197 protein-coding genes, 2 tRNA genes, 1 rRNA gene, 4 pseudogenes and 2 riboswitches (1 of these 206 running past the window's edge) are annotated in these 229,286 nt (G+C 61.2%); of the genes and pseudogenes, 105 read left to right on the top strand and 99 right to left on the bottom strand.

From position 1 onward, the window contains the following. Window positions 1-11, bottom strand: a riboswitch (S-adenosyl-L-homocysteine riboswitch); it reaches 94 nt to the left of the window's first position. A gap of 182 nt (window positions 12-193) precedes the next feature. After that, the gene (locus C6382_RS09670) at window positions 194-595 is read left to right on the top strand and encodes an acyl-CoA thioesterase (protein ID WP_038615346.1); all 402 of its coding nucleotides are present in this window, start codon (window positions 194-196) and stop codon (window positions 593-595) included. Between the two features lie 38 nt (window positions 596-633). Here the strand turns inward: C6382_RS09670 and C6382_RS09665 are convergent, their stop codons facing one another. After that, window positions 634-1,869, bottom strand: coding sequence for a sodium:proton antiporter (locus C6382_RS09665; protein ID WP_107024275.1), 1,236 nt, complete (start codon window positions 1,867-1,869; stop codon window positions 634-636). 223 nt (window positions 1,870-2,092) lie between these two features. On the opposite strand from C6382_RS09665, the gene C6382_RS09660 reads away from it, so the two are divergent. After that, window positions 2,093-2,926, top strand: coding sequence for a DMT family transporter (locus C6382_RS09660; RefSeq protein ID WP_107024274.1), 834 nt, complete (start codon window positions 2,093-2,095; stop codon window positions 2,924-2,926). Window positions 2,927-2,951: 25 nt separating this feature from the next. Further along, a complete protein-coding gene (locus tag C6382_RS09655) occupies window positions 2,952-3,338 on the top strand; it encodes an MAPEG family protein (protein WP_107024273.1) in 387 nt (128 codons plus the stop codon). A 6-nt stretch (window positions 3,339-3,344) separates the two neighbouring features. Here the strand turns inward: C6382_RS09655 and C6382_RS09650 are convergent, their stop codons facing one another. After that, the gene (locus C6382_RS09650) at window positions 3,345-4,496 is read right to left on the bottom strand and encodes a murein transglycosylase A (RefSeq protein ID WP_107024272.1); all 1,152 of its coding nucleotides are present in this window, start codon (window positions 4,494-4,496) and stop codon (window positions 3,345-3,347) included. Window positions 4,497-4,625: 129 nt separating this feature from the next. Between C6382_RS09650 and C6382_RS09645 the strand changes: the two genes are divergently transcribed. Then, entirely contained in the window at window positions 4,626-5,075 is a 450-nt protein-coding gene (locus tag C6382_RS09645; protein ID WP_107024271.1) for a cytochrome c, read from the top strand. 62 nt (window positions 5,076-5,137) lie between these two features. Here the strand turns inward: C6382_RS09645 and C6382_RS09640 are convergent, their stop codons facing one another. The 4 genes from C6382_RS09640 to C6382_RS09625 all read right to left on the bottom strand — a co-directional run bounded on the left by C6382_RS09640 (window position 5,138) and on the right by C6382_RS09625 (window position 9,683). Next, entirely contained in the window at window positions 5,138-5,524 is a 387-nt protein-coding gene (locus tag C6382_RS09640) for a DUF1090 domain-containing protein (RefSeq protein ID WP_107024270.1), read from the bottom strand. 107 nt (window positions 5,525-5,631) lie between these two features. Further along, window positions 5,632-7,317: an NAD-dependent DNA ligase LigB gene (ligB, locus tag C6382_RS09635; protein ID WP_107024269.1), complete on the bottom strand. Its 1,686-nt coding sequence runs from the start codon at window positions 7,315-7,317 to the stop codon at window positions 5,632-5,634. Window positions 7,318-7,477: 160 nt separating this feature from the next. Beyond that, window positions 7,478-8,668: a methionine adenosyltransferase gene (metK, locus tag C6382_RS09630; RefSeq protein ID WP_107024268.1), complete on the bottom strand. Its 1,191-nt coding sequence runs from the start codon at window positions 8,666-8,668 to the stop codon at window positions 7,478-7,480. 19 nt (window positions 8,669-8,687) lie between these two features. After that, entirely contained in the window at window positions 8,688-9,683 is a 996-nt protein-coding gene (locus C6382_RS09625; RefSeq protein WP_107024267.1) for a metalloregulator ArsR/SmtB family transcription factor, read from the bottom strand. 259 nt (window positions 9,684-9,942) lie between these two features. Here C6382_RS09625 and tkt point away from each other — a divergent pair, with 259 nt between their 5' ends. The 9 genes from tkt to C6382_RS09580 all read left to right on the top strand — a co-directional run bounded on the left by tkt (window position 9,943) and on the right by C6382_RS09580 (window position 19,286). Beyond that, entirely contained in the window at window positions 9,943-11,940 is a 1,998-nt protein-coding gene (gene tkt / locus C6382_RS09620) for a transketolase (protein WP_107024266.1), read from the top strand. Window positions 11,941-12,051: 111 nt separating this feature from the next. Next, a complete protein-coding gene (gene epd, locus C6382_RS09615; RefSeq protein WP_107024265.1) occupies window positions 12,052-13,119 on the top strand; it encodes an erythrose-4-phosphate dehydrogenase in 1,068 nt (355 codons plus the stop codon). 12 nt (window positions 13,120-13,131) lie between these two features. Beyond that, a complete protein-coding gene (locus C6382_RS09610; RefSeq protein WP_107024264.1) occupies window positions 13,132-14,295 on the top strand; it encodes a phosphoglycerate kinase in 1,164 nt (387 codons plus the stop codon). Beyond that, on the top strand, window positions 14,295-14,546 hold the full coding sequence (locus tag C6382_RS09605; protein WP_107024263.1) for a hypothetical protein: 252 nt from the start codon (window positions 14,295-14,297) through the stop codon (window positions 14,544-14,546). The genes C6382_RS09610 and C6382_RS09605 overlap by 1 nt, the downstream gene beginning before the upstream one ends. 51 nt (window positions 14,547-14,597) lie before the next feature. Continuing rightward, window positions 14,598-14,927: an MliC family protein gene (locus tag C6382_RS09600; RefSeq protein WP_107024262.1), complete on the top strand. Its 330-nt coding sequence runs from the start codon at window positions 14,598-14,600 to the stop codon at window positions 14,925-14,927. A 102-nt stretch (window positions 14,928-15,029) separates the two neighbouring features. Then, window positions 15,030-16,094 carry a class II fructose-bisphosphate aldolase gene (gene fba, locus C6382_RS09595; protein ID WP_107024261.1) on the top strand — a complete coding sequence of 355 codons (1,065 nt, stop codon included), beginning with the start codon at window positions 15,030-15,032 and terminating at the stop codon, window positions 16,092-16,094. Window positions 16,095-16,312: 218 nt separating this feature from the next. Further along, a complete protein-coding gene (locus tag C6382_RS09590) occupies window positions 16,313-18,433 on the top strand; it encodes a bifunctional diguanylate cyclase/phosphodiesterase (RefSeq protein WP_107024260.1) in 2,121 nt (706 codons plus the stop codon). A 38-nt stretch (window positions 18,434-18,471) separates the two neighbouring features. Next, window positions 18,472-18,972: a YgjP-like metallopeptidase domain-containing protein gene (locus C6382_RS09585; protein WP_107024259.1), complete on the top strand. Its 501-nt coding sequence runs from the start codon at window positions 18,472-18,474 to the stop codon at window positions 18,970-18,972. Window positions 18,973-18,989: 17 nt separating this feature from the next. Further along, window positions 18,990-19,286: a helix-turn-helix domain-containing protein gene (locus C6382_RS09580; protein ID WP_107024258.1), complete on the top strand. Its 297-nt coding sequence runs from the start codon at window positions 18,990-18,992 to the stop codon at window positions 19,284-19,286. A gap of 60 nt (window positions 19,287-19,346) precedes the next feature. Here C6382_RS09580 and C6382_RS09575 read toward each other — a convergent pair whose 3' ends face one another. Next, the gene (locus tag C6382_RS09575; RefSeq protein ID WP_107024257.1) at window positions 19,347-19,799 is read right to left on the bottom strand and encodes a GNAT family N-acetyltransferase; all 453 of its coding nucleotides are present in this window, start codon (window positions 19,797-19,799) and stop codon (window positions 19,347-19,349) included. 239 nt (window positions 19,800-20,038) lie between these two features. On the opposite strand from C6382_RS09575, the gene C6382_RS09570 reads away from it, so the two are divergent. Beyond that, window positions 20,039-20,776 (top strand): ABC transporter substrate-binding protein, encoded by a 738-nt coding sequence (locus C6382_RS09570; protein ID WP_107024256.1) that lies wholly within the window; start codon window positions 20,039-20,041, stop codon window positions 20,774-20,776. Here the strand turns inward: C6382_RS09570 and yccS are convergent, their stop codons facing one another. The 8 genes from yccS to putA all read right to left on the bottom strand — a co-directional run bounded on the left by yccS (window position 20,777) and on the right by putA (window position 36,090). Continuing rightward, window positions 20,777-22,957, bottom strand: coding sequence for a YccS family putative transporter (gene yccS / locus C6382_RS09565; protein ID WP_107024255.1), 2,181 nt, complete (start codon window positions 22,955-22,957; stop codon window positions 20,777-20,779). Window positions 22,958-23,075: 118 nt separating this feature from the next. Beyond that, window positions 23,076-24,257, bottom strand: a complete 1,182-nt coding sequence (locus tag C6382_RS09560; RefSeq protein ID WP_107024254.1) for an NAD(P)/FAD-dependent oxidoreductase — start codon at window positions 24,255-24,257, stop codon at window positions 23,076-23,078. 108 nt (window positions 24,258-24,365) lie between these two features. Then, window positions 24,366-25,703: an ATP-dependent RNA helicase DbpA gene (dbpA, locus tag C6382_RS09555; RefSeq protein ID WP_256589063.1), complete on the bottom strand. Its 1,338-nt coding sequence runs from the start codon at window positions 25,701-25,703 to the stop codon at window positions 24,366-24,368. A 105-nt stretch (window positions 25,704-25,808) separates the two neighbouring features. Further along, a complete protein-coding gene (mdtD, locus tag C6382_RS09550) occupies window positions 25,809-27,236 on the bottom strand; it encodes a multidrug transporter subunit MdtD (protein ID WP_107024253.1) in 1,428 nt (475 codons plus the stop codon). 93 nt (window positions 27,237-27,329) lie between these two features. Then, a complete protein-coding gene (locus C6382_RS09545; RefSeq protein WP_107024252.1) occupies window positions 27,330-28,661 on the bottom strand; it encodes a TldD/PmbA family protein in 1,332 nt (443 codons plus the stop codon). Then, window positions 28,661-30,103, bottom strand: a complete 1,443-nt coding sequence (locus tag C6382_RS09540) for a TldD/PmbA family protein (protein ID WP_107024251.1) — start codon at window positions 30,101-30,103, stop codon at window positions 28,661-28,663. The genes C6382_RS09545 and C6382_RS09540 overlap by 1 nt, the downstream gene beginning before the upstream one ends. 32 nt (window positions 30,104-30,135) lie before the next feature. Continuing rightward, window positions 30,136-31,938: an acyl-CoA dehydrogenase gene (locus tag C6382_RS09535; protein WP_107024250.1), complete on the bottom strand. Its 1,803-nt coding sequence runs from the start codon at window positions 31,936-31,938 to the stop codon at window positions 30,136-30,138. Between the two features lie 198 nt (window positions 31,939-32,136). Next, window positions 32,137-36,090: a trifunctional transcriptional regulator/proline dehydrogenase/L-glutamate gamma-semialdehyde dehydrogenase gene (gene putA, locus C6382_RS09530; protein WP_107024249.1), complete on the bottom strand. Its 3,954-nt coding sequence runs from the start codon at window positions 36,088-36,090 to the stop codon at window positions 32,137-32,139. Between the two features lie 353 nt (window positions 36,091-36,443). Between putA and putP the strand changes: the two genes are divergently transcribed. The 8 genes from putP (at window position 36,444) to C6382_RS09490 (ending at window position 46,083) form a co-directional block, all read left to right on the top strand. Next, window positions 36,444-37,928, top strand: a complete 1,485-nt coding sequence (putP, locus tag C6382_RS09525; RefSeq protein WP_107024248.1) for a sodium/proline symporter PutP — start codon at window positions 36,444-36,446, stop codon at window positions 37,926-37,928. Between the two features lie 196 nt (window positions 37,929-38,124). Further along, a complete protein-coding gene (locus tag C6382_RS09520) occupies window positions 38,125-38,961 on the top strand; it encodes a 23S rRNA (adenine(2030)-N(6))-methyltransferase RlmJ (protein ID WP_107024247.1) in 837 nt (278 codons plus the stop codon). Window positions 38,962-39,073: 112 nt separating this feature from the next. After that, entirely contained in the window at window positions 39,074-40,831 is a 1,758-nt protein-coding gene (locus C6382_RS09515; RefSeq protein ID WP_107024246.1) for a carbamoyltransferase, read from the top strand. Then, window positions 40,815-41,945, top strand: coding sequence for a glycosyltransferase (locus C6382_RS09510; RefSeq protein ID WP_107024245.1), 1,131 nt, complete (start codon window positions 40,815-40,817; stop codon window positions 41,943-41,945). The genes C6382_RS09515 and C6382_RS09510 overlap by 17 nt, the downstream gene beginning before the upstream one ends. Then, entirely contained in the window at window positions 41,945-42,841 is an 897-nt protein-coding gene (locus C6382_RS09505) for an antimicrobial resistance protein Mig-14 (protein WP_107024244.1), read from the top strand. Before C6382_RS09510 ends, C6382_RS09505 begins: the two co-directional genes overlap by 1 nt. Further along, the gene (locus tag C6382_RS09500; protein WP_107024243.1) at window positions 42,838-44,238 is read left to right on the top strand and encodes a PIG-L deacetylase family protein; all 1,401 of its coding nucleotides are present in this window, start codon (window positions 42,838-42,840) and stop codon (window positions 44,236-44,238) included. The genes C6382_RS09505 and C6382_RS09500 overlap by 4 nt, the downstream gene beginning before the upstream one ends. Before the next feature lie 48 nt (window positions 44,239-44,286). Next, window positions 44,287-45,243 (top strand): glycosyltransferase, encoded by a 957-nt coding sequence (locus C6382_RS09495; RefSeq protein ID WP_038615277.1) that lies wholly within the window; start codon window positions 44,287-44,289, stop codon window positions 45,241-45,243. A 66-nt stretch (window positions 45,244-45,309) separates the two neighbouring features. Then, window positions 45,310-46,083 carry a glycosyltransferase family 2 protein gene (locus C6382_RS09490; RefSeq protein ID WP_107024242.1) on the top strand — a complete coding sequence of 258 codons (774 nt, stop codon included), beginning with the start codon at window positions 45,310-45,312 and terminating at the stop codon, window positions 46,081-46,083. Window positions 46,084-46,227: 144 nt separating this feature from the next. On the opposite strand, the gene C6382_RS09485 is transcribed toward C6382_RS09490, so the two are convergent. Next, window positions 46,228-46,830, bottom strand: coding sequence for a toluene tolerance protein (locus tag C6382_RS09485; protein WP_107024241.1), 603 nt, complete (start codon window positions 46,828-46,830; stop codon window positions 46,228-46,230). Window positions 46,831-47,051: 221 nt separating this feature from the next. Here C6382_RS09485 and msbA point away from each other — a divergent pair, with 221 nt between their 5' ends. Then, entirely contained in the window at window positions 47,052-48,866 is a 1,815-nt protein-coding gene (gene msbA / locus C6382_RS09480) for a lipid A export permease/ATP-binding protein MsbA (protein ID WP_107024240.1), read from the top strand. Between the two features lie 131 nt (window positions 48,867-48,997). Beyond that, entirely contained in the window at window positions 48,998-50,419 is a 1,422-nt protein-coding gene (gene hldE / locus C6382_RS09475; protein WP_107024239.1) for a bifunctional D-glycero-beta-D-manno-heptose-7-phosphate kinase/D-glycero-beta-D-manno-heptose 1-phosphate adenylyltransferase HldE, read from the top strand. 65 nt (window positions 50,420-50,484) lie between these two features. Here the strand turns inward: hldE and C6382_RS09470 are convergent, their stop codons facing one another. Genes C6382_RS09470 through C6382_RS09455 form a run of 4 tightly spaced genes read right to left on the bottom strand, consistent with a single transcriptional unit; the run spans window position 50,485 to window position 53,862 of the window. Then, on the bottom strand, window positions 50,485-51,447 hold the full coding sequence (locus tag C6382_RS09470) for a metal ABC transporter ATPase (protein WP_107024238.1): 963 nt from the start codon (window positions 51,445-51,447) through the stop codon (window positions 50,485-50,487). 47 nt (window positions 51,448-51,494) lie between these two features. Beyond that, on the bottom strand, window positions 51,495-52,304 hold the full coding sequence (locus C6382_RS09465) for an aldo/keto reductase (protein ID WP_107024237.1): 810 nt from the start codon (window positions 52,302-52,304) through the stop codon (window positions 51,495-51,497). Beyond that, window positions 52,301-53,476: an FAD-binding oxidoreductase gene (locus tag C6382_RS09460; RefSeq protein WP_107024236.1), complete on the bottom strand. Its 1,176-nt coding sequence runs from the start codon at window positions 53,474-53,476 to the stop codon at window positions 52,301-52,303. Before C6382_RS09460 ends, C6382_RS09465 begins: the two co-directional genes overlap by 4 nt. Before the next feature lie 53 nt (window positions 53,477-53,529). Further along, window positions 53,530-53,862 carry a multidrug efflux SMR transporter gene (locus C6382_RS09455; RefSeq protein WP_107024235.1) on the bottom strand — a complete coding sequence of 111 codons (333 nt, stop codon included), beginning with the start codon at window positions 53,860-53,862 and terminating at the stop codon, window positions 53,530-53,532. Window positions 53,863-53,949: 87 nt separating this feature from the next. Between C6382_RS09455 and C6382_RS09450 the strand changes: the two genes are divergently transcribed. Together C6382_RS09450 and waaA are read left to right on the top strand one after the other, a co-directional pair. Continuing rightward, complete coding sequence (locus tag C6382_RS09450) at window positions 53,950-54,840, top strand: LysR family transcriptional regulator (RefSeq protein ID WP_107024234.1); 891 nt, start codon at window positions 53,950-53,952, stop codon at window positions 54,838-54,840. 14 nt (window positions 54,841-54,854) lie between these two features. Further along, entirely contained in the window at window positions 54,855-56,123 is a 1,269-nt protein-coding gene (gene waaA, locus C6382_RS09445) for a lipid IV(A) 3-deoxy-D-manno-octulosonic acid transferase (RefSeq protein WP_107024233.1), read from the top strand. Between the two features lie 75 nt (window positions 56,124-56,198). On the opposite strand, the gene C6382_RS09440 is transcribed toward waaA, so the two are convergent. Beyond that, on the bottom strand, window positions 56,199-57,629 hold the full coding sequence (locus C6382_RS09440; protein WP_107024232.1) for a TolC family outer membrane protein: 1,431 nt from the start codon (window positions 57,627-57,629) through the stop codon (window positions 56,199-56,201). Between the two features lie 142 nt (window positions 57,630-57,771). Continuing rightward, window positions 57,772-57,876: riboswitch (TPP riboswitch) on the top strand. A gap of 158 nt (window positions 57,877-58,034) precedes the next feature. On the opposite strand from C6382_RS09440, the gene thiC reads away from it, so the two are divergent. After that, a complete protein-coding gene (gene thiC, locus C6382_RS09435; RefSeq protein WP_107024231.1) occupies window positions 58,035-59,924 on the top strand; it encodes a phosphomethylpyrimidine synthase ThiC in 1,890 nt (629 codons plus the stop codon). A 148-nt stretch (window positions 59,925-60,072) separates the two neighbouring features. Next, window positions 60,073-61,365: a putative hydroxymethylpyrimidine transporter CytX gene (gene cytX, locus C6382_RS09430; protein WP_107024230.1), complete on the top strand. Its 1,293-nt coding sequence runs from the start codon at window positions 60,073-60,075 to the stop codon at window positions 61,363-61,365. On the opposite strand, the gene C6382_RS09425 is transcribed toward cytX, so the two are convergent. Then, a complete protein-coding gene (locus C6382_RS09425; protein ID WP_107024229.1) occupies window positions 61,334-62,080 on the bottom strand; it encodes an RsiV family protein in 747 nt (248 codons plus the stop codon). The two genes, cytX and C6382_RS09425, sit on opposite strands and share 32 nt — an antisense overlap. Before the next feature lie 184 nt (window positions 62,081-62,264). Between C6382_RS09425 and C6382_RS09420 the strand changes: the two genes are divergently transcribed. The 9 genes from C6382_RS09420 (at window position 62,265) to C6382_RS09380 (ending at window position 71,529) form a co-directional block, all read left to right on the top strand. After that, on the top strand, window positions 62,265-62,882 hold the full coding sequence (locus C6382_RS09420) for an NUDIX domain-containing protein (RefSeq protein ID WP_107024228.1): 618 nt from the start codon (window positions 62,265-62,267) through the stop codon (window positions 62,880-62,882). Further along, a complete protein-coding gene (locus C6382_RS09415; protein WP_038615250.1) occupies window positions 62,873-63,325 on the top strand; it encodes a DUF1249 domain-containing protein in 453 nt (150 codons plus the stop codon). The genes C6382_RS09420 and C6382_RS09415 overlap by 10 nt, the downstream gene beginning before the upstream one ends. A gap of 84 nt (window positions 63,326-63,409) precedes the next feature. Then, the gene (cpdA, locus tag C6382_RS09410) at window positions 63,410-64,225 is read left to right on the top strand and encodes a 3',5'-cyclic-AMP phosphodiesterase (RefSeq protein ID WP_107024227.1); all 816 of its coding nucleotides are present in this window, start codon (window positions 63,410-63,412) and stop codon (window positions 64,223-64,225) included. Between the two features lie 103 nt (window positions 64,226-64,328). Beyond that, on the top strand, window positions 64,329-64,937 hold the full coding sequence (locus tag C6382_RS09405; RefSeq protein WP_107024301.1) for a YqiA/YcfP family alpha/beta fold hydrolase: 609 nt from the start codon (window positions 64,329-64,331) through the stop codon (window positions 64,935-64,937). 36 nt (window positions 64,938-64,973) lie between these two features. Further along, entirely contained in the window at window positions 64,974-66,878 is a 1,905-nt protein-coding gene (gene parE / locus C6382_RS09400) for a DNA topoisomerase IV subunit B (RefSeq protein ID WP_107024226.1), read from the top strand. Next, window positions 66,875-67,861: an esterase-like activity of phytase family protein gene (locus tag C6382_RS09395; RefSeq protein WP_107024225.1), complete on the top strand. Its 987-nt coding sequence runs from the start codon at window positions 66,875-66,877 to the stop codon at window positions 67,859-67,861. The genes parE and C6382_RS09395 overlap by 4 nt, the downstream gene beginning before the upstream one ends. Then, the gene (locus C6382_RS09390; protein WP_107024224.1) at window positions 67,858-68,376 is read left to right on the top strand and encodes a TIGR02281 family clan AA aspartic protease; all 519 of its coding nucleotides are present in this window, start codon (window positions 67,858-67,860) and stop codon (window positions 68,374-68,376) included. The genes C6382_RS09395 and C6382_RS09390 overlap by 4 nt, the downstream gene beginning before the upstream one ends. Window positions 68,377-68,386: 10 nt before the next feature. Next, window positions 68,387-70,645: a DNA topoisomerase IV subunit A gene (parC, locus tag C6382_RS09385; protein WP_107024223.1), complete on the top strand. Its 2,259-nt coding sequence runs from the start codon at window positions 68,387-68,389 to the stop codon at window positions 70,643-70,645. Between the two features lie 176 nt (window positions 70,646-70,821). Further along, the gene (locus C6382_RS09380; protein ID WP_107024222.1) at window positions 70,822-71,529 is read left to right on the top strand and encodes a membrane integrity-associated transporter subunit PqiC; all 708 of its coding nucleotides are present in this window, start codon (window positions 70,822-70,824) and stop codon (window positions 71,527-71,529) included. Between the two features lie 48 nt (window positions 71,530-71,577). Here the strand turns inward: C6382_RS09380 and serB are convergent, their stop codons facing one another. Further along, window positions 71,578-72,792 carry a phosphoserine phosphatase SerB gene (gene serB / locus C6382_RS09375; RefSeq protein WP_107024221.1) on the bottom strand — a complete coding sequence of 405 codons (1,215 nt, stop codon included), beginning with the start codon at window positions 72,790-72,792 and terminating at the stop codon, window positions 71,578-71,580. Window positions 72,793-72,926: 134 nt separating this feature from the next. On the opposite strand from serB, the gene C6382_RS09370 reads away from it, so the two are divergent. Beyond that, the gene (locus C6382_RS09370; protein ID WP_107024220.1) at window positions 72,927-74,417 is read left to right on the top strand and encodes a HAMP domain-containing protein; all 1,491 of its coding nucleotides are present in this window, start codon (window positions 72,927-72,929) and stop codon (window positions 74,415-74,417) included. A 187-nt stretch (window positions 74,418-74,604) separates the two neighbouring features. Here the strand turns inward: C6382_RS09370 and asd are convergent, their stop codons facing one another. The 3 genes from asd to C6382_RS09355 are packed head-to-tail and all read right to left on the bottom strand — an operon-like array spanning window position 74,605 to window position 77,869. Continuing rightward, a complete protein-coding gene (gene asd, locus C6382_RS09365; RefSeq protein ID WP_107024219.1) occupies window positions 74,605-75,468 on the bottom strand; it encodes an archaetidylserine decarboxylase in 864 nt (287 codons plus the stop codon). A gap of 9 nt (window positions 75,469-75,477) precedes the next feature. Then, entirely contained in the window at window positions 75,478-76,287 is an 810-nt protein-coding gene (locus tag C6382_RS09360; RefSeq protein ID WP_107024218.1) for a rhodanese-like domain-containing protein, read from the bottom strand. 46 nt (window positions 76,288-76,333) lie between these two features. Beyond that, entirely contained in the window at window positions 76,334-77,869 is a 1,536-nt protein-coding gene (locus C6382_RS09355; RefSeq protein ID WP_107024217.1) for an HDOD domain-containing protein, read from the bottom strand. A 130-nt stretch (window positions 77,870-77,999) separates the two neighbouring features. On the opposite strand from C6382_RS09355, the gene motA reads away from it, so the two are divergent. Further along, window positions 78,000-78,851 (top strand): flagellar motor stator protein MotA, encoded by an 852-nt coding sequence (gene motA / locus C6382_RS09350; RefSeq protein WP_107024216.1) that lies wholly within the window; start codon window positions 78,000-78,002, stop codon window positions 78,849-78,851. 3 nt (window positions 78,852-78,854) lie between these two features. Further along, window positions 78,855-79,862 carry a flagellar motor protein MotB gene (gene motB, locus C6382_RS09345; protein ID WP_107024215.1) on the top strand — a complete coding sequence of 336 codons (1,008 nt, stop codon included), beginning with the start codon at window positions 78,855-78,857 and terminating at the stop codon, window positions 79,860-79,862. Window positions 79,863-79,928: 66 nt separating this feature from the next. Here the strand turns inward: motB and C6382_RS09340 are convergent, their stop codons facing one another. After that, window positions 79,929-80,411: a TIR domain-containing protein gene (locus C6382_RS09340; protein WP_107024214.1), complete on the bottom strand. Its 483-nt coding sequence runs from the start codon at window positions 80,409-80,411 to the stop codon at window positions 79,929-79,931. A gap of 260 nt (window positions 80,412-80,671) precedes the next feature. After that, a complete protein-coding gene (rsgA, locus tag C6382_RS09335; protein ID WP_107024300.1) occupies window positions 80,672-81,703 on the bottom strand; it encodes a small ribosomal subunit biogenesis GTPase RsgA in 1,032 nt (343 codons plus the stop codon). A 91-nt stretch (window positions 81,704-81,794) separates the two neighbouring features. Here rsgA and orn point away from each other — a divergent pair, with 91 nt between their 5' ends. Together orn and C6382_RS09325 are read left to right on the top strand one after the other, a co-directional pair. Beyond that, a complete protein-coding gene (gene orn, locus C6382_RS09330) occupies window positions 81,795-82,337 on the top strand; it encodes an oligoribonuclease (RefSeq protein ID WP_107024213.1) in 543 nt (180 codons plus the stop codon). 100 nt (window positions 82,338-82,437) lie between these two features. Then, window positions 82,438-83,049 carry a trimeric intracellular cation channel family protein gene (locus tag C6382_RS09325; RefSeq protein ID WP_028945669.1) on the top strand — a complete coding sequence of 204 codons (612 nt, stop codon included), beginning with the start codon at window positions 82,438-82,440 and terminating at the stop codon, window positions 83,047-83,049. A 32-nt stretch (window positions 83,050-83,081) separates the two neighbouring features. Here the strand turns inward: C6382_RS09325 and queG are convergent, their stop codons facing one another. Next, window positions 83,082-84,167, bottom strand: coding sequence for a tRNA epoxyqueuosine(34) reductase QueG (gene queG / locus C6382_RS09320; RefSeq protein ID WP_107024212.1), 1,086 nt, complete (start codon window positions 84,165-84,167; stop codon window positions 83,082-83,084). Between the two features lie 63 nt (window positions 84,168-84,230). Here queG and C6382_RS09315 point away from each other — a divergent pair, with 63 nt between their 5' ends. From C6382_RS09315 to C6382_RS09260, 12 genes are all read left to right on the top strand, one after another. Then, complete coding sequence (locus C6382_RS09315) at window positions 84,231-85,091, top strand: NAD(P)H-hydrate dehydratase (RefSeq protein ID WP_107024211.1); 861 nt, start codon at window positions 84,231-84,233, stop codon at window positions 85,089-85,091. Next, window positions 85,079-85,549, top strand: coding sequence for a tRNA (adenosine(37)-N6)-threonylcarbamoyltransferase complex ATPase subunit type 1 TsaE (gene tsaE, locus C6382_RS09310; protein WP_107024210.1), 471 nt, complete (start codon window positions 85,079-85,081; stop codon window positions 85,547-85,549). The genes C6382_RS09315 and tsaE overlap by 13 nt, the downstream gene beginning before the upstream one ends. 3 nt (window positions 85,550-85,552) lie before the next feature. Then, a complete protein-coding gene (locus C6382_RS09305) occupies window positions 85,553-86,977 on the top strand; it encodes an N-acetylmuramoyl-L-alanine amidase (RefSeq protein WP_218276250.1) in 1,425 nt (474 codons plus the stop codon). Next, window positions 86,974-88,875 carry a DNA mismatch repair endonuclease MutL gene (mutL, locus tag C6382_RS09300; RefSeq protein ID WP_107024208.1) on the top strand — a complete coding sequence of 634 codons (1,902 nt, stop codon included), beginning with the start codon at window positions 86,974-86,976 and terminating at the stop codon, window positions 88,873-88,875. Before C6382_RS09305 ends, mutL begins: the two co-directional genes overlap by 4 nt. A 1-nt stretch (window position 88,876) precedes the next feature. Beyond that, complete coding sequence (miaA, locus tag C6382_RS09295) at window positions 88,877-89,848, top strand: tRNA (adenosine(37)-N6)-dimethylallyltransferase MiaA (protein WP_107024207.1); 972 nt, start codon at window positions 88,877-88,879, stop codon at window positions 89,846-89,848. Between the two features lie 96 nt (window positions 89,849-89,944). Then, the gene (hfq, locus tag C6382_RS09290) at window positions 89,945-90,205 is read left to right on the top strand and encodes an RNA chaperone Hfq (protein ID WP_028945676.1); all 261 of its coding nucleotides are present in this window, start codon (window positions 89,945-89,947) and stop codon (window positions 90,203-90,205) included. Window positions 90,206-90,217: 12 nt separating this feature from the next. After that, entirely contained in the window at window positions 90,218-91,519 is a 1,302-nt protein-coding gene (gene hflX / locus C6382_RS09285; RefSeq protein WP_107024206.1) for a ribosome rescue GTPase HflX, read from the top strand. Between the two features lie 96 nt (window positions 91,520-91,615). Continuing rightward, on the top strand, window positions 91,616-92,776 hold the full coding sequence (gene hflK, locus C6382_RS09280) for an FtsH protease activity modulator HflK (protein ID WP_107024205.1): 1,161 nt from the start codon (window positions 91,616-91,618) through the stop codon (window positions 92,774-92,776). Further along, entirely contained in the window at window positions 92,776-93,645 is an 870-nt protein-coding gene (hflC, locus tag C6382_RS09275; RefSeq protein WP_107024204.1) for a protease modulator HflC, read from the top strand. Before hflK ends, hflC begins: the two co-directional genes overlap by 1 nt. A 275-nt stretch (window positions 93,646-93,920) precedes the next feature. Continuing rightward, window positions 93,921-95,108 (top strand): ATP phosphoribosyltransferase regulatory subunit, encoded by a 1,188-nt coding sequence (locus C6382_RS09270; protein ID WP_107024203.1) that lies wholly within the window; start codon window positions 93,921-93,923, stop codon window positions 95,106-95,108. A gap of 54 nt (window positions 95,109-95,162) precedes the next feature. Next, the gene (locus tag C6382_RS09265) at window positions 95,163-96,455 is read left to right on the top strand and encodes an adenylosuccinate synthase (RefSeq protein ID WP_107024202.1); all 1,293 of its coding nucleotides are present in this window, start codon (window positions 95,163-95,165) and stop codon (window positions 96,453-96,455) included. A 138-nt stretch (window positions 96,456-96,593) separates the two neighbouring features. Beyond that, window positions 96,594-98,528 (top strand): methyl-accepting chemotaxis protein, encoded by a 1,935-nt coding sequence (locus C6382_RS09260; RefSeq protein ID WP_107024201.1) that lies wholly within the window; start codon window positions 96,594-96,596, stop codon window positions 98,526-98,528. 80 nt (window positions 98,529-98,608) lie between these two features. Here C6382_RS09260 and C6382_RS09255 read toward each other — a convergent pair whose 3' ends face one another. From C6382_RS09255 to C6382_RS09240, 4 genes are all read right to left on the bottom strand, one after another. Continuing rightward, window positions 98,609-100,177, bottom strand: a complete 1,569-nt coding sequence (locus tag C6382_RS09255) for an iron ABC transporter permease (protein WP_107024200.1) — start codon at window positions 100,175-100,177, stop codon at window positions 98,609-98,611. Continuing rightward, entirely contained in the window at window positions 100,177-101,190 is a 1,014-nt protein-coding gene (locus tag C6382_RS09250; protein WP_107024199.1) for an extracellular solute-binding protein, read from the bottom strand. The genes C6382_RS09255 and C6382_RS09250 overlap by 1 nt, the downstream gene beginning before the upstream one ends. A gap of 176 nt (window positions 101,191-101,366) precedes the next feature. Continuing rightward, window positions 101,367-101,453 (bottom strand) — tRNA-Leu (locus tag C6382_RS09245). 87 nt (window positions 101,454-101,540) lie between these two features. Continuing rightward, window positions 101,541-101,627, bottom strand: a tRNA-Leu gene (locus C6382_RS09240). A gap of 267 nt (window positions 101,628-101,894) precedes the next feature. Here C6382_RS09240 and rnr point away from each other — a divergent pair. From rnr to C6382_RS09190, 10 genes are all read left to right on the top strand, one after another. Then, window positions 101,895-104,486 (top strand): ribonuclease R, encoded by a 2,592-nt coding sequence (gene rnr, locus C6382_RS09235; RefSeq protein WP_107024198.1) that lies wholly within the window; start codon window positions 101,895-101,897, stop codon window positions 104,484-104,486. Then, a complete protein-coding gene (gene rlmB, locus C6382_RS09230; RefSeq protein ID WP_107024197.1) occupies window positions 104,483-105,235 on the top strand; it encodes a 23S rRNA (guanosine(2251)-2'-O)-methyltransferase RlmB in 753 nt (250 codons plus the stop codon). Before rnr ends, rlmB begins: the two co-directional genes overlap by 4 nt. Before the next feature lie 212 nt (window positions 105,236-105,447). Next, complete coding sequence (gene rpsF / locus C6382_RS09225; RefSeq protein ID WP_010221605.1) at window positions 105,448-105,873, top strand: 30S ribosomal protein S6; 426 nt, start codon at window positions 105,448-105,450, stop codon at window positions 105,871-105,873. 28 nt (window positions 105,874-105,901) lie between these two features. Then, window positions 105,902-106,132, top strand: coding sequence for a 30S ribosomal protein S18 (rpsR, locus tag C6382_RS09220; RefSeq protein WP_009403887.1), 231 nt, complete (start codon window positions 105,902-105,904; stop codon window positions 106,130-106,132). Window positions 106,133-106,168: 36 nt separating this feature from the next. Then, the gene (locus C6382_RS09215; protein ID WP_107024196.1) at window positions 106,169-107,068 is read left to right on the top strand and encodes a hypothetical protein; all 900 of its coding nucleotides are present in this window, start codon (window positions 106,169-106,171) and stop codon (window positions 107,066-107,068) included. A 21-nt stretch (window positions 107,069-107,089) separates the two neighbouring features. Then, window positions 107,090-107,536 (top strand): 50S ribosomal protein L9, encoded by a 447-nt coding sequence (gene rplI, locus C6382_RS09210; RefSeq protein ID WP_010221607.1) that lies wholly within the window; start codon window positions 107,090-107,092, stop codon window positions 107,534-107,536. Window positions 107,537-107,646: 110 nt separating this feature from the next. Next, entirely contained in the window at window positions 107,647-109,044 is a 1,398-nt protein-coding gene (gene dnaB, locus C6382_RS09205) for a replicative DNA helicase (protein WP_038615183.1), read from the top strand. Window positions 109,045-109,144: 100 nt separating this feature from the next. Beyond that, window positions 109,145-111,448, top strand: coding sequence for a YgiQ family radical SAM protein (locus C6382_RS09200; RefSeq protein WP_107024195.1), 2,304 nt, complete (start codon window positions 109,145-109,147; stop codon window positions 111,446-111,448). Between the two features lie 299 nt (window positions 111,449-111,747). Further along, window positions 111,748-114,234 carry a circularly permuted type 2 ATP-grasp protein gene (locus tag C6382_RS09195; RefSeq protein WP_107024194.1) on the top strand — a complete coding sequence of 829 codons (2,487 nt, stop codon included), beginning with the start codon at window positions 111,748-111,750 and terminating at the stop codon, window positions 114,232-114,234. Beyond that, a complete protein-coding gene (locus C6382_RS09190; protein ID WP_107024193.1) occupies window positions 114,234-115,136 on the top strand; it encodes a transglutaminase family protein in 903 nt (300 codons plus the stop codon). Before C6382_RS09195 ends, C6382_RS09190 begins: the two co-directional genes overlap by 1 nt. Here C6382_RS09190 and C6382_RS09185 read toward each other — a convergent pair. Further along, complete coding sequence (locus C6382_RS09185; protein WP_107024192.1) at window positions 115,133-115,720, bottom strand: TIGR00730 family Rossman fold protein; 588 nt, start codon at window positions 115,718-115,720, stop codon at window positions 115,133-115,135. The two genes, C6382_RS09190 and C6382_RS09185, sit on opposite strands and share 4 nt — an antisense overlap. Before the next feature lie 374 nt (window positions 115,721-116,094). On the opposite strand from C6382_RS09185, the gene azu reads away from it, so the two are divergent. Then, complete coding sequence (gene azu, locus C6382_RS09180; protein WP_107024191.1) at window positions 116,095-116,541, top strand: azurin; 447 nt, start codon at window positions 116,095-116,097, stop codon at window positions 116,539-116,541. A gap of 76 nt (window positions 116,542-116,617) precedes the next feature. Here the strand turns inward: azu and nadE are convergent, their stop codons facing one another. Both nadE and C6382_RS09170 read right to left on the bottom strand, forming a co-directional pair. Then, a complete protein-coding gene (gene nadE / locus C6382_RS09175) occupies window positions 116,618-117,445 on the bottom strand; it encodes an ammonia-dependent NAD(+) synthetase (protein WP_107024190.1) in 828 nt (275 codons plus the stop codon). Window positions 117,446-117,448: 3 nt separating this feature from the next. Continuing rightward, window positions 117,449-117,808: pseudogene (locus tag C6382_RS09170) on the bottom strand (nicotinate phosphoribosyltransferase); the annotation flags it as partial. A gap of 441 nt (window positions 117,809-118,249) precedes the next feature. Between C6382_RS09170 and C6382_RS09165 the strand changes: the two are divergent. The 6 genes from C6382_RS09165 (at window position 118,250) to C6382_RS09140 (ending at window position 124,772) form a co-directional block, all read left to right on the top strand. Beyond that, window positions 118,250-119,386 carry an ABC transporter substrate-binding protein gene (locus C6382_RS09165; RefSeq protein WP_107024189.1) on the top strand — a complete coding sequence of 379 codons (1,137 nt, stop codon included), beginning with the start codon at window positions 118,250-118,252 and terminating at the stop codon, window positions 119,384-119,386. Window positions 119,387-119,545: 159 nt separating this feature from the next. Then, on the top strand, window positions 119,546-120,460 hold the full coding sequence (locus tag C6382_RS09160) for a branched-chain amino acid ABC transporter permease LivH (RefSeq protein WP_107024188.1): 915 nt from the start codon (window positions 119,546-119,548) through the stop codon (window positions 120,458-120,460). Between the two features lie 2 nt (window positions 120,461-120,462). Further along, window positions 120,463-121,746: a high-affinity branched-chain amino acid ABC transporter permease LivM gene (livM, locus tag C6382_RS09155; protein ID WP_107024187.1), complete on the top strand. Its 1,284-nt coding sequence runs from the start codon at window positions 120,463-120,465 to the stop codon at window positions 121,744-121,746. After that, a complete protein-coding gene (locus C6382_RS09150) occupies window positions 121,743-122,618 on the top strand; it encodes an ABC transporter ATP-binding protein (RefSeq protein ID WP_107024186.1) in 876 nt (291 codons plus the stop codon). The genes livM and C6382_RS09150 overlap by 4 nt, the downstream gene beginning before the upstream one ends. Continuing rightward, the gene (locus C6382_RS09145) at window positions 122,615-123,331 is read left to right on the top strand and encodes an ABC transporter ATP-binding protein (protein WP_107024185.1); all 717 of its coding nucleotides are present in this window, start codon (window positions 122,615-122,617) and stop codon (window positions 123,329-123,331) included. The genes C6382_RS09150 and C6382_RS09145 overlap by 4 nt, the downstream gene beginning before the upstream one ends. 673 nt (window positions 123,332-124,004) lie before the next feature. Further along, on the top strand, window positions 124,005-124,772 hold the full coding sequence (locus C6382_RS09140) for an SDR family oxidoreductase (RefSeq protein ID WP_107024184.1): 768 nt from the start codon (window positions 124,005-124,007) through the stop codon (window positions 124,770-124,772). A 38-nt stretch (window positions 124,773-124,810) separates the two neighbouring features. Here C6382_RS09140 and C6382_RS09135 read toward each other — a convergent pair whose 3' ends face one another. From C6382_RS09135 to C6382_RS09125, 3 genes are all read right to left on the bottom strand, one after another. Further along, complete coding sequence (locus C6382_RS09135) at window positions 124,811-125,920, bottom strand: AGE family epimerase/isomerase (RefSeq protein ID WP_107024183.1); 1,110 nt, start codon at window positions 125,918-125,920, stop codon at window positions 124,811-124,813. A gap of 57 nt (window positions 125,921-125,977) precedes the next feature. Further along, window positions 125,978-126,607 carry a TetR family transcriptional regulator gene (locus C6382_RS09130; RefSeq protein WP_038615156.1) on the bottom strand — a complete coding sequence of 210 codons (630 nt, stop codon included), beginning with the start codon at window positions 126,605-126,607 and terminating at the stop codon, window positions 125,978-125,980. Between the two features lie 134 nt (window positions 126,608-126,741). Continuing rightward, a complete protein-coding gene (locus C6382_RS09125) occupies window positions 126,742-127,149 on the bottom strand; it encodes a hypothetical protein (RefSeq protein WP_107024182.1) in 408 nt (135 codons plus the stop codon). Between the two features lie 328 nt (window positions 127,150-127,477). Between C6382_RS09125 and C6382_RS09120 the strand changes: the two genes are divergently transcribed. Together C6382_RS09120 and C6382_RS09115 are read left to right on the top strand one after the other, a co-directional pair. Continuing rightward, window positions 127,478-129,511, top strand: coding sequence for an AsmA family protein (locus C6382_RS09120; RefSeq protein WP_107024181.1), 2,034 nt, complete (start codon window positions 127,478-127,480; stop codon window positions 129,509-129,511). 83 nt (window positions 129,512-129,594) lie between these two features. Next, window positions 129,595-130,485 (top strand): triacylglycerol lipase, encoded by an 891-nt coding sequence (locus C6382_RS09115; protein WP_107024180.1) that lies wholly within the window; start codon window positions 129,595-129,597, stop codon window positions 130,483-130,485. Here the strand turns inward: C6382_RS09115 and C6382_RS09110 are convergent. Beyond that, entirely contained in the window at window positions 130,466-131,362 is an 897-nt protein-coding gene (locus tag C6382_RS09110) for a DMT family transporter (protein WP_107024179.1), read from the bottom strand. The genes C6382_RS09115 and C6382_RS09110 overlap by 20 nt on opposite strands. A 97-nt stretch (window positions 131,363-131,459) precedes the next feature. Here C6382_RS09110 and C6382_RS09105 point away from each other — a divergent pair, with 97 nt between their 5' ends. Together C6382_RS09105 and C6382_RS09100 are read left to right on the top strand one after the other, a co-directional pair. Further along, the gene (locus C6382_RS09105; RefSeq protein WP_107024178.1) at window positions 131,460-132,260 is read left to right on the top strand and encodes a helix-turn-helix transcriptional regulator; all 801 of its coding nucleotides are present in this window, start codon (window positions 131,460-131,462) and stop codon (window positions 132,258-132,260) included. A gap of 45 nt (window positions 132,261-132,305) precedes the next feature. Continuing rightward, window positions 132,306-133,313: an AI-2E family transporter gene (locus C6382_RS09100; protein WP_107024177.1), complete on the top strand. Its 1,008-nt coding sequence runs from the start codon at window positions 132,306-132,308 to the stop codon at window positions 133,311-133,313. Window positions 133,314-133,412: 99 nt separating this feature from the next. Here the strand turns inward: C6382_RS09100 and C6382_RS09095 are convergent, their stop codons facing one another. Beyond that, complete coding sequence (locus C6382_RS09095; protein ID WP_107024176.1) at window positions 133,413-134,678, bottom strand: Hsp70 family protein; 1,266 nt, start codon at window positions 134,676-134,678, stop codon at window positions 133,413-133,415. Between the two features lie 160 nt (window positions 134,679-134,838). Here C6382_RS09095 and cbpA point away from each other — a divergent pair, with 160 nt between their 5' ends. Both cbpA and C6382_RS09085 read left to right on the top strand, forming a co-directional pair. Beyond that, window positions 134,839-135,792 (top strand): curved DNA-binding protein, encoded by a 954-nt coding sequence (cbpA, locus tag C6382_RS09090; RefSeq protein WP_107024175.1) that lies wholly within the window; start codon window positions 134,839-134,841, stop codon window positions 135,790-135,792. A 2-nt stretch (window positions 135,793-135,794) separates the two neighbouring features. Next, window positions 135,795-136,100, top strand: a complete 306-nt coding sequence (locus C6382_RS09085; RefSeq protein ID WP_107024174.1) for a chaperone modulator CbpM — start codon at window positions 135,795-135,797, stop codon at window positions 136,098-136,100. Between the two features lie 76 nt (window positions 136,101-136,176). Here C6382_RS09085 and C6382_RS09080 read toward each other — a convergent pair whose 3' ends face one another. The 17 genes from C6382_RS09080 to C6382_RS09000 form a co-directional block, all read right to left on the bottom strand. Then, the gene (locus tag C6382_RS09080; RefSeq protein WP_107024173.1) at window positions 136,177-136,698 is read right to left on the bottom strand and encodes a GNAT family N-acetyltransferase; all 522 of its coding nucleotides are present in this window, start codon (window positions 136,696-136,698) and stop codon (window positions 136,177-136,179) included. 6 nt (window positions 136,699-136,704) lie between these two features. After that, window positions 136,705-137,238, bottom strand: a complete 534-nt coding sequence (locus C6382_RS09075) for a GNAT family N-acetyltransferase (RefSeq protein ID WP_107024172.1) — start codon at window positions 137,236-137,238, stop codon at window positions 136,705-136,707. A 36-nt stretch (window positions 137,239-137,274) separates the two neighbouring features. Then, window positions 137,275-137,973, bottom strand: coding sequence for an urea ABC transporter ATP-binding subunit UrtE (gene urtE, locus C6382_RS09070; RefSeq protein WP_107024171.1), 699 nt, complete (start codon window positions 137,971-137,973; stop codon window positions 137,275-137,277). A gap of 33 nt (window positions 137,974-138,006) precedes the next feature. Continuing rightward, window positions 138,007-138,828: an urea ABC transporter ATP-binding protein UrtD gene (gene urtD / locus C6382_RS09065; RefSeq protein ID WP_371919592.1), complete on the bottom strand. Its 822-nt coding sequence runs from the start codon at window positions 138,826-138,828 to the stop codon at window positions 138,007-138,009. A gap of 35 nt (window positions 138,829-138,863) precedes the next feature. After that, window positions 138,864-139,943: an urea ABC transporter permease subunit UrtC gene (gene urtC, locus C6382_RS09060; protein ID WP_107024169.1), complete on the bottom strand. Its 1,080-nt coding sequence runs from the start codon at window positions 139,941-139,943 to the stop codon at window positions 138,864-138,866. Continuing rightward, window positions 139,943-141,439: an urea ABC transporter permease subunit UrtB gene (urtB, locus tag C6382_RS09055; RefSeq protein ID WP_107024168.1), complete on the bottom strand. Its 1,497-nt coding sequence runs from the start codon at window positions 141,437-141,439 to the stop codon at window positions 139,943-139,945. The genes urtC and urtB overlap by 1 nt, the downstream gene beginning before the upstream one ends. Before the next feature lie 93 nt (window positions 141,440-141,532). After that, window positions 141,533-142,798, bottom strand: a complete 1,266-nt coding sequence (gene urtA / locus C6382_RS09050; protein ID WP_107024167.1) for an urea ABC transporter substrate-binding protein — start codon at window positions 142,796-142,798, stop codon at window positions 141,533-141,535. A gap of 270 nt (window positions 142,799-143,068) precedes the next feature. Then, the gene (locus C6382_RS09045) at window positions 143,069-144,079 is read right to left on the bottom strand and encodes an iron ABC transporter permease (protein ID WP_107024166.1); all 1,011 of its coding nucleotides are present in this window, start codon (window positions 144,077-144,079) and stop codon (window positions 143,069-143,071) included. Next, on the bottom strand, window positions 144,076-145,023 hold the full coding sequence (locus tag C6382_RS09040) for an ABC transporter substrate-binding protein (protein ID WP_107024165.1): 948 nt from the start codon (window positions 145,021-145,023) through the stop codon (window positions 144,076-144,078). The genes C6382_RS09045 and C6382_RS09040 overlap by 4 nt, the downstream gene beginning before the upstream one ends. Further along, on the bottom strand, window positions 145,020-145,808 hold the full coding sequence (locus tag C6382_RS09035; protein ID WP_107024164.1) for an ABC transporter ATP-binding protein: 789 nt from the start codon (window positions 145,806-145,808) through the stop codon (window positions 145,020-145,022). Before C6382_RS09035 ends, C6382_RS09040 begins: the two co-directional genes overlap by 4 nt. Window positions 145,809-145,866: 58 nt before the next feature. After that, window positions 145,867-147,234 (bottom strand): PepSY domain-containing protein, encoded by a 1,368-nt coding sequence (locus tag C6382_RS09030; RefSeq protein ID WP_107024163.1) that lies wholly within the window; start codon window positions 147,232-147,234, stop codon window positions 145,867-145,869. Window positions 147,235-147,292: 58 nt separating this feature from the next. Beyond that, window positions 147,293-149,359, bottom strand: coding sequence for a TonB-dependent copper receptor (locus tag C6382_RS09025; RefSeq protein ID WP_107024162.1), 2,067 nt, complete (start codon window positions 149,357-149,359; stop codon window positions 147,293-147,295). Between the two features lie 80 nt (window positions 149,360-149,439). Further along, the gene (locus tag C6382_RS09020; protein WP_107024161.1) at window positions 149,440-149,874 is read right to left on the bottom strand and encodes a DUF2946 domain-containing protein; all 435 of its coding nucleotides are present in this window, start codon (window positions 149,872-149,874) and stop codon (window positions 149,440-149,442) included. Between the two features lie 19 nt (window positions 149,875-149,893). Beyond that, the gene (locus C6382_RS09015) at window positions 149,894-150,364 is read right to left on the bottom strand and encodes a copper chaperone PCu(A)C (RefSeq protein WP_107024160.1); all 471 of its coding nucleotides are present in this window, start codon (window positions 150,362-150,364) and stop codon (window positions 149,894-149,896) included. 47 nt (window positions 150,365-150,411) lie between these two features. Then, window positions 150,412-150,798: a DUF2946 domain-containing protein gene (locus C6382_RS09010; RefSeq protein ID WP_107024159.1), complete on the bottom strand. Its 387-nt coding sequence runs from the start codon at window positions 150,796-150,798 to the stop codon at window positions 150,412-150,414. A gap of 118 nt (window positions 150,799-150,916) precedes the next feature. Beyond that, window positions 150,917-151,774, bottom strand: coding sequence for an SPFH domain-containing protein (locus C6382_RS09005; RefSeq protein ID WP_107024158.1), 858 nt, complete (start codon window positions 151,772-151,774; stop codon window positions 150,917-150,919). A 23-nt stretch (window positions 151,775-151,797) separates the two neighbouring features. Then, window positions 151,798-152,235 carry an NfeD family protein gene (locus tag C6382_RS09000; protein WP_107024157.1) on the bottom strand — a complete coding sequence of 146 codons (438 nt, stop codon included), beginning with the start codon at window positions 152,233-152,235 and terminating at the stop codon, window positions 151,798-151,800. Between the two features lie 384 nt (window positions 152,236-152,619). Between C6382_RS09000 and C6382_RS08995 the strand changes: the two genes are divergently transcribed. Then, entirely contained in the window at window positions 152,620-152,898 is a 279-nt protein-coding gene (locus C6382_RS08995) for a hypothetical protein (protein ID WP_107024156.1), read from the top strand. Beyond that, on the top strand, window positions 152,895-153,182 hold the full coding sequence (locus tag C6382_RS08990) for a DUF3077 domain-containing protein (RefSeq protein ID WP_107024155.1): 288 nt from the start codon (window positions 152,895-152,897) through the stop codon (window positions 153,180-153,182). Before C6382_RS08995 ends, C6382_RS08990 begins: the two co-directional genes overlap by 4 nt. A gap of 95 nt (window positions 153,183-153,277) precedes the next feature. Here the strand turns inward: C6382_RS08990 and C6382_RS08985 are convergent, their stop codons facing one another. The 5 genes from C6382_RS08985 to cbiE all read right to left on the bottom strand — a co-directional run bounded on the left by C6382_RS08985 (window position 153,278) and on the right by cbiE (window position 158,297). Beyond that, complete coding sequence (locus C6382_RS08985; protein ID WP_107024154.1) at window positions 153,278-153,685, bottom strand: hypothetical protein; 408 nt, start codon at window positions 153,683-153,685, stop codon at window positions 153,278-153,280. Continuing rightward, the gene (locus C6382_RS08980) at window positions 153,682-155,106 is read right to left on the bottom strand and encodes a PAAR domain-containing protein (protein ID WP_107024153.1); all 1,425 of its coding nucleotides are present in this window, start codon (window positions 155,104-155,106) and stop codon (window positions 153,682-153,684) included. The genes C6382_RS08985 and C6382_RS08980 overlap by 4 nt, the downstream gene beginning before the upstream one ends. A gap of 176 nt (window positions 155,107-155,282) precedes the next feature. Further along, the gene (locus C6382_RS08975; protein WP_107024152.1) at window positions 155,283-155,999 is read right to left on the bottom strand and encodes a cobalt-precorrin-6A reductase; all 717 of its coding nucleotides are present in this window, start codon (window positions 155,997-155,999) and stop codon (window positions 155,283-155,285) included. Next, window positions 155,996-157,093 carry a cobalt-precorrin-5B (C(1))-methyltransferase gene (locus C6382_RS08970; RefSeq protein ID WP_107024151.1) on the bottom strand — a complete coding sequence of 366 codons (1,098 nt, stop codon included), beginning with the start codon at window positions 157,091-157,093 and terminating at the stop codon, window positions 155,996-155,998. Before C6382_RS08970 ends, C6382_RS08975 begins: the two co-directional genes overlap by 4 nt. After that, window positions 157,086-158,297: a precorrin-6y C5,15-methyltransferase (decarboxylating) subunit CbiE gene (cbiE, locus tag C6382_RS08965; RefSeq protein WP_107024150.1), complete on the bottom strand. Its 1,212-nt coding sequence runs from the start codon at window positions 158,295-158,297 to the stop codon at window positions 157,086-157,088. Before cbiE ends, C6382_RS08970 begins: the two co-directional genes overlap by 8 nt. Before the next feature lie 117 nt (window positions 158,298-158,414). Between cbiE and cobG the strand changes: the two genes are divergently transcribed. From cobG to C6382_RS08930, 7 genes are all read left to right on the top strand, one after another. Beyond that, window positions 158,415-159,752: a precorrin-3B synthase gene (gene cobG / locus C6382_RS08960; protein ID WP_305888085.1), complete on the top strand. Its 1,338-nt coding sequence runs from the start codon at window positions 158,415-158,417 to the stop codon at window positions 159,750-159,752. Beyond that, window positions 159,745-160,371 carry a precorrin-8X methylmutase gene (locus C6382_RS08955; RefSeq protein WP_107024148.1) on the top strand — a complete coding sequence of 209 codons (627 nt, stop codon included), beginning with the start codon at window positions 159,745-159,747 and terminating at the stop codon, window positions 160,369-160,371. Before cobG ends, C6382_RS08955 begins: the two co-directional genes overlap by 8 nt. Further along, complete coding sequence (locus C6382_RS08950; protein ID WP_178082761.1) at window positions 160,368-161,102, top strand: precorrin-2 C(20)-methyltransferase; 735 nt, start codon at window positions 160,368-160,370, stop codon at window positions 161,100-161,102. Before C6382_RS08955 ends, C6382_RS08950 begins: the two co-directional genes overlap by 4 nt. Then, window positions 161,102-162,802 carry a precorrin-3B C(17)-methyltransferase gene (gene cobJ, locus C6382_RS08945; protein WP_107024147.1) on the top strand — a complete coding sequence of 567 codons (1,701 nt, stop codon included), beginning with the start codon at window positions 161,102-161,104 and terminating at the stop codon, window positions 162,800-162,802. The genes C6382_RS08950 and cobJ overlap by 1 nt, the downstream gene beginning before the upstream one ends. A 108-nt stretch (window positions 162,803-162,910) precedes the next feature. After that, window positions 162,911-163,615, top strand: coding sequence for a hypothetical protein (locus C6382_RS08940; RefSeq protein ID WP_107024146.1), 705 nt, complete (start codon window positions 162,911-162,913; stop codon window positions 163,613-163,615). A gap of 57 nt (window positions 163,616-163,672) precedes the next feature. Beyond that, a complete protein-coding gene (locus C6382_RS08935; protein ID WP_146146903.1) occupies window positions 163,673-164,371 on the top strand; it encodes a hypothetical protein in 699 nt (232 codons plus the stop codon). Then, on the top strand, window positions 164,368-165,039 hold the full coding sequence (locus tag C6382_RS08930; RefSeq protein ID WP_107024144.1) for a hypothetical protein: 672 nt from the start codon (window positions 164,368-164,370) through the stop codon (window positions 165,037-165,039). The genes C6382_RS08935 and C6382_RS08930 overlap by 4 nt, the downstream gene beginning before the upstream one ends. Here the strand turns inward: C6382_RS08930 and C6382_RS08925 are convergent. The 8 genes from C6382_RS08925 to prmA all read right to left on the bottom strand — a co-directional run bounded on the left by C6382_RS08925 (window position 165,017) and on the right by prmA (window position 175,504). Next, complete coding sequence (locus tag C6382_RS08925) at window positions 165,017-165,613, bottom strand: MarC family protein (protein WP_107024143.1); 597 nt, start codon at window positions 165,611-165,613, stop codon at window positions 165,017-165,019. The two genes, C6382_RS08930 and C6382_RS08925, sit on opposite strands and share 23 nt — an antisense overlap. A 57-nt stretch (window positions 165,614-165,670) precedes the next feature. Continuing rightward, on the bottom strand, window positions 165,671-168,442 hold the full coding sequence (locus C6382_RS08920; protein ID WP_107024142.1) for a hybrid sensor histidine kinase/response regulator: 2,772 nt from the start codon (window positions 168,440-168,442) through the stop codon (window positions 165,671-165,673). Window positions 168,443-168,577: 135 nt separating this feature from the next. Further along, window positions 168,578-169,873: a phosphoribosylamine--glycine ligase gene (gene purD, locus C6382_RS08915; protein WP_107024141.1), complete on the bottom strand. Its 1,296-nt coding sequence runs from the start codon at window positions 169,871-169,873 to the stop codon at window positions 168,578-168,580. Window positions 169,874-170,077: 204 nt separating this feature from the next. Then, complete coding sequence (gene purH / locus C6382_RS08910) at window positions 170,078-171,685, bottom strand: bifunctional phosphoribosylaminoimidazolecarboxamide formyltransferase/IMP cyclohydrolase (RefSeq protein ID WP_107024140.1); 1,608 nt, start codon at window positions 171,683-171,685, stop codon at window positions 170,078-170,080. An 82-nt stretch (window positions 171,686-171,767) separates the two neighbouring features. Beyond that, on the bottom strand, window positions 171,768-172,088 hold the full coding sequence (fis, locus tag C6382_RS08905) for a DNA-binding transcriptional regulator Fis (RefSeq protein ID WP_003186237.1): 321 nt from the start codon (window positions 172,086-172,088) through the stop codon (window positions 171,768-171,770). Then, window positions 172,085-173,098, bottom strand: a complete 1,014-nt coding sequence (dusB, locus tag C6382_RS08900) for a tRNA dihydrouridine synthase DusB (protein WP_107024139.1) — start codon at window positions 173,096-173,098, stop codon at window positions 172,085-172,087. The genes fis and dusB overlap by 4 nt, the downstream gene beginning before the upstream one ends. Window positions 173,099-173,310: 212 nt before the next feature. Beyond that, window positions 173,311-174,585, bottom strand: a complete 1,275-nt coding sequence (locus C6382_RS08890; RefSeq protein WP_107024137.1) for a DUF3426 domain-containing protein — start codon at window positions 174,583-174,585, stop codon at window positions 173,311-173,313. A gap of 40 nt (window positions 174,586-174,625) precedes the next feature. After that, a complete protein-coding gene (gene prmA / locus C6382_RS08885) occupies window positions 174,626-175,504 on the bottom strand; it encodes a 50S ribosomal protein L11 methyltransferase (RefSeq protein WP_107024136.1) in 879 nt (292 codons plus the stop codon). A 181-nt stretch (window positions 175,505-175,685) separates the two neighbouring features. On the opposite strand from prmA, the gene C6382_RS08880 reads away from it, so the two are divergent. Continuing rightward, a complete protein-coding gene (locus C6382_RS08880; RefSeq protein WP_107024135.1) occupies window positions 175,686-179,603 on the top strand; it encodes a dermonecrotic toxin domain-containing protein in 3,918 nt (1,305 codons plus the stop codon). Between the two features lie 84 nt (window positions 179,604-179,687). Here C6382_RS08880 and accC read toward each other — a convergent pair whose 3' ends face one another. The 6 genes from accC to C6382_RS08850 form a co-directional block, all read right to left on the bottom strand. After that, entirely contained in the window at window positions 179,688-181,043 is a 1,356-nt protein-coding gene (gene accC, locus C6382_RS08875; protein ID WP_107024134.1) for an acetyl-CoA carboxylase biotin carboxylase subunit, read from the bottom strand. 17 nt (window positions 181,044-181,060) lie between these two features. Next, window positions 181,061-181,516: an acetyl-CoA carboxylase biotin carboxyl carrier protein gene (gene accB, locus C6382_RS08870; RefSeq protein WP_038615068.1), complete on the bottom strand. Its 456-nt coding sequence runs from the start codon at window positions 181,514-181,516 to the stop codon at window positions 181,061-181,063. 98 nt (window positions 181,517-181,614) lie between these two features. After that, on the bottom strand, window positions 181,615-182,067 hold the full coding sequence (gene aroQ, locus C6382_RS08865; RefSeq protein WP_038615065.1) for a type II 3-dehydroquinate dehydratase: 453 nt from the start codon (window positions 182,065-182,067) through the stop codon (window positions 181,615-181,617). Window positions 182,068-182,240: 173 nt separating this feature from the next. Beyond that, window positions 182,241-184,031: a protein-disulfide reductase DsbD gene (locus C6382_RS08860; RefSeq protein WP_107024298.1), complete on the bottom strand. Its 1,791-nt coding sequence runs from the start codon at window positions 184,029-184,031 to the stop codon at window positions 182,241-182,243. Window positions 184,032-184,140: 109 nt separating this feature from the next. After that, on the bottom strand, window positions 184,141-184,920 hold the full coding sequence (locus C6382_RS24650; RefSeq protein ID WP_371919591.1) for a methyl-accepting chemotaxis protein: 780 nt from the start codon (window positions 184,918-184,920) through the stop codon (window positions 184,141-184,143). A gap of 1,293 nt (window positions 184,921-186,213) precedes the next feature. After that, on the bottom strand, window positions 186,214-187,827 hold the full coding sequence (locus C6382_RS08850) for a PleD family two-component system response regulator (protein ID WP_107024132.1): 1,614 nt from the start codon (window positions 187,825-187,827) through the stop codon (window positions 186,214-186,216). Window positions 187,828-188,106: 279 nt separating this feature from the next. Between C6382_RS08850 and C6382_RS08845 the strand changes: the two genes are divergently transcribed. From C6382_RS08845 to speA, 4 genes are all read left to right on the top strand, one after another. Further along, a complete protein-coding gene (locus tag C6382_RS08845; protein ID WP_107024131.1) occupies window positions 188,107-189,180 on the top strand; it encodes a DUF2333 family protein in 1,074 nt (357 codons plus the stop codon). A gap of 3 nt (window positions 189,181-189,183) precedes the next feature. Continuing rightward, window positions 189,184-189,720 carry an NUDIX hydrolase gene (locus C6382_RS08840; protein WP_107024130.1) on the top strand — a complete coding sequence of 179 codons (537 nt, stop codon included), beginning with the start codon at window positions 189,184-189,186 and terminating at the stop codon, window positions 189,718-189,720. Between the two features lie 195 nt (window positions 189,721-189,915). Further along, on the top strand, window positions 189,916-190,287 hold the full coding sequence (locus C6382_RS08835) for a translation initiation factor Sui1 (RefSeq protein ID WP_010221702.1): 372 nt from the start codon (window positions 189,916-189,918) through the stop codon (window positions 190,285-190,287). A gap of 153 nt (window positions 190,288-190,440) precedes the next feature. Next, window positions 190,441-192,354, top strand: coding sequence for an arginine decarboxylase (gene speA / locus C6382_RS08830; protein WP_107024129.1), 1,914 nt, complete (start codon window positions 190,441-190,443; stop codon window positions 192,352-192,354). Window positions 192,355-192,429: 75 nt separating this feature from the next. On the opposite strand, the gene C6382_RS08825 is transcribed toward speA, so the two are convergent. After that, window positions 192,430-193,773, bottom strand: coding sequence for an MATE family efflux transporter (locus tag C6382_RS08825; protein WP_107024128.1), 1,344 nt, complete (start codon window positions 193,771-193,773; stop codon window positions 192,430-192,432). Between the two features lie 101 nt (window positions 193,774-193,874). Here C6382_RS08825 and C6382_RS08820 point away from each other — a divergent pair, with 101 nt between their 5' ends. Continuing rightward, on the top strand, window positions 193,875-198,779 hold the full coding sequence (locus C6382_RS08820; protein WP_107024127.1) for an alpha-2-macroglobulin: 4,905 nt from the start codon (window positions 193,875-193,877) through the stop codon (window positions 198,777-198,779). Window positions 198,780-198,827: 48 nt separating this feature from the next. Here the strand turns inward: C6382_RS08820 and C6382_RS08815 are convergent, their stop codons facing one another. Then, a complete protein-coding gene (locus C6382_RS08815) occupies window positions 198,828-199,121 on the bottom strand; it encodes a hypothetical protein (protein ID WP_107024126.1) in 294 nt (97 codons plus the stop codon). Between the two features lie 104 nt (window positions 199,122-199,225). Here C6382_RS08815 and pbpC point away from each other — a divergent pair, with 104 nt between their 5' ends. Continuing rightward, the gene (pbpC, locus tag C6382_RS08810; RefSeq protein ID WP_107024125.1) at window positions 199,226-201,559 is read left to right on the top strand and encodes a peptidoglycan glycosyltransferase PbpC; all 2,334 of its coding nucleotides are present in this window, start codon (window positions 199,226-199,228) and stop codon (window positions 201,557-201,559) included. 118 nt (window positions 201,560-201,677) lie between these two features. Beyond that, window positions 201,678-203,342, top strand: a complete 1,665-nt coding sequence (locus C6382_RS08805; RefSeq protein ID WP_107024124.1) for a ShlB/FhaC/HecB family hemolysin secretion/activation protein — start codon at window positions 201,678-201,680, stop codon at window positions 203,340-203,342. A gap of 29 nt (window positions 203,343-203,371) precedes the next feature. On the opposite strand, the gene C6382_RS08800 is transcribed toward C6382_RS08805, so the two are convergent. From C6382_RS08800 to C6382_RS08790, 3 genes are all read right to left on the bottom strand, one after another. Continuing rightward, a complete protein-coding gene (locus C6382_RS08800; RefSeq protein ID WP_107024123.1) occupies window positions 203,372-203,779 on the bottom strand; it encodes a response regulator in 408 nt (135 codons plus the stop codon). Window positions 203,780-203,847: 68 nt separating this feature from the next. Then, complete coding sequence (locus C6382_RS08795) at window positions 203,848-204,630, bottom strand: response regulator transcription factor (protein WP_107024122.1); 783 nt, start codon at window positions 204,628-204,630, stop codon at window positions 203,848-203,850. Window positions 204,631-204,763: 133 nt separating this feature from the next. Then, window positions 204,764-205,234: a prepilin peptidase gene (locus C6382_RS08790; protein ID WP_107024121.1), complete on the bottom strand. Its 471-nt coding sequence runs from the start codon at window positions 205,232-205,234 to the stop codon at window positions 204,764-204,766. 74 nt (window positions 205,235-205,308) lie between these two features. Between C6382_RS08790 and C6382_RS08785 the strand changes: the two genes are divergently transcribed. Further along, entirely contained in the window at window positions 205,309-205,437 is a 129-nt protein-coding gene (locus C6382_RS08785; RefSeq protein ID WP_371919589.1) for a hypothetical protein, read from the top strand. Beyond that, window positions 205,434-206,651, top strand: a complete 1,218-nt coding sequence (locus C6382_RS08780) for a hypothetical protein (RefSeq protein ID WP_107024120.1) — start codon at window positions 205,434-205,436, stop codon at window positions 206,649-206,651. Before C6382_RS08785 ends, C6382_RS08780 begins: the two co-directional genes overlap by 4 nt. An 81-nt stretch (window positions 206,652-206,732) precedes the next feature. On the opposite strand, the gene C6382_RS08775 is transcribed toward C6382_RS08780, so the two are convergent. The 6 genes from C6382_RS08775 to C6382_RS08750 form a co-directional block, all read right to left on the bottom strand. Next, window positions 206,733-207,293, bottom strand: coding sequence for a DUF4136 domain-containing protein (locus C6382_RS08775; RefSeq protein WP_107024119.1), 561 nt, complete (start codon window positions 207,291-207,293; stop codon window positions 206,733-206,735). A gap of 19 nt (window positions 207,294-207,312) precedes the next feature. Continuing rightward, window positions 207,313-207,963: a DUF4136 domain-containing protein gene (locus C6382_RS08770; RefSeq protein WP_107024118.1), complete on the bottom strand. Its 651-nt coding sequence runs from the start codon at window positions 207,961-207,963 to the stop codon at window positions 207,313-207,315. A 19-nt stretch (window positions 207,964-207,982) separates the two neighbouring features. After that, the gene (locus tag C6382_RS08765) at window positions 207,983-208,732 is read right to left on the bottom strand and encodes a methyltransferase domain-containing protein (RefSeq protein WP_107024117.1); all 750 of its coding nucleotides are present in this window, start codon (window positions 208,730-208,732) and stop codon (window positions 207,983-207,985) included. Then, complete coding sequence (locus C6382_RS08760) at window positions 208,729-209,034, bottom strand: nucleotide pyrophosphohydrolase (RefSeq protein WP_107024116.1); 306 nt, start codon at window positions 209,032-209,034, stop codon at window positions 208,729-208,731. The genes C6382_RS08765 and C6382_RS08760 overlap by 4 nt, the downstream gene beginning before the upstream one ends. A 61-nt stretch (window positions 209,035-209,095) precedes the next feature. Next, a complete protein-coding gene (locus C6382_RS08755; protein WP_107024115.1) occupies window positions 209,096-209,950 on the bottom strand; it encodes a MaoC/PaaZ C-terminal domain-containing protein in 855 nt (284 codons plus the stop codon). 2 nt (window positions 209,951-209,952) lie between these two features. Continuing rightward, on the bottom strand, window positions 209,953-211,305 hold the full coding sequence (locus tag C6382_RS08750) for a 3-oxoacyl-ACP reductase (protein ID WP_107024114.1): 1,353 nt from the start codon (window positions 211,303-211,305) through the stop codon (window positions 209,953-209,955). 129 nt (window positions 211,306-211,434) lie between these two features. On the opposite strand from C6382_RS08750, the pseudogene C6382_RS08745 reads away from it, so the two are divergent. Together C6382_RS08745 and C6382_RS08740 are read left to right on the top strand one after the other, a co-directional pair. Beyond that, window positions 211,435-211,581: pseudogene (locus C6382_RS08745) on the top strand (acetyl-CoA C-acyltransferase); the annotation flags it as partial. A 277-nt stretch (window positions 211,582-211,858) separates the two neighbouring features. Next, on the top strand, window positions 211,859-212,752 hold the full coding sequence (locus C6382_RS08740; protein ID WP_107024113.1) for a PA4780 family RIO1-like protein kinase: 894 nt from the start codon (window positions 211,859-211,861) through the stop codon (window positions 212,750-212,752). Window positions 212,753-212,756: 4 nt separating this feature from the next. On the opposite strand, the gene cueR is transcribed toward C6382_RS08740, so the two are convergent. Genes cueR through C6382_RS08725 form a run of 3 tightly spaced genes read right to left on the bottom strand, consistent with a single transcriptional unit; the run spans window position 212,757 to window position 216,000 of the window. Beyond that, window positions 212,757-213,161 (bottom strand): Cu(I)-responsive transcriptional regulator, encoded by a 405-nt coding sequence (gene cueR, locus C6382_RS08735; protein WP_107024112.1) that lies wholly within the window; start codon window positions 213,159-213,161, stop codon window positions 212,757-212,759. After that, window positions 213,158-215,560 carry a heavy metal translocating P-type ATPase gene (locus C6382_RS08730; RefSeq protein WP_107024111.1) on the bottom strand — a complete coding sequence of 801 codons (2,403 nt, stop codon included), beginning with the start codon at window positions 215,558-215,560 and terminating at the stop codon, window positions 213,158-213,160. The genes cueR and C6382_RS08730 overlap by 4 nt, the downstream gene beginning before the upstream one ends. Window positions 215,561-215,613: 53 nt before the next feature. Further along, on the bottom strand, window positions 215,614-216,000 hold the full coding sequence (locus C6382_RS08725; RefSeq protein ID WP_107024110.1) for a hypothetical protein: 387 nt from the start codon (window positions 215,998-216,000) through the stop codon (window positions 215,614-215,616). Between the two features lie 147 nt (window positions 216,001-216,147). Here C6382_RS08725 and C6382_RS08720 point away from each other — a divergent pair, with 147 nt between their 5' ends. Together C6382_RS08720 and C6382_RS08715 are read left to right on the top strand one after the other, a co-directional pair. Then, window positions 216,148-216,345 (top strand): heavy-metal-associated domain-containing protein, encoded by a 198-nt coding sequence (locus C6382_RS08720; RefSeq protein ID WP_107024109.1) that lies wholly within the window; start codon window positions 216,148-216,150, stop codon window positions 216,343-216,345. 116 nt (window positions 216,346-216,461) lie between these two features. Then, window positions 216,462-217,643 carry a multidrug effflux MFS transporter gene (locus C6382_RS08715; protein WP_107024108.1) on the top strand — a complete coding sequence of 394 codons (1,182 nt, stop codon included), beginning with the start codon at window positions 216,462-216,464 and terminating at the stop codon, window positions 217,641-217,643. On the opposite strand, the gene C6382_RS24140 is transcribed toward C6382_RS08715, so the two are convergent. Both C6382_RS24140 and C6382_RS08710 read right to left on the bottom strand, forming a co-directional pair. Further along, window positions 217,627-217,791 carry a hypothetical protein gene (locus C6382_RS24140; protein ID WP_178082760.1) on the bottom strand — a complete coding sequence of 55 codons (165 nt, stop codon included), beginning with the start codon at window positions 217,789-217,791 and terminating at the stop codon, window positions 217,627-217,629. The genes C6382_RS08715 and C6382_RS24140 overlap by 17 nt on opposite strands. A 126-nt stretch (window positions 217,792-217,917) precedes the next feature. Next, a pseudogene (locus C6382_RS08710) lies at window positions 217,918-218,349 on the bottom strand (zinc-binding dehydrogenase); the annotation flags it as partial. A gap of 499 nt (window positions 218,350-218,848) precedes the next feature. Between C6382_RS08710 and C6382_RS08705 the strand changes: the two are divergent. Beyond that, window positions 218,849-219,565, top strand: a complete 717-nt coding sequence (locus C6382_RS08705) for a helix-turn-helix transcriptional regulator (protein WP_107024107.1) — start codon at window positions 218,849-218,851, stop codon at window positions 219,563-219,565. A 60-nt stretch (window positions 219,566-219,625) separates the two neighbouring features. Here the strand turns inward: C6382_RS08705 and C6382_RS08700 are convergent, their stop codons facing one another. After that, on the bottom strand, window positions 219,626-220,579 hold the full coding sequence (locus C6382_RS08700) for an adenosine deaminase (protein ID WP_107024106.1): 954 nt from the start codon (window positions 220,577-220,579) through the stop codon (window positions 219,626-219,628). Between the two features lie 110 nt (window positions 220,580-220,689). Here C6382_RS08700 and C6382_RS08695 point away from each other — a divergent pair. Next, window positions 220,690-220,851, top strand: a pseudogene (locus tag C6382_RS08695) (calcium:proton antiporter); the annotation flags it as partial. 4 nt (window positions 220,852-220,855) lie between these two features. Here C6382_RS08695 and C6382_RS08690 read toward each other — a convergent pair. The 5 genes from C6382_RS08690 to C6382_RS08670 all read right to left on the bottom strand — a co-directional run bounded on the left by C6382_RS08690 (window position 220,856) and on the right by C6382_RS08670 (window position 225,583). Next, on the bottom strand, window positions 220,856-222,211 hold the full coding sequence (locus C6382_RS08690; RefSeq protein WP_107024105.1) for an 8-oxoguanine deaminase: 1,356 nt from the start codon (window positions 222,209-222,211) through the stop codon (window positions 220,856-220,858). Between the two features lie 115 nt (window positions 222,212-222,326). Beyond that, window positions 222,327-223,007: an SDR family oxidoreductase gene (locus tag C6382_RS08685; RefSeq protein WP_107024104.1), complete on the bottom strand. Its 681-nt coding sequence runs from the start codon at window positions 223,005-223,007 to the stop codon at window positions 222,327-222,329. Window positions 223,008-223,343: 336 nt separating this feature from the next. Further along, window positions 223,344-223,928, bottom strand: a complete 585-nt coding sequence (locus tag C6382_RS08680) for a YigZ family protein (RefSeq protein ID WP_107024103.1) — start codon at window positions 223,926-223,928, stop codon at window positions 223,344-223,346. Between the two features lie 10 nt (window positions 223,929-223,938). Further along, window positions 223,939-224,601: a TetR/AcrR family transcriptional regulator gene (locus tag C6382_RS08675; RefSeq protein WP_107024102.1), complete on the bottom strand. Its 663-nt coding sequence runs from the start codon at window positions 224,599-224,601 to the stop codon at window positions 223,939-223,941. A 64-nt stretch (window positions 224,602-224,665) separates the two neighbouring features. Then, window positions 224,666-225,583, bottom strand: a complete 918-nt coding sequence (locus C6382_RS08670; RefSeq protein WP_107024101.1) for a LysR family transcriptional regulator — start codon at window positions 225,581-225,583, stop codon at window positions 224,666-224,668. A gap of 118 nt (window positions 225,584-225,701) precedes the next feature. On the opposite strand from C6382_RS08670, the gene C6382_RS08665 reads away from it, so the two are divergent. From C6382_RS08665 to C6382_RS08650, 3 genes are all read left to right on the top strand, one after another. Next, complete coding sequence (locus C6382_RS08665; protein ID WP_107024100.1) at window positions 225,702-227,048, top strand: aspartate aminotransferase family protein; 1,347 nt, start codon at window positions 225,702-225,704, stop codon at window positions 227,046-227,048. A gap of 72 nt (window positions 227,049-227,120) precedes the next feature. Continuing rightward, window positions 227,121-228,614 (top strand): CoA-acylating methylmalonate-semialdehyde dehydrogenase, encoded by a 1,494-nt coding sequence (locus C6382_RS08660; protein WP_107024099.1) that lies wholly within the window; start codon window positions 227,121-227,123, stop codon window positions 228,612-228,614. 577 nt (window positions 228,615-229,191) lie between these two features. Then, window positions 229,192-229,286: ribosomal RNA gene (locus C6382_RS08650) — 16S ribosomal RNA — on the top strand; the annotation flags it as partial.

Here is a 229,286-nt window from a genome sequence, read left to right as displayed (position 1 = left end):
CCCTCGGACAGGTGGCGGGAACGGTATCAAGTGAAGATGACCGTTTTAAAGCGATGGCGATTATAGCCGCGCCTGCGCATCTGCCCAAGGCTTTCTGTCGATTAATCGAGACCATAGTCGATGTTAAATGGAGCAGGGCGACAGGCTCTGCCATGATTACCGTCATCGATTGGCAAGACGGTCAGGAGTAAATATGAATTTTCACACCCGCAAATGGGTCAAGCCCGAAGACCTCAACCCCAATGGCACGCTGTTCGGCGGCAGCCTGCTGCGCTGGATCGATGAAGAGGCGGCGATCTATGCGATCGTCCAGTTGGGCAACCAGCGTGTGGTGACCAAGTACATCTCGGAGATCAACTTTGTCAGCGCTTCGCGCCAGGGCGACATCATCGAGCTGGGCATCACCGCCACGGAGTTCGGCCGCACCTCCATCACCCTCAAGTGCGAAGTGCGCAACAAGATTACCCGCAAGAGCATCCTGACCGTTGATCGCATGGTCTTCGTCAACCTTGGTGAGGACGGCTTGCCGGCAGCCCACGGGCGGACTGAAATCAAGTACGTTCAGGACCAGTTCCCGGACAGCGCGGTGGAGTAGTAAACACATCGAGGGGCAAGTCGGATCGCGATAAGGCCTCAAGGCTGCTCGGTAACTCCGCGCACCACCCGCCCGATCGTCAACCCCTGCAACAGAATCGATGACAGCACCACGATGTAGGTGATGCTCAGCAACAGGTCACGTTCGCTGCCTGCCGGCAGCGACAGGGCCAGGGCTACTGACACACCACCGCGCAAGCCACCCCAGGTCAGCACCCGCACGGTGCCGCGCGGCACTGTGCGCCAGCGACGCAGCATGACGATGGCCGGCGCCACAGTCAGCAGACGCGACAGCAGGATCGCCATTGCCAGCACCGCGGCCGCAGTCAGGTGCATCCACGAGAACGGCAGCAGCAACAGCTCCAGGCCGATCAGGGCGAACAGCAACGCATTGAGCATGTCATCGATCAGCTCCCAGAAGCCGTCCAGGTAACGGCGGGTCATCTCGTTCATCGCCAGGTTGCGTCCCAGGTTGCCGATGATCAGACCCGCCACCACCATCGCGATCGGTGCCGAAACATGCAGCTCGTAGGCCATGGCCGAGCCGCCGATGACCAGCGCCAGGGTGAGCATGACCTCGACCTGGTATTGCTCGATGCTTTTGATCATGCGGTAAGTCACGTAGCCGATCAGGCCGCCAAACAGCGCCCCACCGATAGCTTCGCGGGCGAACAGGATGGCGGTGTCGGCGACGCTTGGGGATTCACCCAATTGAGCAATGCCCAGTAACACGGTGAAGACCACCACGGCGGTACCGTCATTGAACAGCGACTCACCGACAATCGTGGTTTTCAGTGGTTTCGAGGCGTTGGCGGTACGCAGGGCGCCGAGTACGGCAATGGGGTCGGTTGGCGAAATCAAGGCGCCGAACAGCAAGCAGTAGAGCAGGCTGACGTGCCAGCCGAACAGGGCAAAGATCCAGTGGGCCAGGTAGCCGATGAGCACAGTAGCGATCAGTACGCCGACGGTGGCCAGCAGGCCGATCGGCCAGCGGTAACTGCGCAGGTCGGCGAGGTTGACGTGCAAGGCGCCAGCGAACAGTAGGAACGACAGCATCCAGTGCATCAGCAAGTCGTTGAAGTCGATCTGGCTCATCAAGCCTTGCACGCGATCTTCCAATCCAGGATAGCCAATGACACTCAGGCCTTGCAGCAGCAGCGAGAAGAACAAGGCCGTGACCATCACGCCGATGGTTGGCGGCAGGCCGATAAAGCGGTAGTTCAGATAGGTGAGAAGTGTGGTCAGACAGATAAACGCAGCAACAAGCTCAAGCATTCGGGGTCCTGTAGTGGCTTTGGATTTGGCACCCGATCCCATCGGGCAGGTCTTGGATGGTCTTTCGAAGGCTTGAGGGCACAGTTTTTTGGCTGCAGGCGTTGACTGCGCTGTACGGATTTCGTTTCCACAGCGCTCGATTGTGCGCGACGTGGCGCCGAGGGAAATGCTTAGATAGCGGCTGGCCATTGATGACCCGACCTGCACTGCCAAGGACCTTCGCGTGTTAGCCACCTCTCTGGTGCTGGTTGCCGCATTGCTGCACGCAACCTGGAACACCCTGATCAAATTCAGCGGCGAGCGTCTGCTGGTCATCGCCAGCATGGACGCGGTGGCGTTGCTGTTTGCCCTGGTGATGGTTGCCTTCGTGCAGCTCCCGCCCGTTGAGGTCTGGCCGTGGTTGCTGGCGTCTGCTTTGTTCGAGCAGTTTTACCGAGTCCTGTTGATCAAGGCCTACCGGGTGGGTGATCTGGGGCTGGTCTATCCGCTGATGCGCGGTCTCTCACCCTTGGTCGTGTTGGCACTGACGTTGACCTTCGCTGGTGAAACATTAACCAGCCAGCAAATCATCGGCATTCTGTTGATCCCCTGTGGCATGGCCTGCTTGCTCTGGCAGGGCGGTGGCGGCGATCGTCTGCCGTGGTCGATGCTGCCAGTGGTGGCCTTGATCGGGCTATGTATCGGTTGCTACACCTGGTTCGACGGCCAGGCGATCCGGCTCTGGTCGCAGCCTTTGGACTATCTTGTCTGGTTGACGCTGCTCAGTGCCTGGCCGTTTCCGTTGCTGGCCGGTGTCGCCCGGCGCGCGCCCTTCATGCTGTTCTGGCGCGTGCAGTGGCGGCTCGGCTTGACGGTCGGTTCCTGCGTGTTGCTCAGCTATGCCCTGGTGCTCTGGGCCATGCAGCTGGGGTCGGTGGCTGAAGCTGCGGCGTTGCGTGAGGTCAGCGTGATACTGGTGGTGCTGTTCGGTATGCGCTACCTAAAAGAACCTTTTGGCGGCCCCAGACTCTTAGCTTGTGCCCTGGTGCTGATCGGCATGTTGATCATGAAACTTTGATGCTCCAAACGACAAGGACTTAGCCATGACCGTTGCTTTCTGGTGTGTATTGATTGCGTTGATTCTGCCGATCCTGTGTACCAGCATCGCCAAGTTCAGCAGCGGACGTTTCAATCTGCGCCAGAACCACGATCCGCGGGCATTTCTCGACAAGCTCGAGGGTTTGCCGCGTCGTGCCCATGCTGCGCAGCTGAACAGCTTCGAAGCCTTTCCGGCGTTTGCCGCAGCGGTGATCATCGCCGACATCGTCGGCAATGCCGAGCAAGTGACCCAGGACGTGCTGGCGGTGCTGTACATCACCAGCCGTCTGCTCTACATCATTTGCTACCTGGCCGACTGGGCCGCCCTGCGTTCGCTGGTCTGGTTCGTCGGCCTTGGCCTGGTGGTGTCATTTTTTTTCGTTTCGATCTAAGACCGATCAAGGCACTTTGGGTACCTCCGGCAACGCCGCGCCCTTGGGCCAGAGCAGCCAGATCTGTCCCTGCTGCTTCATGTTGCCGGCGAGCTCGCCCGCTTCGGCACCAGTACCCCAGAACAGGTCGGCTCGCACTTCGCCAGTGATCGCGCCACCAGTGTCCTGGGCGGCAACCGGGCGTACCACAGGGGCACCGTCGGGACGGGTAGTCGATAGCCATAGCAGGCTGCCCAGTGGGATCACCTTGCGGTCAATGGCAACGCTGTAGCCCGCAGTCAGTGGCACATTGAGCGAGCCGCGCGGGCCTTCATTGCTGTCCGGCCGGGTGCTGAAGAACACATAGCTGGGGTTGCTCGCCAATAGTTCAGGCACCCGCGTCGGGTTGGCCTGGGCCCAGGCATGAATGCTGCCCATGGTGACCTCTTCTTTTTTCAGCTGACCCTGTTCGACCAGCCATCGCCCCACAGGACGATAGGGGTGGCCGTTCTGGTCGGCGTAACCAACGCGCAACTGGCGACCGTTGTCAAGCTGGATCCGCCCGGAGCCCTGGATCTGCAGGAACTGCAGGTCCATAGGGTCGGTCAGCCAGGCTAGCACAGGGGCGGGTACACCTTGTTGGTTGATCACTTGCGCAGTGTCGTAGGGCTTAAGGGTGCGCCCTTCCAGGCGACCGCGTAGACGTTTGCCCTTGAGTTCCGGGTAAACGCTGTCCAGGGCCACCACGATCATGTCATCGGGCACACCATAGACGGGGACGTGCGCGCTGTCGGTCTGGGTCAGGCTGCCGGGGTAGACCGGCTCGTAGTAACCAGTGATCAGGCCGTTGGCGCTGTTTTCGCCCGAGCGCATGCTGTAGACGTCCAGCTGACCTTGGAGAAAGCTGCGTACCTGTGCGCTGTCGCTCGGCACATTGGCCGCCGCCGCGCAGGTATTGGCCCAGATGGCGTCGCGCTTGAGGCGCTCACAGGCGCTGCGCCAGGCTTCGAAGCCGGCCAGCAGATCGCTGTCGCTGACCTGGGGCAGGTCTTTCCAGGTGCTGCTGACATAGGTGGCGAGCGCGTGAGGCTTGGGCTTTTCCGGGCCGCCACCGTTGCAACCGGCGAGCAGCGCCAGTACCGAGAGCGACCATCCCAGATGGCGCAGGGAAAATTTCATGAACAGGGTTTCCTTGGCGGTTTGACTGGGGTTCAGCTGCCCAGGCAAACCGTAGTTTTATTAAGGGTATTGGTCTTTGGCGATGAGGCGAGGATACTGGCCGCCTTTTTTCCGTGAGCCGAAGTTACCATGATGCTCAAGCGACTTTCTGTTGTAGTGCTGGCCTGCCTGACTCTGACCGCCTGCGGTGGTGTCGATCCCAACTCGCCACTGGGCCAGCGCAAGACGATTTTCAAACAGATGCTCAAGACCAGTGAAGACCTGGGCGGCATGCTGCGTGGGCGGCTGGCCTTTGACGGGCAGAAGTTCGCCGACGGCGCGGTCAAGCTCGACAGCTTGTCCCGTGAGCCGTGGAAGCATTTTCCGCAGGTTCGCGAAGACGATGAAACCAGCGCTCGTGCAGAGGTCTGGGAGAAACAGGCACGTTTCCAGGACCTGGCTCGCCAACTGGAAATGGCTACCGGTGAGTTGGTTGCTGTTACTCGCACCCAGCCGCTGAAGGCAGCGGATCTGGCTACGCCGACTGACAAGGTTGAAGCCGCTTGTAAGGCTTGTCATACCGAATTTCGTAACCATTGATGACGCAATCGCAGGGCAAGCCCGTTCCTGCAGTGGGCTGGCCCCGCGATTAATGCGGCGACTTATTTATCGAGTGCATCCAGCGCTTCTTGCAGTTCTTTCTTGGATTCAGCCAGTTTGTCTTTGCGCTTGTTGATCTTCTCCGCGTCGCCCTTCTTCATGGCCTTGTCCAGGTCTTTGGTGCGCTGTGTCACTTCGTGACGGGCGTCGAGTACTTTCTGTTCGCGCTCTTTTTTCAGGCCGGCGTCCGTGCAGTGCTCGTTGACTTCACTCAGGGCTTTCTCAAGGCCGGCCTTTTCGAAAGGATTGATGGACTTATCAATCTGTTGCTGGATGTCGGCTTTCTTGGCAGCACAGCCAGTCAGGTCGTTTGCCTCTGGCGCCGCCTGCAAAGAGCTGGCAGCCAGACCAAATGCAGTCATCAGTACGAGCGAAGAAAAGAGTTTCATGGGCGCCTCCATTCGGGACATGGCAGAAAAGTTGGGGGGAATCCTGCCCTGATTTCCCGATTTAAGGAACCCTCGGTGGGCCCTTCAGCTGCACTGCAGGAAAAATCCTACATTTGCAGGTGGAATCCTTCGATGCCTTGAGCTCGTAGTTGCTCAGCCAGCGCTTGCACCTGCGGATGGGCGAAGAAGGCCAGTAATTGTTCGGCGCGTGTGGTTCCGACACCCGTCACGCGGGACCACTGATCGGCAGTCCTGGTGGCCAGTGAGGGCCAATCAACGCCCAGTTCAGCATTGCGCGGTGCCGGTGGTCCCAAGGCCTGAAGCCACTGGCGGAAGGGGCGGGTGCGAGCACTGTCGAAGCCTTGCACTAGCCGCGCGGCACTGGCTGCATTGAAACCGGGTAGCTGGCGCAGTTGTTCGTCGGTCACTGTCAGCCAGTCGGCCAGGGTGTTGACCAGGCCTGCCTGTACCAGGTTGCGCCAGGTCGCAACGCCCACCCGCGGTATATCCAGCCCGTGCTTGCCGCTTAGCCAGGCGAGTCGGGCGATAAACTGTTCTTCGCAGCCGGGACTGGCCTGCCAGCAGCTCAAGGCATGAAATTGCCCGATTGCCGGAGGCTCCACCAGCTGGCGATCAACGCCGCGATGCACCACCTGCTCCAGGCGCGGGATAGTCAGCCCGGCCAGGCTGATCGCCACTTGGTCACCCGGGCGGATGTCCAGCGATTGCCAGCGTGGCAGCGAGCCCAGACTGACCTGGGTGATGCGTCGGTCATCGAGCATAACCGGCATCAACTGCAACACGGGCGTGACCTTGCCAGTGCGTCCGATCCGGAAGTGCACCTCGCGGACTTCGGCCAGTGCCTGGGCGAAAGGGTGTTTCCAGGCGGCGATCCAGTAAGGTGCGTTGGCCCGCCAGCGTTCGGCCGGTGGGCGGTTGTCTTGACGCAGGATTACGCCGTCGGTGGCGAATGGCAGAGGTGAGCGGTACCAGTGCTGACGCCAGTGGGCGGCGTCGGCCTGGCTGGCGATGGCGACGCTATAGCGCTGGCTGTCGGTGAAGCCCAGCGCTGCCAGTCTGGCCAGACGTTCGGCCTGGGTGTTCGGGCCTTCGGGCCAGTCCCAGACAAACAGGCCGATGCCGGCCCCCTGCTCGGCGCTCAATTGCTTGCGCGCCATCAGCCCGGCCACAGTGCCGCGAGCGTTCAGCCCTCCAGCAGCCGACTGCACATGGCCGTCGAGGCGCCAGTACAGTTCGCCTTGCAAGGTGAGATCGAGTGGCGTGGGCAGTTGCCGGGTTATGCCGTCGAGAAAAGGAATGTGCCGGCTCCAGTCATGTCCCTGGACGCCATCTCCACGGCTGAGCAGTTGCAGCAGCTGGCCCTGGCGAAACACCAGGGTGACAGCGACACCATCCACCTTGGGCTGGATCCAGATGTTCTGTTTGCCACGTATCCACTGAGCGACTGCCTGATCGCCGGCCAGCTTGTCGACGCCAGTGTGCGCAACAGGATGGGTGATCGGGCCGCGGGCGCTGACGAGCGGGTTGTCGACGGGCTGTTGGTCGAAGCAGCCCTGGAGGTGTTTCAGGCGCTGGCGGCTCTGGTCGTAGATATCGTCAGCCACCAGTGAGATGCCCAGGCGATGGTAATGCTCATCCCATTTGGCCAAGGTTTCACGCAACCGTTCGGCCTCGTTGCGAGCACGGTCGATAGGCCAGGCGGGGCATTCCTCGGCCTGGCTTGTGGATAAGTTCAGGGCAAACAGAAGATAAACGAGCAGTTTGAGCAACATGGCCAGCATCCTTGCTTGGCAATATGGAACTCTCAGCCTAGGCAATAGGTGCTTAGAGCATCGTTGTCGGTTGTCAGCTGATATGTCACAAAAAAGCCCCAGCCGATTACTCGGCTGAGGCTTCTCTTGTCGCTTGCAGCTTAACGCTTGCAGCTCACCCTTACAGACCGGCAGCAGCGCGCAAGGCGTCGATGCGGTCAGTGCGTTCCCAGGTGAAGGTGGTGAAGGTGTCGTCGCCGACCGTCTTCTGCTGCGGGATACGGCCGAAGTGACCGTAGGCGGCAGTTTCCTGGTACATCGGGTGCAGCAGGTCGAGCATGGTGGTGATCGCGTACGGACGCAGGTCGAAGCACTCACGTACCAGCTGGACGATCTTGTCGTCGGAGATCTTGCCGGTGCCGAAGGTGTTCAGCGAGATGGAGGTCGGCTGAGCTACACCGATGGCATAGGAAACCTGGATCTCGCAACGCTCGGCCAGGCCTGCGGCGACGATGTTCTTGGCCACGTAGCGACCGGCGTAAGCGGCGGAACGGTCAACCTTGGACGGGTCTTTGCCGGAGAATGCGCCACCGCCGTGACGGGCCATGCCGCCATAGCTGTCGACGATGATCTTGCGGCCGGTCAGGCCGCAGTCGCCGACTGGGCCACCGATGATGAACTGGCCGGTCGGGTTGATGTGGAACTGGGTGTCTTTGTGCAGCAGTTCGGCAGGCAGGGTGTGCTTGACGATCAGCTCCATGACGGCTTCCTGCAGGTCTTTCTGCGAGACTTCAGGGTTGTGTTGAGTTGACAGGACCACAGCGTCGATACCGACGACTTTGCCGCCTTCGTAACGGCAGGTAACCTGCGACTTGGCATCCGGGCGCAGCCACGGCAGCAGGCCGGACTTGCGTGCTTCGGCCTGACGTTCGACCAGGCGATGCGAGAAGCAGATCGGCGCCGGCATCAGCACGTCGGTTTCGTTGCTGGCATAACCGAACATCAGGCCCTGGTCGCCAGCGCCCTGGTCCTCCGGCTTGCTGCGGTCAACGCCCTGGGCGATGTCTACCGATTGCTTGCCGATAATGTTCATGACCGCGCAGGTGGCGCCGTCGAAGCCGACGTCGGAGCTGTTGTAGCCAATGTCGACGATGACTTTACGGACGATCTCTTCCAGGTCGACCCAGGCTGAGGTGGTGACTTCACCCGCGATGATCGCCACGCCAGTTTTCACCAGGGTTTCGCAGGCCACGCGTGCGTATTTGTCCTGGGTGATGATGGCGTCCAGCACGGCGTCCGAAATCTGGTCGGCGATTTTGTCCGGATGCCCTTCAGACACGGACTCGGAGGTGAAAAGGGAGTATTCGCTCATCTCGACGGGTTCCTAAAATTTACCGATGTTGAGTGTCGCCAGCCGGTCGCTGAAAGTGGCGAACCTGAATCTGGAAACCATTACGTAAGCCCACATAGAGGCTGTCCCCGGGGGCCAGTCCGGCAGCGCTGGCCCAACGGGCCAGGTCATCCTGTTCAAAGCCCAGCCAGATATCGCCACAGGCCTCTCTGGCCCAGCTCTGGTCGTGGCTGCACAACTCTGTTACCAGCAGGCTGCCGCCTGCTTTCACACGGTTGGCCAGCTGCCGCAGGGCGTCGGCCGGGGCGCTGAAATGATGCAGGACCATGTTCAGCACTACGCAGTCGGCTTCCACATCCGTTGCACTGAGTGCATCGGCCAACTGCAGATTCACATTAGCCAGGTCTTCGCGCTGACAGACCTGGCGCGCCAGCTCGAGCATGGTCGGGCTGTTGTCCAGTGCGGTGACCCGAACGAAACGCCGGGCCAGTTCGGGAAGAAACTCGCCATCGCCAGGGCCCACTTCAAGGGCGCTGGCGTCAGCGCCGAAGCTGAGTTTGTCGAGCAGGGCCAGAAGGCTTTCGCGGTACTGGGGCAGCCCGGCGATCAGGTCCTGCTGGGCACGGAACTTCTCTTCGACACGCAGGAAGAAGTCCTGGCTGGTAGCGGCCCGGCGTTGCTGGACCTGGCCGATACGCTCCTGCACTTCATCCGCCAGGCTAAGGCCGTCGACCTCTTCGAGCAGCGCTGCATGCAGCCTGCCGCCCAGGCGCAGGCCATCGGGGAGGGCGCGACGATAGAAAATCGCATTGCCTTCGCGCCGGGTTGCTACCAACCCGGCCTGGGCCAGCACCTTGAGGTGGTGGCTCATGCCCGACTGGCCGATAGCGAAGATCTGCGCCAGTTCCAGCACGCCGAACGAGTCGTTGGCCAGAGCCCGTAAAACGTTCAGGCGCAGCGGGTCGCCGCTGGCTTTGCACAGGGCGGCCAGCTCGTCGCTTTGCTCGGGGCGGATTGACGGCGCAGGTAGATTCATGGGACGGCAGTCTAGACAGGGCACCCCTAGGCTGCAAGAGCAATATCAAAAAGTTTTGATATTGCGCGATAAGCGGGGCAATTCGTCGCAGGTCGTACGACGGTTCCTGCTGTTTGCCCGGGTTAACGCCTGATTCTTCTCACAAACACAGGAAAATCATGCTGCATCGACCATCCGTCATTGCCCCCGGGCACATGCCTGGGCGAAAATGGCCGCCTTTTTTCGTTTCATAATTAATTCAAGCCCCAGGAGATAAGCGATGCCCAGCCGTCGTGAGCGTGCCAACGCCATTCGTGCCCTCAGCATGGATGCCGTGCAAAAGGCCAACAGCGGCCATCCAGGTGCCCCTATGGGCATGGCGGATATCGCCGAGGTTCTTTGGCGCGACTATCTGAAGCACAGCCCGAGCAACCCGAACTTTGCTGACCGTGACCGCTTCGTGCTGTCCAACGGTCACGGCTCGATGCTGATCTATTCGCTGCTGCATCTGACCGGCTATGACGTCACCATCGATGACCTCAAGGCCTTCCGTCAGCTGCACAGCCGCACCCCGGGCCACCCGGAGTTCGGTTATACCCCAGGCGTCGAGACCACTACCGGCCCGCTTGGCCAGGGCCTGGCCAACGCCGTTGGTTTCGCCATTGCCGAAAAGGTCATGGGTGCCCAGTTCAACCGCCCAGGCCATAACATCGTCGACCACCACACCTATGTGTTCCTGGGTGACGGTTGCATGATGGAAGGCATTTCCCACGAAGTCGCTTCCCTGGCCGGTACTCTGGGCCTGGGCAAGCTGATCGCCTTCTATGATGACAATGGCATCTCCATCGACGGCGAAGTCGAAGGCTGGTTCACCGATGACACGCCGAAGCGTTTCGAAGCCTACGGTTGGCAGGTGATCCGCAATGTCGACGGTCATGATCCTGAAGAGATCAAGACCGCCATCGACACCGCGCGCAAGAGCGAGCAACCGACCCTGATCTGCTGCAAGACCATTATTGGTTTCGGTTCGCCGAACAAGCAGGGCAAGGAAGATTGCCACGGTGCTCCGTTGGGCAACGACGAAATCGCCCTGGCCCGCAAGGAACTGAACTGGAACCACGGTCCGTTCGAAATCCCGGCTAACATCTACGCCGAGTGGGACGCCAAAGAAGCCGGCAAGGCCGTTGAGGCCGAGTGGGACAAGCGTTTCGCCGCCTACGCCGCCGCCTTCCCTGAGCTGGCCAGCGAGCTGAAGCGCCGTCTGAGCGGCGAGCTGCCAGCAGACTTCTCCGAGAAGGCCACTGCCTACATCGCTGAAGTCGCGGCCAAAGGCGAAACCATCGCCAGCCGTAAAGCCAGCCAGAACACCCTGAATGCCTTCGGCCCGCTGCTGCCAGAATTCCTCGGCGGCTCGGCGGACCTGGCCGGTTCCAACCTGACCCTGTGGAAAGGTTGCAAGGGCGTCAGCGCTGAAGATGCCAGCGGCAACTACATGTACTACGGCGTGCGCGAGTTCGGCATGACCGCGATCATGAACGGCGTTGCCTTGCACGGCGGCCTGGTGCCTTACGGCGCAACCTTCCTGATGTTCATGGAATACGCCCGCAACGCTGTGCGCATGTCGGCGCTGATGAAGCAGCGTGTGATCCACGTCTACACCCACGACTCCATCGGTCTGGGCGAAGACGGCCCGACGCACCAGCCGATCGAACAACTGACCAGCCTGCGCAGCACGCCGAACCTCGATACCTGGCGCCCAGCCGACGCGGTCGAGTCGGCGGTGTCCTGGAAGCATGCGCTGGAGCGTAAGGACGGCCCATCGGCGCTGATCTTCTCGCGTCAAAATCTGCAGCACCAAACCCGTGATGCTGGCCAGATCGCCGACATCAGCCGTGGTGGCTATGTGTTGAAAGACTGCGCAGGCGAGCCTGAGCTGATTCTGATCGCCACCGGTTCCGAAGTGGGCCTGGCTGTTCAGGCCTTCGACAAGCTGACCGAGCAAGGCCGCAAGGCCCGCGTCGTTTCGATGCCGTGCACCAGCGTGTTCGATGCTCAAGATGCTGCCTACAAGCAGTCGGTGCTGCCAGTACAGGTCGGTGCGCGTATCGCGATCGAAGCGGCGCATGCCGACTTCTGGTACAAGTACGTCGGCCTCGAAGGTCGTGTGATCGGCATGACCACCTACGGCGAGTCGGCCCCGGCGGCTGCTTTGTTCGAAGAGTTCGGCTTCACCTTGGAGAACATCCTGGGTACTGCTGAAGAACTGCTGGAAGACTGATCCTGGCTGTGCTGGATTGATCGCGGGGCAAGCCCGCTCCCACAGGTATCTGATGTGGGAGCGGGCTTGCCCCGCGATTTGCAGATAACGCTTCTGTTCCGTGAGCATCCCATGCCCCAACCGCGTCCTTACAAAGTTGCACTCAACGGCTACGGCCGTATCGGTCGTTGCGTCTTGCGCGCACTCTTTGAACGGGGAGCGAAGGCGGGCTTCGAGATCGTCGCACTGAACGACCTGGCCGATCAGGCCAGTATCGAATACCTGACACGCTTCGACTCCACCCACGGGCGTTTCCCCGGTGAGGTGAAGGTCGATGGCGACTGTCTGCATATCAATGGCGACTGCGTAAAAGTCTTGCGCAGCGCCACCCCGGAAGGTATCGACTGGGCGGCACTTGACGTCGACCTGGTACTGGAGTGTTCCGGTGCCTACAACACCCGAGCCGACGCCCAGCGTTTCCTCGACGCCGGTGCACCGCGGGTGCTGTTCTCGCAGCCGATGGCCAGTGAAGTTGACGTCGATGCGACGATTGTCTACGGCATCAACCAAGGTTGCCTGGATGGCAGCGAGCGCCTGGTCTCCAACGCCTCCTGCACCACCAACTGCGGTGTGCCGCTGCTGCGCGTGCTGGACCAGGCCTTTGGCCTTGAGTACGTGTCGATCACCACGATCCACTCTGCCATGAACGATCAGCCGGTTATCGATGCCTATCACCATGAAGACCTGCGCCGTACCCGCTCGGCGTTCCAGTCGGTGATTCCGGTGTCCACCGGGCTGGCCCGCGGTATCGAGCGCCTGCTCCCGGAACTTGCCGGGCGAATTCAGGCCAAAGCCGTACGCGTGCCGACCGTCAACGTGTCGTGCCTGGACATCACCTTGCAGACCTCCTGCGACACCAGCGCGGCCGAGGTCAATCAGGTGTTGCGTGAGGCGGCCCTGAGCGGACCGCTCAAGGGCTTGCTGGCCTACACTGAACTGCCGCACGCCAGTTGTGATTTCAACCATGACCCCCATTCGGCGATTGTCGATGCCAGTCAGACCCGCGTTTCCGGCCCCCGGCTGGTCAACCTGTTGGCCTGGTTCGACAACGAATGGGGGTTTGCCAACCGTATGCTCGACGTTGCCGATCATTTTCTGCACGTCGTCAATCAAACTCGCTCCACTTGTAAACAGCCCTGAAGGACTGCACTCATGACCGTGTTGAAGATGACCGACCTCGATCTGCAAGGTAAGCGCGTACTGATCCGCGAAGACCTCAACGTGCCTGTGAAGGACGGTGTGGTTACCAGTGATGCGCGTATCCTCGCTTCGCTGCCGACCATCAAGCTGGCGCTGGAAAAAGGCGCGGCCGTGATGGTCTGCTCGCACCTGGGGCGCCCGACCGAAGGCGAGTTCTCGGCCGAGAACAGCCTCAAGCCGGTTGCCGACTACCTGAGCAAGGCCCTGGGCCGCGAAGTACCGCTGGTTGCGGACTACCTGGGCGGTGTTGACGTCAAGGCTGGCGATATCGTGCTGTTCGAGAACGTACGCTTCAACAAAGGCGAGAAGAAGAACGCTGACGAGCTGGCGCAGAAGTATGCAGCTCTGTGCGACGTGTTCGTGATGGACGCGTTCGGCACCGCGCACCGTGCCGAAGGCTCGACTCACGGCGTCGCCAAGTTCGCCAAGGTCGCTGCCGCAGGCCCACTGCTGGCTGCCGAACTGGACGCCCTGGGCAAGGCCCTGAAAGCCCCGGCCAAGCCGATGGCAGCCATCGTTGCCGGCTCCAAGGTGTCGACCAAGCTCGACGTGCTGAACAGTCTGAGCCAGATCTGCGACCTGTTGATCGTCGGCGGTGGCATCGCCAACACCTTCCTGGCGGCTGCCGGTCACCCGGTCGGCAAATCGCTGTATGAACCAGACCTGATCGACACCGCCAAGGCCATCGCCGCCAAGGTCAACGTGCCGCTGCCAGTCGACGTTGTGGTTGCCAAGGAATTTGCCGAAAGCGCCGCAGCTACCGTCAAGCTGGTGGCTGACGTTGCCGAAGACGACATGATCCTCGACATCGGCCCACAAACCGCGGCCAATTTCGCCGAGCTGCTGAAGTCGTCGCAGACCATCCTTTGGAACGGCCCGGTTGGTGTGTTCGAGTTTGATCAGTTCGGTAACGGCACCAAAGTGCTGGCCCAGGCCATCGCCGATAGCGCTGCCTTCTCGATCGCCGGTGGCGGCGACACTCTGGCTGCCATCGACAAATATGGCGTGGCCGAGCAAATCTCCTACATTTCTACCGGTGGCGGTGCATTTCTGGAGTTCGTCGAGGGTAAGGTTCTGCCCGCGGTGGAAGTCCTGGAACAACGGGCCAAGGCCTGATCCTCTCAGCGCCTGGCAAAGGGAGCGACCTGATGGTCAAGCGATTGCCTGTGTTTATCCTGGTCGGGATGCTGGGCGCCTGCTCCAGCACTCCGGAGCCTGGGGCTGATAATCCTGGCGCACCGAAAGGTGGTTGCTATCAGTCCGAATGGCAGGCTGAAACCGTCCCGGTGATCAACAAGCGGTTGGGCCCGGATGGCCTGGAAAAATACGACGACGAACACCAGCGCCGGGCTCAGGGTTGCCCTTGATCGGTTGATGGCAACCTACCGGCCAGTTTGTGGTCTGCTAGAGGATATTGGATGAAAGGTGTCGTGGCCCTGATGGCCCTGGCGGTACTGAGCGGATGCGCAAGCTTCTCGTCTTCTTCACCGGCGCCGTCGGACAACTGGACCCGTTGGGTCTGTGACAGCCAGTCCGAAGTGCTTTGGCGTTTTGCCGACAGCAATCGGCAAAGCGTCGATGTACGTCTGGGTGGCGGTGACCAGGTGTATCGGCTCGAGGCCGAACCAGGCGCCTCGGGTACCTTGTACAGCGATGGTGTGTTGGCGTTTCACAGCAAGGGTGACGAAGGCCTGGTGTACTGGGTCGCCACCAACGATTTGATAGGGCGGGGCTGCAAGGCGCCGTGACTGGCCGGGCCGCGTGATGGCGGCCCACACTACTTGAATAGCAACCGCCACTGCGGCAGGCTTGCACGATTAAAACGACGCTTGTCGGGAGAGAGATACACAATGGCACTCATTAGCATGCGCCAGATGCTGGACCACGCCGCCGAGTTCGGCTATGGCGTTCCAGCTTTCAACGTCAACAACCTCGAGCAGATGCGCGCCATCATGGAAGCTGCCGACAAGACCGACTCCCCGGTGATTGTCCAGGCCTCGGCCGGTGCCCGCAAATACGCTGGCGCCCCGTTCCTGCGCCACCTGATCCTGGCTGCGATCGAAGAATTCCCGCACATTCCGGTGTGCATGCACCAGGATCACGGCACCAGCCCTGACGTGTGCCAGCGCTCGATCCAGCTGGGTTTCAGCTCGGTGATGATGGACGGCTCGCTGGGTGAAGACGGCAAGACCCCGACCGACTACGAATACAACGTTCGTGTCACCCAGCAGACCGTGGCCATGGCTCACGCCTGCGGCGTTTCTGTTGAAGGTGAGCTGGGTTGCCTGGGTTCGCTGGAAACCGGCATGGCCGGCGAAGAAGACGGCATCGGCGCCGAAGGCGTGCTGGATCACAGCCAGATGCTGACCGACCCGGAAGAAGCCGCTGACTTCGTCAAGAAGACCCAGGTCGATGCCCTGGCGATCGCCATCGGCACCAGCCACGGCGCCTACAAGTTCACCAAGCCACCTACCGGTGATGTCCTGGCGATCGACCGTATCAAGGAAATCCACAAGCGCATCCCTAACACCCACTTGGTGATGCACGGCTCTTCGTCGGTTCCGCAAGAGTGGCTGGCGATCATCAACCAGTACGGCGGCGACATTAAAGAAACCTACGGCGTACCGGTTGAAGAAATCGTCGAAGGCATCAAGTACGGCGTGCGCAAGGTCAACATCGACACCGACCTGCGTCTGGCCTCTACCGGTGCCATGCGCCGCCTGATGGCGCAGAACCCGAGCGAGTTCGACCCGCGCAAGTTCTTCGGCGCCACCGTAACGGCCATGCGTGATGTGTGCATCGCCCGTTATGAAGCCTTCGGTACTGCCGGCCATGCTTCCAAGATCAAGCCGATCTCCCTGGAAGGCATGTTCCAGCGTTACCTCAAGGGTGAGCTGGCCGCCAAGGTCAACTAAGACCTGGGCTAGAAAAAACCCGCAGCGATGCGGGTTTTTTTATGCCCCCTCGCGGCAAATACAGGGTGGTATTGGCCTGAGTAGAGAGACCGTTAGTCGGCTTGCGGAACTTTCCACGAGTGATGGCAATCTGATGACTTCAGATTTATGGCGGCCAGGTCTAAAGTTAGTTTCGGATCTCAACCGAAATTCGGTGTCGCTTTCACAAGAGAAGCAGCATGGATTGCGCGCAACCTCACACAAACGATGGCGGCTCGGTACTACTGGTCGTCGATGATTACCCTGAAAATCTGATCAGCATGCGTGCGTTGCTGGCCCGTCAGGACTGGCAAGTACTCACCGCAAGCTCCGGAACGGAAGCCCTGAGCGCGTTGCTTGAGCATGAAGTCGACCTGGTTCTGCTGGATGTGCAGATGCCGGGCATGGATGGCTTCGAAGTCGCCCGCCTGATGCGTGGCAGCCAGCGTACACGGCTTACCCCGATCATTTTCCTGACCGCCAATGAGCAGTCCCAGGCTGCCGTGCTCAAGGGGTATGCCAGTGGCGCGGTGGACTACCTGTTCAAACCCTTCGACCCACAGATCCTCAAGCCCAAGGTCCAGGCCTTGTTGGAGCAACAACGCAACCGGCGTTCGCTGCAGCGCCTGAGCCATGACCTGGAGGCTGAACGGGCGTTCAATGCGTCGGTGCTGGAAAATGCCGCCGAGGGCATCCTGGTGGTGGCCGAAGACGGCTTGATCCGTTTTGCCAACCCGGCCATCTCCAGTTTGCTGGATGCATCGTTCGAACATTTGCAGGGCCGGGGGGTGCTGGATTTCGTGCAGTCACCCGGGTCGGGTGCGTGGTGTGAGTCGGCGTTTTACCAGGCCTACCTGGCGCGGGACACCCTGCGGATACACGATGCTGTCTTGCGTACGGCGGGGGGGCATCCGATACCGGTAGCGCTGTCGTGTGCGCCGTTACCCAGCGAGCAGCGGGCATTGGTGATTACGGTGCTGGATATGTCGGTGGTGCGTAATCTGCATCAGCAACTCGAGTATCAGGCCATCACCGATCCGTTGACCGGCCTGCTCAATCGACGTGGTTTCTATCAGGCGGCCGAAAGTGCCCTGTTGCGCAACGAGCGCGCGGACCGGTCCCAGGCCTTGTTATTCCTGGACCTGGATGGGTTCAAACGCATTAATGACTCACTAGGGCACGAAGCCGGTGACCGGGTGCTCAATTGGGTCGCCGAGCAGCTCAAGGATTGCCTGGGCACCTGCGCAATTCTTGCGCGCATGGGCGGTGACGAATTCACCGCGCTGCTCGACTCGCTGGATTGCCCCGAACAAGCTGCGCGGTTTGCCGGAAAACTGCTTGAACGCATGTCTATCTATCAGGAGATCGATGGACTGGAAGTAACGCTTGGGGTCAGCATCGGTATCGCCACGTATCCCGAGTGTGGGTCCAGTCTGGACGGGCTGCTGCGGGCCGCAGATGCTGCGATGTATGCAGCCAAGCAGTCGGGACGCCAGCAGTATCGGTATTACGACCAGGATTTGAACGGTCGCGCACGATCGCGGCTGATGCTTGAAGACAGTGTGCGTAGCGCAATCGAGCACAAGGAGTTCAGCCTGGTCTATCAGCCCCAGGTAGCCCTGGTCGATGGTCGGTTGCGGGGCTTCGAGGCGTTGTTGCGTTGGCGTCATCCCAGTGTAGGGGACGTACCGCCGGGCTTGTTCATTCCTCTGCTGGAGGAGGCCCGGCTGATTACTCGTCTGGCCAGCTGGATATACCAGAACGGGGCGGCACAACGCCGGACCTGGTACGAACGCTATGATGCCGAGTTGGTGCTGAGCATCAGCCTGAGCCCGGTGCAGTTCAGCATGCCCAACCTGGTGGAAGAGCTGGCGCGGGTGATCTTCAGTCAGGCGCTTCAGCCTGCCCAACTGGAAGTGGAAATTGCCGAAACCACATTGCGCTACAACCTCGACGATGCTGTGAAACAGCTGCACCGCTTGCATACACTGGGTGTGCGTATCGCCCTGGATGATTTTGGCGCCGGTGATTGTTCGCTGCGTATGCTCCGTGATTTGCCTATCGATACCCTCAAGCTCGACCGGCATCTGGTGGCGCGGTTACCGGGCTCGACAGCTGATGCTGCGATGGCCCGCTGTGTGCTCGATCTGTGCCGGGCGTATGGCATCAGTGTCATCGCTGAAGGCGTCGAAACGCCTGAACAGGCGCACTGGCTGCGGGCCAATGGCTGTGAGTACGCGCAAGGGTTTTTGCTGGCGCATCCGATGACCGCAGCGCATGCCAGTGAGTTTCCACGCTTTTTTGACTGGCATCAGGTGTAGTTGGGTACACTGCGTTTTTACCTGTCTGCTTTGCGACCATGACTGCGCTCAAGTACCTGCAAGCCTATCCGTCCCCCCTGCAAGATCAGGTTCGTCAGTTGATTGCCAGCAATCGTCTGGGCGATTACCTGCAGCAGCGTTACCCACAACGTCATGATGTGCAGAGTGACAAGGCGCTGTACAGCTATGTCCAAGGGCTCAAGCAGGAGTATCTGCGCAATGCGCCGAACCTGGACAAAGTCTTGTTCGATAACCGCCTGGATCTGACCCACCGCGCATTAGGCCTGCACACGGCGGTATCGCGGGTGCAGGGTGGCAAGCTGAAGGCGAAGAAAGAAATCCGCATTGCCTCGTTGTTCAGGGATACAGCGCCGCAGTTTTTGAAAATGATCGTCGTGCATGAGCTGGCCCATTTGAAAGAAAGCGAGCACAACAAGGCCTTCTATCAGCTCTGCGAACACATGCAGCCGGGCTACCATCAACTGGAGTTCGACCTGCGTGTTTACCTGACTTACCGCGAGCTGCCTGGCAGCGCATGAGTTTCAAGGATGTGGCAATGGACGTGAGCAAGACCAAGACCAGTTTCTACCGCCGGCTGTATGTTGCCTGGCTGATCGACAGCCAGACCGCCGCCAGTGTGCCGGCGCTAATGGAGGCGACCGGTATGCCCCGGCGCACGGCTCAGGACACCATCGCTGCCTTGGCTGACCTGGATATTGTCTGCGAGTTCGAGCAGCAGGCTGGAGCGCGTAATCATGCCGGGCATTACCGGATTCGCGATTGGGGGGCGATCGACAAGCAGTGGATCATCCAGCATTTGCGGGGCATTCGTGAGGTGCTTGGGTATCCTTGAGGGCCTCATCGCGGGGCAAGCCCGCTCCTACAGTGGGAGCGGGCTTGCCCCGCGATGCTTTTAGCCGCGCCGCATACCGATATGCGGAATATCGTCTTCCAGATATTCCTCACCCACCACGACAAAGTCATAGCGCTTGTAGTAGTCCTGCAGGTGCGCCTGTGCCGACAAGTAAACCGGCACACCAGGCCAGTATTCTTCGGCTCGTTCAAGCGCCTTTTCCATCAGTTCATGCCCCAGCCCCTGACCCCGTACCGACGGTGCGGTAACTACCCGGCCAATCACCACATCCCCCCCCTGGGACTCCGGATCGAGCAGACGCAAGTAGGCTTTGAGCTGATCATCCTGCCAGGCCATCAGGTGGCAGGTATCGCCCTCCAGGTCGCGGCCATCGACCTCTTGATAGGCACACTTCTGCTCGACCACGAAGACTTCGGTGCGCAGCCGCAGAATGGCATAGAGTTGTTCCTTGCCAAGGTCGCTGTGATGTTTACAGATCCAGTCAATGGACATAGGTGGCTCTCGAACGGTTGATTAGCTTGATCATCGCAGATGCTATAGGCGAGGACGAGAGCGAAATTGCCACAAGTCAACACAGGGTGTGACGGCATTCAAGGAGAAGGCTATTTGATATCATTGACTCTGCCTGAGGCTTCATCTTTGTGTAATCTGCGCAAACGTGCTGACAGCGGTACCTCTCAAGCAGTTGATATCAACGACGCGTAATGGCGCGTTTACTGAAGGATTTGAGCATGGCTGCACCGCTTCGGGCCTTGGCTTTGCTTGGAATGCTGTTGCTGGTCAACACCGCACAGGCTGAAAAGCTGCGCCTGGTTGCCGACAGTTGGCCGCCCTTTACTGACGCCAGTATGCCAGGTGGTGGTCTGGCCACAGTGATTGTCACCACCGCCTTGCACCGTGCCGGTTACGCCAGCGAGTTTGCGCAGGTGCCTTGGGCGCGGGCGCTGCTGGGGCTGGAGGAGGGGCGCTACGACGTGTTGATCAACGCCTGGTTCAATGAGAGTCGTACCCGGATCGGGGCGTTTTCCAGCGGTTACCTGACCAATCGCATCCGCTTGCTCAAGCGCAAGGGCGATTCGCTCAGGTTCAAGTCCCTGAACGATCTGTACCCTTATCCTGTGGCGGTTGTCAGGGACTATGCCTATTCGCCCGCGTTTGACGCCGATGCACAGCTGCAAAAAATTCCGGTACGCAATTTTTCGGTAGCCGTGCGCATGCTTGCCGCCGGCAGGGTGGGGCTAACCCTTGAGGACGAATACGTCGCCCGCCACTTCCTGCAGCGTGAATCGCGTTCGGTACGTGACAGCGTCGAGTTCATCGACAAGCCGCTCAGCGAAAACACCCTGCATATCCTGGTGAGCCTGAAGGCTCCCCAGCACCAGCAGATCATTGCCGGCTTCAACCGTGCCATTGACGAGATGAAGGCCGATGGCAGCTACCAGCGGTTGCTCAAACACTACGGTTTCTGATCAGGCCGGTGCATCTTTGATCAGGTGTGCAGCCAGGGTACGCAGCGGGCCCAGTTGACGACAGATCAACGCCAGTTGGGTCTGCACCAGGCGCTGGTTTTCTTCCAGCTCTTCGGGCATTTGCTCAAGCTCGATGGCCAACGCTTCTTCAGCATCGCTGTGGATAGCCACCGGCAACTTGCTGGCCAGGCCTTCGGCAATCTCATCCAGGCTGTTGGCCAGGCTGGCCCCGGCGCCATCGATCAACTGCTCGTGAACATCGGCAGGCAGCGTGGTTTCGCGATGTGCACCTAAACCTGACAGGTAACTGAGCAAGGTGTGCGAGAGCACCAGAAAGCGAAAGCCGACATCCGCCTCCTTACGAAAGTGCCCAGGCTCCATGAGCATGTTGGCCAGGGTGGTCGACAGCGCCGCGTCGGCATTGTGGGCGTTGCGCCGGGCCAGGCGGTAGGCGAGGTCATCGCGCTTGCCTTGGGCGTACTGTTGCATGATCTGGCGCAGATAGGTGCTGTTGCAGCTCAGGGTGTTGGCCAGCACTTTGTTCAGGCGCCGGCCCTGCCAGTCCGGGAGGAACAGGAAAACCGCAAGAATCGCGATCAGGCTACCGATCAGGGTATCGAACAGGCGTGGCAGGAACAGCCCGTAGCCGTCGCCGACCTGGTTGAAGCAGAACAGCACCATCAGGGTGATCGCCGCAGTGGCCAGGGTGTAGCGGGTGGTGCGGTTGACGAAGAACACCACGCCGGCCGCGACGGCGAACAGCGACTGGATGATCGGGCTCGGGAACAGGTCGAACAGCGCCCAGCCTACCGTCAGGCCGATGCCGGTGCCGATGACCCGCTGCACCAGCTTGCGCCGCGTCGCACCGTAGTTGGGCTGGCAGACGAATAGGGTGGTGAGGATGATCCAGTAGCCTTGGGTCGGGTGGATCAGGTGGACCATGCCGTAGCCGATCGACAGTGCCAGCGGCAGGCGCAGTGCATGGCGGAACAACAGTGACGTCGGGGTCAGTTGCTGACGCAGGCGGTTCCAGACATCAGCCAGGTTGTGCGGCGAGCGGTCGAGCAGGCTGCTGTCGCTGGCATCGGCGAGATTGTCGGGGTTGCTGGCATCGCTGAGCAGGCGATCGAGGGTTGCCAGGTTGGCGGCCAGCGCCCGCAGCGAGCGCAGCAGCCCGCGCCAGGCCGGGTTGCTCTGCATGCGCAGGTGTTCCAGGGAGGCATTGAGGTCCTCCAGAGCCTGGGCAAAACCGCTGTCGTAGATGAACGGCTGGCGCAGCTGGATCGATTCGGACAATTGCTGGCAGGCCACACCTTGCTGGCGTAGCAGGCGCTGGCAGCGGAACAGCACATCGCTGTGAAAGAAGGCTTCGGTCAGGGCGTTGTAGGGGTAGTGCGAAGAGCTGGCACGCTCATGGATGTCCTGAGCGAGAAAATACAGTTTCAGGTAACGGCTGACCTTCGAGCCGGGCCGACCATTGCCGACCCGGTGCAGGATGATTTCCTTGGCGGCATTGAGCGCGGCCACCACGCGACCATTCTGCTGAGCCAGTTCCAGGCGCCGGGCTTCCACATCCAGCTGACGGATCGGTTCGAACAGAGTGGCTTTGAGCTTCAGATAGCGTCCCAATTCACGGAACAGCCGCGCCAGGCTTTGCTGCACCGGTTGGTTGGAGAACATCGCCTGCCAGAGCACCGAAAGCAGCCCGTACCAGGCGGCACCGGCCACCAACAGCAGCGGTTCGTGCCAGAAGTCGCTGACTTCACCGCCGCGCTGGTCCACGCCGATCATGGTGTAGACCGAGAGGATCAGCGTGGCCGAGGCGATGGCGCCGTAGCGTTCGCCCAAGGCGCCCAGCATGGTCAGGCCAAAACTGGCCAGGGCCAGGGCACAGACAAAAACCAGCGGGTAGGGGAACAGCAACTCCACCGACAGTGCGGCAACGGTAAAACACACCAGGGTGACCGCGAGGGCGTTCAAGCGCCCTTGCCAGCTGTCGTCGGTCTCGGCCAGGGCGCTGGCGATAATGCCCAGGAACAGTGGGATCAGCAGGCTCATCTCATCCAGATACCAGCACAGCAGCATGCTGCCGGTCAGTGCGATGAGGACGCGGATGGCATAGCTGAATTTGTCCAGAGCCCAGAGACGGCGCAACGATTGGCTGAACGAGGAGGATGACATGTCGGGTAGGCAGGCCTTGGGCGATGATCGAAATTGAGCTAATCAGACAGCAACCGTGTTACGGCTGCCACCTGACCAGCAAAATTTGTTCCTTGATGCGCTGATTCTACCGCGAAGGTTAGACGAACTGCGCGGCCGCGTACGCCGATGCCCAGGCCCACTGGAAGTTGAAGCCACCCAGGTGGCCGCTGACGTCGAGCACTTCGCCGATGAAGTACAGCCCCGGGCTTTTCAGCGACTCCATGGTCTTGGAGGAGACTTCGCGGGTATCGACGCCGCCCAGGGTCACCTCGGCGGTGCGATAGCCTTCGGTGCCGGCTGGCACCACCTGCCAGGAGCCGAGTTTGTCGCTGACCTGCGCCAGCTCCGCCGGGGTGTACTGCTTCATCGGTTTGGAGACGAACCAGTGCTCGCTGAGCAGGGTGGCCATCTTCTTGGTGAAGACCTCGCCGAGCAGGGTTTTAAGTTCGCTATTGGGGCGTTCGGCCTGTTGCTGTTGCAGCCAGGTCAAGGCGTCGTGGTCTGGCAGCAGGTTGATCTCGACCGTGTCGCCAGCCTCCCAGAACGAAGAAATCTGCAGAATCGCCGGCCCGCTCAGGCCGCGATGGGTGAACAATAGATTTTCACGGAAATGGGTGCCGTTGCAACTGGCGATACAGTCCACGGAACTACCTGACAGCTCGGTGCAGATACCCTTGAGCACCGGCTCGGTGATGGTGAACGGCACCAGCGCTGCGCGCGTCGGCAACAGGCTGTGACCGAACTGGCGGGCCACCTGATAGCCAAAGCCGGTTGCGCCCAGGGTCGGGATCGACAGGCCGCCCGTGGCGATCACCAGCGACTGGCACTGGAATTGTCCGGCGCTGGTTTCCAGCAGATAACCGCCGTCGATTTTCTCGATCTGATCGATGCGGGTGTCCATGCGCAGTTCGGCGCCAGCGTTATCGCATTCGCTCAGGAGCATGTCGAGGATGTCGCTGGATTTGTTATCGCAGAACAGCTGGCCGAGTTTTTTCTCGTGATAGGGCACAGCGTGTTTGCTGACCATCTCGATGAAATCCCACTGGGTATAGCGGGCCAGGGCCGACTTGCAGAAGTGCGGGTTCTGCGAGAGGAAGTTGGACGGCTCGGTGTACATGTTGGTGAAGTTGCAGCGTCCACCTCCGGACATCAGGATCTTCTTGCCCGGTTTGTTGGCGTGGTCGAGCAGCAGTACCCGGCGACCGCGCCCGGCGGCGGTCAGGGCACACATCAGGCCGGCGGCGCCTGCGCCAATGATGATCACTTCGGTGGAACGCACTGCAAAATCCCCTGCAACGGTGGTGAGACTATCGCGGGGCAAGCCCGCTCCCACCGGCTGTGGGAGCGGGCTTGCCCCGCGATTAGGCCAGTAAATTCAACAAACAGCTCAGACGATGCGCACCCGCAGCGACCGGCCCTTGATCTTGCCGTTGTTCAGGCGCTGCAGCGCCTGTTTGGCCACCGCGCGCTCCACGGCAACAAAGGCCTGGAAGTCGAAAATGGCGATCTTGCCCACCTGGGCGCCCGGCAACCCGGCGTCGCCGGTCAAGGCACCGAGAATATCGCCCGGACGCAGTTTGTCCTTGCGCCCGGCAGCGATGCACAAGGTACTCATGGTCGGCAGCAGCGGAGCGCCGTTCTGGGCCTGGAGGCTGTCCAGTTGCTCCCAGCGTAGCGAAGACTTCTGCATCTGCTCGATGGCCTGAGCGCGGTGCCCTTCGGCCGGGGCTACCAGGCTGACGGCCAGACCTTTCTCGCCGGCACGGCCGGTACGGCCAACGCGGTGCACATGGATCTCGGCATCGCGGGCCAGTTCGACGTTGATGACCATGTCCAGTGCATCGATGTCCAGGCCACGGGCGGCAACGTCGGTCGCCACCAGCACCGACAGGCTGCGGTTGGCGAACAGGGTCAGGACCTGATCACGGTCGCGCTGCTCCAGGTCGCCATGCAGCGCCTGAACGGCGACGCCCTTGGCCTGCAGGTGTTCAACCAGCTCCTGGCACTGCTGTTTGGTGAAGCAGAACGCTACGCAAGATTGCGGGCGGAAGTGTCCGAGCACTTTGCTCACCGCTTCCATGCGCTGCTCGGGGGCGATTTCGTAGAAGCGCTGTTCGATCTGGCTGTCGGCGTGCAGGGCTTCGACCTTGACGGTTTGCGGGTCGCGCATGAATGCCGAGGCCAGTTGCTTGATGCCGGCCGGATAGGTGGCGGAAAACAGCAGGGTCTGACGGCGCTTGGGGGTTTGTCCGATGATGTCGGCGATGGCGTCGTAGAAGCCCATGTCGAGCATGCGGTCGGCTTCGTCGAGAATCAGCGTGTTGAGGCCGTCGAGCACCAGGGTGCCTTTGCTCAGGTGCTGCTGAACGCGGCCAGGGGTGCCGACGATGATATGCGCGCCATGTTCCAGCGAAGCAATCTGCGGGCCCAGGGACACGCCGCCACACAGGGTCAGGATCTTGATGTTGTCTTCGGCGCGGGCCAGGCGGCGGAGCTCTTTGGCCACCTGATCAGCCAGCTCGCGGGTCGGGCACAGGACCAGGGCCTGGCAACCGAAATAACGCGGGTTGATCGGGTTGAGCAGGCCGATGCCGAACGCGGCAGTCTTGCCACTGCCGGTCTTGGCCTGGGCGATCAGGTCCATACCCTTGAGGATTACCGGCAGGCTCTGGGCCTGGATCGGGGTCATCTGGGCGTAGCCGAGGGCTTCCAGGTTGGCCAGCATGGCGGCGGACAGCGGCAAGGTGGCGAAGGCGGTGGCAATGGTGGTCACGAGGCGGGCCTGCAAAACAAAATGTCGCGCAGTGTACCAGCCTCGTGGCCTTTAGCCCTAAGGCTCGATCTCTGGTTCCGGACGAGGAGCACGCCTTCCGTCCGTCCTCGACAGCTGCATGAAGATCGCGGCGGCGAGCATGGCCATCAAACCGATGGTCAGGAAGGTCAGTTGAAACGCGCCCAGAGTGCTCTCGATGCCTTCGGCACTGGTCGACGCCGTGAAGCCACCGAGCAGTGCACCGGCACACGCTACACCGAGGCTCAGGGACAGCTGCGCCACCACCGACAGCAGGCTGTTGCCGCTGCTGGCGCTGGCGTCGTCGAGGTCGATCAGGGTCACCGTGTTCATCGCCGTGAACTGCATGGAGTTCACGGCACCGAGCAGTCCCAGCTGGAACAGCAGCAGGGCATAGGGCGTTTGCTCGTCCACCAGCCCCAGGCTGGCCAGCAACAGGCCGAGCAACAGGGTGTTGCCGGTGAGGATGGTGCGGTAGCCGAAGCGCTCGATCAGCGGGCGGGCGATGGATTTGGCCAGCATTGCCGCCGCCGCCAGGGGAATCATGCTCATACCGGCCTGTGCCGGCGAGTAGCCCAGCGCCACTTGCAGCAGCAACGGCACCAGAAACGGCAAGGCGCCGCTACCCAGACGGGCGAACAGGTTGCCGAGGATGCCGACGGAAAAGGTCCGGGTGCGGAACAACCTGGGTGAAAACAGCGGATTGTCGACGCTGCCTGCACGCAGCCAGTAAGCCGCCAGGCAGGCCATGCCGGCGAACAGCAGCAACATCACCCGCAGGTGCGGCAGGTGCAGCTCGCCCAGGCCCTCCATGGCAATGGTGATCAGCACCATGGCGGCGCCGAACAGCACAAAGCCGACGCCGTCGAAACGCGTACGCTCGCTGCCACGCAGGTCGGGAATGAAGCGCCAGACGGCATAGCAGCCAACCGCGCCGACCGGCAGGTTGAGCAGGAAGATCCAGTGCCAGCTGAGGATTTCCACCAGCCAGCCGCCCATGGTCGGGCCCAGCAGCGGGCCAAGCAGGCCGGGAATGGTGATGAAGCTCATGATCCGCACCAGCTCCGAGCGTGGGTAGGCACGCAGCACTACCAGGCGTCCGACCGGCAACATCAAGGCGCCGCCCAGCCCCTGAACCACCCGCGCCGCCACCAGCATGCTCAGACTGTCGGCCAGGGCGCAGAGCAGCGAACCGAGGCTGAACAGCAAGATCGCACCGAAGAAGATCCGCTTGGTGCCAAAGCGGTCGGCGATCCAGCCCGAGGCGGGGATCAACAGGGCTACGGTGAGCATGTAGGCGATGATCACCGACTGCATGCGCAACGGGTCTTCGGCCAAGTCGCGGGCCATGGCCGGCAGGGCGGTGTTGAGGATGGTGCCGTCCAGCGACTGCATGAAGAAGGCGATAGCCACGACCCAGGGGATCCAGCGGGCGGTGACAGGGTCCAGCGGGGCGCGCATGGGCATGTTGTTTGTCTAGTCCTTCAGGGCGCTATCGCGGGGCAAGCCCACTCCCACAGGGTATTGCTGTGGGAGCGGGCTTGCCCCGCGATAGGCTAATCACAATGTCAACGTCAGGCGCTTGATCAAAGCTCCAGGCAAATGGCTCGAACTGGTCTGGCGCTGTCCGTAGGTACTGGTCGACAGAATCAGCTCGCGCTCTGCGGTCAGCGCCTCCAGCTGCGAACCCAGCAAACTGTAGGCGCTGTCATCGAAGCGCATGGTGTTGACGGGCGCCTGGATCTGTCCGTCCTCGACCCAGAAGGTGGCGAAGCGGGTCAGACCGGTCATGCGCGCGGCTGGCAGGTCGGAGAAGTTCAGGTACCAGAGGTTGCTGATGTACAGGCCTGTGCCCAGGCGAGTCAGGATTTCGCCTTGTTCGAGGTCGCCGGCGGCCATGCTCAGCGCGCAAGGTGACTCATGGCTATCGGCACCGTTGGCGGTCAGTTCGAACTCGGCGGCGCTGCGCGCGCAGATCAGTCGGTCGAGCGCTTGGCCTTGCTCGATCAGGCGCAAGTCGCTGCGCGGTGTGCCTTCATCGGAAAACGCCGGGCTCAGCGAACCACTGACCTGCTCGGCAATGCTGACAAGCGGATTCAAGCGCGCATCACCGACGTAGAGGCGTTGCAGCGGGCTGTTCTTGGTCGCCAGGGACTGGGCGGAGAAACCGCCCCAGCAGAGCATGCCCATGATCTCATCGATTGCCGCCGGGGCCAGGTAAGCGCGGTACTCGCCGGGTGCCAGGGTCTTGAGCGGGCGGCCGAGGTACTCCAGCTGTTCGCGTGCCTGGCGCAGACGTAGGGCAAAGGCGTCGTTGTCCCAACGCTGCCCGGCATAGTTGGCTTTGACTGCCTGGCCATTGCGGTGGAACAGGCTCCAGTCAAAGTTGAAACTGTTGGCCTGGTGCCAGCCGAACGCGCCGAACGAACTGGCAAAACCCCGGAAGATCGGGCCTGCGGCGTAGATGCCGACCAGATCCAGTTCCCCAGCGCCCTGCTCGATCCGCATCAGCACCTGGTCAAACTCGGGCAGCGGCTGGTCCTGCACGCTATGGCTTTGCCAGGCGCTGTCGTTGAGCTGCAGGTAAGGGTCGGCTTCGAGCAGTGGCAAGGTCTGACGCAGTTGTTCGATGGCTTCGGCCAGGCGCTGCTGATCGACGTCGGCATCATTGCCGAGGGTGAACTGCAGTTCAGCCTGGCGCCCGTCCTTGACCAGCTTGAGGGCGCAACTGGCCTGCTGGACCTCGCCGGCCTGGCGCACTTTGGCATGGTTGAAGCGAATGAACTGCGAGTGCTCGGCGCTGTAGCTCAGGGTGAAGTGTTCGGGGGCGCGGATCTGTTCTTGCAGGCTGGCGACCAGGTTCTGGAAGCTTTGCAGTGGGGTGGCAGCCATCAGGCGTCTCCTCCGAATACGTCGATCTGGCTGAATACGCAGGCAGGCGAGGCATGCCCGACCCGCACCACTTGGTTAGGCTCGCCCTTGCCGCAGTTCGGCGTGCCGAGAACCTGCAAGGTGCTGGCGTCGCCAACCGCGCTGAGGTTGCCCCAGAACTGTGCGGAAATCCCTCGGTAGTTGGGGTTCTTGACCACGTCCTTGAGTTCGCCGTTTTCGATCAACTGGCCCCATTCGCAGCCGAACTGGAACTTGTTGCGTGCATCATCGATGGACCAGGAGCGGTTGGTGCGCATCAGGATGCCGTGTTCGATATTGCCGATCAGTTGCTTGAGGCTCTGGTCACCTGGCTCGATATTGAGGTTGGCCATGCGATCGATAGGCGCCCGGTTCCAGCCACACGCGCGGCTGTTGGCGACGCCGTCCAGGCCCGAACGGAATTGCGACAGGGCCCCGCCCAGCGGCCGTAGCAGCAAGCCATCGCGGATCAGGAACTGCTTGCTGGCGGCGCTGCCGTCGTCGTCATGGCTGTAGCTGGCCAGTTCTTCGCCGATGGTCGGGTCGAAGGTCACATTGAGCAGTTTCGAGCCGTATTGCAGGGTGCCGAAGTCACTGGCTTTGACGAAGCTGGTACCGGCGTAGTTGCGCTCGTCTCCGAGGATGCGGTCCATTTCCAGCGGGTGACCGATGGACTCATGGATCTGCAGCATCATCTGATCCGGCATCAGCAACAGGTCGCGCGCGCCGCTCGGGGTGTTGGGGGCCAGCAGCAGCTGCAGGGCCTGATCGGCGATCTTGGCGCCGGCACCGACCAGGCCGCAGCGCTCGATGACGTCCAGGCCGCCCTGCTGGCCGAAATTTTCCCGACCCAGGGTGCGGCTCTGGCTGTCCTGACCATCGAAGGCGGTGACCGCGAAGCCTGGATAGATAAAACGCTGGGCCTGGCGCAGTTCAGCACCGGCGGTGTTCAGGTAAATCTGTTCAACGTTGCTGATGCCAAGGCTGGCCTGCCAGTTCACCAGGCGATTGTCGGCGGGCACGCTGTTCGACTCACGGGCGAGCAAGTCATAGCAGTCAGCCAGAGATGGCAAGGGCTGATCGAGGTTTGGCGAGCGATAGTCGCTGCGCTCTGTGGCTACCGGCTGTTCGCTGAGGTCAAGCAGTGCACGTGCACCGATCTGTGCGGCGAGTCGCTCGGCCTGCTCGAGGGCGCGCTGCAGGCCGGACTGGGACAGGTCGGCAGTGGCGGCGTAGGCTTCCACACCCTTGAGCCGGACCGTCAGCATGGCGCCTTCATCGCGGAAGAAAAACGGCGGCTCGGCAACGTTCTTGCGCACTGACAGTTGCTGCTGGGACTGCTGCACATAGCGCAGGGAAAAAAACTCGACACCGCTGCGCAGGGCGGCAAAACGCTGGCGCAGCAATGCAGTCATCTCGAACATGCAAGAACCTCCGTGGGTACGGTGGTTCCCCCTCAGAACCACTCGTCGCGCATGCTCGGGCAGGTATCGTCACGGGCCTCGAGCAATGCCAGCTCATTATGGCAGCCCGGCACTTCCCAGGTCAGGAAATAACGCGCGGCCTGCAATTTGCCCTGGTAGAAGTCATGGTCTGCCGGGTTGCCGTGGGCCAGCCCTTGTTCGGCATGGATCGCCTGTTGCAGCCAGCGCCAGCCGATCACACAGTGACCGAAGGCTTTGAGGTACAGCGCCGAGTTGGCCAGGGCAAGGTTGACCTGACCCTGGGCCAGGTCGCCGAGCAGCCCTAATGTCACGTTCTGCAGGCGGACCTGCAATTGTTCAAGCGGCGTGCGCAGGTGATCCAGGCGGGCGAATTCGCCCGCCCGTTCGCAGGTCCCGGCAATCAGGCGCGCCAGCTGCTTGAGCCCGGCGCCGCCGTTCTGCGCCAGTTTGCGGCCCAGCAGGTCGAGCGACTGGATGCCGTGGGTGCCTTCGTGGATCGGGTTCAAGCGGTTGTCGCGATAGTACTGTTCGACCGGATATTCGCGAGTGTAGCCGTGACCACCGAGAATCTGGATCGCCAGCTCGTTGGCCTTGAGGCAGAACGCCGACGGCCAGGATTTGACGATCGGGGTCAGCAGATCGAGCAGCTCGTGAGCCTGTTGACGCTGCGCCTCGGTTTCGCCGCTCTGGGTTTCATCGAACAGCCGCGCTGCGTACAAGCCCAGGTCGAAGGCACCTTCGACGTAAGCTTTCTGGGTCAGCAGCATGCGCTTTACATCGCTATGGCTGATGATCGGTACGGCAGCGGTGGCCGGGTCCTTGTTGTCCGGCAGGCGCCCTTGCGGACGCTGGCGCGCGTAATCAAGCGAGTACAGGTAGCCGGCATAGCCGAGCATCACCGCGCCCATGCCGACACCGATGCGTGCCTCGTTCATCATCTGGAACATGCAGGCCAGGCCCTGATGCGGCTTGCCCAGCAGATAACCGACACACTGTCCGTTGTCGCCGAAATTCAGCGCTGTCGAGGTGGTGCCGCGCCAGCCCATCTTGTGGAACAGCCCGGCCAACAGCACATCGTTGCGTGGCCCCAGGCTGCCATCGGCGTTGACCAGGAACTTGGGCACGATGAACAGCGAAATGCCCTTCACCCCCGGCGGGGCATCCGGCAGCTTGGCCAGCACCATGTGCACGATGTTTTCCGACAACGGGTGGTCGCCGCCAGAGATGAAGATTTTGTTTCCTCGTAGCCGGTAACTGCCATCGTTGGCTGGCTCTGCACGGGTGCGGATATCAGCCAGGGATGAGCCTGCGTGAGGTTCGGTCAGGGCCATGGTGCCGAAAAAGCGGCCTTCGATCATCGGCTGCAGGAACAGACGTTTTTGTTCGTCGCTGCCAAAGCTCTCGATCAGGTTGGCGGCGCCCATGGTCAGGAACGGATAAGCCGTGGTCCCGGTGTTGGCCGCCTGGAAGTGAGCAAAACAGGCTTGCGAAAGCAGCGTCGGCAGCTGCATGCCACCAGCTTCGAAGTCTCGGGTGGCGTTGAGAAATCCGGCCTCAAGAAAGGCGTCAACCGCGGGTTTGACCTCCGGGATCAACACGGCTTCGCCGTTTTCGAAGCGTGGCTCATGCTCGTCGCCCTTGCGGTTGTGTGGTGCGAAATACTTCTCGGCAATGGTCCGCGCGGTGTTCAGGGCGGCGTCAAAGGTCTCGCGAGTGTGCTCGGCGAAGCGTGGGCGCTGGGTGAGGGCCTCGGCGTCGAGCACTTCGTAGAGTTCGAAGGCCAGGTTGCGGGCGCTGAGCAGGGTCTCGGACATAGCGGCATTCCTGTCTGGGGATGCGCCGAGTCTAGGCAGGGGTACAGGCACTGCACAGTGAAATAGATGTGGGTGATAGGAGGGTAGAACCAGCTTCGGAAGAAACCACAGCCTGAAAGCATCGCGGGGCAAGCCCGCTCCCACCGGCTTATCACAAACCGGTGGGAGCGGGCTTGCCCCGCGATTGAGTGATGCCTATCAGCCGATAGTCATCAAGCTCGCATTACCACCCGCAGCAGCGGTGTTAACACTCAACGCCCGCTCGATCACCAGGCGCTCCAGGGCAATCGAAGTTTCACCCGACGACAGGCCATGAACGCCGACGATGGCACCGGCACGCTTGGCCACTTGCTCGCAGACTGCGCGCAACTGGTCGGAATGGCCATGGTGCAGGACGGCATCGAACACCACCTCATCCTTGGTCCAGTCACCCACCAGTTTGATGCGTGCCTGTACGTCTTTCGGCAGACGGTTGCGCAGGGTCTTGGCCAGCTCGTCTTCCGGCCACACCGCCGAGCTGCCCACGGCCAGTACCGCAGCCAGTTGGGTCAGCAGGTCGGCCTCGACTTCGGCCAGGCACAGTACGTGCTCGCGTGGCAGGATGGTGTAGCTGTTGCGCTCACCGGTCGGGCCTGCCAGCAGGCGGCTGATACCGCTTTGCGATTGCTTGGCGAACTGCTCGCAGAGGCTGCCCAGTTCGTTCAGCTGGTTGCTTGCAGCCCAGGCTTTGAGCGCTTGCAGCGGCTTGCTCAACTCGTCGCGCAGGCGGGTATCCGGGGCGTTGCCGCCGTCGGTACGCTGGAACGATTGCTCGATCGCATCGGCTGGGCGGGTCGACAGCAGGCGGTACAGGTACAGCGGACCACCGGCTTTCGGGCCAGTGCCGGACAGGCCTTCACCACCAAACGGCTGGACACCGACCACAGCACCAACGATGTTGCGGTTAACGTAGACGTTACCGGCGTTGACGTTGTCGATGACCTTGGCAATGGTTTCGTCGATCCGGGTGTGAACACCGAGAGTCAGGCCGTAACCGGAAGCGTTGATCTGCTCGATCAGCTGATCGAGGTTCTTGCGGTTGTAGCGCACTACGTGCAGCACCGGACCGAAGATCTCGCGTTGCAGCTCGTCAAAGCTTTCCAGCTCGATCAGGGTTGGCATGACGAAGGTGCCGCGCTTGATCTCTTCGCTATTGGCGATAGCGACCTGGTACACCGAGCGGCCTTTGTCGCGCATGCCCTGGATGTGCTTCTCGATGCCGGCCTTGGCTTCGGCGTCGATCACCGGGCCAATGTCCACAGCCAGGCGCTCAGGGTTACCCAGGCGGCTTTCGGCCATGGCACCTTTAAGCATCTCGATCACGCGGTCGGCCGAGTCTTCCTGCAGGCACAGCACGCGCAGTGCCGAGCAGCGCTGACCGGCGCTGTCAAAGGCCGAGGAGACGACGTCGATGACCACTTGTTCGGTGAGCGCCGAAGAGTCGACGATCATTGCGTTCTGGCCACCGGTTTCGGCGATCAGCGGGATCGGACGGCCCTGAGCATCCAGGCGGCCGGCGATGTTGCGTTGCAGCAGGCGGGCGACTTCGGTAGAGCCGGTGAACATCACGCCTTTGACCCGATCGTCACCAACCAGACGGGCACCGACGGTTTCGCCGCGACCTGGCAGCAGCTGCACCACGCCTTCAGGGATACCGGCTTCGAGCAGCAGGCGCACGGCCTGGGCGGCGACCAGTGGAGTTTGTTCGGCAGGCTTGGCCAGTACCGGGTTGCCGGCTGCCAACGCTGCAGCGACCTGGCCGCTGAAGATCGCCAGCGGGAAGTTCCACGGGCTGATGCAGACCACCGGGCCCAGTGGCCGGTGGGCATCGTTGCTGAAATCGTTACGGGCCTGCACGGCGTAGTAGCGCAGGAAGTCGACGGCTTCACGGACTTCGGCGATGGCGTTGGCGAAGGTCTTGCCGGCTTCACGGGCAAGCAGGCCCATCAGCGGCTGGATCTCGGCTTCCATCAGGTCAGCGGCGCGCTCGAGGATTGCAGCTCGCTCGGCGGGCGGCGTGGCCTGCCAGATCGGTGCGGCGTTGAGGGCGCACTGGATGGCGTTGTCGACGTCGGCAACGGTGGCTTCCTGCACATGGCCGACCACGTCACGGTGATCGGACGGGTTCAGGACCGCTGCGGCGACTTCATTGCTGGAGGCGCAGCCGAGCATCGGTGCGGCTTTCCAGTCGTTGTGTGCGGTGGCCAGCAGGGCGCAAGACAGCGACGCCAGGCGATGTTCGTTGGCCATGTCGATACCGGCGGAGTTGGCCCGCTCAGCGCCGTACAGGTCACGCGGCAATGGAATGCGCGGGTGCGGAAGGCCGAAGTTGCCTTCCTGGGTGGCCATCTGCTCGATGGTGGCGACCGGGTCGGCAACCAGCTCCTGGATCGAGATCGACTGGTCGGCAATACGGTTGACGAACGAGGTGTTGGCGCCGTTTTCCAGCAGGCGGCGAACCAGGTAGGCCAGCAGGGTTTCGTGAGTACCGACCGGTGCATACACGCGGCACGGACGGTTCAGCTTGCCATCGGCAACCTTGCCGACAACCTGTTCGTACAGCGGCTCACCCATGCCGTGCAGGCACTGGAACTCGTACTGGCCCGGGTAGTAGTTCTGACCGGCGATATGGTAAATGGCCGACAAGGTGTGGGCGTTGTGCGTGGCGAACTGCGGGTAGATGACTTCCGGTACCGACAGCAGTTTGCGCGCGCAGGCGATGTAGGAAACGTCGGTGTACACCTTGCGGGTGTAGACCGGGTAGCCTTCCAGGCCTTCGACCTGGGCGCGCTTGATCTCGCTGTCCCAGTAGGCGCCCTTCACCAGACGGATCATCAGGCGATGGCGGCTGCGGCGGGCCAGGTCGATGACGTAATCGATCACGTACGGGCAACGCTTCTGGTATGCCTGGATCACGAAGCCGATACCGTTCCAGCCGGTCAGCTGCGGTTCGAAGCACAGGCGCTCGAGCAGATCCAGCGACAGCTCCAGGCGGTCGGCTTCCTCGGCGTCGATGTTCAGGCCGATGTCGTACTGCTTGGCCAACAGGGTCAGCGACAGCAGGCGCGGGTACAGCTCTTCCATCACGCGCTCGTACTGGGCGCGGCTGTAGCGCGGGTGCAAGGCCGAGAGCTTGATCGAGATGCCCGGACCTTCATAGATGCCACGGCCGTGTGAGGCCTTACCGATCGAGTGGATCGCCTGCTCGTAGGACGCCAGGTATTTCTGTGCATCGTGCTCGGTCAGTGCGGCTTCGCCGAGCATGTCGTAGGAGTAGCGGAAGCCTTTGGCTTCGAACTTGCTGGCGTTGGCCAGGGCTTCGGCGATGGTTTCACCGGTGACGAACTGCTCACCCATCAGACGCATGGCCATGTCGACGCCCTTGCGGATCATCGGCTCGCCGCTCTTGCCGATGATGCGGCTGAGCGAGGAGGTCAGGCCGGATTCGTTGTGGGTCGAGACCAGTTTGCCGGTCAGCAGCAAGCCCCAGGTCGCGGCGTTGACGAACAGCGACGGGCTGTTGCCCAGGTGCGGTTGCCAGTTGCCAGTGCTGATCTTGTCGCGGATCAGGGCGTCGCGGGTGCCTTTGTCCGGAATCCGCAGCAGGGCTTCGGCCAGGCACATCAGGGCCACGCCTTCCTGGGACGACAGGGAGAACTCCTGCAGCAGACCCTGAACGATGCCGGCACGGCCGCCTGCGCTCTTCTGGTTACGCAGTTTTTCGGCGATGCCGGCGGCCAGCTTGTTGGTGGCCTCGGCCATAGCGGCAGGCAGGCGTGCCTGCTCGAGCAGCATTGGCACCACTTCTGGCTCGGGGCGGCGGTAGGCGGCGGTGATCGCCGAGCGCAGTACCGATTGCGGGAGGATGCTTTCGGCAAATTCAAGGAAGCACTGGTGGGCGTGATCGCCCGGGACTTCACCGGCTTCATCGCCATTGATGATCGACTGACCGTTGAGTTCGGTCAGGGTGGCGCCACCCTCGAGCTTTTCCAGGTAATTGAAGATTGCCTGTTTGATCAACCAGTGCGGCGTGCGGTCGATGGACTGCGCAGCGGCTTTGAGTCGCTCACGGGTAGGGTCGTCAAGTTTGACCCCAAGGGTGGTCGTCGCCATTTCTTATCCTCATTATTGCCACAGGCTGTGGCGTAAGCTAGCGTCAAGATTAGCTGTGCGCGATTTCGGGTGCAACCTAGTGCAACCCAAAATCTGTAGGAAAAAGGTGCAGCTCGTCCGGTGGGTAAAACCCCACAGGAAAAATGGCTGTTTATGGTGCGTTTTCTTCTTTAAACCGATGTTCTTGCTCCGAAAGGGAGCAAAAAGCCGCTGATGTGCAAGAAATCCGACGAGGTGCAACTGTATTGTAAAAACAGGTTGCACCTTCTTTGCGTTGTTGCATAGGATTCGCGGCCTGGGTGCAACCTCCTCTGAGGCTGTCGCTACATAAAAACAAACGCCAGGGCGCAACAATGAGTGTAAGCAATCCAACCTTGATCACGTTCGTGATCTACATCGCGGCAATGGTGCTGATCGGCTTCATGGCCTATCGCTCCACCAACAACCTTTCTGACTACATTCTCGGTGGCCGCAGCCTCGGTAGCGTCGTGACCGCACTGTCGGCCGGTGCCTCGGACATGAGTGGCTGGCTGCTGATGGGCCTGCCGGGCGCCATCTATATGTCGGGTCTGTCGGAAAGCTGGATCGCCATCGGCCTGATCATCGGTGCCTACTTGAACTGGCTGTTCGTTGCCGGTCGTCTGCGCGTGCAGACTGAGCACAACGGCGATGCCTTGACCCTGCCGGACTACTTCTCCAGCCGCTTTGAAGACAAGAGCGGGCTGTTGCGGATCATTTCCGCTGTGGTCATTCTGGTGTTCTTCACCATCTATTGCGCCTCCGGCATCGTTGCTGGTGCTCGTCTGTTCGAAAGCACCTTCGGCATGTCCTACGAAACCGCCCTGTGGGCTGGTGCGGCGGCGACTATCGCCTACACCTTCGTGGGTGGCTTCCTGGCTGTGAGCTGGACCGATACCGTCCAAGCCACGCTGATGATCTTCGCCCTGATCCTGACTCCGGTGATCGTGCTGATCGCCACCGGTGGCGTTGACACCACCTTCGCTGCTATCGAGCTCAAGGATGCGGCGAACTTCGACATGCTCAAAGGCACCACCTTCATCGGCATCATCTCGCTGATGGGCTGGGGCTTGGGCTACTTCGGCCAGCCGCATATCCTGGCGCGTTTCATGGCTGCCGATTCGGTCAAGTCGATCGCCAAGGCTCGCCGTATCTCCATGACCTGGATGATCCTCTGCCTGGTCGGTACCTGTGCCGTTGGCTTCTTCGGTATCGCCTACTTCTCGGCGCATCCTGACCTTGCCGGTCCTGTGACCGAGAACCACGAGCGTGTGTTCATTGAGCTGGCCAAGATCCTCTTCAACCCATGGATTGCCGGTGTCCTGCTGTCGGCCATCCTGGCTGCAGTAATGAGTACCCTGAGCTGCCAGCTGCTGGTGTGCTCCAGTGCTCTGACTGAAGACTTCTACAAGACCTTCCTGCGCAAGGGTGCTTCGCAGGTGGAGCTGGTCTGGGTCGGTCGCGCCATGGTGCTGCTGGTTGCCGTGGTTGCCATCCTGATTGCTTCCAATCCCGAGAACCGTGTTCTGGGTCTGGTCAGCTACGCCTGGGCTGGTTTCGGTGCTGCCTTCGGTCCGGTTGTACTGATCTCGGTACTGTGGAAAGGCATGACCCGTAACGGCGCGCTGGCCGGCATTCTGGTCGGTGCTATCACCGTGGTGGTGTGGAAGCACTTCTCCATCTGGGGCTTGTACGAAATTATCCCGGGCTTCCTCTTCGGTGCCCTGGCTATCTACTTCGTCAGTAAGGCTGGCAGCCCGTCGACCGCGATGGTTTCGCGTTTCGAAGCTGCAGATGAGGCGTTCAAAGCCGGTCATTAATCGACTGCCGAGCTTCGCCTGACAACGGCCCGGTCTTCTTTGAAGGTTGGGCCGTTGCCGTTTTTGGGTGCAACTCGGCCTGTGGGAGCGGGCTTGCCCCGCGATGCGGTGTGACTGACATCCAGCAATCGCGGGGCAAGCCCGCTCCCACAGTTCGGCGCGACAAGGTAAACTGCGCAGTCTTGCAGGAGTTGCCATGAACTATCGTCACGCCTTTCACGCCGGCAACCACGCCGACGTTTTCAAACACCTCGTATTGACCCGCCTTATTGCGCTGATGTCGCGCAAGGAGCAGCCGTTCGCCTATATCGATACCCATGCCGGCCTTGGTCTGTACGACTTGCAGGGTGACCAGGCGACGCGTACCGGCGAGTGGATCGAAGGTGTCGGACGGCTATGGGGACGTGATGACCTGCCCGAAGTGACTGCCGACTACCTGCGCATCTTGCGCAAGATGAACCCGGACGGTGAGCTGCGCTACTACCCAGGCTCGCCTGAGCTTGCCCGGCGCCTGGCGCGGCAGCAGGATCGCGTGTTGCTCAACGAGAAGCACCCCGAAGACGGGCGCATGCTCAAAGACAACATGAAGAAGGATCCACGCGTTGCCGTGCATCTGGGTGAAGGCTGGCACGTGCCGCGGGCACTGCTACCGGTGCAGGAAAAACGCGCAGTGATGCTGATCGATCCGCCGTTCGAGCAGGTCGACGAGCTCAAGCGCTGCACCGTGGCCTTGAAAGAGGCTATCAGTCGCATGCGCCAAACCGTTGCGGCGATCTGGTACCCGATCAAGGATCAGCGCCAACTGGTGCGTTTCTATCAGGACTTGACCAGCACGGGTGCGCCGAAGCTGCTGCGGGTCGAGCTGTATGTGCATCCCCAGGACAGTCCGCAGGGCCTTAATGGCTCCGGCCTGGCTATTGCCAATCCGCCATGGGGGCTGGAGGAAGAACTGCGCGAACTGCTGCCCTGGTTGTCCCAGGTGCTGGCGCAGACCCAGGGCAGCTGGCGCATGGATTGGCTGATCGCCGAGTAAGCCTCTTGCCGCTCCTACAAGCACCCACGGATTACGTTATAATCCCGCTCTTTCGTTGCCGCTCGCCCCACGGGGCCAGGGCGCATATTTACAGATTGAAGAGGCTAGACCCTTGGCATTGACGATTCTTGGCCTGTCCGGCGCCCTTAGCCATGATCCTTCCGCGGCCCTGTACATCGACGGCAAGCTGATTGCCGCCGCTGAAGAAGAGCGCTTCGTGCGCGATAAACATGCAAAGAACCGCATGCCCTACGAATCGGCGAAGTTCTGCCTGGAACAGGCAGGGATCAAGCCGTCCGACGTTGATGTGGTGGCCATTCCGTTCGCCCCGATCAGCCTGTTTGGCGAGGCCCGCTGGCACTACGCCAAGCGTTACTGGTACGCCCCGGATCGCGCCCTTGACGCGATCCTGATGGGCAACCGTCGCTACAAGCGCTACCGCAAGAAGATCGTCTGGTGCCTGGAACAGCTGGGCTTCGACCCGAAAAAGGTCAAGATCGAGCCGGTCGAGCATCACCTGGCCCACGCCTCCAGTGCCTACCACTGCTCCGGTTTCAAGGAAAAGACCGCGATCCTCGGCATCGACGGTAAGGGCGAGTACGCCACCACCTTCTTTGGCTACGGCGAAAACGGCAACATCCACAAGATCAAGGAATTCTTCGATCCGGACTCCCTGGGTGGCTTGTACGGTGCGATCACCGAGTTCCTTGGCTTCGAAATGCTCGATGGTGAGTTCAAGGTCATGGGCATGGCGCCTTATGGCGATGCCAGCAAGTACGACTTCTCGCGCCTGGCCTCGTTCGAGAACGGTGAGCTGGTGATCAACACCGACTACGCCAACGTTATCGGCCTGCGCCGGTACAAAGAGAAGGGCAAGGGTTTCTACTTCTCGCCAAAACTGATCGAGTGGCTGGGCCCCAAGCGCGAAGGCGACATTGCCGACGAGCCGTACATCCACTACGCCGCGAGCATGCAGGCGCTGTTCGAAAAGCTCGCCCTGCAGATGATCGACCATTATCTGGGCGACATCCTCAAGGAAACCGGCAAGCTGGCCTTCGCCGGTGGCTGCGCGCTGAACGTCAAGCTCAACCAGAAGATCATTGCTCGTCCTGACCTCAAGGAGCTGTTCGTCCAGCCGGCCTCCGGCGACGCCGGTACCGCGGTCGGTGCCGCAGCATACGTCTCTCACGCCCGTGGTGTGCCGGTCGAGAAGATGGAGCATGTCTATCTCGGCCCTGCGTACTCCAACGAGGACGTGATTGCCGCCTGTGCCCGTCACCCGAGCCAGCCGAAATGGCGCAAGCTCGAAAACATGCCAGAGCAGATCGCCAAGATCATGGTCGATGGCAACCCGGTGGCCTGGTTCCAGGGGCGCATGGAGTTCGGTCCGCGCGCGCTCGGTGGTCGCTCGATCATTGGTTGCCCGAGCGTTGCCGGCGTCGCCGATCGCATCAACCACCAGATCAAGTTCCGCGAACGCTGGAGGCCTTTCTGCCCGTCGATGCTCGATACCGTCGCCCCGCAGATGATCAAGATCGATCACCCGGCGCCGTTCATGACCTTCACCTTCGAAGTGGCGGAAGAGTGGAAGACCCGCGTGCCGGAAGTCGTCCATGAAGACGGCACCTCGCGGGCCCAAGTGCTCAAGCGCGAGTACAACCCGCGCTATTACGACATGATGAAGGCGCTGGAAGACCTGACCGGTAACGGCGTGTCGCTCAACACCTCGCTCAACCGTCGTGGCGAGCCAATGATCTGCTCGCCGACCGACGCCCTGAACATGTTCTTCGGCTCGGACCTGCAGTACCTGATCATGGAAGACATCCTGGTAGTCAAGGACGGCGCGAACAGTTATGACGTCCAAGGCTGAAAAACGCGTCCTGCAGTTCTGCCACGGTTATGACGGTCCGTTCCTGGACTGTGCGCGGCAGTACGCCAGCCTGTTCAGCGGCAGCGGCTACAAGGTCACCACGGTGTTCCTTACCGGCGCTGCCGACCCTCAGGTAGCCGCCGGCTGCGCCTCTGATGAAGTGATCTTCCTGGAATTCAGCTCCAAGTCCATCCGTGGCCTGAAGCTGGGGGCGATCCGCGCGTTGCGGCGGATCGTCGCCGCGCGCAATTTCAGCTTCTGTATTGCGCACCGTTTCAAGCCGATCTATATCGCCTTGCTCGGTAGCCGCCTGCCGGTGATTGGTGTGCACCATGCCTTTGGTGACTATCTGCGTGGCAGTCGTCAGCTGTTTGCCAACCTGTTTCGTCAGCGCTTGAGTTTGCTCGGCGTTTCCGACGCGGTGCGAGATGACATGCGCAAATGCTTGCCCAAGTGGCCGGCTGAGCGTATCCAGACCCTCTACAATCGCATCGATATCGAGGCGCTGCAGGCGGCGTTGGTGCCTGCAGCCGATGCTCGGCAAGCTCTGGGGCTGGATCCGCAGGCCTGGATTGTCGGTAATGTCGGTCGCCTGCATCCGGACAAGGATCAGGCCACCTTGTTGCGTGGCTTTGCCCGCGCGCTGCCGAGCCTGCCGGCTGGTGCTCGCCTGGCTATTTTGGGTGAGGGGCGGTTGGCGCAGGCGCTGAAAACACTGGCCGCCGAGTTGGGTATTACCGGGCAGGTGGACTTTCTCGGCCAGGTGCCCAATGCGCGCCGCTACTTCAAGGCGTTTGATGCGTTTGCCCTGAGCTCTGATCACGAGCCGTTCGGCATGGTCCTGCTTGAAGCCATGGTCGCCGGGGTGCCGGTGCTCGCCACCGCCTGCGGCGGTGCCTTGGAAGTAGTTGAGGGTGTCGGCATCCTGTTCCCATTGGCCGATGCCGAGCGTCTGGCTCAAGGCTTGCAGCATCTGGCCGTGCTGGATGAAGGGCAACGCCAGGAGTGTGCCGGGCGCATGCTTGCGCGCCTGCGTGAGCGTTTTTCCGATAGCGCTGTGCGCGATACCTTCTGGCAGTTGCCAGCTGTGCGCGTGCTGACGGCGGAGGCTTGATGCTCAATCATATTCAAGGCTGGCGCGAGCGCGGCTGGCACGTGATCGATGCGCCTGCCTACGCCCAGGCCTGGCAGCGTTTTGGCGGTAGCGTCGCCACCCACCCGCTGGTGGTCGAGCAACTGGCGCAGCTGGCGCAGATTCCGGTGCGCTACCTGGGCTGGGAGCACAAGGGGGAGCTCAAGGCCGCGATTCCGACCTGGGGCCGTTATCTGGCGTTGTCCAAGGACGTGCTCAAGCGTCAGGGCAAGAAGGGTTTGTATGACCTGGGCAATGCCGAGCTGATCCTGCCTGCGGCTGCCGATGCCCAGGCGCCGCTGCGTCACGCCGGGCGTTATCTGTCGGAGCTCAATCAGGGACGTTTCGCCAACCTCAAGCTGCAGACTGAATCACTGGCGATGGCACGTACGCCTGAAGACCTGTCGAAGAAATTTCGCTATAACCAGCGTCGTGAGCTGCGCCTGCTGGAAGAGGCGGGTGGCCAGGTACGTCCGGTTTCTGCTTTTACCAGCAATGAACTGGCAGCGATCTACTGCGATCTGTTTCAGCGCCGCTGGGAATTCCCGGCCACTGGCGCCGAGCGTATGGCTGAGGTTATAGAGCGTCTGCGTGAGTTGCTGATCGGTTCGGTGCTGTTTCTTGATGATGCGCCCATCGCCATCCAGCTGGTCTACCGGGTCGAAGCGCCAGAGTGGATCAGCGTCGAGTACATCAACGGTGGCGTTGACCCGCAAACCAAGGCCTTCAGTCCTGGAAGCGTATTGAGTTTCCTCAATACCCAGGCCGCCTGGGAGGATGCCCGGGCGCGCAACAAGCCGCTACGTTTCTCCTTTGGTCGTGCTGATCGCGAGTACAAGGATCGTTGGTGTAACTCCGTGCCGGTGTTTCAGGTGTGAGCCGCAAGCAGCAGTTGCTCAAACAGCACCGGCGCAACAAGCGGCTGGGGTTGCTGGCTGGCTTGGTGGTGTTGCTGAGTCTGGGTGTTTTCGTCCAGTGGTGGTTGCCGCTATTGCTGCTGCCACTGCTGTGGGTCGCCCATGAAGCCTGGTTTGCCGATCACCTGTTTTATTCGCCTGCCGAAGACTACCAGTATCAGTTCCCACAGGATTGCCTGGCGCATCCGGTCAAGCTGGTCGACGGTGTTGTGCGGCTTCAGTCGCCTTTGCAGCTTGCAGGTGATGAAACCCTGGTCCTGGCGCTGCGCCTGAAAAGCGGCTGGTTGGGTCGCTTCCTGGACCCTGCAGTGGTGTTGAACGGTGAAGATTGCCAGGCCTTCGAGCGCGGTGTCGCGGGCTTGCGTTACCTGAACCTGACCGGGCTTGGCGAGTCACTCGCTGCCGGGCGGCTGCGCTTGTGTGGGCGCTATTGCCGTCTATCTGGCGAGGGGCAGTTGTGGGTTGTCGCGGGCAGCGATCTGCGTCGCAAGCGCGTCATGGTTATCGCGCCACATGCCGATGATGCCGAGTTGGCTGCTTTCGGCCTCTACAGTCAGGCGCAAGAAGCTTGGGTCGTGACCCTGACCGCTGGCGAGATCGAGGCTGAGCACTACCAGCGCATGGGCATGGCCAGGGTTGAGTCCGCCCGCTTGAAGGGCCGGCTGCGCGCTTGGGACAGTATTGCCGTACCGCGCTGGGCAGGTGTTCCCGAGTCGAACTGTGTGCAGTTAGGTTATTTCTGCCTGCAGCTGCCAGCCATGCAGGCGGCACCGGAACAAGCAATCGCCTCGCGTGAGGCGGAGCTTGACGATACCCGCCTGTTCAGGCAGTTCAACGCGATAACCTTGCCGGGTGACCAGGATGGTGCGCCAACCTGGAACAACCTGTTGGCCGACTTGCGCGAGTTGTTGCTCAAGGCCCGCCCGCAGGTGCTGGTGATGCCGCATCCGACCCTTGATCCGCATCCCGACCATATCTGTGCCCAGGCTGCTGTGCTCGAAGCTCTGCAGGGGGTGGAGTGGCAGCCTGAAACCGTGCTGGGGTATGCCAACCACCTGCATGACAATGATCGCTGGCCCATGGGCGATAGCGGTGCCGGGGTTGCTTTGCCGCCGCAGTTGGAAGGCGGGCAGGTTTGGGCTCCCTACAGTCTGCCCCTGGATCTGGCGACTCAGCGCGACAAGGCCATGGCGCTGGGCATGATGCATGACCTGCAGCCGCCGGCACCGTTCAAGCGTCGCATTCGCCGTTTGCTCCAGCGCTGGCTGGCGGGGCGACGCGCTTCGCCTTATGGCGAGAACGAATTTTTCCGCAAGGCCGTGCGCCGACATGAATTGTTCTGGCGTCGTGATCTCTGATCCTGGCCCGTGACTGTTAGCGGCCGAATAAAGACCGCAAGGAAGACAATGAAAGTTCTATTTCTGGTGCAGAAGGAACAACGGGCAATCCTGGATCGTCTCTATGACGGTGTCGCCGCCCATTGCGAATGCGATCTGCGCTGGCTCAGCAGCGCAGATCAGCGCAACCTGCGTAGTTATTTCCGTCGTGAAGTCGACGTCGAAAAGTATGATCGGATTGTGTTTTTTCTGCGTTTCAAGCAAGAGATTCGTCAGGTCGGTTTCATTCGTACGGTGCCCAACCTGGTCATCCTTGAGCACGACGCCTATCAGAACTACATCCCGTGCAAGTACACCGGCAAGTTCAGTGCCCACTACCGTCAGTTGCCTTGGGCGCGGGTGATCAGCTCAGGCTATATGGTCAGTGAGCGCTTGCGCCAGGAGGGCTTCGACGCCGAGTTCGTGCCCAAAGGCTACGACCAGCAGTTGCTGGCCGACCAGGGGCGCGAACGGGATATCGAACTGGCCTTTGTCGGCAGTACCAACAGTGTCGCCTACAGCGGGCGCAAGGCGTTACTCGATGAGCTCGCTCAGGTCGAGAATCTGCTGGTCACCCGGACCAAGTCCGGTGAAGAGTACTGTGACACGCTCAACCGCATTCGTTTCTTCGTCAGTGCCGATGTCGGTATGGGCGAATACATGATCAAGAATTTCGAGGCAATGGCCTGTGGCTGTGTGCTGCTGGCTTTTGATCAAGGGGAGGCGGAGAATCGCGCCCTGGGTCTTGAAGACATGCACAACGTGGTTTTGTATAACAGCATTGCCCAGTTGCAGGAAAAGCTCAAAGTGTTACGCGCCGACCCGGCATTGGTCGAGCGCATTGGCAGTAACGGTCGTGACCTTGCTGTTTCGCAGTTCAGCTTCGCTCAAGTGGGCCGAAGCATCGTTGAAAAAATGCAGCCACCTCTGCGTTCCCGTCCAGCCCTGACCGGTTGGCAGCGCTTGCGTTTGAGACTGGGCATATGAGCCGGTTGCCCCTTATGTGGGGTGTGGTCTCGAACAACCGAATACAGAAGATGGGGAGGGAATCCAGTGCGATTCAGTGATGACAGTGATGTAACCCTGGTGGTTACCAGTTGCGGGCGTTTCGACTTGCTCAAGCTTACACTCGAGAGTTTCGATCGTTTCAATACTGCACCGATTCGCGAAGTGTTCATCACCGAGGACTCGGGCGATGACGCTGTCCATCAGGCAATTCCGGAACACTGGAAGCCGCACTGCAAGGTGTTCGTCAATCGGCCTAAACTGGGGCAGTTGCCGTCTATCGACCTTGCCTACAGTCACGTAAAAACCCCCTACATCTTTCATTGCGAGGATGACTGGGAGTTCTACCGCCCAGGTTTCGTCGAGGACTCGAAGAGCATTCTCGAGGTCAGCCCGCATTTGCTTCAGGTCTGGTTGCGCAGCTATGCCCATGACTTGAAAGTGCACAGCCCTTACATCCATCTGGGCGAGCGTCAGGTCATTGCCGGTGTGCCGTGTTACCCGTTGCTTTCGGACAAGCCTGAGTGGCAGAGTTTTTCGTTGAACCCAGGCTTGCGCCGGCTGAGCGACTATCAGCTTTGCGCGCCATTTTCTGCCTATTCTGGTGAGAAGGCGCTGTCAAAACGCTACACCGAGTTGAATCTCACCGCGGTCAGTCTCGAGAATGACGCGATACTGCACACGGGGTTCGGTGCGCATGTAAGTCTGCCCGGTGAGCGTCGGCGTAAAGCACGGCGCCGCAAGCGTGATCGCGTCAAATTGATGGTGGTATTGGTGGTTGGCGTGATTCTGGGTATAGGCGTGGGTTTTTTTGCACATTGACCTGTGCTGTTTGCCCGTGATCCGGAGCGAAACAAGGGGGCGATCCCCCTTGAACATCATCAACATCATGTGAGCGGGCGGCGCACCCTGCGCCTCGGTGCCCCACCAACTACCCGGTAACTTGCCCGACAAGCCCTCAGGTGTTCAGCTCAGCAGTGCACGTTCCAGTTCGGCGAGAGGGAATTGACTCTCGAGGCGCTCGCGGGCGATGTAACGGGCGAAATGCTGCACGTTGCGCCGGACCATGCGGTTGGACAGCGGTGCACGCATGAAACGCATATCGGCAACATCAATCAGGCCCATTTCCTGCTCTGGTGTCACGACAATGTTGCCAAGGTGCAGGGAGCGAAAGTAAATGCCCGACTTGTGCAGCTTGCGCACCAACGCCACGAGCTCCGGTAAACGTTCTTGCCAGCTGAAACCCGCCTTGCGAGACAGTTGGCTGAGGGTTTCTCCCGGCAGTGGCTGGTATAGCACGGCTGTCATTCCCGGGGCATCCAGCTTGTAGTATTTCAAAACCTTCAGCGTGGGAATTCCCTTTTTCTCCAACTGCGTTGCGTTGTCGATGAAACGCTGGGAGTAAGGCCGCAGCAAGGCAGATGAAATCAAGCGCTTGCGCCTGAAGAGTTTAAGAATGTTGCCGTCACTAAGCAGGTACACTTTGGCGCCGAAACTATCAGCCTCCAGCACCTGGGCGCCAAGGATGAGTTGGTTGAGGTCGACCTGGTGTAGCCGGGATGATTGCATGAATAGTGGCCTTGCCTACGGGCGAGCAAAAGGACCGGTAATAATGCCGAAAATTTTGCAGATGTACCATGCCGGTGTTGTAAGACGATGCGAATGCACAGGACGTATGCAGGGTATGAACCTGGAATTGGTGAAGCTTTACTCTGTAGATGGCCCGAGTGCATGCCGCTTGGCTGGGCTGTGATAAAATTTCCGGTTAAATCTGAACAGCGAGCTCTACGATGGCCGAAACACCGCTAAAGGCGGAGCAGCAGAGCAGCTCCAGCCTGAAAATCTACTTCCGGCTACTGAGCTATGTGAAACCGTATATCGGCATTTTCATGCTGAGTATCCTCGGTTTCATCATCTTTGCCTCAACCCAGCCCATGCTGGCCGGGATTCTCAAGTACTTCGTCGATGGTCTGAGCAATCCCCAGGCAGTGTTGTTCCCCAACGTCCCGTACCTGCAAGACCTGCAGCTACTGCAAGCCGTGCCGTTGCTGATCGTGCTGATCGCCGCCTGGCAGGGGCTTGGCTCGTTCCTGGGTAACTACTTCCTGGCCAAGGTCTCGCTGGGGCTGGTCCATGACCTGCGGGTGGAGTTGTTCAACAAGTTGCTGGTGCTGCCCAACCGTTACTTCGACAACCACAACTCCGGCCACCTGATTTCGCGTATCACCTTCAACGTGACCATGGTTACCGGCGCCGCCACCGATGCTATCAAGGTGGTGATCCGTGAAGGTCTGACGGTGGTGTTCCTGTTCGCCTACTTGTTGTGGATGAACTGGAAGCTGACCCTGGTAATGCTGGCAATCCTGCCAGTCATTGCCATGATGGTCGGTACCGCCAGCAAGAAATTCCGCAAACAGAGCAAGAAGATCCAGGTGGCGATGGGCGATGTCACTCATGTCGCTTCTGAGACCATTCAAGGCTACCGTGTAGTGCGCAGCTTCGGTGGTGAAAACTACGAGCAGCAACGCTTCGCCAATGCCAGCCAAAGCAACACCGACAAGCAGCTGCGCATGACCAAGACCGGGGCTGTGTACACCCCGATGCTGCAGTTGGTGATCTATTCCGCCATGGCTGCGCTGATGTTCCTGGTGCTGTTCCTGCGTGGGGACGCCACCGCGGGTGACCTGGTTGCCTACATCACTGCTGCAGGCCTGCTGCCCAAGCCGATTCGGCAGCTGTCGGAAGTCAGTTCGACGATCCAGAAAGGCCTGGCCGGTGCTGAAAGCATTTTCGAACAGCTGGATGAAAAGCCGGAAGTCGATACCGGTACTGTGGAGCTGGAGCGGGTAGAGGGGCGCCTTGAAGTGCGCAACCTGAGCTTTACCTACCCCGGCACTGATCGTCAGGTGTTGTCTGATATTTCCTTCACCGCTGAACCGGGGCAGATGATCGCACTGGTGGGGCGTTCAGGGAGTGGCAAGTCGACCCTGGCCTCGCTGATTCCGCGGTTCTATCACCATGACCAGGGGCAGATCCTCCTTGATGGCGTGGAGATCGAGGACTATCGTTTGCGCAATCTGCGCCGCCATGTATCCCAGGTGACCCAGCATGTCACCCTGTTCAACGATACCGTGGCCAATAACATTGCCTACGGCGATCTGGCTGGCGCGCCGCGTGCTGATATCGAAGCGGCTGCCGCCGATGCCTATGCCAAGGAGTTTGTCGATCAACTGCCCAAGGGCTTTGACACTCAGGTCGGTGAGAACGGTGTGCTGCTCTCCGGTGGTCAGCGTCAGCGTCTGGCAATAGCCCGGGCCCTGCTCAAGAACGCGCCACTGCTGATCCTCGATGAGGCCACCTCGGCCCTGGATACCGAGTCCGAGCGGCATATCCAGGCAGCGCTCGATCATGTGATGAAGGGCCGTACCACGCTGGTTATCGCTCACCGTCTGTCGACCATTGAAAAGGCCGACATGATCCTGGTCATGGATCAGGGCAAGCTGGTCGAGCGCGGCACGCATGCCGAGCTGCTGGCTGCCAACGGCTACTATGCCAGGCTGCATGCCATGGGCCTGGACGAACCGGCCAAGGCCGATATCACCTGAGCCTCACGCCGGGGCCTGTCCTGGGCTCCGGCCGTCTTCCTGCATCAGCTTGTTGGTAAGGTGGCAATCAAGCCTTCGTCTAGCCTGTGCTAATATCCTGCCCCTGTTAATTTTGTATATATGGGTTGCCCATGAAGTTGTCCATGCCGCGTTTCGATCAAGCCCCGGTACTGGTGGTGGGCGATGTCATGCTCGACCGCTACTGGCATGGTGGTACCTCACGGATTTCGCCTGAAGCACCGGTACCGGTGGTCAAGGTCGAACAGATCGAGGACCGTCCTGGTGGTGCGGCCAACGTGGCCTTGAACATCGCCGCCTTGGGCGCTCCGGCTTCACTGATCGGGGTTACCGGCCAGGACGAAGCCGCCGAGAGCCTGACCAACAGCCTGAAGGCCGCAGGCGTGCGCTCGATTTTCCAGCGTATTGCGCACCAGCCGACCATCGTCAAGCTGCGGGTCATGAGCCGTCACCAGCAACTGCTGCGTATCGATTTCGAACAACCCTTCGCCACCGATCCACTGTCGCTGGGGGCTGAAGTCGACACCCTGCTCGACGGGGTCAAGGTATTGGTGCTGTCGGACTACGGCAAAGGCGCCCTGAAGAACCATCAGAGTCTGATCCAGGCTGCACGGGCCAAAGGGATTCCGGTGCTGGCCGACCCGAAGGGCAAGGACTTTTCGGTCTACCGCGGTGCCAGCCTGATCACCCCGAACCTCAGTGAGTTCGAGACCATCGTCGGGCGCTGCGCTGATGAAGCGGAGCTGGTGGCCAAGGGTGCTCAGCTGATGAGCGAACTGGAGCTGGGGGCCTTGTTGGTGACGCGTGGTGAGCATGGCATGACCCTGTTGCGTCCCGATCATCCGGCCCTGCACTTGCCGGCCCGTGCTCGCGAAGTCTTCGACGTCACCGGTGCTGGTGATACGGTGATTTCGACCCTGGCCGCGGCCATTGCTGCAGGCGAAGAACTGCCCCATGCCGTGGGCCTGGCCAACCTGGCCGCCAGCATCGTTGTTGGCAAGCTCGGTACTGCGGCTATCAGTGCGCCGGAATTGCGCCGCGCGATTCAGCGCGAAGAAGGTTCTGAGCGTGGGGTGCTGAGCCTCGACCAGTTGCTGCTGGCCATCGATGATGCCCGTGCGCACAACGAGAAGATTGTCTTCACCAATGGTTGCTTCGATATCCTTCATGCAGGTCACGTGACATACCTGGAGCAAGCGCGGGCCCAAGGTGATCGTCTGATCGTTGCGGTAAACGACGATGCTTCTGTGAGCCGGCTGAAAGGGCCGGGCCGTCCGATCAACAGCGTTGATCGACGCATGGCAGTGCTCGCTGGCCTGGGTGCAGTGGATTGGGTCATCAGCTTTCCTGAAGGCACGCCGGAAAACCTGCTCAGCCAGGTCAAGCCGGATGTGCTGGTCAAGGGCGGGGACTACGGTATCGACCAGGTGGTCGGCGCCGATATCGTCAAGGCGTATGGCGGTACGGTGAAGGTGTTGGGGCTGGTTGAGAACAGCTCGACCACCGCCATTGTCGAGAAGATTCGCAAAAACTGATAACAGCATCGCGGGGCAAGCCCGCTCCCACAGCGCCTGTGGGAGCGGGCTTGCCCCGCGATGGGTTACTTACCCAGCCCTCCCCGCGCCATTTGCAACAATTCCCGGGCTTTGCCGGTAAGCCGTCGTAAGCCACTGTCCGGTTTCGGCACCGCCAGCCCCTGCTGACTAACCCAATCCTTCCAGCGAATCCGCTCATCCCTGACCAGCCAGCCCTCTTGGCGTGCAAAACTTTCGGCCAGATAGAGACCGCGAGTGCTCGCTGGCACCAGGCGGTCTTTCTTCAACGTGTACAGCTCGGCGCGAGGGCGGCCATCCTCCAGAGGCATCAGGTACAGGTCGGGGCGGGTGCGGTTGAGGCGGGTCACCAGTTGGTTTCCTTCAAGCCGTTCATCGACATGAAACAGGCTCAACGATTTGGCTTCGCGCGGGACCTGCAGGCGCAGGTCATAGATCAGTTGCAGCGACGCTGTCGGTAGGTGCACATAGGCTCGCGGTCGTTCCAGCAGCTGCAGGTTGGCGCAGCGCACAGGCCGCGCTGCGCCGGATTGCGGTGTCAGGACGAACGGCAGCGCTTCACGGTAATGCAGGGCATCGGCATAGGGCGCCGGTAGCCAGGTGTCGCTGAAACGCCCCCCAAGCCAGCCTTCCGGCGTTTCCAATAGACACTCTTCAGCAACTTCCTGAATGGCGGTATGCAGGGGCAGGTTCAGTTCCTGGGCCGGTACATAGCCGGAGATCAGTTTCAGTACCACATCCCCACGGTCCTGGCGGCGCTGGCGGACCAGCACCCAGTAATCGCGGTTCTGCCAGTGCAGCGTCAGGCGCACCGAGACGCCCAGATTGGCTAGCTCTACGGCGAAGCGTTGGCTGTCGGCCAGGTGAATCTGCTTGCGCCGTTGCTGGGTCTGGGCAAAGTTCAGCGGCATGCCGATGCTCTGATAGCACAATCCTTCGGGGCTGGCTTCGACGTGCAGGGGCAGGGTCTTGAAGTTGCTCGGGTTCTTGCGTATCAGCGTTCGCGGCATGTCGACTCCTTCTTGCGTTGGGGGCGGCCGCGACGGCGGCGTGGGCGTCAGCGATTCAATACGGCGGCAACAGTAGCCACGTTGTGGGCCAGGTGTACAGGGTTGATGGTGCCGACAATGGCGCTGCTCACACCTGGGCGGCCAAACAACAGTTCGAAGCTGGCACGCACCGGGTCCACTCCCGGGCTCAGGCAGACATGTCCGCTGGCCAGGGCCTTTTTCACCAGGATGGCTTTGCCATGCTCGGCGGCATAGTCGAGCACCGGGCGCTCTGCCTGTTCGTTCAGATTGTAGGTGATCATGGCACAATCGCCGCGTACCAATGCTTTCAAGCCCCCCGCCACGGTCTTGCCGGACAAGCCGAAGCCGCCGATCTTGCCTTCCTGTTTCAGCGCTTCGAGGGTCTGATAGACCTCCTCATGCTCAAGGATGTGCAGGTCATTGCCATCGGAGTGCACCAGCACCAGGTCGATGTGTTCGGTTTCCAGGCGCTTGAGGCTGCGTTCGATGGAAAAGCGCGTGTGCGCGGCGCTGAAGTCGAAGTGCGATTGGCCGTTGTCGAACTCTTCACCGACCTTGCTGACGATCACCCAGTGATCGCGTTGGCCACGCAGCAGCGGTCCAAGGCGCTCTTCACTGCGGCCATAGGCCGGAGCGGTGTCGATCAGGTTGATGCCCAGGTCACGGGCCTGGGCCAGCAGCAGGCGGGCCTGGTCGTCGTCGGGGATGGTGAAGCCGTTGGGGTATTTGACGCCTTGGTCGCGCCCCAGTTTGACCGTACCCAGGCCCAGCGGCGAGACGCGCAGACCTGTGCTGCCCAAGGGGCGGTGCAGATCGTGGAGAGTCGCCAGGCTCATGGCAGCAGTTGCTCCCAGACCGGCAGGGCCATCGGCGGCCGTGGCAGTTCGGGCAGGGCTGTGTGAGCTTGCGGCTTGATCCCGTCACGCTCAAGGCTGGCCAGGACCCGATCACTGAAGTCCGGGGCCAGGGCCAGTTTGGTCGGCCAGCCGACCAGCAGGCGCTGCTGCTCGGCGAGGAAGGCGTTGTCCGGGCGCACCAGGCCGGACTGGGCAGGCTCGGCGCGATCGATGCGCACGGTAGCCCAGCGCACCTGACTGAGGTCGATCCATGGCAGCAGGTTGCTGACTTCCTTTTTCGCCGCGGCAATCTGGGCTTCAGGCTCGCGGGCAACGCCGTCGGCCTCGGCCAGGTCGCCACCCAGGTACCAGACCCATTGACCATCGGCGGCCGGGTGGCTGGTGACGGTGATGCGTGGCTTGGGGCCGCCGCCCAGGCAGTGGGCATACAGGGGTTTGAGGCTGGCGCCCTTGGCCATGACCATGTGCAGTGGGCGGCGCTGCATCGCAGGCTGACTCAGGCCGATGGCTTCAAGCAGGGCGGCATTGCCGGCCCCGGCGCTGAGTACGATGCGCTGGGCGCGGATCTCGCGGCCATCGACACGCAGCCCGGCCAGTTCACCCTCTGCTTGCAGGGGTTCGATCTGCTCGCCAGCCAGCAGGCTGTCACCGGCCAGTTCGGCGAGCTTGTTCAGCAGGCTTGGCACGTCAATGACCAGTTCTGCCAGGCGATAGACCTTACCTTTGAATGCGCGATCCTGCAGGGCAGGTGGCAGTTGATCGCCCTTGACCTGATCGACACGGCCACGCACCGCCTTGCTGGCGAAGAAACTGGTCAGATTGCCGGCGATTGTGCCGGGGGACCACAGGTAATGGGCGTCGGACAACAGGCGCACGCCGGAAAGGTCCAGTTCGCCTTTACCGGCCAGAGCCTCGCTCCAGCGCCGAGGCATGTCGGCAATGGCTTCGGAGGCACCGGTCAGCGTGCCATGCAGGGCATACTTGGCGCCGCCATGAATGATCCCCTGCGATTTGAGGGTCTGCTCGCCACCGAGGCTGGCGCGTTCCACCACGACCGTCGAGTAACCCAGGCGGCGCAGACGGGCATTGAGCCAGAGGCCTGCGACCCCTGCGCCGACGATCAGTACGTCGGTGGAAATTACGGATGGCATGCATGCACCTCACAAGCTTGGACAGAAGCCCAGTATACAGCCTGTGAGCCGGATCAATGCCCGGCGGTTTTCGAGAACACCTGGATCACCACCACGCCGCCGACAATCATGGCCATGCCGAGCATGGCCGGGATGTCCAGTTTTTGCCCGTAAATCACCAGCGCGGCGATACTGATCAGGACAATGCCCAGCCCCGACCAGATGGCATAGGCAATACCGACCGGAATGCTGCGCACCACCAGAGTCAGCATCCAGAACGCCACGGCGTAGCCGCAGATCATCAACAGCAAGGGCAGCGGCGTGCTCAGGCCCTTGACAGCCTTCATCGAGGCAGTGGCGATGACTTCGGCGCAGATGGCGATAGCCAGGTAGGTGTAGGCATTCATGTCGGTGTTCCTCTGTTCTGGCCGGGTATTTTAGAGCAAGCCTGGATGGGGTAAAGTCATTACCTATCTTTTACGGAGATAGGTTGCATGGCAGAACAGTGGAATCTGGAGCAACTTCGCCTGTTTGTTGGTGTCGCCGAGCAACGCTCGTTTTCGGCGGTGGCACGGGCCCAGCGCAAGGCGCAGTCGGCAGTGAGCAATGCCATTGCCCTGCTTGAGGCGGACCTGGGTGTGATCCTGTTCGAACGTAGCAGTGGCCGCCAGCCGCGCTTGACCGAGGCCGGAGCGGCTCTGCTGGAAGAGGCGCGCGAGTTGTTGCGTCAGTGTGAGCGCCTGGATGGTCGAGCGCTGGCGCTGATGCGTGGCCAGGAGGCGCAGTTGCGGGTCGCCCAGGACGAAGCCATGCCTTATCAGCCAGTCATCGACAGTCTCGACGAGCTGGCCCAGCAGTTCCCCATGCTGGAAGTGCAACTGGCCAGTGGTGCCCAAGGTGACGTGGCGCGCAAGCTGGTCGAGCGCCGTGCCGACCTGGGCTTGCTGTTTCGTCATGAGCGCATGCCGCCGGCGTTGGAGCGCCGTGCCTTGGGGAAGGTTGAGATGGTCACAGTCTGCGCCGTCAATCATCCCTTGGCGCAACTGGGGCAGGTCAATCGACAACAACTGGCACGCCACCGCCAGTTACTGATTGCTCCACAGGAAAGCGGCTATCCCGGCGGCGAGCCAATCAGCCCGCAGATCTGGCGTGCCGACAGTTTCTACGCCATGGCCGAGTTGTTGATGCGTGGTCTGGGCTGGGCCTGGTTGCCCCGGCATGTGGTGCAGTACCCGACTTACCATGCACAGATGGTCGAGCTGAGCAGCGAGTGGACACCGCCAGCGCTGGTGGTGGAACTGGTCTGGCGGCGTGACGAGCCCCTGGGACCTGCGGCACAGTGGTTGGCCGAGCGCTTCGCAGTGCACTTGCGAGCCATTGGCTAGTACACTTCGGCGCCATGAACAGAACACTCTATACCCTGCTGTTTCACTTGGGCCTGCCGCTGGTAGCGCTGCGCCTGTTCCTGCGTTCGCGCAAAGCGCCAGCCTACGCTAAGCGCATCGGCGAACGCTTCGCCATGAACCTGCCGGCCATGCGCCAGGGCGGTATCTGGGTGCATGCGGTGTCGGTGGGCGAAAGCATCGCCGCAGCGCCGATGATCCGTGCCCTGTTGCAGGCTTATCCACAGCTGCCGATCACGATTACCTGCATGACCCCGACCGGCTCCGAGCGGGTGCGGGCGATGTTTGCCGATGAGCCGCGCGTTCAGCATTGCTACCTGCCCTATGACCTGCCGTGGGCGGCCGGGCGCTTTCTCGATCATGTCCAGCCGAAACTTGCGGTGATCATGGAAACTGAGTTGTGGCCCAACCATATTCACCAGTGCGCCAAGCGCGGTATTGCCGTGGCGCTGGCCAATGCGCGTTTGTCCGAGCGTTCGGCGCGTGGCTACGCACGCTTTGCCGGGCTGACCCGGCCGATGTTGGCCGAGATGAGCCTGATTGCGGTGCAGACCGAGGCCGAAGCTGAGCGCTTTCGCCAATTGGGGGCGCGGGCTGAATGTGTGCAGGTCACCGGTTCGATCAAGTTCGACCTGCGTATCGATGAACAGCTGTTGCCGCGTGCCCGGGCCTTGCGTGAACAGTGGCAGGCCGGTCAGCGCCCGGTGTGGATCGCCGCCAGCACCCATGAGGGCGAGGACGAAGTGATTCTCGCCGCGCACCGCCAGTTGCTTGAACACCATGCCGATGCCTTGCTGATCCTGGTGCCGCGACACCCGGAGCGCTTCAATGCTGTGTTCGAGTTGTGCGCGGCGCAGTTCCCGACTATTCGCCGCTCCAGCGCCGAGCCGGTGGCTGCGGATACGGCGGTGCTGCTTGGCGATACCATGGGTGAACTGCTGTTTCTTTATGCCTTGGCGGATATTGTCTTTGTTGGTGGCAGCCTGGTGCCCAATGGCGGGCACAACCTGCTGGAGCCGGCGGCTTTGTCCTTGCCGGTGATTAGCGGCCCGCACCTGTTCAACTTTCTGGAGATCGCGGCGCTGCTGCGCGATGCCGGGGCTTTGCAGGAGGTGGATGATACTCAGGGGCTGGCGGCTGAGATTCGGCGGCTGATCGAGTTGCCGCAGGATGCGCGGCGCATGGGTGAGGCGGGACGGGCGGTGATGAAGGCCAATCAGGGCGCGTTGCAGCGTTTACTGGAAGGATTGGGACGGTTGCTCTGAAGCTTTCGCGGGGCAAGGCCGCTCCCACCGAGCAGTGTTGAATCCGGTGGGAGCGGGCTTGCCCCGCGATGCTGTTTAAGGCCGGGCGTCGAAGTTAGCCTTGGCCGCGGCTGCCAGATCAGGCGGCAGGAAATCCTTGTCCGGGTTGTAGTCCGGCTTCAGATAGCGACTCAGATCGGTCAGGTCCTGCGGGCTCAAAGTGCCCGCCACCTGCTTCAGGCGCAGGTTGTCGAGGATGTAGTCGTAGCGGGTGTTGTTGTAATCACGCACCGAGGTGTACAGCTGGCGCTGGGCATCGAGCACGTCGACGATGTTGCGGGTACCGACCTGGTAGCCGATCTCGGTGGCTTCCAGGGCGCTCTGGTTGGAGATGATCGACTGCTTGCGTGCCTGCACCTGTTCCACGTCGGTATTGACCGCACGGTGCAGGTTGCGGGTGTTTTCCACCACCTGGCGGCGCAGGCTTTCACGCTGCTGCTCGCTCTGACTCAGGCGCTGATAGGCCTCGCGCACTTGCGAGCTGGTCAGGCCGCCGCTGTAGATCGGAATGTTCAGCTGCAGGCCAATGGAGGTCTGTTCGACGTCACCGCTGATGGTCCCGCCGAAGTTGGGGTTGGTGAAACCGAGATTGTCGTTGTCGCCTTTCTGGTACTGCGCTACCGCATCCAGGGTCGGTGCATGCCCGGCCTTGCGCTGACGCAGGGTTTCTTCAGCGGCGCTGACGGCATAGTTGGTCGCTTGCAGGTTGAGGTTCTGTTTACCGGCGGTTTCGACCCAGGACTTGGCATCATTCGGCACCGGTACCTGCACCGGCAGGGTATGGCGGATGCCCTGGATTGCGTTGTAGTCGCGGTTGGTCAGGGTGATCAGTGCTTCGAACGCGTCATCGACCTGGCGCTGCGCGACGATCCGGTTGGCCCTGGCCGTGTCATAACTGGCCTGGGATTGCAGGACGTCGGTCTTATCTGAAAGGCCGACATCGAAACGTTCATTGGACTGGTCCAGCTGACGCTTGAACGCGGCTTCTTCGGCTTTGGTCGATGCCAGGTTGTCCTGGGCGCGCAGCACTGCGAAATAGTTTTCGGCACTTTGCAGGATCAGATTCTGCTCGGTGGCCGACAGCTCCAGCGCCGCCTGTTCATTGACCGCCTCGGCAGCTTGCAACTGGAACCAGCGATCGGCGCGGAATACCGGCTGGGCCAGGGTTGCGGACCAGGAATTGCCGCTGCGGTTGGAGGTAATCGATGGATCATCGATCTTGGTCCGGGTGCTCTGCACCTCGGCACCGGCCGAGAGGTTTGGCAGCAGGCCGGCGCGAGCCTGGGGTACCACTTCCTTTTGCGCGCCATAGTTGGCGCGGGCCGCCGCGAGGTCGGCGTTGTTGTCCACCGCCTCCTGGTAAACGCTGACCAGATCGGTTTTCGCTGACAGGGGCGTGTCTGCTGCCCAGGCCATTCCGTTGGTAGCACAAGACACGGCGAGGGCCAGTGAAAGTTTGCGCAGCATAGGGCGATCCTTGAACGATTGAGTCTTTCTGAACCGGTGAGTGTAGATGCGCAGGCACTTCGCAACAATCTGCCAATTGCGCCATTTATCGTCACTGTGCTTGTACTGTTGGCTTTGCAGCTGAGTCCAGTCTAGACTGGGTGCGTTCTTGTCGGGGTGCCTTGCGTTGAGGCTGAGATCGGATAATCCGGATCCCGTTGAACCTGATCAGGTTAGCGCCTGCGTAGGGAACAAGATTTCTCGCTTTCCCGGCGAGTCTCTTGTGTCAGGTCCGGGAATGTCGAGCCAGCCGTAAGTCGCTGCAGGCATCACCGTACATCTGGCACAGCACCGCTCCTGGTGCGTCCGTGCCTTTCAGGTTCTCCCCGACATTCCACTGCTAGGAAGCCGTCTGGAGAGCCTGTGATGAGTAAACAAGAAAAACACCTGACCAATCTGAGTGAGTCGGCCCAGGTCGATCAGCAGTCCGTACAGCCGTTCACCCGTTCACGCAAAATTTATGTCGAAGGCTCGCGCCCGGACATCCGCGTGCCGATGCGTGAAATCAGTCTGGACGACACCCCGACCGATTTCGGCGGTGAAGCCAATGCGCCGGTGTTGGTTTACGACACGTCCGGCCCTTACACCGATCCCAATGTCGTCATCGACGTGCGTAAAGGTCTGAGCGACGTGCGTTCTGCCTGGATTGACGCCCGTGGTGACACCGAGCGCCTGCCCGGGTTGTCATCGGACTTCGGCCAGCAGCGCCTGGCCGATGCCGAGCTGACCAAGCTGCGCTTTGCCCACGTGCGCAATCCACGCCGGGCCAAGGCCGGTGCCAACGTCAGCCAGATGCACTACGCGCGTCAGGGCATCATCACCGCCGAGATGGAATACGTCGCCATCCGCGAGAACATGAAGCTGCAGGAAGCCCGCGCCGCTGGCCTGCTCGACCAGCAGCACCCGGGTCACAGCTTCGGAGCCAGCATCCCCAAGGAAATCACTGCCGAGTTCGTCCGTGAGGAGATCGCCCGCGGTCGCGCGATCATTCCGGCCAACATCAACCACGTCGAGTTGGAGCCGATGATCATCGGCCGCAACTTCCTGGTGAAGATCAACGGCAACATTGGTAACAGTGCCCTGGGCTCTTCCATCGAAGAAGAAGTGGCCAAACTGACCTGGGGCATTCGTTGGGGATCGGACACCGTCATGGACCTGTCCACCGGCAAGCACATCCACGAAACCCGCGAGTGGATCATCCGCAACTCGCCAGTGCCGATCGGTACCGTGCCGATCTATCAGGCTCTGGAAAAGGTCAATGGTGTCGCCGAAGACCTGACCTGGGAGCTGTTCCGCGACACCCTGATCGAGCAGGCCGAGCAGGGCGTGGACTACTTCACCATTCACGCCGGTGTGCTGTTGCGCTATGTGCCGCTGACCGCCAAGCGGGTCACCGGTATCGTCAGTCGTGGCGGTTCGATCATGGCCAAGTGGTGCCTGGCGCATCACAAAGAGAACTTCCTCTACACCCACTTCGACGAAATCTGCGAAATCATGAAGGCCTACGACGTCAGCTTCTCGCTGGGCGACGGCCTGCGTCCGGGCTCGATTGCCGATGCCAACGACGCTGCGCAATTCGGTGAGCTGGAAACTCTGGGTGAGCTGACCAAGATCGCCTGGAAGCATGACGTTCAGTGCATGATCGAAGGTCCAGGCCACGTGCCGATGCAGTTGATCAAGGAGAACATGGACAAGCAGCTCGAATGCTGCGACGAAGCGCCGTTCTACACACTTGGCCCGCTGACCACCGACATCGCCCCGGGTTACGACCACATCACCTCGGGCATCGGTGCGGCAATGATCGGCTGGTTCGGTTGCGCCATGCTTTGCTACGTCACACCCAAAGAGCACCTGGGCCTGCCGAACAAGGATGACGTCAAGACCGGCATCATCACCTACAAGATCGCGGCTCATGCCGCTGACCTTGCCAAGGGCCACCCGGGCGCGCAGATCCGTGACAATGCCTTGTCCAAGGCGCGATTCGAGTTCCGTTGGGAAGACCAGTTCAACCTTGGCCTGGATCCGGACACCGCGCGTTCGTTCCATGACGAAACTCTGCCCAAGGATTCGGCCAAGGTCGCGCACTTCTGCTCCATGTGCGGGCCGAAGTTCTGCTCGATGAAAATTACTCAGGAAGTGCGTGAATACGCCGCCAACCAGCGCATCGATGCGGTGGATGTGGCGGTCGAGGATGGCATGCGCGAGCAGGCCGAGCGGTTCCGCCAGGAAGGCAGCCAGTTGTACAAGAAGGTCTGATCGGCCTGTTCAGGCGGTGTGCCATGCACACCGCATCGCCGGCAAGGCCGGCTCCCACAGGGGGACTGCATACAGACTCTTGTGGGAGCTGGCCTTGCCAGCGATAGGGCCTGAACAGCAACAATTTTCTCCCTGTCGAGATCCCCTTGTGAGCACACCCAGCCAGTTCTCCCCTGATCACCCGGTCTCCACCGGGCAGCGCGTCCTCAGCGGTCGCGACCTCTGTTCCTTATGGTTCTCGCTGGGCATCGGCCTGATGGTCCTGCAGACCGGCGCCTTGCTCGGCCCAGGCCTGGGCCTGGCCAATGCGGTGCTGGCGATCATCATCGGTACCAGTGTGGGGGTCTTGCTGCTGGCGGCAGTTGGCGTCATCGGCAGCGATACCGGCCTGTCGTCCATGGCTGCCCTGCGCCGCAGTCTTGGTCGCGAGGGGGCGCGGCTGCCCGCGTTGCTCAACCTGCTGCAGCTGATCGGCTGGGGTTCGTTCGAAATCATCGTCATGCGTGATGCCGCCAGCCTGCTCGGCGCCCGCGCCTTCGGTGAGGGCAGTGCGCTGACCAACCCCTTGCTGTGGACCTTGTGCTTCGGCGCCCTGGCGACCCTGCTGGCGGTCAGCGGGCCGTTGACCTTCGTGCGCAAAATTTTGCGTAAATGGGGCATCTGGCTGTTGCTCGGGGCCTGTCTGTGGCTGACCTGGAACCTGTTTGCCAAGGCCGATCTCTCCGCCCTGTGGGCACGAGCCGGTGATGGCTCGATGTCGCTGGCGGTGGGTATCGACATCGCCATTGCCATGCCGTTGTCGTGGCTGCCGTTGATTGCCGACTATTCACGCTTCAGCCGTCATGGCAGCCGGGTGTTTGTCGGTACGGCACTGGGGTACTTTGTCGGCAACGTGTGGATGATGAGTCTGGGTGTGGCCTATACCCTGGCGTTCGCTCCAGCGGGCGAGGTCAATACCTTGCTGTTGGCACTGGCCGGTGCCGGTATCGGTGTTCCATTGCTGCTGATTCTGCTCGATGAATCGGAAAAAGCTTTCGCCGATATCCATTCGGCGGCGGTATCAACCGGCCTGCTGATTCGTTTGAAAGTCGAGCATCTGGCGTTGGCCATCGGTGTGTTGTGCACCGTGATCGCCTGTTTGGCGCCGCTGGCGCAGTACCAGAACTTCCTGCTGCTGATCGGCTCAGTGTTCGCTCCGCTGTTCGGCGTGGTGCTGGTCGATCACTTCATCGTGCGCCGCCGTCGCAGCGATGCCAGTCCGATTCACAGCCTGCACTGGCGTGCCTTGGTTGCCTGGGGCTGCGGAGTCGCTACCTATCATTTGCTGGCGCACTACGCCGCCGATCTCGGCGCAACCCTGCCGGCATTGCTGCTGGCAGGGTGCGTGTACTGGGCGGCAGCGCCGACGGTCAGCCGCGGCCGGGAAACAACTCCGGCTTGATCACACCGTTCAGGCGCGGGTAGGGGAGCTTCAGTTCGATGTGACCCATGGAGTAAGGGGCAATGGCATACACTTCGTATTTGAGTACTACCGCGCCGTAGGTCAGGGCGATATGCGGGGTCTGGCGGAACGGCCAGGTTTTGACAAACTCGGCGTCCTTATCCATGCCGGTGCTGATCAGCCAGGCTTTGTGGGCTTGCTCGGCGGTCTTCCAGAACGTCGCTTCCTGGCCTGGCACCAGCATGTCTTGCAGGGTCAGGACCTTGTCCTGTTGACGCGAATAGTTGATGAAACCGCGCCCCGGCATGCCATGGGCGCCGCCGGTATCCAGGTAGCTGGACAGTTCGATGATCACCAGTCCGTCATGCTGCTCGCGTACCTTGGCTTGCAGGTAGCTGCTATGGCGGGTCTCGGCGCTAGCCATGAACTGATCTTCGTAGGCCTTGAGCGAGCCGGGCAGGGCGCTGTGCTCGTTGTCCTGGGTCATTTGCAGCAGGCGTTTTTCGACGATCGCGTCCAGTTTCGGCTTGGCCGGAAAGTGAATGGTGTCGATATTGACCAGTGGGCAATCGGCAGTGTTGCAACCGGGTTTGATGTGCTCCCAGCGGTCGCGCTTGACCTCCAGTGGCGTGCGCATGTTGGGCTGGAACAGGCTTTGACAGGCGCCCAGGGCCAAGGCCAGCACGGCCACGGTAGTCAGTTTCACAAGCGTCATGATGATCCTTGTAAGGCAAAGGTGATCGGGCTTTGACCGTCGGCAAGGCCTTCAGTTCGCCACTAAGCTGAATATCAGCAGGCTGCCTATCCTCGCAGCCCGGCCGGTAAGTTTAAAGGGGTGAAACGTGGCGGTGCGCAGGTTAGGATGGCGCGATGCAGTACACGAGGTTATGAGGATTTCCATGTCAGACACGCTGAAACCTGTGCCCACGGACGTCGAGATCGTCGAAAGGGTTAACTGCTTCAAGGGCTTCTATCGGCTTGATCGGGTTCGCTTGCGCCACGAACTGTTTGCTGGTGGCATGGGCCGTGAGATCAGCCGCGAACTGTTTGTGCGTCACGATGCGGTGTGTGTGTTGCCATATGATGCCGTGCGCGACGAAGTGGTGCTGATCGAGCAGTTTCGCGTTGGCGCGATGGGCAAGGTTGGCAACCCGTGGCTGATTGAATTGGTCGCTGGTCTGATCGATAAAGATGAAGCGCCGGAAGAAGTTGCACACCGCGAAGCGCAGGAGGAAGCTGGGCTTGTGTTCAAAGCGCTGTGGCCGATGACGCGATATTTCCCGTCGCCCGGCGGCAGCGATGAATTTGTCCACTTGTATCTGGGACAGTGCAGCAGCGTTGGGGTGGGTGGCCTGCACGGGCTGGAGGAAGAGGGTGAAGATATCCGCGTCAAGGTCTGGGCGTTCGAAGACGCCTTGCAGGCCGTGCGCGATGGGCTGATCGCCAATGCGCCATCCATTATTGCCTTACAGTGGCTGGCCTTGAATCGTGATGAAGTCAGGGGGCTATGGTCGTGAATCTGTTGCGCGAACGCTACCGGGTCGATCTGGTCGGGTTGCAGGCTGCCTGCGAGGCCAACTATGCGCGCTTGATGCGCTTGTTGCCGGACATGCGCAGCACCATGAGTTCGCGCCGGATCGGTATGACCCAGGGTGACCAGATGCTCGGCGTGCTGGTCCTCGATGTGGTGCTCGCCTGTCCCTATACCACCACCCTGCGCGTGCGCCAGGAGCACAGCCTGCCATGGCTGCCGGTGCCGCAGCTGGAAGTGCAGGTGTATCACGATGCACGCATGGCTGAAGTGGTCAGCGCCGAGCATGCCCGGCGCTTTCGCAGCATCTATCCCTACCCGAATGCGGCGATGCACCAGCCTGACGAAAAAGCCCAGCTCAACCTGTTCCTGGGTGAGTGGCTCAGTCACTGCCTGGCTTGTGGCCATGAGTTGGCCGCAGTTCGCTGAAATGTGACGCCGGTCGGTTTCGAGTATTTGCTCAAGCGCGGCTTGCCGCCATAATCGCGCTGAATCCGTCCAAGGAGTCGGCCCTTGCCGCAACAATCGATCCCGCATAGCGATGCACCCTTGTACCTGGTGCAACTGACTGACAGCCATTTGTTTGCCGACGGACAGGGCACGCTGCTGGGCATGAACACTCGCGACAGCCTGCAACGGGTGGTTGAAAGTGTGCGTGAAGAGCAGCCGCGGATCGACCTGCTACTGGCCACTGGCGATTTGTCTCAGGATGGCAGCGAAGCTTCCTACGAATATTTTCGTGACTTGACGGCAAGCCTCGGGGCCCCGGCCCGCTGGCTTGCCGGTAACCATGACGAGCCTTTGCCGATGGCGCGGGTGGCACAGGGCAGTGATCTGCTCAAGCCGTTGGTGGATCTCGGCAACTGGCGCATCCTGATGCTCAATTCAGCGGTGCCAGGGTCGGTGCCGGGCGTGCTCGACGAGCAGCAGTTGGCGATGCTCGAGCAGTCCTTGAACGAAGCGCCTGAGCGTCATCACCTGATCTGTTTCCACCACCAGCCAGTACCCATCGGCTGCGCCTGGATGGCACCGATAGGCCTGCGTAATGCCGACGCGCTGTTTGCCCTGCTGAACGGTTACCCACAGGTGCGAGCCTTGCTTTGGGGGCATGTACACCAGGAGTGGGATGAGCGGCGTGACGGTCTGCGGCTATTGGCCTCACCGTCCACCTGCATTCAGTTCGAACCGGGCAGTGAGGACTTCAAGGTCGGTGAGCAGGCTCCCGGCTACCGCTGGTTGCGCTTGCATGGCGATGGCTCGATCGAGACCGGGGTCTCGCGGGTGAGCGGCTTCGAATTCACGGTCGACTATGAAGGCGACGGCTATTAAGTGTTGCTGAATGGGTGAAACTGCTCCATTTGCCGTCGAACAGGCTAAAATGCGCGCTTTCCTGCCTGGCATCACCAGGCGATTCAAGTGCACTGGGGGCGGTATGTCGGGTTCGATTATCTATATCCACGGATTCAACAGCGCACCTTCATCAAAGAAAGCCTGCCAATTGGTTGCAGTGATGGAGCAGATCGGCCTGGGCGAACGCCTGCGGGTGCCAGCGCTGCACCATCACCCGCGCCAGGCCATGGCCCAGCTCGAAGCCGCGATTGCCGAGCTCGAATCGCCATTACTGGTCGGCAGCTCGCTCGGCGGCTACTATGCCACCCACCTGGCCGAGCGCCACGGGCTCAAGGCATTGCTGATCAACCCGGCGGTCAACCCGCACCGGCGTTTCGATGGCTTTCTGGGTACTCAGCAGAACCACTACACCGGTGAGCGCTGGGAGCTGACCCTCGATCATGTGCAGGCCTTGGCCGAACTTGAGGTGGCGCCGCCTACGGATGCCGGACGCTATCAGGTCTGGCTGCAAACCGCCGATGAAACCCTGGACTACCGCCAGGCCGAACAGTTCTACCGGGCCTGCGCGCTGCGCATCCAGGCCGGTGGCGATCACAGTTTCCAGGGCTTCGCCGAGCGTCTGCCAGCCTTGTTGAGCTTTGCCGGCATTGCCCCACAGCAGTATCAATCGCTCGATTTTTCTGTATTTTGATGACTTATTTTCACCCACGACTGACGACGAGTACCCATGGCCATTCCCAGCGCTAGTGCCTATAACGCAGACGCCATCGAAGTCCTCTCGGGCCTTGACCCGGTGCGCAAACGCCCGGGCATGTACACCGACACCAGCCGGCCGAACCACCTGGCCCAGGAAGTCATCGACAACAGTGTCGACGAAGCCCTGGCCGGACACGCCAAGTCGGTGCAGGTGATCCTGCACGCCGACCATTCGCTGGAAGTGTCCGATGACGGTCGCGGCATGCCCGTGGATATCCACCCGGAAGAGGGTGTTTCCGGGGTCGAGCTGATCCTCACCAAGTTGCACGCTGGTGGCAAGTTCTCCAACAAGAACTACCAGTTCTCCGGTGGTCTGCACGGCGTTGGTATTTCCGTGGTCAACGCCTTGTCCAGCCAGGTGCGGGTCAAGGTCAAGCGCGATGGCAACGAGTACCAGATGACCTTCGCCGACGGCTACAAGGCCAGCGAGCTGGAAGTCGTCGGCACGGTCGGCAAACGCAACACCGGAACCAGCGTGTACTTCGCGCCGGACCCGAAATATTTCGATTCGCCGAAATTTTCCATCAGCCGTCTCAAGCATGTGCTCAAGGCCAAGGCGGTATTGTGCCCGGGGCTGCTGGTCAGCTTCGAAGACAAGGCCAGCGGCGAGAAGGTCGAATGGCACTATGAAGACGGCCTGCGTTCCTATCTGGTCGACTCGGTCAGCGAGTTCCTGCGTCTGCCCGACGAGCCGTTCTGCGGCAGCCTGGCCGGTAACAAGGAGGCTGTCGACTGGGCCCTGTTGTGGCTGCCCGAAGGCGGCGACAGTGTCCAGGAAAGCTACGTCAACCTGATTCCTACCGCTCAGGGCGGCACGCACGTCAACGGCCTGCGTCAGGGCCTGCTCGATGCAATGCGCGAGTTCTGCGAGTTCCGCAACCTGCTGCCACGTGGGGTCAAACTGGCGCCCGAGGACGTCTGGGAGCGCATCACCTTCGTGCTCTCGATGAAAATGCAGGAACCGCAGTTCTCCGGGCAGACCAAGGAACGCTTGTCGTCCCGTGAAGCGGCGGCCTTTGTATCTGGCGTGGTCAAGGATGCGTTCAGCCTGTGGCTCAACGCCCACCCTGAACTGGGCATGCAGCTGGCCGAACTGGCGATCAACAACGCCGGACGCCGTCTCAAGGCCAGCAAGAAGGTCGAACGCAAGCGCGTCACCCAGGGGCCGGCATTGCCGGGCAAGCTGGCTGACTGCGCCGGGCAGGACCCGATGCGTGCCGAGCTGTTCCTGGTCGAGGGTGACTCGGCCGGTGGCTCGGCCAAGCAGGCGCGCGACAAGGAGTTCCAGGCGATCCTGCCGCTACGCGGCAAGATCCTCAACACCTGGGAGGTTGACGGTGGTGAAGTCCTGGCCAGCCAGGAGGTGCACAACATCGCCGTGGCCATCGGCGTCGATCCCGGCGCTGCCGACATGAGCCAGCTGCGTTACGGCAAGATCTGCATCCTCGCCGACGCCGACTCCGACGGCCTGCACATCGCCACCTTGCTTTGCGCGCTGTTCGTCCAGCACTTCCGCCCGCTGGTCGAAGCCGGTCATGTCTATGTGGCCATGCCGCCGCTCTACCGTATCGACCTGGGCAAGGAGATCTACTATGCCCTGGATGAAGCCGAGCGTGATGGCATTCTCGATCGCCTGGTCGCCGAGAAGAAACGCGGCAAGCCGCAGGTCACACGCTTCAAAGGCCTGGGTGAAATGAACCCGCCGCAGCTGCGTGAAACCACCATGGACCCGAACACCCGCCGTCTGGTCCAGTTGACCCTGGACGACCTGGACGGCACCCGCGAAATCATGGACATGCTGCTGGCCAAGAAGCGTGCCGGTGACCGCAAGAACTGGCTGGAGTCCAAAGGCAACCTGGCCGAGGTCCTGGCTTGATTCGTTCACTCCTGGCAGCAGTGCTTGGCGTTTTTGCCCTGTCATCGCAGGCCGCGCTGTGGCCGGAGCTGAAGTTTGTCGCCGAGTCCCCGGTCGAGGGCATGCGCGGTGGCAACCTGTCTGGCCTGGCCCTGTGCAAGGGTGAGCTATGGGCGGTGTCGGACCGGGATGACGACCTGATTTACCGGCTCAATACCAAGGCAACAGTCTGGCAGGCCGAATCGGTGCCTGTGGCGGCGCCGCCGGTACCGGAAAGCGGCTTGCCCTGGGGGATTCGTTCGCGGACCTGGGCAGTCGCTAAGGTTCGCGGCGGCGATCTGGATTTCGAAGGCATCAGTTGTGATGCCGCAGGTAACCGCTATCTGGTCAGCGAGGCTCATGCTGGCGTGTTGCAGGTGCCGCTCGACGGCGACCCGAACTGGCTGAAGATCGACCCGAGCATGGTGCGGCAGGCGCGGGCCAGTGGCATGCTCCTGCATTTCAATGCCCTGTTCGAAGGCCTGGCGGTGAGTCCGGCTGGCGACCGTATCTGGCTGGCGGCCGAGCGCGAGCACCGCGGACTGTTGCTGATCAATCGCCAGCAGACTGTATGGAGCTGCGGCGATGGCTGCGTGTTGCTCAGTGAGGCCGGGGTTGAAATGCAGCCGCCGCAGATGCCCGGCGCGCAAGCGCTACCACGAGATTTTGCTGACCTGGCACTGTTCAACGACAAACTGTTCACCCTGGAACGCAACGCCCACCGTATCTGTCGGCGCGAGACGGCGACCGCCAGGGTTGAGCGCTGCTGGTCGTATGCTGAAGCTGGATTGGCCGAGCCACGCCAGTACGCCCAGCCGTTTGGCCTGGCCGAGGCGCTGGTGATCGATACCGAGGGTGCCTGGATCGGCTTGGATAACAATGGGGCAACCCGCAATGATGGCGAATCACGGCCGGTGGTCTGGCGCTTTGCAGCACCGGCTGGTGGCTGGAGTGCCAAGCCGTGAGCCAACCACCTGGCAAGCGTGCCGGCCGGGTATTGCTGGTTCTGGCCTGGGCGGCGGGATTGTTCCTGGCCACACGCTTCTTCGGTGATTGGGAGCAGCGTCAGGCCAACCCTAATGCACAGGTCTACTCCCAGCACGGCGAAGGTTTTATCGAGGTGCAGCTTGCGGGTAACGGCCTCGGTCACTTTGTTGCTGATGGGCGGATCAATCGTCAGGCAGTACATTTCCTCCTCGATACCGGTGCCACCGACGTGGCAATTCCCGAACGGCTGGCCGCAAAGCTTGATCTTGAGCGTGGCGCCCCGGTGATGCTGAGTACTGCCAATGGCCGGACCCAAGGCTATCGCACCCGCCTGGACACGCTGCAACTGGGTGACATTCTGCTGCGCGATGTGCGCGCCCTGGTGGTGCCAGGGCTGGATGGCGAACAGGTATTACTGGGCATGAGTGCCCTCAAACAACTCGAATTTACCCAGCGTGGCGGCACCTTGCTGTTGCGCCAGAACCTGAAATGATGAGGCCCGCATGAGCGACTCCCTTGATCTCAGCCTCGATGGCGTAGAGCGCCGGTCACTGGCTGACTTCACCGAACAGGCCTACCTCAACTATTCCATGTACGTGATCATGGACCGCGCCTTGCCGCATATCGGCGATGGCCTGAAGCCGGTGCAGCGACGCATCGTCTACGCCATGAGCGAACTGGGCCTGGACGCCGACTCCAAGCACAAGAAGTCGGCGCGTACCGTTGGTGATGTACTCGGCAAGTTCCATCCCCACGGCGACTCGGCGTGCTATGAAGCCATGGTGCTGATGGCCCAGCCGTTCAGCTACCGCTACACCCTGGTCGATGGCCAAGGCAACTGGGGTGCGCCGGACGATCCGAAATCGTTCGCCGCCATGCGTTATACCGAAGCGCGGCTGTCGCGCTACTCCGAAGTGCTGCTCAGCGAGCTGGGCCAGGGCACTGCCGACTGGGTACCGAACTTTGACGGTACCCTGGATGAGCCCGCGGTACTGCCGGCGCGTTTGCCGAATATCCTGCTCAATGGCACCACTGGTATCGCGGTGGGCATGGCCACTGACGTGCCGCCGCACAACCTGCGCGAAGTCGCCAGCGCCTGTGTGCGCCTGCTGGACGAGCCAAAGGCTACGGTCGAGCAGCTTTGCGAGCATATCCAGGGCCCGGATTACCCGACCGAAGCGGAGATCATCACGCCGCGCTCGGAATTGCTGAAAATTTACGAAAGCGGTCGTGGCTCGGTGCGTATGCGGGCGGTCTACCGCATTGAAGATGGCGATATCGTCGTCACAGCACTGCCGCATCAGGTTTCCGGGGCTAAAGTACTGGAGCAGATCGCCGCGCAGATGCAGGCCAAGAAGCTGCCGATGGTGGCAGACCTGCGCGATGAATCGGACCACGAAAACCCGTGCCGCATTGTGATCATCGCCCGCTCCAACCGGGTTGACCTCGACGAGCTGATGCAGCACCTGTTTGCCACCACCGACCTTGAGTCCAGCTACCGGGTCAACGTCAACATCATCGGTCTGGATGGGCGTCCGCAGCTGAAGAATCTGCGCGCGCTGCTGGTCGAATGGCTTGAGTTCCGCGTGCAGACCGTACGCCGCCGCCTGAAATTCCGCCTGGACAAGGTCGAGCGTCGCCTGCATTTGCTTGAAGGTTTGCTGGTTGCGTTCCTCAACCTGGATGAAGTGATCCACATCATCCGCACCGAGGACCAGCCCAAAGCGGCCCTGATCGCGCGCTTCGACCTCACTGAAACTCAGGCCGAGTACATCCTCGAAACCCGCCTGCGCCAGCTGGCGCGGCTGGAAGAGATGAAGATCCGCAATGAGCAGGACGAGCTGACCAAGGAACAAGCCAAACTGATCGCGCTGCTGGGTAGCGAGAGCAAGCTGCGCAAGCTGGTGCGTGCCGAACTGATCAAGGATGCTGAAACCTACGGCGACGACCGTCGTTCGCCGATCGTCGAGCGTGCTGAAGCCAAGGCCCTGTCGGAAAATGAACTGATGCCGACTGAGCCGGTGACGGTGGTGCTGTCGGAAAAAGGCTGGGTGCGTTGCGCCAAAGGCCATGATATCGACGCCACGGGCCTGTCCTACAAGGCCGGTGATGGTTTCAAGACCGCTGCCGCCGGGCGTTCCAATCAGTTTGCGGTGTTCATCGACTCCACCGGACGCAGCTACTCGGTTGCCGCGCATACCTTGCCTTCCGCACGCGGTCAGGGCGAACCGCTTACCGGTCGTCTGACGCCGCCACCGGGCGCAGGCTTCGAGTGTGTCCTGCTGCCTGAAGATGATGCGCTGTATGTAATAGCCTCCGACGCCGGCTACGGCTTCGTGGTCAAAGGCGAAGACCTGCAAGCCAAGAACAAGGCCGGCAAGGCCTTGCTCAGCCTTCCCAATGGTGCCAAGGTCATTGCCCCGCGTGCGGTGGCTGACCGCGAGCTGAACTGGCTGGCAGCGGTGACGACCGAAGGTCGCCTGTTGATCTTCAAGATCAGCGACCTGCCACAGCTCGGCAAAGGCAAGGGCAACAAGATCATAGGGATTCCTGGAGACCGGGTTGCCAGCCGTGAGGAGTTCGTCACCGATCTGGCGGTCATTGCCGATGGCGCCACCCTTGTGTTGCAGGCCGGTAAGCGTACGCTGTCACTGAAGGCTGATGATCTTGAGCATTACAAAGGGGAGCGTGGCCGTCGGGGTAATAAACTGCCGCGTGGCTTCCAGCGGGTTGATGCGTTGTTGGTGGAGAATCCCGGATAAGCCGGGACAGAGGCCTCGAATGGGTAATTTCGCGCCCGTTCGAGGTTGAAACACTGGAGTCGTGCCGCTATTTCGCGGATGATAGGGCCCTTGTGGTGCCAGCGTGGCTGCGTGCCCGAATGAATCTATATGAGTATCACTGCGGTTTGCCTTGTGGCGGCCGCCTGGATGGGATGATGAAATTTCTGCGCCTTCCGTATGTTCTGCTGATGAGTGGCATACTCGGGCTAGCCGGTTGCAGCATGCACCAGCCGGTTTCGCTGTATCAGCTCGACAGCGGTGAGCCTGGCCAGCCCAAGCAAAGCGCGGGCATGGCTGTCGTGCTCGGCCCGGTATCGGTCGCCGACTACCTGCAGCGCGAGACCCTGCTGCAGCGCCAGTCCGACGGCAGCCTGACCGCCGCGACCGATGGCCGCTGGGCTGGCAGCCTTTCGGCAGATATCGATCAGTTGCTGGTCCGCCAGCTGGCCTGGCGCCTGGACAGCCAGCGCGTAGTGCTGGCACCGGCCAATACGGGCTTCACTCCAGATGTGCAGGTCCTGCTCTCGATCACGCGCCTGGATTCCGGTGCCAACCAGCCAGCCATCCTGGATGCCCAGTGGCGGTTGCTCGACCGTCGTGGTCACGTCCGTGACAACCGCATCGTTCACTTGGAGCAGCAGCACCAAGGTAGCTCGGCGGCGCAGGTTCAGGCTCAGGGACAGTTGCTGCAAAAGCTCGCTGAGCAGTTGAGTATTGCCCTCAAGCCTCTGGCCAACCAGCCTCCGATCGTTGAAGAGACGCCGAAGAAGGCCGCGCCGGTGCAGGTGCGCAAAGAACCGGAGAAGCCGAAGATTCCTCTGGCGACGCCGATTCGCACCGATCTGGAAGTGTTCCGCTTCTAAACAGTGCCCACGAAAAAGCCCGCAGCGATGCGGGCTTTTTCGTGCCTTTTAGCTACGACCGTCGCGATCTCGGAAGCCCAGCAGGTACAACACACCATCCAGACCCAGGGTCGAAATCGCCTGTTTGGCCGATTGTTTGACCAGCGGCTTGGCACGGAACGCCACGCCCAGACCGGCGATAGCCAGCATCGGCAGGTCGTTCGCGCCGTCGCCCACCGCAATGGTCTGCTCCATCTGCAAACCTTCCTTGCGCGCCAGCTCACCCAGCAGGTCTGCCTTGCGCTGGGCATCAACGATCGGCTCAACCGCCACACCGGTGACTTTACCGTCAACCACTTCCAGCTCGTTGGCAAAGACATAGTCGATGCCCAGCTTGGCTTGCAGTTGCTTGGCAAAATAAGTGAAACCGCCAGACAGGATTGCGGTTTTGTAGCCCAAACGCTTGAGTTCGGCAAACAGGGTTTCAGCGCCTTCGGTCAGGCGCAGCGAGGCACCGATCTCGTCGAGCACACCAACGTCCAGCCCCTTGAGCAAGGCCAGACGCTCTTTGAAGCTGGCGCGAAAGTCCAGTTCACCACGCATGGCCCGTTCGGTGATTTCAGACACCTGCTCGCCCACGCCAGCGGCCTTGGCCAACTCGTCGATCACTTCGGCCTCAATCAGCGTCGAGTCCATATCGAACACCGCCAGGCGACGGTTGCGACGGAACAACGAGTCCTGCTGGAAGGCAATGTCGACATTCAGTTCCTGAGCCACGCTGAGAAACTCGGCACGCAAGGCTTGCGGATCGGCCGGTTCGCCACGGACCGAGAACTCGATGCAACCCTTGCCCTGCTCGACCGGCGTATCCAGGGCCACACGACCGGAGAGGCGGTCGATATGATCGATATTCAGCCCATACTTGGCGGTGATCGAACTGACCCGCTGCAGTTGCTCGGCGGTCACCTTGCGGGTCAGCAAGGTCACGATGTGACGGGCCTTGCCCTGACCTTCAACCCAGCTTTGGTAGTCAGCTTCGGAAACCGGAGTAAAACGGACCTGCTGATCGAGTTCGTAGCCCGCAAACAGAATATTTTTCAGTACCGATGAGGCCTTTTCGGTATCCGGGATTTCCACCAGGATGCCAAAGGACAGGGTGTCGTGAATCACCGCCTGACCGATGTCGAGGATGTTCACACCACCCTGGGCCAGAACGCCGGTAATGGCCGCAGTAAGACCCGGACGGTCTTCACCAGTGATGTTAATCAGAACGATTTCGCGCAAAACGGGCTCCGACTCGTGGAAAAAAGCGCATTCTACCGATTTTCGCTGACTATCGGGTGCAGCCGATACTTTGCCGGCCCTTGAGCGCTCGCTATACTGCGCAGCAACTTCTCCGACATAAAGAGCCGCGCTCTGTGAACCGGCCCACGCCCGTTAAAACCGACAACTTCTTCCTGCTGATTTTTCATGCTCTGCGCCAACGCCGCGTGCCGCTTGCGCTGCGCATCGCCTGCCATAACGTGCTGTTGGTAGCACTGGCACTGGTGATCTATGCCTGCGTGATGGGTTTGCAGTTCAAGCAGGCCATGCATGAACAGGCCGATGCCCTGGGGCAGAGCCTGACCACGCAGACTGCTACCTCGGCGACCGAGCTGCTGGTGTCTAACGACATCCTCAGCCTCAATGTGCTGCTGGGTAACCTGGTGAAGAACCCGCTGGTGGCCCATGCGGCGATCTACAGCGTCGACAACCGGATCCTTGCCGAAGCTGGCCAGCGCCCGAAAAACGGCCTGTTGGGCGAGGCAGAAGGCCTGTACCAGACCAAGATCACCTTCCAGGACGTGACCGCCGGGCAACTGCGCATCAGCCTGGACATGAGCCAGTTCCAGCAGCCGCTGACCATCAGCCTGCAGAGCATGGGCATTCTCGCCGGTATCCTGCTGGCCCTGGCCCTGGCCATGAGCTTGCGCCTGGGGCGCTTCATCTCTACACCGCTGCTGCAGCTGCGGGTCTGGCTGCGTGACATAAACGAGTTCACCCCGGCCACTGACCGCCAGGATGAGATCGGTGACCTGGCCCGCCAGCTGCACACACGCTTCGCCCCACCGCCGCGCGAAGTCGAGCCGGAACCCGAGGCGCTGGACGACGAAGAACCCGAGTTCGAAGTTCGTAACCTGCGCGACCCGAGTTTTGACGAAGCACCTGCTGTAGCCAAAATCAGCAAACCTGTAATTGCTGATGATGACAGCGATGATGCGTTTGCCGACCTGATCGACGACGAAACGCACAGTGCCCCGCGCCTTGCCCCGCAACCTGTCAAGCGCGAGCCCCAGGCCAGTGCGGTACTGGCCGTGCAACTGGGGTCCCAGGAGCAACTTCGCCGCCTGCCGCGCACCCGCCTGACCGAGTTGCTGGAGCGCTATCGCGACTGCCTTGACCAGGCCGCATCGCTGTATGAAAGCGAAGTGCACACCCTCAATGACGGCAGCACCCTGATGTTGTTCCACAGTCAGGATAGCGGCGAGGACTACCTTACCAATGCCATTTGCTGTGGCGAGCTGTTGCGTGCCCTTGGACATGCCCTGCAAATCGAGGTGGCCGATAGCGGCATCACCTTGCAACTGCAGCTGGGCCTGACCCTGGGCGAAGACTTGCACGGCCTGAGCCAGATTGACCTGCTGTTGACCGAGAAGGCCCAGGATGCCCTGGCCCTGTCGCAACACAGCCGTAACCTGCTGCTGGTTGAGCGCAAGATCAGCGACGATAGCCTGATCCGTCAGCGCGCCCGCATCCGTCCGATTGCCAGCCCCGAAGGCGCCTGCTGCGTCGAGCGTCTGATGGAGCCCTACCCGTCGATGCTGGAGCGTCAGCTGGCACGGATGCATGAGAGCCGGGTCAAGGGTTGATCCGGCGCAGTCACGGTTAACTGTAGGCGTGGATTTATCCGCGAAGGACTGCACAGCAGTCCCGTATTTCAGGGCCGCTACACACCCCATCGCCGGCAACGCCGGCTCCTACAGCTAAGTGGAAGACAGTTGCTTCCACAGGTTTGCACCCACCAAAAAGCCCGCATCGCTGCGGGCTTTTTCATTTTCAGGCCTGGGCAGGCAGCGCCAAACGCTGGCCCATGCTCACCGCCGAACCGGCACCGAGTTCTTCGGCCCATTTGACCTGCTCTGGTCCAAACAACACGACAGCCGTCGAACCCAGCTTGAAGCGACCCAGTTCCGCACCTTTTTCCAGGTGGATCGGCGCGCGGCTGGCTTCGTCGTAGCGGAAGGTCTTGAGTTCGCGCTTCGGCGGCGTCACCAGGCCAGCCCAGACAGTTTCGATCGAAGCGACGATCATTGCTCCAACCAGCACCACGGCCATCGGCCCGCGCTCGGTATCGAACAGGCACACCACGCGCTCGTTGCGGGCAAACAGCTCCGGTACGTTTTCGGCGGTGGTCTGGTTGACCGAGAACAGCCGACCCGGCACATAGATCATTTCGCGCAAAGTACCGGCCAGGGGCATGTGCACCCGGTGGTAGTCCTTGGGCGACAGATAGATAGTGGCAAACTCACCGCCCATGAACGGCGCAGCGTTGGCCGGATCACCACCCAGCAGTTCAAGCGCGCTGAAGCTGTGGCCTTTGGCCTGGAAGATGCGACCGTGCTCGATCGGGCCCAGTTGGCTGACGGCACCGTCGGCCGGGCAGAGGACTGCACCCGGGGTCTCGTCGAGCGGACGTGCACCGGGTTTCAAGGCGCGGGTGAAGAAGGCGTTGAAGTGCTCGTAAGCAGTGACGTCTTCGACCAGGGCCTGGGACATATCGACCTGGTAGCGCTTGGCGAACCAGCTGGTAAAGGCATTCTTGAACCAGCGCACGCGGCATTCGGCAATGCAGCCGGCCAGACGCGACAGCAGGTGATGGGGCAGCAGGTACTGACTGGTGATGAACAAGCGGGATTTCATTAGGTTTCCTTAAACTTCAACAGGGGTGTCGGGGTGGTTGCCCCATTCGCCCCAGGATCCGGCATAGGCTTTGACCCGAGGGTAGCCCAGATGCTTGGCCACCAGGTAGGTAAAGCCGGAACGGTGATGCGTCTGGCAGTGGGTAACCACTTCCTTGTCTTTACTGATGCCCAGCTGTTCGAGGATTTCGGGCATGTCCTTGCGGATGCGCAGGGCATTGTTCAGGTCCATGCCGGCAGTCCATTCGAAATTGACCGCGCCGGGAATGTGCCCGCCTTTGGCGGCCAGGACTTTCTCACCGCGGTATTCAGCGGGGCTGCGTGCATCCCAGATCGCCAGGTCGGCGGCGCCGATGCGGCTTTGCAGATACTCACGGGTTGCCGTGGGCTCTTCGTGCAGAGTCAGGCTGACCGTACCGCTGGCAGCGGCCGGTACTTCGGTGCTGAGGGTGCTCGCTGGCCACGCCTGCGCACCACCGTTGAGGTAGTGGTAGTGCTTGTGACCGATTACATCCAGCAACCAGATGAAACGCCCGGCCCAGCCGCCACCTTCGTCGTCATAGACCACGTAGACCGCATTGGCGTTGTGGCCGAGTTCGGCAAACAGTTTTTCCAGATCGGCTTTGGCCGGCAGCAGGCCCGGCGCCGGGGGGTGGCCCAGCTGGGTACGCTTCGGGTCGACAAAGCGAGCCCCTGGAATATGCCCGCTGTTATAGCGGTTGACGCTGGTCAGATCCACCAGGATCAACTCCGGCACATCAAGCCGGGCTTGCAGGTCAGCCGGTTCGATTACCAGGGGCAAGCCAGAAAAGTCAGTCATCCAGAGTCTCCAGAGTAGAGCAGAGGGGGCGATTGTAGCGCATGGGTCAGGCGCTGCGGGTGCTGAAGGCGGTCAAGGCACGTTCGATACATTGCGCGGTCTTGCCAAAGGCCTGCACGCTGATCTCGGCCAGCGGTTTTGCAGCCTGGTCGGCGACCAGCAGCATCACTACGCGGCCATTGCTCGACAATGACCGCAACAGCAGGTGTTCGCTGCGAAATAATGTGCGCAAGTGGGCCGGGAGCAGTGCTGAGAATTGTGCGTGATTTTCGGGGGTCAGGCGCAGTTGCGCCGGCGTGCTCAGCAGGCGCTGAAGCAGTTTGCTTTGACCGATAGGGAAAACCAGGCTGGCCGCTTCTGGCGGCAGCCCGGCAACCTGATGAACCCGCAGCTGAGTCAGGGTTTTGTCGGTCATCAGCAGCATCACTCGCTGCATGCCGCAGGCCACCAGGGCATCTCGGGCCAGGGTCGTCAGGTGAATGGCATTGCTGAACGGGCTGGGTTCGACCAGCAGCTCGGCGCACAGCTTGCGCCAGGCACCCAGGGCTTGGGCCGAGGGTGGCGGTGGGGCGATCTGCCCCTGATGCAGACGTCGGTGATGCCAGGGCCAGATCAGGGCTTGGGCCGGGTGGAACAGGTCATGGCAGACATGATGGCGGGCACTGATCGCCGCTTGTTGGTGTACCAGCTGTTGCACTTCATCCAGTGACGTTTGCAGGTACAGCCCGGTGAGCAACTGCCAGCGCCGTATATGAGGGTTGCTCCAACCCACTTGTGCCGCCAGCGCCAGGCCGTTGGCCAACACTACTGTGGTGGCCGGCTGATTGAACCAGCGGCGCACATTCGGGCTATCGTCCATCCGCTGCTGCTGGCGCAGGCTGTTCTGATCACGGGCGATGTGCAGTGCCTTGGCCAACAAGCACCGCTCATCCTGCAGCAGGTGATAACCGCGGGTGTCCCAGTCCGGCAGGCGCCAGTGCTCGGCCAATGCCTTGCACAAGCTGAGCAGCCGTACCCCGAACAGCTCCATTTCAACCTGCGGAGCCGATTCGCCCTTATGCACCACGCGCAGTTCCCAATCCTCAAGCAGTTTGGGAAAGGTCAGGGCCAGTGGCCACAAAGGCGACAGGAACAACAAGCTGCCCCAGTGTATTTCCTGCCAGAGCCTTGCCAGGCGGCTGGCGAACAGGCCGTTGGCCTGCTGGCTGGCGTGTTGGCTGACCAGTTGCAGTTGACGCAATGTCGGTGCGATCTCGCCCTCCGGGAGTGCCGGCAAACGCTCGAGCAACGCTGAGGTACGAGCCAGTCCCAAGCGGTTGAGGGCGATTTCCAGGCTTTCGGCGGGTTCGCCGATGCTGGCATGGGTGTGATGGTTGGCTTCACGCATGACGCTGAGCACCAGCGCCGGGCTGTCCTGCATCACCTCGGCAATGTCGCGCAGCGAACTGCGGTTGTCGGCAATGGCGGCTTTCACCCGCTCGTAGCTGGCCAGTGGAACCGGCAGGCGAACGCTGTCGAGTAGTTTGACCCAGGCATCGAGTGTTTTCGGTTTTTGATCTGGCACGTTGGTTTCAATAGGTATGCTAGAGGGGGCCGAGCTGGCTTTTCGCCGTGACTGACTATAGTCTGGCGCAGATCTGCCGATAAGTAGAAGAAGAGTTTTATTAACTTCCGCTCACGACCCTGACCACGACAGTAAGTGCTTTCTATCTATGGCTAAAATTATCGGCATCATCGTCGTATTCGCGAGTGTGCTCGGCGGATATGTTCTATCCCACGGCAAAATTGCGGCACTGATTCAGCCTTTCGAGGTGTTGATCATCGGTGGCGCAGCCTTTGGTGCGTTCCTGCAGGCGAACCCCGGTTACATGACCATGCATGTAATCAAGAAGTCGCTGAAGATGTTTGGTACGCGCTTTACCCATACCTTCTATATCGAGGTGCTCGGGCTGGTCTACGAGATCCTCAACAAGAGCCGGCGCGAAGGCATGATGGCGATTGAAGCCGATATCGAAGACGCCGCCTCCAGTCCGATTTTTGCCAAGTATCCAGCCGTGCTCGGTGATGAGCGCATGACCGCGTTCATCTGCGACTACCTGCGCATCATGTCCACCGGTAACATGGCGCCGCATGAGCTTGAAGGTCTGTTCGACATGGAACTGCTGAGCATGAAGGAAGAGCTCGACCACCCGTCCCATGCCGTGACCGGTATTGCCGACGGCATGCCAGGCTTCGGTATCGTTGCGGCGGTACTGGGGATCGTGGTAACCATGGCCTCGCTGGGCGATGGTGACCAGAAATCCATCGGCCTGCACGTGGGGGCGGCGCTGGTCGGTACCTTCTTCGGTATTCTCGCCGCCTACGGCTTCTTTGGCCCGCTGGCCACCGCCCTGCGTCAGGATGCCCGGGAAGAGCTCAACGTCTATGAAGCCATCAAGGCTTCGCTGGTAGCCTCGGCTTCCGGTATGCCGCCGTCGCTGGCCGTGGAATTCGGGCGCAAGGTGCTGTTCCCGGCCCACCGTCCAAGCTTCGCCGAGCTGGAACAAGCGGTTCGCGGACGCTGAGTCATGGAGAACAACCAGCCCATTATCGTCAAACGCGTCAAACGCTTTGGCGACGGCCACCACGGTGGCGCCTGGAAGATTGCCTTCGCCGACTTCGCTACGGCGATGATGGCGTTCTTCCTGGTGCTCTGGCTGCTGTCGACGGCCACACCGGAACAGAAGCTCGCCATTGCCGGCTACTTCAAGGACCCAATAGGTTTTACCGAAAGCGGCACGCCCTACATTATTGACCTGGGGGGCTCGCCACAGCTCGCGCCGGAAAAGACCATCAACCCGGAAGTGAAGTCCGAGCCGACCCCGGATACCCATATCCAGCTGGATCAGGACAAGGTTGAAAGCCTGGCTGAGCAGGTCGAGCGCGAGCGTCTCGAGCTGCTCCTGCAAGAATTGCAGAACAAGGTCGAAGAAAACCCGCAGCTGCAGAAGTTCAAGGACCAGATCCTCTTCGAAATTACTCAGGATGGCCTGCGAATCCAGATCATGGATGCCGAGAACCGGCCAATGTTTGACCTGGGCAGCGCCCGCTTGCAGCCGTACTTCGAAGATATCCTGCTGGCGATGGCCGATACCATCAAGGCAGTGCCGAACAAGATCAGTATCAGTGGCCATACCGATGCCAAGCCTTACGCTGGCACCGGTGACTTCGGTAACTGGGAGCTGTCGGCTAACCGTGCCAACGCGGCGCGCCGCGCCCTGGTTGCCGGTGGCTATCCGGATACCCAGGTTGCCCGGGTGGTCGGCTACGCCTCGTCATCGCTGTTTGACCGGGCGAACCCGCTCAACCCGGTCAACCGGCGCATCGACATTATTGTCCTGACCAAGAAGGCCCAGCGTACCCTTGAAGGTGAGCAGCCAGCCGCGCCTGAGGGTGCGGTGCCAGAGGTCAATGCGCCGGTTCCTGCGCCTGCGGCCCCGGCCCCCGAGGTCGAGCCGATGCAGCCGCGCGAGCTTCGCCAGAAGCTGAACATCTTCGAGGATGGCGTATTGAAGATGGATGAGAGCAAGGAGTAATTCCGTGCTCTGATCACAACGCCCGTGTGCAGCGATGCTCACGGGCGTTGTGCTTTGTGGGAGGGCTCAGAAGCCGCGGCGGATCTTGGCCTTCAGGTCGGCGTGAAAAAAAGCGGCGTTCAGGCGATTGGTCGCGTCGGCGCCAGCCTCTTCTTTGGTGAGCGAGCGCTTGAACGTCTGTTCGTCATGGTAGGCAAGTACGAACAGGTCGATATGCTTGCGTGAGCTCATGATCGGCCATTTGTCCAGGTAGTCAGGCAATGTGCTTTCTGCGCATTGGAACAGTGATACTCGACGATTGCTGAGGGTGGCGGCCCCAAGCTGGAAGGGCACCCACCAGGTATCGGCGTTCTCTTCGGATAGCACGCTGATCAGGTGCGTACAGCTGCTGATGTTGCTACTGACCAGGCCGCTGATATTGTCGCCGGTTCGCCCGGTGTCGCCATCGAACAAGTCCAGGTGGGTAGCAATGCCTTCGAGTTTCAGGCGTTCGCTGATGATGTAGGCATCCAGGCGTTGCGGGTGGCGATAGCTGATAACGACTGGCATCAGGCGGGCCCTCCTGGTGCGCAGGCTGGGTAGCGGGTACCTAAGGATCGAATTGTCATTGTTGATTCCTTTCATACTCAGAGCATGGAGTTGATTCGCTTGGTCGTGGCGAATCTGAAAGGTGACAATCAATGAAAGCTTTTATGACGGCAAGGGATTACCAGCGTTAAAGAAGGGTCCTACTTTGTTTGGTAATTTTTCCTGCGAAGTGGTCTTACAGGACTGAAAAGTGAGGCTCATTGCGAGCCTCACACGGCGTTTCAGTAGCTGTCTTCAGGCAAGCTGGCAATGATCGAGCGATAGCTGTTCATCCGTTGCTGCTGGACACGACCGTCTTCCAGGGCCTTGAGCAGCGCGCAACCGGGCTCGCGATCATGCTTGCAGTCACGGAAGCGGCAGGTGCCAATCAGGTCGTTGAACTCGATGAAGCCGGATTCGACATCGGCACGGCTGACGTGACCCAGGCCGAATTCGCGAATCCCCGGGGAGTCGATCAGTTCGCCGCCACCTGGGAAGTGATACAGGCGCGCGGTCGTGGTGGTATGCGTACCCTGGCCGGACCACTCCGACAGATCGCCGACCCGGGTCTGCACCTCGGGCAACAGACTGTTGACCAGCGAAGACTTGCCGACCCCTGACTGACCGACGAAGACGCTGATATGGCCATCCAGGCGCGCCTGCAGCTGCTGCATGCCATCGCCGTGATGGGCCGAGACTTCCAGTAGCGGATAGCCCAGCTGCCTGTACACCGCCAGCAGCGCGTTGAGTGCCGGGGCGTTCTGTTCGTTGATCAGGTCAGCTTTGTTCAGCAACAGCAGCGGGTGAATGCCGGCGTGTTCGGCGGCTACCAGGTAGCGGTCGATCAGGTTGGCATGCGGTTCCGGTGCCGGGGCGAAGACGATCACGATCAGATCGACGTTGGCCGCTACCGGTTTGAGCTGGCCACGGCTGTCGGGGCGGCACAGCTCAGTGTTGCGCGGCATTTGCGCGACGATCACGCCTATGCCCTGGTTGCCCGCGCGCCACACCACCCGGTCGCCGGTTACCAGCGCTGGCAGGTTGGCGCGCAAGTGGCAACGGAACACCTGGCCGGCGTCTTCGCCGTCTTGGGCCTCGACTTCGACCTGCACGCCAAAGTGGGCGATCACCAGGCCAAGTTGTTCGGGGCCCAGGTCGCCGCCTTCGAGCTCCTTCAGGGTCTGTTGTTCGCGTTTGGCGGCGCGGGCAGCGCGTTCACCCTGGATTTTTTCGATCCGCCAGTTTTGGCGGCGATTGAGCTGGCGTTTGGCCATGAAGGTTCCGTGTTCGGCATGCATTATTAAACGGCGACGAGTTTAGCACGCTCCACTAGGCTAAACTGCGCACCTACCGAGGAGCAGAATCATGCAGAACGCACAGAACCTGATCTGGATCGACCTGGAAATGACCGGGCTGGATCCGGACCACGACGTCATTATCGAAATGGCCACCATCGTTACTGACAGCGATCTCAACACGTTGGCCGAAGGGCCGGTGATTGCCATTCACCACAGTGACGAGGTGCTGGCGCGCATGGACGAGTGGAACACCCGCACCCATGGCGCTTCCGGTCTGACCCAGCGGGTCAAGGACAGCAAGGTCAGCATGGCTGAAGCCGAAGCCCAGACTGTTGCTTTCCTGGAGCTGTGGGTACCGAAAGGCAAGTCGCCGATCTGTGGCAACAGCATCTGCCAGGATCGCCGTTTCCTCTACCGCCACATGCGCGGCCTGGAAAACTACTTCCACTACCGCAACCTCGATGTCTCGACCCTCAAAGAGCTGGCGGCGCGCTGGGCACCCGAAGTGCGCGACAGTTTCAAAAAAGGTGGCACCCACCTGGCGCTGGACGATATTCGCGAGTCGATCAACGAGCTGCGGCATTATCGCGAGCACTTCATCAAGTTCTGATCGCGTAGCTGCACGGTTGTACAGACAATCCGTGCGGCGCCCCCTTTTGGTGCCTGAGGCAACTGGTTAGACTGCGCGCCCCTTTGCACGGATCTGCGCCATGTTGTTGATGCTCTACCTCATTGCAATCACCGCTGAAGCCATGACTGGCGCACTGTCTGCCGGGCGCCGCGGCATGGACTGGTTCGGCGTGGTGTTGATTGCCTGCATCACCGCCCTGGGTGGCGGCTCAGTGCGCGATGTGTTGCTGGGGCATTACCCGCTGACCTGGGTCAAGCACCCGGAGTACTTGGTGCTGACCAGCTTTGCCGCGCTGATGACGATCTTCATCGCACCGTTGATGCGTCACCTGCGCTCCTTGTTCCTGGTGCTCGATGCGCTGGGCCTGGTCGCTTTTACCCTGATTGGCTGCATGACCGCGCTGGAAATGGGCCAAGGCATGCTGGTGGCGTCCATCAGCGGGGTGATTACCGGGGTGTTTGGTGGCATTCTCCGGGATATCTTCTGTAACGATATTCCGCTGATTTTCCGGCGCGAACTGTATGCGAGTGTGTCTTTTGCGGCGGCTTGGTTCTATCTGGGCTGTGTCTACTTCAAGGTGCCCGGCGAGCAGGCGATCCTGCTGACTTTGTTTGGCGGTTTTCTGCTGCGGTTGCTAGCGATTCGTTTCCACTGGGAAATGCCGAAGTTTCATTACAACGACGAGCATTGAGTCGGTAACTGTATCGCGGGGCAAGCCCGCTCCTACCGGGTGGGAGCGGGCTTGCCCCGCGATGAATGTTGCCCCAACGCCCACTTTACATGCTCGCGCACCAGCTCTGACGGATGATCCTGGCGCGCTTTAAGTGCCTCCAGTACCTGGATTGTCGACGGCGCATTCCCCAGCCCCACCGCCAGGTTGCGCAGCCAGCGTTCATAGCCGGCACGCCGCAGCGGCGAGCCTTCGGTACTGTCGAGAAAGGTTTGCTCGTCCCACATGAACAACTCCGCCAATCCTGCGCTGTCGAGGTTGTGCCGGGGCTTGAAGTCATTCTCGGCTGTCGGACGGGCAAAACGGTTCCACGGGCAGACGATCTGGCAGTCGTCGCAGCCGAATACCCGATTGCCAATCAGCGCGCGCAGCTCTTCGGGGATGGCGCTTTTCAACTCGATGGTCAGGTACGAGATGCAGCGCCGGGCGTCGAGCACGTAAGGGCCGACAAAGGCCTGGGTCGGACAGATGTCCAGGCAGGCAGTGCAGCGCCCGCAATGTTCGCTGACTTGGGGAGGGTCGACAGGCAGCGGCAGGTCGACAAACAGTTCGGCCAGAAAGAAGTAGCTGCCAGCCTTGCGGTTGAGTAGCAGGGTATTCTTGCCAATCCAGCCCAGGCCGGCCTGCTCGGCGATGGCTTTCTCCAGCACCGGGGCACTGTCAACAAAGGCGCGAAAGCCGAAGGGGCCGATTTCTTTCTGGATGCGTTCGGCCAGGTGCTGGACGCGTTTGCGAATCAGCTTGTGGTAGTCACGACCCAGGGCGTATCGGGAGATGTAGGCTTTTTCCGGCTGGGCCAATTGCTGGGCCATGCGCGTGTCGCCAGGCAGATAGTCCATGCGCAGGGACACCACGCGCAGGGTGCCGGGCACCAGTTGCTCGGGGTGCGAGCGTTTGCTGCCATGCGCGCCCATGTAGTCCATTTCACCGTGATAGCCCGCTTCCAGCCAACGTTCCAGGTGCTGTTCGTGCTCGGCCAGATCCACCCCGGCGATGCCGACGTGGGCAAAGCCGAGCTCTTTGCCCCAATCCTTGATCGATTGGGCCAGTGCGGGAAGATCGGGGGTGGCAGCAGACATGGGAAATAAGGCAACGCAGACTCAGGTGCGTATAATTCTGCCAGACATCGGAGCCTTTGACCCATGCCTCAGACCAAACACCCTGCAAACCAGGCGAAAATCCTCACCAGTGTCGCCTTGACACCACTCGCACCGCGCCCGCTTGCGGCGCAGAAAGGTGATTTCGGCCATGTCCTGGTGGTTGGCGGCGATCGTGGTACCGGCGGAGCGGTTTTGCTCAGTGCCGAAGCCGCCTTGCGCTGTGGCGCCGGGCTGGTTTCCCTGGCCACGCGCAGCGAGCAGGTGCCTGCGGCCCTGGCGCGGCTGCCAGAGGTGATGTGTCTGGGCGTGCATTCGGCTAACCAGTTGATGACCCCTATCGAGCGTGCTTCGGTGCTGGTGGTCGGCCCCGGCCTCGGCCAGGCGGCCTGGGGGCGTAGCTTGCTGTCGGCAGTTACCAGCGCGCGGTTGCCGCAGGTGTGGGACGCCGATGCCTTGAACCTGCTGGCAAGAGCGCCATTGGCACTGGCGGCCGGCTCAATCATTACCCCGCATCCTGGCGAGGCGGCGCGACTGCTGGGCATTTCTACCGAAGCGGTACAGACGGATCGTGCCGGAGCGGCGCGTAAACTTGCGCGTAAATACGCGGTCATCTGTGTGCTCAAGGGCGCTGGCAGCCTGGTGGCTGATCCGGCGGGTCAGCTTGCCCTGTGCAACCGCGGGCATCCGGCGATGGCCGGCGCGGGCCTGGGCGATGTGCTCAGTGGTGTGCTGGGGGCGCTGTTAGCCCAGGGCATGTCGAGTTGGGATGCCGCCTGCCTGGGCGTCTGGCTACATGCCTGTGCCGGAGAGCGGTTGGGCGCGCACGGTCGGGGGCTGGCGGCCAGTGATCTGGTCCCGGCCATTCGTCATTTATTGGAGGAGCATTCAGCGTGTCAGGTGTAACCCTGTTTTTGGCCGACGAAGAGGCCATGGTCCGCTTCGGCGCCCGTATCGCCGAAGTGACCAAAGGTCACGGCGTGATTTTTCTGGAAGGTGACCTGGGGATGGGTAAAACCACGCTGTCACGGGGTATCATCCGTGGTCTCGGGCACCAGGGGGCAGTGAAAAGCCCTACCTTTACTGTGGTCGAACCCTACGAGATTGGCGAGATCCGCGCCTTCCACTTCGATCTCTACCGCTTGGTCGATCCCGAAGAGCTGGAGTACATCGGTATTCGCGATTATTTCGAGAATGATGCCTTGTGTCTGTTCGAATGGCCCCAAAAGGGGGCGGGTATTTTGCCAAAGCCCGACCTGACCATTACCATAAGCTCCCAGGCGAGCGGTCGTTCGCTCAACCTGTCGCCGCAGGGGGCACGTGGCGAAGCCTGGTGTGCCGCTCTGGCCTTGGAATTCAAATAGAAAATGGGGATAGGTATGCGCATTCGCGCACTGGTTGCGGTCGTAGGATTGCTGCTTACGGCGGTGACTGTTGATGCTTTGGCCGTCACGCAAGTCAAAAGTATGCGTTTGTGGCGAGCGCCGGATAACACACGGCTGGTGTTCGACCTCTCCGGGCCTGTGCAGCACAGTGTCTTCACCCTGACCGCCCCGGATCGCCTGGTTATCGACATCAATGGCGCGACCCTGGCCGCCCCCTTGACCGTGTCGACCTCCAACACCCCGATTACCAGTGTACGCTCGGCCCAGCGCACACCTACCGACCTGCGTGTCGTGGTTGACCTGAGCAAGTCGGTTACCCCCAAGAGTTTCACCTTGGCGCCTAACGCCCAGTATGGCAACCGTTTGGTCGTCGACCTTTTCGACCAGGCCACCGACGCCGTCTCACCACCGCCAACCCCTCCGGTGGCCACTGCTCCAGCTGTGCCGGTGACGCCAGCGCAGCCTGCCATCAAGCTGACCCCTGTGCCCAATGGCAAGCGTGACATCGTTATCGCCATCGATGCCGGTCATGGTGGTGAAGACCCGGGTGCTTCGGGCTCCAGGGGCCAGCATGAGAAAGACATCGTGCTGTCGATCGCCAAAGAGCTGCAGCGTCAGATCAACAGCGAGAAAGGTTTCCGTGCCGAACTGACGCGTACCGGCGACTACTTCATTCCACTGCGCAAGCGTACCGAGATCGCTCGCAAGAAGGGCGCAGACCTGTTCATCTCGATCCACGCCGACGCTGCGCCGTCCAAGGCGGCCTTCGGGGCTTCGGTGTTCGCGCTGTCTGATCGTGGCGCCACTTCGGAAACCGCGCGCTGGCTGGCGGACAGTGAAAACCGCTCGGACCTGATCGGTGGCGCCGGCAACGTCAGCCTCGATGACAAGGACCGCATGCTCGCCGGCGTGCTGCTAGACCTGTCGATGACCGCGTCGCTCAGTTCCAGCCTCAACGTCGGACAGAAGGTGCTGGGTAACATGGGCCGGGTTACGCCGCTGCACAAGCGCCGGGTCGAACAGGCGGGCTTCATGGTGCTCAAGTCGCCGGACATCCCGTCGATCCTGGTGGAAACCGGCTTTATCTCCAACGCCAACGAGGCAGCCAAACTGGCCACCCCGAGCCACCAGCAATCGCTGGCGCGCTCGATTCACAGCGGCGTGCGCCAGTTCTTCCAGCAAAATCCGCCACCAGGCACATACATTGCCTTCCTGCGCGACAGCGGCAAGATCGCTCAGGGGCCGCGCGAACACAGCGTGCGGCCGGGCGAGACGCTGGCGATGATCGCGGTGCGTTATCAGGTCAACGTGGCCAGCCTGCGTTCTGCCAACAACCTCAAGACCGATGAGTTGAAGGTCGGCCAGAGTCTGCATATCCCTACTACCGCCCTGGCGTCCCAGCAATGACCGGTAGTGCGCGGATCGAGCTGCTCAGCCCGCGGCTGGCGAACCAGATCGCTGCCGGTGAGGTGGTCGAGCGCCCGGCGTCGGTAATCAAGGAATTGCTGGAGAACAGCCTGGACTCCGGTGCCCGGCGCATCGACGTGGAAGTCGAGCAGGGCGGCGTGAAATTGCTACGGGTACGCGATGATGGCGGCGGTATCGCTGCCGATGACCTGCCTCTGGCCTTGGCTCGTCACGCCACCAGCAAGATTCGCGACCTGGAAGACCTCGAACGGGTCATGAGCCTGGGTTTCCGTGGTGAGGCGTTGGCGTCGATCAGCTCGGTCGCGCGCCTGACCCTGACCTCGCGAACCCGCGACGCCGAGCAGGCCTGGCAGGTGGAAACCGAAGGCCGCGACATGGCCCCCCGGGTGCAACCGGCAGCGCATCCGGTTGGCACCTCGGTAGAAGTGCGTGACCTGTTCTTCAATACCCCGGCCCGGCGCAAGTTTCTCAAGACCGAGAAAACCGAATTCGATCACCTGCAGGAAGTAATCCGGCGCCTGGCGCTGGCGCGCTTTGATGTGGGCTTTCACTTGCGTCACAACGGCAAGAGCATTCTCAGCCTGCACGAAGCCCAGGATGACACCGCTCGTGCCCGCCGCGTGGCGGCGATCTGCGGCCCGGGCTTTCTTGAGCAGGCGTTGCCGATCGAAGTCGAGCGCAACGGTTTGCACCTGTGGGGCTGGGTAGGCTTGCCAACCTTCTCGCGCAGCCAGGCCGATTTGCAGTACTTCTTCGTCAACGGCCGTGCGGTGCGCGATAAGCTGGTTGCCCACGCGGTACGCCAGGCTTATCGCGATGTACTGTTCAACGGTCGGCACCCGACCTTCGTGCTGTTCTTCGAAGTCGACCCCACTGGTGTCGACGTCAACGTGCACCCGACCAAGCATGAAGTGCGCTTTCGCGATGGGCGCATGGTTCATGACTTCCTTTATGGCACCTTGCATCGGGCCTTGGCCGATGTGCGTCCGGAAGATCAACTGGCCGCGCCCGCCGCGACCAGCGAAATCATCCGCCCCAGTGGTATCCAGGCGGGCGAATTTGGCCCTCAGGGCGAAATGCGCCTGGCCGCCAACCTGCTCGAACAGCCGGTGGCCGAGCCGGGTGTGCGCCCCATGGGCAACGGCAGTGGTAGCGGTGGCGGATACCAGTATCAGTACAGCCCGCGCCCGGCCCAGGCAGTTCCGGCTGCCGAGGCGCAGAGTGTCTACCGTGAATTCTTTGCCCCATTGAACGAGGCGGCGCCCGCCACACTGCCCGACGGTCAAGGCGATATCCCGCCACTGGGCTATGCCCTGGCGCAGCTCAAGGGTATTTATATCCTTGCCGAGAATGCCGTGGGTCTGGTGCTGGTAGACATGCACGCAGCCCATGAGCGCATCATGTATGAGCGCCTGAAAGTGGCCATGGCCAGTGAAGGGCTTAGCGGCCAACCGCTGCTGGTGCCAGAGTCCCTGGCGCTGAGCCAGCGTGAGGCCGATTGCGCTGAAGAGCATGCCCAATGGTTCCAGCGCCTGGGCTTCGAATTGCAGCGCCTGGGCCCGGAAAGTCTGGCGATCCGCCAGATCCCGGCACTGCTCAAGCAGGCCGAAGCCAACCGCCTGGTTCAGGATGTGCTGGCCGACTTGATGGAGTACGGCACCAGCGACCGGATTCAGGCGCACTTGAACGAACTGCTCGGCACCATGGCGTGCCACGGCGCCATTCGCGCCAACCGGCGCCTGGCGCTGGCAGAAATGAACGGCCTGCTGCGCGACATGGAAAACACCGAGCGCAGTGGTCAATGCAACCATGGCCGACCGACCTGGACCCAGCTGGGCCTGGACGATCTGGACAAACTGTTCCTGCGCGGTCGATAAAATGAGTGGCAACCCCCCCGCGATATTCCTGATGGGCCCGACCGCGGCGGGCAAGACCGATCTGGCTATCGAGCTGACCAAGGTCTTGCCTTGCGAGTTGATCAGTGTCGATTCGGCGCTGGTCTATCGAGGCATGGATATCGGCACCGCCAAGCCCTCTAAAGAAGTACTGGCGGCCCATCCACATCGCTTGATCGATATTCTCGACCCGGCCCAAAGCTATTCGGCTGCCGATTTTCGTCGTGACGCGCTGCAGGCCATGGCCGATATCACCGCGCGCGGCAAAATACCGCTGCTGGTCGGTGGCACCATGCTTTACTACAAGGCCCTGCTCGAAGGCCTGGCTGACATGCCCGCGGCCGACCCGCAGGTGCGTGCCGAACTCGAAGAAGAGGCCGAACGCCTCGGACTGCAAGGGCTGCACCAGCAGTTGGCGGCGGTTGACCCGGAGTCGGCGGCGAGAATTCACCCCAATGACCCCCAGCGCCTGATTCGCGCGCTCGAGGTTTATCGGGTCAGCGGCCTGACAATGACAGCTCATCGCCAGCGTCAATCCGCGGAAAGTAGCGCCGCAGGCCCTTTGGCGGCGGGTCATTTGCCCTATACTGTCGCCAGCCTGGCCATTGCGCCAAACGATCGTCAGCTGTTGCACGAGCGAATTGCGCTACGATTTGGGCAAATGCTGGAACAGGGCTTCGTTGACGAGGTCCGATTGCTGCGGGCCAGAAGTGACTTGCATGCGGGACTGCCGTCTATACGGGCGGTTGGTTATCGCCAGGTCTGGGATCATCTTGATGGCAAGTTAACATCGGTTGAAATGCGGGAGCGCGGCATTATTGCCACTCGCCAATTGGCGAAACGGCAATTCACCTGGTTGCGTAGTTGGGCTGACCTGCATTGGTTGGACAGCCTGGCTTGCGACAATCTGTCTCGCACCTTGAAATACCTGGGATCGGTCTCCATATTGAGCTGAGTCCTTGCAATTGCCGTCTATCCTTGGGGTGGGGCGGCTTGAGCCATCAGTTTTTCTTTGATTTTTTTACTATTGATCCTTACAGGAGTGCGGCATATGTCAAAAGGGCATTCGCTACAAGACCCTTACTTGAATACTTTGAGAAAAGAAAAAGTTGGGGTTTCGATCTATCTGGTGAACGGCATCAAGCTGCAAGGCACGATCGAATCCTTCGACCAGTTCGTGATCCTGCTGAAAAACACCGTCAGCCAGATGGTTTACAAGCACGCCATCTCGACAGTGGTTCCTGTGCGTCCGATCCGTCTGCCAAGTGCATCCGAATCCGAGCATGGCGACGCTGAGCCAGGTAACGCCTGATAGGAGTCTGCTTTGTTCTTTGAGCGCCACGGTGGTGGTGAACGGGCGGTCCTCGTTCACTTGGAAGGTCAGAACCCTGAGGCGCGCGAAGATCCGCAGGAGTTTCGGGAGCTGGCACTGTCGGCTGGGGCCGATATAGTCGCGTTCGCCAATGTGGCGCGACATCAGCCCAGCGCCAAATACCTGATTGGCAGTGGCAAGGTCGAGGAGTTGCGCGACCTGGTCAGCGCCGAGCAGGTAGATCTGGTGATTTTCAATCACACCCTCACCCCCAGTCAGGAACGTAACCTCGAACGAGTCTTCGAGTGTCGCGTGCTTGACCGCACCGGTCTGATTCTCGATATCTTCGCCCAGCGGGCGCGTACCCATGAAGGCAAGCTGCAGGTCGAACTGGCCCAGCTTGAGTACATGAGCACGCGGCTGGTACGCGGCTGGACACACCTTGAGCGGCAAAAAGGTGGTATCGGTCTGCGCGGTCCGGGTGAAACCCAGCTGGAAACCGACCGGCGCCTGTTGCGGGTGCGTCTGCGCCAGATCAAGGCGCGTCTGGAAAAGGTCCGCAGCCAACGCGAGCAGGCTCGCCGCGGGCGTAAGCGGGCAGATATCCCGTCGGTGTCCCTGGTCGGCTATACCAACGCCGGCAAATCGACCCTGTTCAATGCCCTGACCCAATCCGAGGTCTACGCGGCCGACCAGTTGTTTGCGACTCTCGACCCGACCCTGCGCCGGCTTGAGCTCGACGACGTCGGGCCGATCGTGCTGGCCGATACCGTGGGTTTCATTCGCCACCTGCCACACAAGCTGGTCGAAGCTTTTCGGGCTACGCTCGAAGAGTCGAGCAACTCTGATCTGTTGCTGCATGTGATCGACGCTCATGAGCCTGATCGGATGGAGCAGATCGAGCAGGTCATGGCGGTGTTGGGGGAGATTGGTGCAGAAGGCTTGCCGATCCTCGAGGTCTATAACAAACTCGACCTGCTTGACGGTGTCGAGCCGCAGATTCAGCGCGATGCCGACGGCAAGCCGCAGCGGGTCTGGGTCTCGGCGCGTGATGGGCGCGGCCTGGAACTGGTGGGGCAGGCAGTCGCCGAGTTGCTGGGGGATGACCTGTTTATCGGAACCTTGCGCCTTGAGCAGCGATTTGCGCGATTGCGCGCGCAGTTCTTTGCGTTGGGCGCAGTGCAGGGCGAAGAGCACGACGATGAAGGCAGCAGTCTTCTGGCCATTCGGGTGTCGCGGGTCGAGTTCAATCGCCTGGTCACTCGCGAAGGCTTGAAGCCAGCGGAGTTCATCGAGCAACACACTTTGCAATAAAAGCCCGACGACGCGGTCGGGCAGCCGTGACAGGCATTCTGTAGCATTGGACGGCGCGCCGTGGGTGCGTCTTTGCTTTATCAGATGGAGAGCGCTATGGCTTGGAATGAGCCGGGTGGCAACTCGAACAATCAGGATCCGTGGGGCGGGCGCCGTGGTGGCGACAAGAAAGGGCCGCCGGATCTCGACGAGGCCTTCCGCAAGCTGCAGGACAGCCTGAACGGCATGTTCGGCAGTGGCAAAAAACGCGGCGGTGACAACGGCATCGGCAAGGGCGGGGGCTTCGGCCTGCTCGGCATCGGGCTGGCCGTGCTGGCAGCTATCTGGCTGTACAGCGCCGTGTATGTGGTCGACGAACAGGAGCAGGCAGTAGTGCTGCGCTTCGGCAAATACTACGAAACCGTAGGGCCGGGCCTGAACATCTACTTCCCGCCGATCGATCGCAAGTACATGGAAAACGTCACGCGTGAGCGTGCCTATACCAAACAGGGGCAGATGCTCACCGAAGACGAGAACATCGTCGAAGTGCCGCTGACCGTGCAGTACAAGATCACCAACCTGCAGGATTTCGTGCTGAACGTCGATCAGCCTGAAGTCAGCCTGCAGCATGCGACCGACAGCGCCCTGCGCCATGTGGTGGGTTCCACCGCCATGGACAAGGTACTGACCGAAGGTCGTGAGCAGATGGCCGTGGAAATCAAGGAGCGCCTGCAGCGTTTCCTCGATACCTACCGTACCGGTATCACCGTTACCCAGGTCAACGTACAGAGCGCGGCAGCCCCGCGTGAAGTGCAGGAAGCCTTCGACGACGTGATCCGTGCCCGTGAAGACGAGCAGCGTGCCCGTAACCAGGCCGAGTCCTACGCCAATGGCGTGGTGCCGGAAGCCCGTGGTCAGGCCCAGCGGATCATCGAGGACGCCAATGGTTACCGCGACGAAGTCGTCTCGCGTGCCAAGGGTGAGGCTGATCGTTTCACCAAGCTGGTCGCCGAGTACCGCAAGGCCCCTGAAGTGACCCGTCAGCGCCTGTACCTGGACACCATGCAGGAAGTCTACAGCAACACCAGCAAGGTCCTGGTTTCCGGCAAGGATGGCCAGAGCAATCTGCTGTACCTGCCGCTGGACAAGATGGTTGAAGGCAGCCGTACCAGCAGTGCCCCTGTCAGCGTCCCGGCTTCGGCCAACGACGCGGCCAATCGCGCGGCGGCGGAGCTGCAACAGCAGCAAACACAGTTGCGTTCTAGGGAGAGCCGCTGATGAGCAATAAATCGCTGATCGCCCTGATCGTTGGCGTGGTGCTGGCGATCGTGGCCTGGAACAGCTTCTACATCGTGGCCCAGACCGAACGTGCGGTGCTGCTGCAATTTGGTCGTGTGGTTCAGGCCGATGTTCAGCCTGGTCTGCATGTGAAGATTCCTTACGTCAACCAGGTGCGCAAGTTCGACGCTCGCCTGATGACTCTGGACGCACCGACCCAGCGCTTCCTGACCCTGGAAAAGAAAGCGGTGATGGTTGATGCCTACGCCAAATGGCGGGTCAAGGATGCCGAGCGTTTCTACACCGCGACTTCGGGCCTCAAGCAGATTGCCGACGAGCGTCTGTCGCGTCGTCTGGAAAGCGGCCTGCGTGACCAGTTCGGTAAGCGCACCTTGCACGAAGTGGTCTCCGGTGAGCGTGACGCACTGATGGCTGACATCACTGCCTCGCTCAATCGCATGGCCAGCAAGGAGCTGGGCATCGAAGTGGTCGACGTTCGCGTCAAGGCCATCGACCTGCCGAAAGAAGTGAACCGCAGCGTGTTCGAGCGTATGAGCACCGAGCGTGAGCGTGAAGCCCGTGAGCACCGCGCCAAGGGTAACGAGCTGGCCGAAGGTATTCGTGCCGACGCCGACCGTCAGCGCCGTGTGCTGCTGGCTGAAGCCTATCGGGAATCGGAAGAAACCCGTGGTGATGGTGATGCCCAGGCGGCGGCGATCTATGCCAAGGCCTATGGTCAGGACCAGGACTTCTACGCCTTCTACCGTAGTCTCAAGGCCTACCGCGAGAGCTTTGCCAACAAGAGCGATATATTGGTGCTCGATCCGGATAGCGATTTCTTCCGCTTTATGGACAAAGCCAAGCCGTAAGGTTGCACCCCGTCGGGCGGTTAAAACGCCTGGCGGGGTGATCCTGTGAGAAAACGGGTGTATGATGCGGCAGCCGGGAAATTCCCGGCTTTTTTGCGTCTGCAAGATCGAACGGCCGCAAGCGGTCTCCGGTCTACAGAGCAGCCCAAGGTATTTGAGGGTATCGGCACGGCGGTTGCGCTGGAATCAGTGCTGCGCGTCATAGTTTGGCGATACCTGCTTCACTCAAGGCAAGCCTGCGGGCAGGCCGCCCGGACCAAAGGGGAAATGGCGTAATGGCAACGGTAGACCGCTGGCTGCTGCCAGATGGCATCGAAGAAGTACTGCCACCTGAGGCGGCGCGCATCGAAATCGCGCGTCGTCAGGTGTTGGATCTGTTCCAGAGCTGGGGTTACGAGTTCGTCGTCACCCCGCATATCGAGTACCTGGAATCGCTGCTCACCGGTGCCGGCCAGGACCTGGATCTGCGCACGTTCAAGGTCATTGACCCGCAGTCGGGGCGGCAGATGGGCTTTCGTGCCGATATCACCCCGCAGGTCGCGCGTATCGATGCGCACACCCTGCGTCGTGAGGGGCCGAGCCGCCTGTGCTACGCCGGTAGCGTGCTGCATGCTTTGCCACGGGCGCTGTCGACTTCGCGCAGCCCGATCCAGCTCGGTGCTGAGCTGTATGGCGACGCCAGCCCGGTCAGCGACGTCGAGGTAATCAGCCTGATGCTGGCCATGCTGCAACTGGCCGACGTGCCGGATGTGCACATGGACCTCGGTCATGTCGGCATTTACCGCGGCCTGGCCCGTGCGGCCGGTTTGTCTGGTGCGGTTGAGCAGCAGCTGTTTGATGCCCTGCAGCGCAAGGCCATCGATGAAGTGATCGAGCTGACCGCCAACCTGCCGGCGGATCTTGCCGCGATGCTGCGTTCGCTGACCGAGCTGTGCGGTGGTCGTGAAGTGCTGGCCGAGGCGCGCGTGCGTCTGGGGCGTGCGCCGGCTGCGGTGCTGGCAGCCCTGGATGACCTGATGGCGATCGCCGAGCGACTGGCGACGCGTTATCCCGAGCTGCCGCTGTATTTCGACCTGGGCGAGCTGCGCGGTTATCACTACCACACCGGTGTAGTGTTTGCCGTCTTCGTCCCGGGCGTTGGTCAGTCGATCGCCCAGGGCGGTCGTTACGATGACATCGGAGCGGACTTTGGCCGGGCGCGCCCGGCCACCGGTTTCTCCACGGATTTGAAGACCCTGGTCACACTGGGGCGGGCCGAGGTTGTATTGCCGTCTGGCGGGATCTGGATGCCCGACAGCAGCGATGCAGCACTCTGGCAGTTGGTCTGCCAATTGCGCAGTGAAGGTCAGCGAGTGGTTCAGGCGTTGCCTGGGCAGCCATTGACTGCCGCCATCGAGGCGGATTGCGATCGGCAATTGATTCAGCAAAACGGGCTTTGGCAGGTACTGCCGCTGGCCATTTGAGATTCCCCGCCGGTACGAGCCGGCGCCAAGTTTGCGCGAATGAGGACAAGTGTTATGGGTAAGAATGTCGTAGTCCTGGGCACCCAGTGGGGTGATGAGGGCAAAGGCAAGATCGTTGATCTGCTGACCGAACATGCTGCCGCCGTAGTGCGCTACCAAGGTGGCCACAACGCGGGTCACACCCTGGTGATCGACGGTGAGAAAACCGTGCTGCACCTGATCCCGTCTGGCGTGCTGCGCGAAGGCGTACAGTGCCTGATCGGCAACGGCGTGGTGGTTGCCCCGGACGCCCTGCTGCGTGAAATCAACAAGCTGGAAGAGAAGGGTGTTCCGGTGCGCGAGCGCCTGCGTATCAGCCCGTCCTGCCCGCTGATCCTGTCCTACCACGTTGCCCTGGACCAGGCTCGTGAAAAAGCCCGTGGCGAGCAGAAGATCGGCACCACCGGTCGTGGTATCGGTCCGGCTTACGAAGACAAGGTTGCCCGTCGCGGCCTGCGCATCGGTGACCTGTTCCACCGCGAGCGTTTCGCCGCCAAGCTCGGCGAGCTGCTGGACTACCACAACTTCGTGCTGGTCAATTACTACAAAGAGCCTGCAATCGACTTCCAGAAAACCCTGGACGAGTGCATGGAGTACGCCGAGCTGCTCAAGCCGATGATGCTCGACGTCACTGCCGAGCTGCATAACCTGCGTCGCGCCGGCAAGGACATCATGTTCGAAGGTGCCCAGGGTTCGCTGCTGGACATCGACCACGGCACCTACCCGTACGTCACCAGCTCCAACACCACCGCTGGCGGCATCGCTACCGGTTCGGGCGTTGGTCCTATGTACCTGGACTACATCCTGGGTATCACCAAGGCTTACACCACGCGCGTTGGCTCGGGTCCGTTCCCGACCGAACTGTTCGACGACGTCGGTGCCTTCCTGGCCAAGCGCGGCCACGAGTTCGGTGCTACCACCGGTCGTGCCCGTCGTTGCGGCTGGTTCGATGCCGTGATCCTGCGTCGCGCTATCGACGTCAACAGCATCTCGGGCCTGTGCCTGACCAAGCTGGACGTGCTCGACGGTCTGGAAACCATCCGTATCTGCGTTGGCTACAAGAACGAGAACGGTGCTGTTATCGACGCGCCAACCGACGCTGACAGCTACATCGGCCTGGAGCCGGTGTACGAAGAAATGCCGGGCTGGAGCGAGTCGACCCTGGGTGCCAAGACCCTGGAAGAACTGCCGGCCAACGCCCGTGCCTACATCAAGCGTGTGGAAGAACTGGTCGGTGCGCCGATCGACATCATCTCCACCGGCCCGGACCGCAACGAGACCATCGTTCTGCGTCACCCGTTCGCCTGATTCGCGATTGATGTAAAAGCAAAGGCCCCTGCATAGGGGCCTTTGTCGTTTCTGTCTGCTGTTCGGCACAACCTTTGCTGTAAGAATCACTTTCGGGTTGCCATCATATTAATGGCCCCAGTAGTAGAGGGTTCTCACGTGTCTGCCGTTCTCTCACTGTTACGAAGCCGCCTGTTGCGGCCGGTCTTTGTTGCCCTTGGTATCGCTCTTTTGGTGCAGGTGCTGGTCGCGGTCGCGCTGACCCGGAGCACGGTCACCACACTTGAGGCTGATTTGGGCAAACGATTGGGTGCCGATAGCCAGAAACTGTCCGCCGAACTTGAGCAGGCCGGGCAGGAGGTCAGTGCCGGGCTCGACAGCCTGTCCGCCAGTACCCGTCAGCGTCTGACCGCTGGGCTCTCGACTCGTCTGCAGGACGAACAGGTCCAGTTGCGGGCGACCCTGGAGAAAAACCTCAAGGACTCGGCCAACGATATGGCTGAACTGCTGGCCTCGGTTGCCCCGCGGGCCATGTGGGACAACGATGTGCCGACCCTGTCCGAGTTCTCCCGGCGTGCCCAGCGCAACCCCAATGTGCTGTTTGTGGTGTACGACGATGCCCAAGGTCAGCACTTGACCCGCTACCTGAACCGGCAGAATCCGATCAACCAGGCCTTGCTTGGAAAGGGTAAGGGCGAGCGGGCGCTGGACAAGGTTCTGGATGCCGCACGCAATGATCCCTCGGTGTACTTCGTTGAAGCGCCGATCAGCCCTAACGGCGTCGAGATCGGCAAGGTGCTGATGGGCGTTTCCACCGCGACTGTGGATGCCGAGCTGCTCGCCCTCGACAAGCGCTTCTCGGCCTTGATCTCCAGTGGTGATCAGTTGGTTGGCGAGAGCCTGGTGGGCGCCGCAGCTGACAGTAACAAGGCCCTGCGCGCGCGCCTGGAAGCCGCACAGGCCAGTGCTGCGGGCATGCAGGCCAACACCTCGCAGAGTGTCCAGGAGGCCGCGGCAACGCTGCGCTGGAATATCGGCGTAGGCTTGGCGCTGGTCGGGCTCGGCGTGCTGCTGGTGGTGGCCGTGGTGCTGGGGCGGCGGGTGGTTAACAAGCTGCGCCTGTTGATCGCTGCGCTCAACGATCTGGCGGCGGGTGAGGGTGACCTGACCAAGCGCGTGACCATCGATAGCCGCGACGAGATTGGTGATATGGCGGCTGCCGTAAACCAGTTTGTCGACAAGTTGCAGCCAATCGTCCGGGAGGCGGGCGAGGTGGCTCAGCGTACGGGTGTCGAGATTGGCGTCATGGCCCAGCGCAATGCCGGCGCCGATGCTGCGGCCGAACTGCAGCGTGATGAGGTGGCGGCCAGCCTGCGCGATTTGTCGACCATGGCTGATGAAGCCCAGGCCGAGAGTCACGCCATGCAGTCGGCCTTGCAGCAAGTAGTGGATATTCGCCAGGCCACCGATGAGAACAGTCGTACCTCGACCCAGGTGGCCAAGCTCATTGAAGAGCTGGCCGGGCAAGTTGAAACCGGTTCGAAAGTCATCGAGCGCCTGGCTCAGCAAAGCGAGCAGATCGAGGTGGTGCTGACGGTGATTCACGGTATCGCCGAGCAGACCAACCTGTTGGCGCTCAATGCCGCGATCGAAGCAGCGCGGGCGGGTGAGACCGGGCGTGGCTTTGCGGTGGTCGCAGATGAGGTGCGAGCCTTGGCAAGCAAGACCCAGAGTTCAACCGGCGATATCCAGGCGCATATCGGTGCGCTGCAGCAAGGGGCGAAGGAAGCGGTGGCGGCGATCAGTCAAGCCGGGCGTCAGGCCAGCGAAGGTTTGCTGGTGCTGCGCGACAATGCGCGCTTGCAGCAGTCGGTGCAGGCCTCGGTTGAGCAGGTGCATGCGGCCATAGGCCTGGCCACCCGCGCGGCTGAGCAACAGGCGCAAGGGGCTCAGGCTGTGCGTGGACGAGTGCAGACTATTCATGTCCAGGCCGAGCGCGCTGCAGAGGTGGTCATGCAGACCACTGCCAGTAGCAAGGTGCTTGATGATTTGGCGGCACAGCTCAAAGCTAGCCTCGGACAGTTCCGCGCCTGAAAGCAATCGCGGGGCAAGCCCGCTCCCACAGACGTTCACTGTGGGAGCGGGCTTGCCCCGCGATGCTTTTTCACAGAGCCTCAAGCGCGGTTCAGATACATCCGCGTAGTCAGCAGATACACCGGTAACCCCGACACCAGAATCAGCAGTGCTGCATAAGGCGCCGCCGCCGCGAACTCGACGTTAGCGGTGTGCGCCCAGACTTCAGTGGCCAAGGTGGTCATACCGGTCGGGCTGAGCAGCAGGGTTGCGGTCAGTTCCTTCATGGCATCGAGAAACACCAGGGCAAATGCCGCCGCCAGGGCTGGGAAGATAATCGGCAGGGTGACTCTGCAGAACGCCGTGAACTGTGTCGCTCCAAGGGTGCGCGCCGCTTCTTCAAGCTGCGGTGCCGCCTTGTTCAGTGCTGTGCGTACCGGCGCCTGGGCCAGTGGCAGAAACAGCAGGGCATAGGCCAGCAGCAACAATCCGCTGGTCTGGTACAGCGCTGGCACGTAGTGCAAAGCGAAATACACCAGGGTCAAGGCGATCACCAGGCCGGGCAGGGCGTGCAACAAGTAGGGCAAGCGCTCGGCCCAGATCGCCAGGCGGCCTTTATAGCGTACCACCAGGAAGCTGACCGGCAGCGCCAACAGCAAGCTCAAGCCCGCGCCCCCCAGCGACAGTGACAGCGACGAGAACAGTGCACGGCTGATGTCGGCAACCGGGAAGGCTGCGGACGAGCCGACGCTCAACCAGTAACCGAGCATGCCCAGTGGAATGCCGCTGCCCAGCAGTGCCAGGATCAGGCAATACAGTTGCCCAGCTGGCATCCAGGCACGCAGGCGGATCGGCGCGCCGCGTCGCGCCACGCCCTGGCCAATGCGTACATGCCGGGCCTTGCCGCGTACGCGTAGTTCAAACCAGAGCATCAGCAGGCACATGAACAGCAATACCGCCGACAGCATCGCCGCGTTGGCGTTGCTGAATTCCAGTTCGAACTGCTGGTAGATTGCCGTGGTGAACGTCTGCAGGCCGAGGATCGACAGGGCGCCGAACTCCACCAGCATGTGCAGGGCAATCAGCAGGCTGCCGCCGAGAATCGATGGCCAGAGCAGCGGCAGGGTGATTCTGAAGAACACGCCCCAGCGATTTTGTCCCAGGGTGCGCGCCGACTCTTCCAGCGAGGTGTCGAGGTTGCGCAGGGTCGCGGCCACCGGCAGGAACACCAGCGGATACTTGGACAGGCTCATCACCAGGATGGCGCCGCCCAGGCCTTCGAAGCGCGGGCTCAGCGACACCCAGGTAAAGCCGCTGACGAAAGCCGGTACGGCGAAGGGCAGGCACAGAATCACGCCCCATAGACGCCGCCCTGGCAGATCGCTGCGCTCCAGCAGCCAGGCCAGCGACACGCCAAGGGCCATGCAGGCCAGGGTGACGCCGGTCATCAGCATCAGGGTGTTGCGCATCAGGCCCCAGACAAACGGGCGCCAGAGCAGGTGCAAGGCTTCCCGCAGACCGGCTTCCCAGGCTTTCAGGGCCACGTAAAGCAGGGGGAGCAGGCTCAGGCCGACCAGCAACAGGACCGGTAGCACGACCCAGGTCGAAGGTCGCTTGCGCTTGGGGACGTAGCGGCTAGTCAACACCGGTGCGGGTTCGACTGCGCTCATCAGAGCAGGCCAACTTCGCGTTCGAGTTCCAGGGCTTCTTCGGCGTTACCCAGGTCGGCTGGGCTGATTTTCGGTGGGCGCAGGTCTTCGAACGGCTTCAGGCCCTGGTCGGAAACCATGCCTTTGTGCAGTGGGTACTCGGCGGTGGTCTGGGTAATCACGCGCTGACCTTCTTCGCTGGCCATCCAGGCCAGAAGGGCCTGGGCCTCTTCCGGGTGTTTGCTGGCCTTCACGGCAGCGGCGCCGGAAATGGTCATCAAGCCGCCGACATCGCCGTCAGCCAGGTAGTAGAGTTTCGAATCCAGCTGGTCGCGTTCTTTTTTCAGGGCGTACCAGTAGTAGTTGTTGACCAGCACCGCCGCCACTTCACCATTTTCCACGGCCTTGAGGGCTACCATGTTGTTGGTGTAGGTCTTGCCGAAGGCCTTAAGGCCCGTCAGCCACTCTTCGGCGGCGTCGCGGCCGTGCAGTTTGAGGATGGCCACGGCCTGCTCCTGGAAGGCGCCACTGGTAGGCACGAAGCCAATCTTGCCTTCCCATTCGGGATCGGCGAAGTCCATGACCGAGGGCGGCAGGTCTTTCTCGTCGATTACCTTGGGGTTGAACGCCACCACCCGAGTGCGTGCAGTCACACCCATCCAGGTGCCGTTGGCTGCCACAAATTCCTTGGGTAGCACCTGCAGAGTCGAATCGTCGATTTTGGCCAGCAGGCCGAGTTCGCCCAGGTTGTTCAGCGGTGGCGACTCTTCGGTGTAGATGACATCGGCAGGCGAGCGCTCGCCTTCTTCGATGATCTGGCTGGCCAGCTGGTTGCTGCTGCCCTTGCGAATATTGATGTGGATGCCGGTCTTGGCCTCGTAGGCCTTGGCGATGGCTTCACCGATTTCCTTGTGCTGGCCGTTGTACAAGGTCAGTGAAACAGGGTCGGCAGCCATGGCGGCGGAAGCGCCGAGCAGCATGGTCAAAAGAGAAACGGCCAGGCCGCGCAATAGGGGGGCATTGCGGAACGTCATGCGGGTACTTCCTCGCTTGCGGCTACATATCTGGAAACAATGATAAACGATATCGCTTCTCAAATGCCTGGATGAGGGGAATTTCATGAGCAGGCTATCGGTTGTTTCGAAGCGGCAAGGAAGAAAATGGGGGGGTTAGAAACGAAAAAACCCGCTTTCGCGGGTTTGATCTGAATTGGTGCCCAGAAGAAGACTCGAACTTCCACGACCGTAAGGTCACCAGCACCTGAAGCTGGCGTGTCTACCAATTTCACCATCTGGGCAAAATGAAGCGGTGTAGCTTGTAACGAAAACAGTGTAGCGTGTCACAGTAAATCTCAGAAGCGCGGGGCAGTTCTAAGATTTGAAATTGGTGCCCAGAAGAAGACTCGAACTTCCACGACCGTAAGGTCACCAGCACCTGAAGCTGGCGTGTCTACCAATTTCACCATCTGGGCATTTCGCTGAGGTCAAATGATGCTTCACATCAGGTTGCATCTCAACTATAACGACGGTGTCCGTCGTTGTGGTGCGCACTATACGGATGCCTCTGAGCGCTGTAAAGCCCCGTTCAGAAAAAATCTTAAAAAATTCAAGTCGTTGTTCCTTATGATGGTTTTGGCAGCATCCAGGGGGCTCTGACAGGGCTGTCCAAGCCTGAAATTTCCGGTTTCAATACGCCTATGCCAAACTAACCCTTATATAGACAAGGTGAACCCCTCCTAATGGCCGATTGGCAGACCCTCGATCCCGAGGCCGCTCGTGAAGCGGAAAAATACGAAAACCCTATTCCTAGCCGTGAGCTGATCCTGCAGCGTCTGGACGAGCGCGGCTCGCCGGCTGCCCGTGAGCAACTGGTCGAAGAGTTCGGTCTTACCACCGAAGACCAGATCGAAGCCCTGCGCCGCCGCCTGCGCGCGATGGAGCGTGACGGTCAGCTGATCTATACCCGGCGCGGCACCTATGCCCCGGTAGACAAGCTCGACCTGATCCTCGGCCGCATCGCCGGCCACCGCGACGGCTTCGGTTTCCTGATCCCGGATGACGGCAGCGACGACCTGTTCCTCAGCCCGGCACAAATGCGCCTGGTGTTCGATGGCGACCGTGCCCTGGCCCGCGTCTCCGGCCTGGATCGCCGCGGCCGCCGTGAAGGCGTGGTGGTCGAAGTGATCTCGCGTGCCCACGAAAGCATCGTTGGCCGCTACTTCGAAGAAGGCGGTATCGGCTTCGTCACCCCGGACAACCCCAAGGTTCAGCAGGAAGTGCTGATTACTCCGGGGCGTAACGGTGGAGCGAAGATCGGTCAGTTCGTCGAGGTGAAGATCACCCACTGGCCGACCCCGCGCTTCCAGCCTCAGGGCGATGTCACTGAAGTGATCGGCAACTACATGGCGCCGGGCATGGAAATCGACGTTGCCCTGCGCAGCTACGACATTCCCCACGTCTGGCCAGAAGCCGTGATCAAGGAAGCGCGCAAGCTCAAGCCGGAAGTCGAAGAGAAGGACAAAGAGCATCGCGTCGACCTGCGCCATCTGCCGTTCGTTACCATCGACGGCGAAGATGCCCGCGACTTCGACGATGCGGTGTACTGCGAGAGCCTGGGCAAGCTACGCCTGTTTTCCGGTGGCTGGCGCCTGTACGTGGCGATCGCCGACGTTTCCAGTTATGTGCGCTTGGGCTCGGCCCTGGATGCCGAAGCTCAGGTGCGTGGCAACTCGGTGTACTTCCCCGAGCGCGTCATTCCGATGCTGCCTGAAGAACTCTCCAACGGCCTGTGCTCGCTGAACCCGCACGTCGACCGCCTGGCGATGGTCTGTGAAATGACCATCAACAAGTCCGGGCAAATGGTCGATTACCAGTTCTACGAAGCGGTGATCCACTCCCACGCGCGCCTGACCTACAACAAGGTCAGCAGCATGCTCGAGCATGCCCGTACCCGCGAAGGCAAAGCCCTGCGCGAGCAGTACAGCGAAGTGGTGCCGGACCTCAAGCAGCTGTATGCGCTGTACAAGGTGCTGTTGGCGGCCCGCCATACCCGTGGCGCGATCGACTTCGAAACTCAGGAAACCCGGATCATCTTCGGTTCCGAGCGCAAGATCGCTGAAATTCGGCCAACCATACGCAATGATGCGCACAAGCTGATCGAGGAATGCATGCTGGCGGCCAACGTGGCCACCGCCGAGTTCCTCAAGAAACACGAAATTCCGGCCCTGTATCGGGTTCACGACGGTCCGCCGCCGGAGCGTCTGGAAAAACTGCGCGCCTTCCTCGGTGAGCTGGGGCTGTCGCTGCACAAAGGCAAAGACGGTCCGTCGCCGAAGGATTATCAGGCGCTGCTGGCAGGCATCGCCGGTCGTCCGGACTTCCACCTGATCCAGACCGTGATGCTGCGTTCCTTGAGTCAGGCGGTGTACAGCGCCGACAACAACGGCCACTTCGGTTTGAATTACGAGGCGTACACCCACTTCACCTCGCCGATTCGCCGTTACCCGGACCTGCTGACCCACCGGGCGATCCGCAGCGTGATCCGTTCGCGTCAGGAAACCCCGCACGTCAAGCGCGCCGGTGCCATGAGCATCCCCAAGGCACGCATCTACCCGTACGACGAGCCGACCCTGGAACAGCTTGGCGAGCAATGCTCGATGAGCGAGCGGCGGGCCGACGAGGCCACCCGTGACGTGGTCAACTGGCTCAAGTGCGAGTACATGAAAGACCGCGTTGGCGAGAGCTTCCCGGGTGTGATCACTGCGGTGACTGGTTTTGGCCTGTTCGTCGAGCTGACCGACATCTACGTCGAAGGCATGGTGCATGTCAGCGCCTTGCCGGGCGATTACTACCACTTCGACCCTGTGCATCATCGCCTGGCCGGTGAGCGCACCGGTCGCAGCTTCCGCCTGGGTGACACGGTTGAAGTGCGGGTAATGCGCGTCGACCTCGAGCAGCGCAAGATCGACTTCGAGATGGCCGAGAACACACTGAAGGCGCCGATTGGTCGCAAGCAGCGGTCTGAAGGCGTGCGTCCGCAAGACGGTAAGTCTGTTCCGGTGCTCGACAAGGCTGAAGTGACCAAGGCCGAGCCTGCGCGCCGCAGCAAGAAGAACGAAACCGCCGAAGCTTACTTCCCCTCACATGCTGCGGCGAAAAACGCCGAAGTGCGCAAAAGCCGGGAAATGAAGAAGGCACTGATGTCCGATGCCAAGCACGCCAGCGGCAAGCCAGCCTCCAAAGGCGGCAAGTCGTCGGAGAAGCCGAGCAAGCATCGAAAGGGGCCGCCAAAAGCGGGCTCTGGATCACGTAAACCCAAGGCCAAGTCATGAGTCAGTTGGAAAAAATCTACGGCGTCCACGCCGTAGAAGCCCTGTTGCGTCACCACCCCAAGCGGGTCAAACAGATCTGGTTGTCGGAGGGGCGTAGCGAGCCGCGCCTGCAGTCGCTGCTGGAGCTGGCGGCACAGAACCGGGTGGCAGTCGGCCAGGCCGAACGTCGCGAGATGGACGCCTGGGTTGAGGGCGTGCACCAGGGCGTGGTGGCTGAGGTCAGCCCGAGCCAGGTATGGGGCGAGGCGATGCTCGAAGAGTTGCTTGATCGTACCGAAGGCGCGCCGCTGATTCTGGTGCTCGACGGTGTAACCGATCCGCACAACCTCGGCGCCTGCCTGCGCACCGCCGATGCTGCCGGTGCCTTGGCGGTGATCGTGCCCAAGGACAAGTCGGCAACCCTGACTCCGGCGGTGCGCAAGGTTGCCTGCGGTGCTGCCGAAGTGATCCCGCTGGTGGCGGTGACCAACCTGGCGCGCACACTGGAGAAGCTCCAGCAACGTGGCCTGTGGGTTGTCGGTACCGCTGGCGAGGCCGAGCAGGAGCTGTACCAGCAAGACCTGACCGGGCCGACCATCCTGATCATGGGTGCTGAAGGCAAAGGCATGCGTCGCCTGACCCGTGAGCACTGTGATTTTCTGGTCAAGCTGCCGATGGCCGGTAGCGTCAGTAGCCTGAACGTGTCGGTGGCGACCGGAGTGTGTCTGTTCGAGGCCGTTCGTCAGCGCCAGGCCAAAGCCAAAACCTGACCCCTGCACCTGCAGGAGCGGATGAATCAGCTCCTGCAGGGTTGCTCAATAATTCACCAATTCCCTTGCTTGTCCCCCGGCGCTTCTCTACAATTGCGCCCCTTGCCATGTTGGCGGGCGTTCACGCGCCTCCACCCAAGGCAAGACATACAGTGTCATTCACTCCTTGTCTGACCACTCTGGTGGCAGACTACAACCCGTAAGGAGCATTCATGCGTCATTACGAAATCATCTTTCTGGTCCACCCTGACCAGAGCGAGCAAGTCGGCGGCATGGTTGAGCGTTACACCAAGCTGATCGAAGAAGACGGCGGCAAGATCCACCGTCTGGAAGATTGGGGCCGTCGTCAACTGGCCTACGCAATCAACAATGTTCACAAGGCTCACTACGTGATGCTGAACGTTGAGTGCACCGGCAAGGCCCTGGCCGAGCTGGAAGACAACTTCCGCTACAACGATGCCGTGATCCGTAACCTGGTCATCCGTCGCGACGAAGCCGTCACCGGCCAGTCCGAGATGCTCAAGGCTGAAGAAAACCGCAGTGAGCGCCGTGAGCGTCGCGACCGTCCTGAGCATGCTGACAGCGCCGATGGCGACGACAGCAATGACAGCGACAACAGCGATAACGCTGACGAGTAATCCACGGACCTTTTGAGGAGCCTATTACATGGCACGTTTCTTCCGTCGTCGTAAATTCTGCCGCTTCACTGCTGAAGACGTGAAAGAGATCGATTACAAAGATCTCAACACCCTGAAAGCTTACGTATCCGAAACCGGCAAGATCGTTCCAAGCCGTATCACCGGTACCAAAGCTCGTTATCAGCGTCAGCTGGCTACCGCTATCAAGCGCGCCCGCTTCCTGGCCCTGCTGCCCTACACCGACAGCCACGGCCGCTGAGACCGGGTCGTCGACAAGTAGCAAAGGATAGAATGCATGCGCGCCTTAGCTGATTTCATCATGCGCGGTCGCGTGCAAGCCACCCTGGTGGTGGTGGGTTGTGCGGCGTTGCCGCTGTTGTTCTGGTTGAGTGCCGCCGCCGGGAGCCTGGTGTTCCTGCGGCGCGGTTTCAAGGACGCCTCCGGAGTCCTCGCCTGGGCATTATTGCCGGCGTTGGCCTGGTGGTTCTTCGGCGAGCCGCGCACCTTGATGGTGTTGCTGGGGACGCTGGGGCTGGCTGCGCTGTTGCGCGCCGGCCAATCCTGGAACCGGGTGCTGTTGTTCAGCATCGCCATGGGCCTGGCGTATGGCGTGGTCCTGGGTTCGGTGTTCCGCGAACCGATCGAAGCTCTGGCTGGAGCGCTTGAAAAAGCCCTGCCGCAGATGCTCGACGGTCTCTACCAGCAGTTGTCGGTAGAGGAGCGGGCTCGCCTGGGCAGCCTGATCGCACCGGTGCTCAACGGCCTGATAGCGGCATTGTTGCAAACCGTCAGTGTGCTGGCCCTGATGTTGGGTCGTTACTGGCAGGCAGTGTTGTATAACCCGGGAGGTTTTGGTCGCGAGTTTCAAGCGGTCAGGCTTCCCCTGGTGCCGACGCTGGTACTGGTGGTGCTCATGCTGGTGGGGCCGAATTTCGGTCCTGAACTGGCGATGTTGACGCCCCTGTGCAGCGTACCGCTGATGTTCGCAGGGCTTGCCCTGATGCATGGGCTGGTGGCACAAGGTCGACTGGGCAAGTTCTGGTTGGTCGGGATGTACGTGACACTGCTGCTGTTCATGCAGCTGACTTATCCGTTGCTCGTGGTTTTGGCCATTGTCGACAGCCTGATTGATTTTCGCGGTCGCAAGGTACCCCCGAAAGGTGCCGATAACGATTCCGCGAACGGTGAAGGTTAAAAGTTAAGAGGTTATTACCAAATGGAACTGATCCTGCTGGAAAAAGTCGCCAACCTGGGCAACCTGGGCGACAAGGTAAATGTTAAGGCCGGTTACGGTCGTAACTTCCTGCTGCCATTCGGCAAAGCCACCGCTGCTACCGCTGCCAACCTGGCTGCGTTCGAAGAGCGTCGTGCTGAGCTGGAAAAAATCGCTGCAGAGAAAAAAGCTTCGGCTGAAACTCGCGCTGCCCAACTGGCTGAGCTGGAAGTGACCATCACTGCCACCGCCGGTGACGAAGGCAAGCTGTTCGGTTCGATCGGCACCCACGACATCGCTGACGCCCTGACCGCCTCTGGCGTTGAAGTGGCCAAAGCTGAAGTTCGTCTGCCGAACGGCACCATCCGTAACGTCGGCGAATACGACGTTGCCGTGCACCTGCACAGCGACGTTGAAGCCACCGTTCGCGTGGTTGTTGTCGCAGCCTAAGCTGGACCAATCGGCTGGCACCCTGCGTGTCGGCCGGTTAACATCGGGCACGATCCTGCTTTGCAGGTCGTGCCCTTTGTCTTTTTCATCACCCTGATTCCTGCGTGGCCATGAACGAGATAACCGCCCCCGAGCAATATGATCTGCAAACCTCTGCCCTGAAGGTGCCGCCGCATTCCATCGAGGCCGAACAGGCCGTGCTCGGTGGCCTGATGCTGGACAACAACGCCTGGGAGCGAGTGCTCGATCAAGTCTCCGACGGCGATTTCTACCGGCATGACCACCGTCTGATCTTCCGCGCCATCCACAAGCTCGCCGACCAGAACGCCCCGTTCGACGTGGTGACGCTGCACGAGCAGCTGGACAAGGAAGGTCTCAGTTCCCAAATCGGCGGCCTCGGCTACCTCGGTGAGCTGGCCAAGAACACCCCGTCGGTGGCTAACATCAAGGCCTATGCTGCGATCATCCGTGAGCGGGCGACCCTGCGGCAGTTGATCAGCATCAGCAACGAGATTGCTGACAGCGCCTTCAATCCCCAGGGGCGTAACGCTGCCGAAATCCTCGATGAAGCCGAGCGGCAGATCTTCCAGATCGCCGAAGCGCGACCGAAAACTGGCGGCCCGGTGGGCGTCAACGACCTGCTGACCAAAGCCATCGATCGTATCGACACGCTATTCAACACTGACAGCGCAATCACCGGCCTGTCCACCGGCTACACCGACCTCGATGAGAAGACCAGCGGCCTGCAACCGGCCGACCTGATCATCGTCGCTGGCCGTCCGTCCATGGGTAAGACCACCTTCGCCATGAACCTGGTGGAGAACGCCGTGTTGCGCAGCGACAAGGCGGTGCTGGTGTATTCCCTGGAGATGCCAGGTGAATCGCTGATCATGCGTATGTTGTCGTCCCTGGGCCGCATCGACCAGACCAAGGTGCGTTCTGGTCAGCTGGAAGATGATGACTGGCCACGCCTGACCTCGGCGGTCAACCTGCTCAATGACCGCAAGCTGTTCATCGACGATACCGCCGGTATCAGTCCGTCGGAAATGCGCGCACGTACCCGCCGCCTGGTGCGCGAGCACGGGGAAGTCGGTCTGATCATGATCGACTACCTGCAGCTGATGCAGATTCCTGGTTCCAGCGGCGACAACCGCACCAACGAGATTTCCGAAATCTCCCGCTCGCTCAAGGCGCTGGCCAAAGAGTTCAACTGCCCGGTGGTGGCCCTGTCGCAGCTCAACCGCTCTCTTGAGCAGCGGCCGAACAAACGCCCGGTGAACTCCGACTTGCGTGAATCGGGTGCGATCGAGCAGGACGCCGACGTGATCATGTTCGTTTACCGTGACGAGGTGTATCACCCGGAAACCGAGCACAAGGGTATCGCCGAAATCATCATCGGCAAGCAGCGGAACGGTCCGATCGGCTTTATCCGCCTGGCCTTCATCGGTAAGTACACGCGCTTCGAAAACCTCGCGCCGGGTAGTTACAACTTCGACGACGATGAATAAGGCTAATTGACCTATTCCGACCTTTAGCGTCGGAATTGGTTAATTTTTGTGCTATATTCCGCGCCCGCGATTTTTCATCGATTAGCTACCGGTCACTGACATGCAAGCAGCCAAACCACTTTTCGACTATCCCAAGTACTGGGCCGAATGCTTCGGACCAGCGCCTTTCCTGCCGATGAGCAGGGAGGAGATGGATCAGCTCGGCTGGGATTCCTGCGACATCATCATCGTGACCGGCGACGCCTACGTCGACCATCCGTCGTTCGGCATGGCGATCATCGGTCGTCTGCTGGAAGCCCAGGGGTTTCGCGTGGGCATCATTGCCCAGCCGAACTGGCAGTCCAAAGACGACTTCATGAAGCTCGGCGAGCCGAACCTGTTCTTCGGCGTCGCGGCCGGCAACATGGACTCGATGATCAACCGTTACACCGCCGACAAGAAGATCCGCTCCGACGACGCCTACACCCCGGGTGGCCTGGCCGGTAAGCGTCCGGACCGCGCCAGTCTGGTCTACAGCCAGCGCTGTAAAGAGGCCTACAAGCATGTGCCGATCGTCCTCGGTGGCATCGAGGCTTCCCTGCGCCGCATCGCTCACTACGACTACTGGCAGGACAAGGTTCGTCATTCGATCCTGATCGATGCCTGCGCCGATATCCTCCTGTACGGCAACGCCGAGCGGGCCATCGTTGAAGTGGCTCAGCGCCTGGCGTTCGGTGAGAAGATCGAAGACATTACCGACATCCGCGGTACTGCATTCATTCGTCGTGACACGCCGCAAGGCTGGTACGAAGTCGACTCCACGCGTATCGACCGTCCGGGCAAGATCGACAAGATCATCAACCCGTACGTCAACACCCAGGACACTCAGGCCTGCGCCATCGAGCAGGAGAAGGGCCCGGTCGAGGACCCGAACGAAGCCAAGGTTGTACAGATCCTGGAAAGCCCGCGCATGACCCGTGACAAAACGGTGATTCGCCTGCCATCGTTCGAGAAGGTTCGCGGGGACGCCGTGCTCTATGCCCATGCCAACCGTGTGCTGCACCTGGAGACCAACCCCGGCAACGCCCGTGCTCTGGTGCAAAAACACGGTGAAGTGGACGTGTGGTTCAACCCGCCACCGATTCCGATGACCACCGAAGAAATGGACTACGTGTTCGGCATGCCTTATGCGCGCATCCCGCATCCGGCGTATGGCAAGGAGAAAATCCCGGCCTACGACATGATCCGTTTCTCGGTGAACATCATGCGTGGCTGCTTCGGCGGCTGCACCTTCTGCTCGATCACCGAGCACGAAGGGCGGATCATCCAGAACCGTTCCCACGAGTCGATCATTCGCGAAATCGAAGAGATCCGCGACAAAGTGCCTGGCTTTACCGGTGTCATTTCCGACCTCGGCGGCCCGACCGCGAACATGTACCGCATCGCTTGCAAGAGCCCCGAGATCGAATCGGCGTGCCGCAAGCCATCGTGCGTGTTCCCGGGTATTTGCCCGAACCTGAACACCGATCACTCCTCGCTGATCAAGCTGTACCGCAGTGCGCGTGCCTTGCCGGGAGTGAAGAAGATCCTCATCGCCTCGGGCCTGCGCTATGACCTGGCGGTGGAGTCGCCGGAGTACGTCAAGGAACTGGTGACCCACCACGTTGGCGGCTACCTGAAGATTGCCCCGGAGCACACCGAAGAAGGCCCGCTGAATCAGATGATGAAGCCGGGCATCGGTAGCTACGACCGCTTCAAGCGCATGTTCGAGAAGTACTCCAAGGAAGCGGGCAAAGAGCAGTACCTGATCCCGTACTTCATCGCCGCGCACCCGGGCACCACCGATGAAGACATGATGAACCTGGCCCTGTGGCTCAAGGGCAATGGCTTCCGTGCCGACCAGGTGCAGGCGTTCTACCCGTCGCCAATGGCCTCGGCCACGGCCATGTACCACTCGGGCAAGAACCCGCTACGCAAAGTCACGTACAAGAGCGACCCGGTGACCATCGTCAAGAGCGAGCAGCAGCGTCGTTTGCACAAGGCCTTCCTGCGCTATCACGATCCGAAGGGCTGGCCGATGCTGCGTGAAGCCCTGGAACGTATGGGTCGTGCCGACTTGATCGGCCCAGGCAAGCACCAGCTGATTCCGCTGCACCAGCCTGCTACTGACAGCTACCAGAGTGCGCGGCGCAAGAATTCGACGCCAGCGGGCAGCCACAAGGTAGCCAAAGAGCAAAAGATCCTGACCCAGCATACCGGCTTGCCGCCACGTGGCAGCGATGGTTCTAATCCGTGGGACAAGCGCGAACAGGCCAAGGCTGCGGCCTTTGCCCGCAACCAGCAGGCAGCCAAGGAGCGCAAGGAAGCCGCTAAAGGTGGCAAGGGCAAGAAGAAGCCCGCCCGCCAGCCGGTTCTGCCGCGCTAAACAACAACGCCAGCCTTCGGGCTGTGGGAGCGGGCTTGCCCCGCGATGACGTCGGTCCGGGCCACGCATTGGGTGTTGTCTGGAGTGGCCACATCGCGGGGCAAGCCCGCTCCCACATCAGGGTGATGTTTTTCCTGGCAAAGCCTCAAATCTGTGCAAGGCTTGCACGGCAGCCTCGCTGCGGTGCGCTTTTGGTGCGTCTGTACCTGCTGTGAGCGCGCAATCGCTGGCTTGGCCACATGGCACATGTCTTGCGCGGTTGTGCTCTCTGTGAAGACTTGCGGCCTTTGAGTACTGCCATGCCTGATCTGTTTGCTGCCTACCCGCCAAACCCGGGGACGTACCACGAAATGTTCGAGGCCCAAGGTCAGGTTCGCGAGCATTGGCAGCCGCTGTGTGACTACCTGCAGCGCAGCGGCCCGGCGCAGCTGGCCCAGCGTCAGGCTTCACTGACCCGGCAGTTGCAGGAGAACGGTGTCACCTACAACGTTTACGCCGACCCCAAGGGCGCCGACCGTCCCTGGGAACTCGACCTGCTTCCGCACCTGCTGCCGACCGCCGAGTGGCAACAGCTGGCCATCGGCATCGCCCAGCGTGCACGCTTGCTCAACGCGCTGCTGGCGGACATCTACGGGCCACAAAAACTGATCAGTGAAGGCTTGCTGCCAGCCGAGCTGGTCTTTGGACATAACAATTTTCTTTGGCCCTGCCAGGGTATCCGCCCGCCTGACGGGACATTTCTGCATGTGTATGCGGTGGACCTGGCGCGGGCGCCGGACGGGCGTTGGTGGGTGACCGCAGATCGTACCCAGGCGCCTTCCGGTGCCGGTTACGCCCTGGAGAACCGCACCATCGTTTCGCGTGCCTTGCCCGAGTTGTACCGGGATTTGCAGGTGCAGCATCTGGCGGGTTTCTTCCAGACCTTGCAGCAGACTCTGGCGCGCTTCGCACCCTGCGAGAAAGAAGCACCGTTGGTGGTTCTGCTGACGCCGGGGCGTTTCAACGAGAGCTATTTCGAACATCTGTACCTGGCGCGTCAACTGGGTTATCCGCTGGTGGAGGGCAGTGACCTGACCGTGCGCGATGCCACCGTGTACCTCAAGACTCTCAGCGGCCTGCGCCGGGTCCACGCGATCATGCGCCGCCTGGATGATGATTTCTGTGACCCGCTGGAACTGCGTACCGATTCGGCGCTGGGCGTGCCAGGGTTGCTTGATGCCGTGCGTCAGGGCCGCGTGCTGGTGGCCAACGCCCTGGGCAGTGGCGTACTGGAGTCGCCGGGCCTGCTGGGTTTTCTCCCGGCAATCAACCAGCGGTTGTTTGGCGAGGACCTTAGCCTGCCATCAATCGCCACCTGGTGGTGCGGAGAGCCGGCGGTAATGGCGCAGGCGTTGGAGCAGTTGCCGCAGTTGCGGGTCAAGCCGGCGTTTCCTTCACAGAGCTTCAAGCCGGTGTTCGGTCGCGATCTGGATGCAGCTCAACGCCAGGCGCTTGCCGAGCGAATTCAGGCGCGTCCCTATGCCTATGTCGCCCAGGAGCTGGCGCAGTTGTCGCAGGCACCGGTATGGCAGCAGGAACAGGGCCAGTTGCAGTCGCGGGCCATTGGCATGCGGGTGTATGCGGTGGCATCGGCTGAGGGCTATCGGGTACTGCCAGGTGGCCTTGCCCGGGTTGCCGCACTGGCTGATGCTGAAGTGGTATCGATGCAGCGTGCAGGCGCCAGCAAGGACACCTGGGTGCTGGGTGAGTCGCCGCCAATCGGTGAGCAATGGCGGGCCCGGCGTACACTGGGGGTGGCTGAGCTGATCCGCCAGGACCCGTACCTGCCCTCGCGGGTGGTGGAGAACCTGTTCTGGTTCGGACGTTACTGCGAACGCTGCGATGCCAGTGCCCGCTTGCTGCGGATCATCCTCACTCGCTATCTGGACGGCGATGACCCCTTGGCCTTGCAGGCGGCAGTGACCCTGGCCGCTGAGCTTTCGTTGTTGCCGCAGCAGGGCACGCTGCCCGAGCGCTTGCGTACCGCCCTGGCCGACAGCGACTGGGCCTTCAGCCTCAGCGCCAACCTGCAGCGCCTGCAGTGGGCGGCGTCGCAAGTGCGTGGCAAACTCTCGCGGGAGAACTGGCAGGCGCTGGTCGAGTTGCAGTGCGAAACCCAACGCCTTGATGATGCCACTGCGGGTTTTGGTGAACAGGTGGACTTTCTCAATCGCCTGGTAATGTCCATGGCGGCATTGTCCGGCTTCGCCCTGGACGACATGACCCGCGACGAGGGCTGGCGTTTTTTGATGATCGGACGGCGTATCGAGCGCCTGCATTCACTGTGCAGCAGCATGGCGGCCTTCCTTCGTGGGCCGGCGGTGTTCGATCAGGCCGGGCTTGAGTGGCTGCTGGAGTTGGGCAATAGCAGTATCACCTACCGCTCGCGCTACCTGGCGGTGGCCCAGTTGATTCCGGTGCTTGATCTGTTGTTGCTCGATGAACAGAACCCGCATGCGGTGCTGTTCCAGCTCAATTTGCTGGTCCGCGCCCATCGACGCTTGGCTGATGAGTTTGCCAGCAGCACAGAACCTGACCTGGCGTTGCTGGCCGAGCAACTCAAGCATTTTGATTTGCGCAGCCTGGAGGATTCGCTGTTCGCCAGCCCCAGTGTGCAGGCGGTGCTGAGCGGCCTGGCTGACCTGTTGCAAGCCATCGCCGCAGTCAGCAGTGAGATGGCCGAGCGACTGGCCTTGCGTCACTTCGCGCATGTCGACGATGTCAGCCAGCAAACGGTATCGGTCTGATGAGTGCTCATTACCAGGTCATTCACGACACCCACTATCGGTATGACAGCCCGGTGTCCCTGGCCCAGCAACTGGCGCACTTGTGGCCGCGGCCTTGTGCCTGGCAACGTTGTAGTGCGCAGGTGTTGCAGGTCAGTCCGGTGCCGACGCAGCGGCGGGATGAATGGGATGTGTTCGGCAATCCGCTTACCCGCCTTGCCTTTGAGCGCCAGCATGAGCAGTTGCACGTGCTGGCGCGCTTGCAGATCGAAGTAGTGTCCCGTGGCGAGCCGCAGCTCAGTACCTCGCCCGCTTGGGAGCAGGTACGTGATGCGTTGACCTACGCCAGTCGGCCGCTGAGCGGGGAGCATCTGGAGGCCTGTCGCTACCGCTTTGAATCACCCTATGTGCGCCTCAAGCAGCGTTTTGTGGCGTTCAGCGAATCGTGCTTTGCCCCGGGGCAGCCGATGCTGGCTGGCGCCCAGGCGCTAATGGAAAAAATTTTCAGTGAATTCACTTTCGATGCCGCAGCGACCCAGGTCGCCACGCCGTTGCTGGAGGTGCTTGAGCGCCGTCGTGGCGTCTGTCAGGACTTTGCCCACCTGATGCTCGCCTGCTTGCGCTCCCGTGGGTTGGCGGCGCGTTACGTCAGTGGCTACCTGCTGACCCGACCGCCACCCGGACAACCTCGTCTGGTGGGGGCCGATGCTTCGCATGCCTGGGTCTCGGTGTTCTGTCCGCACCAAGGCTGGGTTGATTTCGATCCGACCAACAACCTACGCCCTGCGCTGGAGCACATCACCCTGGCCTGGGGCCGGGATTTTTCCGATGTGTCGCCATTGCGCGGAGTGATTCTTGGCGGTGGCAACCACGATCCGCAGGTGCAGGTCACGGTCATGCCACTGGAGGACGGGCAGCCTTAGTCAGGCTTTTTGTCGACCCATTTTGGCGGTACCGGTGCCCGGTAACTGTCCATGGCATCCAGTAGCTCGGTGGGGGTATCGGCCAATTGCAGCATGGTGCGATGTTGTGGGCGCACGAAGCCTTCTTCCACCACGTGGTCGAGGAAGCTGCCCAGCTTGCTGTAGAAGCCGTTGACGTCGAGCAGGCCCAGCGGTTTGGCGTGATAGCCCAACTGGCCCCAGGTCCAGACTTCGAACAGTTCTTCCAGGGTACCCAGGCCGCCGGGCAGGGCAACGAAGGCATCGCTCAACTCGGCCATGCGTGCTTTGCGCGCATGCATGCCATCGACGACTTCCAGGCGGGTCAGGCCGCTGTGGCCGACTTCGGCATCTTTCAGGGCTTGGGGGATAATCCCGATGACTTCACCACCAGCGGCCATGGCCGCATCGGCAACAATACCCATCAGGCCGACTGCACCGCCGCCATAGACCAGGGTCAGGCCGCGTTCGGCGATGGCCCGGCCGAGGGCGATGGCGGCTTCCCGGTAAGCCGGGTTGGCGCCGGTGCTGGCGCCACAGAACACACAAACGGAACGTACTGGCATTGCTTCTCTCCGGTTACAAGCGGACACAGAGTAAGCGGCTGGCCGGTCGCTTCCAAGTCTGTAATGTGGCATTACCTGCAGGTTGTCCGTTACTGCGCTCGGGCAAACTCGCAGGTCGCGCCGCTGGCACCACAGGCGTAGGCGGCCAGCAGGCTGTTCATCAAGCTACCAAGGGACATGTTTTTTGCTCCTGAATGAGAGGTTGTCCCATCGTCCATTAATGGAGCATGATGTGCACTTTGATTGGCTGTATACAATCCATAGAACAATTCTACTGTCTGGCCCTTGGCCAGCCCCTTGATTCATATCAGGGCAGGGCTGAAGGGATTCAGGCAGTCTGCAAACTGATCAAAACCCTGCCAAGGAGATTCACGATGTTTGCCAAAGTTGTAGCCGTATCCTTGCTGACCCTCGCCAGCACTCAGGTATTTGCCGCCGAGTGCAAGGTTACCGTCGACTCCACCGACCAGATGTCCTTCAACACCAAGGCCATCGAAATCGACAAGAGCTGCAAGACTTTCACCGTTGAACTGACTCACTCCGGTTCCTTGCCGAAGAACGTCATGGGCCACAACCTGGTGATCAGCAAAGAGGCTGACATGCAGCCGATCGCGACTGACGGCCTGAGCGCTGGTATCGACAAGAGCTACTTGAAGGAAGGCGACACGCGCATCATCGCTCACACCAAAGTGATCGGCGCGAAGGAAAGCGACTCGGTGACCTTTGATGTGTCCAAGCTCGATGCGAACGAGAAGTACGGTTTCTTCTGCTCGTTCCCGGGCCACATCTCGATGATGAAAGGCACTGTTACGCTGAAGTAATGCGTAGCCTGTAAATCGCGGGGCAAGCCCGCTCCCACAGACAATGTGTGGGAGCAGGCTTGCCCCGCGATGCATTTCAGGGCGCGAAAGGCATCTCGCGCTTGTGCTGGGTCTTGCGGTAAGTGCTACTGATGATGTCGAACGCTTCCTGGCTCACTGGCTCGCCATGCAGGAAGGCATCGATCTGCGCATAGGTCACGCCATGCGAGGCTTCGTCCGGCTTGCCCGGGGCCAGGTCTTCCAGGTCCGCAGTCGGCACTTTCTCCACCAGTGACTCCGGTGCGCCAAAGCTGCGTGCGATCGCCCGTACCTGGTTCTTCACCAGCCCGCTCAGGGGCGCCAGGTCGCAGGAGCCATCACCGAATTTGGTAAAGAAGCCCATTACCGCCTCAGCGGCGTGATCCGTACCGATCACCAGACCCTGACGGGCACCGGCGATGGTGTATTGAGCGACCATGCGCATGCGCGCCTTGGTGTTGCCGACGACGAAATCGACCAGCGCTGGCGGACCGTTCTCGAGCGCTTTCACTTCTTTGCTCAGTGCCTGTACAGCCGGGGCAATGTTCACGGTGTGCAGCTCGTCCGGCTTGATCACCTCAAGGCAGGCCTGGGCGTCGTGCTCATCCTGCTGGACGTGGTAGGGCAGGCGTACGGCGATGAATCGATAACCTGAGTCGCCGGTTTCGCTACGCAGCTCGTTGATCGCCCGTTGCGCCAGCAGGGCAGCGGTCAGCGAATCGACTCCGCCACTGATACCCAGCACCAGGGCTTTCAGCCGGGCATTGTTCAGACACTGCTTGATGAATGCCACGCGCCGGCTGACTTCGGCATCGAGCGCGGCGTGGTCGGCGAACGGCGGCTGGACCTTGAGCGCTTGCGCAATCTCTCGCTGGACGGCTTGCATGAATTACTCCTTGGGCACTTTGAAGACATGGCGCAGGTAGGCGACGAAGTTTTCGTCGCGGCATTGGGTCTTGGCGGCCTCGTCGGAAATCTTGGCGACTGGCTGGCCGTTGCAGTCGGTCATTTTAAGCACGATGTTCATCGGCGCCACCCCCGGGATGTCACAGGTCAGGTTGGTGCCAATGCCGAAGCTGACGTTGATCCGCCCGCGCAGGGCACGGAAGATCTCCAGCGACTTGGTCAAATTCAGGCCATCGGAAAACACCAGGGTCTTGCTCATCGGGTCGATGCCGAGCTTGCGGTAGTGGGCGATGGCCTTTTCCGCCCAGCGCACCGGGTCGCTCAGGTCATGGCGCGCGCCATCAACTGCCAGCAACGACGCACAGACCTTGCCATTGTGCCAGCCTTTTTCTGCAGGTGGGCAGGCATGCCTCGGGTACATCGGTAGCAGCTTATAGGTAGCAGTGCTTTCTCTGGTCAGCGGCTAGCCTGTAGTGGTGCCCGCTGTAGCAGTCGCGCACCAAGGATGTGCAGTTCGGTTACGCATCTTGTTACAGGCTGGTTGCACGTAAACACTTGTCGGGGTTGCAATGATGGCACTTGGGGGTTGCTCTTTTTCTCCTGGCGCGGTGGCGCTTTCCTTGCCGCAGACGGTTGCACGGCCAGTAAAAAAAGGACGCGGCCCAGACCCCAGCAACTTCTTCACGCGTTTTTCCAGAATAAAAAACCAATGGCACGGCCCTTGCTCAGAGCAATTGCTGAAAGTTGTAGTGCCAACCAAAAAAACTCCAAGGAGCACCACCTCATGTCGCAGACGTTTTACAAGAAAGGCTTTCTGGCCCTTGCCGTAGCTACGGCGCTGGGTGTTTCTTCGTATGTTCAGGCCGACATCAAGATCGGTGTAGCAGGACCGATGACCGGTCCCAGCGCGGCATTTGGCGAGCAGTACATGAAGGGGGCTCAGGCAGCGGCCGATGCCATCAACGCAGCGGGTGGGATCAACGGTGAGAAGATCGTCCTGGTCAAGGGCGATGATGCCTGCGAACCGAAGCAGGCGGTGGCCGTAGCCAACCGCCTGGTTGACCAGGAAAAGGTCGCCGGGGTGGTCGGGCACTTCTGCTCCTCCAACACCATTCCCGCTTCCGAGGTGTATGACGAGGCCGGGATCATCGCCATTACCCCGGGTTCGACCAACCCGCAAGTCACCGAGCGCGGCCTGACCGGGATGTTCCGCATGTGCGGGCGTGACGACCAGCAGGGCATCGTTGCCGGCGATTACATCGTCGATGTGCTCAAGGGCAAGAAAGTCGTGGTCCTGCACGACAAGGATACCTACGGCCAAGGTCTGGCTGATGCGACCAAGGCCCAACTGGCCAAGCGTGGTGTGACGCCGGTGCTGTACGAAGGCCTGACCCGTGGTGAGAAGGACTTCAGCGCTGTGGTCACCAAGATCCGCGCAGCTGATGCTGATGTCGTCTACTTCGGTGGTTTGCACCCGGAAGCGGGTCCGCTGGTTCGGCAGATGCGTGAGCAGGGTCTCAAAGACGTCAAGTTCATGTCCGATGACGGTATCGTCACTGACGAGCTGGTCACCACCGCCGGTGGCGCACAGTATGTCGATGGCGTGTACATGACCTTCGGCGCCGACCCACGCCTGCTGCCTGACAGCAAGGCGGTGGTGGATGCCTTCCGCAAGACCGGCTATGAACCTGAGGGCTACACCCTGTACGCCTATGCTTCGCTTCAGGCCCTGGCCGCAGGCTTCAATGGCGCCAAGTCGAACAAGGGCGAGGACGCCGCCAAGTGGCTCAAGGCCAATCCGGTGAAAACTGTGATGGGTGAGAAGACCTGGGACAGCAAGGGCGACCTGAAAGTCTCCGACTACGTGGTCTACCAGTGGGACAAGGACGGCAAGTACCACCAGCTGGAAAAACAAAAATAACAACGGTATCCGACCCGGGCCTGTGCCCGGGTCGCTACCCGGTTTTGCGCCGTACCTGTCTTTTCTCGTAGATCTGCACAACCCTGCGCTGCGAGGGCCGCTTCATCCGGGGCTCACCGTAGTCGGCGCTGTGCAATCTCAAATACGTGAGATTGCGTTATGGATGGTATTTTTCTGCAGCAACTGATCAATGGGCTGACCCTGGGGTCTGTCTATGGTCTGATCGCCATCGGCTACACAATGGTCTATGGCATTATCGGCATGATCAACTTCGCGCACGGCGAGGTGTATATGATCTCCGCTTACCTGGCGGCGATCAGTCTGGCATTGCTGGCGTACTTCGGTATCGAATCCTTCCCGCTGCTGATGCTCGGGACGCTGATCTTCACTGTCGTGGTGACGGGCGTTTATGGCTGGACCATCGAACGCGTCGCCTACAAACCCCTGCGTAACTCCACCCGCCTGGCGCCGCTGATCAGCGCCATCGGTATCTCGCTGATCCTGCAGAACTATGCGCAGATCAGCCAGGGTGCACGCCAGCAAGGCGTACCGACCCTGCTCGAAGGCGCCTGGCGCCTGGAAGTGGGCACCGGCTTCGTCCAGCTGACCTACACCAAGATCTTTATCCTGGTTGCCGCGTTCGTCGGCATGGCCGCGCTGACCTACATCATCAAGTTCACCAAGCTGGGGCGCATGTGCCGTGCGACTCAACAGGATCGCAAGATGGCCTCGATCCTCGGTATCAACACTGACCGGGTGATTTCCTACGTGTTCGTCATCGGTGCGGTGATGGCTGCACTGGCGGGCGTACTGATCACCATGAACTACGGCACCTTCGACTTCTATGCCGGCTTCATTATCGGCATCAAGGCCTTCACTGCCGCGGTATTGGGGGGCATCGGCTCGCTGCCGGGCGCGATGCTCGGCGGGATCATCCTCGGTATCTCCGAGTCGCTGTTTTCCGGGTTGATCAACTCCGACTACAAAGACGTGTTCAGTTTCTCCCTGCTGGTGCTGATTCTGATCTTCCGTCCTCAAGGCCTGCTGGGTCGCCCACTCGTGGCGAAGGTGTAAGTATGTCTGCTGCCAAATCCGCTTCATTCGATATCAAGCGCAGCCTGATCGATGCGATTCTCGCCGGGCTGATTTCTCTGATCGTGTTCGGGCCCATCGTCGGCGTGGTGCTCGATGGCTACAGTTTCAACATGGAACCGACCCGCGTGGCCTGGCTGGTGGCCGGGGTAATGGTCGGACGTTTCGTCCTCAGCCTGTTCCTGCAGACCCCCAAGGGCCAGGCGATCCTGCAAGGCTTCGAGGGCAGCGGCTCCGGTGTGCACGTGCTGGCGCCGGACTACAAGTCGCGGCTGCGCTGGATCATTCCGGCGCTGATCGTGATCGCCATCGTCTTCCCGTTCTTTGCCAACAAGTACTTGTTGACGGTGGTCATACTCGGTCTGATCTACGTGTTGTTGGGGCTTGGCCTGAACATCGTAGTGGGGCTGGCCGGCTTGCTCGACCTCGGCTACGTGGCTTTCTATGCCATCGGCGCCTATGGTCTGGCGCTGGGCTACCAGTACCTGGGCCTGGGCTTCTGGACCGTATTGCCGCTGGCTGCTATTGCCGCCGCGTTGGCCGGGTGCATATTGGGCTTCCCGGTACTGCGAATGCATGGTGACTACCTGGCGATCGTGACCCTGGGCTTCGGTGAGATCATTCGTTTGATACTCAACAACTGGCTGTCGTTCACCGGTGGTCCGAACGGTATGCCGGTGCCATCGCCGACCTTCATGGGCCTGGAGTTCGGGCGCCGGGCCAAGGACGGGGGAGTACCGTTTCACGAGTTCTTTGGCATCGATTACAACCCGAACGTGAAGTTCCTGTTCATCTACATCGTACTGTTCCTGGTGGTGCTGGCGGTGCTGTACATCAAGCACCGGCTGACCCGTATGCCGGTTGGCCGCGCCTGGGAAGCGCTGCGCGAAGACGAAATCGCCTGCCGCTCCATGGGCCTGAACCACGTGCTGGTAAAACTCTCGGCCTTCACCATCGGCGCGTCCACCGCTGGCTTGGCCGGGGTGTTCTTTGCCAGCTACCAGGGCTTCGTCAACCCGTCCTCGTTCACCTTCTTCGAATCGGCGCTGATCCTCGCCATCGTGGTCCTTGGTGGCATGGGCTCGACGGTCGGTGTGGTGATCGCCGCGTTCGTCCTGACCGTGGCCCCGGAGCTGCTGCGTAGCTTCTCCGAGTACCGGGTACTGCTGTTCGGCGTGCTCATGGTGTTGATGATGATCTGGCGACCGCGCGGGCTGATTCGTATCAGCCGTATCGGCGTGGTTCCGCGTAAAGGAGTAGCGCCATGAGCGATGACGTGATTCTCTCGGTCGACAACCTGATGATGCAGTTTGGCGGGATCAAGGCACTCAGCGATGTCAGCCTCAAGGTCAAGCGCAATTCGATCTTTGCCCTGATCGGCCCCAACGGCGCGGGCAAGACCACGGTGTTCAACTGCCTGACCGGCTTCTACAAAGCCAGTGGCGGCAAGATCGAACTGAACATGCGCGGTACCCGCACCAACGTGATCCAGCTGCTTGGCGAGCGCTTCCAGCTGGGTGACTTCGTTTCGCCCAAGCGCTTCATCAACCGTCTGCACTACAAGATGTTCGGCGGTACCCACCTGGTCAACCGCGCAGGTCTGGCGCGGACCTTCCAGAACATTCGCCTGTTCCGGGAAATGTCGGTGGTGGAGAACCTGCTGGTGGCCCAGCACATGTGGGTCAACCGCAATCTGCTGTCGGGGGTGCTCAACACCAAAGCGTACCGCAAGGCCGAAAGCGATGCCCTGGACCATGCCTTCTACTGGCTGGAAGTGGTCGACCTGGTCGACTGTGCCAACCGTCTGGCTGGCGAGTTGTCCTACGGTCAGCAACGCCGTCTGGAGATTGCCCGGGCCATGTGCACGCGGCCGCAGATCATCTGCCTGGATGAACCGGCAGCAGGCCTCAACCCGCAGGAAACCGAAGCCCTGAGCAAGATGATCCGTGTGCTGCGTGACGAGCACGACATCACCGTGGTGCTGATCGAGCACGATATGGGCATGGTCATGAGTATTTCCGACCATATCGTGGTACTGGACCATGGCAACGTGATCGCCGAAGGCGCGCCACAGGATATTCGCAACAACCCGACGGTGATCGCCGCCTACCTGGGTGCTGACGAAGAGGAGCTGGTATGACTGCACCCATTCTCGAACTCAAGGATCTGGACGTGTTCTATGGGCCGATCCAGGCCCTGAAGAAAGTCTCGATGTACATCAACGAAGGTGAGACGGTGAGCCTGATCGGCTCTAACGGCGCCGGCAAATCGACCCTGCTGATGTCGATTTTCGGTCAGCCGCGGGCGGCGAGTGGGCAGATTGTCTATCGCGGTACTGACATTACCCACAAGTCTTCCCACTACATCGCCTCCAACGGTATCGCCCAGTCACCCGAAGGGCGTCGAGTGTTCCCGGACATGTCGGTGGAAGAGAACCTGATGATGGGCACCATCCCTATCGGGGACAAATTCGCCGACGAAGACATGCAGCGCATGTTCGAGCTGTTTCCGCGCCTCAAGGAGCGGCGTAATCAGCGGGCCATGACCATGTCCGGCGGTGAGCAGCAAATGCTCGCCATCGCCCGGGCGTTGATGAGCCGACCCAAGTTGTTGCTGCTCGACGAGCCATCCCTGGGATTGGCGCCGATTGTGGTCAAGCAGATCTTTGCAACCCTGCGGGAGTTGGCCAAGACCGGCATGACCATCTTTCTGGTGGAGCAGAACGCCAACCATGCGCTCAAGCTCTCGGACCGCGCCTACGTGATGGTCAACGGCCAGATCCGCATGACTGGCACCGGGCGGGAGCTGTTGGTCAACGAAGAGGTGCGTAACGCTTATCTGGGCGGGCACTGATTCAATCCGGTAAAAACGCCCTGCCAATGCAGGGCGTTTTTTCTCCACAGCTTTGTGGAAAACCTTACGAGCACTTCCTTTCAGGCGCGACACAAAGTCGCTGCAAGCGGATGTTTTTGCGTGCTTTTGAGTTGTCCACCATTGGTGTGGAAGCGGCTGTGGGTAACTTGGTGGCACCTTGCTGAAAGCCTTATATTTAAAGGCTTCCAGTCGTGTGGTTGTTTTTTGATCAAGTGTTCAGAGAAGATTTTCAGTGGCCGTTGTCAAGTCTTTTGTAGTCGGTGCAACCGACCCGGAAACGCCGGGTAACGCCTGTGGATAAGTCTGTGGGCAAGCATTGGAAAGAACGCTGTAAGCGCCGTCCTCACAGGCCTTGGGCCACCATGGGAATTACTTCGACTTAAAACCGCAGAGGCCCGAGGTCAAACAGCAGGCCTGTGGTCAAGGAAAATACTTGCAAAACCCCGTGCCAGGCGCGTTTAGCGGAGTCTGGAGTTGCCCCCAGAGTTTGTGCAAGAGCCTGTGGATAAGGTGAGCAAAGCTTGCTCCAGCCCATATGGATCAAGGTGTTGGCGTGTTTGGTCGTTTTTTGTACAGTGCATGTGTGCTTGCCGGTAGGGTTGTCGGCGGGCATTCTGCTGATCCGTGATCTCGACCTTGCAAGGAGTACCCGATGACTTCCACCGTATTCATCACTGGCGCGACCTCTGGTTTCGGCGAAGCCTGTGCCCGTCGATTTGCCGAAGCTGGCTGGTCGTTGGTGTTGACCGGTCGCCGTCAGGAGCGCCTGGATGCGCTATGCGCAGAGTTGTCGCAGCAGACTGAAGTGCACGGCCTGGTCGTGGACGTGCGTGACCGCAAAGCCATGGAAGCGGCGATTGCCAACTTGCCGCCGTCGTTCGCCAAGTTGCGCGGGCTGATCAACAACGCAGGCCTGGCCCTAGGTGCCGACCCGGCCCCCAAGTGCGACCTGGATGACTGGGAAACCATGGTCGATACCAACATCAAGGGCCTGATGTACAGCACCCGTCTGTTGTTGCCACGGCTGATCGCCCATGGTCGCGGTGCGACCATTCTCAACGTGGGGTCCGTGGCGGGTAACTATCCGTATCCGGGCAGCCATGTGTATGGCGGCACCAAGGCCTTTGTCGGCCAGTTCTCCTTGAGCTTGCGCTGCGACCTGCAAGGTACCGGTGTGCGAGTCAGTAACATCGAGCCAGGGCTGTGTGAAAGTGAGTTTTCCCTGGTGCGTTTTGGTGGCGATCAGGCGCGCTACGACGCGACCTATGCTGGCGCCGAGCCGATCCAGCCGCAGGACATTGCCGAGACCATCTTCTGGATCATGAACCAGCCGGCGCACATCAATATCAACAGTCTGGAGCTGATGCCGGTGAGCCAGGCGTGGGCCGGGTTTTCGATTGATCGTTCCAGTAAGGCTTGAGTGTCAAATCGCGGGGCAAGTCGAGTCGTCGCGATAGCTCACACCTGGCGTTGCAACCCTTCCAGACAGGTCGCCAGATGATAAGGCGTGGTCGACGGCATATCGCTGCGGCTGACTGCGCCACTGGCGTCACGGCACTCGTACCAGCCACCGGCGTGCAGGAAATGCTGCTGCAGCGCCTGTAGCTGGGTGAGGACCTTGCCCGCGCAGCCCGGGCGCAAGGCCAGGGCGCGCAAGTACTCGGCCTGGGCCCAGATGCGCTGGGTGGCATCGCGCAGCTGGCCGTCGGCGCCGAGCATCGCCAACACTGCGCTGTCGTTCACCCCATATTGCTCGGCATAGGCGAACGCCCGATCAAGAGAGGCGTGCAGCTCGCTGCCGCGCAGCAGTGCTGAAGACTCCAGCAGGAAGAACCACTCGAACTGGTGGCCTGGTTCGAACCAGTTATCCACAGCAGCGCGTGGTTTTTCCAGCATTACCCCGTGTTCGGGATCGATGAAGTGCTGTTGCATGGCATTGGCCAGCGCCAACAGGGCGCTTTGCACCTGTTCATCGTCACGCACTGCCAGCGTTGCAAGGAACGCTTCGGCCAAATGCATCAGCGGATTCTGCAGGGGGCCGCTACCAAGGTCTGACCAGTCTTCATCGAGGCTGGCTTCATACAAACCGTCATCACGGGCAAAACGTTCGGCGACCACGCTCAGTGCTGCATTGAGGATCGACTCGACCAGTTGCTCGCGAACCTGTCCCCAATAGTGGGCGCAGGCAAAGATGATGAAGGCGTGGGTGTAGAGATCCTTGCGCCGGTCCAGCGGTTTGCCCTGGGCATCGATGCTGTAGAACCAGCCGCCATGCTCGGCGTCGTGGAAGTGTCGTTGCAGCGAGCGGAACAGTGCCGCTGCGCGTTCACGGGCGCCAGGTAGCTCGATGCGGCTGCTGAACAGGTACAGCTGACGGGCACAGGCCATGGCCCGGTAGCGCTCTACAGGCAGTGGTTGCTGCTGCACATCCAGCGCTTCGTAAGGCAGGGCCATATCTGCATTCCAGCCCGGTCCTTGCCAGAGCGGCACGATGCGCTGGGTAAAGTGCGTCTGCACCTGTTCGAGCAGGGCAGGCAGTTCAGGCTGGGCAGTACGAAGGTCGGGCATGGAGAAGAATCATCGCGATCGGTGCGTTTGCGCGCATGGTAGCAGGAAACGGCGCAATTACAGGGTACTGAGCCCCTGCCAATGCTTGGCGCCGACGAAGATGAAACGCAATTGCTGGGTGATCTTGTCCTGGGCGCTCAGCGTTTGTCCGGCGTCGTCAGCCGGCTCATCAATCAGTTCCGGCAAGGTGGCAAATACGGTTTTCACCACCAGATCGGCGATCACCGAGAGGGCGGCATTATCCAGGTGCTGCCAGCGCGGCATGCGCTCAAGGTCGGTGGCCAGGTCCGAGCTGATGCCCTGGCGCAGGGTGGCAATTGCCTGACGTACCGGTTGCGAGCCACCATATTGCTCACGCGCGAGGAACAGGAACTGCGGGCGATTGGCTGCGACCACGTCGAGGAAGATTCGCACCGAAGCGTCGGTGATACCGCCGAGTTCGAGTTCATTGTGGCGAACCAGGCGAATGGTCTGGCGAAAGGTCTCGCCGACTTCATTGACCAGGGCCAGGCCGAGCTGGTCCATATCGGAAAAATGCCGGTAGAAACCGGTAGGTACGATACCCGCGCATTTGCTGACTTCACGCAGGCTGATGCTGCCGAAGCCACGGCCACTTTCCATCAGGTGGCGGGCGGCATCCAGCAGGGCTTGGCGGGTCTGTTGCTTTTGTTCGGCGCGCGGCAGCATGGCGAGTATCGGTTGGCAGTGAAACAGCCCTGCACTCTAATAGCCTGCGCCAGGAAAAACAAAGCCCGGTCAATTGACCGGGCTTGGAGGGGAGCTGTTGCAAGGCGGGGATCTCTTATTGTCTGGCATAGGCTTCAGCTCACGCGCTGGTTCTTTTCGATCAGACGGTCAGAACCACCTTCGGCAACCTGATAACGTTCTTTCAGACGATCAGCGCCGCCTTCAGCTACACGGTTGTTGCGTTCCAGCAGACGATCAGCGCCGCCTTCAGCTACACGGTTGTTGCGTTCCAGCAGACGATCAGCGCCGCCTTCGGCTACGCGGCTATTGCGCTCCAGCAGACGATCAGAACCACCTTCGGCTACGCGACTGCGCTCTTGCAGGCGATCCGAGCCACCTTCGGCCAGGGTGTTCAGCGTTTGCGAAATCACTGTCGAACTGGAACGAGACTCGGCGCTCAGGCTTTGTTCGCTGGCCGGAATGGCGAAAGCATTGGCGGCCAGGATGGACAGGGACAGACTCAGCAGCAATTGGCGTTTCATGGTTCGGTGCTCCTTGGAGGGGCTGGAAAGTGGGTACGGAGCCAATGCTACGCTTGGGGGCGCCAGATAAAAGTTCATAAAGATAATGGTGACAATCGATGGAATTGATGCTTTCGTGCGAAGGCTCTAAACCAATGCTTGCAGGGTGTTTCAAGGCCGCATTCGGGCGTAGATGGGGAGGCTGGGTCCCTGTGTGTATTGATGGGAAACCGAGAAAAGACGCCGGAATCATCATCGTCAATTAAACCCCTCGGCGTTTCATCAGTCCGATTACTAAGTGCCATCAATATGCCCATCTGTGCCTTGTGGGCGTCAGGAGAGTCCTGCAATGACGCGTTCCGCCAGAGTCCTCACCTGGACCCTCGCCAGCCTGCTGCTGATCGTGACCTTACTGGTAATCGTTATCGCGACGTTCGATTGGAACCGGGTCAAGCCGACCCTCAATGCCAAGGTCTCCGAAGCGCTGCAGCGACCTTTCGCCATCAACGGTAATCTCGCAGTGGTTTGGCAGCTTGAGCCGGAACAGGGTGGCTGGCGGGCCTGGATTCCCTCGCCGCGCTTCATCGCCGAGGACCTGACTCTGGGCAACCCGGACTGGCTCAAGGAGCCGCGAATGGCCGCTGTCAAGCGCGTCGAGTTTCGCCTGGCACCCTTGCCGCTGCTGTTTAGGCAAATCGCCATTGCGCGCATCGATCTCAACCAGCCCAGCGCCACGCTCAAGCGCCTGGCCGATGGACGGGAAAACTGGACGTTCGATTTTGGCCCAAAGGATGAACAGGCCGAGCCTTCCAGATGGGGGCTGGATATCGGCGCCATTGGTTTCGACAAAGGCCAGGTCAGCCTTGATGACCAGTTGCTGAAAACCACGCTGGATGTCGATATCGATCCGTTGGGTAAGCCGATCCCGTTCGCCGAAATTGTCGGCAAGGCCACGGCGCAGAGAGCCGGTACCGCCCAGGATTATGCCTTTAGCCTCAAAGTCAAAGGGCGCTACAAAGGCCAGCCACTCTCCGGTAATGGCAAGATTGGCGGCCTGCTGGCGCTGCAGGGTGCGAGCCGGCCGTTCCCGTTGCAGGCCGACATGCAGATCGCCGATACCCGCATCGCCCTTGCAGGCATCCTGACCGATCCGCGCAACCTGGGCGCTCTCGACCTGCGTCTGCGCCTGTCGGGCGCGAGCCTGGGCAACCTGTATCCGTTGACCGGCGTGACCCTGCCGGATTCGCCTGCGTATTCCACCGACGGTCACTTGGTGGCCAAACTGCATGAACCCGGTGGCGCACTGTTTCGTTATGAGGGCTTCAATGGCAAGATCGGCGACAGTGACATCCATGGAGACCTGACCTTCGTCTCCAGCCAGCCGCGGCCCAAGCTCAGTGGCAACCTGGTTTCCAATCAGTTGCTGTTCAAGGACCTCGCGCCGCTGATCGGTGCCGACTCCAATGCCGAACAGAAAGCCCGCGGTGGCGCCAGCAAGCAACCGGCAGGCACGGTCCTGCCGGTTGAGGAATTCCGCACCGAACGCTGGCGGAGCATGGACGCCGACGTGACCTTCAGCGGCAAGCGCATCGTGCACAGTCAAGAGTTGCCATTCAACGATTTATCCAGTCACTTTGTTCTTGATGATGGCGTGCTGCGCCTGGCTCCGCTGCGTTTTGGCGTGGCCGGCGGCAAGCTCGATGCCCAGGTTCGCCTGGACGGCCGCACGGTACCGCTGCAAGGCCGCGCCCAGCTCAGCGCTCGGGGTTTCAAGCTCAAGCAGCTGTTCCCGGCCTTCGAACCGATGAAAACCAGTTTCGGCCAACTCAATGGTGACGCCGACCTCAGTGGTCGGGGCAACTCGGTGGCGGCGTTGCTGGCCACGTCCAATGGCGAGCTGAAGATGTTGATCAACGATGGCGCCATCAGCCGTGGCCTGATGGAAATCGCCGGGCTGAACGTGGGCAACTATGTAGTGGGCCAGTTGTTCGGTGACAAGGAAGTGAAGATCAACTGCGCAGCCGCTGATTTCGGTATCAAGGAGGGGGTGGCAAGCACCCGCTTGTTTGTCTTCGACACGGAGAACGCAATCATCTACGTCAATGGCACCGCCAACTTCGCCAGTGAGCAACTAGACCTGAAGATCAATCCCGAGTCCAAGGGCGTGCGCTTGCTCTCGCTGCGTTCGCCTTTGTACGTACGTGGTCCATTTGCCAAACCCAACGCCGGCGTGCAGGCGGTGCCGCTGGCCTTGCGAGGTGCGGGGATGGTCGCGTTGGGGGTGGTGATCGGCCCTGCCGCGGGATTGTTGGCGTTGGTGGCGCCTGGGGGCGATGTGCCGAATCAGTGCACGCCGTTGCTGGAGCAGATGAAGGCCGGTTAAAAGCATCGCGAGGAGGCCGATTGCGGTTGCACTTGAAGTGCATGTAGGGTGGGCCGACTGTCCACGGAACGGAGCATGCAGCGATGGCCCAAACGCTTGCTACGCGTTATCCATTGGTATTGGTGCCGGGCATGCTCGGCTTCGTCCGCCTGCTGCTCTACCCCTACTGGTTCGGCATTGTCTCGGCCTTGCGCGGGGGCGGTGCCAAGGTCTTTGCCATTCAGGTGTCGCCGCTCAATGCCACCGAGGTGCGGGGCGAGCAGTTGTTGCAGATCATCGCCGACATCCGCCAGCGCACAGGTGCCGACAAGGTCAATCTGCTTGGCCACAGTCAGGGCGCTTTGACCGCGCGCTATGCGGCGGCCAAACGGCCGGAATGGGTGGCGTCGGTGACCTCGATTGCCGGGCCAAACCACGGCTCGGAACTGGCTGACTACCTGCTTGAGCATTACCCCGCCGACTCTGCCCGTGGGCGCTTGCTCAAGGCCTTGCTGCATGGTCTGGGGGTGCTGATGGGCTGGCTGGAAACCGGTTGGCGCGGCCCGAAGCTGCCCATCGACGTGCACGCTTCACACCATTCGCTGACCCGCGCTGGCGTCACCTTGTTCAATCAGGCTTATCCACAGGGCTTGTCCAGCACCTGGGGCGGTGAGGGGCCGGCCGAGGTCAACGGCGTGCGCTACTACTCCTGGTCCGGCACCTTGCAGCCGGGCCTCACTGACAAGGGCCTGAACCGCCTGGACGGCAGCAATCGCTTCTGCCGCCTGTTTGCCCGGACCTTCGTGCATGAGGCCGGGCAGTGTGATGGCATGGTCGGTCGCTACAGCTCGCACCTGGGCCAGGTGATCGGTGACGACTATCCGCTTGACCACCTGGACATCGTCAATCAATCACTCGGTGCGGTGGGCAAGGGCGCCGACCCAGTGCGGCTGTTTACCGAGCATGCGGCGCGGCTCAAGGCTGCGGGGCTGTGACCGTGACTGGGCGGATGGGCGTCTTCCAGCGCTCTGCCAGAATCACCCCGGCCAGGGTCAACAGGCCGCCGAACAGGTGATACAGCGCCAGCCGTTCATCCAGCACCAAGGCGGCGATCACTGCGGTGATCGCAGGCAACAGGTTGAAGAACAGCGTTGTACGGCTTGGCCCCAGGCGACTGACGGCCTGCATCCAGGCCAGCGGTGCGACCATCGAAGCCAGCACGCAGGCGTACAGCACCAGGCCGATATTGCCCGGGCCAAGGCCGGTTTTGTCGGAGACCAGGAACAGAGGGAACAGCACAATGATCGCCACCAGCACCTGCAGATAGAGCAAAAGCAGGGGGGCAAGGCGCAGTTGCCACTTTTTCAGCAAGGTGCTGTACAGCGCGTAGGCCAGGGTGGCGATCAGCATCAGCGCATCACCGCCATTGACCCCGTGTTGCAGCAAGGCGCCCAGATCACCCGCTGACACCACCAGCAACACCCCGACAAAGGACACCACTGCACCGATCAGCGCACCGAAGGTCAGGCGCAGGCCCAGGCTGATGATCGCCAAAGCCAGCGACATCAATGGCATCAACGAAAGAATGATGCCCATATTGGTAGCGCTGGTGATGGCGGCGGCGAAGTAGGCCAGGCTCTGGTACACCGCCATGCCCAGCACGCCGAGGATGAAGATCTTGCCAAGGTTGCGGCGGATCTCGGCCCAGTCACGCAGTAGCGGCCGTAGCAGGAACGGAGTGAACAACAATCCGGCCAGCAGCCAGCGATAGAAACCGATCTCGGCGGGAAAAATCACCCCGGCCGACATTTTCGTGACTACCGTGTTGCCGGCCCAGATCAGGATGGCCAGCAAAGGAAACGCATAATTCATGACGCAGGAACTCGTGTAGGTACAGGGCGCTATTATCCCCTGTCTGTCTTGCTAGCTATACTTGCATCCAGACAACCCACCCATCGATCCGGACAGCATGGCGCGCAAATACCTCAACATCCCGCAATTCGCCGCCTTGCCGGCGCCGGTTTACTTCCGTTACGACGAATTCGGTGCCGACACCCACAGTGCTGCACACAGCCATGCCTGGGGCCAGCTCAACTTTACGGCCCATGGCATCATGCACCTGGAGATCGACGGCCAGCGCTTTGTTTCGCCGCCTCACTATGCGGTGTGGGTGCCGCCGGACACTGAACACAGCTGCTACAACCCACAGGCCATTGTCTACCGCTCGGTCTATCTGGACCGCGCCTTGTGCCAGGGATTGCCGACGCAGCCCTGCACGCTGGTGATCAGTGAGATTCTCAAGGCCATCCTGGGCGACTTCGCTCGGCGAGATGTGAAGATTCCCGAGGTGGCAGCCGATCGCCGTCTAGCTCAGGTGCTGGTCGACCAACTGCGCCTGGCCCCGACCCAGACCTGTTTTCTGCCTTATGCCCGCAGTGTCGGCCTGGATGGCATATTGCAGGCCTTGCACGCAGAGCCCGGGGACAACCGGCCGTTGGCCGAATGGGCGGCGAGCGTGCATGTCAGTGAGCGCACCCTGGCCCGTCAGTTTCTGCGCGAGCTGGGCATCAGCTTTGGCGAATGGCGCCTGCGTCTACGCTTTCTGCGGGCCATTGACGCGCTGGAGCAGAACCTGCCGATCCAGCAGATTGCCTTCGACCTTGGCTACAGCAGTCCCTCGGCCTTTATCGCCATGTTTCAGCGTCATGCCCAGTGCACGCCTGAGCAATATCGGCGCCAGGCCCGCACTGCCACTATGCCTGCCCGGTGAAGGCTGGCAGACTGCGTTTTTTCCTGCAGTTGCCCCTGAGGTTGTATGACCTTTACCCCGCGCCAGATCAAAATGGCCAGTTGGATCATCGTCTTCGCCGGCCTGGTGCTGGCGTTGCCGCTTAAGTTGTTGCCGAGCCTGCTGGCAGGCCTGCTGGTGTTCGAACTGGTCAACATGCTCACTCCCAAGCTGCAGCACCTGATCGCCGGCGAGCGCGCGCGCTGGGTGGCGGTGGCATTGCTTGGCACCCTGGTGGTCAGTACCCTGACCTTATTGTTTGCTGGAGCGATCAGCTTTCTGCTGCACGAAGCCGAGAATCCCGGCGCTTCGCTGGACAAGTTCATGCTGCTGGTGGATCAGGCCCGTGGGCAGTTGCCGCCGTTCGTCGATGCCTACCTGCCCGCTAGCGCGGCCGAGTTCAAAGTCGCCATTGGCGAGTGGCTCAAGACCCATTTGGGCGAGCTGCAACTGGTGGGCAAGGGCGCCGCGCACATGTTCGTCACCCTGCTGATCGGGATGATCCTCGGGGCCATCGTCGCCTTGCAGCGCATCCCGGACATTTCCCGGCGCAAGCCTTTGGCGGCGGCGCTGTTCAATCGCCTGGCGCTGCTGGTCCAGGCGTTTCGCAATATCGTTTTTGCGCAGATCAAGATTTCCCTGCTCAACACCTTTTTCACCGGAGTCTTCCTGGCCGTGGTGTTGCCGATGTTCGGCGTGCACCTGCCGCTGACCAAGACCCTGATCGTACTGACCTTCCTGCTGGGCCTGCTGCCGGTGATCGGCAACCTGATGTCCAACACCCTGATCACTATCGTCGGGTTGTCGCTGTCGATCTGGGTGGCCATGGCGGCGCTGGGCTATCTGATTGTTATCCACAAGGTCGAGTACTTCCTCAACGCGCGGATTGTCGGCGGGCAGATCAGCGCCAAGTCCTGGGAACTGCTGCTGGCGATGCTGGTGTGCGAGGCGGCGTTTGGCTTGCCGGGTGTGGTGGCGGGGCCGATCTATTATGCCTACCTGAAGAGCGAGCTGAGGCAGGCTGAGTTGGTGTAACGCCTATCGCCGGCAACGCCGGCTCCTACAGGGGGAGGTGGTACTGATTGTAGGAGCCGGCGTTGCCGGCGAAAGGGCCGCATAGCGGCCCCGAAGCCCTCAACCGTAACGCTTACGCGCCTCGATCGCCAAACCGCTACCGATACTGCCGAAGATGTTGCCTTCAACATGCCGTGCATTGGGCAGCATGGCCGCCACGCTCTGGCGCAGGGCCGGGATGCCGCTCGAACCGCCGGTGAAGAACACCGTATCAACCTGGCCAACGCTGACACCGGCCTTGCTCAGCAACTCGCTGACGCTGCCACGCACACGCTCGAGCAGGTTGTCGATCGACTCTTCGAACAGCGCCCGGGTCAGCTCGACGTTCAGCCCCGACTCAACCCGCTTGAGATCAACCAGGCGGCGCTCGTTGTGGGTCAGTTCAATCTTGGTTTCTTCCACCTCCATGGCCAGCCAGTGCCCGGCGCGCTGTTCGATCAGTTTGAACAGGCGATCGATGCCGTCGGTGTCCTCGATGTCGTAGCGCATGCTGCCCAGGGCCAGTTGGGATTTTTGCGAGTACACCGAGTTGATCGTGTGCCAGGTGGCCAGGTTCATGTGGTGGCTGGTTGGCATGAAGGCACCGCTTTTCATTCGGCTGCCATAGCCGAACAGCGGCATCACGCCCTGCAGGCTCAGTTGCTTGTCGAAGTCGGTACCACCGATGTGCACACCGCCGGTGGCGAGGATGTCATTGTGGCGATCATCGAGCATGTGCCGTTCAGGGGCCAGGCGCACCAGGGAGAAGTCCGAGGTACCACCGCCGATGTCGACGATCAGCACCAGCTCTTCGCCCTGAATGTTCGACTCGTAGTCGAAAGCCGCGGCAATCGGCTCGTACTGGAAGGAGACTTCCTTGAAGCCGATCTTCTTTGCCACTTCTGCCAGGGTGTCTTCGGCTTCCTGGTCGGCGGCCTGGTCGTCATCGACGAAATGCACCGGGCGACCCAGCACCACTTCATCGAAGGCTCTGCCCGCATTGGCTTCGGCGCGTTTCTTCAGCTCGCCGATGAACATGCCCAGCAGGTCCTTGAACGGCAGGGCAGTGCCGAGCACGCTGGTGTCGTGCTTGATCAGCTTGGAACCCAGCAGGCTCTTGAGCGAGCGCATCAGCCGGCCTTCGTAACCTTCGAGGTATTCGTGCAGGGCCAGCCGGCCATAGACCGGGCGGCGCTCCTCGATGTTGAAGAACACCACCGACGGCAGGGTGATCTTGCCGTCTTCCAGGGCGATCAACGACTCCACGCCGGGGCGATGCCAGCCGACGGTGGAGTTGGAGGTGCCGAAGTCGATGCCGCAGGCACGGGCCGGGGATGCGTCACTCATGGGTTGTACTTCCGGGGGAAAAACGGCCGCGCAGTTTATGCCAGTGGCCAGCAGAATCAAGACCGATTATCTGCTTTACAGCAAACCCAAGGACGCCTTGAAAGGCTATGCTTGACCTCAATCTTCAGAAGCATTGAACAACTTGATGGTGATTCCTTAGATGGACTTCAAAGACTACTACAAGATACTGGGCGTAGAGCCGACTGCGGACGACAAGGCGATCAAGACCGCCTACCGCAAGCTTGCGCGCAAGTATCACCCCGACGTCAGCAAAGAGCGCGACGCCGAGGAAAAATTCAAGGAGGCCAATGAAGCCTATGAGGCCTTGAGCAGCCCGGAAAAGCGCGCTGAATACGACGAACTGCGCAAGTACGGCCAGCACGGTCGGCCCTTCCAGGGCCCGCCAGGCTGGGAAAGCCGCAGTTCCGGCGGTTTCGAGGGCGGCGATTTTTCCGACTTCTTCAGCTCGATCTTCGGCGCGCGCAACGGCAACGGCAGTGGCAATCCTTTTGGCCGCGGCCAGCAACGCAGCGCCGGTCGGCGAGGGCAGGACGTGGAAATGGAACTGGCGATTTTCCTTGAGGAAACCTTGTCTAGCGAGTCGAAGCAGATCAGCTTCCAGGTCCCGCAGCACAACGCCCACGGCCAGCGTACCGGTTTTACCACCAAGACCCTGAACGTGAAGATCCCGGCCGGGGTGACCGATGGCGAGAAGATCCGTCTCAAGGGTCAGGGCGCACCGGGTATCGGCGGTGGTGCCAACGGCGACCTGTTCCTGACCATTCGCATGGCACCGCATCCGCTGTTCGATGTCGAAGGTCATGACCTGATCATCACCGTGCCGCTGGCGCCCTGGGAAGCGGCGTTGGGTACCAAGGTGGCGGTGCCGACCCTGACCGGCAAGATCAACCTGACCATCCGTGCGGACAGTCAGAACGGCCAACGCCTGCGGATCAAGGGGATGGGTTTGAGCAACAAGCAGGGCCAGCGTGGCGATCTGTACGCGCAGTTGAAAGTGGTGATGCCAAGCCAGTCCGATGCCGCCGCCCGCGAGCTGTGGAGCAAGCTGTCGGAGAAGGCCGCGTTCAATCCGAGGACACAATGGAGTAGCTGACCATGAGCAGTACCCTGATCGTTCAACTGGACATGCAGACCCTTTGTCAGGAAGCCGATCTACCGGCGGCCTACGTGATCGAAATCGTCGAACACGGCATTGTCGAGCCTTCCGGGCGAACGCCGGAAGACTGGCTGTTTGACGATCAGGCGCCGGTGCTGGCCAAGCGCGCGGCCAAGCTGCATCATGATCTGGAACTGGAGTGGGAGGGGGTGGCGCTGGCCCTGGAGTTGCTGGAGGAGGTTCAGCAGCTGCGCAGTGAGAATTCGATGCTCAAACAGCGGTTGGGTAGATTTTTGCAGGGCTGAAAGCATCGCGGGGCAAGCCCGCTCCCACAGAGATCATACAATCCCGGTGGGAGCGGGCTTGCCCCGCGATGAGGCCCTAAAGCAATTTGTAGTAAAGGGCCGTCGGCCGATAAGTGCCATCCGGCCCACAGGCGTAATCAGGAATTTCCCCCGCCTTGATATACCCCAGCGACTGGTAGAAAGCCTCCGCCCCCGACCCTGCCTCGGTATCCAGATACAACGTACTACGCTGTTTCTGCCGTGCCGTCGCTTCCAGTGCTTGCATCAGCTGTTGGCCCAATCCCCGGCGCCGCGCCTCACTGTGCACCAGCAGCTTCTGCACTTCGGCCCGCTTCAAACCATTGAGTTTTAGGCACAGCCCCAATTGCACACTGCCCAGCACTTCCTTGTCTTTGCCGACCACCCAGAGCAGCAATTCGCCGCTGACCAGGCGTTGTTTCACTTCATCGAGATAACTGTTGGCCTGCTGTACATCGATATCCGCCAAAAAGCCCACCGAGGCGCCATGCGCTACGGCATCCAGTAACAGCGCCATCAGGCCGTCGCGGTAGTAGGCAAAGCCTTCAGCGGTGACACGATTGAGTTGCGCTGCATTCATAACACTTCACTCCGTTGTGCGTGGGGGCGCGCCGGGGTTGAGGATCAATTGCATAAAGGTCAGGTCGAGCCAGCGACCGAACTTCACCCCCACTTGGGGCATGTGCCCGTTGAGGGTGAAGCCCAGGCGTTCATGCAACCGTATCGAGGCGCTATTGCCGCTTTCGATGGCCGCAACCATGACGTGTTTGTCACACTGGCGGGCGCGTTCGATCAGCGGCTTCATCAGCTGCGGGCCCAGGCCTTTACCACGTTGGTCACTGCGGATGTACACCGAATGCTCGACGGTATGGCGAAAGCCTTCGAAGGGGCGCCAGTCACCGAACGAAGCATAGCCAAGCACGTCGTCACCAGTGGCGGCATCCACGGCCACCAGGACCGGGTAGCGTTGGGCCTGGCGGGCGTCGAACCAGGCCTGGCGATTGGCTAGATCAACGGCTTGTTCATTCCAGATCGCCGTGGTGTTGAGCACCGCGTCGTTATAAATGTCGCGAATGCCCGGTAGATCGGCAGTTACGGCATCACGAATCAGGTAGGTCATGGCAGCGTCTCAAACGTCAACGAAGTGTTGTTCAGGTTAAATGGTTACCAGCCCGCGCACACCTTCGGCTTCCATGTTTTCACCGCGTCCGGCCCGGACGATTTCGCCGCGGGACATCACCAGGTACTGGTCGGCAAGCTCGGCGGCAAAGTCGTAGAACTGCTCGACCAACAAGATTGCCATGTCGCCACGGGCGGCGAGTTTACTGATGACCACGCCGATTTCTTTGATCACTGAGGGCTGGATGCCTTCGGTGGGTTCATCGAGGATCAGCAAGCGCGGCTGACTGGCCAGGGCTCTACCAATCGCCAGTTGCTGTTGCTGGCCACCGGAGAGATCGCCGCCACGGCGGTGTTTCATTTGCAGCAGCACCGGGAACAGTTCGTAGATGAACGGCGGAACGCTTCTGGCCTGGCTGGCGCTGAAACGCGACAGGCCCATCAGCAGGTTTTCTTCGACGCTCAGGCGCGGGAAGATCTCCCGGCCCTGCGGTACGTAGGCGATACCGGCTTGCACCCGTTGATGCGGCTTGAGTGCGGTGATGGCTTGGCCCTCCCAGTGCACGCTGCCTTCACGGGTGGGCAGCAGGCCCATCAGGCAGCGCAGCAAGGTAGTCTTGCCGACACCGTTGCGGCCCAGCAGGCAGGTCACTTCGCCGACCTTGGCCTCGAAGGACAGGCCACGCAGGATGTGGCTGCCGCCGTAGTATTGGTGCAGTGCGTCGATTTTCAGCATGGTCATGTCCTTGGTTGCTTTATCGCGGGGCAATTACCTGCCCAGATAAACCTCGATCACCCGATCATCCGCCTGCACCTGCGTAAGCGTTCCCTCGGCCAGCACACTGCCCTGATGCAGCACGGTGACATGGTCGGCAATGCTGCCGACAAAGCCCATGTCGTGCTCGACCACCATCAGCGAATGCTTGCCGGCCAGGCCCTTGAACAGTTCGGCGGTGAACTCGGTTTCGGCGTCGGTCATGCCCGCCACCGGTTCATCGAGTAGTAGCAATTGCGGGTCTTGCATCAACAGCATGCCGATCTCGAGGAACTGCTTCTGGCCGTGCGAGAGCAACCCTGCCGGACGTTGGGCAGAGGCCGTCAGGCGAATGGTTTGCAGCACTTCATCGATACGGTCCTGCTGTTCGCCACTCAAGCGCGCGACCAGGCTGGCCAGTACCGACTTGTCGGCCTTCTGCGCCAGCTCCAGGTTCTGGAACACACTCAAGGCCTCGAACACCGTCGGCTTCTGGAACTTACGCCCGATGCCGGCCTGGGCGATCTGCACTTCGCTCATGCGCGTCAGGTCGAGGGTGTCGCCGAACCAGGCCTTGCCGCTGGAGGAGCGGGTCTTGCCGGTGATCACATCCATCAGGGTGGTTTTACCCGCGCCGTTGGGGCCGATGATGCAGCGCAATTCGCCAACACCGATATACAGATTCAGGGCGTTGAGGGCTTTGAAACCGTCGAAGCTGACGCTGATGTCTTCCAGGGTCAGGACCGTGCCGTGCCGCGCATCCAGGCCTGCGCCGCGCACTTGACCGAGGCCGATGGCATCGCGACCGCTGCCGGCGTCGAGGATCGGCTCAAGCATGAACTCCGGATGCACCGGTGGCAGTGGTATGGCTCTCATTGCTCCCCCTTTTTCTTCAACAGCCCGACCACGCCTTTGGGCAGGTACAAGGTGACTACAATGAACAGCGCCCCCAGGCAGAACAGCCAGTACTCGGGAAACGCCACGGTGAACCAGCTCTTCATGCCATTGACCAGACCTGCGCCGAGCAACGGGCCGATCAGGGTGCCGCGTCCACCGAGGGCCACCCACACGGCGGCTTCGATGGAGTTGGTCGGCGACATTTCACTGGGGTTGATGATACCCACCTGAGGCACGTACAAAGCGCCCGCCAGGCCGCAGAGCACAGCGCTGAGCACCCAGACAAACAGTTTGAAGCCACGCGGGTCGTAGCCACAGAACATCAGCCGGTTCTCGGCGTCGCGCAGCGCGGTCAGCACCCGGCCGAACTTGCTCCGGGCCAGGCGCCAACCCAGGTACAGGCTGGTCACCAGCAGCGCCACAGTCAGCAGGAACAGCACCGCGCGGGTGCTTTGCGCGGTGATCGGAAAACCGAGGATGCTGCGAAAGTTGGTGAAGCCGTTGTTGCCGCCAAAACCAGTCTCGTTGCGAAAGAACAAGAGCATGCCAGCGAAGGTCAGGGCCTGGGTCATGATCGAGAAATACACGCCCTTGATCCGCGAGCGGAAGGCGAAGAAGCCGAACGCCAATGCCAGCAATCCGGGGGCCAGCACCACCAGGCACAGGGCCCAGGCAAAGTGCTGGGTACCGGCCCAGTACCAGGGCAGTTCGGTCCATGACAGAAAGGTCATGAACGCTGGCAGACCATCGCCCGCTGCTTCGCGCATCAGGTACATGCCCATGGCATAGCCGCCGAGCGCGAAGAACAGGCCATGGCCCAACGACAGCAATCCGGCATAGCCCCAGACCAGATCCAGGGCCAGGGCGACAATGGCGTAGCAGAGGATCTTGCCGACCAGGGTCAGGGTGTAGGCCGAGACCTGCAGGCTGTGGCCGTCGGGCAGCAACGACAGCAAGGGCAGGGCCAGCAGCACCAGCAGGACAACAGCAGCAACGGCCACAGTCCAGCGCGGGCCGACTTTCTGGCTGGCAGTAACAAGCAGAGGCTGGTTCATCAGTCGATTACCCGTCCCTTGAGGGCGAAGAGGCCTTGCGGGCGTTTCTGGATGAACAGAATGATCAGCGCAAGGATGAGGATCTTGCCGAGCACCGCACCGATCTGCGGCTCCAGCAGTTTGTTGGCGATACCCAGGCCGAACGCTGCCCAGAGGCTACCGGCCAGTTGCCCGACGCCACCGAGCACCACCACCAGGAAAGAGTCGATGATGTAGCTCTGGCCCAGGTCCGGGCCGACGTTGCCGATCTGGCTCAGGGCTACGCCGCCGAGCCCGGCAATGCCCGAACCGAGGCCAAAGGCGAGCATGTCCACGCGCCCGGTGGGCACGCCGCAGCAGGCGGCCATGTTGCGGTTCTGGGTCACGGCACGCACGTTCAGGCCCAGGCGCGTACGGTTGAGCAGCAACCAGGTCAGCAACACCACGAACAGGGCGAAGCCGATAATCACCAGGCGGCTGTAGGGTAGAACCAGGTTGGGAAAGACCTGGACACCACCGGAAAGCCAGGCCGGGTTGGCCACTTCGACGTTCTGCGCACCAAACAGCAGGCGGATGGCCTGGATCAGGATCAGGCTGATACCCCAGGTCGCCAGCAGGGTTTCCAGCGGGCGACCGTACAAGTGACGGATCACCGTGCGTTCCAGCAGCATGCCGACCCCGGCACTGACGGCGAAGGCTACCGGCAGGGCAATCAGCGGATAGAACTCGATGGCGCCGGGAGCGTAGCGCTGGATCAGGATTTGCACCACATAGGTGGCATAGGCTCCGAGCATGAGCATCTCGCCGTGGGCCATATTGATCACGCCAAGCAGGCCGAAGGTGATCGCCAGGCCCAGGGCGGCCAACAGCAGGATCGAGCCCAGCGACAGGCCACTGAAGGCCTGGCCGAGCAGTTCACCCAGCAGCAGTTTGCGTTTGACCTGGGCCAGGCTGGTTTCGGCGGCGGTGCGCACATTGGCGTTGTTTTCCACACCCGGCTCGAGCAGCGACTCAAGACGCGTGCGGGCCATGGGGTCGCCGGTTTCACCGAGCAGGCGTACGGCAGCCAGGCGTACCGCCGGGTCGCTGGCTGCCAGTTGCAGATTGGCTAGCGCCAGGCCGAGGGCCGCATGCACCGCGGCATCGGTTTCGCTGGCGAAGCGCCGGTCGAGGAAGGCGACTTGGGGCGGCTGGGCACTTTTTTGCAGCTGTTGTGCAGCGGTCAGGCGCACCTTGGCATCGTCGCTGAGCAGCTGATGGCTGGCCAGGGCGTTATCCACTAGCCCGCGCAGGCGATTGTTCAGGCGCAGTTTGCGGGTGTCGGTGGGGCTGAGGCGGCCTTGCTGCAGGGAAGTCAGCAGTTCGAGGCGGGCCGGGTCCGGTTGTGCAGCCCAGTCCTGAAGCAGGCGGGCCTGCTCATTGGCCTTGGCGGCGATGAAGTAGTCGGCGTCGCTGGCCTGGGCGGCCAGGGGCAGCAGCAGGAGACTGAGGAAAAGGTACAGAAGGGTTTTGGGCATGACGGTTTCCTTTTGGGGGCTCATCGCGGGGCAAGCCCGCTCCCACCGGGGTTGTGTGTCCCCCTGTGGGAGCGGGCTTGCCCCGCGATGAGCTCAGTTACCCTTCACTGCATAATCCGGCCGCTTGTCATTGCCCGGAATGAACGGGCTCCACGGTTGTGCCCGCAGCGGCTGCTCGGTTTCCCAGACCACGTTGAACTGCCCGTCATCCTGGATCTCGCCGATCATCACCGGCTTGTGCAGGTGGTGGTTGGTCTTGTCCATGGTCAGGGTGTAGCCCGACGGCGCTTTGAAGGTCTGCCCGGCGAGCGCTTCACGAACCTTGTCGACGTCAGTGGACTTGGCCTTCTCCACCGCCTGGGCCCACATATAGATACCGACGTAGGTGGCTTCCATCGGGTCGTTGGTCACCGCCTTGTCGGCACCCGGCAGGTTCTTGGCCTTGGCGTAGGCTTTCCAGTCCGCCACGAACTGGCTGTTGACCGGGTTCTGCACCGACTCGAAGTAGTTCCACGCGGCCAGATGGCCCACCAGCGGCTTGGTGTCGATCCCGCGCAGCTCTTCCTCGCCGACCGAGAAGGCCACCACCGGTACGTCGGTGGCTTTCAGGCCCTGGTTGGCCAGCTCCTTGTAGAACGGCACGTTGGAGTCGCCATTGACCGTGGAGATCACCGCCGTCTTGCCGCCTGCGGAGAATTTCTTGATGTTGGCGACGATGGTCTGGTAATCGCTGTGGCCAAACGGCGTGTAGACCTCTTCGATGTCCTTGTCGGCCACGCCCTTGCTGTGCAGGAAGGCGCGCAGGATCTTGTTGGTGGTACGCGGATAGACATAGTCGGTGCCGAGCAGGAAATAGCGCTTGGCCGCACCGCCTTCTTCGCTCATCAGGTATTCCACCGCCGGGATCGCCTGCTGGTTCGGCGCGGCGCCGGTGTAGAAGACGTTCGGCGACATTTCTTCGCCTTCGTATTGCACCGGGTAGAACAGCAGGCCGTTGAGTTCCTCGAACACCGGCAGCACCGATTTACGTGATACCGAAGTCCAGCAACCGAACACCACGGCGACCTTGTCCTGGGTCAGCAGTTGCCGGCCCTTCTCGGCGAACAGCGGCCAGTTCGAGGCCGGGTCGACCACCACCGGCTCCAGCAGCTTGCCGTTGACGCCGCCCTTGGCGTTGATCTGCTCGATGGTCATCAAGGCCATGTCCTTGAGCGAGGTCTCGGAAATCGCCATGGTTCCGGACAGCGAATGCAGGATGCCGACCTTGATGGTCTCGGCGGCCTGGATGCTCCAGCTCAGGCCCATCGCTGCGATAGACGCGCTGAGGGTGAAGGCCTTGATCAGACTGCGACGCTTCATAGTGCTCTCTCCGTTGAGTTCGAATGTGCGGGTAAGGCAGATGGCGACTTCGGGAGAGAGCTTTAGCAAAGGCTGTGCCGGAACCGCCGAGGGCTTTGGCACGGGCGTTGAGAGGCGGGGAGGCAAATGTTTGCACCGGCCTGGGGCTGAACGGGTGAGGCGGTGCAGCCGGTTGCGCTGCGCTGGTGCGCAACCGGCTGGGGTCAGATCTGCTGCGCTGTCAGCTGCTGGCGATTGCCCATCTCAAGAGCAAAGGGTGCTTGACGGTAATCAACGCTTGCGCATCAGGCCGATAAAAAACAGACCGCCGATGGCCGCGGTGGCGATACCGATCGGCAGGTCTTCCGGCGAGATCAGCGTGCGCGCGGCGACATCGACCCAGATCAGGAACAGGCTGCCGAGCAGCAGGCACACCGGTAGCAGGCGGGTGTGTTCGGCGCCGACCAGGCGCCGGGCAATGTGTGGGACCATCAGGCCGACAAAGCCGATGGAGCCACTGATCGCCACCAGCACACCGGTCAGCAGCGAGCAGATCAGGAAGGCCACCAGGCGCACCGAGCGGGCGTTCAGGCCGAGAGTCACGGCGGTCTGCTCGCCGGCCATCAGCGCATTGAGGGCACGGGCCATGCCCAGTAGAAGGGTCAGGCCCAGCATCACGCTGATGGCCGGGATCGGCAGTAGCTCCCAGCGCGCCAGGCCCAGGCCGCCGAGCATCCAGAACATCACTGCGGAGCTGGCGCGGTGGTCGCCGAGGAACAGCAGCAGGTTGGCGATGGCCATCATCACAAAGGCCACCGCCACACCGCACAGCAGCAGGCGGTCACTGTCCAGGCGGCCATGGCGGCTGGCAATCGCCAGCACCAGCAGCATGCTGCACAGGGCGCCGATAAAAGCTGCCAGTGGTAAGGTCAGCAGGCCGAGCACTTCACCGATATGCAGCACCACCAGCACCGCGCCGAGTGTGGCGCCGGAGGTCACGCCGAGCAGGTGCGGATCGGCTAAGGGGTTGCGTGTCACCGCCTGCAACACCGTACCGATCATCGCCAGGCCACCACCCACCAGTGCGGCCAGCAACATGCGCGGTACACGGATAAGCCAGACAATATGTTCCTGGCCAGTGCTCCAGGCAGGTGTTTCGGGGGCAATGCCGAAGACCTTGAACAGCAGTACGCGCCACACCACCTCGACCGGGACCGGGGCCGCGCCAAAGCCCAGGGAGACGACACAGGACACCAGCAGGAGGCCAGTCAGCCCAAGCAGCAAAAGACGATAGCGACTCATGCGCCGTGCAGGCCTGCGGCAATGGTTTCGATGGCCTCGACGTTTTCCAGGCTCGGTGTGGCGGCCACGTAGGGAATCACCACGAAGCGCTTGTTACGGATCGCCGCCACCGACTGCAAGGCCGGGTGCTGTTCAAGGAACGCCTGCTTCTGGGCGGCGCTGATCTCGCCATAGTCGACGATGACAATCACCTCGGGGTTGCGCTCGACCACGCTCTCCCAGTTCACCCGGGTCCAGCTGGCGTCGATATCGTCCAGCACGTTGCGGCCACCGGCGGCGTCGATCAGTGCCTGCGGCATGCCCAGGCGCCCGGAAGTCATGGCCCGGTCTTCACCGCTGTCGTACAGGAACACCCGTGGGCGCTGTGCGGGCAGTAGTTGCTGGACGACGGCGATCCGCTGTTGCATCTGGCCGATCAGTTGCTCGGCGCGGTCCTGCACATCGAAGATCCTGCCCAGGTTGCGCAGGTCGTTGTAAGTATCGTCGAGGCTGGCCGCAGGGCGCTTCATGACGAAGGCACAGGATTCGGTCAACTCGTAGACCGGGATATCCAGGGGCGCCAGAGTCTGCGGGGTCAGGTCACCACCGACGCGCATGCCGTAGTCCCAGCCGGCGAAGAAGAAGTCGACATTGGCATTAAGCAGGGTTTCCACAGAGGGGTACTTGCTGGCCAGTTCCGGCAGCCCATCGAGCTCTTTGCGCAGTTCTGGGGTGACTGCCTTCCAGCCGCTGACACCGCTGTAGCCGACCATGCGCTGGCGCAGGCCGAGGGCGAGCATCATCTGGGTCATGTTGATGTCATGGCTCAGAGCATGCTCCGGGACCTTGTTGAAGGTCACCTGGCGGTTACAGCTCTGTACGGTCAACGGGTACTGAGTCGCCTGGGCGAAGACGCTGGTGCTGGCGAGCAGGCCCAGCAGCAGAAGCAGGGTGGTTCGAATCATCGCTGGGTTATCCAGGTAAGGCGTGGGTGGTCGGCGAGGGGGTGACGGTCGATCAGTGCCTGTACACCAAAGACCTCGTGCAACAGCTCGGTGGTGAGCACTTCGCTCGGCGTGCCGCTGGCAACAATGCGCCCGTGGTCAAGGACATACAGGCGATCACAGAAAGCGGCGGCCAGGTTCAGGTCATGAATGCTCGCCAGGGTACCGATGCCCAGCTGGCGCACCTGCTGCAAAAGCTCCAGCTGATAACGCGGATCGAGGTGGTTGGTCGGCTCGTCGAGGATCAGCAACTGCGGCTGCTGAACCAGTGCCCGGGCAAGGATCACCCGCTGTTTTTCACCGCCTGACAGGCTGGCAAAGGCGTGGTCGTCGAAGCCCTCCAGACCGACTGCGAGCAGCGCTGTTTTGACCAACTGGCGATCTTCGTCGTTGTCGCCGTCGAACAGGCTCTTATGCGGGGTGCGGCCCATGGCGACGACTTCCTCGACGTTCAGACCGAAGGCATCGGGAAACTCCTGCAGGACCACAGCGATACGCTGGGCACACCAGCGCGGCGATTGCCGCCACAGGTCGTGTTCATCCAGACGCACCTGGCCGCGCTCGGGCTTGTTGAAGCGATACGCGCAGCGCAGCAGGCTGGTCTTGCCGCTGCCGTTGGGGCCGATCAGTCCGACGAACTCCCCCGCCCTGACCTGCAGATCGACCTCGCGCAGCTGGAACTGGTGATGACAATGGCCGTGGCCCAGGGGCGACCAATGCAGGTTGCTGATGCTCAGGGTACTCATTAGGGTCCTGTGGACCTGCCCAGGTCGATGCCAGCAGGTCCGTTTCAAAAACGGGCGCCTATGTTAGCGGATTTGTCCGGACCAGCGGTTGTGCGTAGCGATCCACCAGCCACACCAGCAACATTGAGCCGCCCACCAGCGGAAACGCAGCGCCAAGAATCAGCATGATCACGGTCGCAGTCTTCCAGCGCGGCAGGTCGTGACGCAACGGCGGCACACCAAGCCCCCCTTCAGGACGCCGCTTCCACCACATCACCAGACCGCTGACCGATCCCAGCAGGATCATCAGGCACACCACCAGGATGATGATCTGATTGAGCGGCCCGAACATCTTGCCCTCATGCAGCATCACCCCCAGCTCGGTCGCGCGGGCAACGTTGTTGTAATCCTGCCAGCGCACATCCACCAGAACCTTGCCGGTGTACTGGTCGATATGCAGGGTGGCGTCGTTGCGTGGGTCATCGGCGAACACAGCAATGGTATACACCCCGTCAGCGCGGGTGGGCAGGGTGATGCTGTAGCCGGGCTCGACCGCGCGGGTGCTGGCCAGGTCCTGGATTTGTTGTAGGCTGACCTGTGGGGCGGCTGGTGCACTTGCCCCGATGTTGTGCCCAGCATGTTCGGCATGGGCGCCGGACTGCGGCATGGGCGTGTTTTCCATCGCCCAGGGCACGGTCTGGCGCGTTGCGCTGTTGAGCTCGCGGGCTTGTTGATCGGACTTGGGGACATCGTTCCACATCGCTGCCGGGAAGCTGTTCCACACATCGGCGTAGTGTTTGCCCCAGAAACCGGTCCAGGTCATGCCGCTGAGCAGCATCAACAGCAGTAGGGCCGAACCCCAGAACCCGGTGACGGCATGCAGGTCGCGCCATAACAAGCGTCCGCGCGCATTCAGGCGTGGCCAGAGCACGCCGGCCGAACGCTTGCCGCGCGGCCACCAGAGGTACAGACCGGACACCACCAGCACGATGCCCCAGCCAGCGGCCAGTTCCACCAGGCGATCGCCGACGGTGCCGATCATCAACTCGCCATGCAGGGCCCGGGCGACCGCTTGCAGGTTGCTTTTCGCGTCCTGCTCGCCCAGCAGTGTGCCGTCGTAGGGGTTGATGAACACATTCAGTTCACGACCTGCATCCTGAAGCACAAACTGCGCGCTGCGGTCGGCGGCTACCGCTGGCAGGTACTGGCTGACCTGGCCCTTGGGGTAAGCCTCATGCATTCGCTGCAGCAAGCTGTCGGCGCTTTGCGTGTGGTGCCCGGCCTTGACCACCATCAAGTCGCGGTAGAGCAACGGATCAAGCTGCGGCTTGAACAGGTAGATGATCCCGGTGATCGCCAGCAGGATCATGAACGGTGCGACGAACAGCCCGGCATAAAAGTGCCAACGCCAGGCCAGGTTGTAGAAACTAATCGGCGGTTTGCTCATGGTGTTTTCCCATGTTGTGCAGAGAAGGCGCGATCGGTGATCGCGCCCTGGGGTTGGATCAGAAACTCAGGTCGACCTTGGTCCAGAGTGTGCGCCCCGGCTCATTGATTGCCTGTGGGTCGCTTGCGGGATAGCCGAAGCCGGCATTACCCGCCAGGTTCAGGTGTTCGGCGTAAGCCTTGTCGAACAGGTTGTCGACCCCTGCACTGAGCTTCAGGTGTTTGCTGACCTTGTAGCTGCCATTGAGCGAGAACACACCGAAGCCCGCGCTTTTTTCATAGTCTTTGCCGACCACGTTGCCGTAGTCCTCGGCGATACGGTTCTGCGCGGCCACCACGCGCCAGAGTGCGCCGGCGCTCCAATCGTCACGGCTGTAGGTCAGGCCCAGGCGGCTTTCCAGCGGTGGCATCTGTGGCAGCGCTGTGCCATCACTGCTGTTCTTGCCCCAAGCGTAGGCCAGGGTGGCGTCGGCTTTCCAGTTCGAGGTCAACATATACGCAGCCCCAAGTTCGCCGCCCATGATTCGCGCATCGATGTTCTGCGCTCTGGAGCGGCTCATACCCATCATGCTGGTGCGGTAGTCGAACAGGATGTAGTCGCGAATCTGCCCGACATAGCCCGAGGCCCAGGCCTGCAGGCCTTCAGTCTGGTACTGGATGCCGAAGTCCAGCTGGGTGGTTTTCTCCGGTTTGATGCTGTCGAAGGCATTGACCGAACCGGCTGGCCCTGACTTGGGCGAGAACAGCTCCCAGTAATCCGGGAAGCGCTGGGCGTGGCCGAGGCCAATGTAGGTGGTAGCGGGGATCTCGATGAGGTCATGCTCGTAGCGAACAAAACCGCTGGGCAGCGTATCGGCGCGGGTATCGTCGTTGGTCGCGCTGGTATCCCGGTAGTCCTTGGCCGAGGCGCGATCCAGGCGCGCACCGCTGATCAGGCGCTCCTGATCGGCGGCGTACCAGGTCAGTTCGCTGAACACACCGTAGTTGTGGAAGTCGGCGTCTTTGGTCCAGGCCATGCCCTCGTGGACATCGATGCCCATGCCACCGCGCTTGCGATGTTCGTTGGTTTGCGCATCGACGCCGGCGATCAACTGCAGCTCGCTCCAGCGCCAGGTGCCCTTGACCCGGCCACCCAGGGTGCGGCGGTCGACGTTGCTGACCATCGGCATACCCATCATGCCCGTGCCCGAGGGCGTGCGCAGGCTGTAGTTGTCCATCACATGGTCGGCGTAGTTGTAGTAAACCTGGGCTTCGAGTTTGTCCCAGACCTCGCCGATGTTGGACTTCTCAAAGCGCAAGCCCAGGCTTTCGCGCTTGAACTGCGAACCGTCCATGCCGCGCCCGGCGTAGCGGGCTTCGCCGTCGCCCTTGCCGGCCGTGAGTTCCACCAGGGTGTCGGCATCGGGGGTCCAGCCCAGGGCGACATCGCCGTTCCATTTATCCCAGCGTGACGGCACGGTGTCGCCATTACCGTCTTCGTAATCATCCGAGTGCGACTGGTTACCGACAAAGCGCATGTAACCAAGCGCGTTGCCTGCGGCAGTATCGAGGACCTTGTCAAAGCGCCCGTTGGAACCGGCCAGCAGGCTGGCATTGACCCGGCTGCCGAGCTCGCCGAATTTCTCCGGATCACGGTCAAAGAGGATGGTACCGGCGGATGCGCCTGGGCCCCAGATCACGCTTTGCGGGCCTTTGATCACGGTCAGGCGGTCATAGGTTTCCGGCGAGATGTAAGAGGTGGGCGCGTCCATCCGGTTGGGGCAGGCGCCGAGCATCACGCCGCCGTTGGTGAGGATGTTCAGGCGTGAGCCGAACATGCCGCGCAGTACCGGGTCGCCGTTGGTGCCGCCGGCGCGGATCGCGGAAAAACCGGGGATGGTTTTCAGGTAGTCGGCGCCATCGCTGGCCGGTACCGGTTGGCGGGGGTCTTTGGGGTTGGTGACGATGGTCAGGGGTGAGCTGGGGGCGACGGCGGTGATCACCGTCGGACTCAACTCGGAATGGTCGTGAGCGTGTTCGTCAATCGGCTGGCTGACGGCCAGGGCGAAGGGGCTGAGCAGGGTGCCGCAGATCACGGCGACGGTCCCGCGCAGGGACAAACGAAAGACAGCAGTACAGCTGGACATAGTGATTCCAACATCGATCAGTCATGAGCGCGCGCAAGGTCAGCGGCGAGGTGCCGGCCGCTTGAGCGCAGAAGGTGTTTTCAGACGACGATGAAGGGCGGTGGCGCGCGGGTCCGGGCACCGGGAAAAACGGTCTGCCGGGCATGGCCCTGGCGGGGCTGGGCGCTCAAGGTGCCGTTGGCAGGCGCCGCTTCGGTATTGAGCAGGGTCAGGGCCTGGGGCAGTGCCGGGCAGTGGAAGAACAGGCTGCAGTAGCCGCACTTCTCCCAGATCACTTGTAGCGATGGACTGCTGTTGTGATGGCTGTCGCCATGGCAATCAGCGCTGCTGTCCATGGTCATGGCCATGCTCACGCCCATGTCTTTCGACATGGCACGGTGATCCATCGGCATCGACTGGGAAACCAGTGGGCCGATAAAGATCATCAACATGGCGAACAGGCTCAGCCAGCTGCCGCGAACCCTTCTGGTATCAGGGCGCACGGGGCGGGTGAGGCTGCTGCGGGCGATGCTCATGGTGAGCAGCGTTCAGCGGTCAGTGGCTGTGTGTTTCGCCTTCGGGAGCTTGCTTCTGCACCGCGACTTCGACGGTGATATCGCCAGCGTTCTTGAAATGCAGGGTCAACGGGAAGCGCTTGCCGTCAGTCAACAGGCTGCGGTCCTTGGGTTGCATCAGCATCACGTGGTAAGCACCGGGGGCGAACACCAGGTCTTTGCCTGCGGGCACTTCGACGCTCTGCATCTGCTGCATTTTCATCAGGCCGTCTTTGTGCACATGCTCATGCAGCTGCGCATCGTCGCTGATCGGGCTGTCGACACTGAGCAGTGTATCGGTGGTTGTGCCGTTGTTGTGGACGACGAAGTAGGCGGCGACGTTTGGCGCGTTGGGCGGCAGTTCCTGTGACCACGGATGGGCGATGTGCAGGTCACCCTTGGTGTATTCGTGGGCATTGGCAAAGGTCGCCGGCAGCCACAGGGCGGCCAGCAGCAGGGCGTTCTTGAACATGGTGATTCTCCAGTCGATTCAGGTTCGCAACGGTTAGCGTAATGAATTCAGACTAGAGGGGAGGCACGTGGATTAAGCGCCGGCCACAGCTGGCGTGGCGTCGGCTGGTTGGCGCTGAGCAGTACCTGGGGACGTGCAAAGTCCTGGACAGGCAGCAGCAAACGCGGTGGATGCCCCGGCAGCGCCAATAGCGGCGCGGTTCCGGAACAGCACCAGCAATGCTGCATGGTCGAATGATCATCGTTCTGTTGGCTGCCGTCAGGCGAGCCCAGGGAAATGGCGATCAGCTTGGTGCCGCCAGTGGAGCAGAACGCCCCCCAGAGCAACTGTTCGCTCTGGCTCTTCGGCGCGGCAGTGGACAACGGCATGGCCAGCAGATTGAACAGCACTGCAAAGCAGGCGATCCAGGCATGGGCAAGCCGATGTGATGGCATGGAGAGATCCGCTCAGGATTCGAGTGCTGGCTATTTAGCCAGAGTTGCAAGTATATGTAAAAAAGCCAGGCATGCGATGAAGTGTCGCACGGGCCCGGCTGTTGACTGGAACTGAGGGTCAGACGGCCTTGTTGCGGCCCATTAATCCACGAACGGTTTCCTGCAGGTCGGCCGGCAGCACCACGACCTTGGCGTTGTCGCTGCCGGCCAGGTTTTCCATGGCGCCGATGTAGCGCTCGCCCAGCAGGTACATCGCCGGGGTGATTTCGTTGCCCACGGCATCGCGCACCAGGGTGATCGAACGGGCCGACGCTTCGGCCAGGTTGATTTGCGCTTCGGCATCGAGCCTGGCCGATTGCAGGCGTGCTTCGGCTTCGAGAATGGCGGCCTGCTTGGCCCCTTCGGCACGGGTGACGTCGGCTTTACGCTCACGCTCGGCCGCGGCCTGGCGCTCCATGGCCGATTGCATGTTTTCCGATGGCTTGATGTCCTGGATCTCGACCGAGCGGACGGTCACGCCCCAGTCTTCGGTTTGCTCCGACATCGCTTCGCGCAGACGGGCCTTGATCTGCTCCCGGCTGGAGAGGGCTTCGTCCAGATCCATGGCGCCGACAATGGCACGCAGCGAGGTCATGGTCAGGCTAGTCACGGCAAACTCGAAGTTCTGCACTCCGTAGGCGGCTTTCTGCGGATCGACGACCTTGGCAAAGCACAGGGCGTTGGCGACGATCACCGCGTTGTCCTTGGTGATGATCTCCTGCTGCTGCACGTCGAGGATGATGTCCTTGGTTGGCAGGCGGTAGGCGACCACATCCATGTACGGAATCAGAATGTTCAGGCCGGGCTTGAGGGTACTGTGATAGCGGCCCAGACGCTCGACGATCCACTCCTCGCCCTGGGGCACGATGCGCACCCCTTTGAACAGGGTGATGATGACGAACGCGGCGATAGTACCGGCGACGATGAGGCTGGTCATGAGTCAGGCTTTCCTTTTGCTGATCAGGCCCGGGTAACCCGGGCAGTATTGCCTTCGATGGCAGTGATGCGTACACGCTCGCCCGAGGGGATTTCGGCATCGGCGACGCAGATCCATTCCTCGTTGCCGAGGATCGGTTTCTGGAAGCGCACACGGCCCTTGTTGAACTCGGAGACCGTAGCGGTGAGCAGGCCGACTTCGCCAATTACGTTGTCGGCGGTCCAGCGGGTGTCTGGCTTCTTCTTGCGAAACACTTTGAACCACAGCAGCGTGGTGATGGACGAAAACACCACCCAGAGCAGCACCTGCATGTCGAGCTGCAGGTTCGGCGCCAGGTAGGCGATGATCGATACCAGTACGGCACCGATGCCGAACCAGAGAATGAAGAAGGTCGGCAGAACGAGTTCGAGCACAATCAGGCCAAAACCGAACACCAGCCAGATCCACCATTGCATTTCCATATGGGCGAAATCTTCCAGGGGAGAAGAGGGCAGTGTAAGGCAGTGGGTGACTGGTGAGCCATTCAGAAAATTCTGAAACAGCGGTGGGGCTGCATTGAGAACTTCAGAATTTGAGGCTTTAGGACGTATCCTACGTGTGCTGCCGCCTTTTCTCTGTTGTGGGAGAAATGCATCAGGGCTAGTTTCCCCAGGTCGTCTTTTGGCGACCGGGTGTGAGAGCCCGACGATCATCGTGGCAGCACTGTTATGGCAGCCGTTCGCGGGCAGGCCTCGGTCTGGCCGGTTTTCCGATGTTCACCGGTCTCTCACCCCGCGTTCGGCTGCCACCCTTATCCTGTGAGAGGGAGATGGTGGCGGCTCCATGACTGAACTCGGAGATACGCCATGAAAAAAATAGTTCCCGATCCACCGCCCCACCAAATCATCACCACCCCGTACTTCCGCATCCACAGCGACTTGAACCCCTTCGATTCACTGGCCTATGCCAGCGAACTGCTGCGCGGCATTTCCGAGACCACCGACGAATACTGTCGGGGCCGTGCCCTCGAACCCGGCCAGGGCATTCTGGTGAATGTGCTGCATTCGGCGGAATGTGCCAGGGCGCTGGTCGAGCATGCGCTTACTCAGCTGGAGTCCGGTAACGGTCAGGGAGCGAAAGCATGAGTGAGGATGAGCAAGCCAAGGTGGGCAAGACACTGGGTGTCGCAGGGTTCATCAGCAGCAAAAAACCACCTATGGACCTTTTTACGGTAGCGCCTGGCATCCCCTGCGACTATGCGCTGGAGCAGACATCGATAGTGTTGAAGTGCGCGCACAAGCTGATTTTGTCAGGTGTTCTGGAAGAAGACGGCGACTGTCTCTGGGCAGCTTACTACTTGAGTGGGTTTGCCAAGGCGCTTATCGATGACGTTGAACTTGGCCGACAGAGGCCTACCGTAATGCCTTGATTGGATGTGTGGCTTCCACGCATCTGCTGGAATTTGCTACCGGCGCAGGCGGAAAAAAGGCGAGTCCATGGGCTCGCCTTTTTATGGCCTCTAGCTCAGCTTGGTGTGGATAGCTTGATCGAGGCATAACCTATCGCAAGCCAGGCACACCCGATGATCATCAGCCAGGAAGTTACCAGTAGCCGGCGCCGCAGCCTCTGTGGAAAGTTGCGCAGGTCTTCTGCATCCATCATTCCTAGTCGAACACATAGCTTTGGATAGAGCATCGCGCCGCTGATTGTACCGAGCAAATAACAGCGTGATTTCAAGCGTGTCGTCCCCCAGAAAGGTAACTGCTGTTTGAGCCAGAGACTATTTGGAAGGCTTGCAATAATCGTATCGAAGTCACGACTATGGGCGATGTAGGTTTCCATGGCCACACCAATCATAGCGATAGCGAATGGAGTGAATAAGAAGGCGAACCGTAGTCCTGGATGCCATGAAAAATAGAACTCAGGAGTCATTGCTCAGTCCAGTTGTAAAGTTCCTCACCCATGACCTCCCCAGTCTTGCCCATTCCGACACCACCAATTAGCGAACCACCACCAACCAGTACAATTCCACAAACGGCTATTCCGACCACACCGGCAGCCGCAGCGGCGACACCGCATGTGGCCATGGCTGTCTTCCCTCCCAAGTAGGCACCAGCCATTCCACCACCTAATCCTCCAGAGAAACTCCCTGCTTCAGTAAACCGCAGCTTTTTACATTCCTCCGTCTCTCCTGCCCGACATACCTCCTGCACCTTGAGCACAGAAGCACCGCCACCTAGCGCAATACCGACATATCCCCCGTATTTAAGGTACTTCGCCGTCTTGGCCACTTGGTCCAGATGCGTGGCATAACCCGGAATCTCACCCGGCGCACCAGCGCGACTCCAGTGGTGCACCAGACTTTTGGTTGAGATCCCCAAATCGCGGCGCAGGGTGTCGTAACTCCCCAGATTCAACTGCTTGTTGAGAAACGCACTCTTCAACTGAGCATCAATCTGGCGGTACAGTTGCTGACGTGAGGCGAGGAACTCCGGGCTCTTCAGGTGCCCGTAAGTGCTGAACATGCGTTGGTGCAACTGCTCAACCGCGCGTAAGCTGCCTTCGACCTGGCGCAACCCTTGGCCAAGCATGTCCTTGCCAACCCCCATCGACTGGCTCGCACCACTGAGCAACCCGGCAATCTCACCTTGGTAGCGGACCATGAAATTAGCCTCGTCCTCGTTGAGCGGCGCCAGCGCCTCGCGGACCTGAGCGGCAGCAGCCATCAGCTGGGCCTCCTCCCGCGTGCAGGCCGTGCCGTTGTTCGGATCGCCGATGACGAACAGCTCACCCGCCTTGTAGCCTTGGGCAAAAGTCGGATTAAGCCGGTGCAGCCGAGCCGACAGGTAGCGGCTTTCGCCGCCCAGCTCAATCAGCACTTGCTGGCCAGACATGCTGCGCGGCACTACATAGAAGCCAGGTTCCAGCGTGCCCGGTGCGGCAGCCACCACCGGCTGGGAAGTCGTGGAAGCGAAACTGGACGTGGGCATCGACGAAGGTGAACGGCCGACCGGGCGAGCCGGTTCGGAAAAGCCGGTGGTTGTCGGCGCAGCGGTGACTCCCCCGCCGTACAAGGGCGCTATCAGCCGGTTGCTGCCGGGCGGGCAGCCGCAATTGATCTGCACACCGTCAACGGCAATTGCCAGACCGTCAATGGTCCAGCCGTCATAACCTTCGGCAATTTGCCCGCCCTGGCCACATTGTGGACAGGGCGTGGTGCTGTCCCCGAGGCGCAGGTGAGGGACCCGGTCCTGGGTGTGAGAGGTCTGACTGCTGAGGCAGGTGGCCCCGGTCGTGGTCTGGTCGCCATGCAACCCGGCGCCACGACCATTCATGTTCATACGGTAGGCCATGCACTGATTCCTTGAGCAAGTGGAGCCCGGAACCTAGCACGGCATTTACAGGCAAAAACTCAGTAGAAAACGATACGGAAATGCCCTACGCCACTCTCGGAATTCATTGTCAGACTCGAAGGTTTGATGCATGAAAACCTCCTAAAAAAAGACAAGTTCGTATCTGCTGATGTACGTCACAAGCCGAGTGCGGCGACTATTTCATTAACGCCCAAGAACTCCCTATCCACCCCCGGCAACTCAGGCCGCTTCAAAACCAGCACGGGCAGACCACGCTCCCGCGCAACTTCGAGTTTGGGCTCAGTAGCACCGCTACCACTGTTCTTGCTGATCAACACATCAATCTGCCGACGCTCGAACAACGCACGTTCGTCTTCGAGGTGAAACGGCCCGCGTGCGCCGATGACTTCGCAGCGCTCATTACCCGGACAGGCTTCCAGAGCACGCAAGGTCCAGAATTGCTGCGGCGGGATTTCATCCAGGTGCTGCAAGGGCTCACGACCAAGTGTGAACAGCGGACGCCGGAACGGTCGCAGCGCTTCGATCAATTCAGCCCAGTCAGCCACTTCGCGCCAGTCATCTCCTGTTTGTGCCTGCCAGGCCGGTCGTCGCAGGGCCCAGCAGGGAGTACCGGTGAGCTGTGCTGCGCGTGCTGCGTTGGCGCTGATCTGCGCGGCATAGGGATGGGTGGCGTCGATCAACAGGTCGATGTTCTCGGCGAGCAGATAGGCCGCCAAGCCCTCGGTCCCACCAAAACCGCCAACCCTTACCTGGCAATGCAAGTCACTGGGCACCCGGCCAATCCCGGCCAGGCTGTAGACATGCGCAGGGCTCAAGGTACGGGCGATGGCCAATGCTTCGGTGACGCCGCCGAGCAACAGGATACGTTTCATGTAAAGGCCCCTGCATGGCCAACGATTCCGCCCTGCCGATCGATGGCGAAAACCTCCACCTGTACTTGGGCTGGCACCACGCTACGGGCAAAGGCCAGGGCATGGGCGCACACCGCATCGCCTAACGCGATACCCGCAGCACTGGCCATGGCCAGCGCCTGCTGGCTGGTGTTGGCCTGGCAAATCGCGGCTTGCAAGTCACTATCGGCGCCGATGGCTGCCGCCCACTCGGCCAGCTGCGCCAAGTCGATGCTGGAGTGGCGGCTGTGCAGGTCCATGTGTCCGGCCGCGAGCTTGCTGATTTTGCCGAAGCCGCCGCACAGGCTGAGTTTATCCACCGGCACTTTGCGCAGGTGCTTGAGCACCGCGCCAACGAAGTCGCCCATTTCGATCAAGGCGATTTCCGGCAGGTTGTAGACCCGGCGCATGGTGTCTTCACTGGCATTGCCGGTGCAGGCGGCGATGTGCAGGTAACCGTTGGTTTTCGCCACATCGATGCCCTGGTGGATCGAGGCGATGTAGGCCGAGCAGGAGAAAGGCCGGACGATGCCGCTGGTGCCAAGAATCGACAGGCCGCCAAGAATGCCCAGGCGTGGATTCATGGTTTTCAGTGCCAGGCTTTCGCCGTCCTGCACATTTACCGTGACTTCAAAACCGCCGTTATACGCGCACTCATCGGCAAGCCGCTGCAGGTGCTCGGTCATCATCCGCCGTGGCACTGGGTTGATCGCCGGTTCGCCCACTGCCAGGACCAGGCCGGGACGGGTCACGGTGCCCACGCCTTTGCCGGCGACAAAGCGCACGCCGGGTTCAGCCTGCAGGCGCACGCGACTGTAGAGCAGGGCGCCGTGGGTGACGTCCGGGTCGTCACCGGCATCCTTGAGGGTGCCGGCTTCGGCACCGTCCTCATGCAGGCGACAGAACTCCAGGCGCATCTGCACCTGCTTGCCCTTGGGCAAGGTGATCTGCACGGCGTCGTGCTGTGCACCGGTCAGCAGCAGGCGAGCCGCCGCAAGACTGGTGGCGGTGGCGCAACTGCCGGTGGTCAAGCCGCTGCGCAGCGGGGCGGGGTGTTCCGGGGTCTCGTCACGCATCAGCAGGTTTGATCGCTTCTAGCAGGGTGATCGGCAAGGCCTGGCGCCAGGTGTCGAACTCGCCCAGCGGCTGGGCCTGGGCGATATGGATGCGGGTCAGTTCACCGCCATGTTGCTCGCGCCAGTTAACCAGGGTCAGCTCGCTTTGCAGGGTGACGGCATTGGCCACCAGGCGGCCACCCGGACGCAGTTGCTCCCAGCAGTGTTGCAGCACGCCTGCACGCGTGACGCCACCACCGATAAAGATGGCATCGGGACGTTCCAGTCCTTCCAGCGCTTGCGGTGCACGGCCACGGATCAGTTGCAGGCCGGGGACGCCAAGGGCATCGCGGTTGTGCTCGATCAGTTGTTGTCGCCCTTCATCGGATTCAACCGCCAGCGCCCGGCAGCTGGGATGGGCGCGCATCCATTCGATGCCGATCGAGCCGCTGCCAGCGCCGACATCCCAGAGCAGCTCACCCGGTTGTGGCGCCAGGCGGGCGAGGGTGATGGCGCGGACATCGCGTTTGGTCAATTGGCCGTCATGTTTAAAGGCGCTGTCCGGTAACCCGGCCAGGGGCGACAGACGCGGCGCATCGGGCGCGGCCAGGCATTCGATGGCAATCAGGTTCAAGTCGGCAATGTCGGTGTGCGGCCAGTGCTCGGCAGTGCCTTCAAGGCAGCGCTCGGTGCTGCCGCCAAGGTGCTCGAAGACTTGCACCCGGCTCGGCCCGAAGCCGCGTTCACGCAGCAGTGCGACAATTGCCACCGGGCTGCTGCCATCATTGCTCAGTACCAGCAGGCGCACGCCGCTGTACAGATGGGCATTGAGGGCGCTGAGAGGCCGGGCCACTACCGACAATGTCGTCACCTCCTGTAACGGCCAGCCCAGGCGCGCGGCGGCCAGTGCGCAGGAGGAGGGCATCGGCAACACACTCATTTCATCGGCGTCGAGCTGGCGGGCGAGGCTGGCGCCAACACCGAAGAACATCGGGTCACCGCTGGCCAGCACGCACACCGGTTCGCCGCGCAGGGCCAGCACCGGCGCCAGGGAGAAGGGGCTGGGCCACAACAGGCGTTCGCCGCGAATGCAGCGCGGCAGCAGATCCAGCTGGCGCTGGCCGCCAAACACCCGTGAAGCACCCAACAGTGCGCGCCGGGCATTCTTGCCCAGGCCACTGAAGCCGTCTTCACCGATACCTACTACAGTCAGCCACGGCGACATGCGTTTTCCTCAATACCCAGCAATCCGACCGGCAGGCTTTTCATGCCTTCGGACAAAGCAGGCATAATACCGCGCCTTCTACACTGAAGTGCCTTTTCACGATTGTCGGGTGACCTTTTGAACCAGCCTGTATCGGCCCACCAACCTCACGCTTCGCTGCGCCCCTCGGCCTGTCCGGGGTTGCTGCGTATCGTCCAGGCCAAAGACGGTGGCATCTGCCGGATCAAGCTGGCCGGCGGTGCGCTCACGGCAGACCAGGCTGACACAGTCGCCACCGCCGCCGAGCGTTTTGCTGCAGGCGAGATCGAGGCCACCAACCGGGGCAACCTGCAGATCCGTGGCATCGGCAGCGAACAGGCCGGGCTGATCGAATTGTTGTTGGCGGCTGGCTTGGGCCCGCGCGATGCTGCAGGTGACGATGTGCGTAACCTGATGCTTAGCCCTGTAGCCGGTATCGATCCGCGGATGCTGTTCGACACCCGTCCTTTAGCGGCGCAGTTGCTGCAGGCGCTGGAAACCACCCCGCGCTTTCATCAGCTTTCGGCCAAGTTCGCCGTGCAGCTGGATGGCGGCGAAGCGCTGGCGATGCTCGAACACCCCCATGACCTGTGGCTCAGTGGTCTGCAGCTGGATGATGCACTGTGGCTGGCGTTTGGCCTGGCAGGTTGCCCGGCGCAGGACTCACCCTTGGGTGCCGTGCCCTTGGCTCAGGGGCATGAACTGGTGCTGGCGGTGCTCCATCGCTTTCTCGATCTGGCCCGGCCAGAGCAAGCGCGGATGCGTCAATTGCTGGTCGAGCATTCGCCAGACGACTTTGTCGCTGGGCTCGGGTTGTCGATCCGTCGCGACCCGGCTGTTTTGCAATGGCGTCGCACGGCAATGGCTGGCAACGGCTATCTGGGGATTTATCCACAGCGGCAAGCTGAACTGAGCGCGGTAGGCGGTGCTGCGCCGTTGGGCCGTCTGAACCCGTCGATGCTGCGCGGCGCTGCCCAACTGGCGCGTGAATGGGGTGACGGCAGTCTGCGCATGACGCCTTGGCAGAGCCTGTTGCTGCCCAATATCCCCCACCGCCAAGTGGACGCCGTGCGTACCGGACTGGCCCAACTCGGCCTGCTTTGTTCGGCAGATGAAAAGCTGGTTCGCCTGGTTGCCTGCACTGGCTCCACCGGTTGCGCCAAGGCCCAGGCCGAGACCAAGGGCGATGCCCGCGTGCTGGCCACCCTGCTTACCAGCGGCGCCCCGGCCAGTGTGCACCTGAGCGGCTGCCCACGTTCCTGCGCCATGGCCCATGTCGCCGCAGCAACGCTGCTGGCGCAAAGCCCGGGCCACTACGATTTATATCTGCGTGACGCAGCCCAGCCGGGTTTCGGCAACCTGCGTGCACGCAACCTCACACTGAAAGAAGCCGGCGCACTGCTAGACGCCTGCTCACGGAGCACCCTTGATGATTGATTACATCCGCGATGGTCAGGAGATCTATCGCAATTCCTTCGCGATCATTCGAGAGGAAGCGCGGCTCGATCGTATTCCTGCCGATCTGGAGAAACTCGCGGTTCGGGTGATCCATGCATGCGGCATGGTCGATGCGATCAATGGCCTGCAGTTTTCGCCAGGCGCTGGCAAGGCCGGGCGCGATGCCTTGGCCGCTGGCGCGCCGATCCTCTGCGATGCACGCATGGTCTCCGAGGGCATTACCCGCGCGCGCCTGCCAGCGAACAATCAGGTGATCTGTACGTTGCGTGACGAGCAGGTGCCGGATCTGGCCCGAGAGCTGGGCAACACCCGTTCGGCAGTGGCCCTGGAGCTCTGGCGCCCGCACCTTGAGGGCAGCGTGGTGGTGATCGGCAACGCGCCGACCGCTTTGTTCTACCTGCTGGAAATGCTCGATGCCGGTGCACCGAAACCGGCCTTGATTCTCGGTTTCCCGGTAGGCTTTGTCGGTGCTGCCGAGTCCAAGGCGATGCTCGCTGCCGACAGTCGTGGTGTGCCTTTTGTGATCATGCAGGGCCGTCTGGGCGGCAGCGCCATGGCGGCGGCTGCGGTCAATGCCCTGGCCACGGAGGTCGAATGATGCAGGCTCGTGGACGATTGCTTGGCCTGGGTGTGGGCCCCGGCGACCCGGAACTGATCACCGTCAAGGCCCTGCGGCTGCTGCGCGAAGCGCCAGTGGTGGCTTACTTCGTCGCCAAGGGCAAACGCGGCAATGCCTTTGGCATCATCGAAGCGCATTTGCAGGAAGCCCAGACGTTGCTGCCGCTGGTGTACCCGGTGACTACCGAAGCACTGCCCGCACCGCTGTCGTATGAACAGGTGATCAGCGACTTTTATGATGAGGCCGCACTGGGAGTGGCTGCCCATCTGGACGCCGGGCGCGATGTCGCGGTGATCTGTGAAGGCGATCCGTTCTTCTACGGCTCCTACATGTACCTGCATGACCGGCTCGCCGAGCGGTACGCTGCCGAGGTGATCCCGGGGGTCTGCTCGATGCTTGGCGGTGCTTCGGTATTGGGTGCGCCGCTGGTCTATCGCAACCAGAGCCTGTCCGTGCTGTCCGGTGTGTTGCCGCACGATGAGCTCAAACGCCGACTGGCCGATGCCGATGCCGCAGTGATCATGAAGCTGGGGCGCAACTTCCCCAAGGTCCGTGAGGTGCTGGCTGAACTCGGTCTGGCCGAGCGGGCCCTGTACGTGGAGCGGGCGACCATGGCCAATCAGAAAATCGTTGCCCTGGATGACGTTGATCCGCAGTCGTCGCCGTACTTCTCGCTGATCATCGTTCCGGGTGAAAGGTGGCAGGGGTGATGGCTCACAAAGCACCGGCGATTGTCATTCTCGGCAAAGGCAGTCTGGCCACCGCCCGCAGGATCCAGCAGCTGTATCCGGACGCGTTGATCCATGGCTTGCAGGGCCGGGTCGAAGACGTCGATCGCCGCTATCAAGAGTTCGGTGCCACTGTGCGTCAGCTCTATCAACAGGACACGCCGATCATCGCCTTGTGCGCAGCCGGTATCGTTATCCGTACCCTGGCCAGTCTGCTGCTGGAAAAGGGTGTCGAGCCACCGGTACTGGCTGTGGCCGAGGATGGTAGCGCCGTGGTGCCGTTGCTCGGAGGCCTGGGCGGGGTCAACCTCATGGCTCGGGAAATAGCTGCGGGCCTGGGTGTTGCGGCGGCAATCACCACCAGTGGTGAACTGCGCTTTGGTACCTGCCTGCTCAACCCGCCCAGTGGCTATGCCCTCGCCGACCTGGAGCTGGGCAAGCGTTTTGTCAGCGACCTGTTGGCTGGCGAATCGGTGCGTATCGACGGTGAGGCGCCTTGGCTCGCCGATGCCCAATTGCCACAGAGCGATCAGGCACAACTGGCCATTCATGTTGGCTGCGACGCGCGGGAAGCTTCGGCCCATGAGCTGGTGATCTATCCGCGTTGCGTCATGCTGGCGGTTACGGCTGTCGTGCCGGAGCTGGTGACGCAGGTGCGGGGAGCGCTGCGCTCTGCACGAATCGCCGAGCCTGCGCTGGCCTGCCTGTTGGCGAGTGAAACGCTGATGGCGGATCCGGGCTTGCACGCTGCAGCGGCCGAGCTGGGTGTGCCGCTACGTTTCGCGCCGCGCGCCGAAAGCGCCAGTGCGCTGGCAGCACAGGCGTTGCCGCAGTTGTTGCCTCCGCAGCCGGTGAGCGAAGACGTGGCGATTCTGGTTTCGAGCCAGCCCATTGATCCGCTGCAGGTTGGTCGCGCTCGCGGTCGTCTGGCAGTGATCGGTCTCGGGCCAGGCGCCGCTGAGCTCATGGTACCCGCGGTCAAGGCCGAGCTGGCCAGGGCCAACGATATCCTCGGTTATGAAACCTACGTGCGCATGGCTGGCCCGTTCCGGGCGGACCAGGTCATGCACTGCACCGACAACCGCGAAGAAATGCAGCGCGCCCGGCATGCCTTTGCGCTGGCCGCACAAGGGCGCTCGGTGGTGGTGGTGTCCTCTGGCGACCCGGGTGTATTTGCCATGGCCGCTGCGGTGCTTGAGGCGTTGCACGAGTCCACTGATCCGCACTGGCATGCGGTTGACCTTGAAGTGCTGCCCGGCGTTTCCGCGTCACTGGCCACCGCCGCCCAGGCCGGTGCGCCACTGGGTCATGACTTCTGCGTGCTGTCGCTATCGGACAACCTCAAACCCTGGTCGATTATCGAGAAGCGCCTGGAACTGGCCTGTCAGGCTGATCTGGCGCTGGCATTCTACAACCCTATCTCGCGTTCACGGCCTTGGCAGTTGGGGCGGGCACTGCAGATCGTACGTCAGCACCGCCTCGGGACAACGCCTGTAGTCCTTGGCCGTGACGTGGGGCGGCCGGGGCAGACTCTACGTGTCCTTCAGTTGCAAGCGCTGGTGCCGGAGGATGTGGATATGCGCACCATGGTGCTGATCGGCTCCTCTACAACTGTCGCGTTTGATCGTCCAGGTCAGGCGCCGTGGGTCTACACACCTCGGTGGTACGGTCACAAGCCCTGACTTCCCAGAGGGCATGTTTCACTGTGCCCATTGTGTCTCTGACGGATCAATGTGATGGGGGTGGCTTGGCAGCAAGCCATCCCCATCAATGATCAAGGAGGAGTACTCATGAGTGAAATTCAGAGCTCTGGCAACAATGTCCAGTTGAACAACGGCGACCTTCTGGTGTTCGTGGGTCTGTCCACAGAAAACAGCGAAGCACTCAAGTACAGCCATCTGTTCAGTTCCCTTGCCGCTTCGGCACAGTACTTTCCAACCACCGAAGGCCAGCAATGGTTCCAGGCCTATCTGCAGACCATGCAGACCTGCGGCTGGCTGCCAATCAAGTTCTCATACACCAAGGAAGTCGCAAGCTCACAGAATCTGTCGGTCAAAAACCTGCTGGTCAAAGCCGTTCAGGCGGGTCTGAGTTACGCCACCGGAGGCGCTACGGCGATAGCCACACTGGTTGGGGTTGCCAGCGACGCGGTTGATACTTTGGCCCAAAACCCGGAGGCCACCGATTTACTCGAACGCATCAATGCCGATAAAGAGGGCACTGCACTGAGCATGGCGGTGTGCACCCAGCACGCCAACGGTGAAGTGGTGCTGAGCGTCGGCTGTATGCAGAGCACCGAGTCCCCTCCGGGCAAGACCAATGTCTTGGTATTTGAGTGGAACTCCAGCCATTCGGATACCTACACCGGCGCTGCCGCCTTGTCTTTCCATCGCGGTCTTTATGAGCAAATCAAGGACACGCTGATTGAGCGCGTAGGCGATAAAAGCAAGAAGGACGTGCTCACCCTGTCAATCGAACCGAAGAAGCGGTCGTGATGGCGGGCACCGGCGATTACGGTCGCCGGTGCTTCTGTTTTGTGCAGGGGGTATGAGATGCATACACAAGGATTTTCTTCAGTACTGTCCGGCAACTGTCTGTTGCTGCTGTCGACTGATCTTGATGAGCGTGAGCGGCACGATGCCGTCGACGCTCAACTGTTTGCCTGGCTGAACGCTTCAGCTGAGTTCTTGTTGTTGGGTGAAAACAGGCAGTGGCATGGCACCTATATGGATAGGCATACGGGGCTAGGCTGGGTTTTCAACATGTCTGCCGAGAAGATCAAGTTAGACAAGGAGCCTGCACCCAACACACCTCTGTCTATCGCCTGGCAAGGATTGGGTCAGATCGTGCCGGCGCAGGTGCGACCAGCCTTGGACAATGTACTCAAGATGCTTCACGCCCTGCCTGCTACGCATCCGGCTTTGCAGGCATTGAGTAGCGAGGCGCTGGAGTGCGTGCAAGGCCCGGGTAGCACACCCGTCACTCGCCTGGCGTTGGAAGTTCGGGTGGTATTGCCTGGCTTGCGCACGGTGGCCGGTAGCGTTTTTGTGGAAACCAATCAGGCCATGGATGCGAAATGGATGACGCAAGTGTTGAGGGTCGAAGACATTAACCGTCAGGTGACAAGAAGCTTTGTTGGCGAACTGTTCCCTGGTGTTTTTTCAGGGGTCAGAGCGCTGCTGGAAAAGCGGCTTGAAGCACTTCGATCCATGTATGTCATGCCAGTCAGTATCAGGGAGGGTGCAGCATGAGCCAACTTTTAGTGGCCAACGCTTCAGTGGTTTCCGGCAGTTTGACGGCATTCCTGCCAACGATGAGCTTTGAGGATCAGCAAGATGTAATCCTCGCCAATCTGTTTGCCCAGCGGATTGCTCGCAGTGAGCGTGCCAGCGGGCTGAACATGGACTGGTTGCCCAATTACAAACGGCGCTTGCAGTTCCTGGGCTGGGATGCGACGCCTGCCCCCGATACCTACGTGCCAGGGCCGCAACCCGGGCCGTTGGCTGAAGAGGCGGTCGGCCACATTGCCCAGTTGGCTACGCAACAGATGGTCATTGTCGGTAAACAGGCTTTGCACAGTTTGTCCGAGAATGGCGAGGCACTTGAGTGTTTCGAAGACAATGCATTGAGCAAAGAAAAGGACACCGCCATTTATCAGTTATTGCTGTGTACCAGAGCCGCTAGCTACATCGACATCGTGCTTTACCATCAGGAACTGAAAGCCAGGAATTTCGCCCAGCGCTTTTTGTTCGCCAATCCCGAAAATGGTGTGCGAGTGACGGCCAACGCCTTGGAGCGGGTCCGCTTCAACATCCGTTTGTTCAGGCAGGAATGGCGCAACAAAGTCATGATCAGCACGGCACGACAAAACCTCAAAGATGTGAAAGAGGTTGCGATTACAAGGCCAGGTAACCTTTGATCCCGCTGAAGATGATCTGTGCTGCCAGCGCGCAGACGAACAACCCCATCAACCGGCTGACGATCTGCAAGCCCTGATCACCGAGAATCCTTTCGATACGGTGTGAGAGATAGAGCACCAGGCCGACGGTGACGCTGGCCAGGGCGATGCTGACGATGGCCAGTAGTTTGTCCTCCCACTCTGGTTGGCCGACGCCCATCACCAGCAGGGCACCGATAGTTCCAGGGCCGACGGTCAAGGGAATGGTCAGTGGGACGATGGTGACGTCCTGCTGAACATTATCAGTCTGTACCGCGGACTTACCCTGAGCCATGCCCAGCGCAGAGATGAACAGCACACTGCCGGCACCAATGCGGAAGGCATCGGGCGTGATGCCGAATACCCCGAAGATCGCCCTGCCGAACAGGTACAGCACAACGCTGGCGATCAACACTGCGAATGCCACACGCCAGGCCAGTTGCTTGCGCTCCTTGCTGGAGTGGCCACGTGTCAGGCTGATAAAGCATGAGAGCACAAAGAACGGGCTGTAGAGTACGAGCATTTTCAGGTAGACGCTGAACAACTCATGGAGCATGGTCTGGGCTCGCGACGGACAAGGGACGAGAAGCAAGTGTATCAGGGGTCTGACGGTTTACGGGGTCGGCACCTGAGAGGATTCGCTTTCGCGCTGGGCGACCCAGTGCTCGATCAATTCGCGCAGCTGTGACAGTTCGACCGGTTTGGCCATATGGCCATCCATGCCGGCCAGCCGGGCGCGCTCCTTGTGTTCGGCAAGAATGTGCGCCGTCAGGGCCACCACCGGCGTGCGCTTGCGCTGGTTGCCAAGTTCCCAGACCCGCAGTTGCTGGGTGGCCGAGAAGCCATCGAGCACTGGCATTTCGCAGTCCATCAACACCAGGTCGTAGCGCTGTGCTTTCATCGCCTGCAGGGCTTCTTCACCGTTGCTGGCGGTATCGGGTTCGAGGTTGAGTTTGCCGAGCATGCCGCGGATGACTTTGGTCGAGATGTTGTTGTCTTCGGCCACCAGAATGCGGAAGTCACTGGGCAGGTTCAGCGGCGTCCCCAGGCTGACGGGAGCCGCAGTGGCGGGCTGTCCTTTGCTGCGTTGCGCCAGTTCTTCCGCCAGGGTGGTCTTGAGGGTGTAACCGGCGACCGGCTTGGCCAGGATCCGCTTGACCCCGGCATTGCGCGCGATGACCTTGCTCGGCGCATTGCTGATGCCGGTGAGCATGATCAGCAGGATGTCATGGTTCAGGCTCGGGTCTTCTTTGATCTTGGCTGCCAGCTGCATGCCAGTCATGCCCGGCATGTTCTGGTCGAGCAGGACCGCATCGAAATAATCGCGCAGGTGCGCCTTGGTGCGCAGCAAGGCCAGGGCTTCTTTACCCGAAGGCACTGCGCTGACGTTCATGCCCCAGGCACTGCACTGTTGCACCAGGACTTTGCGGCAAGTGTCGTTGTCGTCCACCACCAGCACCCGGGCGCCGCGCAGCGGGCCGTCGAGATCGGCGGGAGGCTGTTCGAGGCGCTGCGGATCCAGCGGCAGGGTCAGCCACAAGGTGTTGCCCATGCCGTGGCTGGTCTTGATCCCGAACTCACCCTGCATCAGGGTGATCAGTTGCTTGGCGATGACCAGGCCCAGATGCCCGCCCAGCTTGTTGCTGGAAAGAAAGTGCTTGCTGTGCAGCTCGGCCTGCAACAGGGCTTCGCGGTCACCTGGGGAGATGGCCTCACCACTGTCCTGCACGGCAATGCGCAGACGTGGCGCGCTGCCGCGCTGATCGAGCGCCACCACCAGAAGAATTTCCCCTTGCTCGGTTTTCTTCAGGGCGTTTTCCAGCAGGCTGAGTAACGCCTGGCGCAGGCGCGTCGGGTCACCGCTGATGACCCGCGGCACTTGCGGCTGGGTGAAACTGATCAGCTCGATGTTCTGCTGTTCGGCCTTGGCGCGGAAAATACTCAGGCAATCCTCGATCAGCGCGTTGAGATCGAACTGCACGTCGTCCAGTTCAATCTGCCCGGACTCAAGCTTGGAAATGTCGAGAATCTCGTTGATCAGGGTGAGCAGTTCGTTGCCGGCGCTGTGGATGGTTTGCACATAGTCACGCTGCTTGACCGACAGCGGGGTGCCCAACAGCAGTTCAGTCATGCCCAGTACGCCGTTCATCGGCGTGCGAATCTCATGGCTGATCTTGGCCAGGAACTCGGCTTTGGCGTTGATCTCGGCGTTGCTGGCCGCCAGCGCACGGCTGGCGCTGAAGCGTTCTTCACTGATCCGGCGCAGGCGCTCGCTGACCGACAGGTTAAGCAGTAGGCCGCTGAAGCTGGTGAGGCCCAGGAGAATGAACAGCAGCCATTGCGTCGGTGTCCGGGTCAGGCCGAGGAGGGCCGGAAGTACCACCAGGCAGCCAATGTTGAAGGCCAGCATCGACAAGGCGAACAGCCGCGCAGGCGCATAGCCCTTGTGCCAATGGTAGCTGGCGACCAGCAGCATACTCAGGGTGCCCAGGGCGAACAGCGCATAGGTCATCAGGTTGAGTGGCAGGGTATCGACGAACAGCAGCAGCAGGCCAAAGACCCCGATCAGGATCATCTCTGCCTGTAGCAGGCGGCTCAGGCGTGGGTGCTCACAGGGGCTGAAGAAGCGCAAGGTGAAGGTCAGGCCGGCCAGGCTCGCAAGCAGGGCGGTCAAGTAGGCGGCTGGCGTTTGCGCCGAGTGCCAGAGGCTCCACCAGGGACCGCTGAGGTTGAGCAGGATCAGTGCGCTGAGCAGCATCAGGCCGTGATAGACGGCAAGGCTCAGGCTGGTACTGGAGCGCGAATAGGCAAAGCGGATGAGGTTGTGCAGCATCAACATCAGCATGCAGCCGAACAGCAGGCCGAACATCAGGGGCTGGCGCTGATCGGCGGCGACCTCAGTGGCAGGCTCCAGGCCGATGCTCGGACGCAGTTGATGTTCGGAAACCAGGCGCAGGTAAATATCCAGCGCATGCGTGCTGCTCGGCAAGGCCAGTTGCTGGTCGCTGCTGCGCACGGTGGTGTCACCGCTTTCGGAGGGGCGGCCGTTGTGTATGTGTTTGATCAGTTGGTCGCGGTCCAGGGCATAAAGATCAAGACGGGACAGATCCGGCGCGAAGATTCGCAGCAATTGTTCGTGTTGCCCGGGTTCCAGGCGATAGTGCAACCACAGCGCCTGGTCTGGCGTTGCGGCGTCGAGTTGGTTCAGCTCAATGGGGCTGAATTGATTACGGTAGCGTTCGGAACGTATATCACTGAGCTGCAGGTTGGCTTGCTCGTCGAGCAAAACCGCCCAGCCACCGCTTTGTTCGGCTGAGGCCGGAAACAGGCAGAGCAGGGTCAGCAGGCTGACGGTGAGGCCAATGGCGATCCTGAGCCAACGCACGACGAGATCCTTTCTTAGCAAAGAGCCGAATGATAACTATGCGTGGCGCGCCAGGGCGAAGGCAAGGCCCATGATGGGCCTTGCCGTCGAACCGCAAGCAGGACGCTGAGGGCGTCACCGCTTCCGGGCGCTGTCTTACTGCTGATGCTCACCACGTTCGCGGGCAATGGCACGATAGCCGATGTCCTTGCGGTAGAAGCTGCCTTCCCAGTTGATCTCGGCAGCCAGGCGATAAGCCTGCTGTTGTGCAGCTTCAACGGTTTCGCCCAAAGCAGTGGCGCAGAGCACGCGACCACCGGTGGCAACCACTTGACCGTCCTTCAGTGCGGTACCGGCATGGAACACCTTGCCGGTCAGCTTGGCGGCAGCGTCCAGGCCATTGATCGCAGCGCCCTTGCTGTAATCGCCAGGGTAGCCGCCGGCAGCCAGGACTACGCCCAGGCTTGGTTGCGGGTTCCACTGTGCTTCAACCTTGTCCAGCGCCTTGGCAAAGGCCGCTTCGATCAGCAGCACCAGGCTCGATTCCAGGCGCAGCATGACTGGCTGGGTTTCCGGGTCGCCGAAACGGCAGTTGAACTCGATGACTTTCGGGTTACCGGCTTTGTCGATCATCAGGCCGGCATAGAGGAAACCGGTGTAGACGTTGCCCTCTTCAGCCATGCCGCGCACGGTCGGCCAGATCACCAGATCCATGACCCGCTGGTGTACTTCGGCAGTGACCACTGGTGCAGGCGAGTAAGCGCCCATGCCACCGGTGTTCGGGCCGGTATCGCCGTCGCCAACACGCTTGTGGTCCTGACTGGTGGCCATTGGCAGTACATTCTGACCATCGACCATGACGATGAAGCTGGCTTCTTCGCCATCAAGGAACTCTTCGATCACCACGCGTGAGCCGGCATCACCGAACGCGTTGCCCGCAAGCATGTCACGGACGGCGTCTTCGGCTTCGGCCAGGGTCATGGCGACGATCACGCCTTTACCAGCGGCCAGACCATCGGCCTTGATCACGATCGGTGCGCCTTTTTCGCGCAGGTAGGCCAGGGCCGGTTCGATCTCGGTGAAGTTCTGGTAGTCGGCGGTAGGGATCTTGTGCCGGGCCAGGAAGTCCTTGGTGAAAGCCTTGGAGCCTTCCAGCTGGGCTGCGCCCTTGGTTGGACCAAAGCAGTCCAGACCGCGGCTGCGGAACAGGTCGACGACACCGGCAACCAGCGGGCCTTCAGGGCCGACGATGGTCAGGGCAACATTTTTTTCGGCGAAGTCGGCCAGTTGTTCCAGGGCAGTGACGTCGATATCGACGTTCTCGCACTTGGCTTCGGTGGCGGTACCGGCGTTGCCCGGGGCAACGAAGACTTTTTCGACCCGTGGGTCCTGAGCGACTTTCCAGGCCAGGGCGTGTTCACGACCGCCGCTACCGATAATCAAAACTTTCATGTCAAAACCTCGATGACGCTAATTCTTCAATCAGGAGGCAAAGCCTCCTGCGCTTCTGCTGTGTTTGCATTGCGAGGTCGCAATGAAGTAGGTGGATGCAAGGCGGAGCAGGTCCCGATGAGCGCAGTTGCCTCCTGGCAATGAGCATCAGCGGGACCTGCTCCAACGCAGCAGACGCCTGCTTCAGTGCGGCCGTTTTGACGATTAGTGGCGGAAGTGGCGCATGCCGGTGAAGACCATGGCGATACCGGCTTCGTCGGCAGCAGCGATGACTTCAGCATCACGCATCGAACCACCCGGCTGGATCACTGCAGTGATACCCACTTTAGCCGCATTATCGATTCCGTCACGGAACGGGAAGAACGCATCCGATGCCATGACCGCACCTTGAACCTGCAGGCCAGCATGTTCAGCCTTGATTGCAGCAATGCGTGCGGAGTTCACACGGCTCATCTGGCCGGCGCCGACACCGATGGTCTGACGGCCCTTGGCGTAGACGATGGCGTTGGATTTGACGAACTTGGCCACTTTCCAGGCGAATATCAGGTCGTCGATCTCTTGCTGGGTCGGTGCACGCTTGGTCACCACTTTCAGGTCTGCGGCAGTGATCATGCCGATGTCGCGGCTCTGTACCAGCAGGCCACCGGTAACACGCTTGTAGTCCCAGGCCGCAGCACGTTCAGCCGACCACTCGCCGCAGGCCAGCAGGCGCACATTGGCTTTGGCCGCGACCACGGCGCGGGCTTCGTCGCTGACGCTCGGGGCGATGATGACTTCGACGAACTGACGCTCGACGATGGCCTTGGCGGTTTCGGCATCCAGCTCGCGGTTGAAGGCGATGATGCCGCCGAAGGCCGACTCGGTGTCAGTGGCGTAGGCCAGTTCATAGGCCTGGCGGATGCCGCCTTCGGCGTCCGGGCTGACCGCCACGCCGCACGGGTTGGCGTGCTTGACGATGACGCAGGCCGGCTTGACGAAGCTCTTCACGCACTCCAGTGCGGCGTCAGTATCGGCCACGTTGTTGTACGACAGTTCTTTGCCCTGCAGTTGCACGGCGGTCGCGATGCCGGCTTCGGCAGGTTTGGCTTCGACATAGAACGCCGCGCTCTGGTGCGGGTTCTCGCCGTAGCGCATTTCCTGGGCCTTGACGAACTGGCTGTTGAAGGTGCGCGGGAATTCGCTGCGACCTTCGGTACTCAGCGTTTCAGCCGCCTGGTTAACGGTGCCCATGTAGTTGGCGATCATGCCGTCGTAGGCGGCAGTGTGTTCGAACGCCTTGAGCATCAGGTCGAAACGCTGGGCGTAGGTCAGGCCACCGGCCTTGAGGCTTTCCAGCACCTGGCCGTAGTCGCTGGCGTTGACCACGATGGCCACGTCTTTGTGGTTCTTGGCTGCCGAGCGAACCATGGTCGGACCGCCGATGTCGATGTTCTCGATGGCGGTCGGCAGGTCGCAGCCAGGCTTGGAGATGGTGGCTTCGAACGGGTAGAGATTGACCGCGACCAGGTCGATCGGCTTGATCCCGTGTTCGGCCATGATGGCGTCGTCGGTGCCGCGACGACCGAGGATGCCGCCATGGATTTTCGGGTGCAGGGTCTTGACCCGGCCGTCCATCATTTCGGCAAAACCGGTGTAGTCGGCAACTTCCACCGCAGCAACGCCGTTGTCCTGGAGCAGCTTGAAGGTGCCGCCGGTGGACAGGATCTCGACGCCAAGCTGTTGCAGCTCACGGGCGAATTCAAGGATCCCGGTCTTGTCGGAGACGCTGATCAAGGCGCGGCGGATCGGCAGGCGGGTAGTCTGGTCGGTCATTTCAGATTCCATAACGCGGTGGAGTCAGCAAAAAAGGCGACCTCATCGAATGGGAGCCGCCTTTTCTGGTTTGGATGCTTGCTTACAACAAATCGTACTGCTTCAGCTTTTTGCGCAAGGTGCCGCGGTTGAGTCCGAGCAGCTCGCTGGCCTTGGTCTGGTTGCCCTTGACGTAGTTCATTACGCTTTCGAGCAACGGCGCTTCGACTTCCGAGAGCACCAGGTTGTACACGTCCGTGACGGCCGCGCCCTCAAGATGGGCGAAATAGTTGTGCAGCGCCTTTTCCACACTGCCGCGAAGGGTCTGACCCTCTTCGCTCGGTGTATTCAGGTGCTGTTTCAGGTTGACGTTGTCGCTCACGGGCGTTGTTCCACTCACTAAAGTCTCGGTCATCATCGTCATGCGGCCACCCCTGGTCCGTCCTCTGTCTCAAGGCTCTGTTCACGTTCGCGGAAAAAGCCGCGAACGTTGGCGCACTGCGCTTGCGTATCTTCCAAACGATTGAACTGGGCGCGAAACTCCTTGGCGCCCGGAAGCGTTGCCAGGTACCAGCCGACATGCTTGCGGGCGATGCGTACGCCCATCACATCGCCATAAAAGGCGTGCAGCGCGGCCAGGTGCTCCAGCAGAATGCGTTCCACTTCTTGCAACTGCGGCGCCGGCAAGTGTTCGCCGGTGCGCAGGTAATGCTCGATCTCGCGAAAGATCCACGGCCGCCCCTGGGCGGCCCGGCCAATCAACAGTCCGTCGGCCCCGGTCGCCTGAAGCACGGCCCGAGCCTTTTCTGGCGAAGTGATATCGCCGTTGGCAAATACCGGAATCGACACCGCCTGCTTGATAACCGCGATGGTGTCGTACTCGGCGTCGCCGGTGTAAAGGTCGGCGCGGGTGCGTCCATGTACCGCCAGTGCCTGGATCCCGGCCTGCTCGGCAATCTTTGCCACGGTCAGGCCGTTCTTGTTCGCCCGGTCCCATCCTGTGCGGATTTTCAGCGTGACCGGTACATCCACGGCGGCAACTACCGCGTGGAGGATCTCGCTGACCAAGGCTTCATCTTTCAATAAAGCAGAGCCTGCAGCTTTGTTGCAGACTTTTTTTGCCGGGCAGCCCATGTTGATGTCGATGATCTGTGCACCCGCCTCGACATTGGCCCGGGCCGCAGCTGCGAGCATCTGCGCGTCACCGCCGGCGATCTGTACCGAGCGCGGCTCGGGATCACCCTGGTGAATCATGCGCAGACGCGACTTGCGGCTGTTCCACAGGCTCATGTCGCTGCTGACCATCTCCGACACCACCAGGCCTGCACCCATTCGTCGGCACAGCTGACGAAATGGCTGGTCCGTGACCCCGGCCATCGGCGCGAGGATCAGGTTGTTCTGCAGTGTGTATGGGCCGATGCGTACCGCCGACATAGGAGTTCCCTGTTGTGGGGCCGGATCATTAGAGTTCGAAAAAGGGTGGGCATGATACCCGCTCTCGGTGACCGGATAAAGATGGATTTGGATAAAATCTGAACAGTTGGCTTGCTGCTGCAAGCTATAAGCTTCAAGCTGCAAGTAAAAACGGATCAGTGCACGCTCTGCGTTTTCTTATGGCTTGAAGCTTGCTGCTTGCAGCTCACCGTCTATTCGGGGGAGCGGAAGCTCAGGCTGTAATTGACCGCCTTGGGCCCTGGATCGAGGATGTCCAGGGCGATGTGGATCGGCACCTGGCTGGGCATTTCACCCTTACCGGCCAGTTCGCCACTGAGATATTCGGCGGGTTTGAAGCGCCGACTGGCGATCAGTTGGCCGTTGAGGTCGGCAAAGCGCAGTTCCAGCAGCGGGAACGGCTGGGTGAACGGTGCGCGGTTGTAGATGATCGCGTCGACGATCAGAGCACCGTTGAAATCCGGGTGGCTGCGCACTACCAGGTTGCTGCTCTTGATCCGGGCAATATCGACGCGCGAAGGTACATTGCAGCCTACCTGCGGGCAAATCTGCTGGAACCAGGGGCGATACTGGTCCTGGCGGGCCAGTTCGTCAAAGTGATACCAGATGTACTGGCCCGCCAGCGCGGCGGCGGCCAACAGCACCAGGAAAATCCACAGCAGGCGTTTACCCCAGTGGGTCTTGGGTTTTTTCCAGTCCAACTGCAGCGGGTCGTCGACCAGGTCGAGCAGCGGCTCCTTGCGTGCCGGGCGGCTGGAGACCGGGCCCAGGCCAGGTTCACGGCGCTCTTCCTGATCATTCCGGGGGGCGTCGAGATCGTCATCCGGTTCTTTTGCCGACAGGCGCTCGCCCGATACAGCCTCAAGGTCAGCCACTATTGGCTGCGGATGATGCGGCAAATCGTCGAGATCGTCGTCGAGAACCTGCGGATCCAGCGACAGCGAAGGCTCGGTGCGCTCGCCCGGCGCCGGTGCAAGGTCCAGAGGCTCCTGCTCGACCAGCGGCGGCTGCGGCTCATCAAGGACTTCGTCCAGTGTGTCACGCTCGCTGGACGGAGTGCTGAACAGGCTGTCGGGCCAGTGCTGGTCGTCGTTTTCCGGCTCGTCGCGGTGGGCGCTGAGGCTGTCTTCACGAGGGGCGCTGGCCTTGAATTCAGTGACCGGCTGAATTTCACGCTGCTCCAGACGCGCCAGTTCTTGATCCAGGTCGAGCTGGTCGAGGTCCAGTTCGGTGGTGCTCCATGCGTGCTGACTGACCGGCGCCACCGGTTCCGGCGCGGGTGGCTCAGAGGTCGTTGGCTCGGCGGCGGGCTGCTGTGCCGCGCTTTGCTCCAGTAACTGCTTGGCGGCGTTGAACACCTGCAGGCAGGCGCCGCAACGCACTACGCCGCGCGCCACGCTCAACTGATTGTGGCTGACGCGAAAGCTGGTCTGGCAATGCGGGCACTGAGTGACGAAACTGTCGGTCATGCGGCGGTCCGGGTTATACAGATAGTTATTCTAGGCGCAGTTAACGGCGGCGACCACTGATGCGTACCCAGCCGTCACGAACGCAAATGGGGTCCAGCTCGAAGTCCTTGGCGTAGGCCGCTGCGACCTCTTCGCCCTGTTCGGCGAGGATCCCCGACAGTGCCAGCAGGCCACCCGGGCGCACCAGCCCGGACAGTTGTGGGGCCAGCGAGACCAGCGGACCAGCCAGGATGTTGGCAACCAGCACATCAGCCTGCATCGCCGGCATGTGTTCAGGCAGGTACAGGGCAAATTTATCGTCGGCGATGCCATTGCGCCCGGCATTGTCGCGAGAAGCTTCCAGGGCTTGCACATCAATATCGGTGCCGACCGCTTCATGGGCGCCGAGCAGCAGAGCGGCAATCGCCAGAATCCCCGAGCCGCAGCCGAAGTCGAGCACGTGCGTGTCTTTCAGGTCCTGACCATCCAGCCATTCCAGGCACAGGGCGGTGGTCGGGTGGGTGCCGGTACCGAACGCCAGGCCCGGGTCGAGCAGCAGGTTGACGGCGTCAGGCTCCGGTGCGGCATGCCAGCTCGGTACGATCCACAGGCGTTGACCGAAACGCATCGGCTGGAAGTTGTCCATCCAGCTGCGTTCCCAGTCCTGGTCTTCGATGACCTCGGCCTGGTGTTCCGGTAGTGCGGCACCGGTCAGCAACTGCAGGTGAGCGAACACCGCAGCGGCGTCGGTATCGGCTTCGAATAACGCCAGCAGGTGGGTGTGCGACCACAGCGGGGTGGTGTTGAGGTCCGGTTCGAAGATCGGCTGATCCTCGGCATCCATGAACGTAACGGAAACCGCGCCTACTTCGAGCAGAGCGTCTTCATAGGTTTCGGCTTGTTCCGGGCTGATAGCCAGACGTACTTGCAGCCAAGGCATGGCGGGCACCTTTGGGAAATCTACAGGGGCAGCCCAAGGCTGCGCGAAGCGCGCAGTTTACGCCAGGTGGAGGGCAAAGTGGACAGTTCCCGGTGCTTGTCGCGGGGCAAGCATTATTTACCACCTTGACGCAGGTGGCATCGCGCAGTGTGACGCTTCTTTGAATCCATGGAGCAACGCAATGAACGACGTTACCGAGCCGGTTATCGAGCCGGGCGATACTGAACCGGCTAGACAGCTGCTGCCTGCCCTTGAGCGATTGAATGAATGGAGTGTCGCATTCAAGGCCAGGCTGGACAGCCAAACCACTTTCCTGGACTTGCTTGAAGAGTCTTTGCTTGTCGAACTGCGAACTTACTACAGCGACGATGTCGATCCGCGCTTCATCCGCGACATGCTTGATGCTGCACTACAGCGGCGGATCAGTGGCCAGGTGCAGGGCTATGACCCGCAGGTGCACGCGCCCTGGCATCCTGACGATGCCAAGCCCCGGGAGATTCCTGAAGAGCGCCGGGAAACCATGTTGCAACTGGTGGAAGGTCTGGCGAGCGGGATGCTCAACCACTATCAGGATTACCTTGCGCGTCATTGGCATTCAAGGCCGGCATCGCTGCGCGACGGTGATGCCTATGACGCGCTGGTGCGTCAGCGTATCAAGGAGCACCACGATGCCTTGGGGGCCTTGTTTGAGCCAAAAAGCCTCGAAGGGGTGACGGTTGAGGCGCTTCGGGCGCTGATTGAAGCCTACCAGGCTGCCTGGTATACGCAGTCGTCCCTGCTCGCCGTCAGTTCTCAGCAAGAGCGCAAGGCCATCGACAAGCTGGGGCGAATGCATTTGCCGGATTGGGTGAAATTGCTTGATGAGGCGACCCGCTCGTCGATACAGGAGCGTTATGAGGTCAAGGAGGGGGCGCGCGAGCATGTGCAAGGGCTGCTTGGTGATGCGCTATCGTTGCATTCTCATGCGCGACGCTGCGCTCGGGACCATTTGCGCGAACATCTGAATCGCGAGATGGAACCAGACCTTATCTATGTAACGCGTCGTTTGAAAGATGTTGAAGGCGCCCAAGAGGAGAAGCTCACGCTGACCGAGGTGGTGGCGCAAGGTCCGATCGAAGTCGCGCAGCTGTATCTGCCGCTTGAGATCAGTGGCCCTGTGCAGCACTACCGGATGCCAACTGCCGAGCAGGTTGGGCAGTTACTGAAAACGGTGGATGCCCCTGCGAGTTACCTTCAGTCATTGATCGACTGTCAGCAGCGCGATGACGTCAGGCAGGCGATGTTCGATGTCTACGACAGCCGATTGCAGCACAGTGCCCTGGTCGCTCGCAGTGCCGGTCATCTCAGTGAGCAGCACTACGAAAAAATTAGTGCGTTATGGGCGGGCCAAGCCAGTGACGTCGAGGTGTGTGCCGTAGCGCCTGTCAATCAGAGTGTGTGCAGCGACCTGCTGCTGTTCTATCGCGAGGGTGAGGCCGGTTCGGTTGAAGAGCTGGTTCTGTATGCTCCGGACAGGTTGTCTGGTCAGGAGTGGATCGAGCTCGTTTCGCTACGCGCGCTCAGCGCAGAGATTGGCGGCTGGCTGAAAGCCGAGTCGGGTCGTCAGTATTTGCTCAGGCAGCTGGCGCAATACAGTCGCAAAAGCGCTGAAGAGCAGATGGTCAAAGCTGTGCAAAAGCCGTCCGAATGGCGTCTGGATCTGGATGTCCGCGAACAAGCGAAAGGTTATGCGGCATGTATCGAGCAAGGTGTGGCCATGCGTCTGGCTGCTTGGCAAGTCGACGTCGAGCAATCCACGTCACCGCGCTGGTACAGCCAGCTGATCATCGAAGAGCGACGCGCGATTGGATATGAGGTTCGGCAAGCCAGCATTTACGAAAAGATTTTTCTAGCGGAACTGGGCGGCTATGAATCTTTCCAGGATTTTGCAAAGCGTACGATCAGCGAAGCGATCCAGCCCTACCTGATGGCAAATGACATCAAGGAGTCCGTTGATCCGCAGTCCATTCTCATTGACTACAGTTCGACGCTGGCCGACGGCAAATCGCAGGTTGTCAATCTTGTGGATCTGGTCTGCTATGGGTACGACGACAATTCGGGCATCGACCATCCCAACAAGGGCGTCCGCTCCGCTGTCGGGCAAGACCTGAGCCGACTGCGAAGTGCTGAGCTTGCGAGGTATGCACGCCGGGCCTATGTGGGTGAGAAATACATCAACGCTATTCGTGCAGAATTCCTGGCCCAGCATTCACCGGCGTATCGTAAGCGGCAGCAATTGTTTGCTCAGGCACTGGAGAGGGCCATGTACCGCGATGTGCGCATCGCGCATGGTAGCGAGCAGATCAGTGTTGAGGTGTTCAAGCGACTGACGGGCATGGTGGCGATTCTGGGCCGTACGATTAATGCCCCTAAGGTCACGTCCAATGCCGAGGATGTTGCATCGACGGATGGTGTGTTCAGGCTTTCGGTCGATGGCCATTCTGTCCTGGGTGCTTACGTATTCCGCTACTTCGAACAGGCGACTGCGCAGGACTGGGTGTATACGCCCGGGGCGCCGGACGGCATCTTGATCCGTCGCTACGAGGATCTGAACCAGGCGGCGGCAGATGTGCTGCATGACTACCTGCTCAAACGCGTCGCGTTGGTTGCCCAGGAGCGTGTTCGCACCTGGTTGATCGCGTTGGCCGCTGGTGGCAAACATCGCGACGCCTTGCGAGGGGGGCGCCAGGTCATCACGCTAGCCGGAGAGTACGACGCGTACATTGAGCACGCCTTGACTGATGTCGATGACGCGACCAACAGTCGGGCCGAAGTGATCAAAACACAGGTGTTCAAGGGGGTCACCTATTCGTTGCCGCTGTTCATGGTTTTCCCGCCGTTTGCAGTCCTTTTGGGCGGCTATTTCGTCGTCGAGCCCCTACGCGAGGCTATCATCGCCCACACCAAGGGTGATTCCGCCAAGGCGCTGTCACATTGGCTGGAAGCATCCTGGGCGACGTTGGGGCTTGTGGTCAGTGTGCCGGGGGTAAGTCTTCGGGGAGCCAAGCCTCTGTTCAATCAGATGCGCGAACTGCTCGTGCCCCCTCGTGGCCCTGGTCATCGTGCAGCATCGCTACCACGCTCGATGAAGTTCAGGAAGGAATGGGCCGTCGAGCGTCCCGGGAATCTGCAGGAGGTCACCGAAGACGGTGTATGGAAAGGGACGTTCCGTAGCGACAAATCCGGCGCCGAATACTTTGTTCGAGACCGTGGCAGGTACTTCAAGGTGGTCTTGGACGCAAACCATGGTACGTTGCGTGTGGTGAAGGCCAACAGGCCGCACAGTTATCACCGTGAGGCCATCGTCCGTACCGCGGATGGTCGCTGGGTGCGCAACGACACTGGCGTGAGGGGTGGAAACCCGACGGAGGACCTTGGACAGATTACGCAGTTGCGCCAGGTCAGCCGCGGCAATGGCCAGCCGGTACCGGAGCGGGGCGCAATGCAGGGCGAGGCCGTGGTGGCCAATTTCAATGCCAATAGAGCGGACAATTATCTGTATTCGCTCAATGCGCAGACCTGTGTGGTGGTCTCCCTGTACAACCCTGCCACTCGAGCCGGGGCGGTCATCCACTTCGATCACAATATTCGGCGCCTCATCGAAAGCACGGTGCGCGACGTCCTGGCGCGCCTAGGGACGGTCGATGCCGCCCGGCCGATCCGCACTGTCATGGCCGGTGGCGACTGGTTGACCGGGGCGGATATCGGTGGACCTGTCAGCTCCGTGCTGCGGCGTAATAATTTGGTACCGAGCTGGGAGCATTGGTCGTACTCCTCTTGCTGGGGCAATACCTATGGCCTGACTTTGGACCTGCAAACCGGGGTTACTAGCGTCTACAAGACTCCGCAGAGTCTGGTGATGGAGCTCTATAGTCCGATACTGGCCAGAGCCCGATTCAATGCGCCAGGCCTGCCAGGGCGGGCTCAGAGCTTTATGAGTCGATTCCGGAAAGAGCCATTGCGGGAGGGATCCAGAGGGGTTTGGCTCGATTCGTTGGGGCGGCCGGCAACTGCGTCGGAGATTAACCAGCAGTCTTTCACGGTAGTTGATGTCACCTGATCGGCAACGGCGGGTGTGACATCGCGCATACCGATAAAAATGAAAACCCCGGCACTTGGCCGGGGTTCTCATTTCACTCCAAAATCACTCCTGGCTAGCCAGTTTGTGTTCCAGATAGTGAATGTTGACGCCACCTTTGCAGAAACCTTCATCACGCACCAGGTCGCGGTGCAGCGGGATGTTGGTCTTGATACCGTCGACGACGATCTCGTCCAGGGCATTGCGCATGCGGGCCATGGCTTCGTCACGGTCTTTGCCGTAGGTGATCAGCTTGCCGATCAGCGAGTCGTAGTTCGGCGGTACCGCATAGCCGCTGTACAGGTGCGAATCGACGCGAACGCCGTTGCCGCCTGGGGCGTGGAAATGCTTGACGGTGCCTGGGCTCGGGATGAACTTCTTCGGGTCTTCGGCGTTGATCCGGCACTCCAGCGAGTGACCACGAATCACCACGTCATCCTGAGTGAACGACAGCTTGTTGCCAGCGGCGATGCTGAGCATCTCCTTGACGATGTCGATACCGGTGACCATCTCCGAAACCGGGTGCTCCACCTGAACACGGGTGTTCATTTCGATGAAGTAGAAACGGCCGTTTTCGTAGAGGAACTCGAAGGTGCCGGCGCCGCGGTAGCCGATATCGATGCACGCCTTGACACAGCGGGCGAAGACTTCCTGACGGGCTTGTTCGTCGATGCCAGGTGCTGGCGCTTCTTCCAGAACCTTCTGGTGGCGGCGCTGCAGCGAGCAGTCACGGTCACCCAGGTGCACGGCGTTGCCCTGGCCGTCGGACAGGACCTGGACTTCCACGTGACGTGGGTTGGTCAGGAACTTCTCGAGGTAGACCATCGGGTTGCCGAACGCCGCACCGGCTTCGCTGCGGGTCAGCTTGGCCGAAGCGATCAGGTCTTCTTCCTTGTGCACAACGCGCATGCCGCGACCACCACCGCCACCGGCGGCCTTGATGATCACGGGGTAGCCGACTTCGCGGCCAATGCGCAGGGCTTCTTCTTCGTCTTCCGGCAGCGGGCCGTCGGAGCCCGGCACGGTCGGAACACCGGCCTTGATCATCGCGTCCTTGGCCGAAACCTTGTCGCCCATCAGGCGGATGGTGTCAGCTTTCGGGCCGATGAAGGCAAAGCCGGAGTTCTCGACCTGCTCGGCGAAGTCGGCGTTTTCCGCGAGGAAGCCGTAGCCTGGGTGAATGGCGGTAGCGCCGGTCACTTCGGCAGCGGCAATGATCGCCGGAATGTGCAGGTAGGACTGGCTGGCCGAAGCCGGACCGATGCAGACCGACTCGTCTGCCAGGCCCAGGTGCATCAGTTCGCGGTCAGCCGTGGAGTGTACGGCGACGGTCTTGATGCCCAGCTCTTTACAGGCACGCAGGATCCGCAGGGCAATTTCCCCACGGTTGGCAATCAGGACTTTTTCCAGCTTCGCAGACATCGTTGGCTCTCCGCGGTTCAAACGATGGTGAACAGCGGCTGGTCGAACTCAACCGGCTGACCGTCTTCTACCAGGATGGATTCGATCACACCGCTGGTTTCAGCTTCGATGTGGTTCATCATCTTCATGGCTTCGACGATGCACAGGGTGTCGCCTTTCTTCACGGTCTGGCCGACTTCAACGAAGGCTGGCGAGGATGGCGAGGCTTTGCGGTAGAAGGTGCCGACCATTGGTGAACGGGCAACGGTGCCGTTCAGTTTTGGCGCGGCTGGCGCTTCGGCAGCAGCAGGTGCGGCGGCTGGAGCAGCTACTGGAGCAGCGGCGGCAACTGGCGCCGGCGCGTAGTACTGTTGGGCCGGGGTCTTGCTGTGACGGCTGATCCGTACGGATTCCTCGCCTTCCTTGATCTCCAGCTCGTCGATGCCAGACTCTTCCAGCAGTTCGATCAGTTTCTTGACTTTACGGATATCCATTAATCATCAACTCCCAAGGTTCGGTCAGGGGCGTAAATATAAAAACGTGTTAGCAAACGTTTCTTGTGAGCCCCGGCCCGTAGGCCAGGTTCTCGTCATCAGGGCTTTGCGTTAGCAGCCAGGTGTTCCAGGGCAGACTCCAGGGCCAAGCGGTAACCGCTGGCGCCCAGGCCGCAGATCACCCCTACAGCGACATCGGAAAAGTAGGAGTGATGGCGAAAAGGTTCACGCTTGTGCACGTTGGACAGGTGCACTTCGATGAATGGGATGCTCACTGCCAGCAATGCGTCACGTAATGCGACACTTGTATGCGTGAAAGCCGCCGGATTGATCAGAATGAAGTCGACCCCTTCGCCGCGCGCGGCATGGATACGGTCGATCAATTCATACTCGGCATTGCTTTGCAGGTACTGCAGGTGATGGCCGGCAGCACGGGCGCGCTGCTCCAGGTCCTGGTTGATCTGGGCCAGGGTGACGGCGCCATAGACGCCCGGCTCGCGGGTGCCGAGCAGGTTCAGGTTGGGGCCGTGCAGCACCAGTAGCGTAGCCATCTGTGGTTCCTTTTATCGTTAGGCACAAACGTTGCACGGCGACTATGCCGTAAACCGGCGGGCAGTGTCCAGTTGCCCGCAATAGCCAGCACGATGACCGAGATTCACGCCAAATATGTGACTAATTTATCAAATTCGGTCATCGATGATAGCTTTTCAGCGGCCAGAAGAAGTTATAGACCCAGTTCGGCGCGAATGCGCGTCAGATGCTCGGCAAATTCGCCGGCGTTTGTCTCACCTACCACGCGAACGCCGGTTTTTTCGCTGCCGTTCGCGGCAAAGAACAACAGCGCAGGCGGACCGAACAGCTGATAGCGGTCGAGCAGGGCGCGCTGTTCGGCGTTGCTTTCGGTGATATCGAAGCGCAGCAATTTGTAGCCCTCAAGCTGACGCTGGACTGCAGGGGCGCTCAGTACCTCGTGCTCGATGACCTTGCAACTGATGCACCAGTCGGCATACCAGTCCAGTACCACCGGTTGTCCATCGGCCTTGGCCTGGGCCAGGGCATTGTCCAGCGCGGCGGGGGTGGTTACGGTCTGCCAGGTGCTTTCGGACTTGGTCTGGGCGTTGCTCGCACCATTTGATACGACGGCCCGAGGCAACGGGCGCAGCGGGTCGGTCTGGCCGCTCAGTACGCCAAACCAGCAGGCCAGGGCGTAGACCAGCAGCAACAGGCCGAGCAATTGCGCCAGACGCTGCAGGGTGGTTTTCACCGTGAACTCCAGGGCGCCGAGGAATACCGCCACACCCGCACTCAACAGGCCCACCAGCAACAGTGTGACCTGCCCGGGCAAAACCCGGCTAAGCAGGCCGATAGCCAGGCCCAGCAGCAGTACGCCAATTGCATTCTTCACCGTCACCAGCCAAGGGCCGCTTTTTGGCAACCAGGCTGCACCACCGGTGGCCACCAGCAGCAATGGGGCACCCATGCCCAGGCCCAGAGTAAACAGTTTCAACGCGCCACCCAGGGCATCACCACTGGCGCTGATATACAGCAGCGCGCCGGCTAACGGTGCCGACACACAGGGCGATACCAGCAAGCTTGAGAACACTCCGAGAATTGCCGCGCCGAGCAGCGAACCGCCTTTGGTCTGGCCGACCAGGCGCTCCAGACGATGGCTGATGGCATGAGGCAGCTTCAATTCGAACAGGCCGAACATCGCCAGGGCAAACAGGACGAAAAACAGCGAGAACGGCACTAGCACCCAGGCTGACTGCAGGCGTGCCTGCAGGTTCATGCCTGCGCCGAACAGGCCCATCAGTGCGCCGAGCAGGGCGAAGCAGGCCGCCATCGGCAGCACGTAAGCCAGCGATAGGCTGAAGCCGCGCAGGCCACCGACCTGGCCACGCAGGACCACACCGGAGAGGATCGGCAGCATCGGCAGCACGCAAGGGGTGAACGTCAGGCCGACACCGGCGAGAAAGAACAGCAGCAATTCTTTCCAGGTCCAGACCTTTGCCGTTATTCCTGGTGCATTGCTGGCTGAAGCGACACTGTTGCCGTCGATACTCAGGCGCTCGGTTTCCGGCGGGTAGCACAAGCCTTTATCGGCACAGCCCTGGTAACCCACCAGCAGGGTGAAGGCGCGTGAGTCATTGGCCGGGCGCGGGATGTCGATGTCGAGGATGCCGTGGTAGACCTCGACGTCGCCGAAGAACTCGTCGTGCTTGGCTTCGCCTGGTGGGATCTGTGCAGTGCCCAGGGCGATGTCGGCCGGTTCGGTACGAAAATGCAAGCGATGGCGATACAGGTAATAGCCATCAGCAGCGACGAAGCGCAGCTTGATGGTTTGCGCATTGCTCTGAATCACGCTGAGTTTGAATGCTTCGTGCACCGGCAGGAAGTCGGCACTGTTGTTCAGCGACGAGGCGCCCAGGGTGGCGCTGGGACGGTTGTCGAGCAGGCCGGCGCCGACGGCGGGCAGGGCCAGAAGCAGGAAAACTAGGCAAAGCAGGCGGCGCATGGCGGTCTCGCTGTACAGAAGTGCCTGCATGATAACCCAATCGCGGGTCAAGCCCGCTCCCACCGATTGGTATGGCCCGGTGGGAGCGGGCTTGCCCCGCGATTGGGACTCAAACCCGAAACGCCCGCACCGCCGTATTCAACTCGCCCCCCAGCCTGAGCAACTGCTCGCCCTGCTCGCGGCCTTCACCGATACGCTGCAAGTTGTCTTCACCCAGGTCATGAATCCGCTCGCTGTGGTCACGAATCTCGCTCACCGCTCCGCTTTGCTGGGCGGTGACGTCGGCAATCCGTACCGCCGTGGCGGAGATGGTCTGGATCGCTGCAACGATTTCATCCAGCGCACCGTCGGCGGCTTGAGCCTTATCGGCGGTTGCCTCGGCATGCTCAAGTTGCGCACGCATGCCCTCTACAGACTCGCGTGCGGCTTGCTGCAGGCGGCCGATCAAGGTCTGGATCTCGCCGGTGGCACCCGTGGTGCGCTGAGCCAGCGAGCGTACTTCTTCGGCCACTACGGCAAAGCCACGGCCCATTTCCCCGGCGCGCGCGGCTTCAATCGCGGCATTCAGAGCCAACAGGTTGGTTTGCTCGGCAATCGAGCGAATGACCGTGAGCACACCGCCGATGGTGGCCGACTCTTCGGCCAGTTGTTCGATCATCTGGGCATTGCCTTGCACTTCATCGACCAGTGCGCGCAAGCCGGTCAGGCTCTGGCCAATCACCGCCTGGCCTTGTTCCACCGCGCGTCCGGCATCGCGGCTGGCATCGGCGGCCTGACTGGCATCGCCGGCTACCTGCAGGATGGTTGCTTCCAGCTCGCCCAGGGCATCGCGGATCTGTGCGGTATCACCGGCCTGACGTTCGGCGCCTTTATGCAGGGCGCCGCTCATGTCGGCCAGGGCATGACTGCTGCCTGCCACCTGTTCGGCATTGCTGCGGATGGTCCCGACCAGTTCCACCAGGTACAGGCGCAGGCGGTTGAGTGAGTCCTGGATGTCATGCACTTCACGGTTGCTTTTGCCCAAGGCAATGGCTTGGCCGAAGTCACCTTCGGCCCAGCGTGAAAGCGCTGGTGCCAGGTTGGTCAGCACCCGTGCCAGGCGTCGCTGCAAGGTGTCGATGAGCAGGGCGATCAGCAGGATCAGGCCAATCATCAAACCCTGGATCAGGCGCACTTCACCCTGGATCGTGGCGTGCTGGCTGCGCACCAGCGGTTCAAGGGCGGCAATCGCTTGCTGCACGGCGTCAATCTGTTGATGAGTACGGTTGGCCAGTTCGCTGCGACGCTGGATCTGTTCGCGGGTGCGTTGCAGTTCGCCAGGGTAGCGATTGAGCAGGCTGTTCAGTTCCCGTTTGAGTGCGACGCCAGTGTCTTCGGCTTCGCTGTCGCTTTGCGTCTGAAGGCCCATCAGGGCGGCGAAGTCATCGGCATTCGACTCACGGGCGGCGGTGACACCGAGCAGCGGCAGTTCATTGAGCGCCTGGGCCTGGGCGACCATCTGTTGCAGCTCGCGCTCGACCTCATTCGCCAGTTCGCTACGGCCACTGCTGACCAGCTTGTCGCGGGCCAGCGACAGCCGCGAGAGGTGCAGTGCGGCGCGCAACAGCGGCGCGGCATAGCGTCCGGCATCGCCGCTGGTGCTGTTCTGGGCGTAGCTGGCCAGTTGATCGAGGCTTGCGCCCAGCTCGCGTTCAGCCTGGAGCAACAAGGCCTGCGGGTCGCCGGCCAGCTTGCCGGCGGCCAACAGCTCGTTGCCGGCAAACCCTTGCAGGCTGTCCAGGCTTGGGCGTAAGGAGGCGGACAGCGCCGGGGGCAGTTGCTTGAGCTCCTCCTGCAGGGCGCTGGTGGTCTGAACCGCAGTGGCATGGCGCAAGGCGTCGCCGCTGTTGAGGTAATCGAGGATGTTACGGGCCGCCTGGTTCTGAAACTGCTGCGACAGCGACAGGTAGCGCTCCATGATCTGGTAGGGGCGTTCCAGGGCGCGCTGCGACCACCACAGGGTGGCGCCCAGGGCGATACAGACGGTAACCAGCAACAGGGTGTTGAAATTGGTGAGCAGCTTCAGGCGCATGTCCAGGGTCTACCAACGGCCGAATGGTAAGCCCCTGAAGTTATTGCGTTTTTGTGACCAGGTTATGACGAAGTCATGCGTTCGGTTAAATAAAGTGGCACTTTGCCTTAGTCAGCCGGCGCGTTGCACCCGGTTGCGTCCGGCCCCTTTGGCCCGGTACAGGGCTTCATCGGCAGCGGTGGCCATGCTCAGGGCATCGAGCTCATCACTGAGTTGCACCACCCCGGCGCTGAAGGTGCAGGACAGGTCCCGCGGTTGCGCGGGGTAGTTGATCTCGGCAAAGCGACGGCGAATCTCGTCCAGCACTTTGTGCGCCGCTGACAGATCGGTGTTGGGCATGACGATGGCGAACTCTTCACCACCATAGCGGCCGATGAAGTCAGTCTTGCGCAGGCGCTGCTTGAGAAACAACGCCAGGCTCTTGATCACCCGGTCGCCCATGGGGTGGCCATGGCTGTCATTGACCTTCTTGAAGTGGTCGATGTCGAGCATGGCAAAGCTCAGCGGCTGTTCTTCGCGGCGGGCGCGGAAGCTGCAGTCTTCGAGCAGTTGCAGGATATGAGTGTGGTTATACAGGCCGGTCAGGCTGTCGCGGACCATCCGCGCCTTGAGATTGCGCGCACGCGCGGCACGGTTGCGCACTGTGGTGATCAGATGGCGCGAGCGGATCGGCTTGGTCAGGAAGTCATCGCCGCCTTCGCTCATGGCATCAAGCTGCTTGTCCAGATCGTCCTCGGCGGACAGGTAGATGATCGGCACGCTGACGTAGCGGTCATTGTGACGAATCACCTTGGCCAGCTCCGTACCGGTGCAATCGGGCATGTACATGTCGAGGATGATCAGGTCGGGCTGGAAGTCGGCAAGCTCGGCCATGGTGCGGATCGGCTCGGTCAGGGTCCGGGTGACGATGCCGGCACTGTTGAGCAGGCGCTCGGTGTGCATGGCCTGGGCCCTGGAGTCGTCGATGATCAGCACCTTGAAGGGTTCGTACTGGGTGACACTGGTCAACAGCTCGACTTTTTCCAGCAGGCTCGAGGCTTCCAGGGTACCGGTCAGAAACTCCTGGCCGCCAGCACGCACCGCGGCCAGACGCGTAGGCGTGTCGGTTTCATCCAGGCTGAAAAACAGCAACGGCACCCGCTGCTCCAGGCCTTGCTGGGCCTGGGCGGCCAGTTGCAGGCCCATACCGCTGCCGGTGAAATCGACATCCATGACGATGGCCGCTGGCAACCGCTCGCTCATCGAAGCACGAAACGCATCGGCACTGTACAAGGCTTGTACACCGAGGCCGAAGAACTCCAGTTGCTGGGCCAGGCGCTCGGCGCGGTCATGGTCCTGGAGCATGATGTAGACCGGCTTGCGCAAGGGCGGCAGCGGCACCTGCTCAAGCTGGTCGCCCTGGCGCAGGCCGGTGCGTGACAGGCGCTGCATCAACCGGTTGAGTTCGCTGATCAGATGGCTGCTCAAACGCGCGCTGTTGGCTTCGACGGCCTCCAGAGTGTGGCCGATGGCCTCGGCCAGTTCACTGTGCTCAGGTTGTTCGAAGCGTGCGGCGTAGCGCTGTAGACGCAGGTTGGCCTCGCACAGTTCACCCAGATCGCCAGTCGACCACTCGCTGCGCTGCAGGCGCTGCCAGATCTCGAGTATCTGTCGAGCCTGGTGAATCACCCGCTGGGCAAAATGTTGCTTGAGGCGTTCACGATTGGGGTCTTCTGGCTCGGTCATGTCCTGACTACTTATATGGGTGAGGCAGTTCGAGTAATGGCTCTATGCTAGCACCACTTTCTGGACAATCGAGTGTCTTGTATCAATTATCTGTACAGGTTTGTTATTCATTTGCTGACTCGATAGTCGCTTATGCGAACCGACCCGCTTGATTTATAGTGCAGTGATACTTGCCGACCCCGGCAGGCGGCGCACTGTGGAAACTCCGCACCGCGCTGGCACGAAGCCCGGGGGTTGCGGTCGAACCCCTTGAACCGACGTGACAGAAAGGACAACGCCATGCTGGACTGGAAAAACCGTACAGGCAAAGCCGAGGCGCGCGAGCGGGTCGAGCCCCGCAGTGCCGCCACCCGCAGTTACTTCGGCGGATTGTTCTTCAGTCGTGCCCTGGGCACGCTGGTTGGCCTGTACCTGCTGGTGTGCATTGGCCTGGGTTGGTACTGGAGCGCAGAGCCGGACTTGTTCCCGGTGCAGCAGAATGCCCAGGCTGCCGCCGAGAAGACTGGCCAGCAGATGGTCGTTGGCTACACCACCGTGGAAACCCTCAAGACCGTTTCTGGCACCTTGTTGCATAAGCCCGGCGGCTACATTTCCAACGACCGCTTTCCGCCTGGCTTGTGGATGGACAACATGCCCAGCTGGGAATACGGCGTGCTGGTCCAGGTCCGCGACCTGAGCCGGGCATTGCGCAAAGACTTCGCCCGCTCGCAGTCGCAGTCCGCTGAAGACGCGGATCTGGCCAAGGCCGAGCCACGCTTCAACTTCGACAATAAAAGCTGGATCTTGCCGTCGAGCGAGTCGGAGTTCCAGGAAGGCATCAACTCCCTGACCCGCTACCAGAAGCGCCTGGCCTCAGCGGATCAACAAGGCGCGCTGTTCTATACCCGTGCTGACAACCTGAATAACTGGTTGGGCGATGTTGCCACCCGTCTGGGCTCGCTGTCGCAGCGCCTGTCGGCAAGCGTCGGGCGGGTCAAGCTCAATAGCAGCCTGAAGACCGAGACCGTGGTCGCAGGGCAGGCGCCGCAGCTGGATGAAGAAGTGGTCGAAACCCCTTGGCTGCAGATCGACAACGTCTTTTATGAAGCTCGCGGTCAAGCCTGGGCACTGTCGCACCTGCTGCGTGCCATCGAAGTGGACTTTGCCGACGTCCTGGCGAAGAAGAACGCCACCGTTAGCGTGCGTCAGATCATTCGTGAACTGGAGGCCTCTCAGGAGCCGCTGTGGAGCCCGATGGTGCTCAATGGCAGCGGCTTTGGCATGTGGGCCAACCACTCGCTGGTCATGGCCAACTACATTTCCCGTGCCAACGCGGCGGTGATCGACCTGCGCCAACTGCTGTCGCAAGGCTGATCGATGGCCATCTCCAAGCAAGAGGCGGCGCACCGCGCTGCCTCCGATGCCGAGCTGATCGCCTGGGTCGACGAGCACGATCGGTTACTGGGTGTATTGCCGCGCGCCGAACTGCGCGAAAAGGGCCTGATCGGACGCGGCACTTATATTCTGTTGTTCAACTCGGCCGGCGAGTTGTGCGTGCACCGGCGCACCGAGAGCAAGGCCATTTACCCGGGTTACTGGGACGTGGCTGCCGGTGGCATGGTCCAGGCCGACGAAAGCTTTGCCGAGTCGGCTGCCCGCGAACTGGAAGAAGAGCTGGGTGTGACCGGGGTCGAGTTGACCGTTCACGAACGCTTCTTCTTCGATCAGCCCGGTAACCGGCTCTGGTGCGCGGTGTTTTCAGCGGTCTGGGACGGGCCATTGCGCCTGCAGCCCGAGGAGGTCAGCGAAGCCCGCTTCCTGCCGCTCGAGCAGGCCCTGGCCGACAGCCGGCAACAGCCGTATTGCCCCGATTCCCTGGCCGCGTTGCAACGCTATATCGACCGTCGGGCCTGAAGTCGCGAATCCTGTGCAAATTGGCGCAGTTTTGTACTTAGCATCTGCGGAATTTATCGTTACACTGCGCGGCCTTTTAAGGCTGCCGTACCCTGGGTACGGCAGTTGCGCTGCCCCTGCCAGAGTGGGGCTTCGCGGTCGGTACCCTGCCCGGGGCACCGACCAGTTTTTGTCCTCACCGTACGAGGATCAAAAGTGGCCAAAAAAGCCGCATCATTCGCCGCCCTCGGTGGCCTGGTGTTCTCCACTGATGCAGGTCGGCATTGTCCGGACTGCAGCAAACCCATAGATGCCTGCATCTGCAAACAGACGCTCATCCCCGAAGGCGATGGCATTGCTCGCGTGCGCCGCGAAAGCAAGGGCCGTGGCGGCAAGACGGTGACGACCATCAGCGGTGTGCCGCTGCCCCTGGAACAGCTCAAGGATCTGGCCAGCACGCTCAAGCGCCGCTGCGGAACCGGCGGCGCGTTGAAAGACGGGGTCATCGAAATTCAGGGCGATCATGTTGAGCTGTTGTTGGCAGAGCTGATCAAACAAGGCTTCAAAGCGAAAAAGTCCGGCGGTTGAAGACCACGTCGCGATTTTTTGCAATTCGCTTTCTAAACTCGTTCCCGTAGGAAGGGTCTATCCCTGAACACGGAAAATCGTCATTTCCAGGTTTTACACTGCGCTCGCCGTCCGTGGGCCGGTGTTATTCGACTTTTTATATAGGGGACTTCAATGTCCGTACGACGCACACGCAAAGATGATGGCAGCCAATGGACAGTTGCGGACAGCCGCAGTGTTTACGGGATCCGCCATTGGGGGGCCGGATACTTCGCAATCAACGAGGCCGGCCGCGTCGAAGTCCGCCCCAACGGGCCAGGCAGCGCACCGATCGATCTTTACGAACAGGTCGACGAGCTGCGCAAGAGCGGCCTGTCGCTGCCGCTGCTGGTGCGTTTCCCAGACATCCTGCAAGACCGCGTGCGCCAGCTGACCGGTGCGTTTGACGCCAACATCGCGCGCCTGGAGTACCAGAGCCAGTACACCGCGCTGTATCCGATCAAGGTGAACCAGCAAGAAGCGGTGGTGGAAAACATCATCGCCACCCAGAACGTGTCCATCGGCCTTGAAGCCGGCTCCAAGCCCGAGCTGCTGGCCGTGCTGGCGCTGGCGCCAAAAGGCGGCACCATTGTCTGCAACGGTTATAAAGACCGTGAGTTCATCCGTCTGGCGCTGATGGGCCAGAAGCTTGGCCACAACGTGTTCATCGTCATCGAGAAAGAGTCGGAAGTGGCGCTGGTGATCGAAGAAGCGGCCGAGCTCAAGGTCAAGCCGCAGATCGGTCTGCGCGTGCGCCTGTCGTCGCTGGCGTCGAGCAAATGGGCCGATACCGGTGGTGAGAAATCCAAGTTCGGTTTGTCGGCCGCGCAGTTGATCTCGGTGGTCCAGCGTTTCCGTGACGCCGGCCTGGATCAAGGCATCCGTCTGCTGCACTTCCACATGGGCTCGCAGATCGCCAACCTGGCTGACTACCAGCACGGTTTCAAAGAAGCGATCCGTTACTACGGTGAGCTGCGCGCCCTGAACCTGCCGGTCGATCACATCGACGTCGGCGGTGGCCTGGGTGTCGACTATGACGGCACCCACTCGCGCAACGCCAGCTCGATCAACTACGACATGGACGATTACGCCGGTGTCGTGGTCGGCATGCTCAAAGAGTTCTGCGATGCCCAGGGCCTGCCGCATCCGCACATCTTCTCCGAGAGCGGTCGCTCGCTGACGGCCCACCACGCCATGCTGGTGGTGCAGGTTACCGACGTTGAGAAACACAACGACGAAGTACCGGTGATCGACAACAAGGAAAGCCTGCCCGAGACCGTACAGTGGCTGGCCGACCTGCTCGGCCCGACCGATATCGAAATGGTCACCGAAACTTACTGGCGTGCTACGCACTACATGAGCGACGTGGCTGCGCAGTACGCCGACGGCAAGATCACCCTGGCCGAGAAAGCCCTGGCCGAGCAGTGCTACTTCGCCGTGTGCCGTCGCCTGCACAACTCGCTCAAGGCCCGTCAGCGTTCGCACCGCCAGGTGCTGGATGAGCTCAACGACAAGCTTGCCGATAAGTACATCTGCAACTTCTCGGTGTTCCAGAGCCTGCCTGACACCTGGGCCATCGGCCAGGTCCTGCCGATCCTGCCGCTGCATCGCCTGAACGAAGAGCCGATGCGCCGTGCGGTGCTGCAAGACCTGACCTGTGACTCCGACGGCAAAATCAACCAGTACGTCGACGAGCAGAGCATCGAGACCAGCCTGCCGGTGCACGGGATCAACGAGGGTGAGGATTACCTGCTGGGGATTTTCCTGGTCGGTGCCTACCAGGAAATTCTCGGTGACATGCACAACCTGTTCGGTGATACCGACTCGGTGAACATCTACCAGAACCCTAACGGCAGCGTGTACCACGCCGGTATCGAGACCCACGACACCATCGAGGACATGCTGCGCTACGTGCACCTGTCGCCGGAGGAGTTGATGACTCATTACCGCGACAAGTGCGCCAGCGCCAAGATCACCGCGCGTGAGAAGACCCAGTTCCTCGATGCCTTGCGTCTGGGGCTGACCCGTTCGTCTTACCTGTCGAGTTGATGTAATCGCGGGGCAAGCCCGCTCCCACTGGGTGTTGTGTGAACCTGGTGGGAGCGGGCTTGCCCCGCGATGCTTTCAACGACGCACAAACCACCCATCCCGCCGCTGCAACTGCCAGCCCATCACCCCCAGCGTCACCCCGCGCAAGGCCATGAACAGCAGAAAGCCCAGCCACAAGCCATGGTTGCCCAGGTCCCTGGCGGCATAGGCGAGCGGTAAGGCAATCGCCACGCTGAGCAACATACCGTTGCGCATCTCGCGCGCCCGGGTCGCGCCGATGAACAGGCCATCGAGCAAGTAACTCCACACTGCCACCAGCGGCAACAGCGCCAGATAAGGCAGGTACTGATAGGCCGTGGCGCGCACGCTTTCGATATCGGTCTGCAGATTGATAAACAGGTGCCCGCCAAAGACAAACAACACGGCAAAGCCGCTGCTGGCCAGTAGCGACCAGCCGCAGGCCACGGTCAGCGAGCGACGCAAGGCCTGGCGATCACCGGCACCGATGGCATGCCCGCACAAGGCCTCGACCGCATGGGCCAGACCATCGAGGGCATAGGCGCTGAGCAGCAGACCATTGAGCAGCAGGGCATTGGCAGCAACGGTGGCCTCGCCCAGGCGCGCGCCCTGCACGGTGATCAGGAAGAACACCGCCTGCAAGGCCAGGCTGCGGATGAAAATGTCGCGGTTGACGGCCAGCAGCGGCCGCCAGCTTTGCCAGCGCGCCAGCAGGGCCCAGGCAACCTGCCCCGGATAAGCGCGCAAGGCCGGGCGAGTCAGGGCCAGACCGAGCAGGGCGGCACTCCATTCGGCAATCACCGAGGCCCGTGCAGAACCTGTCACACCACAGTCCAGGCCCAGCACAAACCACAGGTTGAGAGCGATGTTGAGCAGGTTGGTGGTCAGCAGAATCGCCAGCGGTGCCCTGGCGTTCTGGGTGCCGAGGAACCAGCCGACCAGGGCGAAACTGGCGAGCGCCGCTGGCAGGCCTAACAGCCGGGTCTGGAAAAAGTCCTGGGTCGATTGCGCCAGCGCCGCCGAGGGCTGCATCAGTTGCAGGGCCAGGTGACTGAAGGGCAGGGCGAGCAGGCCCAGCAGCAATGCGAACAACAGCGCCAGCAACAAGCCCTGCACCAGCACCTGGCGCAAGGCTGCGCCATCGGCACGTCCGGCGGCCTGGGCGGCAAACCCGGTGGAGCCCATGCGCAGAAAGCCCATGACCCAGGCCAGGAAGGTGTACAGGCTGGCGCCCACGGCGACCGCACCCAACTGGTGAGCATGCGGCAGATGGCCGATCACTGCGCTATCGACCAGCGCCACCAGGGGTACGGAAATATTCGAGAGAATCATTGGCGCGGCCAGTGCCCAGACCTTGCGGTGGGTAGGGCGGTCGCGCCAGTCGGTGAACAATCGGGACATGTCGGCTCCAGGCAAGCCGGACATTGTAGCCGCAGCGCACGGAGACGGCCTTGTTGGTATATAGTTCTCCCCTCAGAACCTGCTGCCAAAGAGTTTTTTCCATGCTCAACAAAGGATTGTTGCTGGCCTGCGCGCTGGCCTTGCTCAGCGCCTGCGACTCGTCTGCCCCAGACAAGCCAGCCCCGGCTCCGTCCCCCACGCCTGCACAGACTCAGGAAGCCGCCAAGCCGGCCGGTGAAGACGCCGCGACCCAGGCCAAGCGATTTGCCGGTCGCGAACTGAGCGTGGTGGATGTCTCGGAAGTTCAGGTTGATGGCGCCAGCGCGCTGTCCTTGAGCTTTTCGGTGCCACTGGATGCACAGCAGAATTTTGCCGACCGGGTGCACCTGGTCGATACCGTCAAAGGCAAAGTCGATGGTGCCTGGGAGCTCTCCGACAACGGTATGGAGCTGCGCCTGCGCCACCTCGAACCGCAACGCAAATTGGTGCTGACCATCGATGCCGGCCTGCAGGCCGTTAACGGTGAGCGCCTGGCCGCTGAATCGGTCAGCCGCCTGGAAACCCGTGACATGCAGGCCACCATCGGCTTCGCCAGCCGTGGTTCGCTGCTGCCGACGCGCTTGGCCGAAGGGCTGCCGGTGATCGCCCTGAACGTCAACAAGGTCGATGTCGAGTTCTTCCGCATCAAGCCTGAATCGCTGTCGTCGTTCCTCAGCGCTTGGGGCCGCAACAGCAGCCTGTACTATTACCAGTCGAAAGAAACCCTGGACATGGCCGAACTGGTCTACAGCGGCCGTTTCGACCTCAATCCGGCGCGCAACACCCGTGAAACCGTGTTGCTGCCGATCGCCGGGATCAAGCCGCTGCAAGAGCCGGGCGTGTACCTGGCGGTCATGCGCGCTTCGGGTACCTACGACTATTCGCAACCGGCCACCCTGTTCACCCTTAGCGACATCGGTGTGTCGGCGCACCGTTACCAGAACCGCATGGACGTGTTCACCCAGGGGCTGGAAGGCGGCAAGGCGCTGAGTGGTGTCAATCTTGAGTTGCTCGACGCCGAAGGCCGGGTGCTTGGCCAAGGCAAGACCGACAGCGATGGCCATGCCCAGCTGCCGATGCCACCCAAGGCGGAAACCTTGCTGGCTCACCAGGGCGTGCACACCACCATGCTGCGCCTGAACAGTGCGGCGCTGGACCTGGCGGAATTCGACATCACCGGCCCTCAGGCCAACCCCCTGCAGTTTTTCGTCTTTGGTCCACGTGACTTGTACCGCCCAGGCGAGACCGTGCTGCTCAATGGCCTGTTGCGCGACCAGGACGGTCGCCCGCTCAAACCGCAGCCGGTAACGGTGGAGGTGCGCCGGCCCGATGAGCAAATCAGCCGCAAGTTTGTTTGGGAGCCGGGCAGCAACGGCCTCTACCAGTACCAGTTGCAACTGGCGACTGAGGCCCCGACCGGGCGCTGGCAGTTGTTGTTTGACCTGGGCGGTGGCAAGAAGCAGATCTATGAGTTTCTCGTCGAGGACTTCTTGCCCGAGCGTCTGGCTCTGGAGCTCAAGGGCAGTGCTTTTCCCCTGCGCCCGCAGCAAAGTGTCGAGATTAGCGTCAATGGCCGCTACCTGTACGGTGCCCCGGCCTCGGGCAATCGCTTGAGCGGTCAGGCCTATGTTCGTCCACTGCGCGAAGCGGTGCCGGCGCTTCCAGGCTATCAGTTCGGCGCGATCACCGAACCAGAGTTGAGCCATGACCTTGAGCTGGACGAAGTCACCCTGGATGCCAACGGCAACTCAATCCTGAATATCGAGAGTCAATGGTCCGAAGCCCGCTCGCCGCTGCAACTGACCGTGCAGGCCAGCTTGCAGGAGTCCGGTGGCCGCCCGATTACCCGGCGTCTGGAACAGCCGATCTGGCCGGCTGCGCGTCTGCCGGGCCTGCGCGGATTGTTCGACGGTGAAGAAACCGACAGCGATGGGCCGGTGGAATTCGAAGTGCTGGTCGCCGACCACAAAGGCAACAAGCTGGCGGCCAACGGCCTCAAGGTCCGCTTGATTCGCGAGCGCCGTGATTACTACTGGAACTACTCGCAAAGTGACGGCTGGAGCTACAACTTCAACGAGAAGTTCCTGACCCAGAGTGAAGAGACGGTCAACATCAAGGCCGGCTCGACCGCCAAGCTCACCTTCCAGGTTGAATGGGGCCCGTACCGCGTCGAGGTCGAAGACCCGCAGACCGGTCTGGTCTCCAGCGAGCGCTTCTGGGCTGGCTACCGCGCCCAGGACAATGCCGATGGCGGTGCTGTGCGTCCGGACCAGGTCAAGCTGGCCCTGGACAAACCATCCTACGCCGATGGCGCTACCGCCAACGTTACGGTCACGCCACCTGCGGCCGGTACCGGTTACCTGATGGTTGAGTCCAGTGAGGGGCCGCTGTGGTGGCAGGAGATCGACGTACCCGCCGAAGGCAAGACCTTCGCCGTCAATCTCGACCGCAAGTGGGCGCGCCATGACCTGTATGTCAGTGCGCTGGTGATTCGTCCGGGCGAGCGCAAGGTCAATGCCACGCCCAAGCGGTCGGTCGGTGTGCTGCACCTGCCGCTGGACCGTGCCGAGCGCAAGCTGGCGGTAACCCTCAGCGCGCCGGAAAAGATGCGTCCCAAACAACCGTTGACGGTCAAGGTCCAGGCCCGCAATGCCGATGGTAGTGTGCCGAAGCAGGTGCATGTACTGCTGGCTGCGGTAGATGTGGGCATTCTCAACATCACCGACTACCCGACGCCGGACCCGTTCACCGGCATGTTCGGCCGCAAGGCTTATGGCGCCGACCAGTTGGACATCTATGGCCAGTTGATCGAAGCCGGTCAGGGCCGTCTGGCCAGCCTGGCCTTCGGTGGTGATGCGGCCATGGCCAAGGGCGGCAAGCGACCTAACACCAGCGTCACCATCGTCGCCCAGCAAAGCGCGCCGGTGACCCTCAACGAAAACGGCGAAGGCGAAGCCAGCGTTGATATCCCCGACTTTAACGGTGAGCTGCGTTTGATGGCCCAGGCCTGGACCGATGAGCGCTTTGGCATGGCTGAAGGCAAGACCGTGGTCGCCGCGCCATTGATCGCCGAGTTGTCGGCACCGCGTTTTCTCGCCGGTGGCGACAGTACCACCCTGGCGCTGGATGTCTCGAACCTGTCCGGGCAGGCGCAAAAACTCAACGTGCGCCTGAGCACCGAAGGCCAATTGAGCCTTATGCGCGCAGCCGAGCAGACCCTCGAGCTGACCCAGGGCAAGCGTGTCACCTTGCTGGTGCCGGTGCAGGCCAACGGTGGCCTGGGCCAAGGCAAGGTCAAGGTCGAAGTGCTGGGGCTGAAGCTGCCGGGTGAGACGGCCACGGCCTTCAGCCGCGAATGGACCCTGGGCGTGCGTCCGGCCTACCCGGCCATGCTCAAGCACTACCGGGTGGCGCTCAACGATCAACCGTGGAGCCTGCCGGAGGCTGATCTGGCCGAGTTCGAGCCGGCTGGTCTGGAGGCGATGCTGGCCTTGTCCAGCCGTCCGCCGCTGAACCTGGCCGAGCAGATTCGCGCCCTGGAAGCCTACCCCTATGGCTGCCTGGAGCAGACCACCAGTGGCTTGTATCCGTCGTTGTATGCCGACGCCGCAACTCTCAAGCGTCTGGGCATCACTGGCGAGCCCGCCGAGGTGCGCAAGCGCAAGATCGAGATGGGCATCGAGCACTTACTGGGCATGCAGCGCTACAACGGCAGCTTCGGCCTGTGGAGTTCGGATTCCGAAGAGGAGTACTGGCTGACGGCCTATGTCACCGATTTCCTCCTGCGGGCTCGGGAGCAGGGTTATGCGGTGCCTGCCGATGCCTTGAAGAAGGCCAGTGAGCGCCTGTTGCGCTATCTGCAGGAGCGCAACCTGATCGAGGTCAACTACAGTAACAATGCCGAGCACAGCCGTTTTGCCGTGCAGGCTTATGCCGCGCTGGTGCTGGCCCGTACGCAGCAGGCGCCGCTGGGCGCGCTGCGCAGCCTGTTCGAGCGGCGTAGCGATGCCCGCTCCGGCTTACCGTTGGTGCAGTTGGCCATTGCCCTGGAAAAAATGGGTGACAAGCCCCGCGCCCAGCAAGCCTTGCAAGCGGGCCTGGCCGTCAGTCGCAATGACAAAGACTGGCTAGGCGACTATGGCAGCCCGGTGCGTGACCAGGCCTTGATTCTGGCTTTGCTCGAAGAAAACAACCTGGCCAGCAACCTGCTTGATCAACGGCTGTTCCAGTTGTCCGACCAGGTCGCGGCCAGCCAGTGGTTGTCGACCCAGGAACGCAACGCCTTGTTCCTCGCCGGCCGCGGCTTGCTGAACAAACCGGAAGGCAAGTGGTCGGCGCGTCTGGACAGCGCTGGCGAACTGCGTGACCTGGACAGCGCGCAATCGGGCCTGAAACTGGAAGGGCCACTGCTGGCTTCGCCGCTGACGGTGCAGAATCAGAGCAGCGATACCTTGTACCAGCAACTGACCCTGTCCGGTTACCCACGCTATGCCCCGGCAGCGAGCAACTCGGGCATGAACATTCGTCGTGAGTACCTGGGTTTGAACGGCCAGACCCTGGATATCCGCGCGCTCAAGAGTGGTGACCTGGTACTGGTGCATCTGGCCGTGACCGCCACCACTCGGGTACCGGATGCGCTGGTGGTCGACCTGCTGCCTGCTGGCCTTGAGCTGGAAAACCAGAACCTGGCGCAGAGTGCGGCGAGCCTGGACAACGCCAGCAGCGCGGTCAAACAGTGGCGCGAGTCGATGCAGAACGCCAACGTCGTGCACCAGGAGTTCCGCGATGATCGTTATGTCGCGGCGTTGCCTGTGAACAGCTATGGCACCACGCACTTGCTGTACCTGGCGCGGGCCGTGACCCCCGGTACCTACCGGGTGCCGCCGCCGCAGGTGGAGTCGATGTACCGGCCGAATCTGCAGGCGGTGGGTGAGTCGGCAGGTGAGATGGTGATCAAAGGCCGCTAAAGCTCTGCTGGGGGGATGTGGAAAGTGGGGGCTGGTTTGCCCCCACCGTCAGTGAATGATCCAGCTCAGCACCCACAACCCCAGCAGCAGCCAGATGATGCCGAGGATGATCGAGGCACGCATGAAGGCACGGATGGCCGAGTACAGCAGCATCAAGCCGATGATCAGGGCAACGATGCTGACCAGCGAGGTGTCCATGCCCAATGTGCGCGCCAGGCCATCGATGAAGTTGCCACCGGCACTGGCCAGCAGGTTGAATAACCCGCTCAGAGCGTCGACGACAAAGCGGATCAGTGCCCCCAACGCCTGGCCGAGCCACTCGAAAAAACCTTCTACATGCATAGTTGCTTCCTGATGATCGTATCGGCTCGTTGGCCGTTGCCAAACCTTTGGCTGTGTATTGGCCTGCTCGGTTCCCTGTCCATCGCCAGCGACACGGAGGCCTGATGCCCATCTTAGCTAAACGCCTGCGTGTCGTATCGGCTGTCGTGCTGTTGTGTGGCGCGCTGTTGTGGGCGGCCGACCGTCTGTGGCCTTTGCCGCTGCCAGCCGATGACCTGGCGCGCGTGGTGCTGGCCGAGGACGGCACTCCGTTGTGGCGTTTCGCCGATGCTGATGGGGTCTGGCGTTATCCGGTCAGTGCCGATCAGGTATCGCCGTACTATTTGCAGGCGTTGTTGACCTACGAGGATCGCTGGTTCTACCGGCATCCAGGGGTCAATCCGTTGGCCCTGGGCCGTGCTGCCTGGCAAAACCTGCGCGGCGGGCGGGTGCTGTCGGGCGGCAGTACCCTGTCGATGCAGGTGGCGCGCCTGCTCGACCCGCATTCGCGTACTGTGCCTGGCAAGCTGCGTCAGTTGTGGCGCACTGTCCAGTTGGAGTGGCACCTGAGCAAGGCGCAGATTCTTGAAATCTACCTCAATCGCGCACCTTTCGGCGGTACCTTGCAGGGCGTGGCAGCGGCCAGTTGGGCCTATCTGGGAAAATCGCCACAACACCTGACGCCGTCTGAAGCGGCCATGCTCGCGGTATTGCCCCAGGCGCCAAGCCGCTTGCGCCCGGATCGTCACCCGGCACGCGCGCAGGTGGCCCGCGACAAAGTGCTCAAGCGCCTGGCCGAGTACCAGGTATGGCCAGAGCAACGCGTCATTGAGGCCATGCAGGAGCCATTGTTACTGGCACCACGTCAGGAGCCTGCGCTGGCGCCGCTGCTGGCGCGACGCCTGAACCGGCCACACAGTCCGCCGCTGATTCGCACCACTGTCGATGCCGCGCTGCAGCGGCGCCTGGAAGACTTGCTGCTCGGTTGGCGCGCCCGGCTGCCCGAGCGCACCTCGGCGGCGATCCTGGTGGTGGAGGCGCAGACCATGGCGGTACGCGCTTACCTTGGCTCGGTCGATCTGAATGATGAGCGCCGTTTCGGGCATGTCGACATGATCACCGCGCTACGTTCCCCCGGTTCGACCCTCAAGCCTTTTCTCTATGGCATGGCCATGGACGATGGCCTGATTCATTCCGAATCCTTGCTGCAGGATGTGCCCAGACGCTACGGCGATTATCGGCCGGGGAACTTCTCCATGGGCTTCAGCGGCCCGGTGGCGGCCAGCTCCGCCTTGGCGCTGTCGCTCAATCTGCCTGCGGTGCAGTTGCTTGAAGCCTATGGTCCCAAGCGCTTTGCCGCGCAAATGCGCAATGGCGGCGTGCCGCTGACCCTGCCACCGTTGGCTGAGCCGAACCTGTCGTTGATCCTGGGCGGCGCTGGCAGTCGCCTGGAAGACCTGGTGGCCGGTTATGGTGCGCTGTCACGCGGTGGCATGAGTGCGCCCATGCGTTTGCAGCCGGACGCACCGCTGCTCGAACATCGGCTGCTGTCGCCAGGCAGCGCCTGGATCATCCGGCGCATTCTAAGTGGTCAAGCGCGCCCGGACCGTGACCCCCAAGCCGAACTGGTGCAGCGTCCGCTGCTGGCCTGGAAGACGGGCACCAGCTATGGCTTTCGCGATGCCTGGTCGATTGGGGTCGGGCCGCGCTATCTGATTGGTATCTGGATCGGTCGTCCGGACGGCACACCGGTGCCCGGACAGTTCGGCCTGGCTTCGGCGGCACCGTTGATGCTGCAGGTCCATGATGTGCTGAGCAATCGCGACAGTCAGCGCGGCATCGCCGTGCCGGTGACGGCGGTGCCGGGCAATGTCGGTGTGGCCGCGATCTGCTGGCCGCTGGGCCAACCGCTGGCCCGTCAGGACAGCAATTGCCGGCGTCAGCGCTTTGCCTGGACCCTGGATGGCACCACGCCGCCGACCTTGCAAGCGGCCGACCAACCCTTGAGCGTCGGTTTGCGCGAAACGGTCTGGGTTAACCCACAAGGACGGCGGGTTGATGCCAGTTGCCCGGGGGCCGAGGCCAGGGAGATTGCCTTGTGGCCTGCGCCGCTGGAACCCTGGTTGCCCCGCGTGGAACGTCGCGAAGCGCGGCTGCCTCAGGTTGATCCGCACTGCCCACCGCAGGTACCGGCCGCTGCACCGCCGCTGTCCATCGTCGGCGTGCGCCAGGGCGATCAACTGCGCCGTCCAGCCACCAGCAGCGAACCGTTGCGCCTTGAGGTTTCCGCGTTGGGTGGCAGTGGTCGGCGCTGGTGGTTCCTCAATGGCGCGCCGCTGGGTGAGTCGCAGGGCCAGGAGCACTTGAGCGCTCGCTTCGAGCAGACCGGGCGGGTGGAACTGAGCGCGTTGGACGAGAGCGGCCAGACCGCGCGGGTCGAGTTTCAGATCAATCAATGAGCGGACTGCATGACAGCCCCCATTCCGATTAGACGACGATGCGCGCACCACCTACGCTTGAACCTGACGAGGGAACCGTCTTGGTGCTCTTGTATCTGTCGGGATCATGGAGCGTCAAATGCGTCTGTTGGCCGTCGCGATTCTCAGTCTTTCTTGGGCAAGCGGGCTGAGCGCCGGATCGCTGCCAGTCTTTCTCAATAGCAGCGAAGTCGAACGCAGCCTGCCCGCGCCAAACCTGCCCGCCGACAGCTATCGACCGGACACTCCAGTCTTGCCTGTAGCCACCCCCGCGATACCTTCGCAGCAACTGCCGATGAGCACCCGGATCCTGTTGCACAAGGTGCGCTTTGTCGGCGGCACCCTCTACCCGTTGAGCGACCTGCGGGACAACTACCAGGATCTGCTCAATCGCGAGGTCACCCTGGGTGAGCTGATCGAAGCCACCCAACGCCTGACCCGGCGTTATCAGCAGGATGGTTACCTATTGTCCTACGCATACCTGCCGCCACAGGACTTTGCCGATGGGCGCGTGCAGGTGGTGCTGGTCGAGGGTTACATTCGCGACTATGAACTGCACGGTGATATCGGACCGGCGTCCGTCTATCTGGACACGCTAGCGAGCAAACTCAAGGCCGAGCGCCCGCTCACGCGCAGTACCTTGCAGCGCTACACTGCACTGATGAGCCGGATACCGGGCGTTACGCTGCAGGCCCAGGTGGCGCCTGGCGACACCAATGGCGCGAGCACCTTGGTTGTTCAGGCCTCGCGCCAGCCCTTGAGCTCGGCGCTGAACCTCAGCGATGGCAGCCGCGAGGACCTTCAGGCGCTGTTGGGTGTCAGCAGCAATGCCCAGACTGCAGCGGCCGAACAACTGAGTTTCTTGGCGCTGTTTCCTCCCGGTGATGAGCATGAACATTACTACCGCCTGGACTACGCCCAGTACCTGGACAGTGAAGGCAGTCAGCTGAACCTGTCGGCCACACGCTCCCGCAGTAATCCAGGGGCCCTGGTTCGCCTGAACAACGGCACCGACCTCAAGCAGCATCGTGAGCATGAGCGCTATTCGATCGGCCTGAGTCAGGTCGTGACGGCTTCACCCAACGAGTGGCTCAACGTTGCCGGGCGCCTCTACGCAGTGAGTGACGACACCGACTATCGGGCCGTCGACGGTGCCTTCAAGAGCAGTAGCCGTACCGACCTGCGTGCCCTGGCCTTCGAAGGCGACTGGCGCCAGGCCGATCCCCGGCAATTGCGCATCCTCAGTGTCGGCGCCTACCAGGGCATGGATTACCTGGGGGCGGACACCGACGGCGATATCGACCTGGACTTTCTGCACCTGCGGGTCTGCGGGTTACAGAGTGATCGCTATTTCGATAATTGGCAGGGTGTAGTTTCGGCGGCGCTGTACTGGAGCAACGACAGTTTGCCCGACAGCGAGCGCGTAGTGTTTGGCGGCCAGAGTTTCGGTCGCGGTTACCCCAGCGACCAGGCTTCGGGTGACAAGGGCTGGGGGGCGGCTTATGAACTGAACTACAGTTTCAAGACCGATGGCCACTGGTTCAAGGTGGTGCAGCCTTATGTGGCACTGGATGCCGCGCGCAGTTGGTTCAACGAGCTTGAAATCCGTGACTCACGATTGTCTTCGGCGGCACTGGGTTTGCGCGTTGGCGATGCACGCAACTACAACATTTCCCTGGAAGCGGCCAAGCCGATGTCGGACATCGCCCTCGACAGTCTCAACCGGCAGCCGCGCTTTACCTTGAGATTCAGCGTTCAACTGTAATCGCGGGGCAAGGCTTGCCCTGCGATTAATCAATTCACCAGATGCAAGCGCGGCTTGGGAAAGAGGTTATCCAGGGTTTCCAGCAGGCGGGTGTGGTAGATGGGTTTACGGAACAGGTCCAGCACCTGCAGGCGTAGCAGGTCACTGATGTCGTCCATGTCGGCATGACCGGAGGTGACGATTACCGGCAAGTGCTGGCGGGCAGTGTGCTCACGCAGACGCTTGATCAGTGAAATGCCACTTTCTTCCGGCATGCGCAGGTCGGTGATCACCAGGGCCACGTCCGGGTGGCGGGTGAGCTGCTGCAGGGCGAGTTTTACCGAGGTGGCGGTGTGGCAGCAGAAACCCTCGCCCTCAAGCAGTTCGGCCAGTTCCAGCAAAGCGTCCTTTTCGTCATCCACCAGGAGAATCTGTTCACGCAGAGAGGAGGTTGGCATGGTGTGTTTCCATTACAGGTCAAAGGTCAGGCCGTTCAGTCCATGAAGCCCACAGCCAGGAGGTGGCCCTAGTGCGCCGTTACCCGCAGGTGCAGTAGCGAAGTGCTCGATGACAGCGCCAGCGCCAGCTGCGTGCGATTGTGCATATGGGTCAGGCGCAGTACCTGGGAGACGTAGAGTTTGACGGTGTTTTCGGTGATACCCAGTTCGCAGGCGATCTGATAGTTGGTCTTGCCCTTGCTGACCAGGCACGCGACTTCCAGTTGCCGTGGTGACAGTTGTTCGAAGTTGCCCGGAAGGTTCTCGTTGACCTGCTCGATCTCGACGTCTGTGGCGCGACGGTGTGCACCCAGACCCCGGGCTTTTTCCAGGTCCTGGTAAAGGTCGTCGATCGAGTCGGCCAGGCACTGCAGTTTCTGGTTCAGGTTGCCCAGCCGCCGCTGGCTTTGCTGTTGCTCCTGCAGTGCGGCCTCCTGGCGTTGCACGCCTTCGAGCAGTTCGTTCAGGTCCAGGGGTTTCTGGTAGTAGTCGGCAAAGCCTGCGCGCAAGGCCCTGATCACATCCTGTTTGTCGGCTCTGTCAGTGAGCATGATCGCCTCGAAAATCCGTTGTTGCCCGGCAATCACCTTTAAGGCACCGAGCAGCTCAACGCCATCGCATTTCGGCATGTGCAGATCGCACAACACCAGGCCTATCGACAGGTCGGCGGCAAAGTGCTCGATAGCCTGGTTACTGGACAGGCAAGACAGGCAACGGTAGCCGTTGCGCTCGAGAAGCTCACACAGCTCTTCGATGACTAAGGGTTGGTCATCGACGACCAACACCTTTATTTCACTGAGGGTCTTGTTCACACGCTACTCCCTGCTGAGAAGCCCCTCTCTCCCGGAGCCTGGGGTCCTGCAATCGGTTGTCAACTCACTAGAAAGTAGTCGTACTTTGCAACCATGTACAAGCCATGCACGGGCTAGAGACAGACTTGGGCGACTAGTGGATCCATACACTGGCCAGCACGAAACCCGCCAGTATGAAGGGGGCAAAGGGTTGTTTATTTGCCGACTCCTCAGTCAATTGCTTGATGCGGTTCTTGACCTTTTGACTCAAGAGGGACCACAGCCAGCGACGGCTGGAGAGCCAGATCAGCACGGCTATTCCGGCGCCGATGAAGGTGCCCAGCACATACATGCGATCGGTCGCCAGTGCCAGGGCCGCGAGTAACTTCACATCACCCGCGCCAAAGCGGCCGAGCATGTAGCCGGGCAGGGTCAGGAGCATGACGATGGCCAGTGCCCAGCCGCCTTCGCTGGCGTCGGCTCCGATCCAGGTGTGTCCGGTCATGAACAGATAGGCCAGGGCGCAGGCCGCCGCGCCGAGGGTCAGGGTGTTGGCGATCTGGCGCTCACGCATATCTTGTTCAGCGCACAAGGCAAGCCACAGCAGCAGAACAATGCTTTGCATTGGCGAAATGCATCCCTTTGTGGTGAATGATTCTATGCTGTCACTCAGGTGTCACTGTCAGGGTAGACGCGATCATGAAAGCAAGCTTGGTCGGAAGGCAAAAAGGCGCTGCGGCGCTGGAGTTCGTTGCAGTATTCGTGATCTTTTTTATGTTGTTCCATGGTGCGCTCAGCTACAAGACCCAAACGAGCTTGCAACGGTGAGTGGCGTAGCACGGTTGTTCGGGCGTTTGCGTGGGCGCTCCACACCGGTCATTGCCGAGCCGGAGCCGTCGGTCAGTGTGCCCGCCGTGGGATTGCAGATATGGCTCGACGATGGCGCCAGGGTACAGCGCCTGGCCGGCCCCTTGCGTGCGGCGCTGGCGTTGCCGGCGCACAGCGAGGTGCGATTGCAGGACTATGTGCAGCCCTACAGCCTCGTGGTACTTGAGGGTGAGCCCATGGACTGGCAGGCGCAGCCGATGGACCTGGATTTCAAGGCGGTCGGTGGCGGTACGCTGCATACCCGAGGCTGGCTGCTGGGGCAGCCCGGCAATTGGCTGTTGCAGCTGTTCGACATCGGCGACCTGTTGCAACACCGCCAGCAGTCGCTGGGCGCAGAGCGCCAGCGCCACCTGATGAACCATTTGGCCTGCGAAATACGCAATTGCAACATCGAGCGCCTTGGGCAAGTGGCCCAGGAGCAATTGCAATGGCTGGTTCGTCATTGGCGGGCCAGCGGTGGGCGGATCCTGCTGCCAGGGGAGCAGGGCTGGCAGACCTATGCCAGCAGCAACGATCCGCTGCATTGGCCCAGTGATGAGGTGATCGGGCGTCTGCTGGATCGATTGGTCCCGGGGCAGATGATCTCAAGTACCGTCCATGCAGACCTGCAGGCACTACTGCCGCAGGCCGATATTTACCTGTTGCCCTATGCCCAGGGGCATATTGTCCAGGCCTGGCTGATCTGTGTCGGCCCGCTTGAGACGCTGGTTGCGGCGGATGCGCTCAGTGCCTGTGCCGCCTATGCCGAACCCTTGGTTGGCCGTTTGGCTGTATTCGATCTGCAACAACACAGCGAGCGCCTGGACAGCCTGCAATTGCAACTCGGCGCCGGGTGGTGGCAGTGGCGTTTGAACGAAGCGACGTTGCAGTTGGACCCCGGCCTGGCGAGCAGCTTGGGGATGCCGAGCCAGTTGACCATCAGTCAGTGGCTGAGCCGCGTGCACCCGGCCGACCGCGAAGCGGTGCAGTTGGCCCTTGGTGAGCTGCAGCGTGACGGTTGTGCCTTGCACTTGAGTCTGCGCCTGCTCGACAACAATCTGCCGGCCACTGCCCGCTGGTATCGCTTGTGTGGTCAAGTGCGTGGCAGTGGCCAGCAACGTCGCCTGCAAGGTTTCATGCTCGATATCAGTGATATCAAGTGCCAGCAACCGTAGGCCAGTGCCGCCCCTACAGGGTCTGTAGGAGCGGGCTTGCCCCGCGATTGAGAGTGTAGCAGCAGTAGTGGCAATGCGCCTTTAGCGCGGCGGATAATTCGACAAGGCGTTCATCACGGTTTTCTGGATCGCGTTGCTGCGCTCTTCGGGGCTTGGTGGGTAGTTGTTCATGATCTGCTCGGCACTGCCGCGCCACACCAGTTTGCCATCTTTGCCGTCGAACATATCGACCTGGATGGTCGCTACCTTGTAGTCAACGCTGCGGGTTTCGTTGTACATCGGCCCGCCCCAGTAGTTACCCCAGTAGCCTCCCCAGGCGCCGCCATAGTGGGTGGTGACCTGCTGCTGGCGGTTCTCGACGATGAGGTAGGTCTGCACCTTCAGGTCGCCCTTGCTACTGCCTTGGGCCGGACGCAAACCACGCTGATCAAGCTGGCCGGCAACGGCCTGGCGGATGCGCTGTTCGGTCAGGTCGCTCTTGATCCGCGGATCATCGGGGCGGTATTGCAGTGCCGGTTCTTGCCAGACCCAACTGCGGTAGGCAGCAAAGTCGCGGCTGGTGTCGTAGTCCTGAGTTATGTTGTGGCTCTGGCAAGCGCCCAGTAACACCACTAACGAAAGCAAAGCGAGACGGCACAACATGATGGATCTCCAATTGCCTTTAGCTGGGAGGATAGCCGTTGAGGGCCTTTTTCACTGATTCACGCAGGGCCTCCTCGCGTTCGCCCTGGGAACCCTGGCTGGCGGTCTCGGCGCTGGCGCTCCAGACGGCTTGGCCGTCGCGGGCGTCATACAACTCGATACGGACCACCATCACTTCGACTTCGTAAGTGCGCACCAGCGGAACGCTGGCATAGACCCCATAACCATTGTGGTAACGGCCGGCACTGCCATAAGCGCCGTAGCCGCCATAGGGATAACCGCCATAGGGATAACCACTATAGGGGTAATAATCTTCGCGCACCTGCTGTAGACGGCGCTCCAGTTGCACATTGGCGCTGACCAGCAGATCGCCAGCCTGGCCGTTGCGTGCCGGGCGCAGGCCGCGCTGGTCGAGGGCGTTGCTGACCGCTTCGGCCAGTTGCGCAGGTTCAGCCACGGCGCCGCCGGTTGGCAACTGGCCGTCGTGCCAGGCCCAGCTGCGGTAGCGGCCAAAATCCCGTGGCGGCGCCGGATAAGCACTGGCATCGAAGGTCGTGGCCGCTTGCGACGGGGCCGGAGGCAGCGGGCGGGAACTGGCGATATAGGGGTTGCTGCTCTGGCAGCCTGCCAAGACCAGGCACAACAGGCCCAGGAGCAAACGGTACGGCATGTCACCCTCCCGATGTGATTCAGCGTGGTCGGCAGAGCCAGTGCAGGTAACGCCCCAACCCGGCAAAGGCGGGATGGCGCCGATGTGCCAGTTCCATTTCCAGCAGGTCGAGCAACTCGGCCTTGGCCTGGAATTCACTGGGCATGTAGTCGTGGAAGACCCGCACGCCGCTTTCTGTTTCGACCTGCCACAGACCTTCAAGTTGCACCCTGAGCGTGCGTGGATCAAGCGGTTTCTGCGGGGTCAGGCTTTGCTTTTCACCGGCCATGTCATCGCGGCGCAGTTTGCGGAAATGGCCTTTGAGCAGGTTGCGATAGACCAGTGCATCACGGTTGTAGAACGCCAGTGACAGCAGGCCATCGCTGCGGGTCAGCTGGTGCAGTACCGGCAGAATGGTTTCCGGTTCCGCCAACCATTCCAGTACCGCATGACACAGCACCAGGTCGTAGGGTTCGGTCAGTTGGCCGAGCAGGTCTTGCCAGGGGGCCTGGATGAAAGTCGCCTGCTGGCCGGCTTCGGCAAACCGTGTGCGAGCGCCTTCAAGCATGGGGGCGGCGGGTTCGGCGAGGGTAACCTGGTGACCGCGCTCGGCCAGCCACAGGGCCATGTGCCCCAAGCCCGCACCGATATCCAGGACGCGCAAGGAGCGCTCGGGCAGGGTCTCGGCCAGGTCGGCCTGCAGCACCGCAAGGCGGATCGCGCCTTTGGCTCCGCCGTAGATTTTCTCGGCAAAGCGCGTGGCCAGGGCATCGAAATGGCGGTCTTTCATCGGGCAAAACGCCTTTCGTTGTCAGCCAGTTTGGCGCGTACCACCTGCTCCATGTCCAGGCCCAGTTCGCTGCACAACTGCAACAGGTACAGCACCACATCGGCGACCTCTTGGCCGGCATGCGCCAACTGCTCGGGCGACAGCTGGCGCGATTGCTCTTCGTTCAGCCACTGGAAAATTTCCACCAGTTCGGCCATTTCAACACTGGCGGCCATGGCCAGGTTTTTCGGGCTGTGAAAACCGCTCCAGTCATTGTCGTCACGGATGCGGTGCAGGCGTTGGGTCAGTTCGTGCAGGTTCATCAAGGCTCTCCTCAAGCCGCATAGCTTCAGGCGGGCGCCTGCGCAACGCAAGAGGGGCGTTTCACTCCAGTGGCCGCCAGGCTCCGCGCATGTGTATCAGCTCGCCACGGCCGTCCAGGCGTAGCTGGCCTTGGGCTGCTGTGGGGCTGGCGTTGAGGATCACCTCGCTGGGCAGGCGCAGCGGTTTGATGAAGTCCACTGCGATCTCGTAACCACTGACCGGCAAGTGTCCGCGCAATGCGGCAAGTGTCATGGCTTTACTCCACATGCCATGAGCAATGGCGCAGGGGAAGCCGAACAGCCTGGCGCTGGCGGCGCTCAGGTGGATCGGGTTGTAGTCGCCGCAGACCTTGGCATAACGGCGGCCAATATCGCTGTCGGCGTACCAGCGGGTCAGTTCATCCAGCGGCTCGCTGACCGGCTCTTCAGTGGTCGCCGGCTCTGCACTGAGCTTCACGCCGCGCCAGAGCATGCGGCTGCTTTCCGACCAGAGCAGGCCCAAGCCGTCTTCAGCCTCGGTGATCAGGTCGCAGGTGGCGCCCTTCTCGTGTGGTTGCAGGTTATCCACATGCACAGAGAAGCGTAGGCGGCTGACACCACCCAGTGGCCGTAGCACGCGGATGCTGTTGTGCAGATGGACCATGCCCAGCAAGGGGAAGGGGAAGTCTCTGGCGGTCAGCAACTGCAATTGCAGCGCGAAGGCCATTACGTGGGGGAAGGTCGGTGGCAAGCGTCCATCGTCGCTGAAATGGCAAAGCTTGCGATAGGCTTCAAGTTGCTGCGGCCGAACCTCCAGGTAACAGCGCAAACCGCTGTCGGGCAAGGTGTCGCCGCTGATCTTGCGCTTGCGTGCGGCGCGCAGGTAAAGGCTGGGAAGTGCCACTGTGCTGCTCAGGTCCTGCCAGTGTCGAGTCATGTTCAGGCCCCCATCACGGCTTGGCCGCAGACACGCAGCACCTGGCCATTGACCGCGCCGGAGCCTGGTTGTACCAGCCAGGCAATGGCTTCGGCGACATCCTGGGGCTGGCCACCCTGACCCAGGGAGCTCATGCGCCGTCCGGCTTCACGCAGGGCGAAGGGGATGGCGGCGGTCATGCGGGTTTCGATAAAACCGGGGGCCACCGCGTTGATGCTGCCGCCGCGCGCAGCCAGTTTCGGCGCCCAGGCCTGAGCCAGGCCGATCAGTCCGGCCTTGCTGGCGGCATAGTTGGATTGGCCACGGTTGCCGGCGATACCGCTGATCGAGGCCAGCAGCACGACGCGCGCGTTGTCATGCAGGGCAGCACTGTCGAATAGCGCCTGGGTCAGCAACTGCGGCGCTTTGAGATTGACTGCCAGCACCGAGTCCCAGTATTCCGGGGTCATGTTGGCCAGGGTCTTGTCGCGGGTGATGCCAGCGTTGTGCACGACAATGTCGATACCGTCCGGCAGCCCTTCGAGCAGTTGTATGGCCGCGTCGGCGGTGCAGATGTCCAGCGCCAGGCTGCGTCCGCCGAGGCGCGCGGCCAGGGCTTCAAGATCAGTCTTGGCCTGGGGTACATCGAGCAGCACGACCTCGGCGCCGTCGCGAGCCAGGGTTTCGGCAATGGCCGCGCCGATGCCGCGAGCCGCCCCGGTGACCAGGGCCTTGCGCCCGGCCAATGGTCGGGTCCAGTCCTGTACCTGTGTGTTGCAGGCCTGCAGGCGCAGTACCTGGCCGGAAACGAAGGCGCTTTTGGGTGAGAGGAAAAAGCGCAAGGCGCCTTCGAGCTGATCTTCAGCACCATCACTGACGTACAGCAACTGCAGGGTGCCCCCGGCGCGCAGTTCTTTGGCCAGTGAACGACTGAAACCTTCCAGGGCGCGTTGGGCGACCTGAGCCAGCGGGTCATCAAGTTGCTCCGGCGTCCGACCGAAAATCACCACGTGGGCGCAGGGCGCCAGGCTGCGCAGCAGCGGCTGGAAGAATTCGTGCAGCTGCTTGAGCTGGTCAATGTCATCCAGTTCGCTGGCGTCGAACACCACGGCTTTGAGCTTGGGGCCAAGGCCTGCGACCCATTCAGTGGCGCTCAGGTCGGGGCTGGCGAAGCTGTAGACCTCGTCGGTCAGGCGTTGGGCAAACGCCTCGACGTTGTTTACCAGGGGGCCGCCGCCGAGCAGCAATGCACCTTCGACCGGGCGCAGACGGCCGGCCTGCCAACGTTCCAGGCGAGCGGGGCTGGGCAAACCGACGGCACCGACCAGGCGGCGGCCGAGATCGGAGTTGGCGAAGTCGATATAGCGGTCGCTCATGTGCGGCTTTCCCTGAAATAAGCTTCAAAGTGTGGACCATCTTTGGCCGTTGGTCGTTCGAAGGCTGAAAAAACACCTACGCTGTAGCGGACTGTTTCGTGAAAAGAGGACGTTTCGCGTGCGCTCACTGCGCCCATCGCGGTCAATGAAGGATTGCGCCGGATCCTGCTCCAGGCCAATCGCGGCAAGACCCTGGCAGACAAACTCAAGGCATTTCTCCAACTGCGTCCGGGGCAGTTGAAACCGGAACTGCCACGCAATGGTGAGCCGCGCACTGCGCCGCCGGTGGTCAGGGCGTAACGGCGATCATCGAGCGTTAACCCGCGCGGCCAGGGCCTTTTTGCGGGGCTTCCCGGCAATCGGTGAAGAACCTTGTAAAGAAATCTGATGGTTTTTGTGAGTGATTGTGCCCCCACTTTTACAAAAACTATGGCAAGTCAGACCGATTGCCGTTACAACGCAGTGCGGTCTTGCTACAGCGGCAATCCGGTGCAGCACCGGTGACCTACAATAAATCTCGTGTCTGGCAGAACAGGACCCCCGACAAAAGCCGATGAAGACTCCAAAACGCATTGAACCACTGGTTGAAGATGGACTGGTCGACGAAGTACTGCGACCGTTGATGAGTGGCAAAGAAGCCGCCGTGTACGTGGTGCGCTGCGGACAGGAATTGCGCTGTGCCAAGGTCTACAAGGAAGCCAACAAACGCAGTTTCCGCCAGGCCGCCGAGTACCAGGAAGGGCGCAAGGTGCGCAACAGCCGCCAGGCCCGGGCTATGGCCAAAGGTTCCAAATACGGGCGCAAGGAGGCCGAGGACGCCTGGCAGAATGCCGAAGTGGCAGCCCTGTTCCGCCTGGCCAATGCCGGGGTGCGGGTGCCGCGGCCCTACGACTTTCTGGACGGCGTGCTGCTGATGGAACTGGTGGCCGACGAGTACGGCGATGCCGCCCCACGGCTTAACGATGTGTACCTGGAACCTGAGCAAGCCCGCGAGTACCACGCGTTCGTGATCCGCCAGATCGTGCTGATGCTCTGCACCGGCCTGGTACATGGTGACCTGTCGGAGTTCAACGTGCTGCTCGGGCCCGATGGCCCGGTGATCATCGACCTGCCGCAGGCAGTGGATGCGGCGGGCAACAACCACGCCTTCAGCATGCTGGAGCGTGATGTCGGCAACATGGCCGCCTATTTCGGACGTTTTGCACCGGAGCTCAGGGATACCCGCTACGCTCAGGAGATGTGGGCCCTGTACCAGGCTGGCGAACTGTTGCCGGAAAGCGAGCTTACCGGTCAGTTCGCGCAGGATGAGCACAGCGCCGATATCGACGGGGTTATGCGCGAAATCGATGCGGCGCGCTTTGACGAAGCCCGTCGGCGCGCCATCAGAGAGGACGCCGAACGGGGGGCGAGCAAGGAAGAAGAGCCCACGCCACCCTGGTTGCAGTAAGCCGTCAGTGACAGCAGTTGCCCCCGGCTGCCAGGTCCTTGAGGATCGGGCAGTCGGGACGATCGTCGCCCTGGCAATGGGCGACCAGCTCGCTCAGGGTATCGCGCAGGCTCACCAGTTCTTCGATGCGCCGGTTGAGGTCATCGATGTGCTGGCTGGCCAGGGCCTTGACGTCGGCGCTGGCGCGCTGGCGGTCCTGCCAGAGGGTCAGCAGACGAGCGATTTCCTCCAGTGAGAAACCCAGGTCCCGCGAGCGCTTGATGAAGGCCAGGCGGTGCAAGTCTTCCTGCTGGTACAAGCGATAACCGCTGTCGCTACGCAGGGCCGGCTTGAGCAGACCAATGGACTCGTAGTAGCGAATCATCTTGGCGCTCAACCCGGAGCGCCGAGCGGCTTGGCCGATGTTCATTGGGCGTTGTCCTGTGGTGGGGCTTCGGGCTTCCAGGTTTTCAGCCAGAGTGCGTTGCTGACCACACTGACACTCGACAGCGCCATCGCCGCACCCGCCAGTACCGGGTTAAGCATGCCGAACGCGGCCAGCGGAATCCCGATCAGGTTGTAGATGAAGGCCCAGAACAGGTTCTGGCGAATCTTCGCATAGGTCTTGCGGCTGATTTCCAGGGCAGCTGGCACCAGGCGCGGATCACCGCGCATCAGGGTGATGCCAGCGGCCTGCATGGCCACGTCAGTGCCACCGCCCATAGCGATCCCGATATCGGCTGCGGCCAGGGCCGGCGCATCGTTGATGCCGTCACCGACCATCGCCACCACGCCTGACAGCCTGAGCTGTGTGACGTGGGCGGCCTTGTCGCCTGGCAGCACTTCGGCATGCACGTCGGCGATGCCCAGGGCCTGGGCGACGACGATGGCGCTGCCACGGTTGTCACCGGTCAACAGGTGGCTGCTGATGCCCTGCCCGGACAGCTGCCGCACGGCCTGTCCAGCGCCGGACTTGAGGCTGTCGCCGAAGGCGAACAGGCCCAGAACGCGCGGTTGTGGGCTGCGTTCGATCAGCCACGAAAGGGTCCGGCCTTCGGCTTCCCAGTCTTTGGCAGCGGCTAGCAGGTCGCCCGGTTGCAGGCCGCTCTCGTCGAGCATACGACGGTTGCCCAACGCCAGTTCACGACCGTCCAGACTGCCGGCGATCCCGCGTCCGGTCAGTGACTGGCTGTTGCTGATGTCGGCGACGACCAGCCCTTGTTCTACACAGGCATCGAGTACGGCCTTGGCCAGCGGGTGCTCGCTGCCGCGCTGCAGGGCACCGGCCAGTTGCAGGAGCTGCGCCGCTTCGCCGACTGCTGCTTTGCTGTGGACAATGCGCGGGCTACCGGAGGTCAAGGTGCCGGTCTTGTCGAACACTACCCGGTTGACCGCATGGGCACGCTCCAGGGCTTCGGCGTCCTTGATCAGAATGCCGTGGCGAGCGGCGACCCCGGTACCGGCCATGATCGCTGTCGGCGTGGCCAGGCCAAGTGCGCAGGGACAGGCGATGACCAGCACGGCGACGGCATTGATCAAGGCGGTTTCAATCGGTGCGCCGACCAGCCACCAGCCGACCAGGGTAATCAGCGCCAGCACCAATACGGCCGGTACGAACACCTGGCTGACCCGGTCAACCAGTTTCTGGATCGGTGCCTTGGCCGCTTGTGCGTCTTCGACCAGGCGGATGATGCGTGCCAGTACCGTTTCGGTACCCAGGGCCAGGGTGCGCACGATCAAGCGGCCCTCGCCATTGATCGCGCCACCGGTGACCTTGTCACCTGACTGTTTCGGCACCGGCAGACTTTCGCCGCTGATCAATGCCTCGTCAGCCTGGCTTTGCCCTTCGATCACTTCACCATCCACCGGAAAGCGTTCGCCTGGTTTGACCACAACCAGGTCGTGCAGACGCAGCTCGCTGATCGCCACATCGCGTTCCTGGCCATCGACCAGCAATAAGGCGCGCTCCGGACGCAGCGCTTCCAGGGCGCGGATAGCGCTGGCGGTCTGGCGCTTGGCGCGGCTTTCCAGGTACTTGCCAAGCAGCACCAGGGCAATCACCACGGCAGAGGCTTCGAAGTACAGGTGCGGCATCACCCCGGGGCTGGCCTGGGCCCATTCATAAATGCTCAGGCCGTAGCCGGCGCTGGTGCCGATGGCGACTAGCAGGTCCATGTTGCCGGCACCGGCGCGCACGGCTTTCCAGGCGGCGACGTAGAAACGTGCGCCGAGAATGAACTGCACCGGTGTGGCCAGGACGAACTGCGCCCAGGCCGGCAACATCCAGTGCACGCCGAACGGCTGCAACAGCATCGGCAACACCAGCGGCAAGGCCAGCAGCACCGCCAGGGCCACCGACCAGCGCTCGTTGCGCAGGCGACGTTCGGCATCGGCCTGATTGACCTGGGTGCTTTGCGGCAGGCTGGCCGAGTAGCCGGCATGGATGACGGCGTCGATCAAGCGGCTGCTGTCGAGCTGGCCGAGCATCTGGATGTGCGCACGTTCGTTGGCCAGGTTGACACTGACCTGTTGTACGCCGGGCACTTTGGCCAGGGCACGTTCGACCCTGCCTGCACAGGAGGCACAGGTCATGCCGCCGATTTGCAGCTCCAGAGTCTGGTTGGGCACATGGTAACCGGCTTGCTCGACCGCCTCGACCAGAGCAGGCAGGCTACCGGCCGGCGCTTGAATGCGCGCCTGTTCGGTGGCGAGGTTGACGCTGACCTGTTCGGCGCCGCTGACTTTGCGCAGGGCGCGCTCGACCCGGCCAGCACAGCTGGCGCAGGTCATACCGAGAATCGGCAGATCGAAAGTGGTAGATGCAGACATGGGCACTCCTCCTTGGACAGGCCATCAGCATCAACCTTGCCATGCGGGTAAGGTCAATAGCCCAGGCCGGATCTGATCAATGTGAGCCCATTCTGATCGGTTGCAATCCGGTATTTGTTGATCTGGCCGGCCGACAGCTTCAAGCGCTTGCTGCGCTGGTTCTCGATACCGGGCTGGCAACCTGGCGCCTGACCAGGCAGATAGCGCAGCCGCACTTCGAGTTCGCCCGGTGGCAGGTTGAATGAGGTCGACTGCTCCTGGAACACCCGCCCAGCCAGTTGATCGTTGATGTACACGCCAATCTCGCATGAGGTCGCCACTTCCAGGCGCTCGCGGGAGATGATCAGAATGCTGTAGTCACTTGGCCCCGCGGCGCTGGCCTGGGGAAGCACAGCGAAAATACCCAGCAGGCCGAAAAGGCCTAAAGCTGCCCTGCGCATGAAATGAAACTCCTGCATCGTCAATCGTCAGGCTCGCAGCTTGGCCGACCCGGACGACGATTGCCAGCCCGGCAGCGTGAAGCGGATCTTGACCTTGCCCCGGTGGCAAGCTTGAAACTCAGTCTAAACCCACAGGAGGCAGTCCCCATGCAAGTGTTCAACGTTCAAGGAATGACCTGCGGCCATTGCGTCAAGGCCGTGACCCGCGCGGTGCAAGCTCAGGATGCAGACGCCGTGGTTGAAGTCGATCTGGGCCAGAAGCAAGTGAAGGTGCAAAGTTCGCTGCAGGCTCCAGAGATTCTTCAACTGATCCGCGAAGAAGGCTATCAGGCCGAAGCACTCTGAACCCAGCGGGCCCGCGCGGTGAATAAAAGATTCACCGCGCGGGCCCAACTCTTCGCAGCGAAACCCCGGCAGGACGGTTAAACTAGCAGACTTGCTTAGCCTGCTATGGATTTCCGATGAACCTGCGAACCATCCTGATTCTCGGCGCCTTGAGTGCGTTCGGGCCCTTGGCGATCGATTTTTACCTGCCAGGCTTTCCAGCGATGGCGCTGGCTTTCGGTACTGACGAAAAACATATCCAGACCACCCTGGCCGCCTACTTCCTTGGCTTGTCCATCGGTCAGCTGGCGTACGGGCCGGTGGCTGACCGCTTCGGTCGCAGGATTCCACTGCTGGTCGGCATTTGCCTGTTTACCCTGGCGTCACTCGCTTGTGCCTTTGCGCCCAATCTCGATGCATTGATCGCGGCGCGGTTCGTTCAGGCACTGGGTGGATGTGCCGGGATGGTGCTGTCACGGGCCATCGTCAGTGACAAATGCGATGCGATAGCCTCGGCCAAGGTGTTTTCCCAGTTGGTCCTGGTGATGGGCCTGGCGCCGATCCTGGCACCGATGCTCGGTGGCGTGCTGGTCAATGTCTATGGCTGGCAATCGATCTTTGTCGCCCTGACCCTGTTCAGTGCCTTGTGTACCCTGGCTGTTGCCCTGGGTTTGCCGGAAAGTCTGCCGGCCAGCCAACCACGACAGCCGCTTTCCGGTGCCTTGCGCCAGTACGGGCGTCTGCTCAAGGATCGGTGCTTCATTGGTCATGCCTTGACCGGTGGCATCGCCATTGCCGGGATGTTTTCCTATATCGCCGGTTCACCCTTCGTCTTCATCAAGCTGTACGGGGTGCCCGCTGAGCACTATGGCTGGCTGTTCGGCAGCAACGCGGCAGGTTTCATTCTGGTTGCGCAGATCAATGCACGGCTGCTGGCCAAGCGCGGTCCGGCCTTTTTGCTGAGACGGGCAGTATGGGTGTACCTGGCGTCAGGGTTGACCTTGCTGGCAATCAGCGCCTTGCAACCGGCCAAGCTCTGGCCATTGCTGATTCCGCTGTTCATCTGTATTGCCAGCCTGGGTTGCATCATCCCCAATGCCTCAGCGTGCGCCATGAACGGGCAAGGCGCACGGGCCGGGAGCGCTTCGGCACTCCTCGGCTGTCTTCAGTTCAGTGTCGCGGCGGGTGCAGCGGCATTGGTGGGCGTGTTGCACGATGGCAGCGCAGTGCCCATGGCGCTGGTCATCAGCCTCTGTGGGCTGGGGGCGGTAGCGATGTCGATGGTCACGCGTCGTTTACAGCTCAGCCGACCCGTTTGAGTGGGTGCGGCGCCTGTAAGCGGGCCTGTAAAGTGTTGACGAAGGCACGGGCTTCGGCCTCGCTGCGAAAACTCACTACCTGCTGGTCCAGTCGAACCTGCCAGGGGCAGCCGGGCTTCTGGGCTGATGCACTGACTTGAATAATCATCGTGGCATACCTGCGGTTTAGCATTGGCTGAAGAATTGTAGCGCTGCTTGCTTGCAAGGAAATGACCTGGATCAGTTGTCGGACTGACGGTCATGCCCACTCCGATAGCGGAGTGGGCGCCTTGCCTCAGAAACCTTCCAGAACGATCTTGCCCTTGGCCGCACTGCTTTCCAGCAGGGCGTGGGCACGACGCAGATTGGCCGTGTTGAAGGTGCCGTAGTGCTCGCCCAGGGTGGTCTTGAGGGTGCCAGCATCGATCAGTTCGGTAACCCGGTTGAGCAGGTTGTGCTGCTCGATCATGTCGGCGGTTTCGAACAGCGAATGGGTGTACATGAACTCCCAGTGCAGCGACAGGCTCTTGCGCTTGAGCAGGCCGACGTCCAGTTGACGGGCCCATTCCTGGGGCTGTGGATGCGACGTGGTGACGATCACGGCGAGCCCGGTCAACTGACCGGCCAATTGGGTCAGGATCGAGCCGACGCCACCGGCGGCGCCGACGATCAACAGACGTTGGCCCAAATTGTCTTGCCCTTCAGCAATCTGCAGGCGCTCGAGCAACTGCAGCGTGTGAGCCTGTAGCCCGTTTTGGGTACTACAGAATTTGCCTATTTATTTGTAGTTCCTGAGAACATTGGCTGTAGGCTTAGTTTCTGACTTTTTTATCGCCAGTTATTTATAAGTTGAAACGAACAGGTATGGCGTGCGGTTCTACAACAAACGTGTCGAAAGTTAACCTGTACGTTCTCCGAGTAAGTCATGCTCATGGTTTGCCAGAGCAGGGCAGCTTTACCCGATTGCCTGAATACAGGCGCTGAATTTGTTGCGCCGAGGCGGCTTATAATCGATCCGGCGGTCGTTTCCAGCGAGAGAAACTTCCATGTCAGCGGCCGACAAGTTATCGCTCTCACTCTATTTTTGCCTGGTTTACAGCACTGGCTGACTGCTGGTGAGTCAACACTACAACTTCCAGCCGTTCTGACGTCGGGAACTTCGCAGTAAACGCTGCCGACATGGTTATTTAAACGATTTCAGATGTGATCTCGCAGGGAGTTGAGATATGAAACCTGTTACAAGTATCAGCCAGATTGCCAGCCTGCTTGCTGATCCCAAACGCAGCGCGATGCTCTGGGCGCTGATCGACGGAATGGCGCGGCCCTCTGATGAACTGGCGGACATCACCGGCCTGACGCTTTCTTCAGCCTGTGCACACCTGGCAAGGCTTTCGGCCAGCGGCTTGCTCAAGCTTGAACCGCGCGGCAGAAAACGTTACTTCAGGCTTGCCGGGCCAGAAGTCGGCGCTGCTGTGGAGGCACTGGCCAGTGTTCAGGTCACTACCCGGGAAATGCTCGCCGTCCGAGAGGATGTCGGCATTCCCTTGTCCATGCGCCGGGCCCGGCTATGTGGTGATCATCTGGGCGGTGAGCTGGCGGCGGACCTCTACCAGCGCCTGTTCGACGCCGGGTGGCTGGAGGGGCTGGAACAGCAGATCGAGGTAACCCCGGAAGGACGCACGCAGTTTGCCCGCCATGGCATCTTCATCGAGGCGCTGGCCCACTATCAGCATGGAAGGCTCAGCAGCTGTCGCTGCTGCAGCGAGTGGAGCGACCATCGCCCGCACCTGGGGGGCGCATTGGGCAGTAGCTTGCTGAAGCTGTTCCTGCAATCAGGCTGGATCCGCGAGAGCGAGACTTCACGCCGCTTGCAGATCAGTGCGGCAGGGCTGCATCAGATCAACCGAATTGCCCAACCGCTAACCCTGAAATCTGTCGGCTAGTGCCGAGCAAAACCCGCTCCTGGTAGGAGCGGGCTTGCCCCGCGATGCAGCCAATAATCTTTACGGCTTCACTAACCGCGCATCCAGGCTGTTCTGCGCCAGACGCCGGGCCTGATCCTGTGTCATACCCAAATGGGTATGCAGTGCATGGAAGTTCTCGGTGACATAACCACCAAAATACGCCGGATCATCCGAGTTCACCGTGACCTTCACGCCACGCTCGAGCATGTCGAGGATGTTGTGCTGGCTCATATGCTCGAACACGCACAGCTTGATGTTGGACAGCGGGCACACGGTCAGCGGGATTTGTTCATCGATGATTCGCTGCATCAGGCGCTCGTCTTCAATAGCACGCACGCCATGGTCAATGCGTTGGATCTTGAGCAGGTCAATGGCTTCCCAGATGTACTCGGGAGGACCTTCTTCACCGGCATGGGCAACCGTCAGAAAACCTTCGCTGCGGGCACGGTCGAAGACGCGCTGGAACTTGCTCGGCGGGTGGCCCATTTCCGAGCTGTCCAGGCCGACGGCGATAAAGGCATCGCGAAACGGCATGGCCTGGTCGAGGGCTTTTTGCGCTTCTTCTTCGCTCAGGTGGCGTAAGAAACTCAGGATCAGGCCGCTGCTGATACCCAATTGCTGCTGACCATCCTTGAGTGCACCGCTGATGCCATTGAGCACCACTTCGAAGGGAATGCCACGATCAGTGTGGGTTTGCGGGTCGAAGAACGGCTCGGTGTGGATCACGTTCTGCGCCTTGCAGCGCAACAGGTACGCCCAGGTCAGGTCGTAGAAGTCCTGCTCGGTGCGCAGCACGTCGGCGCCCTGGTAGTAGAGGTCGAGAAATTCCTGCAGGTTGTTGAACGCGTAGGCCGAGCGCAAGGCTTCGACGTCGTTCCAGGGCAGGGCGATTTTGTTGCGTTCGGCCAGGGCGAACAGCAGCTCGGGCTCCAGCGATCCTTCCAGGTGCAGGTGCAATTCTGCCTTGGGCAGCGCGTTAAGCCAGTCGTACATAGAGTCGGTTTCTCATCAGGTGCGGTTGTCAACATTCTACAGGGTTGTTCGCTGCTGGCCGAGAGAGCTCACATCCCCTGGGTTATGACCTGGAGGGCAGTGGTGCACCGCCGGTGCTGATGGCCATGACGCTGGTACAGACAGTGATGATTGCCATCATCCTGATCGTCAGCGCGATCAATCTCAATGATGGCGAAACCAACGCAGTCGAGGGTATGACCCACTCCGTGCTGTTCGCCACCTTCATCATGCTGGCGTTTCTTGGCCTCTGAAGCCTTAGCCGGCAATCAGCTGCGCGGCTGCCTGGCGGTGATCGGCGATCAGGCCCTGGACGTCCAGGCCTTCGATCTGGCCGTCGATCACCCGCCACTGACCAGCGATCATGACCCGGTCGGCACGGTCGGCACCGCACAGCAATAGCGCCGAAAGTGGATCGTGGCTGCCGGAGAAGCGTAATTCGTCGAGTTTGAACAGGGCCAGGTCAGCCTGTTTACCCACCGCCAGCTCACCGATGTCGGTACGCCCAAGCAGTTGCGCCGACCCATGGGTAGCCCAGCCTAGGGCGAGCTCCGGAGTGATCGCCTCGGCACCGTAGCGCAGGCGCTGCAGGTACAGGGCCTGGCGCGCTTCGAGGATCATGTTGGAGGCATCATTGGAGGCCGAACCGTCGACACCCAGGCCGACCGGGGCGCCAGCATTGGTCAGGTCAACGGTCGGGCAGATGCCCGAAGCCAGGCGCATGTTCGAGCTCGGGCAATGGCAGATGCCAGTACCGGCAGCGCCCAGGCGGGCAATTTCATCCGGGTTGAAGTGAATACCGTGGGCCAGCCAGGTACGTGGGCCGAGCCAGCCGACACTGTCCAGGTAATCCACAGTACGCAGACCGAAGCGTTGCAGGCAGAAATCTTCTTCATCGAGGGTTTCGGCCAGGTGGGTGTGCAAACGCACATCCAGTTCTTCCGCAAGGCTGGCACTGGCGCGCATGATTTCTGGAGTGACCGAGAACGGTGAGCAGGGGGCCAGGGCAATCTGGATTTGCGCACCTTCGCCACGTTCGTGGTAGCTGTGGATAAGTCGCTGGCTGTCGGCCAGGATCACTTCACCCTGTTGCACCGTCTGCTGCGGCGGCAGACCACCGTCGGCTTCGCCCAGGCTCATCGAGCCGCGGGTGAGCATGGCGCGCATACCCAGCTTGCGGACGGCCTCGACCTGTACGTCGATGGCGTTTTCCAGGCCATCCGGGAACAGATAATGATGATCGGCCGCAGTGGTGCAGCCGGACAGCAGCAATTCAGCCAGGGCCACGCGGGTGGCAAGCTCCAGCTTGGCTGGGGTCAGCCGAGCCCAGACCGGGTAGAGGGTCTTGAGCCAGGGAAACAGCGGTTGGTTGACCACCGGCGCCCAGGCGCGGGTCAGGGTCTGGTAGAAGTGGTGGTGGGTGTTGATAAGTCCTGGCAGAACCACGTGCTCGCGGGCATCGAAGACTTGTCCACAGGGGAGTGACGGCATTTCGCCGAGGGCCAGAACTTCAGTGATTCGGCCGTCTTCAAGGACCAGGCCGCCACGGGCATCGAGGCTGTTGGCGGTGAAGATGGCAAGCGGGTTTTTCAACCAGATACGGGTCGCAGGCATGGTGCCGGCTCCTCTGAAAGTGGGTTCAGGTTAGCCAGCTCAGTGTTGCCCTGTCTGCTGATCCAGGTCCGCCACGGTGGGCGAGGTGTCGAGTCTACACCCACCTGGAACGGTTTCACCAGATCAGGCTGTCGCCCTTGTAGTTGATGAAGTACAGGCCGCCTTTGCCGGCGCTGGCCTTGATCTGTTCAAGCATGCCTTGGGTGCTGGTGAGCACGTCTATTTCGGCACTCTCACCACCCATGTCGGTCTTGACCCAACCCGGGTGCATGGCCAGCACTGTCTGCTGTGGCTGTTGCAGGGTGACGAAACTGTTGATCATCGAGTTCAGCGCTGCCTTGCTGGCTTTGTACAGGCACATCTCGCTGCCGTCGGGAATGGCGACGCTGCCCAGGATCGAACTCATGAACGCCAGCACGCCATTGTTGCGCAATTGCGGGGCAAAGCGCTGGGCGACGCGAATCGGCGATACCGCATTGGTCATGAACAGATCGCCTATGTCGGTCAGTTGCGCATGCTCGGCGTTCTGCTCGAGCGGGCCCATGATCCCGGCGTTGACGAACAGCAGGTCGAAGGTCTGCGCGCCGAGGCGTTCCTGCAGTGCATCGAGTTGGTGGATATTGTTCATTTCCAGGGTTTCGATCCGGACCCGAGGCAGGGTGGCGAGGGTCTCGGCCTTGGCCGGGTCACGCACTGTGGCTGTGACATCCCAGCTGTCTTCCACCAGACGCTGCACCAGACCCAGCCCGAGGCCGCGCGAGGCGCCGATGATCAGGGCGGTTTTGTTCGAGGGCATGAAGGAACTCCTTTCAATGGGTACGTCGTTGATCAAAGAATAACCAGTCTAGCCAAACCGTGGCCGAACAGGCTGTTGACGCAGGGGTACACGGCTTATCCACAGCTTGCTCCACAGTATCTGTGAGCAAGCCCAAGAGCTGGGTATAAGCGCCTGAAGGCTTCCTCCGCAGGGTAATAAATGGGGATAACTAACTGATTTATCGACGCTTGAGTGGCTGTCATCAAATCTTGATCAAAATATGATCGTTTGCCTGAAGGCCACGTGATTCAAGGCGCGCAGGCGAATGCCCAGAGCTTATCCACAGCCGGGCCCACAGTGAATGTGGGCAAATATTCAGCGTCGCTCCAGCAGGATCCGACCGCGGCTCAAGTCGGCCAATTGGCGTTGCAGCGGCTCAATCTGCTCTTCAGCCAAAGCCAGCAACAAGTCGACGCCATTGGCTGTAAAGTGTTCTTCCAGTACTAGGCCGTCCGCTTCGGCGACTCGTAGTTTAAGCAGGGCCAGCTCACTGAAGCTGCAACTGCAGCTGATTTCGCTGCGGCTGACCAGCAGACGTTTTTCTGCCTGCTGCAGGCATTTATTGGCGCCGCCGCCATAAGCGCGGGCCAGACCGCCGGTACCCAGCTGAATACCGCCGTACCAGCGGATCACCAGGACCACGACCTGATCGCAGTCCTGGGCTTCGATCGCCGCCAGGATCGGGCGTCCGGCAGTGCCGCCGGGTTCGCCGTCGTCGCTGCTGCGGTATTGCGCACCCAGTTTCCAGGCCCAGCAGTTGTGGGTGGCGGCCAGGTCGCTGTGCTGTTCAATGAAGTCCATGGCCTCGGCAGCGCTGTTGATCGGCGCGGCCAGGGTAATGAAGCGGCTCTTGCGAATCTCTTCGCGAAATTCGCAGGTGTCGAGCAAGGTAGAAGGCATAAACGCAGATTCAGTCGGGAAGTTTCAGGCCACAGCCTTTGAGAATGATGTGGATAAGATTGCTGCTGGCATCTTCCATGTCTTGCTTGGTCAGGCGGCTACGGCCGGTGACCTGGCAGATCTGGGTGGCAAAATCCGCATAATGCTGGGTGCTGCCCCAGAGCAGGAAGATCAGGTGCACAGGGTCGACCGGGTCCATCTTGCCAGCGTCAATCCAGGCCTGGAGCACGGCGGCCCGGCCCTTGAACCACTCGCGGTAGTCCTGGCTGAAATAGTCGCTCAGGCACTGGCCACCACTGATGATCTCCATGGCAAAGATCCGTGAAGCCTGAGGGTTGCGCCGGGAGAACTCCATCTTGGTACGGATGTAGGTGCTCAATGCTGTTGCCGGGTCGTCCTCGACACTCAGAGCATTGAAGGTGCTGTCCCATAACTCGATGATGTTGCTCAGCACCGCCACATACAGGCTCAGCTTGTTGGTGAAGTAGTAGTGCAGGTTCGCCTTGGGCAATCCGGCCTTGAGGGCGATGGTATTCATGCTGGTGCCCTTGAAGCCATGACGGGCGAACTCGTCTTCGGCAGCCTGGATGATGGCTTGCTCGTTCTTCTGACGAATGCGGCCGGCGGGCTTGCCCGGGGCGGTGACACGATGCGCAGGGACTTCGAAGGGCATGGACGGTTCCAGACAAGGCAATGGGTATCACTTCTGATCGGCTAACCTACCACAGCATCAGCCCTCAGCGAGTAGCCGCCAGGCTTTCCAGAAAGCTTTCCAGGACCAGATGCGGGCGTCGGCCCTTGCGCGTCACCCAGCACAGGCTCAGGTCATAGAAGCGCTGGTCCGGCTTGAGCGCGCGCAGCCGCCCTTGTTGTACCCAGAAACTGGCGTAGTGATCCGGCAGGTAGCCGATATAGCGCCCGGTGAGGATCAGAAAGGCCATGCCTTCGCGGTCCGAGGCGCTGGCGGTGCAATTGAGTGACTGATAGTGCGCCTGGACATCGGCCGGCAAGCGGAATGTCGGGGCGATAGCGTCCTGGCTATTGAGGCGTTCGTCGTCCAGCTGACGGTCGTCGGCATAAAACAGCGGATGACCCACCGCGCAATAAAGCAGCGAGCGTTCGCTGTACAGCGGCTGATACTCCAGCCCCGACAGCGGACTGGTTTGCGGAACCACACCGACATGCAGGCTGCCGTCGAGTACCCCTTGCTCAACCTGACTGGGCGCGATCATGCGGATCTGGATGCGCACATCCGGGCCGCGGTCTTTAAGCTGGGCCAGGGCGTGGGTGATGCGCATGTGCGGCAAGGTCACCAGGTTGTCGGTCAGGCCGATGTTCAACTCTCCGCGCAGGTGCTGGTGCAGGCCGTTGACCTCGGTGCGGAAACTCTCCAGGGCACTGAGCAGTTGCAGTGCCGACTGATACACCTCGCGGCCTTCCTCGGTCAGTGAAAAGCCGGCGCGTCCGCGCTGGCACAGGCGTAATCCCAGGCGTTGCTCCAGATCGCTCATCTGCTGACTGATGGCCGAGCGGCCAATGCCGAGGACGTTCTCTGCCGCCGAAAAGCCGCCACACTCGACTACGCTGCGGTAGATCTTCAGTAGACGGATATCAAAGTCGCTGACTTGCGCGAGGGGATCGGGGCGGCGGCTCATAGTTTAGTAGTCGTCTATCTGAAGATTAGAAAAGTTGGGTTTTCTAGACTTTATCCTCGTGACAACTTAGTCGCAACAACACTTGTCGCTGCCCAATTGCCATGCGAGGACTTGCCCGATGAATCTGCCTGAAAACGCTCCTGTCGGTCTGGCCAGCCAGCTCAAGCTGGACGCCCACTGGATGCCCTACACCGCCAACCGCAATTTTCAGCGCGATCCACGGCTGATCGTTGCCGCCGAAGGCAGCTACCTGACCGACGACAAAGGGCGCAAGATCTATGACTCGCTGTCGGGCCTGTGGACCTGCGGCGCCGGTCACACCCGCAAGCAGATCCAGGAAGCCGTGTCGCGCCAGTTGGGCGTGCTCGATTACTCGCCAGCCTTCCAGTTCGGTCACCCGCTGTCGTTTCAGCTGGCCGAGAAGATCACCGAGCTGACCCCGGGCAACCTTAATCACGTCTTCTATACCAACTCCGGCTCCGAGTGCGCCGACACTGCGGTGAAGATGGTGCGTGCCTACTGGCGCCTGAAAGGCCAGGCCACCAAGACCAAACTGATTGGCCGTGCCCGTGGTTACCATGGGGTGAACATCGCCGGTACCAGCCTGGGCGGCGTCAACGGCAACCGTAAACTGTTCGGCCAATTGCTCGATGTCGACCACATTCCACATACCCTGCTGGCCAGCAACGCCTTTACCAAGGGCATGCCGGAAGAGGGTGGTATCGCCCTGGCCGATGAAATGCTCAAGCTGATCGAGCTGCATGATGCTTCGAACATTGCCGCGCTGATTGTCGAGCCACTGGCCGGTTCCGCCGGTGTCCTGCCTCCACCTAAGGGCTATCTGAAACGCCTGCGGGAAATCTGCGACCAGCACAACATCCTGCTGATCTTCGACGAAGTCATCACCGGCTTTGGCCGTATGGGTGCGATGACCGGCGCTGAAGCCTTTGGCGTTACCCCGGACCTGATGTGCATCGCCAAGCAAGTCACCAACGGCGCCATCCCGATGGGCGCGGTGATTGCCAGCAGCGAGATCTATCAAACCTTCATGAACCAGCCGACCCCGGAATACGCCGTGGAATTCCCGCACGGCTACACCTACTCGGCGCACCCGGTTGCTTGCGCTGCCGGTATCGCCGCGCTGGATCTGCTGGAGAAGGAAAACCTGGTGCAGGCTGCCGCTGAACTGGCGCCGCATTTCGAGAAAGTGCTGCACGGCGTAAAGGGTGCGAAGAACATCATCGACATCCGTAACTACGGCTTGGCCGGTGCCATCCAGATTGCTGCCCGTGACGGTGATGCCATCGTGCGCCCGTACGAAATTGCCATGAAACTGTGGCAAGCCGGCTTCTACGTGCGCTTCGGCGGCGACACTCTGCAGTTTGGCCCGACCTTCAACAGCCAGGCGCAGGAACTGGATCGTTTGTTCGACGCGGTCGGCGAAGCCATCAATCAGGTCGATTGATCGTCCCTCTATATATAAGAAGCGGGCGTGAGCGATCTCGCGCCCAGGCATACCCTTTTTCTGGAGTTTTGCATGAGCACTGTTCAACATCTGATCAATGGCGAGCTGGTTGCTGCCGACGCGCGCAGCGCCGATGTTTTCAACCCGTCTACCGGCCAGGCTATCCACAAGGTCGCCCTGGCCAGCAAGCAAACTGTGCAGCAAGCCATCGATTCGGCCAAGGCCGCGTTCCCGGCCTGGCGTAACACGCCACCGGCCAAGCGCGCTCAGGTGATGTTCCGCTTCAAGCAACTGCTGGAGCAGAACGAAGCGCGTATCTCCCAACTGATCAGCGAAGAGCACGGCAAGACCCTGGAAGACGCTGCGGGTGAGCTCAAGCGTGGTATCGAGAACGTCGAGTTTGCTTGCGCTGCGCCAGAAGTGCTCAAGGGCGAGTACAGCCGCAACGTCGGCCCGAATATCGATGCCTGGTCCGATTTCCAGCCGCTGGGCGTGGTTGCCGGGATTACCCCGTTCAACTTCCCGGCCATGGTGCCGCTGTGGATGTACCCGCTGGCGATTGCTTGCGGTAACTGCTTCATCCTCAAGCCTTCGGAGCGCGACCCTAGCTCGACCCTGCTGATCGCCCAACTGCTGCACGAAGCCGGCCTGCCCAAGGGCGTACTGAACGTTGTGCACGGTGACAAGGAAGCCGTCGATGCACTGATCGAGGCACCAGAGGTCAAAGCCCTGAGTTTCGTCGGCTCGACGCCGATTGCCGAGTACATCTATTGCGAAGGTACCAAACGCGGTAAGCGCGTCCAGGCACTGGGCGGTGCGAAGAACCACGCTGTGCTGATGCCTGATGCCGACCTGGACAACGCCGTGAGCGCACTGATGGGCGCGGCGTATGGTTCTTGCGGTGAGCGCTGCATGGCTATCTCCGTGGCTGTTTGCGTGGGTGACCAGGTTGCCGATGCACTGATCGCCAAGCTGGAGCCGCAAATCAAGGCGCTGAAGATCGGTGCCGGCACTTCCTGTGGCCTGGACATGGGGCCGCTGGTAACTGCAGCTGCCCGTGACAAAGTGCTTGGCTACATTGACGACGGCGTTGCTGCCGGTGCGCAACTGGTGGTGGACGGTCGTGGCTACCGCGTTGCCGGTAATGAAGATGGCTACTTTGTCGGTGGCACGCTGTTCGATCGCGTGACCACGGATATGCGCATCTATAAAGAGGAAATCTTCGGTCCGGTACTGTGCGTGGTTCGGGTTGATAGCCTGGAAGAGGCCATGCGCCTGATCAATGAGCACGAGTACGGTAACGGCACCTGCATCTTTACCCGTGACGGTGAAGCGGCACGCTTGTTCTGCGACGAAATCGAAGTGGGCATGGTGGGGGTTAACGTGCCGCTGCCGGTACCGGTGGCTTATCACAGCTTCGGCGGCTGGAAGCGTTCGCTGTTCGGGGACCTGCATGCTTACGGTCCGGACGGTGTGCGCTTCTATACCCGGCGCAAAGCGATTACTCAGCGTTGGCCGCAACGCGCTAGCCATGAGGCTTCGCAGTTTGCCTTTCCTAGCCTGTAAGGCCGGGTAAAGAGGGGAGGCCGGCAGGCCTCCCCTCTTGTTTGTTTTAGGGGCTTTTGGCCTTTATGACAGTTTTGTTGAAATAAGTCCTTGACGCCCCTATAGATCTGTCTATAATTCGCCCCACTTCTGGCGTAGTCGGAACGGAAAACTCCTTGAAATTCAACGAGTTAGATGTTCCAGGTAGTGTCGGAAGGGCTTCGATCGAAAGGTCGGCAGCGGTGAAAAAGGTGGTTGACAGCGGATTGAAACGCTGTAGAATTCGCCTCCCGCTGACGAGAGATCGCAGCGAGTTAAGCGCTTGAAGTTGAAAGAGAAATTCTGAAAAACTTCAAAATAAACGCTTGACAGACTCTGAGGAAAGCGTAGAATGCGCGCCTCGGTTGAAGCGAAAGACTTCAGCCACCGCTCTTTAACAATCGAATCAAGCAATTCGTGTGGGTGCTTGTGACTCAGACTGATAGTCAAAAAGATTATCAGCATCACAAGTGACTGCACGAGAAGTCGAAAGACTTCGAATAAGTCATTTGAGATTGCTGAGCCAGGTTTAGGGTTTTCTCAAAACCCAAGCAGTATTGAACTGAAGAGTTTGATCATGGCTCAGATTGAACGCTGGCGGCAGGCCTAACACATGCAAGTCGAGCGGATGAGAAGAGCTTGCTCTTCGATTCA

The organism is Pseudomonas sp. BBP2017 (assembly GCF_003024385.1).
GTDB lineage: Bacteria > Pseudomonadota > Gammaproteobacteria > Pseudomonadales > Pseudomonadaceae > Aquipseudomonas.
The sequence above is the reverse complement of the archived record's forward strand: the minus strand, read 5'-3'. Positions and strand labels throughout refer to the sequence as shown.

What these genes read in the sequence shown, in the direction of transcription:
- C6382_RS09670 (WP_038615346.1), top strand. Translation starts at nt 194, where the DNA reads ATGAATTTTCACACCCGCAAATGGGTCAAGCCCGAAGACCTCAACCCC.
- C6382_RS09665 (WP_107024275.1), bottom strand. Translation starts at nt 1,869, where the DNA reads ATGCTTGAGCTTGTTGCTGCGTTTATCTGTCTGACCACACTTCTCACC.
- C6382_RS09655 (WP_107024273.1), top strand. Translation starts at nt 2,952, where the DNA reads ATGACCGTTGCTTTCTGGTGTGTATTGATTGCGTTGATTCTGCCGATC.
- C6382_RS09650 (WP_107024272.1), bottom strand. Translation starts at nt 4,496, where the DNA reads ATGAAATTTTCCCTGCGCCATCTGGGATGGTCGCTCTCGGTACTGGCG.
- C6382_RS09645 (WP_107024271.1), top strand. Translation starts at nt 4,626, where the DNA reads ATGATGCTCAAGCGACTTTCTGTTGTAGTGCTGGCCTGCCTGACTCTG.
- C6382_RS09640 (WP_107024270.1), bottom strand. Translation starts at nt 5,524, where the DNA reads ATGAAACTCTTTTCTTCGCTCGTACTGATGACTGCATTTGGTCTGGCT.
- ligB (WP_107024269.1), bottom strand. Translation starts at nt 7,317, where the DNA reads ATGTTGCTCAAACTGCTCGTTTATCTTCTGTTTGCCCTGAACTTATCC.
- metK (WP_107024268.1), bottom strand. Translation starts at nt 8,668, where the DNA reads ATGAGCGAATACTCCCTTTTCACCTCCGAGTCCGTGTCTGAAGGGCAT.
- C6382_RS09625 (WP_107024267.1), bottom strand. Translation starts at nt 9,683, where the DNA reads ATGAATCTACCTGCGCCGTCAATCCGCCCCGAGCAAAGCGACGAGCTG.
- tkt (WP_107024266.1), top strand. Translation starts at nt 9,943, where the DNA reads ATGCCCAGCCGTCGTGAGCGTGCCAACGCCATTCGTGCCCTCAGCATG.
- epd (WP_107024265.1), top strand. Translation starts at nt 12,052, where the DNA reads ATGCCCCAACCGCGTCCTTACAAAGTTGCACTCAACGGCTACGGCCGT.
- C6382_RS09610 (WP_107024264.1), top strand. Translation starts at nt 13,132, where the DNA reads ATGACCGTGTTGAAGATGACCGACCTCGATCTGCAAGGTAAGCGCGTA.
- C6382_RS09600 (WP_107024262.1), top strand. Translation starts at nt 14,598, where the DNA reads ATGAAAGGTGTCGTGGCCCTGATGGCCCTGGCGGTACTGAGCGGATGC.
- fba (WP_107024261.1), top strand. Translation starts at nt 15,030, where the DNA reads ATGGCACTCATTAGCATGCGCCAGATGCTGGACCACGCCGCCGAGTTC.
- C6382_RS09590 (WP_107024260.1), top strand. Translation starts at nt 16,313, where the DNA reads ATGGATTGCGCGCAACCTCACACAAACGATGGCGGCTCGGTACTACTG.
- C6382_RS09585 (WP_107024259.1), top strand. Translation starts at nt 18,472, where the DNA reads ATGACTGCGCTCAAGTACCTGCAAGCCTATCCGTCCCCCCTGCAAGAT.
- C6382_RS09580 (WP_107024258.1), top strand. Translation starts at nt 18,990, where the DNA reads ATGGACGTGAGCAAGACCAAGACCAGTTTCTACCGCCGGCTGTATGTT.
- C6382_RS09575 (WP_107024257.1), bottom strand. Translation starts at nt 19,799, where the DNA reads ATGTCCATTGACTGGATCTGTAAACATCACAGCGACCTTGGCAAGGAA.
- C6382_RS09570 (WP_107024256.1), top strand. Translation starts at nt 20,039, where the DNA reads ATGGCTGCACCGCTTCGGGCCTTGGCTTTGCTTGGAATGCTGTTGCTG.
- yccS (WP_107024255.1), bottom strand. Translation starts at nt 22,957, where the DNA reads ATGTCATCCTCCTCGTTCAGCCAATCGTTGCGCCGTCTCTGGGCTCTG.
- dbpA (WP_256589063.1), bottom strand. Translation starts at nt 25,703, where the DNA reads ATGCTGGCCAACCTGGAAGCCCTCGGCTACGCCCAGATGACCCCGATC.
- mdtD (WP_107024253.1), bottom strand. Translation starts at nt 27,236, where the DNA reads ATGCCCATGCGCGCCCCGCTGGACCCTGTCACCGCCCGCTGGATCCCC.
- C6382_RS09545 (WP_107024252.1), bottom strand. Translation starts at nt 28,661, where the DNA reads ATGGCTGCCACCCCACTGCAAAGCTTCCAGAACCTGGTCGCCAGCCTG.
- C6382_RS09540 (WP_107024251.1), bottom strand. Translation starts at nt 30,103, where the DNA reads ATGTTCGAGATGACTGCATTGCTGCGCCAGCGTTTTGCCGCCCTGCGC.
- C6382_RS09535 (WP_107024250.1), bottom strand. Translation starts at nt 31,938, where the DNA reads ATGTCCGAGACCCTGCTCAGCGCCCGCAACCTGGCCTTCGAACTCTAC.
- putA (WP_107024249.1), bottom strand. Translation starts at nt 36,090, where the DNA reads ATGGCGACGACCACCCTTGGGGTCAAACTTGACGACCCTACCCGTGAG.
- putP (WP_107024248.1), top strand. Translation starts at nt 36,444, where the DNA reads ATGAGTGTAAGCAATCCAACCTTGATCACGTTCGTGATCTACATCGCG.
- C6382_RS09520 (WP_107024247.1), top strand. Translation starts at nt 38,125, where the DNA reads ATGAACTATCGTCACGCCTTTCACGCCGGCAACCACGCCGACGTTTTC.
- C6382_RS09510 (WP_107024245.1), top strand. Translation starts at nt 40,815, where the DNA reads ATGACGTCCAAGGCTGAAAAACGCGTCCTGCAGTTCTGCCACGGTTAT.
- C6382_RS09505 (WP_107024244.1), top strand. Translation starts at nt 41,945, where the DNA reads ATGCTCAATCATATTCAAGGCTGGCGCGAGCGCGGCTGGCACGTGATC.
- C6382_RS09495 (WP_038615277.1), top strand. Translation starts at nt 44,287, where the DNA reads ATGAAAGTTCTATTTCTGGTGCAGAAGGAACAACGGGCAATCCTGGAT.
- C6382_RS09485 (WP_107024241.1), bottom strand. Translation starts at nt 46,830, where the DNA reads ATGCAATCATCCCGGCTACACCAGGTCGACCTCAACCAACTCATCCTT.
- msbA (WP_107024240.1), top strand. Translation starts at nt 47,052, where the DNA reads ATGGCCGAAACACCGCTAAAGGCGGAGCAGCAGAGCAGCTCCAGCCTG.
- hldE (WP_107024239.1), top strand. Translation starts at nt 48,998, where the DNA reads ATGAAGTTGTCCATGCCGCGTTTCGATCAAGCCCCGGTACTGGTGGTG.
- C6382_RS09470 (WP_107024238.1), bottom strand. Translation starts at nt 51,447, where the DNA reads ATGCCGCGAACGCTGATACGCAAGAACCCGAGCAACTTCAAGACCCTG.
- C6382_RS09465 (WP_107024237.1), bottom strand. Translation starts at nt 52,304, where the DNA reads ATGAGCCTGGCGACTCTCCACGATCTGCACCGCCCCTTGGGCAGCACA.
- C6382_RS09460 (WP_107024236.1), bottom strand. Translation starts at nt 53,476, where the DNA reads ATGCCATCCGTAATTTCCACCGACGTACTGATCGTCGGCGCAGGGGTC.
- C6382_RS09455 (WP_107024235.1), bottom strand. Translation starts at nt 53,862, where the DNA reads ATGAATGCCTACACCTACCTGGCTATCGCCATCTGCGCCGAAGTCATC.
- C6382_RS09450 (WP_107024234.1), top strand. Translation starts at nt 53,950, where the DNA reads ATGGCAGAACAGTGGAATCTGGAGCAACTTCGCCTGTTTGTTGGTGTC.
- waaA (WP_107024233.1), top strand. Translation starts at nt 54,855, where the DNA reads ATGAACAGAACACTCTATACCCTGCTGTTTCACTTGGGCCTGCCGCTG.
- C6382_RS09440 (WP_107024232.1), bottom strand. Translation starts at nt 57,629, where the DNA reads ATGCTGCGCAAACTTTCACTGGCCCTCGCCGTGTCTTGTGCTACCAAC.
- thiC (WP_107024231.1), top strand. Translation starts at nt 58,035, where the DNA reads ATGAGTAAACAAGAAAAACACCTGACCAATCTGAGTGAGTCGGCCCAG.
- C6382_RS09425 (WP_107024229.1), bottom strand. Translation starts at nt 62,080, where the DNA reads ATGACGCTTGTGAAACTGACTACCGTGGCCGTGCTGGCCTTGGCCCTG.
- C6382_RS09420 (WP_107024228.1), top strand. Translation starts at nt 62,265, where the DNA reads ATGTCAGACACGCTGAAACCTGTGCCCACGGACGTCGAGATCGTCGAA.
- C6382_RS09415 (WP_038615250.1), top strand. Translation starts at nt 62,873, where the DNA reads ATGGTCGTGAATCTGTTGCGCGAACGCTACCGGGTCGATCTGGTCGGG.
- C6382_RS09405 (WP_107024301.1), top strand. Translation starts at nt 64,329, where the DNA reads ATGTCGGGTTCGATTATCTATATCCACGGATTCAACAGCGCACCTTCA.
- parE (WP_107024226.1), top strand. Translation starts at nt 64,974, where the DNA reads ATGGCCATTCCCAGCGCTAGTGCCTATAACGCAGACGCCATCGAAGTC.
- parC (WP_107024223.1), top strand. Translation starts at nt 68,387, where the DNA reads ATGAGCGACTCCCTTGATCTCAGCCTCGATGGCGTAGAGCGCCGGTCA.
- C6382_RS09380 (WP_107024222.1), top strand. Translation starts at nt 70,822, where the DNA reads ATGAAATTTCTGCGCCTTCCGTATGTTCTGCTGATGAGTGGCATACTC.
- asd (WP_107024219.1), bottom strand. Translation starts at nt 75,468, where the DNA reads ATGAAATCCCGCTTGTTCATCACCAGTCAGTACCTGCTGCCCCATCAC.
- C6382_RS09360 (WP_107024218.1), bottom strand. Translation starts at nt 76,287, where the DNA reads ATGACTGACTTTTCTGGCTTGCCCCTGGTAATCGAACCGGCTGACCTG.
- motA (WP_107024216.1), top strand. Translation starts at nt 78,000, where the DNA reads ATGGCTAAAATTATCGGCATCATCGTCGTATTCGCGAGTGTGCTCGGC.
- motB (WP_107024215.1), top strand. Translation starts at nt 78,855, where the DNA reads ATGGAGAACAACCAGCCCATTATCGTCAAACGCGTCAAACGCTTTGGC.
- C6382_RS09340 (WP_107024214.1), bottom strand. Translation starts at nt 80,411, where the DNA reads ATGCCAGTCGTTATCAGCTATCGCCACCCGCAACGCCTGGATGCCTAC.
- rsgA (WP_107024300.1), bottom strand. Translation starts at nt 81,703, where the DNA reads ATGGCCAAACGCCAGCTCAATCGCCGCCAAAACTGGCGGATCGAAAAA.
- orn (WP_107024213.1), top strand. Translation starts at nt 81,795, where the DNA reads ATGCAGAACGCACAGAACCTGATCTGGATCGACCTGGAAATGACCGGG.
- C6382_RS09325 (WP_028945669.1), top strand. Translation starts at nt 82,438, where the DNA reads ATGTTGTTGATGCTCTACCTCATTGCAATCACCGCTGAAGCCATGACT.
- queG (WP_107024212.1), bottom strand. Translation starts at nt 84,167, where the DNA reads ATGTCTGCTGCCACCCCCGATCTTCCCGCACTGGCCCAATCGATCAAG.
- C6382_RS09315 (WP_107024211.1), top strand. Translation starts at nt 84,231, where the DNA reads ATGCCTCAGACCAAACACCCTGCAAACCAGGCGAAAATCCTCACCAGT.
- C6382_RS09305 (WP_218276250.1), top strand. Translation starts at nt 85,553, where the DNA reads ATGGGGATAGGTATGCGCATTCGCGCACTGGTTGCGGTCGTAGGATTG.
- mutL (WP_107024208.1), top strand. Translation starts at nt 86,974, where the DNA reads ATGACCGGTAGTGCGCGGATCGAGCTGCTCAGCCCGCGGCTGGCGAAC.
- miaA (WP_107024207.1), top strand. Translation starts at nt 88,877, where the DNA reads ATGAGTGGCAACCCCCCCGCGATATTCCTGATGGGCCCGACCGCGGCG.
- hfq (WP_028945676.1), top strand. Translation starts at nt 89,945, where the DNA reads ATGTCAAAAGGGCATTCGCTACAAGACCCTTACTTGAATACTTTGAGA.
- hflK (WP_107024205.1), top strand. Translation starts at nt 91,616, where the DNA reads ATGGCTTGGAATGAGCCGGGTGGCAACTCGAACAATCAGGATCCGTGG.
- hflC (WP_107024204.1), top strand. Translation starts at nt 92,776, where the DNA reads ATGAGCAATAAATCGCTGATCGCCCTGATCGTTGGCGTGGTGCTGGCG.
- C6382_RS09270 (WP_107024203.1), top strand. Translation starts at nt 93,921, where the DNA reads ATGGCAACGGTAGACCGCTGGCTGCTGCCAGATGGCATCGAAGAAGTA.
- C6382_RS09265 (WP_107024202.1), top strand. Translation starts at nt 95,163, where the DNA reads ATGGGTAAGAATGTCGTAGTCCTGGGCACCCAGTGGGGTGATGAGGGC.
- C6382_RS09255 (WP_107024200.1), bottom strand. Translation starts at nt 100,177, where the DNA reads ATGAGCGCAGTCGAACCCGCACCGGTGTTGACTAGCCGCTACGTCCCC.
- C6382_RS09250 (WP_107024199.1), bottom strand. Translation starts at nt 101,190, where the DNA reads ATGACGTTCCGCAATGCCCCCCTATTGCGCGGCCTGGCCGTTTCTCTT.
- rnr (WP_107024198.1), top strand. Translation starts at nt 101,895, where the DNA reads ATGGCCGATTGGCAGACCCTCGATCCCGAGGCCGCTCGTGAAGCGGAA.
- rlmB (WP_107024197.1), top strand. Translation starts at nt 104,483, where the DNA reads ATGAGTCAGTTGGAAAAAATCTACGGCGTCCACGCCGTAGAAGCCCTG.
- rpsF (WP_010221605.1), top strand. Translation starts at nt 105,448, where the DNA reads ATGCGTCATTACGAAATCATCTTTCTGGTCCACCCTGACCAGAGCGAG.
- rpsR (WP_009403887.1), top strand. Translation starts at nt 105,902, where the DNA reads ATGGCACGTTTCTTCCGTCGTCGTAAATTCTGCCGCTTCACTGCTGAA.
- C6382_RS09215 (WP_107024196.1), top strand. Translation starts at nt 106,169, where the DNA reads ATGCGCGCCTTAGCTGATTTCATCATGCGCGGTCGCGTGCAAGCCACC.
- rplI (WP_010221607.1), top strand. Translation starts at nt 107,090, where the DNA reads ATGGAACTGATCCTGCTGGAAAAAGTCGCCAACCTGGGCAACCTGGGC.
- dnaB (WP_038615183.1), top strand. Translation starts at nt 107,647, where the DNA reads ATGAACGAGATAACCGCCCCCGAGCAATATGATCTGCAAACCTCTGCC.
- C6382_RS09200 (WP_107024195.1), top strand. Translation starts at nt 109,145, where the DNA reads ATGCAAGCAGCCAAACCACTTTTCGACTATCCCAAGTACTGGGCCGAA.
- C6382_RS09195 (WP_107024194.1), top strand. Translation starts at nt 111,748, where the DNA reads ATGCCTGATCTGTTTGCTGCCTACCCGCCAAACCCGGGGACGTACCAC.
- C6382_RS09190 (WP_107024193.1), top strand. Translation starts at nt 114,234, where the DNA reads ATGAGTGCTCATTACCAGGTCATTCACGACACCCACTATCGGTATGAC.
- C6382_RS09185 (WP_107024192.1), bottom strand. Translation starts at nt 115,720, where the DNA reads ATGCCAGTACGTTCCGTTTGTGTGTTCTGTGGCGCCAGCACCGGCGCC.
- azu (WP_107024191.1), top strand. Translation starts at nt 116,095, where the DNA reads ATGTTTGCCAAAGTTGTAGCCGTATCCTTGCTGACCCTCGCCAGCACT.
- nadE (WP_107024190.1), bottom strand. Translation starts at nt 117,445, where the DNA reads ATGCAAGCCGTCCAGCGAGAGATTGCGCAAGCGCTCAAGGTCCAGCCG.
- C6382_RS09165 (WP_107024189.1), top strand. Translation starts at nt 118,250, where the DNA reads ATGTCGCAGACGTTTTACAAGAAAGGCTTTCTGGCCCTTGCCGTAGCT.
- C6382_RS09160 (WP_107024188.1), top strand. Translation starts at nt 119,546, where the DNA reads ATGGATGGTATTTTTCTGCAGCAACTGATCAATGGGCTGACCCTGGGG.
- livM (WP_107024187.1), top strand. Translation starts at nt 120,463, where the DNA reads ATGTCTGCTGCCAAATCCGCTTCATTCGATATCAAGCGCAGCCTGATC.
- C6382_RS09150 (WP_107024186.1), top strand. Translation starts at nt 121,743, where the DNA reads ATGAGCGATGACGTGATTCTCTCGGTCGACAACCTGATGATGCAGTTT.
- C6382_RS09145 (WP_107024185.1), top strand. Translation starts at nt 122,615, where the DNA reads ATGACTGCACCCATTCTCGAACTCAAGGATCTGGACGTGTTCTATGGG.
- C6382_RS09140 (WP_107024184.1), top strand. Translation starts at nt 124,005, where the DNA reads ATGACTTCCACCGTATTCATCACTGGCGCGACCTCTGGTTTCGGCGAA.
- C6382_RS09135 (WP_107024183.1), bottom strand. Translation starts at nt 125,920, where the DNA reads ATGCCCGACCTTCGTACTGCCCAGCCTGAACTGCCTGCCCTGCTCGAA.
- C6382_RS09130 (WP_038615156.1), bottom strand. Translation starts at nt 126,607, where the DNA reads ATGCTGCCGCGCGCCGAACAAAAGCAACAGACCCGCCAAGCCCTGCTG.
- C6382_RS09125 (WP_107024182.1), bottom strand. Translation starts at nt 127,149, where the DNA reads ATGAAACGCCAATTGCTGCTGAGTCTGTCCCTGTCCATCCTGGCCGCC.
- C6382_RS09120 (WP_107024181.1), top strand. Translation starts at nt 127,478, where the DNA reads ATGACGCGTTCCGCCAGAGTCCTCACCTGGACCCTCGCCAGCCTGCTG.
- C6382_RS09115 (WP_107024180.1), top strand. Translation starts at nt 129,595, where the DNA reads ATGGCCCAAACGCTTGCTACGCGTTATCCATTGGTATTGGTGCCGGGC.
- C6382_RS09110 (WP_107024179.1), bottom strand. Translation starts at nt 131,362, where the DNA reads ATGAATTATGCGTTTCCTTTGCTGGCCATCCTGATCTGGGCCGGCAAC.
- C6382_RS09105 (WP_107024178.1), top strand. Translation starts at nt 131,460, where the DNA reads ATGGCGCGCAAATACCTCAACATCCCGCAATTCGCCGCCTTGCCGGCG.
- C6382_RS09100 (WP_107024177.1), top strand. Translation starts at nt 132,306, where the DNA reads ATGACCTTTACCCCGCGCCAGATCAAAATGGCCAGTTGGATCATCGTC.
- C6382_RS09095 (WP_107024176.1), bottom strand. Translation starts at nt 134,678, where the DNA reads ATGAGTGACGCATCCCCGGCCCGTGCCTGCGGCATCGACTTCGGCACC.
- cbpA (WP_107024175.1), top strand. Translation starts at nt 134,839, where the DNA reads ATGGACTTCAAAGACTACTACAAGATACTGGGCGTAGAGCCGACTGCG.
- C6382_RS09085 (WP_107024174.1), top strand. Translation starts at nt 135,795, where the DNA reads ATGAGCAGTACCCTGATCGTTCAACTGGACATGCAGACCCTTTGTCAG.
- C6382_RS09080 (WP_107024173.1), bottom strand. Translation starts at nt 136,698, where the DNA reads ATGAATGCAGCGCAACTCAATCGTGTCACCGCTGAAGGCTTTGCCTAC.
- C6382_RS09075 (WP_107024172.1), bottom strand. Translation starts at nt 137,238, where the DNA reads ATGACCTACCTGATTCGTGATGCCGTAACTGCCGATCTACCGGGCATT.
- urtE (WP_107024171.1), bottom strand. Translation starts at nt 137,973, where the DNA reads ATGCTGAAAATCGACGCACTGCACCAATACTACGGCGGCAGCCACATC.
- urtD (WP_371919592.1), bottom strand. Translation starts at nt 138,828, where the DNA reads ATGCTTGAGCCGATCCTCGACGCCGGCAGCGGTCGCGATGCCATCGGC.
- urtC (WP_107024169.1), bottom strand. Translation starts at nt 139,943, where the DNA reads ATGAACCAGCCTCTGCTTGTTACTGCCAGCCAGAAAGTCGGCCCGCGC.
- urtB (WP_107024168.1), bottom strand. Translation starts at nt 141,439, where the DNA reads ATGCCCAAAACCCTTCTGTACCTTTTCCTCAGTCTCCTGCTGCTGCCC.
- urtA (WP_107024167.1), bottom strand. Translation starts at nt 142,798, where the DNA reads ATGAAGCGTCGCAGTCTGATCAAGGCCTTCACCCTCAGCGCGTCTATC.
- C6382_RS09045 (WP_107024166.1), bottom strand. Translation starts at nt 144,079, where the DNA reads ATGAGTCGCTATCGTCTTTTGCTGCTTGGGCTGACTGGCCTCCTGCTG.
- C6382_RS09040 (WP_107024165.1), bottom strand. Translation starts at nt 145,023, where the DNA reads ATGATTCGAACCACCCTGCTTCTGCTGCTGGGCCTGCTCGCCAGCACC.
- C6382_RS09035 (WP_107024164.1), bottom strand. Translation starts at nt 145,808, where the DNA reads ATGAGTACCCTGAGCATCAGCAACCTGCATTGGTCGCCCCTGGGCCAC.
- C6382_RS09030 (WP_107024163.1), bottom strand. Translation starts at nt 147,234, where the DNA reads ATGAGCAAACCGCCGATTAGTTTCTACAACCTGGCCTGGCGTTGGCAC.
- C6382_RS09025 (WP_107024162.1), bottom strand. Translation starts at nt 149,359, where the DNA reads ATGTCCAGCTGTACTGCTGTCTTTCGTTTGTCCCTGCGCGGGACCGTC.
- C6382_RS09020 (WP_107024161.1), bottom strand. Translation starts at nt 149,874, where the DNA reads ATGAGCATCGCCCGCAGCAGCCTCACCCGCCCCGTGCGCCCTGATACC.
- C6382_RS09015 (WP_107024160.1), bottom strand. Translation starts at nt 150,364, where the DNA reads ATGTTCAAGAACGCCCTGCTGCTGGCCGCCCTGTGGCTGCCGGCGACC.
- C6382_RS09010 (WP_107024159.1), bottom strand. Translation starts at nt 150,798, where the DNA reads ATGCCATCACATCGGCTTGCCCATGCCTGGATCGCCTGCTTTGCAGTG.
- C6382_RS09005 (WP_107024158.1), bottom strand. Translation starts at nt 151,774, where the DNA reads ATGACCAGCCTCATCGTCGCCGGTACTATCGCCGCGTTCGTCATCATC.
- C6382_RS09000 (WP_107024157.1), bottom strand. Translation starts at nt 152,235, where the DNA reads ATGGAAATGCAATGGTGGATCTGGCTGGTGTTCGGTTTTGGCCTGATT.
- C6382_RS08995 (WP_107024156.1), top strand. Translation starts at nt 152,620, where the DNA reads ATGAAAAAAATAGTTCCCGATCCACCGCCCCACCAAATCATCACCACC.
- C6382_RS08990 (WP_107024155.1), top strand. Translation starts at nt 152,895, where the DNA reads ATGAGTGAGGATGAGCAAGCCAAGGTGGGCAAGACACTGGGTGTCGCA.
- C6382_RS08985 (WP_107024154.1), bottom strand. Translation starts at nt 153,685, where the DNA reads ATGACTCCTGAGTTCTATTTTTCATGGCATCCAGGACTACGGTTCGCC.
- C6382_RS08980 (WP_107024153.1), bottom strand. Translation starts at nt 155,106, where the DNA reads ATGGCCTACCGTATGAACATGAATGGTCGTGGCGCCGGGTTGCATGGC.
- C6382_RS08975 (WP_107024152.1), bottom strand. Translation starts at nt 155,999, where the DNA reads ATGAAACGTATCCTGTTGCTCGGCGGCGTCACCGAAGCATTGGCCATC.
- C6382_RS08970 (WP_107024151.1), bottom strand. Translation starts at nt 157,093, where the DNA reads ATGCGTGACGAGACCCCGGAACACCCCGCCCCGCTGCGCAGCGGCTTG.
- cbiE (WP_107024150.1), bottom strand. Translation starts at nt 158,297, where the DNA reads ATGTCGCCGTGGCTGACTGTAGTAGGTATCGGTGAAGACGGCTTCAGT.
- C6382_RS08955 (WP_107024148.1), top strand. Translation starts at nt 159,745, where the DNA reads ATGATTGATTACATCCGCGATGGTCAGGAGATCTATCGCAATTCCTTC.
- C6382_RS08950 (WP_178082761.1), top strand. Translation starts at nt 160,368, where the DNA reads ATGATGCAGGCTCGTGGACGATTGCTTGGCCTGGGTGTGGGCCCCGGC.
- cobJ (WP_107024147.1), top strand. Translation starts at nt 161,102, where the DNA reads ATGGCTCACAAAGCACCGGCGATTGTCATTCTCGGCAAAGGCAGTCTG.
- C6382_RS08940 (WP_107024146.1), top strand. Translation starts at nt 162,911, where the DNA reads ATGAGTGAAATTCAGAGCTCTGGCAACAATGTCCAGTTGAACAACGGC.
- C6382_RS08935 (WP_146146903.1), top strand. Translation starts at nt 163,673, where the DNA reads ATGCATACACAAGGATTTTCTTCAGTACTGTCCGGCAACTGTCTGTTG.
- C6382_RS08930 (WP_107024144.1), top strand. Translation starts at nt 164,368, where the DNA reads ATGAGCCAACTTTTAGTGGCCAACGCTTCAGTGGTTTCCGGCAGTTTG.
- C6382_RS08925 (WP_107024143.1), bottom strand. Translation starts at nt 165,613, where the DNA reads ATGCTCCATGAGTTGTTCAGCGTCTACCTGAAAATGCTCGTACTCTAC.
- purD (WP_107024141.1), bottom strand. Translation starts at nt 169,873, where the DNA reads ATGAAAGTTTTGATTATCGGTAGCGGCGGTCGTGAACACGCCCTGGCC.
- purH (WP_107024140.1), bottom strand. Translation starts at nt 171,685, where the DNA reads ATGACCGACCAGACTACCCGCCTGCCGATCCGCCGCGCCTTGATCAGC.
- fis (WP_003186237.1), bottom strand. Translation starts at nt 172,088, where the DNA reads ATGACGATGATGACCGAGACTTTAGTGAGTGGAACAACGCCCGTGAGC.
- dusB (WP_107024139.1), bottom strand. Translation starts at nt 173,098, where the DNA reads ATGTCGGCGGTACGCATCGGCCCATACACACTGCAGAACAACCTGATC.
- C6382_RS08890 (WP_107024137.1), bottom strand. Translation starts at nt 174,585, where the DNA reads ATGACCGACAGTTTCGTCACTCAGTGCCCGCATTGCCAGACCAGCTTT.
- prmA (WP_107024136.1), bottom strand. Translation starts at nt 175,504, where the DNA reads ATGCCTTGGCTGCAAGTACGTCTGGCTATCAGCCCGGAACAAGCCGAA.
- C6382_RS08880 (WP_107024135.1), top strand. Translation starts at nt 175,686, where the DNA reads ATGAACGACGTTACCGAGCCGGTTATCGAGCCGGGCGATACTGAACCG.
- accC (WP_107024134.1), bottom strand. Translation starts at nt 181,043, where the DNA reads ATGTCTGCGAAGCTGGAAAAAGTCCTGATTGCCAACCGTGGGGAAATT.
- accB (WP_038615068.1), bottom strand. Translation starts at nt 181,516, where the DNA reads ATGGATATCCGTAAAGTCAAGAAACTGATCGAACTGCTGGAAGAGTCT.
- aroQ (WP_038615065.1), bottom strand. Translation starts at nt 182,067, where the DNA reads ATGGCTACGCTACTGGTGCTGCACGGCCCCAACCTGAACCTGCTCGGC.
- C6382_RS08860 (WP_107024298.1), bottom strand. Translation starts at nt 184,031, where the DNA reads ATGCGCCGCCTGCTTTGCCTAGTTTTCCTGCTTCTGGCCCTGCCCGCC.
- C6382_RS24650 (WP_371919591.1), bottom strand. Translation starts at nt 184,920, where the DNA reads ATGAGCGGCGCCCTGCATAAAGGCGCCGAACGTCAGGCCGGTGATACC.
- C6382_RS08850 (WP_107024132.1), bottom strand. Translation starts at nt 187,827, where the DNA reads ATGACCGAGCCAGAAGACCCCAATCGTGAACGCCTCAAGCAACATTTT.
- C6382_RS08845 (WP_107024131.1), top strand. Translation starts at nt 188,107, where the DNA reads ATGCTGGACTGGAAAAACCGTACAGGCAAAGCCGAGGCGCGCGAGCGG.
- C6382_RS08840 (WP_107024130.1), top strand. Translation starts at nt 189,184, where the DNA reads ATGGCCATCTCCAAGCAAGAGGCGGCGCACCGCGCTGCCTCCGATGCC.
- speA (WP_107024129.1), top strand. Translation starts at nt 190,441, where the DNA reads ATGTCCGTACGACGCACACGCAAAGATGATGGCAGCCAATGGACAGTT.
- C6382_RS08825 (WP_107024128.1), bottom strand. Translation starts at nt 193,773, where the DNA reads ATGTCCCGATTGTTCACCGACTGGCGCGACCGCCCTACCCACCGCAAG.
- C6382_RS08820 (WP_107024127.1), top strand. Translation starts at nt 193,875, where the DNA reads ATGCTCAACAAAGGATTGTTGCTGGCCTGCGCGCTGGCCTTGCTCAGC.
- C6382_RS08815 (WP_107024126.1), bottom strand. Translation starts at nt 199,121, where the DNA reads ATGCATGTAGAAGGTTTTTTCGAGTGGCTCGGCCAGGCGTTGGGGGCA.
- pbpC (WP_107024125.1), top strand. Translation starts at nt 199,226, where the DNA reads ATGCCCATCTTAGCTAAACGCCTGCGTGTCGTATCGGCTGTCGTGCTG.
- C6382_RS08805 (WP_107024124.1), top strand. Translation starts at nt 201,678, where the DNA reads ATGCGTCTGTTGGCCGTCGCGATTCTCAGTCTTTCTTGGGCAAGCGGG.
- C6382_RS08800 (WP_107024123.1), bottom strand. Translation starts at nt 203,779, where the DNA reads ATGCCAACCTCCTCTCTGCGTGAACAGATTCTCCTGGTGGATGACGAA.
- C6382_RS08790 (WP_107024121.1), bottom strand. Translation starts at nt 205,234, where the DNA reads ATGCAAAGCATTGTTCTGCTGCTGTGGCTTGCCTTGTGCGCTGAACAA.
- C6382_RS08785 (WP_371919589.1), top strand. Translation starts at nt 205,309, where the DNA reads ATGAAAGCAAGCTTGGTCGGAAGGCAAAAAGGCGCTGCGGCGCTGGAG.
- C6382_RS08775 (WP_107024119.1), bottom strand. Translation starts at nt 207,293, where the DNA reads ATGTTGTGCCGTCTCGCTTTGCTTTCGTTAGTGGTGTTACTGGGCGCT.
- C6382_RS08770 (WP_107024118.1), bottom strand. Translation starts at nt 207,963, where the DNA reads ATGCCGTACCGTTTGCTCCTGGGCCTGTTGTGCCTGGTCTTGGCAGGC.
- C6382_RS08765 (WP_107024117.1), bottom strand. Translation starts at nt 208,732, where the DNA reads ATGAAAGACCGCCATTTCGATGCCCTGGCCACGCGCTTTGCCGAGAAA.
- C6382_RS08760 (WP_107024116.1), bottom strand. Translation starts at nt 209,034, where the DNA reads ATGAACCTGCACGAACTGACCCAACGCCTGCACCGCATCCGTGACGAC.
- C6382_RS08755 (WP_107024115.1), bottom strand. Translation starts at nt 209,950, where the DNA reads ATGACTCGACACTGGCAGGACCTGAGCAGCACAGTGGCACTTCCCAGC.
- C6382_RS08750 (WP_107024114.1), bottom strand. Translation starts at nt 211,305, where the DNA reads ATGAGCGACCGCTATATCGACTTCGCCAACTCCGATCTCGGCCGCCGC.
- C6382_RS08740 (WP_107024113.1), top strand. Translation starts at nt 211,859, where the DNA reads ATGAAGACTCCAAAACGCATTGAACCACTGGTTGAAGATGGACTGGTC.
- cueR (WP_107024112.1), bottom strand. Translation starts at nt 213,161, where the DNA reads ATGAACATCGGCCAAGCCGCTCGGCGCTCCGGGTTGAGCGCCAAGATG.
- C6382_RS08730 (WP_107024111.1), bottom strand. Translation starts at nt 215,560, where the DNA reads ATGTCTGCATCTACCACTTTCGATCTGCCGATTCTCGGTATGACCTGC.
- C6382_RS08725 (WP_107024110.1), bottom strand. Translation starts at nt 216,000, where the DNA reads ATGCGCAGGGCAGCTTTAGGCCTTTTCGGCCTGCTGGGTATTTTCGCT.
- C6382_RS08720 (WP_107024109.1), top strand. Translation starts at nt 216,148, where the DNA reads ATGCAAGTGTTCAACGTTCAAGGAATGACCTGCGGCCATTGCGTCAAG.
- C6382_RS08715 (WP_107024108.1), top strand. Translation starts at nt 216,462, where the DNA reads ATGAACCTGCGAACCATCCTGATTCTCGGCGCCTTGAGTGCGTTCGGG.
- C6382_RS24140 (WP_178082760.1), bottom strand. Translation starts at nt 217,791, where the DNA reads ATGATTATTCAAGTCAGTGCATCAGCCCAGAAGCCCGGCTGCCCCTGG.
- C6382_RS08705 (WP_107024107.1), top strand. Translation starts at nt 218,849, where the DNA reads ATGAAACCTGTTACAAGTATCAGCCAGATTGCCAGCCTGCTTGCTGAT.
- C6382_RS08700 (WP_107024106.1), bottom strand. Translation starts at nt 220,579, where the DNA reads ATGTACGACTGGCTTAACGCGCTGCCCAAGGCAGAATTGCACCTGCAC.
- C6382_RS08690 (WP_107024105.1), bottom strand. Translation starts at nt 222,211, where the DNA reads ATGCCTGCGACCCGTATCTGGTTGAAAAACCCGCTTGCCATCTTCACC.
- C6382_RS08685 (WP_107024104.1), bottom strand. Translation starts at nt 223,007, where the DNA reads ATGCCCTCGAACAAAACCGCCCTGATCATCGGCGCCTCGCGCGGCCTC.
- C6382_RS08680 (WP_107024103.1), bottom strand. Translation starts at nt 223,928, where the DNA reads ATGCCTTCTACCTTGCTCGACACCTGCGAATTTCGCGAAGAGATTCGC.
- C6382_RS08675 (WP_107024102.1), bottom strand. Translation starts at nt 224,601, where the DNA reads ATGCCCTTCGAAGTCCCTGCGCATCGTGTCACCGCCCCGGGCAAGCCC.
- C6382_RS08670 (WP_107024101.1), bottom strand. Translation starts at nt 225,583, where the DNA reads ATGAGCCGCCGCCCCGATCCCCTCGCGCAAGTCAGCGACTTTGATATC.
- C6382_RS08665 (WP_107024100.1), top strand. Translation starts at nt 225,702, where the DNA reads ATGAATCTGCCTGAAAACGCTCCTGTCGGTCTGGCCAGCCAGCTCAAG.
- C6382_RS08660 (WP_107024099.1), top strand. Translation starts at nt 227,121, where the DNA reads ATGAGCACTGTTCAACATCTGATCAATGGCGAGCTGGTTGCTGCCGAC.